Below are 230,686 nucleotides of genomic sequence, written 5' to 3' on the forward strand. Positions count from 1 at the left end.
AGCATCGCTCAGAAGTAAATAAGAGCCCACTAATCAACGAAAAAGACCGTCATGTCCAAACAAGCTCAGGCATCTGCTCCCGCCGTCACCCAGACGGAAACCCGTGACACGAAGTCCATGAAAAAGTACCTCGATCGCGCGATGGTGGTGCTCAAGAAGTTCGGTGTCGACAGCAAGAACACCGCTCCGCAGGAGTTGATCGGATTGTTGGAAAGCGTCAAGCACCTCGACGAAGCCAAGGTGCTTGCAATCGCCGATGTGATTCAACACATGAGTTCGTTCAATGCTCTCGTTCGCGAAAATGTCGAAAGCATCAAGATTGGGGATCGGTACATGGACATTGCACAAATGTTCGATTCGGTCCGCGAAGACAGCAAACGCCTTATCGCTCAGCTCGACGATGGGAAGATTAGCGGGACGGAAAAGGTTTCCAATTGGTGGATGAAGATGCGACGCGGCACACCCAGCGAGCGTTTTGAAAGCATCGTCGAAACCTACAGCGATGTTGCTAAGGACACGAAGCAGGCGTTGCAGAGCGAAGAAATGATCATGGAAGGCTACATTGACTTCCGCTTTGCCCTGAAGGAGGCCGAGGTGCTGGCGCGAGAACTGCTCGACACCCACGCGCCGATTCTGGAAGCCGCTAAGAATGCGCTAGCTAGTTCTCAAACTGCACTCGATGAGTACACCGGGACTGACGAAGGCGGAAAGAGCCAATTGGAATTGCGACGCGACGAAGCACGTCACAACTTTGAGAAGGAAGACGAGACCTACCAATTGCTCAAAGATATCGCCGAGAACTTAGAGATCGGCTATGACGTCGGTGAGACGCTGATTACCAAGCTGAAGCAAACCCACGACGTCAAAGAACGAGTGTATCGACGCGCTGTCACATTCTTCACAACCAATGAGCACGTATTTACGATTTTGGGAACTGTCTACACCAGCCAGCATGGCTTGCATGAGGTCACGCAAGCGACCGAGGCAATGAAAGACGGCGTCAATAAAGGACTTGAGGACGTTGCCGAACTCGGTCGTGAACTTGAACGCGCTGCTCTCAAGGCAGGTTATGGAAGCACGATTAACCCCGAATCGGTTCAGAAATTGGTTGATGCGATCAGCGGTTTTCAAATCGAATCTCTGGAAATGATCGCAGAGCTTCGTAAGGAGTCCGAAGAATCAACCAAGGCAATCCGGAAATCGGTTGAGGACGGCAAACGCAAGTATCAAGAAACATTGGCCAAGCACGCTCGGGGCGATTCCCTAAGCTAACGTCTCAAGCAACGTCCTAGTCGTCATACGACCAAACCCGGACGGGGCATCGTGAACGATCCATGCGTGGTTTGGGATATGCATGGTTTGGGATATGCATGATTTAGCCCAATGAGATTCAGGCCTGCTGTGACCTGCATGCAATCCAGGCCTGGGGCGTATCCGATTCGTTTGCTGCGGGGGTATCGCCACAGCGAGCAGACAAAGAGTCAGCCGGTTGGAGCTTTGCAGCATGAGGCTAGCCCCACCACCGCATGCCACAAAGCTCCATTTGGCTAAATGGACACAGCTTCCCTAGCGTGAACGGACTTCGCCACGCGATTTTGGCGACGAGAAATGTTCGAGTGACGCTTCAAGACAGACCAATGATTCGCTAAGCCACGCGCCAAACGCTTCCATATCGGTCTGGCGAAGAGTGCCAATCACTTCAAGCCATTGGTCGGCATTAGGCTTTAGGCCTTTGCCGAATGGGTTAGGTTCAGATGGGGTGCGGGTTTCGTTAGAAGTGATCATCGGAGTGCGCTCCGTTGGCTGGGCAGTCCATTGCGGTGGTTAAACAAACGAAACCCCGTGCGGGTGGGATTCAGTTTGGTGACAGAAGGTTTTCTCGTAAGACCCTTATGCCGGCTCCTAGGTTCATAGCAACCGATATGCCAATTGCCAGTGATTCCAAGGTCGAGATGTCGCAAGTCCTTGATTCGAAACGATTTAGGGAAAGTGAGGTTTTGCTAGAGAAATCGAGTGTGCTGCACAAATGACACGTTAACGTCGTCCATTGCCAACGCGACAGGCACCTATGGTGCAATATCGTCCAAGTGCGCTGCTGTAAATCAAGCATATCTCAAGATCTTGCAATTAAAGACTGAAATTTACGCGTTAGAGGGTTTTAGCTAGGCGTTGTGTCCCGTTGTGGCGTTTGGGGGCGGGGGGTTGGACACTTGGCCCGTGCTGCATTCTGTGGCGATGGGGAACGGACACTGATTTAGCCTTTACCAGAATTTTTCCTGCGACATCCAAGATTTGCGTTTGGGCTGCGAATGGTTAGTTGTTCAGCGAGCGGTCGATCACCCGGGCCGCCGCCTAGCCCATGTTGAAATTCAAATCAGCAGGCTTCATGCGTTACCGGGGTACTTTGGCCCAAATTTGAAGTGGGAACCTGAAAATGCTTAAGAAAATGATCCTTGCCGGTGGAGCCGTGGCATTACTGTCGAGCATGACGCTCGGAACACCTTTGTTTAGCTATGCCCGTTGTGGTGCGAGTTGGCTGAAGAACTCGGCGAGTGATTCGATGCCGCTCGAGTGGGAGCTCAAGCGGGCTCGTCAAATGATTGCTGACCTCAAGCCAGAGATCGAAACCAACGCGAAGCGTATTGCTCGTGAAAAGGTCGACCTGGTGCACCTAAAAGATCAGCTTAGTGAAACAAGGGAACGATTGGCAAAAACGCAAGACGACATCGAGCGTCTTAGCAGTGACCTTCGCGGCGAGAAGGACTACTACACCTATGCCGGTCGAACTTACACGTCGACCCAGGTGAAGAGTGATTTGGGTAATCGTTTCAAGCGATTCAAGACTCGCCAAGCAACTGCTGAGAAACTTGAGCAGATGTTGACCGCACGTGAGCAATCGCTCAACGCCGCCCATGCACGCATGGACGCGATGTTGGGCGCTAAGCGTCAACTCGAGGTAGAGGTGGAAAACCTACAGGCTCGTCTTGGGGCTCTTCGCGTCGCACAAACGACCAGCGAACTGAATCTTGACGATAGCCAACTCGCACGCACTCGTGACTTGCTCGACGAAATTGCCACTCGGATTGACGTCGAAGAAGAAACCATGAGTGTTGACGTTGAGTACTTTGGTGAGATCGACTTGAATGAACCGAGCGAAGAAGACTTGCTTGACGAAATCACGACGTATTTCAACCGTCCAGTCGGCGAACACTCGGAAGCTTTGGTTTCGATTCAACTCGACTGAGCAAATGAAGTCGCGATTGTTCAAGCGATGCGTATTGCTCTTCCTAATTAGTCAGGCGATATCACACGGTGGTATCGCCTGATTTTCCGCTGTCGAAACCTCCAACAAAAATTGTCGTTGTGTCCCAGCCATCAGATTCCACAAACGAAACAGATCGCCCTAAGCGATGGAAGATGTGGGTGGATGGTTGCGGTGGCTTCTTGGTGATCGAGGGTTCGAAGGTACGTGTCGGCGGCGGTGCGTCCCCAGAACACTGTGATGTTTGCATACGAGCTGACCTACCAAGGACCGCCGGCGTCATTCATCGCGAGGGGGAAGACTATTTTTGGCAGGGTGCTGGGCAACCGTCGAGCACCCGAATTTGGATCAAGTCAGGAACGGTGATGGGAGGTCGCGATGCCACGGGGCTGGGATCGGCCAGCTTAATCATGTCGCTGCCGTCACCATTGAGTCGGACGGCGGTGCTAAACCTAAAGCCGCCGCATCGCTTTGGCGAACACGTCGATGCGGTTCTATTGGTTGAAGGAGCCGTGTTGATCGGTCCCACGTCCGATTGCCATGTACGAGTCCGTCACGAAGATTCCGCCGCGACGCTGGTTCGCCGCGACGATACTTGGGCAATCCGATCGGGAATTGACGGAGCGTGGGAGAAAGTGCAGGCGAATGAGTCGGTCGTGGTCGGCTCGCTATCCCTGTTGTTGGAATCCGCTTAACTTCGTTAGCCACCAGTGCCATTACGGACGCAAATGAAATGTCATCCAAACGACGATTCCCACCGGTGGGCAGAATGTTTTTCGCATTAAAAAACGAACCTTCCTTGAACGTCGCGCCCCGAGATCGGGACGGTTTGGGCCCTTTAGGTGGTGTCAATTCTTTAGGCGAAACCAAAGCCGAAGGAAAAAGGCCTTTTCTGGACGGAGTTCTCGATAAACTAAGACGAAAGCAGCCCGATCAAGTTATGCAAAATGGTTCGCTTGAATTTTCGCTCGACGGTGACCTGGACGTCATTCCCGGCGAGCGGAGTTTGTCGTCGACGCAAGTTCTAGGAACCCAGTACCCTCCTGCTATGCAATTCACTTATTCAGCCGGATCGAAACCTCTGCCGCGGTATACCGTGCGGCGAGGCATCGGTGTGGGTGGTTTTGGCGAGGTGTATTTTGCGGTTTCGGATTCCGGCAAAGAGGTCGCTCTGAAACGTATCCAGCGAAATCTTGAAGTGGAACTTCGGGGTGTCTCGCATTGCTTGAACTTAAAGCATCCCAACTTGGTGTCTTTGTTCGACGTGTGTCAGGACGATGACGAGCAATGGTGGGTCGTGATGGAATACGTTGCTGGCTTGAACCTGCGGCAAGTACTCGACGATCATCCCAATGGTTTGCCACTCGACGAAGTCAATCGCTGGTTTTCCGCAATTGCTGCTGGCGTAGGGCATCTGCATACGTCGGGACTTGTCCACCGCGATATCAAACCGGGTAACGTCTTTGACGACCTCGGCATTGTCAAAGTGGGTGACTACGGACTAAGCAAGTTCATCTCGGCTACCCATCGCGGTGGTCACACCGAAAGCGTGGGCACGTTCCACTACATGGCGCCTGAGATTGGCCGGGGGCAATACGGCCGCGAAATTGATATCTATGCACTCGGCATATTGCTATACGAGTTGCTGACAGGCACCGTTCCCTTTGACGGCGAGAGTTGTCATGAGATCATTGTGAAGCATCTAACTGCGACGCCTGATCTAAGCGATGTGGCCGAACCTTACCGCTCGACGATCGCGAAGTGTCTTGAAAAAGATCCGAGCCGCCGGTTTTCAAATGTTGATGCGATGCTCTCTTCCATTGGACTGACTCAACCGTCCTTTGCTGGTACCAGCGCGGTCGCGATGCCGATCATGGCGAGCCTTGTCGGACAAAAGGATCGACCGCTTCCGCAAATGTCGCCGGCGACGCCCTTTTCATCTGGAACAACCGACTCAATCCAATCTGTTACGCCCGTCCAAAGTAAGCCGATCCCTACGGTCGACGAACCGCTTGCCCGCGCTTTGCGAACGAGCTTTAGCGATCTAGGGCAATGGTGGCGTACGCTTGATCGTTCGCCCGGTGCCAAAGCGTTTACCGTTGCGGCAGGCATCATTGTGGTGCTGATCAATACCCATTGGTTGCTGCCGTTTCTATCAGTGGTGGCGGTGGTTTACGTGCCGTACTACGTCGTGAGACAAATGGTTCTTCACGTGCGCCAACAGCCCTCTTACGCACAAGCGCAGCGTATTGCTACCGCCAATGGCGTTCCCGTACGTGCGCTAAGCAAGAGTCAGTGGCGTCATCATGTTCGTTCGCAGCTTCGGGCTAAGCATTCCGTTCACCGAATCGCCGAGCTCAACACATCTTGGATCGCGACCATCTTTACCGTTTCGATGCTAGGTTTGATTGCTGGTATTGTTGGGCTTCGCACGGGGCCAATAACACCCATGACGATCGCCCCTTACGGTTTCGTTGCCGCAGTGGTGTTACTTGCTTCGGTTAGTCTGTTGGGTCTAGGCAAATTGTGGGAACGAGAGGACGGCGAAGGGTTGACTCGTCGCTTGGTGCTATCCGGTGTAGGAGCCGCGATCGGTTTTGCCGCGTATTCGCTTAATCAATTCTTGATGTTGCCCGTTGATCAGGGTTTGATCCGCGACGTGGATGCTTCAGCACTCCCACAAGCACTTTACTCGCCGGATGGCGTTCCCACGGTTGCCGCGATGATGGCTCACTTTGCATTGCTGTTTGCTGCTTTGCGTTGGTGGAAGCCTATCGATCCGATTCGTCGCACGAGACTAAGCTTGTGGGCTGTTGCAGTCGCCGTCGTGGGCGAATGGGCCGTGCACCAGATGTTACCCATTCCGCAACCTACCGGCATGTTGATCGCAGGTGGGATCGCGATCGCAGTCCAAATGTCAGCACCTTGGATTAACCCTAAAGCGACGGACCAGAAGCTTGGCCCGCGAGTGGCACCGGCGGGCGATTGGGCCGCGGTCAATGAAACGAACCAGCAACGAGACTACGTGGGATCGGGAGGTGCCGTATGAGTGCTTTAAGTAATATGACTTGGTGGTTGGGAACAAGCGGCGCTTGGGTGATGCTCGCGATAGCAGCACCAGCGATAACAGCACCAGCTCGGGCCGATGAAGCTCGTGATGAAGTGGTGCAACAGTCCGACACGGTTTCGGATGGTTCCATTTCGGAATCAAGCGGTTCCACACTGGTCGATTCCGAGCAGAGCGATTCTAACCAAGTTGATTCTGACTTGGCGGAATCGGTGTCAAAATCTGGCGAGCTCTCAGTGCCACCTCTTGATCACGTTGAATATCCTTCATCGCGTCCGGATTGGGTGAGTAACAAGCCTGATTTTTCAAGCAGCAGTGACACCATCGTCGTTGTGGCCGGGCCGTGTGAAACGAAGGAAGAATGTTTAGAAGAACTGCGTTGGATGCAGCGAGCAGCCATCACTACGTATATCGCTCGCCTGGTTGAACAAGCTGGCGGAGCAGACTTCTACACGTTCTCGGATGAAGAGGTCGCCGGTAATTTGGTGGCTCGCCAGTACGTTGGTCAGGTGACCGCGGGTGGCTCACCCAAGTACGAACACGCGGTGGAATTGCGGTTTGATCCGAAGGTTAAACGCGACATTATCGATGCTTGGAAGAATCAGGAAGTGGGCGACCGTTTAAGCGCACTTGGCGCGGTGACATCGCTCGGGGCCGTTTTGCTGCTGTGTTCGGGTGGATTGATCGGCATCGCCAGTCGCCGAGTGTCTAAGCGAGAGAATGCCGCAAGCTAACTCGGGCAGCGGTTTGCTTGCTGAGTTGTCGAGGAAAAAGAGACGTCTACGCGGCCGATTTTACTCAGGCTGCCGTGGTTAGTGTCCGGTTCCCGGAGGCTATTTTTATTTGGCGTTCCCACGCGAATTCGATCGGTATCATTGCGCCCTCAAACTTCAACGCAGAAGAAGTTTAAGCCGGTGTGGCTGGATGACCGCTACAATGAACACTCGTGATTGAGTGATTTTGCGGTGATTCCTAGCGATTCCCAAGAGGATAGGTGCGATGCGACTGACCAAATTGATGCCGGGTAAGACGTTCGCTTGTACGTTGCTGGTGTTGGCCGCTACTTCGATGACCGAAATGCCAAGTCGCGTTCACGCTCAAACCTTCGACTTCGTTGACGCCTCGGGTGTGCCGACGGCGAAGATCGAATTGGGGCGAGGTCGTTTGATCGTCTACGAGCACACGGGAGAACGAATTTATTTCAGTCGTGACTCTCGATACGACTCTGTTGGCGGCGGGTACTTGGGTTACTACAACCCAGATCTCAATCGCGTGATGCGGTTTCCTCGTTCAGGTGTAGGTCCGCTGCAGGTCGCTGATTTTGACGATCCGTTTCCTCGGTACACAACCACGATTCGATCATTGCGTCGAGCCAGACCGGGGAAAGGTGGGATTGCCATCCCGCGCCCCGGTTTTGTGCCGGCGCCGTCCTTGGGCGCAAGCGCGCCAGGATGGGGTGGTCCGTTTTATCCACCCACCTTTGGCGTTTACCCAGGCTTGGATCCCTACGGTGCTGCGTTCCCACCATCTAATGGTTTGGGCTATGGTCCTATCGCCCGACCACCTCAGTCGGTAGTGCTGGATTCGAAGATTGTTTCCGGGCCTCCGTTGTCACCTGCTCGTGTGTCGTTCGTCAATGACGGGCCTCGACCGGTCGAAGTTGCGATCGTAGATCGGAAAGAGCCCAGCAAACAACGGGCGTTTCTTTTGGCTCCAAGGCAATCGCAACAAGTGACATTGGAACGCGATCCCACACAGACTCGCATACAAAACGTTCGTGTGGTCACCCTAGATGGTGATGCGATTACCAAAGAAATAACCAGCGAGTTGTCGCCATCGGACCGGTACGAGGTGGTCGTCCGCGAACAGCAAATTCAGTCGATTGCCATCGATCGCACACCGGGTGGCAACAATGCGATTGAAGACATCAACTTCTCGGGGAAGGGTCTAGGTCGATTTCTATTGCCGCCGGGCGATGAGTTGCAATCAGGAACGATCCAGGTCTACTCGGCTGCTAAGTCGCAAGGCAACGCCAATACCGTGTCGCCGATTTTGGCAGAGGAGGACTATCGTGACCAATCATCGCCATTGGAACGCGTCCTTCGCGATGCACAACGATCCGACTAGTTTCAGTCCGCGTTTTCATTCCGAATCGAACGTAGTGGCTTTGATCGAAATGGGTTTCAGGGCTTCGGCGAACTCATCGACAACATAGTACTGATCCACATCTACGTCGCGAAAAACCTGGGTGTGTTTGGAGGTAGGCCAATAGACTTCGATTTCGTCAACCTTGATGGCGGATCCAACCCCGATCTCTTGGCGGAACGAATGACTGCCGAAGCTGCTGCCACTGCTAATCCAGCGGTACACTGACCGGGTTTTGGCTGGCTCACCATCTCGGAACGTCAAGCGAACCCGGGCACCGATTGCGTTGCGGTTGGACTTCTCACCGATCAACCGAAGCTTAATCGAATGGTTTCCAAAGCCGGGATTTTCAAACAACGCATTTTGGAAACCATCACCCGCATAGGCCCCGCCCAGTTCGGCAAAGACATCTTGATCGCCGTCGTTATCGAAATCAGCAAACGCGATCGCATGACCTTTTTGCAAATGCGAGAACCCACCAGGGATCGATACGTCGGCAAAGTTCTTTCCGGCTTGGTTAAGGTACATCACGTTGGGCATCAGGCCTTCAACGGCAGGATATCCCGTACCAAGGTAGATGTCCAAGAATCCGTCGTTGTTCAGATCGCCAAAGTTACACCCCATGGTTTGAGTCGCGTTAACGAAGCCTCGTTGAAGCCCCACGCTTTGGAAAGTTCCATCGCCCTTGCCTTCGTACAACGCATCGTAAGTTCCTTCGGCATCGGGAACAAAATAGTCGGCCGTTACATTCTCGATGCCTTCTAGGTAGCCCGGGCAATACAGATCTAGCTGTCCATCGTTGTTGTAATCCCAAAACCAAACCGCGAAGGAAGCCTTGGGGTCAGCTACGCCAGCTTGTTGAGTGATTTCGCTAAAAGAATTCCCACCTTCGTTCTTGAACAGGCGGTTGGGGGCCATGTAGTTGCTTTCGTACCATTCTGGAAATCCGTCGCCATCAATATCAGCCCACGCCACCGCTTTGGTGAATGCTTTGCCCGATAGGCCCTTAACCGCAGCGACATCGCGAAACGAGCCCGCGCCGTCGTTTTCAAAGAGTTGGTTGGGGTGAGCTTCGTTGCCAACGAGAAGGTCCAAGTCACCATCGTTGTCATAGTCAGCCCAGGCACCGGTTTGCGTCGGAAAGTCTAGTGAGTTGCCATCTGAATCCTCGCCCGCCAGCCCCACGTCGAAAGTCACGTCCGTGAATACCCCATTCCCATCGTTTTCCAACAACGAGTTGGGATGGAATCCGTATTGACGAAGCCATGCGCCCCGAAGCACCAAGACATCTTCATCACCGTCGTTGTCGTAGTCAGCTTGCACCAAGTTAAGTCCACCGAAGATTCCGTTTAAATTCGATGCTTCGGTTTGATCCTCGAACGTACCATCACCCATATTGCGGAAGAATCGAATTTGTCCCTTGGTACTCCACTCGGAAACCATAATGTCAGTGTCGTGATCGCCATCAAAATCCTCGGCAATTACACCGCCCGACAACGAGAGCGTGTCGAGTCCCATAGGCAGGGCAATGTTGCGAAAGCGAGGGAAGTCAATTGACGCGGTTAGACGCTCTTTGGGGATGCGATAGAGTTCGGGAACGCCATCAGGAAAAGTTCCCAGGGTCATGTGAGCGATATTGAGTAGCCAAATTGCCGTCAAGTTGTCAGGTTCGAAGCTGAGCGTTTGCTTCAGGTACTCGGCGGCTAATGTCGAACCCTCTTTACGAATGTGAATCCCTTTGCCCGAGATCGGAAACAGGCAACCTTCGCCTTCCTGGCAATGAACGCAATTTTCGTTTTCTGCTTTTCGCAATGCGGCGACCCCTTTGGCAAGGAAGTACTTGGCTTCGAACTCGGCCAGTTTGGCCGGGTGGACCTTGCCTCGAAGCGAAGCGAAAATAGGGTCCGCGACCGCTAGCGTTTCTAAAGCTTTGTCAGGTCTGCCGATCAGCGTCAATTCGCGTCCCACGCGGTGGATCGCGTGCAGCATTGCGATGATGTCTTTCTTTGCCCTGGCTTGGTCGAATTCTTGTCTCGCCAACTTAAGAGACGCGGGTCCATAGAGAGGCACGTTCTGGTGCTCTCGATCGATCTCTTGCAATCGCTCCCGCATGCGATCGTGACTTGATAGCGGTTCATCCGCATGGACCGATGCAAAGATCGCGAAGAGCGAAAGCGCAGCTACCAGTGTCTTCGTAGTCGACATCATTACTCTTAGGGAGAATTGGAACCAGCGGTAATTCCCGCATCGCTGGAATGAGATGGATCGTTGGAACGAGATAGATCGCTGGGATGAGATAGATCGCTGGGATGAGATTCAGGCGAAAATGCAAACGGTGCTCCGCCCAAGATCTGCTCGCTCGAAATCGTTGGGCAAACAGTCTGTTCGATATATTCGATCACGCGACGTGTTCCTTCGGCGTGGGAAACGAACGGCCATGATCTCGGATTGTACATCGCATCGGTCAGGTCGCGCATCAGGACCACGTCAACGCCATTCTTTTTCAATTGCCGGAGGCCAAACGGTCGTCCCAGCACACACATATTGGTGTGCACGCCCACCAAGATTACATGGTCGATTTCGTGTTTTTTTAGGATAGCCCAGACGACGTCGCCTTTGTCGGAAATGTAGTCCCGATCGGCATCAATGCTGAGGCCATCGTGTTGCTTGGTCCAAGGCTTTTTAGGATCCAGGCCTTTGGACTTTAGTTTTTGAGCCCACGCTTCGTGCTCTTCAACAGTGTCGTCTTCGCCACCGTCGGTTTGGTCGACGGGATACTTTACTTTCGATTCGGAATCAATCTTATAGCACCACGATTGGATGTCAGCAGGCGAATCAACCGTAGGAATGTTGGATGTGCGAAGGAACGCCGGATGATCGGTGTAATACCCAACACAATCACTGGGAGCGTGAATGATCGTCGCACCTCGGTCTCGAAGATTCGTCAGCAACGATTCCATTCGAGGAAGCATCTGTTCGACTCTCTGAACGGCTCGATAGCAATGATGCAGATCCCACATGTCGCACACGATCACGGCGGTGTGTCTGGCGTCCCATGTTTCGGGAGTTTCCAGAACTTGAGACTCGGTGTCATCGGTCGAAACGGATCGCGATCGTTCAATCACTTCGATCTTGGAACTTGGCGCTTCACCACTTGCGTTTACAGATGTGGCGCAGAACAACCAAGCCATGGTCAAGATGAACGATATCTGCGATTTAAATTGGATTGGGATCATCACTACTATGCCTTTCGGATGAAGTCGGCCGCGTAACTGCGGACTTCGCTTCCATTGAGGACGTGGACTAGTCGGAGTTGTTGAACTTGTTCGTCGCTGAACGAACTCAACGGAACATGAATCAGATGCTTCTTGTGCCGTCGCGCCAGTTTGCGAAATCCGTTGCCCGGCGGAAGCGATGATAGGATGGCGATTTGGCGACTTTTGCTGTGCAGGCATGCTGCAGCGATCAATCGCTCTTCGAGAGTTTCGGTATAGTCGAGTCGAGAATCGGACCAGATGTCACGAATCGCCACCGGCGGAAACAAGAACATCGCGCCTCCGTAGACGCTCATGCCGATTCCCGGGCCGACCATTTGTTCCTGAAAATTCGTCGCAAAGAATGCCAACGTGGATTCGCTTTTGTGTTCAGCAAACCAAGTCGTACGCCACGGATAGTCACGCGGGTCAGCAGGGCTGTCGAAAAGCATAACGCAAGCATCGAGCGTGCCGCGACTTGGCGGAATCACCTTGACGTAAATTTGCTTCTCATGCCAATGCCTGAGCGTGTCGCGAATATCGATCCCGTCTTTCACGCTCGTGGTGAACTTCTCGGTTTGCGCCAAGTCATTGCCCATGACAGCTTTGGCCCGATCAAAAACTCGCGTACGAAAGTCTTCAATGCGATCGTCTTCGGGGGGATAGCTGCATTGGCTGTAAGGATTCCATCGGTGTTTCCAGGCATCCTTTTCAACTTCGTTGGGGCGGCGTTGCAGTTCTAATGTGCACCACGAAATCGGCGGACCTGGTAAGCGACTTACTAAGGATACGGTTTCCCCATCGGGTAATCGGGCTTGGTCAATTCCCAGCGTGGCCTTGGGTAAATTAAGATCGGCCGTAGCGACCTGACCATAGGCGTACTCGTTCGCACGCTCGGCCACATGCAGAGCAAACTGATCGCCAAAGATTTGTTTGGCCGCGGTGACAATCGTGATCAAGTCCGGTGTCATCCGGCGATGAATCAACGATAGGTTGCGGATGTATTGCAAGCACTTGGACAACAAAAGAGGAGTGATTCGTCGAGCGCGATTGCCGAGTTCGGCCTGGTAGGATGTGCGAGCGGCGATCAGCAGTTCTTTGACTCCGTCGATTTGCAAGTCATCGTCTTCTTCCAGTTCCGCGCGAGCACGTTCGTAGAGGCCAGTGATGAAAGGAAGCTCGCCAAACAGAAACAGCAGCGTTCGCGGATCGACACCGTAGCGTTGTGGTTCTTCCACAAGGTCATGTTCAGGACGTTCGACGATAGCGGCAGCATCAGAGTGTTGCTTGGTTGCTTCCAATGCCCTGATCTGGGTGTACGCTTCGCGAATCCACGGCCAATGCAGCACGCTAGTGACCAGCAGAATCCGTTTGTGTTTTTGTTCCAACTCGCGAAGACGCCATGCCATGTGAATCATGCGATCCCGGGTTTGGGGATCATGAGGGCGCGTGATGTGGGGAAGCACCGCAGCAGCAAATTTTTCGGGGGCAACGCGACGAACCGCAAACGGGTCCGGCATCACGGTCGCATAGGGTTTGAATTGATCCGTTTCTAAATCGATATATTCACGGTGGATATGTTCGCCCATCGCCGCGCGGATCGCCATGATCACGCTTTGGCAAGGGTCAACCGGAACATAGCTGACGACGTCCAGTTCATCATCTTCTTCACCATCATCAGCGTCAGGATCCCAGGACGTAGGGCTCCATTGGCCAGCCGATTCGAATTTTGCACTCGGGCTTTGAACCACGATGGAGGGGGATGGTAGTTGCAGGACCGCTTCTTCGACAGGAATACGGAACGAGTCTGGCAAGGGAATCGCCACGCAGTCGTACTCTTCCTCGAGCAGCCAGCGGCGCGTGGTCAACGCGAACTGCCCGCTGCCATGAATCACCGGCAAGATTGCGATCGAGTCACCGATTCTTAGCAATTCGGGTACTGGCGACGTTTTTTCAAAAGTCATGGAGATCGCTCTTTTCTAAGAGGCCAAGCATTTCTATATTCGTTGTCCATCGGAGTCGTGATTCTCATTGTCGTGGTCGTCACCAACTACATTTTTGACTTCCTCGGTTGTCGCTTGGCAGCCGAACGGCCGATTACCGATACTCATCTCTGTTCATTGCAGCGACTTGATTCGCCGCCAAAAAACTTATTCTACGCTAAACGCCGACCTCAATTGAGGCCGGCGTTTTGTATTTCCCAAGAACGTTCAACGTCGCCCAGGCTTTGGCGGGTTTAAGCGAGTCGACTTCTAGAAAAGGCAGTGACTAGTGCGATGCGAGGAACGCTAGGGTGCGTTCGATAACGGCGGTATCGCTCATTAGAAAGCTGTGGAGAACAGGGAACGTCTCGATACCCTCAGCCCCGTCAAGTTGGGCTTCATCCAAGCTGACCACAAAGTCGCCCGACCCATCGACCAGTGGATTCTTAATTTTGCTATCCGAGACATCGCCAGCGATAATCAGAAACGGAAACGGGGGCGTCGCGAGCTTGGCTGAAAAGTCTTCCCAGTCCGGTCCCAGTTCTAAGCCGCCGGTACCTGTGATCCATCCATAAAGCTTGGTGGGAGCGAGTCGGCGTGCAATGGCGGCACCTTGGTTAGGCGGGCCGAGCATCACCATGCTACGACAACGGGGCAAGATACCGGTGGAATCACCATCACGCTCTAGATCGCCCAACAAATGTCGAACCACTATGTTACCCATGCTATGGCCGACGAAACTGAATTGAGTGGTCGCGTCTTGTTCCTCGAGAACCTCGCGAAGTGCTGCGGCATGCTCGCCAATCGAACAGCGTGTGCTCGCATACGAAAACCGAATCGTGCGGACGTCAGGATGGTCGTCGCCCGCCAAAATTTCGTTTTCCAGCGACTTCATGCAATTGCGAGTTCGCATCAAACCATGCAGCATCACGATCGCATGCGAGGAAGCGTGAGTGCTAGAGCCAACAAGTTTGGGTCGAATTTCGTCTAATTTGCGTTGGCATGCTTCACGATCACCCCAAGCTTGCCGCACGTTGTCCGCGTCAAGCAAACGCCAATGTCCTGTGAATGCGTGCTGCTGAATCCGATAGCCATCCCGATCGCAATGGTCGGTCCAAAGCTGAGTTCCGCCTGTCGTTTTGATGGGAATGTTGAAGCGTGAATTCATGAGTTCGGCTGATTCATCGGTGGCGAGAGCCTTCGGAGCCACGTCGGTCGGCAAGAAAAGGGCGAGGGCCACTAGCAGAACGTAGAAACGGTTTGACATCAAGAAACACGCGATTGGCTGAAGGAGTATTAGCGGGGGCGTTGAGGATAGGTGGAAATTTTCCCTGCCCTAACGGAACTAGGGCCCGTCGTTTCCGCGCCGGTGCGCGCCGCGAGTGAAGATTTTTGCGAATTGTTTCCGCTCGTCTCGTTTTCGTGAGTCTCGTTTTCCTTAGTCTCGTTTTCCTTAGTCATGGGGAGCGACGATTAGATTCAAAAATTCATCCTCGCCCACGATCTCGATCGCTTTACCAGATTGCTGAAGGTAGCGAGCTGTTTCCTCCTTCAAGCTGATGCTGTTTTTGTTTCCGGACGGCATGGAAGCGGATCGGCCCACGATCAAGTAGTCGATCTGATCGCCCACTTCGGAATGGCATGTTCCGCCAAGCCGAGCGGCGAGTTCCTCGGCCTGTTGTCGGTCGAAGTGTTTCAGCTTTCCCGTGAATACAATCCGCTTGCCATGAAGGGGGCGGATGAATTCGGCTCGGATCATCAAACGTTGCAGGTCGAATATTGGAATCGACTTAGAAGGTTGCGCCGTCACATCGGGTGGCGATGGGGTCGCGCGGCGTCTTGAACGACGACTCGTAGGACCGCGATAGCCCCAGTCACCCGCGCTGCCTCGCGTTAACTTCAATCGCGATTCCAGGTCCTCGAGCGATGTTGCCTCTTGGTCGATTCCCGCTGCCAAAAGAATCTTGGCGCAAGCGATCGAATCTTCCAACGCATCGTGGTGCCGAAACCGAACCCCCAACCAATCCGAAAGCGGCTTGAGGCCGAACTGCTTTCGGTGAGGCCACGTTCGTCGAGCGATTGCCCGCGTGCATGTGAACTGAAATTCGGGAATGGATTTATGGTGAGTTTGCAAGCATGCTTTCAAAACCCCAATGTCAAAGCTCGCATTGTGAGCCACGATGCAGTCGTCGCCGATCTTCGCAGCAATGTCGTCCCATAGATCGCCGAACTCACTTTCATCGCGGACTTGTGCTGGCGATATTCCGTGGATGCGGATATTCGATGGACTGAACGAAAGCGGGCGAGGACGGATCATCCACATCGCTTGATCGACGATCTGCCCTCCTCGAACGATGACTGCCGCAAGCTGGCACGCGCTGTCAGGTCGCCGATTGGCCGTTTCGAAGTCAATCGCGGTGAAATCGGCGGAAAAAGCCATGTCTTAAGCTTCAGAAGGGGGGCATAAGGGCAAGAGCAGCGCCAGCCTCGCTTTCTTGTTGTCCCGGGTCTGGCCGGTGCTTATTCTAGGGCGATTCATTTGATTGGGCAATTTGCCCGTTGTCTACTTCGGGAACGTCTACTTCGGTAACCCCTGAAGTCAGGCATGTGGCACGCAGGCGGTTTTAATTCTTGTGCGTGCTCTTTGCTTTTCCTGCGACGATCTTTCGTCATTCATCCGCATTCATTGTTGTACCTATGCCACGCTCGCTTCTGTCACATTCGCAACGATCAACGTCACTACTTACTTCGATTCGTCCTGCGGTTTTTGCTTCGGTAACATCATCGACGATTGAATTGTCAAAGAGACGCCGCAAGTCGAACGATCAACGCTCAATGCGTCGTCGGAAGATGTTGCGATGGATGGGCGTCGAGAATTTAGAATCGCGTCAAATGTTGGCGGCTGATTTTGGTGACGCTCCGTTACCCTATCCGGTGACGCTTGCCGATGGCGGTCCCCAGCATCAAGCGGTCGGTCCGATGCTCGGTGCTACGCGCACGATGGAAGCAGATGGCACAACCTTGCTCACAGCGAATGGCGATGACGGTGATGATGGTGTGCAGTTCAACGAACTGCGTGTTGGTCAGCAAGACGCGATGATCGTCGTTGATGTTCAAGACGCTCCTGCGGGAGCGTTTGTGGATGCGTGGATCGACTTCAATGGTGATGGAACTTGGGCGGGACATAACGAGCACGTCTTGAAGAACGTGGCTGTTGTTGACGGTGCCAACCAACTTCTGATCGATGTGCCAGCGGACGCCAATTCGGGCGACACGTTTGCCCGCGTGCGTCTAAGCACGGTTGGCAACCATTCCACGACGAGTACCGCTATAGATGGTGAAGTGGAAGACTACGTGGTTAGCGTATTGCCTCCCACGGCGACGAACGCTGGTTTTATTGACCACTCGATTAGCGCCGTAACAGTCGGCGGAGGTCAGTACTACTTTGGTGCAATCACCAGTGGAGACTTTGATAACGATGGAGACGTGGACGTTGTTGTCTCACTCGACAATGGCAGCGCCCAAGATGTGAATCTGGCGTGGTTCGAGAACCAGAACGGGGGCGAATCCTTCGTTCAACGCGACATCGACGCGAACTTGCCACTGCTGCAAGAGGTCATCGCGGTTGATGTCGATAGCGACGGAGACTTGGACTTGGTGGCGGCTATCGAAGGTGACGATGAAGTTGCGTGGTACGAAAACGACGGGACCGGTGGATTTACTCGTCAAACGGTTGCTGCTGGGATTAGTGCGCCGATCGGCGTGGCGGCTGGCGATATCGACAACGACGGTGACGTGGATCTATTCTCGGTCAATCATTACAGCGGCAATTTGCGAATCCACGAGAACACTGGAAACGGACAGTTCAACACGTCCATCATCAGTACCCCGTTAACTTTAGCCCGGCACGTGGAAGTCGCTGACATGGATCGAGATGGTGATTTGGACATCATCACCTTCGAGCAAAATCCGCGTCGAACCACCATTCATCAGAATTTTGGTCAAGGCCAGTTCGCAACGCAGATTTTTGAAGAGGGCGAAATGGCGGGAGCGGTGCGTGACCTTGATGCGGACGGCGACATCGACATCGTGACGCGGACAAGAAGCATCATCGGTGAGATTATCAACCAGGGTAATGGCACCTACACCAACACACTAAACGACATTGGGTTCTCACTTTACGGTTGGGCGACCGAAGTGCTTGCGGTGGACATTGACGGTGACAATGTTCCGGAAATTTTGACCCCGGTTTCGACGACACCGGGACATCCGCTGGTTGATACCCGCTTCACGATTTACGAACGCACGACGAACGGTCTTGCCGAGTCGTCGCAGATCAACGGCATTGGATTCGTCGCAACTGCGGCCGATATCGATGGCGATGGCGACTTAGATTTGTTCGGTGCTGATCCTAACGGCATGTTGGTTTGGCAAGAGAACGTGACCGTAAACGTCTTGCCGACGATTGCACCGATTGAAGATGTAAATCTTGTGTTCAACTCTGCCGAGGAAACGATCGAGCTCGTGGGCATTTCGCCGGGGATTAACGAGACTCAAGCTTTGCGAGTCTCCGCCGCGTCGAGTGACCCCGCGGTCATTGCTGACCCTGTTGTCGTGTATAGCGACGGAGACTCCGTCGCGCAGCTATCGCTGACGCCTCAGGCTGGTCAACGTGGAATCGCGACGATCACGGTGACCTTAGAAGATCCTGGTTTCGACGGTGATTTCGCGACGATCTCGGACAATGGGATTCGAACCGAGTCATTCAATGTGACTGTTTCATCGTTCGGTCCAAACCTGTCTCAGACCGGCGACTATCCGACGGTGATCAGCGAATTGCTAGTCGATCCACTTTTTGGGGCCAACGTTTTAGATACGCATCAGTTACTTGAGTTTCGCGGAGCTCCGGACACTCAGCTCAGTGACAATACTTACTTCGTCGTTGTCGATGAACAGAACTTTTCGCGAGGCGAGATCCGTGAAGTGTTCGATCTAAGCGGGCTTTCGTTTGGTTCCAATGGCTATTTAGTATTGACTCAGGAAGGTTCGACTCACGTCGTCGCTGCAGAAGCCAATCACATCCAAAGCACTGCTGTTGGTTTTACCGGTCTGCCTGATAGCCGCTATTCGTCGCTTGATACCGACGGTCATATCGGCGATGTGCTTGTGGGTGCCAATGGTTACTTTCTGATTGAATCCGACGTCCCGCCGACCGTCGGGGCTGATATCGATACCGACGATGATGGACTAGCGGAAATTGGGGGAGTCCGAGCCGATTGGCGCATTCTTGATTCGGTGTCACTTCACCCGTTTGTCGCCGCAGGAGACCAAGGCTACGGTCAGATTTTAATCTCGGAACCATCCACTGGTAACGACCCGAACTTAAGAACGGTAGAGCCGGGGGTTTCCATCGTCACGGTTGATGGCGGCGGATACGTCGCAAGGTTGGGCGAGTCAGTTGGGAGTGAACCGGAAGCTTGGATCTCGGGTACTGCAGTTAATATAGATACCGATCGTAGTGGACCGTTGCTTGAGCTTTACGGTTTCGGGCCCGAACTTCCCCTTCCCTACCGTTTGCTTGAGCGTCCGCTCGACAACTTCGGGGAAGCCAACTTCTTTGGTGGTGTTCGAGGAACGATGCAATTGCTTCCGGCTTTGGGGGACATCGATCCTAATCAACCAACGCCTGATCCGGTGCCGCTCGTCGGTGTTCAGGTCTTGGCCGATGAGAACGGCAATGGTGTTCGTGATGTCTTCGTGCGCAACGCCGATCCCAACGTGATCACGGATCCCATCGCAGCCACGTTGCCAACATTTCCTGACATTCCTTTGACGCACGCGTTCCCCGGTTTAACGCTTTCGACTGCCGACGATCTAAACAAACCGTATGACTTTGAAGTTCGTGGTGTTCGAGAAGGGCAAAACGTATTCCAGCAACAGAACTTCATCTATTCACACGCGGGCGTGAACTTCTTCAATGAGAGCCGAAAACTACGAGCCGATTTCGATCATCCGGTCAGCGAAGTTTCAATCGACGTCATTGGATCTGGATCCGGAACGACACCTGCGTATGGGCGTTTGGAAATTTATGATAAGAACGACAACTTGTTAGGAGTGACGATCAGCCCTCCGTTGCTGCGGACCACCCGCACCACGCTTTCTTTGGCCTCGACTCAGGACGACATTGCTTATGCGGTCGCCTACTCTGATGAGTCGCTCAATCCTAGTAGTCCATTCGGCAAGTTCGACTCGCTGACATACCGACAATCGGAAGTTGTGGCGTTTACCGATGAAACGGGACGCTACGAAATCGCGAACCTATCACCGGGGCAATACGAGATCGTTGTCAATGGCGTCACCGATCTATCGCTGTTGGGAATTCAATCGCAGCCAGTCCAGATTGATAAGTACGAACACTTTGTGATCGGTTCGTCACTTCGTCCCAATACGGCACCCGTGATGGATGCCGAGTTTGCATTCTCGGTGAATGAAAACGCTGTTGTGGGAACGGCGATCGGAATGATTGTGGCATCGGATCCGGATAGCCAAAATTTGGTTTTTAGCATCGAAGGGGAAAACGAGTTTGGACTGGTGATCGACTCGCAAACTGGTGAGTTGTCTGTGGGGCCAAGCTCGTCGCTAAATTTCGAAGCCGTCAATGCATTCACGCTCAATGTCGCCGCGACGGATGGCTTTGCCGCTAGGACCGCAGTCGTGACGGTCGATGTCTTAGACCGCAACGAAGCACCCATTGTTTCTTCGTCTGACTTTAGGATCGCCGAGGGAACTGCTGGCGGAACGGTGATTGGTGAAGTTGACGCAATCGATCCCGACTTTAGTTTGGGGCAAACCCTTACCTATTCCATCATCGGAGGTCGTGATGCGGGCGACTTTGTGATCGATCCAACGTCCGGTTTGGTAAGCCTTTCGGATTCGATCACCGCCGATTTCGAAACGCGTCGAGAACTTCGTTTCATCGTGCGAGTAAGCGATAACGCGTCACCGTCACTTTCCACAGATGTGGAGCAGATTGTTACGGTGATTGACCAAAATGACCCTCCGCAGTTCGTGACCACTCAGATCGATGTGGCAGAAAATTCGCAAGGCGTGATCGGAACGGTTGTTGCCACGGATGCTGATGCAGGGCAGACGTTGACGTATCAATTGACCAATGCGGGCAGCTCTCCGTTTTCGATTTCAAGTTCTGGTGTGGTGTCGATTCGAAGCGGCTTCACTCTCGACTTTGAAACTCAATCGACCTATGCGTTGAGTGTCGTCGTCCTCGACAACGGTACGCCAGCGATTGCCGAGAACGCGACCATTACCGTCAATGTTACGGACGTGAACGAGCCTCCTGCGCTAGAGCAAGAGAGCGTAGAGATCGCCGAAGATGCTGCCGTTGGTAGCGTCGTAACGGTGCTTGCGACACAGGATCCGGAAGGTGGGCAGGCCAACTATGTCATTACGCTGCTTGAATCCGACGACAGCGCTGAGTTCGACTTCAATTCGGACACCAACGAGGTCACGGTGGCTGCGGGGGCCAACTTGGATTACGAAACCGATGCTTCGAAGTCGCTGCGATTCCGAATCAGTGATTCTGAGGGAATTGAGCCAAGCAATGAGGTTGTCTTAACCATTGCAATTCGTGACGCGAATGATGCTCCAACGATACGTGCGAATCGGTTGGTTGTTTCCGAGTTGGCGGTCGCTGGCACACCGGTAGGTCGGGTTTCTGTTTCTGACCCAGATTCAGGCGACGTTTTAAGCGTTGAGATTTCAGGTGGGCGTGATGCCGATTTGTTCGTTCTCGATTCGGATACTCAGATGCTCGCCGTCGCTGCTGGGGCTTCGTTTGATGCAGAGTCTTCGTCAGGTCCACTTTTAGTTGAAGTCACCGTTACCGATGAAGACGGGCTTAGCGCGACCGCTACGATCGAGATTCTGGTCAACGATGTGAACGAACCACCGGTCATTACTCAAACGCCGCCGGCTTCAACGAGCATGCAGAGCGGCGAACTGTTCTCATTCACGTTGCCTCCTGATGCAGTCGTCGATCCGGAATCATCGAGTGTGGAGCTCGCCGTGTTTGCTCAATCCGGTGAACTACCTGAATGGTTGGACTTTGATCCAGCCACAGGTGTGCTGATCGGCTTAGCGACGCCTCAGTCGGTTGGCAGCTATCAATTGATACTGCGTGCTTTCGAGAAAGGACCGCTTTCGTTGCGTTCGGATTATTCGTTCGCAATCAACGTAGAGGCTGGCGAACTACCGCTGACGAATAAGCGAGATCCTTTGGATGTCGACGCCAATGGTCGCATTGCGGCTATCGACGCACTTCGAGTCGTTAACTACATCACTCGCTTTGGCCGTTCCTTGCCGATATCGACTCAACAAGCGTTTAACGGGTTTGTTGATACTTCGGGCGACGGTTCGGTAACGGCACTGGATGCTCTGTTGATCATCAATGCGTTGAGTTCCCAATCGAGTGAAGGTGAGCAATGGTTGCCGGGCCAAATTGGGGATGACGACTCGGACCTCGTTGCTGACCAAGCACTAGCGGCTTACCTTAGCGAGTCCAGCCTGTTTTAGACGATGGGCTTATGTGGCAGGCTCAATTCATAAGGCGTGTGGCCTAGCGGATTGAGCGAACATCCGAGTCGTTAGAAATAGACACCCACGGCTCGGACCGTGGTAGGTTTGCCTCGATAGATGACGGCGTCTCCGCGTCGAAGTTCTCTCAGGTCGCGTTCTGTCTCGTCAGCGAAGTGCAACTCGCTTGGCTCATCCGTGCGAACGACGACAAAACGACGACCCTCGAGACAAACCATGATCGCATCCGCATTCAAGAGAGTTGAGTGATCGTTTTCACAATCCGGCTGATGGTTCGGCGACACCGACGCATCAGCAAGAGTTGCTGGCACTTTCGCGAGTGTCGATGAAGACACTTCTTTTTCGATTGCGTTGGAAGTTTGAATCATGGCGTCATGGTAGAACGCGGTGGTGACACGTTAGGTCAAAAGCGTAAACGATTTTTCTGCGTCTGTGTTTTGTTGTCTGTTGATTTTATGCCACTTCTAAAAATAGAGATACCTTCAAGTGTTGATGGTCGCGAAATTCCTTCGCGAGTGAAGTCACGCATCAGCGCCGATTTAGCACGTATCGAAGCGTTCCAAGACTGTTGGGATCGACCACAGATTGAACAGTTTGTGGCCGCTGATTTTTTTCACATGTACCAATCGCTTGACTGGACACTCCAAACGCAACTGACGATCGGGAAACGTTTCATCGAATGGGGATGTGGCTTCGCGGTTGTATCGGCGATGGCATCGACGCTTGGCTTAAGTGTAGTTGGCATTGAAGCGGAGTCAGCGTTGATCGAACATGGACGTGCAACAGTTCGAGATTGGAATGAAGATGTCGAGATTGTCCACGGCAACTTTTTGCCCGATGGTGCAGAGTCGCTTGCCGATGACGACTACTTGCCTAGCCTTGGCCACGCCGTTGCGTCGGCCTATCAGACGCTCGGACTAGACCTCGATGACTTTGCAATCGTCTACTCCTATCCGTGGCCGGGGGAAGACGATTTTCACGAAGCTGTTTTCGAGCGATACGCTTGCGTTGGCGCGCTACTGATTATGTTCTGCGGTCCCAATGACATTCGGCTGTATCGCAAGGGCAGCAGATAAGCAGTGGATGACAAAATGAAAGCGAACGTCTATTGATTTTGCCCAGTTAAGCCAGACCTTGTCAGTGCTATTGGTGCTGAGTTGAATTGCATTGTGCTGAAACTGCACTGTGCTGAAATTGCACCCCGATGAACGAAGTTGCTTCCGCATAGATTGCGGAGGATTAATTCCACCACTCGCCGTTTTCGGTAACGGGTTGGATCGGGCAACGCATGGACTCGAACGCCGACATGACTTCACCGGTAGCCCAATCGAGGTCGTCTAGCTCAAGACGGTACTCGGGCCAATCCCAACTCGCCGGCCACATTTGATGGGGAGCAGGCCATCTTGTTTCCGCCGTCGTTTTCTGAATTCTGGCAATCAAACGCGGGGTGCTCGCCAGTGTTGATTCATGACTGTCAATTTTCGGCAGCTTAGGCACGAAGGCTGACAGCCAAGGTTCGTTGGGTTTGATTAACGAAGCGTCGATGATGTTTTCGGAAGCAGGCGACTTCAGTTCGGTTTGGTTGGGGGCGGGCGCGTTTCCTACGACTCGCATCGCTTCGGGTATCGGTTTGGCGTTGAAGATCGTTAGCTGATATTCCTCACGCAGCCGCTGACACAGTTCACCGCGGTTGGCTTCGCTACCACCGACAATCGCCATGGAAGGAACGCCTTGTTCCATATGCTTGGCAAGCTGGTTTAGCGTCCAGCCGAACCTCGGGTCGCGATAGTGGCCGGCAACATCACAAGCAGGCTGAACGACGAAGCGGCGAGCAGTGTAGCGAGGGTGCGGGACGACGAGTCCAGTTCGGCCACCGATCAGTTCACCGTGAAGCACAACGTCGAGGTCAATCGAGCGGGCGCCCCAGCGTTCTTTTCGCAAACGCCCTAATTTATTTTCGATTTCCTGAAGCAAGTTCAAAATGTCCGCGGCGGACGATTCGGTGTCGAACGCAGCCACTGCGTTCAAGAACGGTTCTTGACCACCGGGGCCACCGATCGGCGGTGTTTCAAAAAGTCGACTGGCGGCAAAGTTTTGAACAAGAGGTTCCGCTTGGATCATGCGTGCAGCCGCGACGATCCGCTGGTCGCGGTCACCGAGATTACTTCCAAAACTGATTAGACACTGAGCCATCGCCTTAACTTAGTTGCCGAGTGTTGGTGGGAGTAGTCCGGCGCATGGAAGAAGTTTTAGCGGTGTTGTGTGAATTTTCCTGCCGCTTGCCCGATCCGGGCCGCCCCACGATGATCAGGGGATGGAAGAATCAGAAACCGAAGTGCAATCGCCGGACGAACTGTTTTTAACGGCGGTGGTATTTGAAATCGCGTTGGGGCTGTTGGCTCTATTTTTGGGCTGGTCATTAGGCCCTGATGCTCGTGCGATGATTCCCAAGGTCGACTCCAGCGAGATTTGGCCGATCGTTAATCAGGTATTGTGGGGGCTGTTGGCAACAGTGCCATTGCTAGTTTTCATCGAAATAGTGCGGCGGATTCCGTGCGAACCGGTGCGCGAGCTCGAGCGGTTGGGCGAAGATGGAATGATGAAGTCGCTCTTGAGCTTGAGCCCTGCGGAAATGGTGGTTATCAGTCTCTGTGCTGGAATAGGTGAAGAATTGCTTTTTCGCGGCTGGCTCTTGTACTGGCTAGAAGGCCTCTACGGACGTCTTTTCAGTGTGGATGCCGGCTCCACTGCTGCTTTGGTTGCCGCCCTCATCGTATCTTCGATCGCATTTGGGCTCGTCCATCCCATCACGAAGCTATACATCGTTTTGGCAGCAATCATGGGGCTGTATTTCGGCGGGCTCGTGATTTGGACGGGCAGCCTATTGGTGCCAATCACTGCACATGCGGCCTACGATGCGGTTCAGATGATACTGACGTCGTGGTTAAACAAGCGAAAAGCGGCTCAGCCTCATTCGGGCTAGCCGGCGTGGGTTTCTGGCTCGATCGCTGTCAAAATTGGTTGCCCAGATGACTGCAGGCACCTTCGCTGATCGAGATATTTTCGCTATTCTGCTTAGCAATTTGCCCTTGGTTCGCCAAAACTTCATCTGGTGTGCCCCCCCATTCACTCATTGTTGGATCGAAAGCCAGTGCCCGCGCGCGACGACATCAAGAAAATCATGATCATTGGCAGCGGACCGATTGTGATCGGCCAAGCTTGCGAATTTGATTACTCGGGAACCCAGGCCTGCAAAGCACTCCGCGAGGAAGGCTATGAAGTAGTGCTGGTCAACAGTAATCCCGCGACCATCATGACCGATCCAGCAACCGCCGATGCAACGTACATTGAGCCGTTGAATTGGCAGATGCTCGAAAAGATCATCGCTAAGGAAAAGCCATGTGCATTGCTTCCTACGCTGGGAGGGCAAACTGCTCTCAACGCGGCGATGGATTTGGAAGCCAATGGCATTTTGAAAAAGTACAACGTCGAATTGATTGGTGCTGACACCCGCGTGATCGCCAAAGCGGAAGAACGCGACCAATTCAAAGAAGCGATGGAAAAAATCGGTCTCGATGTCTGCAAGGGCTACACGGTCCACACTCTCGAAGAAGCTCGTGCAGCACTCAAGGAAGTCGGACTTCCCGCCGTTGTTCGTCCAAGCTTCACGATGGGCGGCAGTGGTAGCGCGATCGCATACAACAAGGACGAGTTTGACACCTTGACTCAGCAAGGGCTTGATCAATCGCCGGTTACCGAAGTCTTGATCGAAGAATCCATCATTGGATGGAAAGAATACGAGATGGAAGTGATGCGAGACAAAGATGACAACGTCGTCATCATTTGCAGTATCGAAAACTTTGACGCAATGGGCGTGCACACCGGTGACTCGATCACGGTGGCACCCGCGCAAACTCTGACCGACAAAGAATACCAGCGCATGCGAGATGCCTCGCAAGCAGTCATTCGAGAAATCGGTGTCGAGACAGGTGGTAGCAATATTCAGTTTGCGATCGAACCCGACACGGGACGGATGATCGTGATCGAGATGAACCCCCGAGTCAGTCGCAGTAGTGCCTTGGCCAGCAAAGCGACGGGTTTCCCGATCGCTAAGATCGCCGCCAAGCTTGCCGTTGGATATCGCTTGTGGGAATTGCCAAACGATATTACTCAAAAGACGAAGGCCTGCTTCGAACCAACGATCGACTACGTGGTTACGAAGATTCCTCGCTTTGCCTTCGAAAAGTTTCCTGAAGCCGATGCAACGTTGACCACGCAAATGAAGAGCGTTGGTGAAACGATGGCCATTGGTCGTTCGTTTCGCGAGTCGTTTCAAAAAGCGATGCGTGGACTCGAAGTCGGCGCTTTCGGGTTTGGCAGTGACAATCGAGACTTGTGGGGCACGCCGGACCAGCCGGACCAAGACGAAATCATCGCAAAGCTCAGCACGCCCACCGCAGAGCGAGTGTTCTACATTCGCTACGCCATGAAAGCGGGAATGTCGATCGAAGAGATCCATTCCTACACTAACATCGACGTTTGGTTCTTAGACCATCTGATTCAGTTGATCGAGCAAGAAAATCGCTTGATCGAACTTGGCTCTCTGGACGCTATCGATGCTGAAACGATGCGAGAAGTGAAGCGTGATGGATTTGCCGATCGCCAACTAGCGACGATCTTCGGAACCACCGAAACAAAGGTTCGCGCCAAGCGTCACGCCCTCGGTGTGAAGCCGGTGTTCAAGAGTGTTGATACTTGTGCTGCGGAATTTGAAGCGTATACGCCGTACTACTACAGCACCTATGAAGAAGAAACGGAATTGCCACCAAAGGCAGGTCAAAAGCGAATCATGATTCTGGGAGGCGGTCCGAACCGGATTGGTCAGGGGATCGAGTTTGACTACTGCTGTTGTCACGCCAGCTTTGCGCTGCGTGAACTCGGCATTGAGTCCATCATGGTTAATAGCAATCCCGAAACGGTTAGCACGGACTATGACACTTCGGACATTTTGTTCTTTGAGCCACTAACGATCGAGGACGTTCTGAATATCTGCGATGCGGTCCAGCCCGACGGGGTGATCGTGCAGTTTGGTGGCCAAACTCCTCTGAATCTCGCTCGCGGACTGCAACAGGCTGGTGTGCCGATCATTGGAACAAGCGTCGAAACAATCGAGGCTGCGGAAGATCGCGAGTTGTTCCAAAAGCTGATCGACGAACTTGGTCTAAGTCAGCCGCCGAGCGGCATCGCTCGAAACATGGACGAAGCTCGCATTGCTGGTAAGGTCATTGGCTTCCCAATGTTGGTTCGCCCCAGCTTTGTTTTGGGAGGGCGAGCGATGGAGATTTGTTACGACCAACCGCAATTTGAACGCTACGTCGCGGAAGCGTTTGTCGTGGCCGATGGGCAACCCGTTCTTATTGACCGCTTCTTGGAAGATGCCACCGAGGTCGATGTTGATGCCGTTTCCGATGGTACGGATTGCGTGATCATGGGCATCATGGAACACATCGAAGAAGCTGGCGTTCACTCGGGCGACTCGGCTTGCGCGATTCCGCCTTACAGTTTGACTCAGCCGATTTTGGAAGAGATTCGTGCGGCGACAAAGAAGCTCGCAAAACGCCTCAATGTTATCGGTTTGATGAACATCCAGTTCGCAATCAAGAAAGATGGCGAAGATCACTCCGTCTATATTCTCGAGGTCAATCCGCGAGCATCACGGACGGCGCCGTTCGTCGCGAAGGCCACAGGCGTGCCGGTGGCATCCATCGCTACTAAGGTAATGACGGGAATGACGTTGGCAGAGTTGGGAGTGACCAAAGAAGTCATTCCATCGCACGTGTCGATCAAAGAAAGCGTATTCCCGTTCCGCAAATTTAGCGGCGTCGACATTGTGCTTGGGCCTGAAATGCGAAGCACCGGCGAAGTGATGGGCATCAGTGATAGTTTCGCGATCGCGTTTGCCAAGAGTCAGCTTGCCGCTGGGACTGTTCTTCCCACGGAAGGAAAAATCTTCATTAGCTTGTCTTCGCGACACAAAGAACCTGCAATCGCGATCGGTCGAGAGCTGCGGGAAATGGGGTTTGAGATCTTGGCAACTTCCGGGACTGCCAGCCGGCTTAGCGAAGGCGGTGTCGAAGTGACCCGCGTGAAGAAGCTTGCCGAAGGGCATCCTAACCTGATTGATTACCTTAAGAACGAAGATGTTCAGTTGATCATCAATACCCCGAGCGGTAAGGGTGCTCGAACCGATGAAGGGCGAATCCGCGCTGCAGCAGTGCAAGCGGGCGTTCCCTGCATTACAACCATTGCGGCCGCAGAGGCTGCCGTGCGAGCGATGCACGCAACGCGTGAATCGCCTATGGAGGTCGTGTCGCTTCAGGATCGCTACGCCGCAGTCAAAAGCTGATTCCGTTTCATGGCTACCGAATCCAATCAACCCGACGAAGGTACGTTTGACCCAGCCAGCTTAAAGTTGTTGGTGGTCGACAATGAAGCGGCGCATGCGCGAGCGATGACGGAATCGCTCGAGAAAGTAGGTTACGTTTGCGAAGTGGCCACGAGTGGTCCCGAAGCTGCGGGCATGATTCAGCGTGAGACCTACGACATCATCATCACGGACATGGTGATGAACGATGTCGATGGAATGAAGATCTTGGATCTTGCCAAAGAAAAGTTGCCCGGCGTTGAGGTCGTGATGGTTACCGGCCATGCCACGGTGCCCGTTGCCGTGGAAGCCATGCAAAAAGGTGCATTCAACTTTCTCGAAAAGCCAATCACGCCCAATCGCTTGCGGGCGATCGCCGAAAAGGCTGCCGAGGCTGTATCACTGAAAAAACGCAACACTGAATTGTTGCAAAGACTCGACGAGCGATTTGGTTTTGAAGGGATTATCTACACCAGCAAGAAGATGCAGGATGTGGTTGATCGGGTGCGCCGAATCGCGGCTACCGACGCGACTGTCTTGATCACCGGTGAAAATGGTACGGGTAAAGAGGTTATCGCCCAAGCGATTCATCAGAACAGCCCTCGACGCAGCAAACGCATGGTGGCGATGAACACCGGCGCCATCGCAGAGAATTTGGTCGAAAGCGAGCTGTTTGGACACGTCAAGGGTTCGTTCACCGACGCGGTGTCTGATCGCGAAGGCGCGTTTCAATACGCCAACGGCGGCACGTTGTTTCTAGATGAAGTCGGTGACATGCCGATGAGTACGCAAATCAAGCTGCTGCGAGTGCTAGAGGAGAACAAAATCACTCGCGTGGGCGAGAACAAAGAAATCAAAGTCAACGTGCGGATGATCTCGGCAACCAATCGCCCACTCGAAGATTTGATTGACGCAGGGACGTTTCGGCGAGACCTCTATCATCGCTTGAAAGTTGTCACAATCGAATTGCCCGCACTTCGTGATCGCCGAGAAGACGTGGTCCCCTTAATGGATCACTTTCGTAAACAATTCTTGCGGCGTTATGACAAGCCGAACGCTCATTTCACACCCGCAACGACCAAGCGTTTTTTCGCTTACGATTGGCCGGGTAACGTTCGTCAATTGCGTAACTTTGTCGAAACGATGGTGGTGCTCGACACGGACGGTTCGCTTGATATCGATGATCTGCCGCCTGAACTTGTCGACCAGAACGATCACGTTGAAACGGACGATTCGAATGCGATGCCGGTTGCGGCAATTGGGGGTGGTTCAGAGTCGGCTTTGATCGGTCGGCCCCTCAGCGAGATCGAACGTTGGGCCATCGAAGAAACTCTTAAGATGACAAACGACAACCGAGAGAAAGCGGCTGAGATTCTCGAGATTGGCGCGAGGACGCTCTATCGCCGTCTCGACCAATACAAAAAAGACGAAGAATGATTTTCGCCCGCCAGTCTTGGCGACAATTTCGAGTCGAACGATCTCACTTCGCATGACCTTTTTGAGTTCACTAATCTCTGTTTTTCTAAATTGGATTTCTAGATGTCAGACCGAATCATTATGCGAACGGGCGAAGCACTCGTCGCTGGCGGACCACCCTTTACGGCGGCCGAACCTGAGGTTGTGATTGGCGAACTTGACGGTCCCGTGGGGATCGCGTTGGCGACACTAACGGGCGACCAAACGAAGGGGCACTCAAAGGTGTTCGCGATTTTGAACACGGACGTCCAGGTTCGCCCCGTCACATTATGCGTCAGCAAGGTGACCGTCAAAGACAACCGTTACACAAACATTTTGATGGGTACGGTTCAAGCCGCGATCGCAAACGGAGTATTGGATGCTGTTCGAGCAGGCGATCTACCGAAGGATCGGGTCAATGAGCTCGGGATTATCTGTAGCGTTTGGCTCAATCCAGGTGTCGCGACCGACAACAATCTAGACCATAAGGCACTGTTTGATATTCACCGCGAAGCGATGGCCAAGGCCATTCATAAAGCGATGAACAACGAACCGTCGATTGATTGGTTGCTAGAGAACCAAGACAAAATTACGCACAAGTACTACCAGATGGGGCTCGACGGGAAGATCTAACGAAAAAGCTGCTGCTTTCCCGACAACCTCAGCACTCTTCCTGGCTGCCGTGAATCTCTCGCGGAACGTAACGGCCCGGACCATCATCACGGTAGTGGGTTGCAATCGCATCTTCGAATTCTTCACGCGTTCGCAAACGAATGAATGACGTTCGAACGTTTTCGTAATCAGGATGCGATTGGGAGTACTTGATGCAGAACTTTCGCATCAACAGTGGTGCTCGCTCGATTGAGTAAGTTTGTTCGCACAGGTCAAAGTGTTGACGCATCACTTCCACTTGTTGATGCAAGGTCGGTGGAGGCGGAAAAGGGGCGCCCGCATCGAGTGCACGTGCTTGGTTGAAGATCCAAGGATTGCCAATTGCGCCCCGCGCAATCGTGACCCCGTCGATACCAGTCTGCTCGATCATCCGAATCGCATCCGCGGCCGCAAACAGATCTCCGCTACCTAAGATTTTTAGCGAATCGCCCACGTGAGCTTTGACATCAGTTAGAAATTCCCAACGGCTTGGTCCAACGTAACGCTGAACAACGGTTCGGCCGTGTACCGTCGCAGCGGCTAATCCCGCTTCAATTGCGCCGTCGAGAATTTCGAAGAAGTGGTCGCGAGATTCTTGGGAATCGTCGATGCCGCGTCGCATCTTGACGGTTACGGGAATGTGATCCGGAACGATGTCACGGGTCCGTTGAAGGATCTCGATCGCTACCTTGGGTTGTGAGAGATGAAATCCGCCACGACATCGACCTAGGACTTTCTTGACGGGGCAACCAAAGTTGACGTCGATAATGTCGAAGCCTGCCTCAACAAGTTTGGCCGCACCCAACGAAAACTGCTCTGGCTCCGCTCCCATTAGTTGGCCACCCACCGGTGGTTCATCCGGATGGATGTCAAGAAAGTGCTTAGTCTTTTGTTTCTTCGTCAGCGATAACAAGAACTGGTCAAGCATCACTTCACAAATTGTGTAGCTTGCCCCGAGCCGGCGAGCCATCAATCGCATCGGCAGATCGCTGTATCCCGATAACGCTGCCTGGACCACGGGGAACCCGATCTCGACGTTGCCGATCGTTAATGGGGAAAGCGCGTGTGGTTTGTCCGTCTGGGTTGTGGAAGTGGGCATGAATTTCAGGGATACTGCGTGTGCGTTTATGTGGGGGCTTGGTAGTCGCGGGCAAAATACTCTGACCCTCGATCCCTACCCGAGTACCAACAAGATTGCCATCATGTCCAACATCAAAGCTCTCTTGGCGGCCTGCATTGTGATCGCCTTTGTTTCATTTGCCAACGCAGCCACAACTATGAAGATAGACAAACAATCCTTTGGTCAAACGCCTGATGGGCAGGCCGTAACACGCTACACCTTGACCAATTCAGCTGGAAACAGCGTCCAAGTGATGACCTGGGGGGCGTCACTATTGGAAGTTCGGGTACCTGATCGCCTCGGTAATCTCGAAAACGTGAATTGTGTTTTTGACTCGCTTGCCCCTTATCTGACAAAGCATCCTTACTTTGGCAGTACGGTTGGACGGTTCTGCAATCGAATCGGTAACGCGCAATTTTCAATTGACGGCACTCAGTACTCATTGACCGTCAACCACGGCAAGCACCAGTTGCACGGCGGCATCAAGAACTTCGCCTTCAAGAATTGGGAAAGTGAAAGTTACCAAGACGAAAGTGGTGGCGGAGTTCGGTTTACTTTGGTCAGTCCCGATGGCGATGAAGGGTTTCCAGGTGAGGTTTCGGTCACAACTGACTATCACTGGAACGACGCTAACGAGCTTGCGATCAAGTTTACGGCCACAACTGATGCGCCCACGCACGTCAACTTTACGAACCATAGTTATTGGAACTTGGCCGGTGTGGGAAGCGGCACGATGCTCGATCACCTCTTAACCATCGAAGCCGATCAAGTGCTCGACGTTGATGGTGATTTGATTCCAACGGGCAAGTTCAACGATGTCGAGGGAACTCCATTCGACTTTCGGGAGCCAACCGCAATTGGTAAACGCAATGACCAATTGCCAGCCACCAAGGGCTATGACCATTGCCTCGTTGTTCGTGGTGAAGCAGGAAATCTTCGTTCGGCCGCTCGCGTTGTTGATCCCCAATCGGGCCGGGTGATGGAGGTAGAAACCACTCAGCCAGGCATGCAACTTTACGCTGCGGGTAATTTGCCTGGCGGGGATAAGTCGGCCGGTTTTGGTCCGCACGATGCATTCTGCTTAGAAACGCAGCACTTCCCCGATGCTCCCAATCAACCATCCTTTGCAAGTACGTTGCTAAAGCCAGGTGAAGAATTAGAAGAGGTTACCGTTCACCGTTTTTTGGTTGACTAGGTATCAACTGACTAGGTATCAACCAACAATCAATCAACCAGCCGACCAATCGGGCTGGCGAAGGGAAGGCAACCCTCTTCTCTCGCCTGACTCGTTATTCTTCCGCAAAACGTCTGAAACCTATCTAAGGTTTCAGGCGTTTTTTTTTGCGAGGGAGGATGTATCCGCTGCATAAGTTGGTTTGTCGCGTTGGCGATGACTTGGTGCAAGCTGATTGAGATTTCTCGTCAACCCTTGGCCCGGGGTTTGCAATGTTATTGACACGAAACTAAGGAAAGGTTCATACTTTCTTAACAATCACCCTCGCCCATTTGGTATTTGCCCATGACATTGGACTTGGCATTTGGAACTGCAGCCATCATCGGGCTATCGGTCTTGGCATTTGTTGTTGGACGCTGGCTATCGGCGAGACAGCAATCCAATCGCGGGTTGTTCTTCACTTCATCGCTTGCCTTGACGCTTGCGTTTTCTTGGTTGTTGGGCGGAAAACTATTTTGGGCAGAGCTTTTGCCTTCTGCATCAGTCATTTACTGGTCCAACTTGATGCCCGTGTTGTTGTCTTTGACGGCAGGCTTCGCCAGCATGACAGGCGTGTTGTCACGTTGGAATCGATCGACGACCGTGGTTCTATTAATTCTGCTGACATCGGCCTACGTGGCAATGCCGTTGGCTCGGCCCGCGATCGCACCTGCGGACACGAATGCCGATTCGGATTGGCATGGACGTGTATGTCTACAATCGCATGGTTCAACCTGTGCTCCCGCGGCGGCGGCAACCTTGCTTCGTTCGGCATCGATCACGGCCAGTGAATCGCAAATGGCGCGATGGTGCTTGACCAGCCAATACGGAACGGAACCGTTGGGTTTGTTCCGCGGGTTGGCGATCGCTTCGCAAAACTATCCGCGTCGAGCGCGTGTGGCGTCAAAGGATGCATCGACGTGGGAAGATCTTGGTCAGCTACCTAACGTTGCCTTGGTGACGTTCGAATCGTTTGGAAACGCCAACGGTGCCACACGGACTCTCGATCGCGTTTTCGGACCAGGGCGAGAAGGGCATGCCGTGGTCGTGTTGGGACGCACCGATGGGGGTCAGTGGTTGATCGCGGATCCCGCGTTTGGAACTACGACGTGGACGGACCAAACCTTTCAGTCGCGTTTTACTGGCGATGCAATCTACTTAAAGCGCGCGAGTCGGTAGTCGCATTCAATCGCAAGAGTTTGTGGGGATCATGGTAGTGTGTTTCCTTGATCTGCGACCGGTTTGTAACTTCGGAAAACGGTCGCCGGTCTCAGTGCAAACTGTACCGATTCATTTTGTAGTGCAGTGTTCGCACGCTAATGCCGAGAGCACTGGCGGTTTGTTCGCGATGAAAATCGTGAGCCGCCAACGCCGATTGAATCGCAATTTTTTCCGCGTCCTCAGTCACCTCACTGAGTGGTCTGATCTGAGATGAATTCGTTGACGCAACGGCGATCAATTCGGAAGGCAGGTCCGCAGCAGTGATCGTGTCGCCACTTACCGTCACTACCAAACGCTCAACCACATTTCGTAGTTGGCGAATGTTGCCTGGCCAACTGGCGTGAATCAACGTTTGCATGGCTTCTTCGTCAAATGTCTTATCGCCGCGTCGGTGTCGATTGATAAAGTGCGATAGGAAGTGGTCGGCCAACAATGGAATGTCCTCTCGACGTTGTCGAAGCGGAGGGACTTCGATGGGGACAATGTTAAGACGGTAGAATAGGTCTTCCCGAAACGTGCCTTCTTGCACGAGGGTGGGCATGTCGCGGTTGGTTGCCGAAATGATCCGAGCATCAGAATGCAGAATCTCCTCGCCGCCCACTCGAGTGAACTGACCGGTTTCTAAAACTCGCAATAAATCAACTTGGCTCTTGGCGGGGATCTCCGTGATTTCATCGAGCAGCAGCGTGCCTCGCATCGCCTGTTCAAAGCAGCCTGGTTTCTGTCGCATAGCACCGGTGAATGCGCCTTCTTCGTGGCCAAACAGTTCGCTTTCCAGCAGTGTCTCTGGCAATGCGCCCAAGTTGACGGCGACGAAGGGGCCGCTCGAACGGTTCCCTAGATCATGAATCGCCCTGGCGATAAGTTCTTTTCCCGTCCCACTTTCACCCTGGATCAAAACGGTCGCGTCGGTATCGGCAACTTGCCGGATTTGGCCAAGCACTTCCTGCAAGGCTCGGCAACTTCCCACAATCCGGGAGACCTCGCCCGCCTTGGCGAGTTGGTCCTTTAGCAACCGATTCTCCGTTTGCAATCGATGGTGCTCAATCGCCTTGCTGACTTGTTGGCGAATCAAGGTCAGGTCGACGGGCTTAGTGATGAAATCAAACGCTCCTCGCCGCATCGCTTCCACCGCTGTCTCAACAGTGCCATGCGCGGTGATCACGATCGCGGTAGTGCCCGGACGACGTTCCTGCACCAACGATACAAATTCCAACCCGTCACGATCACCCGGCAAACGAACATCCACGATGACGAGTTGATAAAGATCTGCGTCAAACTTATCAAGCGCTTCGTTGACGCTTCCCGCCGTTTCGATCCGGTCAGCGATCTTTTGCAGTCCCTTCGCGAGGCCCGAACGAATGTTGGGTTCGTCGTCGACGATCAGAATTTGAAATGGGTCTTCCATGCGAACTAAATTTTCGAGTTGAACGGGGACGCGATCGGTAAAGTTATTTCAAAGGTAGTGCCAGCCGGTGAGGTGTGAAATTCTATGCCACCGTTGTGCTGCCGCATGATCTTGTCGCTTAGGGCTAACCCTAGGCCAGTGCCTTCACTTTTCGTGGTGAAATAGGGATCGAAGATGCAGTCCTTTAGGTCATCAGGAATTCCGGGGCCCTCGTCCGTGATCGTGACCGTGAACGACTCGGCATTGATGATCGTGTCCACAACGACACGGCCGCCGTTGGGCATTGCTTGAATCGCATTGTTGAGCAGGTTAAAGAATACTTGTTCTATTCGCGGACGATCGACACGTACCTTAGCTATTGAGTCGAGAGAAGTCTTATCGATGAGCACGACATTGGATTGTTTGGCTTTGGGAGTCAGTAGCTGAACTTGATGCACGATCAGGTCACCCAGATTGGCCCATTCAGGATTCAGTTCGCCAAGAGAAGCGAAGTCGCGGAACCCTTCTAGCACGGTTCCCACACGTTGCACTTCGGTTGTGATAACCGACAACATTTGATCGACATCTTCACTGACATGGTTTTCGTTGAGGTGTTCTTCCAGCAATTGAACATGTAGCGACAGGGCCGCTAAAGGATTCTTGATTTCATGGTGCAGCCCGACTGCAAGTGAGCCCAAGCCCATGTATCGTTCCATCCTTCGCATGCGCTCTTTGACGAGCACTTGTTGGGTGACGTCGCGAAGTTGCAGTACGTTTCCAATATCCTTGCCCTCGAAATCAGTCAGCGTTTGGCAAGAGCCTTGCAATGTGCGTTCTGTACCGTTGTCGGTGAGGGTGAATTCTTGAAAGTGATCAGAAGATGGCTTTGATCGACCCTTCATTCGAAAGCCGTTGAGTTGCAGTTTATCTGAAAGGCTTTCCAGTGGCACACCAACGCATTGCCTGCTGGCGCCAAGCAATTCGATACCTCGGCGATTGATGCTGGTTACTTTGCCATGGGGATCCGTCGTTAGGACCGCTTGGTCGATGCTGCTAAGGATATCGCCCGAGAGAGCTTTGACGTCTCGCAGTGATTGTTGCGAGGCACGATAGGCGCTTGAAAGTAAAAGGATCGCCAATCCTGCGACGACAAGATTAAGCACGACCAGAATCGTAATACGGAACTGCCAGCGTAATTCACCGGCCAATTCTTCGGCAGATTCGGCTGCATCGCTCGGCAGTCGCTTGATCAATTCCTGAACGATCTTCTGCTCGCGTAGGAAATCAACCTCCACCCAGACCGTAACGGCGATCGCAGCAACGCTAAGTGCCAATAGAGCCGAGATTGCTAGTCGATAGTTCTTGCCTGTTTCTGGTTGAAAACGAAACAAACTCAGCCTCTAAGAAATTGGAGCACGGGGGAATAGTTGTGCAGGTTGCTGCACATGGTCTGCAATTCTTTGCAGAAGTGACGAAGTCCCAGTTTAGCAAGCCGAAACGAGATCACCGTAATTGCCAGTGATTCTGACTGCGGCGAAACAAAACCACAAGGATTAACGGTTTGGGCATGGCGATTGCCAACGTTGTGTAGCCTCGCGATACATCCGATCCATTTTCATTCCACCTAGGTTCACCGTTGCCCGTAATAGAACAGTCGAAAGATTCGCATGTTGGTGGAACCTCACAAACAGACCTGTACGAAGCGATTCGCGGCGCAGTCGATCACGCTGCTCATCTGCTACCCGCGCAGGGGCCCATCACGGTATTCGTTCACCACAATACTCTTCACGCCTTTGAGCACTTAAATTTTGATGCGGGTGTCCAGGCCGGCGGGCGGTTGTTCAATTGCCATGCCTATCTGCCCGAAGATCGCTATCAGGCAGAATTAGCTCGAGGTCGAATACGCGTCGAAGACTTGGATGCCGTGTTGCAAGAAGACCTCGGCGACGAGGCGGATCGGTTGGTAGCGACGTTTGGAACTCGCTATGCATTGCGATTGGCAATGATGCAGTTCCCACTGCATTCGGGTCCACCGCACGAATTGCGATGGGTGGTTGCGGAAACTGATGCGTTGCGGAAATTTCGGCAGGAAGTCGATCCTGTCATGCGGGAGAACTTGATCACGCAAACTCGCAAGTGGTGCTTGGACTTGCTGGATGGAGCGCCAGGCAATTCCAGTGAAATTCAACGCGAACTGGTTTGTGATCTTGAACGTTACGATGCCCATTCGTGGGAACTTTCGAAGTGGGAACCGTTCACGCTCAAATTTCTATGGCGAGTTTGCTGTGCTGGAGTGACAACGATCACCAATGACGATGGTGGGGCCGTCATACCGAGTTCACCACGCCGGCATCGTGACATACTTCTCGATCAAGTCGGTGAAGACTCGGATCAAAATGTTCATGATGTGTTGATCCGATACTGTTCAATGTTTCTTGATCAAGGGTTCGCCGATTGGGATGAACTACCAAGAGACATCGGGTTCTACGACGCCTTTTTGCATTTGTATTGTCAGCGACTGGCCGCACCCACGCGCTGGATGTCCTCTCTACAGACAGAATGTCGGCGACTGAAATCGCAAAACGTCGGGCCGCTTGATTCCATCGCCCAGTCGCTCGTGGCGCTTGGCGTGGACGCTGAAGAATACGAGTCCTATATCACTCACTCGCTACTGGCGCTTCGAGGGTGGGCCGGAATGGTTTGGCAGATGGAAACCAATGCGGACTGGGCACCGCGGCCAGCGGCGAAAGGCAGTTTGGTTGAATTCTTGGCGATTCGTCTATTGCTAGACCGACTTTCGATAACGCAGGTGGTTCGCGATTCGCTTGACGATGCGATACCACTCGACCAAGTGCGTCAGCGGATCGATACCGGATTAGCGTTCAGCCAAAAAGATCGAGTTGAACAACGAGCGTTTAACGTTTTTCAGCTCGCTCAGGTACGTGGATGGTTGCCGAGAAACTTGCAAAGTCTGACTCGTGAGCAGTGGCGGACCCTAGTCAGTGAAATTGAAGCCTTTGGAAGTTTGGACCGAAGACGTATCTACCATCGCGCTTACGAACGCAAGTATCGTAATGAAACGCTCGACGCCATCATTTCGCACGGTGAACATACGATTGACCCGCTACCCGAGCCGAAGTTCGTGCTTGTTACCTGCATCGATGATCGAGAGGAGTCGTTCCGCCGCCACGTTGAAGAAGTGGAACCGAACTGTGAAACGGTGGGCATCGCCGGGTTCTACGGTACAGCGATGTACTATCGCGGCGCAGAGGACGCTCACTTTAAGCCGCTGTGCCCGGTTTCGATCAAGCCGAAACACTATGTGATCGAAGAACCCTTGTATTCGTTGTCGGAAGTAGAGCGACGGCGATCGCAAACACGCAAACGAATCGGCGCGATCACTCATCGAACGCACTTGGGGACGCGTTCACTGCTGGGCGGGCTGGTGACCACGTTGGCTGGCTCTCTTGCTGCGTTTCCCTTGGTAGGTCGGATTCTATTTCCACGCACGGTTGCTCGGTTGCGGTCTCGCTTGCACGGTATCATCGAACCGCCAAGTACCCAATTAAGATACGAACGGCTGGACCCTGATCCTGGCAGCCAGAACGGGAAGTTGGGTTTTTCAGTCGATGAAATGGCATCGATTGTTGAGAACACGCTGCGATCCGCCGGGATGACTCATCGTTGGTCGAAATTGATTGTGTTTCTTGGCCATGGTTCGACCAGTCTGAACAATCCCCATGAGTCGGCTTACAACTGTGGTGCTTGCGCCGGTAGTCGTGGTGGCCCTAATGCGCGAGCGTTTGCCTTGATGGCGAATGATCATCGCGTTCGCAATCGCCTTGTCGATCGAGGGTTGAGCATTCCGGATGACACTTGGTTCGTGGGTGGCTATCACGACACAACGAATGATTCAGTCACCTTCGCAGATCTAGATCGTTTACCGGTTTCGCACCGTGCAAAGTTTGAATCGCTGGTTGAAGTTATCGACGAGGCTCGGCAACGCAATGCTCACGAGCGGTGTCGACGATTCGAATCGGCTCCCTTGGACATTTCCTTCAAAGATGCTTTAGAGCATGTTGAAGATCGACCCGAGGATTTGTCGCAAGCCCGTCCGGAGTACAACCACGCGACGAATTCATTGTGCTTGGTGGGGCGTCGGTCTTGGAGTCGCGGTTTGTTCTTAGATCGTCGCTCGTTCCTGACATCCTATGATCCTTCGCAAGACGACGAGCAAGGCTCGATTTTAGAGGGCATTCTACGAGCGGCCATTCCCGTGTGTGCGGGCATTAGCCTTGAATATTATTTCTCAACGGTTGATGTGGAAGGCTACGGATGTGGATCGAAGTTGCCTCACAACATCACTTCGCTGCTCGGCGTGATGTCGGGATCGGCCAGTGATTTGCGTCCCGGACTATCAGCTCAGATGGTTGAGATTCACGAGCCGATGCGAATCCTTTTTGTCATTGAAACCACTCAAGAGATTATGAATCGGATCGTTGCCAATAACCCCGCCATCAAACAATTGATCCAAGGGGGATGGGTGCAACTAGCGATTCTCAACAGCGAAACATCACACATCCATCGATACGTCCGCGGGGAATTCGTCGTTTACGCCCCACACACCAGGGAAATTCCAGTCGTCGGCACTTCCATAAATTGGTACCGAAATCACCGCGATCATTTGGGGTTCGCAACGGTCGAGGCTTCACTTCATCCAACGATCAAAACTGAGGACGGACGCTCATGAATATTGATGCTTGGTTCTACGCCCTAGGGTTGCTGGTCGTCGTGTGTCCGACAGTTTTGTTGGCTGTGTTCGGAATCGCGCCACTTTTTGATCTGCGACTAAGCGAGCGCGTCGTTGCCCGGTTCACCGAGATTTCGGTGATCACAGGTCTAACCGCATCCCTTGCCATTTTGGTCTTGATGTTGGTTACGGGAAGACGCGATGTGCCCATCGAAATTGGCGATTGGGTTGTGATTCCGCAACAACATTTTCACTTTCATTTGAAGTTCGTATTCGATCGGCTATCGGTTCCGTTTGTAATCCTGTCGTTCGTACTGGTGGGAACAATCGGCGCTTTTGCTAGCCGTTATTTGCACCGCGAGCGAGGATACCACCGTTTCTTTGTGCTTTACGCCGTGTTCTTGTTGGGCATGGTCGTGTCATCATTGGCTGGAACCATTGAGACATTGTTCTTCGGGTGGGAGTTCGTGGGACTGTCCTCGGCTTTGTTGGTTGCGTACTTTCACGAACATCGCAATCCAGTTCGCAACGGGCTTAGTGTTTGGGTGATCTACCGGATCGCGGACGCTGCATTCTTGATCGCGGCGATTACGTTGCACCACTTAACCGGCGGCGGTGATTTTGACGGCTTGATGGGGACGGGAGCTTGGCCTGAAGGTCACGCTTCCATTTCAAGTTCTCATGCGTTGTTTGTGGGGTTGTTGTTATTAGTTGCGGCAGCGGGCAAGTCCGCTTTGGTTCCCTTCTCGGGCTGGCTTCCCAGGGCGATGGAAGGGCCAACGCCATCGAGTGCGATTTTCTACGGAGCATTGTCCGTTCACTTAGGTGCTTTCTTGTTGCTTCGCGTCAGCCCGTTGCTTGAGGCATCGTGGGTGTTGAGTGCTTGTGTCGTCGCGATCGGCGTCGTCTCGGCGATTTTTGGTTCGCTTGCCGCTCGCGTGCAAACCGACATCAAGAGCGCTCTCGCATTTGCTTCGCTAACTCAGGTCGGCATCATCGTCGCCGAGATCGGACTAGGGTTTCGATACCTTGCACTGATTCACATCATCGGTCACGCCTGTGTTCGCACGCTGCAATTGTTGCGTGCTCCCACACTTCTGCATGACTATCATTCACTCGAAAATGCGATTGGCGGCCAGCTATCTCACTCTCCTACGGTTTGGTCCCGCTGGTTGCCGATTGAAGTTCGATTATGGATATATCGAATTTCCATTGAGCGAGGATTCATGGACGCTGTTTTGAACGATTACATCGCTCACCCGTTTGTTCTTGTCTTTCGCAAATGCGACTCTTGGGAGCGAGCGTGGACGGATTGGTTGTCAGGCGGGAAATCTCGCGAATCTGACGACGTTAAACCAACGCCAAGTTCGTTAGAGGAGTTCATCTAATGGCTGAACTGCATCTGCCTTGGCTCGAATTGTCGGTCCTGATTCCGCTTGTCGGAGCGATCGTTGTCGCATGGATGAATGATGCCTCACGCGCCCGCAAGGTGTGCTTGGCCGTTTGCACGTTAACGCTTGCATGTGCGACCGCCGAGTGGTTTGACTTTGTCAGCTTGGGAACCTTCGAGGCCCACGATCACTGGGACTTTATCGAATGGACCTTTCATGAAGACGTGTTTGTGATTGACGAGCTAAATTCGCCCCTGATCCCATTGGCGGCATTGCTTTGTTTGCTGACTGCGTTGTCAACGCTGCGGACGAAGGTCAATCGGTTTTCCTTTTCGTCGATGTTGACCAGTGAAGCGATCTTGATTGCGACACTGAGTTGCCGTAGCGCGTGGGTCATTGTGGCCTTGTTGATAGCCGCGATTTTTCCGGTGCTGTTGGAATTGCGATCGCGTGGTCAATGCACACGGGTATTTGTTGCCCACATGGGACTATTTGCTGTACTGCTGGTACTCGGACAATCGCTCGTTCAACTGGACTTTGTCGTCACGGGTGGCGGTTTGCTCACGGCTGCAGCGCTTCTTCGCAGCGGAATCGTTCCGTTGCATTGCTGGATGACGGACTTGTTTGAAAAGGCCAGTTTCGGGACGTCGCTACTCTTTGTGACGCCGATGGTGGGTGCCTACGCGGTCATGCGATTGGTGTTGCCGATAGCGCCGGACTGGGCACTGCAAAGCATCGCAATCGTGTCGCTCTTTACGGCCGTATACGCCGGCAGCATGGCACTGGTGCAACGTGAGGCACGCCGGTTTTTCTGCTACCTGTTCCTGAGTCATTCGTCGTTAGTTTTGGTCGGCCTTGAGATTGCGACGCCCATCGGATTGACGGGAGCGCTTTGCGTGTGGCTTTCCGTAGCCCTGTCGCTGACCGGCTTTGGGTTAACGCTTCGCTGTGTTGAAGCAAGAACCGGTCGGCTATCGCTAAGTGGTTTTCATGGTTTATATGAACACATGCCGGCGTTGGGCGTTCTGTTCCTGATCATGGGACTTGCGTCGATCGGCTTCCCGGGCACCATTGGTTTCATTGGTTCGGAGCTGCTAATCGAAGGCGCGATAGGAGTCTATCCGTCGGTTGGAATGGCAGTCGTTTTAGCGATGATGCTAAACGGGATCGCTATTTTGAACGCGTACTTTCGAGTGTTCACCGGGCATCGTCATACGGCTTCAATTTCGTTGAGGTCTCGCGCCTCTGAGCGTCTGACGATCTTGATCTTGGTTGTCTTGGTGATCGGCGGCGGTCTGTTTCCTCAGCCCGGTGTGCAGTCTCGCTTTCATGCCGCCAGCGCATTGTTGGACCAACGCAGCATTGCTCGGCAGGGCCATCAAACCAGTGAGCCCGTGCTCGCTCATCACGATCAACCCTGACTTCTACCTTCTACTCGATGGCCGCAGCGTCATCTCGTTCGTACATTTTACCTTTCTCTAGTTAATACGATGAATCAAACAGAAACACCACGCGGAAACCTTGAAGGTTTTAAGCAATACTTGAAGTACGACCTTGTGTCCGGCTTTTTAGTATTCTTGATCGCGCTACCTTTGTGTTTGGGTATTTCGCTGGCAAGCGGTTATCCGCCGATCGCTGGTATCTTTACCGCGATTGTTGGATCGGTACTGGCGACGCTTATCAGCAATAGCGAGCTGACGATTAAGGGACCCGCCGCCGGATTGATTGTGATTGCCATCGGTTGCATTGAAGACTTCGGTGGCAACGGGATGACCGGCGGATGGGATTCCGCCGACTTGTATGCCTACAAAGCCGCGCTGGCGGTCGGCGTGGTAGCCGCAGTAATGCAGATCCTATTTGGATTCTTTCGAGCAGGCATTATTGGTGAGTTTTTTCCGAGCGCGGCCGTGCACGGAATGCTCGCGGCAATCGGGGTCACAATCATCGCTAAGCAGGTTCCGGTTGCGCTTGGAGTAACGGGTGCAGGCGGCGAACCACTGGAAATGCTGAAGTCGATCCCGCAGTTTTTTATGGAGGCAAATCCGGCGATTGCGGCGATCGGTGTGGTTAGTCTGATGATCATGTTCTTTTGGCCGATGATCGGCAAAAGAATTTCTGTGCTGCGAAAGGTACCATCGCCGTTGGTCGTATTGTTAGTGGCGATTCCGATGGGGATGGCATTCGATCTTTTGCACTCGCATTCTTATACGTTGGCAAATCATGACTACCAACTTGGCGAACAGTACTTAGTCAATATGCCGAAACGCGCATTCGGCATGTTCGACGACATCACGATGCCGGATTTTTCGGTGTTGTCCCAGTTCAAAGCGTGGCGGTGGGCCGGAATGTTCTTCGTGATTGGAACGTTAGAGTCGCTGTTAAGTGCTAAAGCAATCGACCTGCTTGATCCTTGGAAACGTAAAGCCAACATGGACCGTGACATCGTCGCGGTTGGGCTCGCAAACTTGTGCTCGGCAAGTGTGGGCGGCCTCCCCATGATCTCTGAAATCGTGCGTTCCAAAGCGAACATCGACAACGGAGCGCGAACACGCTTTGCTGATCTTTGGCACGGAATTTTTCTGCTTGCTTGCGTTGCTTTGATTCCAACCGTACTGCACCGCATTCCGCTAGCCGCGTTGGCAGCAATGCTCGTCTATACTGGTTACCGCTTGGCTCACCCGTCGGAGTTCATTCACGTGTGGCGAATAGGCAAAGAGCAGTTGCTAATTTTCGTTACCACACTCGTGATGGTGTTGGCGACCGACTTGTTGATTGGTGTGGTTGCGGGGATCTTGCTGAAGATGGCCATCCACGTTTCCAACGGTGTCCCGATCACGTCGTTGTTCAAACCTTACATCGAGGTGGAAGAGGTCGATGAGGTCACGAGTCGAATCGTGGCGCACCAGTCCGCGGTGTTCAGCAATTGGATTCCGTTTCGCCGCCAGATCGAAGAAATCGGTTTGGTGCAGCGTCGCAACCTCATCATTGACGTTTCTAATACGAGTATAGTCGATCACAGCGTGATGGAAAAACTCGATGAGATGGAGCGTGACTTTGCCGAAGAGGGGCTTAAGTTTGAGGTCCGCGGATTGGAAACGCTAAAACCGCTTGCCGAGAATCCTCACTCGGCCCGTAAGCGATCGTTGTCGATGATGCGGCGAGTTACGATTGTTACCGCTGCTTCGTTAGAGGTCGAGTTAGTTGCGGAGTGCATGAAGTGCGGCGCATCGGGCTACACGGCAATGGAATGCCATGGCAGCGGTCGCCGTAGCGTTGTGGATGCCACAGCAGAGCGGTTGGAGCTTGTGCGGTTGGAATTCATGGTGCCAACCGATGTGTGCAACCGAATTCTTGACGTCGTGCGACGCAACTATCTTAATATTCATCCTGTCACCGCCTGCATCGAGACGGTCAGCGTGTTGCGAAGTCAAGACTCTATAGAAAAAAGCGGTGATCGAGTTCCGGCGAATATCGCTGGAAGTGTGTTAGAGCACTAGTCTTGGTCGATTGCCGAGATCGTGGGGCAAGCGCTGCTTTAACCTGCATGGGTGCGACCATTTTCACCGCCTCGCGTTGGCGTGTCTTGTCGATAAACAACTGTGAAACGATGTCGCATCCGACGGGAACGGTATACGAATGATCTTGACCACATTGGTGCTTGGCGACTATTTGTTTGTCATCTGAACACCCTAAACCCGGATTCGTCCGACCAGCCAACCAAGGAAGGTTGCTAGTATGGCTCAGCCTACCCCAAACGTCCCTATTTTGGACGTTAACCGCGATAACCAACCTTATCGCGAAGAATTTATCGAAGCACTGACCTCGGTTGTCGACAGCGGCCGGTTCTTATTTGGTCCCGATGTGGGGGACCTAGAACGCGAAGTCGCCGCTTACAGCCAAGTGGAAAACGCAGTCGGTTGTGCCTCGGGCAGCGATGCGTTGCTACTAGCGCTGATGTCGCTTGGCATAGGACCGGGCGACGAAGTCATCGTTCCGAGTTTCACATTCTTTGCGTCGGTAAGTTGCATCACCCGACTTGGTGCAACCCCGGTGTTTGTCGATATTCGACCTGATACGTTCAACATGGACGCAGAGAAGATTGAAGAGCTGATCACGCCTAACACCAAGGCGATCATTCCGGTTCACTTGTTTGGTCAGTGCGCGGAAATAGATCGCATTTGCCAAATCGCTTGTTCGCATGACTTGGTCGTGATCGAAGACGCGGCACAAGCGATTGGAGCGGCCTATCATTCTCGCCCCGCCGGCAGTTGGGGATTGATCGGTTGCTTTAGTTTCTATCCCACCAAGAACCTTGGTGGCATGGGCGATGGTGGTATGTTGACTTCGCTTGACCCTAAGGTCGCCGATCGTCTACGGCTATTCGCCGGTCACGGAATGCGTCCTCGTTATTACCATCAAGTGGTGGGAATCAACAGCCGTTTGGATACTTTTCAAGCAGCAGTGCTTCGCGTCAAGTTGAAGCATTTGCCAGAGGCCGTCGAGTCGCGTCAAGCAATTGCGGGACGGTACAACCGCATGCTTAGTGACGCAGGACTTGTCGGTGACGATGCCATTTCGTTGCCTTATCAGGATCCCAATGCATTCCATGTTTGGAATCAATACTCGCTTCGTATCGGCAGCGGACGCCGTGACAATCTACGAGCCTACCTAGCCGAGCAGAATGTTGGCAGCGAGATCTACTATCCCGTCCCAGTTCACGAACAAGAGTGCTATCGGGATTTGAAAGTCGCGTCTCATGCTCTCACTGAAACATCACGTGCTTGCAAAGAGATCCTGAATCTGCCGATTTTCCCGGGACTGACCGTTTCGGAACAAGAACGCGTCGTGGAAACGGTAGCGGGGTACTTCGGATCCGCAGCTAAATCACGAGTGGCGTAGTTAGCCTTTGGCGACCGCTCGGGTTGCCAACTTAGGAATCGAACGCATGATCGCAGCTCCATTAGGGGCTGCGTTTTTTTTGGGCCGAACGATGTAGTCGTAGCCTTTGGGAATGCGATCGACTTGAGTTCGAAACGACTCACGGATCAAACGCTTCCAGCGATTGCGAACCACTGCATTGCCGGTCTTCTTAGGAATCGTGATGCCGATGCGGGCAGCAGCTTCGGGATGGCTGGGAACGGCGAACAACACCAACGTGCCATCGGCAGCGCACGCGCCGCGACGTATCGCAATCGTAAATTCGGCGCTGCGACGAACGCGAACGGCTTTGCTGAATCGGAAAGACAAGGTGCACTGACGACAAGGCGAGGGTGAACTTATGGCGAGGGTGAACCTAGCTCAAAAGGTAAGGTTGCCACGCAAGGCTTGAGGGTTCTTGTCGGCAAATTGTTCGATCAATTTTTTGGATTCGTCGTCTATTGTTTCCGGCACGTTCACCTGGACGATCACGATCAGGTCACCGGCGGATCCATCGCGTTGCTTGACGCCCTGGCCTTTAAGCCGCAATCGTTTGCCGCTGCTGCTGCCTGGTGGAATCGTCATCGTTACGGTGCCAGCGGGGGTTGGAACGTCGACCTTGGCACCAAGAATCGCTTCGCTGATTGAAACCGGGAGCTCGAGTTCGAGATTACGGCCAGAGCGGCGAAAGTGTGGGTGATCAGAAACCTTGATAATCAAGATCAAGTCGCCCGGTGGTCCGCCATTGGGCGAAGGTTGACCTTTTTCTCTGAGTCGAATTTTCGTTCCCGTTTCGACTCCGGCTGGAATGTTGACGGCAATTTTGTCGCTGGAGCTACTCGATTGCAGATAAAACTCAGTTTGGCCTCCGCGGACAGCGATCTCGAGGGGGATTTCGAGTTCGTGTCGAAGGTTGGCGCCTTGGGCAGGCGGTTGTCGCGTTTGTCGTGGTCGTCCACCTCGGGCGCCACCGCCTGCGCCGCCGCCCATCATTTGTTCAAAGAAATCACTGAAACCGTCGAACTGGGCATTTCCGCCTCGTCCGCCGCCAAATATCTGTTCAAGATCTAGCCCTTCAAACCCGGCGGCCCCACCGGCACCTGGGTTGAATCCGGTGCCTCGGATTTTTTCGAAGTCGGCGCCGTATCGGTCGTAGGCAGCCCGTTTTTCTTCGTCGCTAAGAACGTCGTAGGCTTCCTGGATGCGTTTGAACTTGTCCTGGGCCGCCTTATCGTCGGGGTTTTTGTCCGGATGGTACTTCAGCGCCAGCTTGCGGTGCGCCTTTTTGATGTCGTCCTTGGTTGCCGAACGGCTCACGCCAAGCGTTTGGTACAGGTCTTCAGCCACGGATTATGAATCGTCAAACAGGAGTGATGAATGGTTAGTTTTGGGGGATTGCCCGCGTGCCAACTTGGCAGATGGGCGTTAAAGAGAACAGCGGTAGCAAACGGTAGTCCGAAATTGCGTTAATCCTTGTTGGGGGTCGGTAACCGAGCGATCTGGATCTGTGATCCTCGGGCGACCACGTCGATTTCGCCAGGCAATGAAAACCGTTCATCCTTGGCCGAGATGAAACAATCCGCCAAGCGTGACCAATGTTGGCCGCTCATCCCACCGCGAGGCCAACCACTGGATCGCCATAAGTGCTGCATCGCCAGGATGACGGTGCCCTGGTCGTCCCCAAAATCACGGTGAAAGACGGCAGGATCGTCACTGATTTGACGCTCATGAGACCAATCCTGGGCGAGTTGTTCCATGGTAGATCGCCATTGCCGTTGGCCCGCGATGGCTCGCGAAACAGCATCGACAGCACCGGGGTATCGAGTCTGGATCAACGGCAACAGTTCGCCTCGGATCCAATTGCGAGTGTAGAGTGTCGATTGGTTCGATTCGTCCTCACGCCAGGCTTGTCCAATTTGCGTTAGCGCATCGCGGATAGATTGGCGGTCGACCGATAACAGCGGACGCATCAGCACGAGGTCCGATTCGATACTTCGCACATCACCAATTCCAGCTAGTCCCGCTGGTCCAGTGCCACGAAAGAGATGGTGCAGAACGGTTTCGACGTTGTCGTCGCGTGAGTGGCCCAATGTGATGTAGCGGGCGCCGTACTGTTTAGCCGTTTCGGTCAGGAACGCCATCCGTTGCCGACTCATGGACGCCTCATCGGAAACGGGGGGCACATCACGGCGTTCGGGCTGCTCGCCCGGCGTATCACTGGCAAGCTTGGTGGCAGTAAATCTCGAACTAGATTTTGAACCTGATGCGTCGTTGAAAGTGCTGGAGGCGTCGGGTGCGTTGGCGTTGGCAGAGTTCGCGTCGGGTGCGTTGACGTTGGCAGAGGTGGCGTTGGGTGCCCGGCGGGTGACAAAACGCATTCCCCGTCGCTCGGCAAGTTGCTGGACAAAATCTTGATCGGCGTCCGAGTTTTCGCCTCGCAGACCATGATTGAAGTGTGCGGCAATGACAAAGCCGCGTGCTGGTGGATCGCCTTGACCGGCGCGACCCCTCCGCAATTCTTCGATCGCTCGTAGCAGGCACACACTGTCCGCACCACCACTGACGCCAACCACGATCCCCACTTCGCGAAAACGGTTCGGCGACCAGACGGATCGGACCTGGTCCAAGATGGACTGCCAGGCAGGAGCGAAAAGGGGATCAGCAGACACTATTGTGCCAAACGGGTGGGGATTGGGTCACTAAGTTGTTTCTTCGGCTCTGGTCAACTGCTACTCTGAAGTTCTCTTCCGCACGGTTTCGATCGGCGGAAAGGCGTTACTCCCTAAGATTATCAACTCCTCCGGACAACAAAATCACCCACGGCAGGTGAATCGATATGTGCTTTCTGCTTTTTTGGACGGCGTTTCTGACTCGATGGCTGATTGAGGCCAAGCGTGGCTACGTTCACGTTCGTTTTCAGTTGCCATCTGTGACGCAAACGACGCGTGAAGCGATGCACGGATCAACCTTCCGAAATCGTACTCGCGCGAACGAATCGCGACTATCGAACCGGCCGCTTCTGTGGTTTTTGTGTCCTCGATTGAGAGGACCTAACTATGAACTCTTCCATGCTGCTTTGCGGCGTGATTGCTTGGATCATTGGATCCGCTATTACTTTTCTGTATTTCAAAGCGACCGAGAACAAACGACGCAGTTTACTGCAACAAGAGGCTGACCAATTACTTAACAGTACTCGCCGCGAAGCGGAAACCGAGCGTAGCCAGATCCTGGTTCAAGCCAAAGAAGCGGCACTTGCGTCCAAAGCTGAGATTGAAGGCGAGGCGGCCGAGCTGCGCCGTACTTTGTCCGGTCGCGAACAGAAACTCGATCGTCGCGAAGACTTGCTGCAACAGCAAGAAGAGGCCCTTCGTAAGCAGCAGCGAGGCCTGGAAGCAAGCCAGACTCGGCTGGCCAATCAAATGCGCTGCGTGACCGACCAACGCGCCGAGCTTGATAAGTCCATCAAAGCCCAGCTCGCTGTCCTCGAGCAATCGAGCGGTATGTCACGCGAACAGGCCGAGGAAAAGCTAATGCAGACGCTGGCGGTGGACCTTGAACAGCAGCGGGGTTCGGCATTGATGAAGCACCAAAAATCGCTCGAGCAAGTCGTCAAAGCTCAGGCTCGCGAAATGCTGCTGACGGCGATTCAGCGGTACGCGTCGGTTCACACTGCTGAAAGCACGACCAGTTCCGTTGATGTTCCCACCGATGACATGAAGGGCCGCATCATTGGCCGTGAGGGACGCAATATTCGTGCGTTTGAGAAAGCGACGGGCATTGATCTGATTATCGATGACACACCGGGAGTGGTCATTGTGAGCGGTTTTGATCCGGTTCGCCGTGAGATCGCGAGGCGCTCGCTGGGGGCGTTGATTGCCGACGGGCGGATTCACCCCACGCGAATTGAGGAAGTGGTTGAAGAGACGTCGGGCCAGATTGACGAACTCATCATGCAGAAAGGCCGAGAGGCAGCCGATGAGGTCGGGGTAGCGGGGCTGCATGACAAGATCATCCAAATGCTCGGCCGACTCCACTTTCGCACGTCCTACAGTCAAAACGTGTTGCGGCACAGCGTCGAGGTGGCGTTCCTGGCCGGTTTGGTCGCCGAGATGTTGGGGATGGACGGCAATTTGGCTCGTCGATGTGGCTTATTGCACGATATCGGGAAGGCCGCCGACCATGAACTCGAAGGCGGGCACCCCAAAATTGGTGCTGATTTGCTGCGACGCAACAATGAATGCCCTGAAGTGGTGCACGCGGCTCTGGGGCATCACGACGAAATCGTGACCGAGTACCCCTACACCATGCTGACGGCGATCGGTGACGCTTGCAGCGCCAGCCGTCCCGGAGCTCGGCGAGAATCATTGGAACGATACGTCAGGCGGATGGAAGAGTTGGAATCCATCGCCAAACGTTTCGATGGGGTCCGTCAAGCATTTGCCATTAGCGCAGGTCGTGAACTACGGGTAATCGTCGGCAGCGACAACACGACGGACGAGCAGGCGGCTGCGATCTGTCATGATATTGCAAAGGCTTTCGAGTCCGAGTTGACCTATCCTGGCGAGATCAAGGTCACGGTCGTTCGTGAGGCTCGCTTCATTGAAACGGCCAAGTAGCGGCGAAGTTGCAGCCAAGTAGCAACCGAGCAGAGGCAAAGAACGGCAAGCCGAGGTGCGCATCTGTCACCTAGCCGGACACCCGTCGCGGTAACTCCAACGTCTATTCCTTGACAATAGGACGATGTGGGGCTTATCTTCCTCGATCCTATCCGGCCCGAAAACATGGGCTTTCGCGAGTTTTCGTCGACTTCGCCACCTAGTTACTTAAGAGACCGACTCACTATGAGCGTCGATTTTGAGGCAATTGCCCAGCGCGGGCGTTGCGATGTATCCAGTCTTCGTCTTGCCCTGCCCCTTTTAGAGCAAGGATACACGCCACCGTTCTTGTCGCGTTATCGTCGCGATGAACTTGGTGGTGTCGACGAAGCGAGCTTGTGGGCTCTCTCGGCCGCAGTCAAAAGCGAGCAAGAGATTGAAGCTCGTAAGGCTGAACTGCAGGAAGCTTGGCGGCAAACAGCATTGTCGGATCCGGCAATCGGTCACGCGATCAACAAAGCCGGTTCGATGCGCGTGCTCGCGAGGCTTGCTCGCCGACTCAAGAGCGAGAGTGCGGCGGCTTCGTCTGATTCCACACACTTGGCCGTACGAGTTCTTAATCCTCAAAAAGGCGACGGTGATGCGTTCGCCGAAATCGCTGGGAAAATCGAGGCGATTACGGATGTCGATGCGGCGGTTGCCGGGTTGGATACTTCCCTTGCCGAACGGCTTTCGGGTGACCCTCGAATGATCGCGTCTGCGGTACGGTGGTTGTCCAAGCATGCACGGATCAAGATCACAACCATTCACGATCCGCACATCAATTCGGAATCCGGTGACGACGGTGAAGCAAACGAATCGGACTCCGCTTCCGTTGCGCCCAAGCAGGCCAAAGCGGCCAAGGAAAGTTCGCCATCGGCCACGGTAGCTCCGACGCAAACCGAAGCGAAGCCAGCGGCCGAAGCTCCGGACAATCCGACGCCCTCGACGGAGTCGCCCTCAACCGATGCGCCCTCAACCGAAGCGACTGCGGCTGAAACGTTCGCAACTGAAGCGACTGCGGCTACTAAGGCCGCAGATTCAGCTCAAGGTCAACCAGTTGCCGCACCGGAGGCCAGTGTCGCGAGTGTTGGCGATAGTGCAGCCACCGACGATGCAACGCCCCCCGCCGATGCGGCCTCATCCGCAAGTGACGCTGTTTCAAGTGACGCTGTTTCAAGTGACGCTAAACCTAGCGAAACCGTTGTGAGCGACGCCGTTGTGAGTGACTCTGCGGCAAGTGAGGCAAAGGCAGAAGTTAGCTCGAAACCAGCGACGCCTGCGAAACCAGAGAAAGCGGCGGCGAGCAAGAAGGCGGACAAGAAGTCATCGAAAAAGGTTTCACCGCGGCAACGTCGTCGGCGTTGGCTCGTCAGCGTGCTCAAGCCGCTGCAAGGCAAAAAGTTTGCCGGTGATAAACTTAGTGCTTTCCAAATCGTGATGCTCGGTCGCGCCCTGCGTAGCCAGGTTGCAGTGTGCGAATTCGAGTACGACGCGGCAAAGTTGGTGGTTGAGTTGCAACGCACCGCTTCCGGATTCAATCGTGTTTGCGAAGAAAAGCTGCAACAAATCGTTTTTCAAAACGAAGCCATCATCCGTGAAGCCGCTGAAGCCGCGTGGTGGGACGACTTGCAAGAACGTGCTTCAAGCCGACTCATTGCCGTGACCGGTGACACGCTTCGTCGTCACATTAACCGTGGTGCCATTGACGCAAAGGTCGTTTTTTCGATCGACGCCGTTGGACCACGCACCGCCGCAGCGACGATCGTATCGGCGGATGGAAAACTCCTGCACAGTGAAGATTTGCCTTGTCAGCTTTCGTCGGCCCAGCGTTCCGCTGCAGTCGCTCGAATGGGCGAACTGATTCATACGTATCATGTCGACCTGATCGTCATCAGCAACGGCCCGGCGCGTCGATCGTTAATGGTGGCCATTGGTGACTTGATTAAGCAGTCGCCTGAAAAGTCAGTGCGATGGACATTGGCCGAACGAGGCGGCGCCGATGCCTACTCAAGTAGTAGCGTGGCCGATCAAGAGATGCGTTCGACGCCTCGCCGATTCCGCGCAGCCGCATGGTTAGCGTTTTCGGTGCTGCAGCCAGCTCAAGCGATGGCCAAGGTCGATCCGTTGAAGCTGCGATTAAGTTCGTTCCAACGTGAACTTTCCGATGACGCGTTGTCCACGGTGCTCGAAGACATCATGGTCAGCGGTGCATCTCGAGGCGGCGTTGACGTGAACTCGGCTCCCTCGTCATGGCTGCGCCGATTGCCTGGCGTTACCGAGACAGTGGCTCAGGCGATTGAGAAACGTCGTCGCGAATCCTTGTTCGAATCGCGAGAAGCGATCATGGAACTCGAGCAATGGACCAGCGAAGTGGAAAGCCGACAAGCGTTGCCTTTCCTAAGAGTCTTTGGAAGCAACGAATCGCTCGATGGCACGTTGATCCATCCGGACGACTACCCCATCGCCAAGAAACTAGCCAAGTCGCTGTCGATTGAATTGCCACCGACTTCGCCGCCCGGCTATGAGGCCCCGGACTACTCCAGCGCCACTGCGGCGGTATCGGAAGTCAAGAAGATCGAAGTTGTCGAAAAGCCGGTTGAGCGAGTCGTCGAAGACTTCACCGCCTCGGGAGAAAAATCGCCCGAGTTTTCGATCGCTGATGATCCCGTTGCTGAACCCGCAGCATCGCAAACCGCTTCGGCATCGCCAACCGGTAGCGAAGCACCGGCCGATGCTGCATCAGATACTTCAGAGACAGTGCCCGACCAAGCTGGTGCCGACAAGGCTGCCGCCGAGGAACCTGCTGTCGCGGAACCTGCCGCCGAGGGTTCGGCCAGCGATTCCCCTGTGGCTGAAGAATCGGTAGCCCAAGAACCGGCCGCCGAAATTGAGTCCCCCGAAATTGAGTCCACCGACTCGTCCGCGGAAACTGAAGCGGCGGCCAAGCCGGACGCTGAAGCATCGGCCTCGGCTGAGGTTCATGAACGGGTCAAGCATTCGCTGCCCGAGCGAAGTGCGATCGAGAAGTGCATCAAGGAATGGCAAATCGGCAAGCGACGGACTCATCAAATTGTCCATTGGCTGTGCGATCCCTTCGGCGACAGTGATTCATCCGGAACGCCACCTGCGGTAATGACCAAGGTGCCAGCGATGAAGGAACTTAAGCCCGGCGACGAAGTCATCGGAATTGTGGTGGGCGTTATGCCGTTTGGCGTTTTTGTAGAACTCGCGCCTGATTGCAGCGGGTTGGTTCACGTTAGCCGCGTATCGGACTCTTACGTCGAGGACTTGCACGAAGCCGTTCAAGTGGGCGACGTAGTCACCGCCTGGGTGACCGGAATCGAAGAAAAGAAACGCCGCGTCGCATTGAGCGCCCTTTCGCCTCAACGCGAAGCTGAGCTTGCTGAAGCACGGCGAAGCCAGTCACCGCAAGGTCGTCGCGGACCCAACCGTGGCGATGCAGACCGTGGTCGCCAAGGTGGCGGTGGACAAGCACGAGGCGGACAATCGCAATCACGTGATGGTCAGGGCCAAAATCAACGTGGCGGTCAGGCCCGTGGTGGTCAGGCTCGCGGCGGCGGAAAACCAGGTGGAGATCGAGGTGGCCGAGGTCGCCAGGATTCGCGCGGCGGAGGACGCTCTCGCGATGGACGCGGCGGCAACTCTCGCGAGAAGCGGGTCGAGTCCTACCGCGTCGTGGCCAAGGCCGAAGCCAAGCCGCTTACCGAAGCGATGGTCAAGGGCGACGAGCCCATGCGGTCCTTCGGAGACTTGGCGCAACTGTTTAGCGCCTCGAAGAAGGTCGAACCCAAAACCGTCAAGCCTCAAGCGAAGCCATCGGTTGAAGCTTCCGATCCTGCACCAGAACCGTCCGCATCTGGATCCTCATCATCAGATTCCACTGCAACAGATTCCACTGCAACAGAGGCAACTACGCCAAAGCCAGCCGCTTCTGAGTCGCAGGCGAAAGCCGTGACAGCGAAACCCGATGCGGATGCGGCGGAAGCATCGGCTCCGGAAAGTGATGCATCGGCGTCATGAGTAACGATGACTTTGAATCTCGTTTAGAATCGGCGATCCAGCGAGGCAAGCGCCGCGCCGATGTAGGCGCCCAGGAAGAACGCGCCAAAGAGCTAAGCGAAGACGAGTTGCGTCGAATGCACACCTCTTATCGCCTTTCGCTTTCCGAGCGTATTGAAAAGGCTGTTCATCGAGTGGCAGACCATTTCCCCGGGTTTCGCGAAGAGTCACTTTTTGGCGAAGTGGGCTGGGGTGCCGCGTGCTACCGAGATGATTTGAAAATCGTCGGTGGTCGTCGCGAAAACCAATACAGCCGTCTCGAAATGACGATTCGTCCTTTAGGGGACGTGAAAGTGCTCGACCTGAAGGGCAAGGGCACAATCATGAATCGCGAGTTGTTCAACCGCAGTTTCTTCGTTCCCGTCGCGGAAGCCGATGCGGCAGAGTTTGAGCAACTGATCGATAGCTGGGCGATCGAATACGCCGAGGTCTACGCTGCCAAAGCCGCTAAGTAGAACGGACCGATTTCCGTTCTACGGTGAGCCTTTTGCGTTTCCCAGTTCGCGGTGCGAGCGGAATGGATTCGGTTACGCCAATTCCTTGGCAACCTTTTCGAGCAAAGCTTTGCTCTTGCGGATACCGGTGAACTCATCAGGAGTTGCACCTTCCCACTCGATGCCCACATGACCGTGGTAACCGGCGTCCAGGACAATCTTCATCATGCGTTTGTAGTCGATGGTGGTTTCCTCGCCGTTCTCGTCGAACTCGTGAAACTTCGCACTGACCGCCTTAGCGTACGGCATCAAGGCCTGGGTTCCCTGGTAGCGATCAAACATTTCGGCGTTCTCACCACGAGTGATGTAGAAGTTGCCAAAATCAGGAAGCGTTCCGCAGTTATCCATACCGGCCCGTTCAATCACGACGGCAAGCCAAGCTGCGTTGCTGCTAAGGCCACCGTGGTTTTCGACAATCACGCCGATGTCTTGTTTAGCAGCGTACTCGCTTAGCGATCGCAGCCCTTCCGAGGCCAACTTGATTTGCTCGGTGTAGCTGCCCGAGCTTTGTGCATTGACACGGATGGAATGACATCCCAAGAACTTGGCTGCATCCACCCACTTGTAATGATTTTCGACTGCTCGTTTGCGTGCTGCTGAATCTGGGTCACCAAGGGCTCCCTCGCGATCAATCATGATCAAGACATTCTTGATGCCGTGGTCATCGCAGCGAAGTTGCAGTTCGTCGAGATATTTCTGGTCGGTTGCCTTGTCCATAAAGAACTGATTCACGTATTCGACGGCGTCAATGTCGAACTGCTTTCGAGCCAGCAGTGGGAAATCGAGATTCGTCCATCCCATCGATTCGTCACGAAGCGTGTTATGCAACGACCATTCGGCCAGCGAAATCTTGAACGGGGCATCTGACTCGCCTTCCGCCTGATCGGCAAAGGCGGTGAGAGGGTTCATCATACCGATGGCGGTTGTGGCAGCAGCGGTTTTCAAGAATGAGCGTCGAGCAATCATGGATTTTGGGGTCTAGCAAAGGTGGGAAGGTGGGACTTGTTCAGACTCGCTTAGCTTAATCTGGCAGCGAGCGATTTGCGACATTATCGAGCAGACTCCTTGCCACAACAGCTTAAAATTGATCGATTAACACGATCATGAGAGAACACACGATCACTTTGAGAGTTCGCTACGACGAGTGCGACCCTATGGGGTTCGTCCACCACTCCAATTACCTGCGATTCTTCGAAATCGGGCGGTCCGAACTTCTGCGGGCATCGGGCGGTCGCTACCGCGATATGGAAGACGCGGGGGTGCTGGTCGTGGTGGCCCGAGTTGATTGCCGGTACCGGCGACCTGCTCGTTACGATGACTTACTGACCATTCACACCAAAATCGCCAAAGTAACCGCTGCAAAGATTACTCATGAGTACCAAGTGACTCGCGATAACAACGGCGTCGCGGAGTCGATTGTTGATGCGACGGTCGTGTTAGGAGTCATTGATCGTGAGGGAAAATTGCAGCGAGTTCCCCAATCGTTGCTCGACCAATACGGCGAAGAGTAGGATAGGAAGGTTGGGTTCTTCAAGATTTGTTCTTTCGTGGTCCGTATTCATTGTCATTTGAACTAGCAAATTCTTTCGACGAACCGCACGTTTCCGACGCCGGCAGCTTCGCGTCGGATTGCGAAGAGGATCGCATAGGGTTGATCGAGATTCATGGTCTGCCGGGCAACCGGGGCCACGACGGAATTTCTTACTTCAACTCGCCCGCGACTCCAGGAACCCGAGGCCAACATGGCGGTGATGCTACTCCATCGCAAGCTGGCCAATGTGCCGGCGCTATTGTTGCCCAGCTACTTCATGACCGGGCTTCCGGAAAGCTTTCGATTGATGCGAACGTTCGCCTCGCTTCCGGTGATTCGGGGGCGATCCGCCAATCGCTCGAGATAGGTGAAAGTGGATATGTCTTCATTGACGGGCATGGCGGGCGAGGTGGCAATGGTGGGCGAGGCGGTGATGGTGGTCCCGGGAGCCAAGGGTATCGTGGTCGCAACGCGACTCGATACAGCAGCGGTAGCAACGGCGGGCCGGGCGGTGATGGTGGCGATGCGGGGCAGCCAACGGATGGCCAACGCGGCGGCGATGGCGCAGACGTGGTGATTAACGTGGCCGAGGACCAACTCGGATTGCTCATGCTCGTCAAAGGAAATTTAGTTGGAGGAGATCTAGGTTTCGCTGGCGAGCCTGGGCGCGGCGGTCGAGGAGGGCCGGGCGGGCGCGGCGGCAGCAGCTATCACTGGACTGAAACCCAAACGTTTCGCGACTCCGAAGGCAATACGCGAACTCGAACGATCATGCGGTCCAACCCAGGCGGGATCGATGGACCTCCCGGACGCGATGGCCGCCCGTCGTATTATCGCGCCAAAGACGGCAACCCTGGCCAGACCGGAAGGCTGCGGATCGAAGTGCAAGGACGCGATGGACGTGTTCGAACTTATCCTTCCCCGTTTGATCTTGAACTGATCACTTTTGATATCGCCAGTGAATACGAAGTGCTTGAGCCTGATTCGCTAGTGTCCGTCGATAACGTCGTTGTGCGGAATTGCGGCGGCACGCCGACACCAGATAACTATACGGTTCGCGTCTTCATCCAACCCGATGAGTGGTTGCTTAGTGAAGAAGTCGATTTGGTCTTGCACCGTTCACTCGAACCGAACGAGACGTACACGTTCAGCGGCGTGGGATTGCGAATGCGGTTGGGCGACTACGTTGTTGATGATCCTCGCAAGCGTGCATTTCGATTAAAGCATCCCGTGAGTCCGCAAGCCCGTTTGGAAAGTGGCATCGGTCGGCCCTTTCGCGACTTTGAAAATGGTGACGACATCCGCGTCGCATTCCCGGTCGAACTGACGCCGATCACTTGTCTGAACTCCCTTGCCCCCGGTGAATCTACGCGGCTCATTTGGGCCGTTAAGAATGTCGGTCAAGAAACGTTTGATCAAAAGTATCTGTATCGAGCCGTACGCAGCCAATTGCGAATTCTTGGTGGTGACCTTAATCCGGATTTGGTTGTCTTCTTTAGTGATCAAGACTTGGAAACCAACATTCGCAACACAAACTTTGAAAAGAGAGTAGGTGAATTGCGGCCTGGTGAGCATGCGATTATCGAGACTCGGATTGGCATTCGTGACCAACCCGGGGCAATTCCGTACCAAGGCTTTGCGATTGGTGTTGACCTCCATTTGCAGCGGCCAAGATCTAGCGTTCAGTCGGATCGTTACCGTCGCACTGACTATCGAAAGACATTCATTCGTGTATCCGAACGCTATTTGCGTGAAGACGGTTCGCGATTCTTGTTGATTGCAAACCAGAAAACCACTACCGACGATATCGACAAGTGGACACAACTGGCTGACTACTTCGGCAGCGGCTTGGATGTTTGGGATGTGTCGTACTACGGCTTCCTTGATTTGGTTCGAGCTGTCGACGAGAACCAATCGTTGCTCAAGCAATGGGAAGGGATGACGATCATTATCCCCAACAACTACTACAGCACGCCCGAGGGGCGTACGGTCGCGTTTGATCAACTTGCCAAGGGGCAATTCTTGCGAGCTGCTGCCGACTACGACATCAACTTCTACATCGTGGGTGATTCTCGCACCGGTGGCGAAGAGATGTTGGCAAGTTCATTGATTCCGGTTAGCGATGAAAAGTCGCCGAGCCAATTGAAGACACAGCGAGATTTTTTGAAAGCCGTGAAACGGTGGAACAAGTATGTCGCCCGCACTCATGACGTGGTCGGTGGTGTGACTGGCAATGCTCAAGACGTGGCCGATACATCCCTGGGGGCAGTACATGAGTTGGATATCAATAAACGGACGATTCTATTTCAGCCCAAGCAAGAGTGGCTCGAAGCCGAAGCCAAACGACTGCAACGTAAGTTGTCCAAGGACGATCCCCTGCACCGATGGATCATCGTTCATCGCTACGACACCGGTGATAGTGATACATCATGGGGCTTTTTTCGCAAACGCAAGATTGGCAAGTTGGAAGTACGGCGAACGCTCGATTCGACGAAGGGATCCGCAGTGCTATACGAAGTGGATAGCATCGACGCGATCGACCGTGGGTTCATCACCAGTAAGGCGAACAAGCACGGGATTTTCTTGGCGTTAAAGTTCGAAGACAAGGTCGATCGTTTCATTCGATTGGTAAGCGAACGCACGTTTCCCCGCTATAGCGAGAAGTACATTGAACGACCGATGACTGATGAAGAGGTCCTTGAGATCGGTAACGAACTAGTCGACTCAATCTTGACGGACCTCTACAACGAGCAAAAGGTCGCTCGTGAATGTCGCACTTGGGGCCGTGGCGGTGTTCGTGGAATCATGCCGAAGTTGAACTACCTCGCCGAGCGATCGCTCAATTACGGTGTGACTTATCGGCAAATGCTCGAAAACGAAATCAGTCTCGGATTGCTTTATGAGCTACTTGCTAATCTGCGATACATGGCCGTAAAGTCGCGAACGATTTGGGATCACGCTATTTTCCCCACCGCGTTTTTCAAGCGTTCCAGAGCGGTATCGAATCACATGATTGAGCGATCCGACCGCATCGTCACAAACATCTTTGGTCGAGCGCCGAGTTGGTGGGACCGCATCACTGGTGCGGATGACGATTACGACCCGTTCGGATCGGCAAAGAAGAAAGCCCCGCAAGGCATCGAAAGGCAAACTGCTGACAAACGAATTGCCGATCACGAAGAACGGTTGTACCGCGAGAAGCAACCCATCGAAAGTTACGCTACGGCTCAGGATCATCCCGGTCTGACCTACGATCCCGAGTTGTTGCGTGAGAATGTACGAGTGATGTCGGGTCAGCAATACGACGCACTTGTCGCAGCCGAACGTCAAGCGATCCGACGTCGCTACGAAAGGGAGAAGTCCGTCCAATCCGAGCGAGCCGACTTGCTTGTTCCGCTGAAACAGGTTCAAGCCATCGAAGTCGAATCAAACCAATCGGTCGCCACACCGCTTTAGCCTTCGGTCGCATGTCTGCTCCACGACCGTTTCGAACTTAGTAGGTGAATGCACCACTGATTGTGGAACTCATGCTCTCGGGTCGCCGTCGACTGCGGAAAGAAACTGGTCGATCAATCCTTCGGGAGCACGAACGATATGTTCGGGGCCTGGGAATTTTCCGTTCTTAACGTCATCGATGTAGTCACGGAACCCTTCCACTCGCTCCACCTGCATGGCCTGTTCCATCTTGTACAGGTTTCGGTATTGCTTGGTGTGGCGTGGGTAGGGAGGAGCGTGATTACCTAAAATGTCTTCGGCAAACATGAATTGAATATCGCCGCCACTGCCAGCGCCAATCGACGAGGTCACCAGTCGGGTGCGGCTGGAAATTTGCCGTAGCAATTCAGCCGGTACGACTTCGACTTCGACCGCCCAAGCACCAGCCTCTTCGAACGATTGAATCTGCTGGTAGATCCAGATTGCCTCTTCGATCGTTTTGCCGACCGCCCTCAGGCCTCCGGTCCATGTACTCAAGCGGGGCACCAAGCCAGCGTGAGCTTCCACTGGAATCCCAGCGTCAGAAACAGCCCGAATGAACGCGGGTCCCCATTGGCACATGATTCCATCGGCGCCGGCTTCCATAGCGTCGTAGCCTGCACGGACCGCTTCCGCCGCAGTGGCAATCTTCGTCAAGCCAATGCAGAACGTCATGAACGTATGCGGCGCTGCTTTTCGAATCGCAATCGCACTGCCTGGATTGCCCGGATCGAACTTGACCTTAAGCGTATCAATCCCCGCCTCTTCAGCGGCCACTGCCTCACTGATCGTAAACGGCATCGTCTCGGTCAGGACGGTCTTTCCCTTCAAGTCTTGAAGGTGCTTGACGGTGTAGTTTCGGGTTGCGTATGCCCCGCCCAGTGTCATGGTCCGGTGTAATCCTCGCATGTGTGCATCTCTAGGAGGCAGTTCGCTCGATTGATTTCCGTCAGATTTCATGGGTTCGATTTTCTGTTTTAAGGAACGGGAGTGCCAGGGCCTCGTAGATTACTCGATCACAAAGTCTTGCATCAAAGCAGTCTCGCTTGTTTCTCGCGTTCTGGGATCACTGTGTCACTAAGGCTGTGGCTCGTAGCGGTAGCCTACTCCGTAGACCGTTTCGATGATTGTGGGATGCTTGGGGTCGATTTCAATACGTTTGCGGAGGTTGCTGATCGTTTGGTCGAGCGTTCGTGTGCTCGGGGGTGGCCCTTCTTGCCATCCGGTTCGGAAGATCGTTTCTCGACTGATCACCTCACCAGGACGGCTATGCAGAATCTGTAAAATTCGCAGCTCTTTCGCTGTCAAATTGATGGTTGTTTCCCCGCGGCAAGCCTGCATGCGGCGAGGCATCACTGCCAAGCCTCGCATCTCGAAGTCTTGCTGGGATAGATGGACCTCGTCGGCTTCGCTAGAGAATCCATCGATGCAGCGACGGGCTACGGCTCGAACTCGAGCGATCACTTCTTTGGTGCCAAAGGGCTTAACGATGTAGTCGTCCGCACCGAGTTCCAGTCCAACCACTTTGTCAATTTCTTCGCTCTTCGCGGTGATGAAAAGGATGGGTAGCTTGGGATGGGTTTTGCGAAAATGGCGACACAGATCAAAGCCACTGACGCCAGGCATCATTACATCAAGGCACGCGAGATCAGGAGCCTTCTTGTCGAAACGGAACTGGGCCTCCTTGCCATCCGCGGCTTCAATGACGCTGTGCCCTTCCCCACGCAGCACCTCGCACAGTGCGGCTCGCGTATGGGGATCATCTTCGGCGACCAAGATGTTTAGTTTCATGAGGATGTTCTCGATATCGGAATGCTCAAACGAAACGTCGCACCACGGTCACGGTTGACGTAGTTCAGCGACCCATCATGACGTAGGGCCAACCGGCGCGCGATCGTCAACCCGATGCCCGTGCCGCTCGGCGCTGTGGTTGAGTCGTCAAGCCTTGCAAAGGGTTCGAAAATCATTCGACGATGTCGAGCCGCGATACCCGGTCCGCGGTCCGATACATCAATGACCAAGTTGTCGTTGTCGAAGCGAGAGTGTACGCCCAGGTAGCGTCCAGATGCGGCATACTTTTCAACGTTTGAAAATAGATTGACCAGGATCATTTCAACTAAGTCCGAGTCAATCATGACTTCGCGATCAGTCTCAAGCTGCGAGTCGATATCGATTTCGAGTCCGGCGAAGCTTGGCGAAAACTGAGTCAACGCTTGTTCGATAACATCGTTCGGATTGGCAAGTGCCAATCGTGGTGGTCTGGCCTGTCTTCCATCGCGAATCACTTCTAAGACGCCCGATACTAGCCTGCCGAGTCGATGACTTTCGCAATCGATCACTCCTAATCGTTTTGCCAAACTCTCCCGAACGTCGCCCGATGGCAACTTCTTCAGGTCGGATTCGGCGAGTTCGGCGTAGAGCCGAATGTTTGTCAGTGGCGTGCGGAGTTCATGGGAAACTTGCGAGGCAAAACTGACTCTGTCCTGAGCCTGTTTCATTCGTCGACGAACGCTCGTTAGAACGTAACCGCCCAGAGCCAGCAAAACGACTCCGACCCCAGCGAGCGGTGCGAGCGTCGATATTAAGCCTGCTGTAGGGATAGGATCATCATCATGAAGTTCGAATCGCCATGCGGATAAAGGGGGTGGTAAATTTCGCGACGCAATCGGGCGAGGACGTCGCTGGGAACGATCGCCCCACCGATAGATCATCTGCTGTCGTTCATCCACTAAGCCAACAAAGCCTTTGGCCAACGTGGGGCGTAAGGACTCAAGTTTGACGAAGGAGTCCGACGGGTACGAAGATCGTCGAGACGAGGTAGCGGTTGCTGGAACGTTGACGTGGTCAGGGAGTGCTGCGGCTAGATCGGCGATCCAGCGCGACCTTTCCAGCAGCGTCCCGACGTCGGACTTGCCGTCGGGCGAACGTTGCCAGTAGATCAATTGCATACCCTCGTCCAGAAACCACACTTGCCATGCTGATGAGACCGCCGATGAAGTCGCGTAGTTGGCCTTTGCCTTGCTCTTGGCATTGTCGTCGCCACCCATCGGCGGGCGACTTTCGATGATCGCGGGTAATGCTCGATAGAGCATCGCTTCGTCACCCGATGTCATGATCGGTGGCGGCGGGTAAAGCAAGTTGCCCCGCCGGTCAACGATCATGCTGGTTCGAATCGCGGGAACTGTGCGGTCAAACTGGCTGATGGCGTTGATCGAACTGGGGGTGTCTTGCAATGCATCTTCATAGTCATCAAAGACGCTCGCAACAGGCAGTTCGAAGTCTGCCAATTGCGATTGCATCAATTCGTCAATGCGTTGGCGAGCCAGCGACGTTTGCGAACGATAGTGCGATGCGGATAGCCATCCCAACAACACCAACGGTGCAGCAACAAGCAGTATCAGTGCGAGGAAAAGGCGTTTGGGCATCAGCGATCAATCGAAGCGTTACCTAGAAGAACTAGAGTCAGAGCTTGAGCCCGACCTGCCGCCGCCCAGGAAGTAGTCCAAAATTCCACTGCTTTGTTGCGATTGAATTTCGTTTTGCTTGCCTCGCATGACCTTGCGACTTCGGTTCCAATCTTTTTCTTTGACCATCGAGGCACTATCGCGATTGTACTTGATATTGACTTCAAGTTCGGGCAAGACGTTCAGTGCGTCGTTTTCACGGCACTCTAACAACACCTGTTCGAGAGAGATGGCGTTGCTGGTGAGTAATCGTTCCGCTTCAGCGATTTGTCCGGCATCTCGCAACGCCGTCGCGCGGATATTCTTTTCGTTGGCGATTTGAACGTTGCAGTACGCGAATGTTTCGTAATCTCGTTCGGCTTTGACTTCGGCGATGTCACGGGTAAAGCGAACGATTGCATCTGTGTGGAAGCTCGCCGGTGATCCGCTGATTAAATCCTGGTAGTCAACGTCGACCGAAAGCAGGCCAGCTTGTTCGGCGTCTTCGGCGGAGTCCACTTCGACCTCGAGCACAAAGTAGCGTTCTTGCTTGGAATACAATTGCGCCAGCGGAAGGTAGACCTCGTGCCCAACAATGTCGGCCTTGGTGCCGAGCACGCGAACCGGTCGGACTGCATCGCTTGTGGTGACTTTAATCTTGAAGTCGCTCGCAACAACGCTCATCAAATCGTTGAATTCGTTGTTAAACACAGCCACCAAGTCCTGAGCTTCTTCAACGAAAATGTGATTGCCACTACCTGATGCCGCCAAGCCGCTCATCAAGTCTTCGTTGTAACCGAGTCCCAGCCCAAGCGTGGTGACGCTGATGCCTTCCTTAACGAGGGATGCACCGAGTCGTTCGAGTTCGCGAGGGCTGCTCGGGCCAATATTGGCCTGCCCATCGGATAGCAGAATTACCCGATTAACACTGCTGTTAGAAAGGAATTTCCGGACTTCGGCGGCGCCTTTGGCCACGCCCGCAAACAATGCCGTACTTCCATCGGCCCTGATGGAGCGAATTTTGGATTTCATCAGCTCGCGATCCGACGCCTTTGTGGCAGGAACCAAGACGGTGACAACGGAATCGTAAAGCACTACCGAAACGATGTCGTCGTCTCGCAAACGATCGATCGCAGCGATCGCGGCGTTGCGAGCTTGTTCAATTTTACCGCCCTGCATCGAGCCGCTGGTGTCAATCACGATCGCGACATTTACCGGAGGTGCCTCGGGCGTTTGGGCAGGCTCGGTTCCCTTCAGGGAGATGCGAACGTAGTTGGTTTCGTTCTTGCCCGATAACATTGTGGGGTTGGATAGTCGGACTTGCACATCGACGGATTCGGATTGCCCGGTCTGTTGCATGTTTGCCTGGCCATCTCCTTTGTTATCGCCGCTTCCTTTACCGCCGTCACGCAAGGCGGTGTAGATCTGGGCATTTGTGGTCTGCGTGACCATCATGCAAGTGATCGCAATCATGGCCAAGTGGCAGGTGAGACGAGAGAATTGCATCGCTGGATTCCTTTGAAACGGACGAGAAGAGGTGTGGCTCATCCATTGAACGAAGATACGCGTTTTCAAAGGTTTGAACGACTTCAAAACAATGTAAAAGAAATGTCATGAAGCCCACGAAGGAAATTGTCCGCGAATTGCTATCGCAAGATCCCAGTTCGTTTGAGCCCAATTCGCTAAATGGGTTTTCGGTTGTTTCCGTCGGTGGCGGCTGTATCAGCGACGCTTACCGCGTGAGGGCTGACGACGGTGATTGGTTCGTGAAATCTAACGATGTGTCGTTCGAGGCGAACTTTCAAGCCGAGAGCGAGGGATTGCGTCAATTGGCGGCGGTTGCCGAGCGGATGGACGGGATCGTCGTTCCCCAGCCGCGAGCCGTAGCGGTTGTTGCCGGTGCCTCGTGGTTGGTCATGGACTGGCATTGTCGAAGCGATCAGCAAGCCGAGTCTTACCCAGCGTTCGGCCGTTCATTGGCTCGCTTTCACCGTGAATCGGTTGGCGTGGTAATCGGTGATGCGATGGGTGAAGGACACGACAATTTTCTGGGAGCGGCTCGCCAACTCAATGCACCCCTAAAAGATTGGACCGAATTTGTGGCTCAGCAGCGCATTGGGTTTCAACTTCGATGGGCTGTCGATCAGGGGTTGGCCGATCGTCAACTCGTCGATCGCTGCCATCGGGTGATGACCGAAATGAGTTCGCTGCTTTCAGGACGCGAACAATCGACGTCGTTGTTGCATGGCGATTTGTGGAGCGGCAACTTCTTTTGGGGTGAAAGCGGCAACACGGTGATGATCGACCCTGCGGCCTACCGAGGCTGCCGGGAAGCTGAATTTGGGATGTTGAAGCTGTTTGGGGGCTGTCCCGGCGAGTTCTACGAGGCCTATGACGATGAGTTTCCGCTGGCCGATGGTTGCTGGCGACGAGTAAGCGTTTATGTTCTCTATCATCTGCTAAACCATTTGAACTTGTTTGGCAGCGGATATTTGGACCAGTGCCGACAAGTCGCTGGCGACATTCTTCGATCGCGTTAAGGGCTTTACCTTCCCATGCTTGCTGCTCGTGTCATTCCCTGCCTCGACGTCCACGAAGGTCGCGTCGTGAAGGGCACCAATTTCGTCAACCTGCGAGACGCGGGGGACCCTGTCGAAGTCGCACGTCGCTATGAGCAAGAAGGTGCCGACGAATTGGTATTTCTAGATATCACGGCCAGTCACGAGCAACGTGAGACCATTGTTGATGTGGTTCGCCGCACCGCCGAAGTGGTCTTCATGCCGCTGACGGTGGGCGGCGGCGTCCGCACGATTGAGGATGTACGGACACTATTGTCGGCTGGCTGCGACAAGGTGTCGATCAATTCGGCAGCGTGCAAAGATCCTGATTTCGTCGCACGTGCGGCTGATCGTTTTGGCAGCCAGTGCATTGTCGTCAACATCGACCCTAAGCGAGTGATCCGAGATGGTGAAGAAGTTTGGGAAGTTCACATCAACGGTGGACGAAAGCCTACTGGTCTAATGGCGGTCGAATGGGCAAAGAAAGTGGAATCGCTTGGGGCCGGTGAGATCGTATTGACCAGCATGGATGCCGACGGAACACGCGATGGCTTCGACATACCGATCACGTCAGCGGTTAGTGAGGCGGTTTCAATTCCCGTTGTAGCCAGTGGAGGCGCGGGATGCCCCCAGCATTTGGCGGATGCGATTTTGCTCGGTAAGGCCGACGCAGCATTGGCGGCAAGCATTTTTCATTTCGGACAGTACACCATTGCGGAAACGAAACAGGTGATGCGTGATGCTGGAATCACGGTCCGTCTATAGAACGAACTTTGCGGTGTCGTTTTTTGGCATCTGTGGTACCATTCTCAACCCGGCAAGACCGCGTTGAATTGGCTTGCAAGGCAGGCGCCCCGTTGACCAAAGCCGCCCTTGCACCTACACCAATGGACGCGGCAATGAGCCGTTTTGGAACGAATGGTGGTTGTCATGGAGGCCGCACTTTTCGACTCGCTGAACCTTCAAATCCCCAGAGCCTGTTGTGACTGATGTTGTCCCTATTCGCACCGCCATCATCAGCGTTAGTGATAAGCTTGGCCTAGCAGACTTAGCCGCTGGTTTGCAGGCTGCAGGCGTTGAAATCTATAGCACCGGCGGTACACGTCGTCACTTGGAACAATCCGGCATCGATGTCTTGGACGTTGCCGAATACACGGGGTTTCCCGAAATGCTAGATGGCCGGGTGAAAACTCTGCACCCGAAGATCTTCGGCGGAATTCTAGCGATTCGCGATCGTGATGATCACATGGACGCGATCGAAGAACACGGAATCGTGCCGTTTGATTTGGTCGTTGTAAATCTGTACCCGTTCGCAGCAACCGCATCGCGTCCGGGAGCTACTCGTGAAGAATGTGTAGAGCAGATTGACATCGGCGGGCCATCTTTGGTCCGCGCTGCCGCTAAGAATCATGGGGATGTTGCGGTCGCGACAAGCCCCGAGCAGTACGGCGAAATATTGGCTCAGCTTGATCAAACCAAAGGAACCACGATCGAGCTGCGTGAACAACTAGCCGCTGAGGCTTTTGATCACACAGCCGGATACGATCGCGCGATCGCCGACTTCATGCGAGGTGACACGATCGGCGGCGAGTTCCCGACCAGCTTGAACTTGTCGCTACGTCGGAAGACACAATTGCGATACGGTGAAAACCCGCATCAACGTGCCGCTGTTTACGTTGACCCTACTGATCGTTCGGCGAACCTCGTCTCGGCACGCCAGATCAGTGGCAAGGAACTATCCTACAACAACCTGTTGGACCTTGATTCGGCACTTGAGATTGTTCGTGGTTTTGGAAGCCCCGCCGTTTCGGTGATGAAGCACAACAACCCGTGCGGAGCAGCCACCGACTCGTCATTGGCGGTCGCGTGTCAAAAGGCTCTCGATGGCGATCCGCTTAGTGCCTTTGGCAGCGTGATTGGATTCAATCGAACCGTTGACCGAGCAACCGCAGAATTGCTTTGCGAACCAGGCTTGTTTATCGAAGCGATCGTTGCTCCGGACTTCCAAGCCGAAGCCGTGGGGCTTTTGACGACAAAACCTCGATGGAGTGAGAACGTTCGTTTGATGCAGGTTGGTCGTTTGGATCTGCCGCAATCACCTATCCAGCGCCGATTCATTAGCGGTGGAATGTTGGTGCAAGACGCCGACCGGATGACAAGTTCACCGTTGCAGTGGAAAACCGTCACCAAGACGAAGGTCGATGACGATCTTTGGGACGATATTGCCTTTGCTTGGGAAATGGTTCGGCACGTCAAGAGCAACGCGATTGTCCTTGCCAAGGACACCTCGTTGATCGGCGTGGGTGCAGGACAAATGAGCCGAGTCGATAGCGTTGAAATTTCGATCGATAAGGCCGGTGATCGTGCCGATGGAAGCGTACTCGCTTCCGATGCGTTCTTCCCTTTTCCTGATTCCATTGAAGCCGCTGCTGACGCCGGTGTGATTGCTATTATCCAGCCCGGCGGTTCGCGGCGTGATAACGAAGTGATCGAAGCTTGCGACAAGCATGAGATTCCGTTAGTGCTGACCGGACGCCGGCACTTCAAGCACTAGGCCTATCCGCAGATGACCATTCTCGATGACATCTTGGTTCGCACTCGCGAAACCATTGCTGCGGATCAAGCCTCGGTTTCAGCGAATGAACTCGAAGCGTTAGTCGTTGATCTTCCATCGACTCGCGATTTCGTAGCCGCGCTCGCTGCCGGTGATGAAGTTCAGTTGATTGCCGAAGTAAAAAAAGCGAGTCCGTCGGCTGGTTTGATTCGCGAAGATTTCGATCCAGCAACATTGGCCCAGGCATATCGCGATGGCGGTGCGGCTTGTTTGAGTGTGTTGACCGACGAACCGTTCTTTCAGGGTTCGTTGGAATACTTGAAGCAAGTCAGGGCAGCGGTTGATTTGCCGCTGCTTCGCAAAGACTTTATCGTCGACCGGTATCAGCTCCTGCAGGCACGAGCGGCCGGTGCCGATTGCGTGCTGTTGATAGCCGAATGCTTGACCCCAAGCGAGTTGGTTGAACTGCATGATCAAGCGGCGGAATTGGGCATGGCAACGCTTATTGAACTGTTCGAGCCGAGTAATCTAGATGCCGTTTTGGCGACGGGAACTCGGTTGGTGGGCGTGAACAATCGTGATTTGCGGACTTTCAAAACAACCCTTGAACATACGCTGAACCTGCGTCCCTTGATTCCAGAGGATCGGCTTGTCGTTGGCGAGAGCGGGATTCGTACGCATGAGGATGTTATTCGCCTGGGCCAAGGTGGCGTGAAGGCGATTTTGGTGGGCGAGTCGCTGATGCGTCAGCCTAATGTGACCGTGGCGACCAAGCGGCTGCTTGGAATGGCGGTTGATTGAACTAGGATCGTAGGCTGCAACAACAGGATCTCGCTGGCAAATTGTCGTTCCGGCTTGATTCGGTGTGTTCTTGCCTGCTGCGTCAACCTTTCTACGGGTTCACCGTTTAGCACGTTGTCTCAACATCCTTTTCGGTTCTTTATTGCCAGTGTCTTCATCACACTCAACCGCTCAAGCCCCACCGAATCGAGCGAAACCGGATCAGGAATCGCCAGATCAGATGTCATGCATAGAACGTCAACGCTTCACGCTTGGTCATCGACTTGGCGCGATGATCGCGATCGGCATTTTTGTCTTCGGCGTGGGGCTGACGATTGCTCGAATTGGTATCCAGTACCAAACTCCGGGACCGTTTGACCACGATTCCCAAGGGCTCTGCGACTTTCATAACGGATTGTACTTTCCGACAATCGCTTTGCTGAAGGGATTGAGTCCCTACGGAGCCGAGTATGCCGCGTCGTATCCGGTCGCTAGGCAGATTCCGTTCTTCTCACCATCAATCCTGGTGCTGCATGCTCCTTTCGCGATGATGCCGCTTACCGTGGCCGAGGTCACGTTTGTTAGTTTGTCGGTGATCATGTTGTTGGCGATTGCCGGTCTGGTGGTTCGCTCGATCGATACACCGATCCGAGTGGACTACGTGTTCGCGATCGCTGCGTTGACGGTTTTTTCGCGTGGCGGCCACATCACGTTGTTCGATGGTTACTTCACGTTCGAGTTGATCTTGGCCACGTTCGCGGCGATTCACTATGGCAAGACCAAACCTTGGTTAGCAGCAATCGCGCTGGCTGTGGTATCAGCGAAACCAACTTACATCTTGCCGTTAGGTTTTTTGTTACTGTTCCGAGGAAACGTTAGGGCGATTGTCCTTGGAGCGATCCTAAGCGTTGTTACCACGCTTGGACCAATGTTATGGTTGGCTCATCATGAAGGCGGCGGTGATATGGTTCACGGTATCGAAACTCTGGTGGACCAAATTTCACAGGCTCAAGAAATCCATCGAGCCGACCAGGACGAATCGCCCATCCATTCGTGGACTCGAATCGACCTGCTCGCCGTCATTGCGAAATGGACTGGCGATGATCCCAAGGAAGCACTGCATTTGATCGTGATGGGAATCGTGCTTGCACCGGTGTTGTTCTTGCTCAATCGCCGACGTCGTCAAGGAATCGACGACGGGCTTACCGGTTTGACAGGAGCTTTGATTCTGACGGCGATGTTAGTGAGCCTCTATCATCAATCTTACGACTCGATGTTGATGGTGGCCCCGATCGCTGGCTTGGTGCTGGGAGCTAATGGGTTCTGGCGTCAATTCGACCACAGGACACGATTCTTGGTTGCCGCGCTAATGCTTTTACCGCTCTACAATTACTTCTCCACGCGAAGTTTGATTCGAATTTTGGATGGCGGGGAGGTAATGACCCGGATTTTCACGAGTCTCAATGGAGTGTCGTTGGCCATTTTGCTCGTGATTTTGCTGGTTTTAGGGCTCCGCTACACCGGTTCCCCTAATAGGACCCGGTTCGGCGACCAAGCTCGGGCTGCCTGAGTCGTCTTGGATCTCACGTGTGTGGAAATCGTTATAAAACTCACCAATTGCGCATCTTGTGGAATCCGGAGCGTCGGATAACACTAGTGTACAGTCGGCTGGCGGATCATGATCTTCTTGCAGACTTCATTTGCAAGAGAACCTGCTGCCAAGAAATGCACCGTGATGGAACCCATCAACCAACAATCATCCACTGAATCGTCGATTAGCAATACGAGTACTTCGGTTGTCGAATCCCGCGATTCCATTCGCTTTCGCCCCTCCAAAGTCTTCATGGCGCTTCCAGCGTACAACGAAGAGGAGGCGCTGCCTGAACTGTTAGAGCGGATCGGTGAAGCGTTCGCTGACAGCAACATTCCGTACGAAGTCATCGTGGTTGATGATGGCAGCAAGGACGACACGGCAAAAATCGTTTCGCAGATGTCATTCCAAATGCCGATCCATTTGGTGCAGCATCAAGTGAACCAAGGTCTCGGTGTTACGATCCGTGATGGACTTCGTGAAGCCGTTGATCGCTGTGGTGCACGCGACATCATTGTCACGATGGACGCTGACAATACTCATCCGCCTGGATTGATTGAACGAATGGTTCAACAAATTCATGAAGGTTGCGATGTTGTGATCGCTTCACGTTTTCAACCTGGGGCTCGGGTCGTAGGCGTGCCGGTTGAACGTCACTTTTTAAGCATCGGCGCTCGAGCATTGTTCACGTTATTGTTTCCGACTAAGGGTGTTCGCGACTACACGTCCGGTTACCGTGCTTACAAAGCATCCGTGATCCAGCAGGCATTCGCTGAGCACGGCGACAACTTTGTTGGCGAAACAGGGTTTTCGTGTATGGCAGACATCTTGTTGAAGTTACGAAAGCAAGGCGTCTTGTTTGGTGAGGCTCCGCTTCGACTGCGATACGACCAAAAGGGTGGCGCAAGTAAGATGCAGGTCTTCCGTACGATTTGGTTGACGTTGAAATTGCTTGGTCGTCATCGCACAGGCGTTAAGTAGTCGTGTCGAGCTCAAACCAAACTCAATTTCCGGCGGGTGAATCTGCGCCGCGGAAGTCATGGTTAGTTGTGGGTGGGGGCGTGATGGGACTCAAGATCGCCCGTGATCTGAATGCTCGTGGTCAAGACGTCACCATCGCTGAAGCGGCACCCAAGTTCGGTGGTCTTACCAGCGCGTGGAAGCTTAGCAGCGGTTCCGACAATCAAGAGGTCACTTGGGACCGCTACTATCACGTGACGCTGCTGAGTGATTCCAAATTGCGTGAGCAGCTAGCAGAGATCGGTCTCGAGAAAGAGATCGATTGGGTCGAGACCAAGACTGGTTTCTACAGTGGTGGAAAACTGCTTTCGATGAGCAACACGGCGGAGTTCTTGCGATTCCCGCCGTTGTCGATGATCGAGCGGTTACGGCTCGGCGGAACCATCTTCTACGCTTCGAAGATCAAGAATTGGCGTCGACTTGAAGGCTTATCCGTCGAAAAGTGGCTTCGTCGCTGGTCGGGAAATGGAGCTTTCGAAAAGGTCTGGCTTCCGCTGTTGAAAGCGAAATTGGGGGAAGCCTACAAGCAGACATCGGCTGCCTTCATCTGGGCCCACACTGCTCGAATGTATAAAGCGCGTCGAAGCGGTGCGAAAAAGGAAATGTTTGGCTACGTGCCTGGGGGATACGCTCGAATTTTGGATCGTTGGACAAGCGATCTATCAGAAAAAGGTGTGCGCCTATTGGCAGGCCACCCGGTGCAAAGCATTCGCAAGGTCGACGACGGATCGACGATGCTTGAAGTCGACTTCGGCGATGGCCGTGTTGAGACGTTTGACAATGTCGTATCCACGATTGCTTCGCCGCTAATCGCTCGTAGTTGCGAAGAGCTGACACAAGACGAAAAGCAAAAGTTGGAAGCGATTCGCTACCTCGGTGTCGTTTGTGCATCGATGTTGCTCAAGAAATCGATCAGCCCGTACTACGTCACCAACATTACCGATACTTGGGTGCCGTTAACCGCAGTGATCGAGATGTCTACGATCGTGAACCCGGAAACCCAACTAGATGGAAACCATTTGGTCTATTTGCCGAAGTATCTACCCGATGACCATGAAGGGTTGAACGAAAGCGACGAAGACTATCAAGAGAAGTGCTTGTCGACGCTCGAGAAAATGTACGATCATTTCTCACGAGACAACGTGTTGGACTTCAAGGTGGCGCGAGCCAAGTATGTTGCGGCATTAGCGACGATCGATTACAGCACTCGTTTGCCACCTATCGTGACGAGCGTGCCAGGCTTCTATGCTCTTAATTCGGCACACATTTTAGAAGGCAACCTGAACGTGAATGAGACGATCACGCTCGGTGAAGACAAGTTGAGCCAGGAGGTTTGGCCCAACTTTCTAAGTCGCTGTAACGAAGTAGCGAAATCCAACTCTAGTGATCTCGTCGCATCGGCCTAGTCTTCACGAAGGACTTGCTAACGCCGCCCACCACCGAACACGCGTCTGAGGGCGTCTTCGGCTGCTTGCTGTGAGGTGGCGGTTCCAAATTTGCGAAGGTGTTCAGGTAGTTTGCCGAAGCGCTCCTTCGTCTTGGGTTCGTCATCGGACTCGATGTCGTCAGGTTTGACATCGTTGATTTTGGCATCCTTGACGCGCTCCCCGATGGCCTCATCCACCGTTTCGTCGGTCGGTAGTATTTCGGCAACGGTATCAACCGTCCTGTCGCTTGGTCCGCTTCCGTGGGTTGGCGGGGTTTCCAAGGGGGCTTTGTTCTCGATCTCTCGCGATGGCTCGGTAATGTGCTCTGGCGAATCGTGTTGCCCCAGCGTAGGAGATTCTCGAATCGGTGACTCTTGAGTGAATTTGGAAAGCTGAACTTCGTTGAGTAACGCATCAAGTTCATCATTGACGGCAGCCAGCTTCTTTTGTGTTTCAGTGTTGCCAGGTGATGTGGCTTGGGTGTCGCTGCGAGTCTGAGGCTGATTGTCAGAGCGACGGCGAACCGAGACCATGAATTGTTGTGGCCCAACAACGATAAGGTCGTGATGAAACAGCCGTATGCTCTTGGTCGGCGTCAGTCGATTGCCGTTGACGTAGGTGCCGTTTCGGCTGTTGAGGTCGCAGATGTAAACACCGTCGTCACGCTGATAGATTTCGCAGTGCCGCCGACTCGCGCGAGAATCGTTGATCGTGAATTGGCAAGACTCGTGGCGACCCATCACAAAACGTTCACGATCAACCTTCAAACGGATTTTCTCGCCGTTTTGGTTCTTCAGCGTCAATCGAACTTTCAGCATTAACCGAACCCTAGATGCGTGATCCTCCCCGACGAGCCATACGTTAGCGTGACCGAGTGAAGATACCGCTTCGTGGGAATGAAGGTCCCATTTTCGTTTGATGAAGAAGAGGATCTCGCGAGCAATAGATGCTCTGTGACCGAAAACTCGTCTTGCCGCAACGCAAGTCGGTGTTCAGCGAGTTCGTACGGACAATCACGTTAGGACAACGGTGATTGGCGGGCGCCGTACTAGTTCTCGTCGCTGGGGCTGGATTTTGGCGGTTCGAATGCGAATTCTTGCCAGGTTACCGCCTTATCCATCGGTTCGATTCGCATGACGAGATTACCGTCCTGGTAGAGTCGGACGGTGCCGGTCGATTGGCTGACAACGATCGAAATTGCTTTCGTCTTCTTCGTGATCGCCGCCGCCGCCCAGTGCCGAGCACCAAGCCCCTTGGTCATCGTGAGATCTTCATGAGTGACTTCGAGCATCTGACGACTTCGTTCGATCACTCCTTCGCTATTGACGACAAAAGCACCGTCAAGTTGGGCTACTTCCTTGGCGTCGTCTTGAACCTTGGCGTCGAGCAGGTTCCGGTAGCTTTTGTTGTAACCGCGGAACGGATCGACTCCGCTGTCGTTACTGTGTTCGAGGACTTTGCGAGTGTCACCGACGACGAATAGCGTTCCGACTGGCTTGCCTTCACGGCCTTCGCGGCCAATTTGAGCTGCCAAGTCGACGACCATTTTTAAGGTCTGCAACGGCACTCGGCTCTCGATCATTTGCAGGTCGCGACTGGTCAGCCGCCGCATGCGTTCGTCAAGTTGCAGATGGCTGATCGAATCGAGCCGACCTTGTTGAAACCCGCTGTAGACCGCCACCACTTCGCCGTTGGGTCGGATAAATTCATCAGCAGCAGCTTCTAAGATGGCGTGCTGAAGGCGTTCCAACAGGGGCGCTTTCTCTTTGTTTAAGGCAATTGGCTTGAGACCGGCCTCTGCGGCGCCTTCCAGGTCGTTGGCTAAGTCAACAGCCACAATGACGGGCTTGCCCATCTCTGAGGTCATTTCGGCGATGCGTTTCCAATCAGTCGACCCATCTAGCAGCAGCAACAATGCATCGCCACCGAGTTCTTGGTGCAGCGCGACGGCAGCCATGATGATGGCGGAGTTGTGTTTAGTGAGTCTTTGCGTCGCCATCGAGTAGCTTGGTTCACATAGTGGAAGTCATGCCAAGTTGAGTGCATGTTTTAGCCCATTTTCGCTCAATCGCCCAGGCTTTGCGGCTGGTGATTGCCCACATTAGCCGAGAATAGAAGCGAAACGAGCTCCGGTATCAAGAACCTTCAACCACCTTCGCGATCGCTTCACATAGGTGCCCCATGCGTGACTCGCTCATGCCAGCGACATTGATTCGTCCGCTGCCGACGATGTAGATGCTGTGCTTGTGCAGTAGTTCGTCAACCTGCATGGGGTTGAGGCCGCTGAAAGAGAACATTCCATTCTGGTCAAGCAAGAACGAAAAGTCATGCCCGGCGCCGGTGGTCTTCATGGTTTCGACAAATTGTTCACGCAGCGTTTTGATACGGTTCCGCATCATCGCTAGTTCATCATGCCACTGGGCGGTCAGTTTCTCGTCATCCAGAATCGTGGCCACAACGGCAGCACCGTGGCGAGGCGGATTGCTGTAGTTGGTGCGAACCAGTTTCTTGATCTGGCTTTGAATTGCCGATGCGGTTGCCGAATCAGAGGATACAACGCACAAGGCGCCGACTCGCTCGCTGTAAAGACCAAAGTTCTTTGAGAACGAACTGCAAACCATCAGTTCGTCGCACTTAGCCGAGATCGCCCGAATGCTTTCGGCGTCTTCATCGAGCCCATGGCCGAAGCCCTGGTAAGCAAAGTCGATCAATGGCAGCAGTCCACGTTCGGCTACTACGTCGGCGATCTGCGCCCACTGCGATGGCGTGGGATCGACACCGGTTGGGTTGTGGCAGCAAGCGTGAAGAAGAACGGCGTCGCCGACGTTCGTTTTGGACGAAAGGTCATCCAGCATTCCATCGATATCGAACGACTTTTTATCGCTACCCAAGTAGCGATAGTTTTCGACTAACAATCGTTCGGAAGCAAAAACCGAATTGTGATTAGCCCAAGTTGGTGAAGGTACCCAAACGCGTCGACCGGACAATTGGTCGGCGATGAAAGCGGCCGATTCACGAAGCGCACCCGTTCCGCCCGGGGTTTGCACAACCGTCACTCGCTCGGCAGCAATTGTCTCGGCAAACACCAATTTGCGAACGTGTCCGCGGTAATCGGGACCGCCATCGATGGGTAGGTAACCCTTGGTGGCTTCCGTATCGACTAGGCGTTGCTCAGCCGCTTTGACGCAGTCCAGGATCGGTGTTTGTCCAGAAGCGTCCTTGTAGACTCCGACGCTCAAGTTCATCTTGTCGGGGTTCTTGTCTGCCTGAAACGCCTCGGTCAACCCGAGAATTGAATCGGGCGGAGCGGTTGGGATGCCACCGAAAAGGCTAGTCGAAGATGAGCTTGCAGTCATGGTTGCGATGATGCGTGAGGATACTGGGATGAAGCGAAACGCGGAGCCGAGCGAAAAACAATTTCGCATCCACTCTGGTCCCGTGGAAATGGTACTCAAAGGACGGCAGATCGACTATCGAGGCAGAACCAAGAAATGCCAGGTTCGGGAGTCAAAACTGTGTCGTTGAGCCGTCCGGACTACATTGTCGTGGGAGCCGGTTCGGCCGGCTGCGTCATGGCCTCGCGACTGGCGCATTTAACCGGAGGCCGTATTCTACTCGTTGAGGCACCCACGGTCACCGAAGCGCCGGCGAACGACCGCAATCGACCACGACACTGGTTGCGGTTGCTCGGTTCGCCGAACGATTGGAATCACGCCACCGAACCCACGCCCACCCTAGCAAATCGTCGTTTGGCCTGGCCGCGAGGACGAGGACTCGGTGGCAGTTCACGAATCAACGCGATGATTTGGTTTCCGCCGACTCCTTCAGATTTGGAATCACTTCGCGCCGCCAGCGGAGGTCAGTGGTCACGCCAACTGCTTGATGAGGCATTGGAAAGCATTGAGACGATGGTTGCCCCCGAGTCACCCCGATGGCTGAGCGACGCTGGGCAGTGGTTCATGCGGCATGCCAATCATCTTTGCGATACCGAACATCAGCCGATGGTGTACCATCGCTGCAATCGCAACGGTCGTCGCTGGAACGCAGGGCAACTCTTAGCTGATTTCAGTGACCAACGGATCACAGTGTTAAGGGCAAATGTCGATCGAGTGGAGGTGAGCGATCAACGTGTGGTCGGAATTCGCGTGGTTTCGAATTCAGGTGACTGCGAAACGATCCTGTGTCGTCATGGCGTTGTAATGTGTGCGGGTGCCATCGGCACGCCGACAATTTTGATGCGAAGCGGTATCGGATCTGACGAGTTACTTAGGCGACACCAGATTCCCGTTCGCGCAGAACAAGAAGGTGTAGGTAAAAACTTAAGCGATCACCTCTTGATGCCACTTGTTTATGCAACTCGCGGAAATAGTTTTTCTAGTGAACAGAACTCGGTCCGCGACATCGCAAGGTGGCAGATCGCGGGCACGGGTAAGCTGGTTTCCAATATTGCTGAGTGTGGCGGGCTGTTCCAAAACCAATCGTTGCAACTGCACGTCACGCCGACCCATTACTTGACTTATCCGAAAGCCAGCGCAACCGGGATGATGACATTAGGCATCAATCTGACTCAGCCAAAGTCTCGAGGCGAACTGGAGATTTCATCGGCGCTTCCTGCCGACCCTCCGAAGATCAACACGGGCTACCTGAGCGATCCCGATGACTTAGCGGGCCTCGTCAAAGGCGTGAACTGGGCTCGCCGTTGGCTCCAAAGTATCGAGGCCAATGACTGGATTGTTGAGGAAATTATCCCAGGGGCTAAGCGCGTGAGCGATGATGCGATCGCGAAAACCGTCGCGAGGTTTGCTCAGACGCTCTACCATCCTGTTGGTACGTGTCGATTCGGTCATCATATTGACACACCGGTTGATCCGAAGTTTCAGTTTCGCAATTTGGATTGCTTATGGTGTGCTGACGCATCTGTTCTGCCGGGTCCGACGATTGGCAATCCCAACGCGACGGTGATGACGTTAGCTTGGATGGCAGCCGCTTCGATTAGTGAACAGGCCATTGGCGAACCGAACAGAAGGCCTTCATTTTGATTGACTCACTTTTGCGACGTCGCTAACGTGAAGTCTGCTGACTGCTAATCAGCCTTTTCTCTTGCTCGTCTTTGAAATCACAAGGGGAGTCCATGCGACGTTTCGTGTCACCGATCTTGATGAACGTTGCATTGCTCGTCGTCTTCGGCCACAGCGATGCGCGATCACAGAATATTTCGCTTCCGAGTGAGGAAACGATTGCGGTTGAATGGCATTTTGCTCTGTCGCCCAATTCGTCGGCTCGACATTCGGACCACATGACTGTGATCGCGGTCACCAATGATGATCCGTTTTTGGCTCGGCTACCCAATGCAAATCAAGCAGATTCCGAGGATGCGACTGCGTTTGTGTTCCCCGCGTTCGCCAATGAGATTGCTGCTGCTTACCGTGAAGCAGTAACGACGAGGAAAGATTGGCGAGAGCGATTAGATTTGCAATGGATGCCATGCGGATTGCCACGTGAATTAACCAGCGGTGAAGCCAGTGGCGGTGCGTCGCGAGTATTTGTGATGGTGTGCGACTCAGAAAACCGAACGCTCGCATTGACCGTGGGTGTCCCCACAGCCAAGCAGTTGGTGGCATTAATTGAGGATGCCGAGGAAGTGCAACGGTTATTGCCTAAGACGCCTGACAATCAAATGCACTTGAGTGATGCGGTCGTTGCTCGCAGTCATGATCGTCTGAGTCGTGTTTGGCGAGTCGCCCTTGATGCTGCAGCCACAAACAGGGGCGCAAATGATGGTGACAGCACCGATGACGAAGACGTAAGTGAGCAGTTCGTATTTTATGAAACGTTCAAGGTGTGTCAGAAATTGCTGCCCACCTATATCGCGGACGTTAGGTTGAGGTTTGGTCTCGATGACGAGAGCGATTTGCCAAAGCTGGCCATTTTAGAACACCACTGTCAGACTCGTCGTCCGTGGAGTGAAGCGATCACGCCGTTTGTGGTGGGGCAACACACAAGACAGGTTTCTTCTGCACTTGTCGAGTCCATTTGGGGCCATCCCGCGATTCGATCGTTTCCTGTGCACAACGACGCTGATTTTGAGCGGTTTGCAGATTGGGTGAGTCGGCAGACGTCGGACACGACGGTCGTGTTATCGCTGAAGCCACCTGCTTCTCGACGTTATCAGGTGTGGCCCCCAATTGCCAGCGATCAATCACCAAGGACGTCGAAGTGGCGTGAGACCCATGAGTTGGCCACGGCTCAACCGCACCGCTTAGTCGATCTTCAGATTCTCGCTCATCTCATTCGTGAGAATGAGTTGGCACCAGTCGATGTGCGAGGAGTCAACGTTCGATACGCGATGCTTTTTCCCAATCGAAATTCGATCCACTTGGTGCGTGAAAACGAATCTCCCGCCCGTTTCGCTGGAATGCTGAAGCGAAATCGGTCTCATCTTGTCAATAAGAAGTAAAGGTACTACGTATGTCTCGGTTACTCATGACGTTGGCGCTGGTCGTTGTAGGAAACGGCTTTGCACAGGGGGTATCTCCTGAATCGATCGCCTCCGGTAGGCAACTCTTTGAAAAGGCCTGGACTTCGGGAAATCCTCGTCTGGGCAGCGATGGATTAGGCCCACTATTTAATGGTGCATCATGTGCCGCATGCCATAACCAAGGTGGGGTTGGCGGAGGTGGCGAAGCAAAGTTCAACGCCAACACAATTGGCATTAAGAATCTTCAAATCTATGGTGGGACGGTTAACGACTTCGTTCTGAAGAACCTTGTTTCTTCTTTCCATCCGGGATTTATCCAGCCCAATGGAACGGTCATCAACACGTTTACGATCTCGCATCACGGTGGCAGTCCACCGTTTCAAAGCATGCGAGAACAAATGTTCAATTTGATCGACATCAAGCGCGCAGATACCGGGGGAGCCTTCGACGCCAGCGAAGCGAGGCTAGCACGCGAAACTCCGATTCACTATACAAACACGATCGGTAATCACACGATCAAGCTGCAGGCGAGGTTGTTCCAACGAAACACGACTGCGCTATATGGTGCGGGCTTGTTGGACCAGATCACTGACAAGCAAATCTATGACTTAGTCAACGCTCAAAAATCACACCCCGAAATTAGCGGACGGCCAGCAACACTGACGGACGGAAGGTTAGGCAGGTTCGGATGGCGTGGAAATGTTGCAAGGCTTGTCGAGTTTATTGATCAAGCCTCAGCAAACGAAATCGGTTTGGAAACTGATCGTAAGCCACAACCAAGCGATCCCATGCTTCCCGGCTATCGCAATCCCGCAAGTGATTTAGCCGACGCAAACATCGAAGCGATCAGTGACTTTGTCGCTGCGTTGCCGGTACCGCAGCGGCGTCAGCCCGAGACGTCGAAAGAACGAATGATCGTTGAATCGGGCGAGCAGCTATTTGCGAGCGTGGGATGTGCCGTTTGTCACGTGCCAGATGTCGGTCCTGCCAAAGGGGTTTACAGCGATATCTTGGTACATGACATGGGGCGTCAATCGATCGACCTTAACCACGCGGAACCCTACATACGCCGGATCACTCCCGCTCAAAAAACTTATGTGGCCTCAACGCAAACAAGTACTCAGGGCACTCGGATGGTTGGTGGTTACTACGGACCTGCAAGTCAAATCAGTGTGGACGATTCTGTTACGGAGTTTGCGTTGAATCCTCTTCGCGCGTCGCAGAACAAATCGAGGAACCTAACGGTGAAGGCACCTGGCGCACGATTCAACTTCGTAGCCCCCGACTTGCCTTCTCAGGAACTCGTATTTGTGGAGTTGGCTTCCAAGGACAAAATTCTGACCGAGAAAGAGAAGCATGTTGACGCGAGAAGCAATCTCACAATTACCAAGGACACGACCGTACGAACGGTCCAGTATCTACGAGTTCACTTCGAGCCCACCAACTTCAACCAGGAATGGCGTACGCCACCTCTTTGGGGCGTGGCCGACTCAGCGCCTTACATGCACGATGGACGTGCTGACACGCTGCTAGAGGCGATTGCGATGCATGATGGCGAGGCCGCTGGGACTCGAGATCGTTTCTTGCAACTGCCACTGCAGCAGCAGCGAGCGATCCTTGCGTTCTTGGAAACGTTAGAAGCGCCCGTGGATGCTCCCCAGCCGGCCATGTGAATTCGTGGCTGATTTTGCGATCCTGAGCTGAGATTCGATTCAAGGCACAACTCTGCTAAGCTGTTGCAGGCATTTCTGCCTCGCTACCGTTGCTTTGTGACCTTTATTCGTGAATGAACGATCTATGACTCAGGATGAATCTTCCCGCCGCGCTGAAGAATTTGACACCGAAAAGCTACCTGTGGAGGCGATTGGCGAGCATGAGGACCTGCGTCCGCAGCCGGCTGATGATCCCATCCAGCCGGGCGCGGACTCCCAGGATCTTTACCGAGTCATGCGCCACACGATCGATCGTCTCGAGAGCGACGACACTGCTCGCGGCGATCTGAAAATCCTCTCACGCACGCTGCGTGAATTGCGATATGCCTTCACCGTCTTCCGACCCTATCGTCGCCGTCGCAAGGTCACCATCTTTGGGTCCGCTCGGACTCAACCCGACCACCCCGAGTATCAGGCTGCCGCCGAAGTGGGACGCCGCTTTGCCGAGCATGGCTGGATGGTAATCACCGGTGCCGGCGGAGGCATTATGGAAGCCGGCCACCGCGGTGCGGGACGCGAAGCGTCGATGGGGCTCAACATCATGTTGCCGTTCGAGCAGTCTGCCAACGAGTACATCGAGGGCGATGCAAAGCTTGTCACGATGAAGTACTTCTTCACTCGCAAGTTAATGTTCGTCAAAGAATGCAGCGCCGTGGTTTGTTTACCGGGCGGCTTCGGAACGCTCGATGAAGCGCTCGAAACGCTTACGCTGATGCAAACTGGCAAGCAAACGATGATGCCGTTGGTCTTGCTGGATCATCCCGGCGGCAGCTATTGGAGTGACCTAGGCAAGTTCTTAGACAAGCAATTGCTAGGCAATGCGATGATCAGCCCGGCAGATGTGAATCTTTACAAGATCACGAACTCGATTGATGAAACGATCGAGGAAATCCTGGGATTCTATCGAGTCTATCACAGCATGCGATATGTCCAGGACCGTCTCGTGTTTCGTCTTAAACAAGAACTCACACCCGAGCACCTTGAACGCATCCAAACCGAGTTCGCTGAAATTTTGGTGGATGGAAAGTTCGAAATGTGTGGACCGTTGGCCGAAGAGGGTGGTGAGCCGGAACTTGCCGAAATGCCACGCTTGATTTTTCACTTCAATCGAAGAGCCTTAGGTAAATTGCGAGCGTTAATCAATGTGATTAACGAAGCCTAGTTGGCGTCGGTCAGCCTTCGTTTTCGCCTAAACCGACCATTTCAAGTAACCGCAGTGCGTTGGTTGTGGGCGAGACGCCTTGGCGCATTTTGTAGTCGAACGTCATCTGTTCGTTTCCTTCAGCGTCGGGGCGAATGGTTTCGCGAAAATGCACGGTCGTCGCCATCGACATCAACGCTTCTTCATCAGCAAGTTCTAAATCGTGCGTCGTGATGGCGCCGATGGCATTTGACTGAATCAGATGGTCGAGCACTCGCACGACCGCGATCTGGCGTTCGCGGCTATTCGTGCCTTGCAAAATTTCGTCAAGCAAGAATAGGCAAACCCGATCGTTCAGTTTGGCCATCGCTCTGGCGTGATCGACGACACTCTTAAGACGATGCAGCTCAGCCATGTAAAAAGAGACCCCTTGGCTAACATCGTCGCTGACGCGAATGCTAGTGGTCAATTCCACCGAAGGGAGCGTGAACGATTCTGCACAAACCGGAGCTCCCGTCGCAGCTAACGCGACATTCAAACCGACGCTTCTTAGCATCGTGCTTTTGCCAGACATGTTGCTGCCGGTGACAAGTAGAACGGTCCCAGGCGGCCCTACCGAAACGTCGTTCGTCACTCGATCGGCGTCTCGCAACAGCGGATGGCCGATGGCCACCGAAGTCACCTGCGCCTTGTCGATATCGTCCTGCCAGATGGGCTTCGTCCATTGAGGGTAGTCGTCGCGAAGTGCAGCGAGCGACATCAACGATTCGAGTTCGCCGAGCGAATCAAACCAACCCTTCACGTATGAAGCATGCTCGGCTTGCCAATCTTCCAATCGACGCAGTACACGAACGTCCCACAGTGCGAAGGCTTGCAGCGGCAAGTACAGCAGATAGGTTCCCGCGGACTGACGAAGCGAACCCGCTCGGGCAACTTTCGCGAGTGATTTCATGCCTTCAAAGGCAGATGTCGGCGAGTCGTAAAGTGTTGAACGCAGCGATTGCAGACGCCCTTGATCGCTGGTTTTAGGAAGCCAATTCGCAGCCGAGAATAATTCGATGTAGTTAGTGACGGCTTGGCGATTGGCCATCGCAATCGAAAAGATTTGATGGGCGGGGCCTAGCATTACGGTCGTGATCAAGATGTTAATCAGCATGATCGCGATCAAGCCAAACAAGCCGATTCGCATCAGCAGCCCACCGCCGATTCCTGCAAGGGCCAGTAACATTAGCACGACGCCGATGACGCTGATCGCGGCCGACGCCTTCGCCCAAGCGACAAGCCATCCACGCTTTTCCAGCCATCGTTCGCCGGTAGCCCACTGCACAAAGTGATCGGGGTCTCCGCTGCTATCGCCGATTCGGCGGGCGAGCGTGTAAAACCGGATTCGTTCGTCTCGATGGGGTGCTAGAGCCTCAATCGCGGTTGTTCGTTCGCGCGCGATCGAACCGATAGCCGGCCCCGATAGCCAATCACAGATCGTCCGCGTTCCGGGAGCGGTTGCGGTCATCGAAACTAGGTGGAACAGAGAGGCTCGACCAAACAGGTCCAAGTCGCCAGCCGTTTCGCGTCGCTGTTGTGGCAGTTCCACAAGGTCTAGCAAGCGGGTCATGCGTTTGGTAGCGAGTTTTTCCCAGTCACGATGCAACCTCGCGATCAGTCGTTCGATGACGCTTCGATTGCGTCTTAATTCTTCCATTGAATCTCGGACTGGTTCATTGATCGTGGCGACGACAAAGAACAGTGCAAAGGCGAGCCATCCAAGCCACCCGGCACCCGGTACACCGGTAGAGCCGATGCTAACGACCCAAAGCACGATGGCAACCAGGATCAACCCAACGCGAATTCGACCGAGCATCAAGTCCTTTTGCTCGAGTTCGCGAAGTTGTTGGTCAATGGTTTCTAGCTGGACGCGGTAACGTGATGTCGCATCGATTTCATCGGTATTCAACGGCTGAAAAGCTCCCTGCCTTCTTGGTGCAAATGTCTCAGGTGCCTGAGGCAAAGCTAGTCGTGCCTGTGGAATCACTGGCTCGTGAGCTGCCCTTGCCACGTTTCGTTATGACCATCTTGGTAGCCACTCGGTCCTGCAGGTTTGGTCTGAAGATGGTCAGCAGCAGCATCGGCAAGAACCAAGCGATGTAAAGTCCGCCGCCGTAGCCATGCCAAAATTGAGCCGCGACCATTACCGCAGCACTGCCGCTAAGCAAAGTACCGAGGTTTTTTTGGACCGGCCAAATGGCAAAGAAGACGCAAAGGATTACGAATGCGACGATGACGGGCAGCCGCCAAATTGGTTCAAGTCCTAGGCTCCAGAATCCTCGTAGCTCGCTGGCATCTTTGTTGGGATTGAACAGACCGAACATCCGTTGCAGATGTTCGCTCAGAGAAGCACTTTGATCTAGCGACAGTGCGAACACCAGTATCGCCAAGGTCGCCAAAAAGCCCAGCAAGAACGACTTAGCACCCCTTTGCCAATAGAAACTGAACCACAACGGCAACAGAAACAATGGGTAGTAAACCAGTCCCGCTGCTAGGCCAATAAAACCACCAGCAATCAATGGCCGTCGATAGCATAGCAGTGCCCAAAGCAACAGCGCAGCCGGAATGGCATGATCGACGCGCCCGGTCATTTGTGCGGTATAGGGAAGTAAAAGGTACAGCGTTGCGCAACCGACCCCCGCTTTAAGGTTTCCAAAGTGTCGGTTACCAAACAACACGATGCCCGTAACGATCGCGAGCTGGGCCGCGATGGCCAATGTTTTGGCAACGCGAGCAAGGCTCTGCTGAGCGGGTGAAAGGTTGGTTGGCTGTGCCGGGGACACGCCTCCGGGAGCATCACTGACTGGCCGCGTTGGAATTGCGGGCAACATGTTCATCAACGCGTACCCCGGACCGAGTGCGGGACCCTGAGTCACCTGAATTCGTGAATCGCTCTTGACCACGTTGGCCATCATGAACACGAACATCGAGATGCCGATAAACGTCAATCCACCACTGGTCAGATTGGGGTCAAGCAACGGCCGGCGAACCATGAGAGGATCGAGCATAAGTCGAATCAGCAGCAACGCTTCTACGACGAACAGGTAGATGAAACCGAATCGACGGATGCTTCGATAGCGCGCGGCGCTCTCGGCAAGCGTTTCGTCAACGGTAGCCTCCGCCTGGTCGCCCGGCGTCGACGAAGCTGCCTGGTCACCCGACGTCGACGAAGCCGCCTGGTCACTTCCACTGGTTGCGGTATCTATTTCGAAGTCATCCGGCGGGATGCCGTCAGGTGAATCCGTCGATTGGCTAACTAGAGTCGTTCCACGATTCAAAAGCAGTCTCTCAAAACCATCTGCGGATGGGTCTGTGAAAGCTTCGAAGGGTAGCTTTTCCAACGGGTCCGTATCGCCATTGGAATCCTCCTGCAGATGCTGGTCTGCGGCATGTTGCACTATCGTTTCAGAATCGTCGAACTGGCGACGATAACCCTCGTGCACAATCAGCAGGCCTGGTGCCAGCAAGATCAGCAGCACGAGGTCGAGGTTGCGAATGCTCCAAAACCGGCGAAAAACGAAGTACAGTCCAATCGTCAAGAACGACGAAAGGTAAACCCATGTCGTTGGATCGGGGCGACGGTAATAGAGCAGAATTTCGCTCATAGATGATTAACGCGAACGCGGCGTTCTTTCCCTCGAAACACCTTTGTAGCTAACGCTTTACGAACGCCTAGCTTAGCAGAAACTTGTAGTTGCGGTATGGATGGGCCCAGTGATCGCGATCAATATCTGGCACTTATTCTTAACCTGATCGCAAACGATCCAATGTGCGCAATATGCGGCTAAGCCAAACGTCTATTTTTGTTCAATTGACGTCGCTTGCCCAGTCCGGCTTGTGGGGCATGACAGTCGCTTTCGCTTGGTATCCTAGTTCGAGTGACAGGTATCCTGAATCGAAGGAAGAGGTCTGCGTTGTGGCGACCGAAACTGTGTTCTGACCAACCCATGCGATAGAAACTATGAACGCCAAGTTAGCCGATGCCTTGGGTTGGATCGCGACCAAGCGTGACGATGCCATCGAACAACTGATCCGCTGGTGCAACCAAAATTCTTGGTCGATGGACGAACCGAGGTTACGTGACATGGCTGAATTGGTCATCCGTGACTTCGGTAAAATTGGCGTGGAGTTTCAATCATTGTCACTTCCTCCGCTTAGGCTGCTAGGTGAGGATGGCGAATGGATGGAAGGTGCGACGGGGCCTGCCTTGTTGTGGCATCACAACCCCCAAGCGAAACATCGTGTCTTGCTGATGATCCACTACGACACGGTCTATCCCAGCGATGCAGAACCGAATTTTTGCGTCAGAGTTGATGGGCATGGGGCCGAGCCTGCGACATTAGTGGGACCGGGAGTCGCCGATGCGAAAGGCGGCATTGCGGTAATCGCACTAGCCGTGGAAGCAATGTTGCGTTTCGATTTGCTAAGGGACATCGGCGTTTCGATTCTGCTTAATCCCGACGAAGAAATCGGTTCGACGGCATCGGCAACGCTAATGCAAGAGCTTGCGAGTCAGTTTGCTTATGGACTTGTGTTCGAACCAACGTTGCCCGATGGGACATTGGTAGCCGCGCGAAAGGGGTCTGGCAATTTTGCGATCTATGTTCGCGGTCGCAGTGCTCATGCCGGCCGCAATATCGAAGATGGTCGCAACGCGATTGTTCATCTCGCAAACATCATTGTTGAGCTGAACCGACTGCACGACCCCGATTCGGGAGTGTCGGTAAATGTTGGGCAAGTGTCCGGCGGAGGCCCGCTTAACCAAGTTCCCGATTTAGCGAATGTAAAGTTCAATATCCGAGTCAACGATCGCTCGTCGATGGAACGGATGCAAGAGAAGCTACATACACTGGTAGAGCGATTGAGTACCAATGGGTTTAGCGTAGCGGTACTGGGTGAGTTTCACAGTCCGCCGAAGTTAGTTAGCCCCGCGATAGAGCAGCTTCAAGCGGTCGTGATGAAGGCAGGTAAGTCGCTGGGCCGCCCGATTCAGTGGCGTGATACTGGCGGAGCTTGCGATGGTTCCAAGCTTGCGGGTTGGGGGTTGCCCAACATCGACACCATGAGTGTCACGGGAGGAAACCTTCACAGCCCCCAGGAATACATGCAGATTGACTCACTCACCAAGGCGGCTCAGACGGTCGTCGCGACGATACAGGAGATGGCGTCTCGGTAGCGTTTCGTTTGATTTGATTCTGGTCTGAACCTTTTGCCCGCCAACAGCTACCATAAGAGCAGTAGTTTCTTTTCCAGCCCGTCGAATATTCAACGAGAGCCTCGCAAGTGAGTTCATCTGCCTCTTCTTCCAATCCCCAGAAGTCATCGCCAACTACCGGCGGGTCACCACGGACTCATGCCGAGGCGTTGCGTGCAGATCCACGGATTGCAGAAGCGAAAAGGTTGATCGCCGAGGCGGTTCAGGAACACTCCGCCGCTCTGGAAAAGCCGGTGGCCAAGAATGATGGTTTGGCCGACGGGTATCAGGGCATGCTCGATCGTTTCACCGCCGTTCGAGGTGGTTCTATGTTTTGGCCTTATCTGTCGGCGGGACTAGGGAACCAATCGCTGGTCGAACTGGCCGATGGCAGTGTCAAATTGGATTTCATTGGTGGCATTGGAGTGCATGGATGCGGGCACTCCCATCCGGCAATGATTGACTCGGCAATTGACGGAGCGTTGGAAGACACGGTGATGCAAGGAAACCTGCAGCAGCATCCCCCTAGTCTGAAAATGTGTGAGCGTCTGATTGGGTTGGCCACGACCGGCGGCGCGAAGCTTAATCACTGTTTGCTTTCGACCAGCGGTGCGATGGCAAACGAGAACGCATTGAAGATTGCGATGCATCATCAATCCAACAAAGGTCTGTCGGGAGCCAATCGAGTGATTGCTTTTGACAATGCATTCGCAGGTCGAACTCTCGCTCTGGCTTCCTTGACGGACCGTGCTAAGTATCGAATGGGTTTACCGCTAGCGGTTCAAGTCGATTATCTGCCCTTCTTGGATCCTGATGATCCCGATAAGAGTCAGCGATGGGCGGTTGATGAACTGCATCGTTTGTTGGCACGTCACCCAGGTCGTTATGCTGCCTTTTGGGCCGAGCCGATCGCGGGGGAAGGCGGCTATTATCCAGGCAGCGAGGGGTTCTTCCGGTCGTTGTGCGAGCCGCTTCGTGAAGCTGGGATTCCAATTATCTTCGACGAAGTGCAATCGTTTGCGCGTACGACTCGTCCTTTCGCCTTCCAGCATTACGGGCTCGATCAGTTCGCTGACATTGTGACGATTGGCAAAATCACGCAAGTCTGCGCGACATTGTACGGCACTGATTTTGTGCCCAAGGGGCCTATCCTTAGTCAAACGTTTACGGGGTCATCGGCGTCAATTTCGACGGGGCTGAAGATGCTCGACATGTTGGACGAGTTCGGCTGCTTTGGTGCAGATGGACAAAACCAAAAACGCCACGACTACTTTGCTGCGGGCTTGCAGCAGTTGCACAAAAAGTACCCAAGTCTTATCCGGGGACCGTACGGGGAATGCATGATGATTGCGTTCACGCCCGGCGACGGTAGCTACGATCAGGCTAAACTTTTGATGGACACCATGTACGAAATTGGCTTGCTTGGTTTCGTTTGTGGTGCAGAGCCCACGCGGATTCGTTTCTTGCCCCCTCCTGCGATTGCTACGCAACAGCACATTGACATGGCATTGTCGTTGCTCGATCAATCACTTGAAGCCTTCTCCAAAAAACTGAGCTAGTCATGTGGGTCGTTCGCGCTGTTTGTCTTGACGATCTCGATCAACTTCAGTCGTTGATCAGTCTCGCCACTCAAGGCCTTACATCGCTTCAGTTGACCAGTGATCAATTACTCGATCGCGTCGAACAGTCCGTGTTTGCGTTTAGTCGCACGGGGCTTTCGCCGCGAGGAGAGCCCTTTGTTTTGGTGATGTGCAACGACGCGACAGGGGAAATCGTTGGTACGTCGACGGTCTACGCAAAGACCGGTGGTTACCAGCCTTTCTACTCGTATCGTGTCGTGACGTCGCAACATCACAGCGAACAGTTAGGGGTTAGCCACACTCGAACACGTCTGGAACTCGAGCGAACGCACGACGGTCCGACGGAAATCGGCAGCCTGTTCCTTCGGAAGAAGCATCGCGGCGCTGGTCGCGGACGTTGGCTTTCACTGGCGAGGTTTGCGCTGATCGCCAGTCGTCCGCATCGTTTCGCCGACCGTGTGATAGCCGAGATGCGGGGGAAGGCAGACCTCGACGGTGGCGTGCCGTTCTGGAAGGCGGTGACTGGCCGCTTTATTCCCGTCAATTTCTCCGTTGCCGATTCGATGTCAACGGTGTGCAAGCAGTTCATCGAAGAACTAATGCCACAGTATCCGATCTACGTAGATTTGTTGCCCGAGGAAGTCCGTGCCGGAATCGGGTGCGTTCATGATGAAACAAAACCTGCGTTGGCTTTGCTCGAAGGCGAAGGTTTTATTCAAACCGACCAAGTTGACATCTTCGATGCGGGTCCCGTAGTGAGTTGTCCCAAAATGCAAATCGGTGCGGTCCAACGTTGCCAACAGGCCACAGTCGTGGAGGTCAGAGATCAGGCGCCGAACAACTCGCAAGAACCATTGATCCTAGTGAGTGATCGTGATGGTTTCACCAGCGTCATGACCGAAATCGAACGAGACGGAAACGAGATCAAGATTGGTTCGGAAGTTGCTAGAACGCTTTCCATCGAGTCCGGATCATCGTGCAAATTGCTTACGGTTCGATCCGGTTCTTAATCCATCATTCTCTAACGATGAGTAGGGCAGACCACGTTTCCATCGCGATCGATGGTCATGGCTTGGCCGGTCACCGGACAAGTGGGGAGATCGCCATTCCAGTAGTCGGCGGACTTCAATTCGCGAAGGTCGCGCGACGGCAATGAGCGATTGAGCAGTTCGTATCTCTCAACTTCCAATTGCAGGGTGCGGCGGTTTAGTTCGCAGCCCCGCGCTTGCCCCGATTCGCCTGCCGTACGCACGTGTTGAATGCCCAGCATGGCCACTACACTGACGAGAATTACCGCGGCGATAACTTCGATCAAGGTAAAGGCGGAAGTGGATTTTGATGAGATCATTCGAGCACCTCGAACATGTGGAACATCGGGGTATAGATCGACAGCACCATCACGCCGATCGCAACAGCAAGTGAAATTGTCAGGACGGGTTCGAGCAAGCCAACGGTCGCGTCAATTCTGGATTCCAAACGCTCGCGTAGGTGTTCGCACGTGCCTCGCATCGCCTTGGGGAAATCTCCCGATTGTTCGCCGACGCCAACCAATTGGCACAGTGTTGCCGGGAAAAATCGCTCGTGTTTTTCGAGTTCGCTACTGATCTTTTCGCCCCGCAGAACGCTGCGATTGACGCTCTCGACGGTCGCCCGAACTTCGCGGTTGCCGACACATTCCCAAGCCACGCCAACGGCATCCACCGGCGTGTAACCGCATTCAACCATGGATGAAATAGCTTCCACGAATTGCAAGATTGCAACGTCGCGAAGCCAGGGACCAACCAGCGGAATCTTCAGCAGAAAGCTGTCGAGTTTACGCGAGATTTTCGGGCGGGATCGAGCCGCCAACCAAGCAACAATGAAGACGATCGCGATCGGAAATGCGAGGCAACCATATCCCAGTACCATCCGACTAGCGGCCGTTACAACCTGAGTGACGAAAGGCAAATCGACGCCACTGCTGGAATACACCACTTCGAACTCGGGTACGACCACCACGCACATGAAGATCATCAAACCTGTACCGGCCAACGTGATCAGAATGGGGTAGCTGACCTTCTTGATGATCCGTTTGCGAAGGGCAACTTGGCGTTCCATCTGCTCACAAACTCGTGCCAGCGCCTTTTCCAACGCTCCGCTCCGCTCGCCGATCCGAACTTGTTGAATCTGCATTGCCGTGAATGTTCGCGGATATCGTTCCATACCGGAACTCAGCGAACCACCTGCCTCAATCGTCATACGCAAACGATCAAGGACATGAGCAAACTTGCGAGTCGACCGGTCTGCGGCAAGCGATTGCAGTGCCCTAGGCAACGACAAACCGTTTTCTAGCAACATCAACAACATTCGAAGAAGGTCAGCCAACTGCGCGGACTTGATCCGCGTTGGATCGCCGCCCCGTTTGGCTCCGAACTCAATCGAGTGAAGCTTGCGGATCAAGCCCATGAGTCCGCTCGACGATGCATTGCCGGCACGGCCTTTAGCGATGGATTTGGCGGAGTGAGTACGAACGTTCATGACAAAATAAACAGATGAGAAAGGTTAGCGTTGCTAGTTAGGCAGCGTCGGTATCCGAGTCGCGTCGTTTGGCTGCGTTGCGCGACGATTCGCTGCTGCGGCGATCACCACTAGTCTTGAAATACACTTCCTCAATTGAAGTGCGACCTGCGAGCGCCTGTTCAAGACCGGCTCGGGGAAGTTCAACCATGCCGGCATCAATCGCCAAGTCATGCAACTTTGAGTGCGGCACGCCCGCCTCGATGGCCATCGTGATTTCGGGAGTGATGGGCATGATTTCGAAGATCGGAATTCGCCCCGCGAATCCGCTGCCGAGGCACTTCTTGCAGCCGTCGCCCTTGTAGAACTTTGAATTCCGGTCGACTGTTCCGTCCGGGTCGATGGCGTCAAGCAATTTTTCGTTCGCTGGGACGGCACGCTTACAGTTCTCGCATACACACCGAAGGAGTCGTTGGGCAACACTCCCCAGCAGAGAGCCCGCAATCTTAAAATTGTCGACCCCCAAGTCGCTCAAACGTTGCACGGCACCCACGGCATCGTTGGTATGCAGCGTGCTGATCATCAGGTGTCCCGTCAGCGCGGCCTGGATAGCGGTTGTCGCCGTTTCCGAATCTCGGATTTCCCCGACCATGATGACATCAGGGTCCTGCCGCATGATGAACTTGAGCGCGTTGGCAAATCCCATCCCAAACTCGTTGTCACTTTGCACTTGGTTGATTCCTGCCAATCGGAATTCAACTGGATCTTCGACGGTCACGATGTTGCGGTCGTCACGGTTGAGGTACTGCAATGCCGCGTAGAGTGTTGTACTTTTGCCACTACCGGTGGGCCCCGTGACAACAAACATGCCGTGAGGTTTGTCGATGATCTCGCGCAAAGTCGCATGATCTCGTGGTGTCAGGCCTATATTCTCGAGTTGGAATGTTTTGCCACCTTCATCGAGTAGTCGAAGCACTAACTTTTGACCGTCAACGGTGGGAATGCCGCTGACTCGGAACCCGACCCGCTTGCCACCATCGAACACGTTGAGGTGCCCGTCTTGAGGTCTACGGTTTTCAGTGGTGTCCATATCAGCCATGACTTTGATACGGCTGATCACCGAGTTTTCAATGTGATTAGGGATTGTCATCACTTGCTGTAGTTCGCCGTCAACGCGATATCGAACACGCATTTCGGGTTTCAGCGGTTCCAAGTGAACATCGCTAGCACCTGCATCGACAGCTCCGGATAGGATCGCTTGGACCAACCGTACGACCGGTGCATCTTCTTGTTCGGCGGCCAAAATCGCATTGGTGGGGTCATCGTCTTCGAGAGCCGTTTGTTGCAATTCCACCAATTTCATATCGACAATCGTTTGTCTCGCAACCGCTCGATCGTCGTAGATTCGGCCGACCAACGCACTGACATCTTCAGCCATCGCAACAGCAGGCTGAATTTGATAACCCGTCATGAGTTCAACTTCTGCGATGGTTTCAATATCGTCCGGCGCTACCATCGCCAAAGTCATGGTCTTACCGCAAATATCGATGGCCGCAGCTTGATGAGACCGAGCAAAATCCTCGGGAACCAGTCTTGCGATTTGTGGGTTGACGTTGGCGGGGTCAATGTCGATGTAAGGAACTTCAAACTGCTCGGCCAACGCGTGGCCGAGTTCGGCGACTGAGAGCAACTTTTGCCGAACGAGCCAATCGCCAAGCATCATTTCACGCGGTTTACCACTGAAAGCGGACTCCATTTGGTCCGCAGTCAGCACACCTTGTTCGACAAGAATGTCACCAAGTCGTCGCATTGCCGGCTATCCTTGTTTGAGTGAAAGTGTTGTAAGGGAAATGATTGAATGATTGAGGGTGAGATCAACGAGGCTTAGTGGGCATCGCAACTTTGGATCTGTTCTTGGGAATTCGATTGACCAGGATGTCTTCCACTTTTTCCTCCATGTCAGTCGGATCAAATGGAGTAATCAGGTAGCCCTGGGCACCGGCATGGTGTGCACGTTCGACGGTCTCCAGACTCGGGTCCAACGAGAAAATCAGAATCGGTAACTCTGCGATGGGCACTTCTGTGCGAAGTCGAGCCACCCATTCGAGTCCGTCGCCTTCGGGAAGTTTGGTGTCTGTGATCAAAAGGTCAGGCGATTGTCGCGTAATCGCCGCAAGGCCTTCCGAGCCTGAAGAAACCGATTCCACTTCGTAGCCAAGAAGTTCGAGTCGGAACGAAACGAGTTCGCGCAGAACCGGTTCGGCCAGGACGATTAGCAATCGGAATCGTGAAGAGTCAATCACAGGATGATTTAGCTTTGGGAAAGGCGTGTGATAGGAAAGGATTGCGTCGTCGCTACAACCGGTACAACCACTTTGGTCAACCGAAGTGATGTGTATCTCGCGGTGTATCCCATTCATCGGAAGCCACCGGGGCATAGATAAGACAGACTTCATTAGGACGGCGCTTCTTGTGGTGTCGTCTTGCTGCCCTCGTCTCGATCCGCACGATTCGCACAGTGTGGAAATGAGTCACGCGTGGGTCCCAACGATCGTCGCGGTTTGAACGCTTGCCCCATCTAGACCGTCATGCCCTTCTCGAAACCTTGCAGCGATGCATGCGACGATACCGTTGCAGACATCAATGCAGAACCTAAAAAGTCCCCACCCGAGTTGCGTTTCGCACCCCTAGGTGGTGCTGCGCATTTTGCAGTCACGCTGTTGGTGGTCAACGCGATGGCTTGGACGTTCGTTTTCAATCCAAGCGGTGCAATCGATGGCGGTGCGCTGGCGATGGGAACATCCGTGATCATCTTGGCGTTGCTTGCCCATCAAGCCATTTGCCGCCGCGAGGGGTCAGGGTTTCACAAGAACGCGGCATTGTCAGGCCAACTAGAAGCCATTTTGGATCAAATGCCAGATGGACTGCTCATTACCGACCAGCACGATCGCATCGTGATCGCAAACGATGCCTTCTTACGCAGCATCGGTATGACCAAGGAGGACCTGATCGGTCGACGGGCCAGTTCATTGTCCTGGGTCCATGGTGCCGCCCGAGAAACGCGCGATCTGCCGTGGGTGCAAGCGTCGCGTCAATCGACCTCTCGCGATCAACAACTCATGCGATACCGTCTGCCCGGCGGAGAAGAACGGTACTTCTCGATCAACTCGTCGCCTGTCAAATCAGATGACGACGACCAACAGGGAGCGTTGATGACGTTTCGTGATGTCACGCAAATCGAGAACCATCGCGCGGAACTGGAACAAATGCTGGTGATGTTGCGAAGCAGTCGCGAAGAGATACGGACGAAGAATCACGAGTTGCGAGTCTTGGCCGATATCGACTCGCTAACGGGGTGTCTGAATCGACGTGCGTTCTTTGAAGAGTTTCGTAGAGCCTGGGAAGCGGCCCAAGAACGTCAGCATCCACTTTCGTGCTTGATGCTAGACGTCGATCACTTCAAACAGGTTAACGATGTGTATGGTCACCAATGGGGCGACGAAATTTTGCAACTGGTTTCCACGATTTTGCAGAATCAGTTCCCTGAACCTTCATTGATCGGTCGTTATGGCGGTGAAGAGTTTTGCGTCATGATGCCGGGAATCAGTTTGGCGGACGCAATGCAGATGTGCGAGCAAACAAGAGTGTGCATCGCGAGCCATCGGTTTTGGGACCTTCCGGAATTAAACATCAGCGCATCGTTCGGATTGGCAACGCTGAATCCCGGCGTTAGCCGCGTAGAAGATCTGATTCGGCAAGCCGATGAGTGTCTCTACATGGCCAAGGAAAACGGTCGCAATCGAGTAGTCAGCCGACTTGAATACAGGCGTCTTGCCGAAGATCAAGCCGACAAGTTGGATCCAACATCAGTTCGGTAGGCCGAGATCGCAGGCAAGATTGCGGCAATCAATGCCAACACGGCAACGACTGGTAAGATCCAAATTTCGTTGCTGCTCGTACTAAAGAAACCAACTTGAATCCCCGTCTGGTCCTCGATTTGACCGCTGTAAAGTGCGATTGCAGCGTGAGCTAATAACCATCCGGTAATGCCACCAATCACAGCCACCAACATGCTTTCTAGTACGATGATCGTTGTGACGGTATCGCGACGAGCGCCCAAAGCTCGCATCACTGCAATGTCTCTTCGGCGGTCATTCATCGAGTTGTAGATCGCCACGAGGATCCCCACCGCAGCAACGAAGCATGTGATTAGCGTTATACCAAGCAAGGCCTGCATCAACGGTCCTACGATTAAGCTCATCAACTTATTGATCTCTCCGACCGGGGCCGCGGCTTGAGCCCGCAAGCTCTCGTTAATCATGTTTTGCATGCCCGGCGCGAACATGATATTGCCGTTGCGAACTAGGATGGAGGTGACCTCTCGTTCGGGAATGGAAAGCGGAATCGGGCCTTCTTTGTCGCTAGACGCTTGTTTTCCGGGCACTACGGTCGCGCCTTCTTCGATCGGTTTGGCATGACCTTCCATCAAGTAGAAGCCTTCCAGGTTGACGAACGCGGCACGGTCATTGGGAGTTCCCGTCGCATCGAGAATTCCCACGATCATGAACGCGTCTTCATGGCCTTTGCCTTCGGGATCTCCATGAGTCGGGTACAGCAGTTCGCCGACTTTGACGTTCATTTCTTTGGCGACGCGGCTACCAAGAACGGCTTCGAAGTAACCATTGTCGGCGGAGTCGGTTTCGAATGCTCGTCCACTAGAAAACGAGAATGGTTGATCGAGATCACTTCCATGACGAAGCTCACTGAAAAATTCCGGCGTCGTGCCAACCACGCGGAACTCGCCGTAATAGTCGCCAAGAGCAAGTGGGATAGCGAAGCCACCGCTCACAAAAGCCGCGTACTTGCCGTCACGGGTAGCCAGTTCAGGGTCGCCTCCGAAACGATCAACTATATCCGCTCGTGTCGCTTGGTCGAAAAACTCCATGTATTCGGTATACGGGAGATTTTCGATCGGTTGGCTCAAGTAGAAGACGCTGTTGAGCGTTAGTTGCAGTGCGCTTCCCTTTGGCCCAACGACCAAGTTGTATCCCACCGTAGCGTTTCGGGTGAAGGCTTCGCTGACAATGCCGTAGATCGAAAGCACCAAGACAACTAGGCCGACGCCGAGCGCTAGTGACAGCGTGGTCAATAGACTCGAGAGTGGACGGTGGCAAAAGTTTCGCCATGCAATCTGAAGAAGGTTCATCGTGAAGCGTTGTCAGACGGTGAGAGGCATCGAGAGAGATGATCGAAAAAAGAGACGGGCAATCGTCAAACCTGACTGAGCGCTCGATTGATGGAATCCAGTTCCTCGACACGATCAAACTGGTTTGCCACGTTCATGTCGTGCGTCACGATCAATAAAGAAATGTTTTCGTCGCGGCACGATGTTCGGATGAGGTCCAGCACCGTCTTGGCGCTGGCGGGGTCAACATTGGCGGTTGGTTCATCAGCGAGCAACAGTTTGGGTTTCCCCGCAAGCGAACGAGCGATGGCAACGCGTTGTTGTTGTCCAACGCTCATTTGACTTGGCAAATAACCAGCGCGATCAGCCAAGCCCACGCGATCAAGTAAATCGTAAGCTCGTTTCTGGTCGGGACTGCCCTGCCCGAACGTCATTCCCAACTTGACGTTTTCAATCGCTGTGAACGCTGGCAACAGATTAAAGGTTTGGAACACGTAGCCGATCACGGCAGCGCGAAAACGGTCTCGTCCTTGTTCGCTAAGTTTGGTGAGCTCTGTTCCTGCGACGCGGATTTGACCGCTGTCGGGTTTGAGCAGTCCAGCTAAAAGATGCAGCAGCGTTGTCTTGCCTCCGCCACTCTGGCCAATCAACGCCACCTGTTCAGCTTCACCGATTTCAAAATGAGGAATGTCGAGCACCGTAAGGCGATTGGCATCCTTACTGGAATCGGACATTGAATCAGGCGGAAGCTCGAATGTCTTAACGACGTCGTTTGCGAGTACTAGTGAGCTCATCGCTTTCTGATTCTCATTGCTTGTTGAAGTCCACGATCGGAGTCGCGCTTTTTCATCGCGGCACGTTTGTCGTGCAGTTTCTTACCTTTGACCAATCCCATCACGCACTTAGCGATGCCTCGCTCGTTAAAAAAGACTCGCAGTGGTACCAGCGTCAGCCCTCGTTCTTGGGCCTTTCCCGCAAACGCATCAAACTCACGTGAGTGCACGAGCAGCTTTCTGGGTCGGCGCGGATCGTGGTTCCACATTCCCGCGTTTCGGTAGTGGGAAATATCGCAGCCAATCAACCACAATTCGTTGTTGTTGACACGAATGTACGCTTCGTCGAGAGAAAGTTTGCCTTCACGCATCGCTTTGACCTCGCTACCCATCAGCATCAACCCGCACTCAACCTGGTCAAGGATTTCGTAACGGTGACGAGCTTTGCGATTCTCAGCGACGATGGTGAATTCAGGACCGGACTTTTTATTTCCGCCTGCTTTTCCCCCGCCTGATTTGCTTACGGAGCCCTTTGATTTTTTGTTCTTCGCCATGACTGGGATTGTAGACGTATCGCATCGAAAGTCGATTGACCTACCACAGCGGCGATTTTTGCAGATAATCCCAGCGGACCACCCGGAAGCCAGCCCGTTGGCAATGGTCGGAATCAGTTCGGGCATTACAATGGACGCTCCGATCCAATTTCCCGATATAAACCAGCTGATTTTATGGCTTTTCGTCTCCCCGTTGTTTCTGAACCAGAGATTCCTGAAGGCACCGAGGTCAGTGGTTCCGGCCGCTTGCCCAAATGGCTGAAGCGGCCCATCCCGCGAAGCAACGCCAACCATTTGACGGATGTTTTGCTGGACGAGCTCAAGCTTGAAACCGTTTGCGAGAACGCGAAGTGCCCCAACCGAATGGAGTGCTACAGCCAGCAAACGGCTACTTTCATGATTCTGGGAAACGTTTGCACTCGTCCTTGCGGTTTTTGTGCGGTTCATCGGGGGCGACCGCCTCAATTGCCCGAAGCGGATGAGCCGGACCGAGTGGCCGAGGCGGCGGCTCGCTTGGGGCTGAAGCATGTCGTTATCACAAGTGTGACTCGCGACGATTTGCCCGATGGCGGTGCCAAGCATTTCCACGACTGCGTGGTTGCTGTTCGTGAACGAACCGGGGCGACCACCGAGGTGCTCACGCCTGATTTTGTCCATTGCAAAGATGCATTGGAAATTGTCATCGACGCATTCCCCACCGTGTTCAACCACAACATGGAAACCGTTCCGCGTTTGTATCGTCGAGTCCGCGGTCCCAAAAGCGATTACCGTTGGACGCTTTCGATGATGAAGGAAGTCAAACGTTACAACCCAGCAGTAAAAACCAAAAGCGGTTTGATGCTGGGCTTGGGCGAAGAGCGGGGTGAGTTGTTAGACGCACTTGCCGACCTTCGCGAATACGACGTCGACTTTCTTACTCTGGGTCAGTATTTGCAGCCGGGTGAAAAATACTTGCCCGTCGTTCGCTATGTCCCACCTGAGGAATTTGACGAGCTCGGTGAAATTGCGAAATCAATGGGCTTCACCAAAGTTGCCAGTGGTCCGTTCGTGCGAAGCAGTTATCACGCTCGAGACATGGCAGAGACGCAGACTTAGGCCAGCGTCTCCCGCACGCTTGATACGACATCTGACCAATCACCTAGCTCGCTTTGCCGATGCATAGTGATCGAAGGGTACCACGGTGTAGATGTTCCGGAGGTCAACCATCGCCAATCGGGAACTCGGCCCAGCAGTAGATGGGATCGCGTGTTGGTCGCGCCCGCTAAGTGGGCAATCGCAGTATCCGATGTCACGACGTAATCAAGATTGCTAAGGATCGCCGTTGTGTCGGTGAAAGCGCCGTCGTCTCGATCGACGTCGCTAGGAAGTTCGGCTATCTGCGACGCGAAATCGCATGATTCGATTTGTTCGCTGCCGAAACCAAACTGCAAGCTGACTAACTGGATCGGAAGCGCGGCAAGATCGCGGAAAGCGTCGAGCGGGAGGCTGCGATAGATATCCGCGTGATGTTCTGGATTTCCTTGCCAGTTCAACCCAACGCGAAGTGGTTTGTCTTGCGTTCGAGGTAGATGTTCATCGAACCATCGTTTCCAGTATTGCACCAATGGATCTGAAACTCGCAAGTAGCCTTCACCCTCGTCAAAGAGTCCATTCCCGTAGGGAACTGCTTTCGTCGTTTCAAACAAATTGTCGACCACTTCAATCATCGACGCTTGATAGTCCGTCGGCGGCGCCGCGATGGAATCAATGACCAGTCCATCAACGCCGAGTGATTCGACCGTTGAGGAAAACAGACTGATCAGCTTTTCCGAGCACTGTAACGTCACTCGCGCCCCGAGCCGGTTTAAGTCATGAGCGACTCGAACAAAATGAATGGCATCGCCCAGACCCTGCTCGGGATACAGCAGAAGCGACTTCCCATCGAGAGCTTCGCCTCGCCATGGCTTGGCATTCGTTTGCGGACGTGTCAGGCCCGGCATCTTCCAACGCCAACGATACTCCTTCCATCCTCTTTCGTAGTTTCCTCTTAGAAGTTCAATCACTCCGATATTGCGGTGCAGTTCTGCATGGTCGGGTGACACTTCCAGGCCTCGTTGATACCAATGCATCCCGCGTTCAATCTCGCCGCTCCAAATCCAAAGCGTACCGCGATTCTTGAGTGCCGAAAGATAATGGGGGTCTTGTTGAAGTGACGTTTCGAAGCAGTCATCCGCTTCTTCTGTTCGTCCGAGCATTCGCAACGAGTTTCCCATGTTGTTCCAGGCAATTGGAAACTGGTGGCGAATGTCGATGGCCTTGCGATAAGCAGCAACCGATTCGTCGAAAAGTCGTTGATCGAATAATGCGATGCCAAGGTATACCCAAGCGTCTGCGTTTCTCTTTTCGATTGACACGACATTGCGGTAGATCTGTTCCGCTTCATTGATCTGCCCTGCTTGATGCAGCTTCCATGCGTGGCTTAATGATTGGGCTGAGTTAGACATTCGTCGATGAGGCAAGCACGAGTGAAATTGACGTTTGCTGAGCGGACATTCGTAAACGAAAAAAGCGACGTGACCCAAGAAGAGTCACGTCGCTAATGTGCAGAATTTGCGATTGAAGTCTACTAGTCTAAGAAGCCAACTAGATCTTGGCTTCGACTTGGTTGCTGCAATTTACGGACAGCCTTGGCTTCAATTTGTCGGATGCGTTCTCGTGTCACCTTGAAAATGTGTCCGACTTCTTCAAGCGTGTAGCTGTAGCCATCGCCAAGGCCGTAACGAAGCTTGATGATTTCACGTTCGCGGTACGAGAGCGACTTCAACACGCCGGTGATCCGATTGCGAAGCATCTCTTGAGTAGCACCGATTTGAGGGCTTTCGGCCGTGCTATCGGGGAGCAAGTCACCGAACTGACTGTCTTCGCTGTTGCCAACGGGACGGTCGAGCGAGATCGGGAAACGGCTCATGGTGAGCACTCGGCGAGCTTCTTCGACGGTAACGTCGGCGCGGCGAGCGGTTTCTTCGATCGTCGGTTCGCGACCTAGTTCTTGAAGCAATTGACGAGCGACGTTGCGAACACGGCTCATCGTTTCAACCATGTGCACTGGAATCCGAATCGTACGGCTTTGGTCAGCGACAGCACGGGTGATCGCTTGGCGAATCCACCAAGTCGCGTACGTACAGAACTTAAAGCCACGACGGTATTCAAACTTATCAACCGCACGCATCAAGCCAGCGTTGCCTTCTTGGATCAAATCCAGGAATGACAAACCACGGTTGCGATACTTCTTGGCGATCGAAACGACCAAGCGAAGGTTACCTTCGCTAAGTTCGCGTTTTGCTTGTTGGTATTCGCCATAAACCTTGTTGAGCATGTCGACGCGACGACGCAGTGACGTCGGCGTTTCCTGGCATGCGGTCAAGATTTGACGACGTTCGCGAAGCAGTACGTCACGAACTTCGCGACCATGTTTGGTTCGCCGTTGGTTTTCAATTTCAGCGTCGATTTGTGACAATCGAACCGAGAATCGTTCGAGCAGGTCGATGCGAGTTTCAATGCGTTGGGTACGCAAGCCGAGTTCTTCGATCAAACGTACGGCACGACGGCGGCGACGCGCCAGCGATCGCCATGCTTCAGCACGGCGCCGTTGGGATGCACTCTTGCTTAAGGCAACCTTCCAGTCGTGGCGGTTTCGCTTCAGCAATGTTTGCAGGGTGCGAAGGTTGTGGGGCAAGCGACCGATGATCTGTTCTTTTTCAAGACGGTCGGTGACTGAAACTTGAACCGTGCGATCGAATGGCAGTTGGCCTCGGTAGACCTTTTTAAGAGTCTTGTAGGCTTCAACGAGAACGTGATGGTTTTCGAGCAGTTTTGTACGGAAGCGGCGACGAGTCTCTTCGATTCGCTTTGCCAGTTCAATTTCTTCTTTGCGTGTCAGCAATGGGATTTCGCCCATTTGCGTTAGGTACATGCGTACAGGGTCGTCGGACCAAGATTCGGTTTCTTCGCCCGCGAGCAATTCGTCAGGGCTTTCGAGTTGAACGTCGCCGTCGGCCTGATTGTCAAGGTCAACAGAAACGCCGCCATCCTCGTTTTCGTCGACGGGAAGCTTGCGAAAGCCGCCAGTCATCGCTTCAGTGCTCTGTGCTTCGACGGATTCAAATTCGTCCAAGAGGGTGTCGAACAAGAGAGTGACTCCTAGGAATAGGAAAAATGGATGTGGGAATAAATGATGGTTGAAAAGACGCGAAAGTCAGTCGAATGCTACGCTGGAAGCATGGTTTTGGCCAAAAAAGTTAGCAAATCAAATTGCCAAGTCAGTTGGGGTTCCGCAGAGGGTGTGCGTAGGGGTCGAATCGGAGCAGTAGGGCGTCATCATCCTGCAATGAAAATTGTGTCTGAGTGAGAACCGGGGTTGGAGCACGACGTGCGATCATGATCCAGGGTGAAATTGGCAATGTTGTAAATCAGTCTGTTCGGTCGGTGAGCGACAGCAGAGAGGTGAGCAAGGACGTTTGAGTCAAACGATCTTGTGAGAGAAATAGTCGCTGGAAAGTGAAGAAGACCGACCGGCGGTTCGTCACTTCTCAACTGTACCACTCGAACCCTCTCCATCTATCAAACACCATCCAATTGGAAAAATTTTCCGCCTGGGGGAATTCGGCCAACAAACGCGGTCATCCCGTCCTGTGAACCAAAAAATGCCAGCGACGTAGTGTCATTGGCGTGATCTCAGTGCTGTCTATTTCTGTGTTCTCTTCGATTGCGACAGAACTGAAGTGCTTTTCTTGATGTACTAATCACAGCCAAATTCGCCGTCGAACTTGGAACGAGACCTACGCGTGTCGGTACCATCCGTTGGCAAGCAGAAGACATTGCGTGAACCACACGAGAACGCGAAACCGATTCCTTCGATTCCACAACCGAACGTACTTGTTCGTAGTTAATTTTGCCGCGTTGATTTGGGTTGAGACCAAAATGAAAACATCGAAAAAGGCACTCACTCGCACCTTAAGATGACAAATCTGGAAACCATACCCGAGTTAAGAACCGGCTTTTGGGTGAGTGTTGTCAACTGCTCGTCCAGATTCTAGTCTCGGCAGACCCATGGTCCAGCCATCGGCACACGAAATCCTCCCCAAACTTTCACATTCTATGTATTCACTCACCTGTCCGCATTGCCAGCATGCGATTCCTGTTGCCCCCTCAAAGGCGGGGCAAGAAATGCTATGCCCTGAGTGCCAGCGGGCGGTTCAAGTTCCCAAATTGGGGCAATTGAAGTCTTTGCCTCGCGTTGATTCGGTCGAGGATGGTGGCGGTAGGCGAGAATTGGGCGCCAGGGGGCTTTCCGATAGCAGTTCGATTGTGTTCGTGATCTGCGCGTTGATTGCGACCGCGTGCTTATTGGTCGCCGGGTTATGCGGAATTCGTTGGTATTTGATTGAATCGCAAACCACGACCGAAGAGCACGTGGCTCTGCTTGCGGAGCAATACTCGAAGGCCAACGCGGCACAGTTGATTCGTGAGTACGAGCAGATGGAAGAGCTCGATATAGATATCGGCGGACCCTATGGATACAAGGTCACGCAGCGTGAAAAAGATGATTGGGGCTTCAATGCTTTGATGGCTGCGATTGTTGGTTCGCTGGCCTTCGTTGGCGCGCTAGTTTCAGTCGCAAAATCTCGCGACAAGTCAACTGAAAATTTGACTAGTTGAATTAGGCAAAGGCGGACACTTAGTTGACTCGACGGTCGACTGGTTCTTTGCTACTTACGACGCATCACATAGACGACATCTTCGGTCGTGCTGTCGACTTCGATTGGCTCGTCTAGTTCATAAGAAAAGTCGTACGTTTCGATAACCTCCCAGCCATCGCTCGACTCGATCAGTGAATCCATTTGCTTGGGTGTGTAGCTTCGCAACACTAGTTCATCGATGATGCGAAAGCTTTCAGAGGGACGATGGACATCGAAGTAGATGCCGAACCGTTCAACGCGACTCTTGGGATCTCTTCCAACGGTCCACATGTGTGTGTTGATTGATAAGTGGCCTCGGCGCGCCGACCACGATTCCGTTTCGCTCGGCGCAACATCGGTGGGAGTCAAATGGACGCCTAGTAGGTACAGCCCGCCTTTGCGAACCGCTTGTGCCATGCAGTTCAAGTGATCGCGAGCCGCACGTTCGCTGTTGAGGTGTCGAAAGCTATTGATGGTATTGAATGCAATGTCGCTCTTGCGTTTGACTTTGAAGTCCGCCATGTCTGCGACAAATGCCGACTCGGGAAAGCCGTGCCGGCGAAATCGGGCGTTGCAAAACGCAACTGCATGCGGGTTCAAATCCAGTCCCGAGACTTCAAATCCCTTTTTGGCGAAGGCCTGGATTAGTCTTCCAGTGCCGCAGGCGGGTTCAAACAATCGCTTGATGCTGCCTCCGCGCAGGTGCGCTTCTCCGCATGCGAGGATGAACTTGATTTCCGCAGCACAGTCGGCTCCGAATACTAGGTCATAGTATTTTGGGTGATCGTAAATTGACTCGTCGAGCACGGCGAGGTTCTGCGGATTGGGCGGCGGTGTTTCGTCAAAAACACTGTTTTGCTTAATGGCCGAAACTTTTGCCGGTTTGGATGCCGGTTTCTTAGTGCGGTTCATCGCACGCTCTCCAGTCCCATCGCACGGCGGATCAGTCCAATTTGGCCCGCGTGAATGTGTTCATGCAAAGGGCAGAATAGGACCGCCCCAAGTTTGTTCGGGTAAGCCGCGTACGGCATATCGATCGGTTCCAGAAGCGTTTCCGCGGTGACCTGATCGAGCACGCTCATCGCTCGGGTGTGGATCACGCAGAGTCGTTCGTGTAGTTCGTCGGCGCTCATTTGTTTTGAAGCATCTGCGGACGGCGTCGAACCTCGCGTGTATGCCTTGCGAAAACGGCTCGGAATCAATTCGAGGTCTTCGTCGGCCCGGCCGCGCAATCGGAACATCAGCAATCCGTATTGGCTGACCGTCAGGTGACCAACTTGCCACGCGATGTTGGTGCACAAACCATCGGGGATATCGAACCAACGCTCTCTCGGCGTTTGTTCAAGTAAACCCAGGGTGTAGTCGCGTGCGAATTTGATTTGGCCCACGGCACCGCAAAGCATTTGCATCGTGGCTTGAGGGTCGGGAGCATTGTCGTCGATTGGCATGTTCATCCCGACAATGTAGGCATCAGCGGCGAAGGCCTAAAGTGGCGTAGCGCTTACAAGCCAGCTTTCTACGACGCCAGCTTCTTGCTCGCTTTACGTCGTGGAGGTTTGGCGACCAAATGAATCACCGGCAACCGCGATTTGCCACCATGAAAAGTTCGCCGATTGTCGATTGTGTGATCAAACACAAACACACCACTGGAATTCCCTCGCGGCGACACTCTGAGGATGGCGGGATGGCCGCACTCGCTGCATCGGACACGTAGCCCATGGGAATCAATCAGCTGGGCGATCGTGTCGACGAGTTTTCGATTCTCTTCCAGGGTCGGAAACGCTTGGCCGGCAAATTGATTCAGCTTCTCGGCGATGGTCAGCCGAATCGAACGTTGCAGTCGGGCTAGATCTTGCTCGAGCTCACTTAAAGTACTGGTCGCTTGTGCAGCATCGACCTGAGGCGTCTTGCCGGCAGTAGGGAGAGCGGCCTTGGGCAGATCTGGCGTCATGCGTTCTGTTTGCATCCTTTGGCGGGCTCGCAATTGGCCGCGAGCATCGGGATTCTCAAATTCACTCTCGACAAGTTTATACAAGTTGTATAAGTTGTCGAGTGTCGAATTTAACGCGTGACTCAAAAACTCACCATCCAACGCATTCCTTCGTATCCTTACCCTCCTCATGGAGGCTCCCTATTTCTGAATTCATTCCTCAGGTCAACGTGGCGAAACTCGGTGCGATTCAGTACCGTCGAACGTTGATCCATTAACGCAGGAGTGTCTCGGAGCCCGCCCAGCGGTTTTCCGTCTCTCTTGATCAGGCATTTTTCATTTTCTTGAATCCTTAGGGCAAACGACGCCATGTCGGTCAATCAGCAAACCGTCGAGGAAACCAAGGCTCAAATTCGAGGGCTGGTCAATGAAATTGCCGCGCTCGCGAAAAGCGGAGCCACGGCAGACGAGTTCTATTCCGAGCTTCTTTCTAGGATCATCACGGCCTTAGCGGCCGCCGGTGGCGCCGTTTGGTTGCTTGACGATGACGGCCAATTGCGATTGCAGTACCAAATCAATGCCGAGCCGTCGATTTTGGCTGAGGACACTGACGACGGTGTTCGCCACAAGCGATTGATCCAGCGTGTGTCCAATGCCGGGCAGTCGTTGTTAGTGCCGCCCTACTCGGGCACGACCGACGGCGACGCCGAAGGAAACCCGACTCGCTATCTGTTGGTCCTGGGGGCTCTTAAGCACGAGAACCAGAACGACGGCCTGATCGAGATTTTTCAACGTCCCGATACTGCGCCGGATACTCAAAAAGGCTACCTGCGATTCCTGCAGCAGATGTGCGAATTGGCGGCCGAGTGGTTGCGAGGGCAAAAGCTACGCAAACTTGGCGATCGCCAAACGCTATGGCAACAAGCGGACTCGTTCGCTCGTGCTTCGCATGAATCGCTCGACCTCAAAGAAACCTGCTATATCGTGGCCAACGAAGGCCGACGATTGATCGGTTGCGACCGAGTGAGTGTTGCGATCAAGAAGGGTCGCAAGTGCATCGTTCAAGCGATCAGTGGACAAGACACGATCGAAAATCGTTCCAACATTGTGGCCGCACTGAATAACTTGGCCACTCGAGTCGTAGCCGCTGGCGAACCGTTGTGGCACGACGGGGCTACCGAAGACTTGCCTCCTCAGATTGAAGAGGCACTCGAAGACTATGTGGACGAATCGTACGGCCGAAACATCGCGGTGTTGCCTCTTCGCGAGCCCGAACGCAAATTGGGTAAAGACGAAGAAGCTGGTGCCGCCGGCACAATTGATCGCGACAACTCGCACCGTGGTGAAGTGATCGGTGCATTGATCGTCGAGCAAATCGAAACTGACATTCCACGCGACATCTACCGTTCGCGAGTGGACTTGGTGTACGAACACGGCACTCGGGCGATCGCGAACTCGCGTTCGCATAGCAATCTATTTCTGATGCCTCTTTGGCGAGCCCTTGGCCGCGCAACCTGGATCATTCGTGCACGAACGTTACCAAAAACGCTCGCCGTCCTTGGGTTAATCACAGCGGTCGTTCTTGGATTGATCTTCATTCAAAAGGACTTCAATCTCGAAGCGGAAGGAACGCTCGTTCCTGAGGCTCGGCGTGAAGTGTTTGCACCGATTGACGGTGAAGTAATCGAAGTGGCCGTCGAGCACAATGATGTCGTGAAGGCTGGGGATGTCTTGGTTCGACTTCGCAATCCTGATTTAGAGGTGCAGTTGACTGAAATCCAAGGCCAGATCCAAACCACACTTGCCGAACAGGCTCGCGTTCGCGGGCAGTTAGGTTTAAGTCGCGAGATGGACGCTGCTGAAAAGCTTGCTATCCAGGCCGAGCAAATGGAGTTGGAAGTCAAGAAGAAGGTTCTGCTTGAAAAGCAGAAGCTGCAAGTTGAACGCGAGAAAGATCTCGTGATTCGATCGCCGATCGACGGCATCGTGGTTTCCTGGGACGTCGAAAAGACGCTCCGCAGTCGGCCTATCATGACCGGACAAGTATTGATGGAGATCGCGGATCTCAACCAGCCTCTGACGCTTGAGCTTGAACTGCCCGAGAAACGTGAGGGACACCTTGATGAGTTCGTCGAAACGGAAAATCTAACTCAGCCGGATTCGCACTTGGAAGTCACGTACATCCTGGCCACCGATCCAGACAAACCACTTGAAGCAGTGCTTCCGGTAGCGACGATCGCCACACGTGCAGAAAGTCATGAAGAGCATGGTGCAATTATCAAGATGCGTGCCGTGCCAGAGCAGGACCCCCTGCGTCGGCTCAATCCGCGTCCGGGTGCGAAAGTGATTGCCAAAGTGCATTGCGGTCGCGCATCGAGCGGTTTTGTTTTCCTCCATGAGATTTATGAGTGGTGTTGCAAGTTCTTCTTTTAAACCTAGCTCGAGGGTGAAAGTCACCGTCCCGGTAGGGTCGACGACCGCATCCCAACGTTTTTAAACCCGAGGTGAATACCTCGGATTACCAAGTCAAATCCTTTTCTTTTTGAGTCACTTTCATGCGTAATGCCATCTTTGCCCTGTTGGCTTTGTCGCTTTTTGCCGTTGGTGCCAATGCGCAGAACGGCGAGCGTACCATCCGAGCTGTCAACTGTTCTGTGCGGTACATCAACAAGGTGGATGTTCCTGCCAAGGCGGACGGTCCGGTGATGGAGTTGAATTTCGAAGAAGGCGATGCCGTCACTGTGGGTGACGTGCTTGCAATCATCGAAGACACCGCCGCTAAGCTTGCTGTCGACTTAAAGAAAGCAGAAGAGAAGGAAGCAATTCTGACGGCTTCGAACGACATCAACTTAAAGGACGCGGTTAACAGCGAGCGAGTGGCCAAAGCCGAGTACGAAGCGTTCAAAGAACTGCACCGCGAAGGTGCCCTGCCCTACTGGGAAATGGAAAAGAAGCGTCTTGAAGCCGAGCGACAAAAGCTTCGTATCGGTTTGGCCGAAATGGAACAAAAGATTGCTTTGGTTAAACGGATCGCCAAGCAAACCGAACTCGACATGGCCGAGTTTGAATTGACAAAGCGAAAGGTTACCGCCCCAGCTACTGGTTTCATCGAAAAACGCATCGCTCAAATTGGCCAATGGGTCCAAGCCGGTAGTCCAATCGCAACGTTGATTCAAATGGACAAGCTGCGAGTGGAAGGTGACATTGATGCCCTGAGTTATCCCGGCAACGTCGCTAAGGGAACTCGCGTCGAAGTGACGGTCTATCAAGGTGACCGTGAAGTGAAGGTCGATGGAGTGATTGGTTACATCAGCATGGAAGTGGACTTAAACGACAACAACAAAATCTGGGTCGAAATCGAGAATGAAAAGTTCGGTACCGACTGGAAGTTCAAGCCCGGCATGAAAGCCGACATTGCTGTGAAGTAGCAAGACCGGGAAGGATTCCCAGCATTTAGGCGAGGCGAAGCCTCGGTTCCCGATTTGCTTTCCGACGTTTTTGATACCTGATCCCTGACACCTGTTTTCTACGTTCCCTATGCCCACGCTCGCCGAATCCCTTGTTAGCAGCTCATCGCGGCCGCTGACGGTGCGCAAACGCCCTGACTTGTCGGCTAACCGACAACGTTATCAAGGCACGGGATATTGGGTGGTGAAGGAACCGGTTGGACTGCAGTACTTCCGCTTTCACGACGAAGAGTACTTCATCCTTAACATGCTTGATGGGCATGTGTCGCTGCAGCAGATCAAAGAAGGATTCGAGCGGCGTTTCGCCCCTCAGAAGATCACCTTTGGTGATTTGCAACAGTTCATTGGGATGCTGCACCGCAGCGGTTTGGTAATTAGTAATTCACCAGGCCAAGGCAAAGCGCTTCGTGAACGCGGGCGTAAAAAGAAAAACAAAGAGACGATGGGTAAGTTTGCCAACGTCTTTGCACTGCGCTATCGCGGTTTCGACCCCGAGAAAATTCTTAATGCAATCCTGCCGTGGTTTGGTTGGATCTTCACCGTTCCCGCCCTGCTCTTCTTCATTGGCTTTTTGATATCTGCGGCGCTGTTGCTGGCTAGCCAGTACGAAACGGTATACGCCAAGTTGCCGACGTTCCAGCAATTCTTTGCTGCGGATCGTTGGGTGATCTTGGCTGGCACGATGGCGATCGTGAAAGTGCTGCACGAATTTGGCCACGGTCTAAGCTGCAAGAAGTTTGGGGGTGAATGTCACGAGATCGGCTTCATGTTGCTGGTCTTCACACCATGCTTGTATTGCAATGTGTCCGATTCGTGGATGTTGCCCAATAAGTGGAAACGTGTTTGGATCGGTGCGGCGGGGATCTACGTTGAAATGATCTTGGCGTCCTTTGCAGCCTACGCTTGGTACTTCACCGAGCAAGGCACGACGATCAATGACTTGTGTTTGAACATGATGTTCTTGAATGTCGTTAGCACGGTGCTTGTTAACGGAAATCCGTTGCTGCGTTTTGACGGCTATTACATCCTGATGGATGCGTTAGAAATTCCTAACCTTCGTCAGAAGAGCACCGAAGTGCTGAAGCGTTGGTTTCAAAAGACTTGCCTTGGCTTGGAACTGCAAGACGATCCGTTCTTGCCAACTCGAGGAAAGTTCTTCTTTGCCGTATTTACGCTCGCCAGTGTGATTTATCGCTGGGTCGTTGTTTTTTCGATCTGTTGGTTTGTGATCAAGGTACTTGAGCCCTATGGATTGCAAGCGGTTGGCCGAATTGTGGCCGTGATCGGATTCTTTGGGTTGGTTGCCCAGCCCATCATTCAAACATGGAAATTTTGCCGTACTCCTGGGAGACTATCCAAAGTGAAACGTAAACCTCTGTTCGTAACGCTGGCACTCTTCGCAGCGGTGATCGCGGGGGTCTGCTACATCCCATTGCCCCATCACATCGATTGCGCCTTTGAAGTCCATCCCAGTCAAGCGGGAGCCGTTTACGCGGGGACACCTGGTCGAATCGAGTGGACGGTCACTCCCAAGACTTTGGTCAAAGAAGGTGATCCGATCGCCATCTTAAAAAACCCTGATTTGGAAATTCGCTTGGCTGATCTGAAGGGCGAAGAAACAGTATCGCAAGTCAAGTTGCGAAACTTGAACTACCGAGTCCGTGACGATGAACGGATCAAGGCTCAGTTGGAAACTCAGGAAGAGTTGCTCGAATCCGTGCAACAGCTCAAGCAAAAAACTCAAGAAGAGATCGACCGTTTAACGGTGCGTGCAAAGCGTACGGGATACGTCATTGAGCCACCTTATCGACAACCACAAAAATCAAACGATGGCCGATTGCCGGGATGGACCGGGTCGCCTTTGGAATCCAAGAACCGCGGCGCTTTGCTAACGGCCGATGACGTGATCTGCGAACTTGGTGATCCAGGTGCTTACGAAGCGGTGCTGGTGATAGACCAGGGCGATGTCCAGCTCGTGCGAGAAGGACAGGCAGTGGATATGTTGTTCGACTCGCGGCGTATGGAAGTTTTCAATGGCGTGATCACCGAGAAGTCCAACGAGCCTTTGGAATCCACTTCGGTTTCCATGTCCAGTCAAACCGGTGGCGACTTACAAACAGAGATTGATCCAACAACGGGAATGGTCAAACCGCGGAACGTTTCCTACCAAGCGCGGGTCCCACTAAAGCTTGATGACATGCTCGTGCGACCCGGATATCGAGGGTCAGCGAAAGTACACGTTGATCCGATGTCACTGGGTAGTCGCTTATGGCGGATTCTATCGAAGACCTTTAACTTTGAACTGTAGGACGAAACGAGAGGGTTCCTTTACTCGCATAATGCCTATGGCCCATTCAAATTAACAAATCCTTGTTTGAAAGCTCGGATTTCCTATCAGAACTTGATTGTCGGAAGTTGCGGCAGCGGGAGTGTTCGGTACCATGCCGTGCATGTCTCGCAATCCTCGCGGTGACTTTGGTGCCACAAACGGGCAGCACCATCGGGCAATCTTTTACCCGCCCAGATTTAACCTTTTTGATCCGTAGTAACCCGCATCGGGCCCAGACCACTCGAAAGTGACAGTGGATGAGCATGAAGCGGAGTACTCGAACTCCCGGAGATTTCTCGATGGCAGACGCCAAGACCGATTCCGCTGCAAAGCCAGCCGCCGCCGCAGCACCTGCAGCAGCAGAACAAGCTCAAACTCAAGCCCAAGCACCTGTGCAAGTTCAGGTTAACGACGAAAACGCGTTGGCAACCTATGCTAACTTTTGTCGCGTGACCGGCTCGCCAGAGGAACTGATCGTTGACTTTGGTCTCAACCCACAACCGATCGGTGTCCCTAAGGATCCAATCCAAGTGAAGCAACGCATCATCCTTAACTTCTTCACCGCGAAGCGATTGCTTGCCGCGTTGCAAATGTCGGTCGCTCGTCACGAGTCGGTGTTCGGCGTTTTGGAAACCGACATCAACAAGCGTGTTCGCCCAGGTCTGCAACAACAAGCACCTCAAGAGAAGAAGAGCTAGTTTCGATTAGCGATTTTGAGTTCATTAAAATCCTGCTTTCCAACACTTGGGAAGCAGGATTTTTTCGTTGGTAATCAGCAACTAGCAATCAGCAATTGGCAATCAGAGATCAGCAACTAGCCGAGCGTCTTTTTCCAACGGTCGATTTGGGACCGAACTTGGTTCGGTGCGGTGCTGCCGTAGCTGACAAATGCCTTGACTGCATTTTCACTTCCCAAACACTTATAAACACTTGCGTCAATTTCGGGGTCGTGGGCCTGCAAAGTCTCGAGTGACAATTCGCTCAGTGGGACATCCTGTTTCATTGCGTCGCCCACGATCGCTCCGACCAAGTGGTGAGCCTTGCGCTGCGGCATGCCTTTGCGAATCATCCATTCCATCAAGGTCGTCGCGTCGAGGTAACCTCGTTCGAGTCGATCGGCGATTGCTTCGCGGTTAAGAACGCTGCCTTCCACGATCGGGGCGGCTAATTCAAGCATCGCGTCAATCGTGTCGAACGAATCGAACACGGGTGGCTTGTCTTCTTGCAAGTCGCGGTTGTAAGCCATCGGCAAGTTCTTGATAAGCAGCATCAGTGTTTGCAAGTTGCCCATCACACGGGCCGACTTTCCTCGAGTGAGTTCCAGCGTGTCGGGATTCACTTTTTGCGGCATGATACTACTGCCGGTGCAGAATGCCTGGGGGATCTTGATGAAGTTGTATTCCACGGTGCTCCACAAAATCCATTCTTCCGCCCAACCGCTTAGGTGCGATGCGATTACCGAAAGCACAAACGCGGTTTCAAGCATGAAGTCGCGATCGCTACTCGTGTCCAGACTATTGGCGGTGACGCTGGCAAAGTCGAGTGTTTTTGCAGTCTGTTCTCGATCAATGGGCAATGTCGTACCGGCAACAGCGGCCACGCCCAAACTGCACTGGTTCACCCGCTTGCGGCAATCGGCAATCCTTTCGCGATCGCGGGCAAACTTCTCGATGTACGCGAGCCAATAATGAGAAGCCAGGACGGGTTGGGCTCTCTGCAAGTGAGTGTACGCGGGAAGAATGATGTCGAAGTCAGTATCGCACCGGCTTAGAAAAGCTCGTTGCAGCGATTCGAGCCGCGAGTCGATTCCATCGAGGGCATCGCGAATCCACATGCGGATGTCGGTGCTGACTTGATCATTGCGACTGCGAGCGGTGTGTAGTTTTCGACCCACGTCACCAATTCGGTCAATCAACGCCTGTTCGACATGCATGTGAATGTCTTCGAGCTCAAACTGAATTGGCAGCTTGTCGGCGTCGAGTTCCGCTTCGATTTCTTTCAAAGTGTCACGAATCAGCGAAAATTCTTCCCTGCTGATTAGCCCTACGGTTGCCAGCATGTCGGCGTGTGCGATCGAGCCGCGGATGTCATGCCGGTACAAACGTCGATCAAAACTGATGCTTTCCGCGAACGCTTCGAGCCGTTTGTCGGTGCTGGCTTGAAATACACCGCTACGAGAGGGGCTCGCTTTGGCGGTGTTGCTTGGACTGCTAGACGGAGTGTTGGACGGCGTATCGCTCACAGCTTGGCTATTCCCGGTTAGGTCAAAGGGGTCAATAATGCGTAGTCACTCTAATTGACGAGCCGTCAATTCTAAGGGGGCATCCTCTCAATAGGGACATCCTCTCATCGCAAGCCGTCCAGCCGATCGACTCATGATTTCCAAATATACGACGATCACCCGAGCAAATTCCGCCTTGCTGCTGACACTGTTGTCGGTAGTCATGTTCGCCGGCGGTGTTTTTGCCGCGCCGCCCATCATTTCGGCGTCGATAGGGCAACCCGGCCAGCCTTACGGAGTGGGCTTGATCGAGATTCCGCTCGACGTTCCTATCGTCGGTCAAGTTCCGCCACCGCTGCAAGTGTCGGATCCCTCTCATCGAATTTTCTATCCGTTCAGCGAAGACGTGCGGATAGAGGTTCCCAGGCCGTCGCAGCGACCGGTTCCCCAGCCTGGTCGCGGGCGATTACTAGGCAGGTTGGGCAACCTTATTCGCGAGATCGCCAACGACGACGCAGAGCCTCAGTATCAAACGGTTTCGCGTCGAGTGACGTTCTTGTTCATTGGCGATTCGCCGCTGAACGTTCGGCTGTCCGATGCCCGCGGTGTGTTGGGTACCTTTGATGTTGTTCCAACGAATGATCCGGTGGCCCATGGACGAATCATTCAGGATTGGTGGGCTGGATACACGGACGCAGCTCATCGACAAATCAATGCTGCCGACTATCCGCCTTGGGTGGAAACTTACTTGGTTGCGATGTTGTCCGGACGCTTGGGCTTGCCGCTTCCCGATTGGTACCTGCAAACCGATGCGCAAGAAGATCAATTGCTTAGCACATTGAAATTGGTCGGTGGAGTCGAAGGCGTGGGGGAAGCCATCTTCCGTAAGCACGCGGCAGGTCTGGATCATCTGGGGGCATCCGCTGGCGATACAGCCTCGGCAAGTGTTCCGTTGCCACCACCACCGCGATGGTCGCCGCTTTATGACAATCCAGCTTTACAAAGCGTATCGGTAGAGCCTCTTGCTACGCGGGTCCCGCCAGAGTGTTTCTACATTCGCTATGGATCGTTTGCGAACTATCTGTGGTTTCGTGATCTGTCAGACGAATACGGGGGTGACCTGTCAAAGATGATGACGCTTCGTGGGATCGACAATGATGCAGCCAAACGTGTGGAGGACCAGTTGAACGTCAAGACAACTGAGTTGTCTCGAGTGCTAGGGCCTACGGTCATCGAAGACCAAGCAATTATCGGTCGTGACTTGTTCCTGGCGGACGGTGCGTCGATGGGAGTGCTATTCAAAGCGACGAACGCGTTCTTGCTTCGCACGTCACTCAACGGTGATCGCACCAAGCTTGCTCGTGATCATGACCACGTCACCCTCGACGACATCACGATCTCGGGAACGCCAGCGACGTTTCTTTCGTCGGCTGACAATCGTGTGAGGTCGTACATGGTCGAGGACGGTGGATACATCCTGATCACGAACAGTTTCCACATCGCAGAACGGTTCTTGGAAGTCGGAGATAGCCAACAATCCCTCGCTTCAACTGCCTCGTTCAAACTTGCTCGGCAATTGATGCCGCTGGAACGCAACGACACGATCTTCGCTTACTTTTCGCCGGAAATGTTGCGTGGATTGGTTTCGCCGCAGTACTTGATCGAGCTTCGCCGACGTTTGTCAGCCAAGTCGGAAATTGCAATGGTTCGATTAAGCCATTTGGCCGCCAGCCAAGAGGGCGTGATCGCGCCAGAGAACGATACGCTAGGGATTCCTGGATTAACGTCAGCCGGTTTTTTGCCCACGGGTTTTGGAACGCGGCCGGATGGCAGTGGCACCGTTGAAGTGGGTGATGACGTGATGGACACGCGGCGCGGCGCGCGCGGCACGTTCTTGCCGATTGCGGATGTTGAAATGGACCGCGTCACTGCGGAGGAAGCCGCTTGGTATGCTCGGATCGCCAGCGAGTACACTCACCGTTTCCCCACCTTTGATCCCGTCATGGTGGGATTGCAGCGAGAACCGGTTGATCCCGCCACGGGTGTCGAACGCTTGACCATTCATGCCGAGATCGCACCGCTGGATGCTGGAAAGTATGGCAAATGGTCCCGCCAATTAGGCCCACCAACGCGAGTAGCAATGCAGTTTGCGCCGGATGATATCGTCGCCTTGCAGGCTCATGTTGCTTCGGAACAACTAGGCCCACCCACGCACCTCTTTGGCGCGATCAAGGATTCGGTTCCGCCTGAGCCCGAAGACTTCGATGGCATCCTGAATATCTACCGATCGTTAAAAGAGATCCCTGGGTACTTAGGCGCCTGGCCGCAACCCGGTGCGTTGGATCGTTTGCCGCTAGGGCTTGGTCGAGGAACGCCCGTCGGACCCGGCATGAGTCGATTGATTGGCGGCTTGTATCGCTACACCGATGGTAGTTTCAGCATCCTGAGTTTCTGGCCTGATATTTTGCAAGCGAGTTTGCCGCACTTGGAAGCGGTTGATGTGAGCGACGACGCGCAGATCAGGATTCGCATTGGAAACTTACAAGGCAGCCAGTTGCAAGGTTGGGTCAATGAGCAGCTATACGAGCGATCAAGGCAAAGCAGTGTTGCAGGCGCTGGATTCTTAAGTTTGTTGACACGTCAGCTAGGCGTGGAACCAGAGGACGTCGAACGGGCAACGCGTCAAATTCTCGGAGCCGACTTGCAGTGCACGCTCGGGGGCGACTATCTGTATTCCAACGTTAGCCATCGTTGGATCAGTACCGCTTGGCAGGGTGAACTTGCCGCCCTGTCGGCGCCGCTGGGATATCAAGCTCCCGCAATGAAATGGTTCCGAGGTGCCGCCGGGTCAGTGACTCAATATGAGGACCGTGTCATTGCGGACGTGACCGTCGATATTGCTCGCCAATAAAAAAACGATACGAATACCGATGGCGAGAGCGGATCTTCATCGATCGGTCGACCGATACAAAAGTGCGATTACCGGTCGGGGCGTCATGTAAGACGCTATGCGTTCGCGAGCACTCGGTCTGCGATCGCCTGGGCGATCAAGGGATCGGGACCAAGGTAATCACTCGTGACGAACCGAATGTTCGGAAAGTTTCGAGACGCATCCTCGGTTTGTTTGACGATCGCTTCAAACAATCGGCCATGAAAAAGCAGGTGCGGATGAATGATAATGTGCTTCACGTTTCCTGTCTTCGCAACTCGCTCAAGTACCGTTGGCAGGCTTGGTTCCGCCATCGCGTAGAACGCTGTTTGTACGTTCTGTACCATGATCCGGTGTCGCACAATTTCTGAAAGCACACGCATGTCGGTTTGTGCACACGGATCACGATTACCGCGGCCAACCATGACAACGGCAGTCGATTCCGAATTAATCCCGACGCGATTCATCGTTTCGTTAAGTCGTCGAACGACCAACTCAATGACGGCGGGGTGTCGAGATAGAGGACGAGATTGGTCAAAAGGAATTTGACGCTCGCCGAGCTGACACTGCTCGACAACTTCAGGGATGTCACTCTTGGCATGCCCAGCGGCAAACAACAGTAACGGAGCGACGTGAATCTGGGTCACGGCTTGGTCCAACAAAGCCTTCCACGCTTCGGGAATTGTCGGAGATTGGAATTCAAGTAGCGCTGGTTTGACCGGGATTGATCCAAGCCGCTGATCGAGCAGTCGGCTTAGTGCGAAAAATTCGTCAGTGCCAATAGCGTCCCGAGTGCCGTGGCCAACCAGCAGCACTCCAGACTTCGATTGGGTTTGATCGAACGACAAAGCGTTTATTGGCCCGTTTGGGATTTATTGGACCGCTTGGGAATCGGTAAAGCCTTCTTTGGCCAACATGGTAAGTGCTTGGCTAAGATCAAAGCCCGGTTCGTACTGCACGATCACTTGCCGGTTGTCGATGGTGCCTTCTTCCTTTTGCGGGCCCAGTTCGACTGCCGCCACGGCTGGGTTGCTTTCGAGTGTTTCCTTGACGCGAGGAAAGCAAGAGAACGAACAGTGCATTTCAGGCACAGCAAGGGTCAACGTTCCTGCTTCTTGCATGGTTTCGTTGGACGCGGAAACAGCCGAAGCCGGTGAGGTGGTTTCCGATTCAGGGCCGGAAGAATTAGCGACAACGAAAGCGATTCCGATCGCGGCGAGAGCGGCGATGGCGTAGGCGATTGAACGCATAGGAGGGACTCCTTGAAGAGCTAGGTGGGAGGGATTGAACGTAGTTAAAGCAACAGAACTACATAAACGAGGAAGCCTGGGCAACGAAAGTCACCCGTCCTAAGTCTAAGCATCCATCAAGACCCGCCAAGCGGCAAGCGGCAAAGTTGTCGCTGCCCCCAATCTGGGCTCCAGCGATTCTGGGCTCCAGCGATGCGTCAATGCGAGTTGGGGGAAGTTTCCAGGTCCGATAGCACCCAGGTTCCTCTTGACGGCTCTTGCTTGGAATTGCGAGTACTCCGGTTGAACATGCCTTCATCTTGAGTCGTTTTGGCAAAAGAAATGAGAAAACGAGTGCAGCCTTTGTTATCCCGCCAGTTTCACGTCCTTGCTTTGCTGCTTTTCGCAGCTCTGTTGCCCTCATCCGCAGCGGCTCAAAACGGAGTCGCGTTCGTTCCTATGGCTGTTCATTCAGCCGACCCCTATTCGAGCGTCAGTCAAGCGGCCGGTACCTTTCCCAGTCTTGGCGGCGGGCTGGGGAGCGTCAATTTTGGTCAGGGAATTATCCCCAGTCCCATGGTGTTGTCGGAACGCTTATGGGTGCGAGCAGAATACTTGTATTGGAAAACCGAAGGCATGGACGTGCCACCTCTCGTGACGACCAGTCCCGCTACGACGAGCCAATTCGACGCTGGCGTGTTGGGTGAACCCGGCACTAAAACATTGTTTGGCGGCGGCGAGATTAACGGCGGTGGCGTTAGCGGAGTTCGACTGAAGAGTGGATTTTGGTTGACCCAGCAGGGAACGTTTGCAATCGAAGGTGAGTACTTTCAGTTGCTCGGTGACCAGGACGACGGATTTAGCGGCGGTGGAGGAACCTCGATCATTGCGCGTCCCTTCTACGACAGTTCGCGAGATGTTGACACGGCTCAACTGATCAACTTCCCGAACGTGGTTGATGGGACGCTTCGAATTGCAACGGACAGCGATCTAAAGTCCATGCTTATCAACGGACGGGTGGCGTTGTGCCCGGTGGGTGTTTGCAATGCCAATGGGTTATCCGATCGAGTTGATTGGATTGTCGGTTACCGCTACTTGGATCTCGACGATTCGATTACGTTTTCGGAACCATCGCTCGATTCCCAATTACAGCAAGCTCCGGGGACGATATCACTGAACGACCGATTCACTTCGAGCAATGAATTTCATGGATTGCAGTTGGGGGTCGTTCATCAAACACAATTCAAGCGTGGTTGGCTCGAGTCGATGCTTCGTGTGGCGGCTGGTAACACGAAGCAAGAAGTCAATATTTCCGGTAACACTTCGATCACCGAAAACGGAACGACTGACAATTATTCCAATGGATTGTTTGCCCAGCGAAGCAACATTGGCAAACATGAACGAGACCAATTCACCATGATCCCCGAAGTCGGTCTGACGCTCGGCATCCGTTTAACGGACTGGCTTGATGCCACTGTGGGCTACTCTGTGATGTACTTCCCAAGCGTCGTGAGAGCGGGAACGCAGATCGACACGGACGTCAACTCAAACCTGATCGCTCCCGAAGCGGCGGCACCGGTGGGCACGCTGCGGCCTGGTTTCGAGTTCGTGGAAAGCGATTATTGGGCCCATGGCCTAAACCTGGGCGCCGAATTGAGGTTTTAGGCTCCCGAAGAACGGGGCAGCGGCAAACTCGCTGCAAATTGCCTAGGGTGCTTGTTTTGCCCCCGCGAATGTGACAAACCAATGGTTCACACCTTGATGGATGAACCCTTGGATTTCTGCGATGTCACGATACCGCCCCTTCAGTCAATTTCGTAAGTCGTCGGGCAAAAAGCGGGCCCGACGCCGAATGTTCAGTGAGCAGCTTGAAGATCGACGGTTACTTGTCGCGGCAACCGACTTAGCGTCGATCGTCGGTTTGGTTTCGATATCGGGAAACTCCGGATCGGTACCGGTGGCCAGTGCAGCCTTGGACCTTTATCGGGACGACGGCGACGGTATCTTCGAGCCTGGTGCCGACGATGCCGAAGTCAGCATGACGATGACCGATTCGTCGGGTAATTATCGGTTCGACAATTTAACCGTGGGAAATTACTTCGTATTGCAGTCCGCGCAGACGGTTGCCGGTGGTCAGTCGATTCAAAGGCAAGTTTCACCACGGTTAAGCGTGAGCTCCGACGACGTGCTTGGTCAAGTTCGCCGCACGATCGATAGCTTTGATGTGACGACTCAGAGCGTTAGCGACGACACGGACACTAACCCCGTTGTTGCAATTGCGGTGGCGCCGACCACGGAAGTGATCGGCGGTGAACGCGAATTGATCGTCAACAAGACTTCGGCAGATGGAATCTTGGAAGCCGACGTCAACAATGCGGCGTTACCGGGTCGGTACGCCTTCAGCGCTCAATTCCAAGGTGCGGGTTCGCAAACGATTGTCTGGGACGGCGCCGACAATGATGCGACTCTGGTGGACGATACCGGACTTGGGCCGGTTGATCTAACACTGGATGCCCGAGGAATCCAATTGCAGATTCGGGCTGACAACGGTGGGGTGGCGAGGCTGCGAGTGTATTCCGATGACGGGGTCTCTGGCACAGCGACTCGTTACAGCGAAGTGACGATGCCCATTCCGGCTACTCCCGACAACTCATTGTCGCCCGAGTTCATTTCCTTCACCGATGGGTTTACCAGCTCTTCTGGTGGAGGCGCCGACTTCACGAGCGTCGGTGCGATTGAGCTAGTGATCACCCAGCCGGCCGATGTTGATGGTTTGTCGCGTCTGATCGGTGTGGTTGGCAACACAGAGCAGGTTTTCAACTTTGCCAACACGCAGTCCGCTGACTTATCGCTGACCAAAACCGTCGATGATTCGTCTCCGGATGTGAACCAGAACGTCACCTTCACCATCCGAGTAGATAATTCGGGTCCTGACAACGCGACGGGTGTTCAAGTCACGGACTTGCTTCCGGCGGGCATTGAGTTTGTTTCCATCAGCCCCAGCACGGCGAACTACATGCCGGCTACCGGAATCTGGGACGTCGGCACGATTAGCAGCGGTGGTTTTCAGACATTAAGTATTACCGGTCGAGTGACCTCGACGGGGACTCGCGAGAATTTTGCTCGGGTCACGGCATCGGATCAGCCTGATCCAGATAGCAACTTGGCCACCAACGTGATTACGGATGACGATGAGGCGTCAGTGATGATCGAGACACTGGCAATTGATTTGGAACTCAGCAAAACGCCATCCACATTCACGCCTAACGTGGGTGAATCAATTGCCTTCACGTTGACCCTTTTTAATCGTGGCCCCAGTGTCGCAACGAATGTTCAGGTCCAGGATGTATTGCCCTCTGGGTTGACGCTTAACGATGCCGACCCAGGTGCAGGCACCAGCTTTAACACGACGAGCGGAATATGGACCGTGCCGAGCTTAGCAGCGGGCAGCTCGATTCAGCTTGTCTTGAACACGACCGTGGGTAACCAGGTTTCCATCGTTAACACCGCAGAGGTGATCGCAGCGGACCAAGTCGACAGCGATAGCCAACCCAACACGGGCAACGATGGTCAGGATGATTTTGCATCCGTGACGTTGACACCACCGCGTGCGGATTTAGAAGTTTCGAAGGTGTTGGTCAATTCAAGCGACGCGACTCCCAACGTGGGCGACGAAATAAGCTTTCTGGTAACGATTTTCAACCGCGGTCCGTCGCAGGCAACCAATGTCGTTGTGTCAGATGTCTTGCCAACAGGTCTTAGTTCAAGTGGGGCAACCACTGATGCAGGCGTCTACACGGCCGCTACGGGACGTTGGGAAGTAGGCACGCTGGAGCCCGATACGTCACGCACCTTAACGATCCGCGCAATCGTTGAAACGCCAGCCAGCACGACCAACACCACGCTTTCCAACACGGCGCGAGTCTTGTCCGTCGATCAGTTTGATCCCGATAGCACCGCTGGTAATAACGTCGAAAGCGAAGATGACCAGCAGACAATTACGGTAACACCGCAGGTAATTGACCTGCTACTCGAGAAGTCTGTTTCGCCTGCCCTGGCGGACGTGGGGGACGAAGTGACCTACACGTTGATACTCACCAACGAGTTCGGTGACACGGCTACGAACATACAAGTCCAAGACGATCTTCCATCAGGTGTCACATTCTTGGAAAGCACACCGGCCAGCGCCAACTACAACCCAACCACGGGTGTCTGGACGGTGTCATCGCTCGACGCGGGGCAATCGATGACACTGAACTTGCGAGGTCGTATCGATTCAGCCATCGACACTTCCAACACAGCCGAAGTGATTGCGGTGGACCAGTTCGACCGCGACTCTACGCCCGCCAATAACGTCGATGGCGAAGACGATCGAGCAACAGCGACGTTTGCGATCGCTAGTGCCGACTTGTCGTTGACCAAGACTGTTAACACCGAAAGTCCTAATGTCGGCGAAAACGTCACGTTCACGATCCGCGTGGTCAACGATGGTCCCAATCCGGCAACCGGAGTATCCGTGCGAGATATCTTGCCGGCTGGCACCACTTTCGTGTCGACCAGCGACGCGACGAACTACGACTCAAGTAGCGGAATCTGGGACGTGGGTTCGGTCGCGGTGGGGAACGCCAATGCCGAAATGTTGACGATCGTTGCTACCGCGACGACTGATAACGTGGTAATCAATTCAGCCGAGATCATTGCCGCCGACCAAGCGGACCCCGATTCGAAACCCGGTGATGGGACGGGCGATGATTTTGCACAGGCTCAATTGCAGGGGCAGCAGGTCGACTTGAGGTTGTTCAAAACCATCAGCAATTCCCAGCCCAACGTTGGATCAGAGGTTACTTTTCAAATTCGCGTACTCAATGAAAGCGATTCGCTCGCAACAGGAGTGCAAGTAACCGACATATTGCCCAGCGGACTTGAGCTAGTTAGCAGTGCTCCCTCGCAAGGCAGTTTCAACACTACGACGGGTGTATGGACGGTTGGGACTCTCGCGGGTGGAACCGATGAAACGCTCGATCTGACCGTACGGGTGACGCAAGTGCTCGGCGAGACGGTTAACGTTGCTGAAATCAGCGCCGCCGATCAACCTGATATTGATTCGGTGCCTGGATCGGGCGATGACGGTCAAGACGACTTTGCCAGCGTCACCTTTTCGACGCCGGTGGCCGACTTGGAACTCACCAAAACCGTCAGCCAAAGCGATCCTAACGTGGGTGACGTAGTGACGTTCACCATTGATTTGGAAAACGTAGGCCCCGACGACGCGACCGGTGTTACGGTGCTTGATTTGTTGCCTACGGGTGTGCAGTTTGTCTCAACCAGTTTGAGTGCGGGCACGTACAACGATACCACTGGAATTTGGGATTTGGGAACGCTAGCGGCAAACGCCACCGCTCGACTATCCATTCGCGCAACTGTGGTGACCCAAGGCACAAAGACCAACGTTGCCCGCGTTCAGACATCGGATCAGGCAGACCCGGATTCGCAGCCCGGCGACGATGTGCTTTCGCAAGACGATCAGGGTCAGGTTTCGATCACTCCGCCGGTGATTGATCTTTCGATCGACAAAACTGCGTTGCCCATTCGACCTTCGGTGGGCGGTGAAGTGACATTCACGATTCAGGTCAGCAATTCACAGCCATCTAACGCGACCGGAGTGGTGGTCACGGATCTCTTGCCAGCGAATTTGACATTCGTGTCCAGTAATCCAACCACAGGAAGTTACGACGCGCCGAGCGGTCGATGGACGGTGGGTACCGTTGCCGGCAACGATTCCGAAACGTTGACCATTACCGCTCGAGTGAATCAATTTGGTGCTATTACCAATACCGCCGAAGTGACTTCGGCAAACCAATTTGATATCGACAGTGTTCCCGGCGACAACATCGAGTCGGACGACGATCAAGACACGATCACCTTGACGCCTGCCAGCGCAGACTTGTCGATTGCTAAGTCGGTGAACGACGCCGAACCGGATGTGGGCGATGAAGTGACATTCGTTGTCACGCTTTCCAACGACGGTCCCGATGACGCTAGCGACATTGTAGTTCGCGATAACTTACCCGCCGGTTTAACGATCATTTCCTCGGCACCGCAAAGCGGAACAAGCTTTGACATCACCAACGGTCGATGGAATGTTCCGTTGTTACGCAGCGGGCAATCGGTTGCGTTGACGATCGTGATGCGAGTCGACTCGGTTGGCGATAAAACCAATCGCGTTGAAGTCATTCAGTCGAGCGAGTTCGATCCGGACAGCGAACCGAATGATGGCCAGGGAGATGACTACGCCGAGGCAACCTTGTCGCCTCAATTGGTCGACTTGGCGCTTCAGAAAATCATTGACGATGACCGGCCGAACGTAGGCGACAGCGTGGAATACTTGTTGACGCTTACCAATAGTGGCCCTTCTGCAGCGACCGGCGTTGTCGTAACCGATCAGTTGCCCAACGGGGTGTTGTTTGACAATGCGATTGTCAGTCAAGGTGCGTACGACGCAGCGACCGGTTTGTGGACGGTGGGGCAAGTTGAAGATGGTGGTACCGCCACACTGCGTTTGGTTGCCACCGTGGGTAATGTTCGCAGTGCGATCAATCGCGCCGAAGTGACGGCGGTGGATCAGGTAGATTTAGATAGCACTCCTGGAAATGGCGTTGCCGCCGAAGACGATGACGCGCAAGTCGCGCTTGAAACCCAGGTTGCTGACCTACGGTTAACCAAGACCGTCAACAACGCATCCCCCGGCCAACAAGAAAATGTCACGTTTCGATTGACGTTAACTAATGATGGGCCGGATGCCGCGACCGAGGTGGTCGTGCGAGATGTGTTGCCGGTTGGATTGACGTTCGTTTCGGCTGATCCATCGACGGGGTCCTACGATCCGGTGACTGGTTTTTGGTCGCTCGCCAACGTCCCTAATAATGCGTCCGTCACGCTCGATATTGTCGCCGGTGTGAGCCTGGCAACTTCGTTGACAAACGTTGCCGAAGTGTTTGCTTCACGGCAGTTTGATCCGGACAGCACGCCCGGCGATTCGGTAACAACGCAAGATGATTACGCTGCCGTGGTGGTGACACCTTTGATCGTTGATATCACTGTTTCGGCAACGGCGGACAATCTTACGCCCGTGGAAGATGATGTGATCACGATTGTGTTTACTGCAGAGAACGAAGGCACAACGGGAGCCAGTGGGTTGGTTGCCAGCGTGTTGATTCCCACAGGGTTAACGATCCTCTCTGCCGTGCCATCGCGAGGAGTCTATGATCCGATCACGGGGCGATGGGAGATCGGGACTCTTGCAAATGCCACTTCCTCGACACTGACCGTGACCGCACGTGTAGATCAGCGAGGTTTTCGCGAGCTACCGATCGAGATCATTCAGCTTGATCAGTTCGATGTGGATAGTGTTCCCGGCAACGGTGCGGAAGAAGAAGACGATCAAGAGACGCTCGTGTTGACTGCGCCTAAAGTATTGAGCAAGCGTCTGTTCTTGTCTCGTTAGGTTGTCTGTGACCAACCCTCGTGCTGACGAAACTGTCAGGCAACGAATTGCGAAAAGAACTAGGCTGTAGCCAAGTACGATGTTTCACTCTTCAGTCGCATTCGTCCGCCCTTCGGACCGGCGAGGGCATTGAGGTGGCCGCGACGAATCATTTGCACACCGCAAAATTCGCTGCGGGTCTCCACTGAATCGAATTGGTTCTCAGCGTGAGTTCCCCAGCAACGAAGGCGTCTCAAAAGCGGTGCTGATGGTTCGGTGGAACGGCTTTCAACTCGCGCGGCAACTACGGCTGGGTCTCGAGCGATGCGAATGAGTTGCCGGAGGTCTTCACCGCGTACGGGGCGAGTGTCTTCAAGGACTAACACCAACGTACCGGTGGCTCGTTCGAGTCCGGTTTGCCCCGCCGATTCGAGGCCTCTTGGTCGGTCATGCCGGATGATGCGAATTTGTGAAAAGCTTTCTTGCATCGCCACAAGGTGCTTCGGGGTTGAGTCGCGACTGCCGTCGTCCACGACCATGATCTCGGCCTCAGGCAGGGCAAAGTCGCCAAGGTCATCGTGTTCACCAAGTGTGCGAAGTTGACCGATCAAGCGTGTTAGGCAAGCCGTGACGACGTTTTCTTCGTTGCGTACCGGTAGCACGAGTGAAATCGAATCGTGCGAAAAGGCTGAACTCATAGAAATTCGTGTTGGTGGGTCGAACCAAGACGGGACGCTTCACGTCAAGCATCGGCGGCATCCCGTGGTGGCATGACTCGTCGTCGGTTTGGCGCGAAGTGGGGCGTCGTTCCATGTATGAGGGTTGTCCCTATAATGTGGGCAACTCATGCCTTGCCACGTCTCTTCCTTACTAAGTTTGATCCGATGATCCCCGATTTTTCTAAAGGACTCGATCATGCGTCTGGCAAGCTGTTGCCCGCGATCGCCCAGGATGCTGTGTCCGGTCGAGTCCTCATGTTCGCGTGGATGAACCAAGAGGCTTATGCCGAGACGTTGGCGACTGGGCGAGCGGTTTATTACAGTCGCAGTCGCGGGAAGCTATGGAGGAAAGGCGAGCAGAGCGGGCATCAGCAGAAGGTTTTGGAAATGCGAGTCGACTGTGACGCCGATGCGATTTTGTTGTTGATTGAGCAAACCGGTGCGGCGTGTCACGAAGGATTCGAGAGCTGCTTCTTTCGAAAAGTGTTGGCGGATGGGGAAGCCGCGGTTGTCGATGAGCGATTGGTGGATCCTCAGTCTGTGTACGGCCAATAGGAAGCGAGTGAGGGAGTTGCCCGCTCGATCGCGGTCATCTAGCTTTGCGAGTGTAGTTATTTGGTTCCCCGCCCTTCCTCTTGCTGAGTTGACCCCATGAGTGCTGAATCGCGTCTCGCTGAACTGAACATTGAACTTCCACCTGCGCCGAAACCAGTCGGGCTCTACCGTCCGATCGTGGTGTCCGGCGGGATGGCTTATCTTTCGGGGCATGGGCCACTGAAGACTGACAAGACGCTGATCAAGGGGCGTTTGGGCTTGGATATGGATGTTGAAGCGGGCTTCGAAGCGGCGCGGGTCACCGGGTTGGGGATGCTATCGACGCTTAAGGGTGAATTGGGCAGTCTCGACAAAGTGAAGCGACTGGTGAAGCTGCTGGGTTTGGTCCGATGCACCGATGGGTTCGTCGATCAGCCAGCAGTCATCAATGGATGTAGCGAATTGTTCCGAGACGTATTTGGCGATGAAGCTGGAGTTGCCGCTCGCAGTGCATTGGGGACGAACGGTTTGCCTGGGGGAATCGCCGTCGAGATCGAAGCGATTTTCGAAGTGGAAGCTTAGTAGCGAAGCTCAATCGCGGTGTCTAATCGCGGTGTATGAGAGTTGACGCAAAGCGTTTAGGCGACTCTTTGCGCTCAACTTGTTGAAGCATCAAGCCGATTCAACGGCAAGCGGGGGACCGAAGCTGGCAATTTCTGATGCGACACAATGTCGCTCGAATCCCTGACGGGATTGCCTTACAACCCGCTTGGGCACCATACTGTCGCCCGCAGGCATTATCGCCTTTACTTTCAAGCCTCTTCTGGCGCTTTTCTCGGTCAGCGTGATCTTGGTTTTCACGCTATTTTTCCGGCGAAATAGCGCAATAAGCGACATCATGCAACGGTTTTTATTTCCTCGATGGGTCAATCCATTTCTCGGGCTAGTGGCGGTCGCAATCGCGACAGGCGCTGTTTTCGCCGGTGCGATGGGTGGGCTTTTGACAGATCCGGTCACGCTCAATATCGGCTATCAACCAACTCAGCCGGTGCCATTTAGCCATGCGATTCACGCTGGTCAGTTGAAAATGGACTGTCGATATTGCCACAACACCGTCTTTGATGCGGCACATGCGGCGGTTCCGCCAACGGCAACGTGTATCAATTGCCACAGCCCGGCGAACGACCAGGGTGTTTCGGCGCTGGCGGCGGTTCATGCCGAAAGCCCCAAGCTTGCCCCCGTGCACGAGAGTTGGGAAACCGGTCGCAGTGTGGCGTGGAAACGCGTTCACAATCTGCCTGAGTTTGTTTACTTCAACCATGCTGCTCACGTGAATTCCGGCGTCAGTTGCAAGAGCTGTCATGGTCGGATTGACCAAATGGAAGTGGTTTATCAGCACGAAGAGCTTTCAATGGCTTGGTGCATCGAGTGTCACCGCAATCCTGAGCCTCATCTTCGTCCCACTGAGTTTGTGACCAAGCTCGATTGGGAATTCGAAAGCGAAGAAGCCCAGGCGGCGTTTGCCAAGCAGTGGCGAGAAGAGCACAGCATTCATCCGCAAGTTCACTGTGCTGTTTGTCATCGCTAGTTTGGCTTTCCGGTTGCGGCCGGTTTCGCGTTTGTTACCACCTTTTCATCTCTCACGTTTACCTCTGATATGACCCTTCACGACTCGGCACCGACGACCTATTCCTTGTCGGCCCCTACTAAGTCGAAAGATAAGCTGACTTGCAAGTCGCCTGGTGCGTCGGATCCCGATGTGCCGAAGTCGAAGCCGGAGTACTGGCGAAGTTTGAGTCAGTTGCGAGGCAAGGAGCAATTTGCAAGCGACTATCTCAATCGTGAGTTTCCAGTCGCGGCGTCGGAGTTCCCTGAGGGCGTTTCGCGACGTCGTTGGATGAAGTTGATGGGGGCTTCGCTGGCAATGGTCGGTGCAGCGGGTTGCCGATATCCCGAAGAGGAGATTTTGCCGTTCGTGATTCGTCCCGAAGGCCGGATTCCGGGGGAAAGTTATCTTCGGGCAACGAATTTTGAGCTTGCTGGTCGGGTCTATAACCTGCTGGTGTCTAATTTTGACGGTCGGCCGCTTAAGATTGAACCGAACAACGAGCACCCCAGTGGCGGTGGGACGGATGTTTTCTCGCAGGCTTCTATTTTGGGGCTGTATGATCCTGATCGCGCTCGTGGCGATGGACCCTCGCTGCTTCGTAAGGGGCCCGAGCGTCGTGGCCAAGTGGGCTGGGATGAGTTTGACGCTTTTGGTCGTGGGTTGGTTAAGGCATACAAGGGCGCCGGGCAAGGGGCTAAGTTGGCTGTCTTGATGTCCGGCACTCACTCGCCGTCAACGGCTCGTTTGCTTGGTGAGCTCAAGAAGCAGTTGCCAAAGGCGACGTTCGCTAGCTACGACTCAGTCGATGCTGGTGTGATGCGAGTGGCGACAACAAAGGTGTTCGGCAAGCCTGCGACTCAGGTTTTGGATCTCGAGCAGGCTGACGTGGTTGTCACGTTGCAGGCGGATATCCTGGGCAATGATCGAGGTATGATCGGAACGGCGAAGGGTTACGCGAAGCGTCGCGACCCGATCAACGGTGAAATGAATCGCCTGTATGCCGTTGAAGGGAACTTCACGATCACGGGAGCGTCGAGTGACACGCGATTGGCTCTTCAGCCAAGCCAAATGCCCGCTTTTCTAGCAGAGCTCGGTCGAGTGGTTGAATCGCTTAAGAGTGATTCGCACGATCACAGCGATGAAACGGTCGCCTTTGATGAGCTGGATGCGGGGGCTCGTTTAGAGCGTTTCTTGGATCAGCTTGCTCACGACATCGTTGAAGCTGGTGATAAGGCGGTTGTTGTCGTTGGCGAAGCTTTGGGTGCCGATATGGTCGCCGCGGGCATCGCGATGAACAAGAAGTTGGGTTCGCTCGGCAAGGCGCAGAAGTTCGTTGCTGCCGCTGATGCGGAACTTGGCGAGTTGGTGTCGCTTGCCGACTTGACGGCGAAGATTGGTGCAGGCGATATCGAGTCGTTGCTGATCCTTGGCGACAACCCTGTCTTTACCGCTCCTGGTGATGTGGATGTCGCTGCGGCGATTTCCAAAGTCGAGCACTCGATCTACCTTGGTGAATACGACGATGAGACCGGTGCGATTTGCGAGTGGTCATTGCCGCTGGCTCATCCACTTGAAGCCTGGGGCGATGTGGTCGATTCCGCTGGTAACTACGGTGTTTGTCAGCCGCAGATCTTGCCATTGTTGGGCGGGCGCAGCGTGATCGAAGTGCTGGCGGCGATGATGGACTTGCCTGAAGTTCGCGGTGAGCAAATCGTTCGGCGAACTGCTGATTCGATCGGCAGTGCACTTAGTGATCGCGAGTGGGCTAAGTTGCTTCACGATGGATTCGCTGATGGTTTGGTCGTGAAGTCCGGTGATCTTTCGGCCAGTGATGTTTCCGTTGATTTGCCCGGTGACGCACCCGCGGCGATTGATGATGTGGACAAAGACCAGTTGGAAGTGTTGTTCGTCCCCGCCGATGGGATCTACGACGGACGCTTTGCCAACAATGGTTGGTTGCAAGAAATGCCGCACGCTCTCACGAAGATGTGCTGGGACAACGCCGCGGTGATGAGTCCCAAGACAGCGACGAAGCTTGGTGTGAAGCACGGGCTGTTTGTCGCGTTGGAAGTTGGCGATTCGAAGGTCCAGTTGCCTGTTTACGAGATGCCTGGCTTTGCTCCTGGCGTGGTTTCGGTGCCCATGGGCTACGGCCGCACCCGAGTGGGTGAAGTGGGTGGCGATGCCGAGAAAGGTGTTCCGATCGTTGGGATCGATGTTTCGCCGCTGCGTCGCAGCGATGCGATGTTGTTGGCTACCAGCGTGAAGGGTCGCCCTCGTTACGAGGATTACGACATTGCCACGACTCAGGATCACTGGGCGATTGACGAAGGTGGCCGAAACGAAACGATCGCTCGTAGTTTCTCGCTGGTTCGTGAAGGCACGGTTGAGTTGCTCAAGAAGGTTCCCGAGTTCGCGGAATCGCTTGGACCGCACGTTCCTAAGGTGGGGCGCGAGGGTTCGCTATGGAATGAGCCCATGGCTACGATCCAAGAGGATCCAGCCAAGGAGTTCTTGCCTCAGTGGGGCATGGCGATTGACTTGTCCAAGTGCACCGGCTGCAACGCTTGCGTGATCGCCTGCCAAAGCGAAAACAACGTGCCGATCGTTGGGCGTGAGCAGGTGCTCAATAGCCGCGAAATGCACTGGTTGAGAATCGACCGTTACTTCCGCGGTGACGAAGACTTCGCCGATGTCGTGCAAGAACCCGTCGCTTGCATGCACTGCGAAACCGCTCCTTGCGAACAAGTTTGTCCTGTCGCTGCGACGGTGCACACCGACGAAGGTTTGAATGCGATGGCCTACAATCGTTGCATCGGGACTCGGTACTGTGCCAACAACTGCCCGTTCAAGGTGCGTCGCTTCAACTACTTCAACTACAACACTGAAGTTGGCGTTGGTTATGGAGTCGACGCTTACCCGGGAAACATTGAAAGTGCCAATCGCAAGTTGCAGGCCTTGGTCATGAATCCCGAAGTGACCGTTCGCGGTCGTGGCGTCATGGAAAAGTGCACCTACTGCGTTCAGCGTATCGAAAAGGGCAAGATCACCGCTCGCAAAGAAGATCGCCGCGTCGGCGAAGGCGACGTTGTGACAGCTTGCCAAGCCGCTTGTCCAACCAATGCGATCGAGTTCGGTGACATCTCCGATCCTGAATCCGCAGTTTCGAAGAAGCGTCAGGACGTTCGCAGTTACGGCATGCTCGAACAGCTTAACGTGAAGCCTCGCACCGAATACTTAGCTCGCGTTCGCAATACGCCCGCACGCCTGATGACCACTCGCCAAATCACCGACTTGGCCGAGTTAAAGGCACCGCATCACGGTCACGATGACCACGGTGATGGTGGGCACGGTGATGACAGCCATGGGCATGGCGAGCATGACGACCACGGTCATGGCCACGATGACCATGGGCATGACGAGGCACACGCCGAAAAAGATCACGCATAGTTAGGGGCCATGTCGGTTTCAGCACGTTTCCGGCATCGGCGCAACCACGAATAATTCCAACGTTTCCATCCTCATCGAAGATTTCTCATGTCCCTCGCCATTCCCAACGGATTGGACAATACCGTCGAACGCCCGGGCGAACGCGCTCCGCTAGTTCTCGGTGACACGACCTATCACGACATCACTGAAGCGGTGTGCCAGGTTGCTGAGCGCAAGCCCAGCAAGGGTTGGATCATTGGCTTCCTGATCGCATTCGCCATTTTGCAATACTTCGGTATTTGCATTCTGTATTTGATCTATACAGGTGTGGGTGTGTGGGGAAACCGGGCTCCGATTTTCTGGGGCTGGCCTATCGTTAACTTCGTGTTCTGGGTTGGTATTGGACACGCGGGGACTTTGATCAGTGCGATTTTGTTTCTGTTCCGTCAGGAATGGCGAACGAGTATCAACCGCGCCGCCGAGGCGATGACGATCTTCGCGGTTGCCTGTGCGGGGACGTTTCCCGGAATTCACGTTGGTCGTGCTTGGTTGGCGTTTTGGTTGGCACCTTACCCAAGTTTGAATCTTTGGATGTGGCCTCAGTTCCGCAGTCCGCTGCTATGGGACGTTTTTGCGGTCAGCACGTACGGAACGGTTTCGTTGTTGTTTTGGTACATGGGAATGGTGCCTGACTTGGCAACGTTCCGTGATCGCAGCAAGAACAAATGGCGGCGAATGGCTTACGGTATCTTGTCGCTCGGTTGGTCGGGATCGTCGCGTCACTGGATGCGTTACGAGAAGGCATACGCATTGTTGGCTGCGTTCGCCGCGCCGTTGGTGCTTTCGGTTCACACCATCGTTTCGTTTGACTTCGCGGTATCGCAAGTTCCCGGCTGGCACACCACCATCTTCCCGCCTTACTTCGTTGCGGGGGCTATCTTCAGTGGTTTCGCCATGGTGCTAACGCTGATGGTTCCTGCCCGTTCGATGCTGGGTCTAGAGAAGCTCATTACAATTCGTCACTTGGATAACATGTGCAAGATCATCCTGGCGACTGGGTCGTTGGTGGGTCTCGCTTACGGAACTGAATTTTTCATCGCTTGGTATGGTCAAGTGCCCGAAGAGAAGTTCGCGTTTGTTAACCGCGCCTTTGGTCCCTATTGGTGGGCTTACTGGACGATGGTGACGTGTAACGTGATCAGCCCCCAGTTGTTCTGGGTAAAGAAATTCCGCACCACGCCTTGGATCATCGTTCTGATTTCGATCTTCGTGAACATCGGAATGTGGTTCGAACGTTTCGTGATCACGATCACTAGTCTCTCGCGTGATTATCTACCAAGTGCCTGGGCGTATTTCTCGCCAACGTGGGTCGACTGGTCGATGCTGATCGGCTCCTTCGGGCTGTTCTTCACATTGTTCCTTTTGTTTTGTCGTTTGATGCCGGTCATCAACATGGCGGAAACCAAAGCAACGCTTGCTAAGCAAATTCACATGGCTCACTCGTCTTCGGAGGAGCACTAAATGTCTGACCAAACGACCACTATGAGCACTGAAAAAAAGGTCCATGGAACCGTCGCCGAATTCACTTCGGTCGACACGTTGCTGGCCGCTTGTCGTCGAATCCGTGATGCGGGTTACACCAAGACAGACGCGTTCACGCCATTCCCGGTTCACGGGATCGATTCAGCATTGGGCATCAAGCCCACGGTTCTGCCCTGGATCGTGTTGGTTTGCGGTTTGACCGGAACGATGACCGCGCTGGTCATGCAGATTTGGATGAACGGGATCGATTACAAGTACATCATCTCGGGTAAGCCATTCATCTCGCTTCCTGCGTTCATCCCGGTGGCGTTCGAGTTGACGATCTTGTTTGCGTCGTTTGGGACATTCTTTGGAATGTGGATCCTTAATGGGCTTCCGAAGTTCAGCAATCCGGTGTTCACCGATCCGCGTTTCGATCGCGTTACCGACGACCGGTTCTTCCTATACATCGACGCCAAAGACGCTCAATACGACCAGAGCGGAGTCGAAAAACTGCTCGGTGACACCGGCAGTGAGTACATCCAAACTGTGGTCGAAGACGACAGCGAAGCCAAGGTTCCACGGTTCTTGTTTTCGACTTGGGTCGCTGTGGTGGCTCTATCGATCATCCCTTTGCTGATCGTACTTAAGATGCGGGTGACCAATAGTCCGTCGCCACGTTTCCACGTCTTTTACGACATGGACTTCTCGCCGTCCAAGGACGCTCAGCAGAGTACGACCTTGTTTGCCGACGCTCGAGCGATGCGTCCCGATGTACCGGGAACCGTTGCACGTGGTCAGCTTGATATGAATTTCCGCACCGGTATCGACATGGATGCCTTGGCCGCGCTGGATTCGAATCGTGCTCAGCAACTCGTGCGATTGCTTGACGAACCCACTGATGGTGAAGCCGGTGAAAGTGACGCCGCTGAAGCATCGTCTGAAGAAGCCCAGCCTAGCGTGATGGATACAACGCCTTGGTTGGACGACAACCCGGTCGGAGTCAGCAAAGAGACGCTACTGAGAGGCCAGAAGTACTTCGGGATTTATTGTTCGGTATGTCACGGCATGAACGGTGGCGGAAACGGTTTGGTTAATCGTCGAGCTCAGAAGATCTTGGCCGCCACTTGGGTGCCACCATCATCGTTGCACGATCCAACGCTGTACGACGACAAGTATCCCGACGGAAAGTTGTTCAGCACGATCAGCAACGGCATTCGCAAGATGCCCGGCTACGCCAGTCAAATCAAGGCGGAAGATCGTTGGGCAATCGTTGCTTATGTTCGCGCCTTGCAAAAGAGCCAGAACGCTTCATTCGATCTGGTGCCTGCTGACAAGGTCGAAGAACTGAAGAAGAAACAGGCCGAAGTGAAGGAAGCTCTCAAGAAGCAAGCCGAAGCAGAAGCCGAGGCCGCCCAGAAGAAATGAGCCGTTCGCCTCGGTGACGCTCGCAACCCAATTCACAGTCCAACCTTTTCAACGATTTAACTCTGATGTCTGAACACGCCGCTCCCACCGTCAAACCTGCTGACGATCCGGCCTTCAAGCTACCTGCTTCGCTTGCGTCGCTAAGCGTTCCGCTTTGCGGCGGTGGTTTGGTGCTGTTGGTGGTTGGCTGGATCTTGGGCAACTTCATGGTTTCGCCAAAGGTCGGCATGTCAGCCTACCTGACCGCGTTCATCTATTGCTTGACGCTGACGCTGGGTTGTTTGTTTTTCGTCTTGATTCAACACCTCGTTCGCGCGGGCTGGAGCACCGTCGTTCGACGCATCGCCGAGTTGGTGATGGTCATGCTCGTGCCGCTGGCGATCTTGTTCCTGCCGATCGTTCTGACACTGCTTTTTGGCAGCGGAACGTTGTACGGTTGGGACGTCAAGGATTACGACAGCATCAACCATCTCAATCCTGACATCTGGGGTGAGAAGACTCGTTGGTTGACTCAGTCATGGTTCACCTTTCGCGCTATCATTTACTTTGCTGCTTGGATTGGCATCGCGATCTACTTCTTTCGCGGAAGCACCGAGCAAGATGAAACCGGCGAACGAGCGGTAACCGATCGGCTTCAGTATTGGAGCGGTCCTGCGGTGATGGCCTTCGCTTTGATCACGTCGATGGCAGCCTTCGATTGGGTGATGAGTTTGGCACCGACGTGGTTCTCGACCATGTTCGGCGTTTACATGTTTGCCGGAAGTATTCTGTCCGCCCACTGCCTCATCACCGTGGTCGCATTCGTGCTTCAAAAGAAGGGAGCGATGCGTGACGAGGTCACCGTCGAGCACTATCACGACTTAGGTAAATTGATCTTCGGGTTCATCCTGTTTTGGATCTACATTTCGTTCAGCCAGTACCTGTTGATTTGGTACGGCAACATTCCCGAAGAAACCGAGTGGTTCTACCATCGCCAAGAAGGTGGTTGGTGGATGCTGTCAATCTGCTTGGTCGTATTCCACTGGATCATTCCATTCCTGGGTACGATGAGCCGCCACGTTCGCCGTCGCCCATGGGCAATGTGCTTCTGGGGCGTTTATCTGCTCGTCCTGCACTTCTTCGATGTGTTCTGGATGATCATGCCCGAAGCTAACGCTGTTGGTGCCGCCGGCCCGATCGCCTTGTCGCTCTTCCCCGTGCTTGCCAGCGTGCTTTGCGTGTTGGGCATGGTTGGTTTGCTAGCAGGATTAGTGCTGATGGTCGCTGGGGGAACCAAGATCATTGCAGTGCGAGATCCACGATTGGCCGAATCGATGGCCTTTGAAAACATTTGACCAGGGCTGCGTCGTGATGACGCACTTCCCTTGATTTGGCCCCCGAAACCCACATTTTTTGAACAGAATACGCATCATGGCAGCCTACGACGATCTGAACGTCAATCGAATTTTCACCGTCGGAATTCTCTCGATTGTTGTGACGGCTGTGACCGCTTTAGCGGTTCAAGTGTTGTACTACACAATGCTCGGATGGCAGCAAGAAGAGACCGCCGCCGAGAGCGACTATCGACGTCAAAATCAAATCTTGGCCGAACAGGCTGAGGAAATTTCGACTTACGGCGTCAACGAAGAAACGGGCAATGTGATCATTCCCATCGATCAGGCGATCGAGTATTTGGCAAAAGAGAAATCCAAGTCAGCAGGAAATGCGAAAGATAGCGGCAGTGACGAAACCTAATGCAACCGCAGCCTGGCAGAACGATTGCGAAGCAATCCGAGGTCGCCGGTTAGCGGTACAGGGACCACTGCGTCTAATCGTATTATCAGCGATGATTTTCGCGAGCCTGATCTCGGCCGAAACTACCTTCGGCCAAGCGGCTCTTCAATCGGATGCTGAAGTAACGCTCAACGATGGTGTTCCCCGCGAAGTCGAGAACGTCACGGTCGAGCAGAAGCTGGGCGACGCGGTACCGCTCAACTTGCCGTTGACCGATTCGCTGGGCCGACGCATCAAGACCGGCTACGTGATCGACGGCAACAAGCCAGTCATCATTTCGCTTAACTACAGCGATTGTCCGATGCTTTGTAACGTGCAGCTCAATCAGCTGTGCAAATCACTGAAAGAGCTCGACCTGCAAATCGGCAAGGACTTCCAAATCCTAACCGTGAGTATCGATCCAAACGAAACGACCGAGAAGATCCGCGAGACGAAAGCCAAGTACGCCGACCAGTTGATCAAGACGCACCCCGGTGTAGATGAGGGTTGGACGTTTTGCACCGCTCAACAACCTATCATCACCAAGCTCGCCGACGTTCTGGGTTTTCGATACACCTACAACCAAAAAGCAAAAGAGTATTACCATCCGGCAATGTTAGCGTTCGTGTCCCCCAAGGGCGTGATCACGCGATATTCGCTGGCACTGTCGTTTGAACCAGAAGACCTTCGCAAGGCGCTCGTTGAATCGGGTGATGGCACGGTCGGTTCACCAGTTGACCAGTTGATCATGTGGTGTTTTAGCTACGACCCGGATAGCAACAGTTATGTGGCCGAAGCCTGGAAGATCATGCGTTTGGCCGGAGCAGCGACGATAGGACTGATGCTGGCATGTTTGGCTCCGTATTGGGTCGGCAAAAAGGCGTTTCCTGGCAAAGCTGAAGACGACAACCCTGTTGATCCAGAAACATCGACGCCGGATTCGATTTGAATTTCGGATCACAAAGACTTACAAATTTATCCAATTACCTGATTCAACCCTGAATTAAGAATCAATGTTAGCATCCGCATTTTCCCTTCTGGGCGATATTTCCGAAGACTACGCGTTCTTCCCGCAAGAAGCGTCGTCATTCGCAGCCGAGAACGATTGGTTGTTCACGTTCATTTCGTGGACATGCGTGGTTTTCTTTGTCCCGATTGTCGGATGCTTGATCTGGTTCTCGATCAAATATCGCAAACCCAAGGGTGGCAAGGCGGAAAGCAACGTCTCACACAATACGCCTCTTGAGTTGGCTTGGTCGATTTTCCCATCGTTCTTCTTGGTTGGGATGTTCGTTCTTGGTGCAAGAGCCTACCTCGATCAACGTGCAGTTCCCGATGGGGCCAACGAGATCAACGTGCAGGCGTTCAAGTGGGGCTGGACCGTCGACTACGGTCGTGGAGTCTTCCATCCCGAACTGCACTTGCTTCAAAATGAGCCGGTGAAGTTGTCGATGCGTTCGAGTGATGTCATCCACAGTTTGTACATCCCTGCTTTCCGAGCCAAAAAGGACATCGTCCCGGGTCGCTACAACTATATGTGGTTTAAGCCCACTCTGGCGAGCGAGAAGGTGCCTGACGAAGAGCTTGCCGCTGCACTCAAAGAAACCAAAGACTTGGGCGAAGAGTGGAGCTACGACGATCGGCAGTTCACGCCAGATGGGTACAAGTTCTACGATCTTTACTGTGCTGAGTACTGCGGTACGAACCACTCCGAAATGCAAACGGTGGTCGTCGTTCATGAAACCTTGGAAGATCTGAACGCCTGGATCAAGAAGTACAGTGCTCGTGGAGCGGACGAATCACCAGCCGCTTACGGTGAATTGCTTTACCAGCGCCGTGGTTGCAAGAGTTGCCATAGCGTCGACGGCAGCAAACTTGTCGGTCCTTCGTTCCAAGACCTCTACGGACGTCCCGAAGCGATGACCACGGGTGAGTCGGTGCTTGCTGACGAAAACTACATTCGTGAGTCGGTGCTGTATCCAAAAGCCAAGGTGGTTGCTGGTTACCAACCAGTGATGCCAAGCTACAAGGGCCAATTGAGCGACGATGATATCTATTCTCTCGTCGAGTGGATGAAGTCGATCTCGTCCAATGCAAGCTCTGAGGCCACACCTTCGGAAGCAAACGAAACGGAAGCTACCGAAGCGGAAGCAAACGAAACTGAGTCAGTCGATTCTGCATCCGCTGAGGAAGCGACTGAGTAGCCGGGGCGACAGTCCCCGCCCAAGACATACTTTCCATCACAATTGATTTTCCGACGTTCCCACGCGTCAATTAGACCATTGCGTCACTAGAGGTTTAAACCATGTCAGCCGGATCCATTCCTAAAGGCAGCGTCGTCCGCGACCCGGGCTATCCCACGTCGCAAGAGAATTACCTGACGAACTCCAAAGGCATTTTGAGCTGGATCTTCACGCTTGATCACAAACGAATCGGCGTGATGTACCTCGTCGGCGTTAGCGCCGCATTCTTGTTCGCCGGAATCTTGGCGTTGTTAATTCGCTGGCACTTGATGGAGCCAGACGGGAACTTGTTCAAGGGAGCCAATGCGAACAACAACTACAACCAGTTGTTCACTTTGCACGGTGCCGTGATGGTGTTCTTGTTCATCATCCCTAGCATTCCTGCGGCTCTGGGGAACTTCTTGGTGCCGGTGATGTTGGGTGCCAAAGATGTGGCGTTCCCGCGATTAAACCTTTGCAGTTTTTACTTGTGGTGTGCAGGTGCGATGTTCTTCATCGCCGCACTGTTGGGCACAGGTCTTGATACTGGTTGGACGTTCTACACTCCCTATAGCACGACGACAGACACGTCGGTCATCGCGGCAACGATGGGAGCATTCATCCTTGGGTTTAGTTCGATCTTCACGGGATTGAACTTCATTGTCACGATCAACACCATGCGTCCACCTGGGATGACTTGGTTCCGGATGCCGTTATTCTTGTGGGCAACCTACTCGACCAGCATCATTCAAGTCTTGGCAACACCAGTCTTGGGTATCACGTTGTTGCTGCTGATCGCTGAACGAACCATGCAGATTGGGATTTTTGATCCTGAATTCAACGGGGACCCGGTTACCTATCAACACTTCTTTTGGTTCTACAGCCACCCTGCGGTTTACATCATGATTTTGCCAGCTTTCGGCATCATCAGCGATTTGATCGCAGTCCACAGTCATAAACGAATTTTCGGTTATCGCTTCATCGCTTACTCGTCGATCGCGATTGCCTTGCTAGGCTTCCTGGTTTGGGGCCACCACATGTTCACCGCTGGCATGAGCCCGCTGACGACGATCATTTTCAGTGCTCTGACGTTTACCGTTTCGGTGCCTTCGGCGATTAAAGTGTTCAACTGGTTGGCGACGATGTACAAGGGCTCAATTAGCCTGACAACGCCAATGTGCTACGCGATTGCGTTCATCTTCTTGTTCACGATCGGCGGTCTGACCGGATTGCACTTGGGAACGCTTGCCACCGACATGCACCTTCACGACACCTACTTCGTCGTGGCTCACTTCCACTACGTCATGGTGGGCGGAACTCTGGTTGCCTTCCTTGGTGGTGTGTTCCACTGGTGGCCCAAGATGTTCGGCAAGCTTTACAGTGAGCTTGGCGGACGTATTTCAGCCCTGATCGTTTTCATCGGTTTCAACCTGACGTTCTTGCCTCAGTTTGTTCTGGGAAGTCGCGGGATGCCGCGTCGTTACGCGACGTATGACCCGGAATTTGCTTACTTGCACCAAATGAGTACTTATGGTGCTTTGACGTTGGGCATCGGATTGTTGGTCGCATTGGTCGTGCTGTTGCACTCGCTATTCCGAGGAAAGAATGCTCCCGCCAACCCATGGGGCGGAGCCACACTCGAATGGTGTTGCACGAGTCCACCGCCGTTTTACAACTTCGAGCGAGCTCCCGTGGTTGGCGATCCCTACGATTTCAGCAATGTCGAATGGGATGCCGAGCACGAACGGTACGTTTCAGTTGAACCGGAACGAAAGCTCGCACCCGATGGAACTCCCGCGGTCGAGCCGGCTCACTAATTTCGTAGCCTAACCAGGCTTCTCGGTTTCGGATGAATCCGCGACAATGTCGCCGGACGATCCGAGGTTCGAAGAAGTTCCTCGTTAGTTTTAATATTTCCGGATCGACCTTGTCGTCGGTCCAATTTGGCAAACTGCCTTTTCATCACCTCCCTTATTGCCTGCTGGTCCATGTCCACGGTTGAAACTGTTCCCGGCGCAGACGAAATGTCTCACGACGATCACGGTCACGATCATGACCACCCGTCGTTCCTGGCGCACCATTTCGATACTCCCGAGCAACAATTCGACAGCGGTAAGCTGGGGATTTGGTTGTTTCTGGTCACTGAAGTTTTGTTCTTCAGTGGAATGTTTTGCGCGTACGCTATTTTCCGCAACTTACGGCCTGACGTATTCGAAGGTTGCAGCCAGTTCCTCAACACGAAGCTGGGTGCCATCAACACGGGCGTGTTGTTGTTCAGTTCGCTGACGATGGCTTGGGCGGTGCGATGTTCCCAAACGGAAGAGCATAAGAAGTTGACGGGAATGCTCGCCGCAACTCTCTCATGCGCGATGATTTTCTTGGGTGTGAAGTCAATCGAGTACTCACACAAGTGGGGCATGGGATTGCTGCCAGCAGGAATGTTCAGCTACGACCCCGCTCATCCACATGGAACCGGTGATCATCCCAACTATCTGCTTTACCTTTGCCTACCGTTTGCGATCGCGTTTGTGGGGACGGTGATTTGGTTGATCGTGTCCTTCGTAAAAGGCAATAAGTTTCAACTTGCGTGTGCAAAGCCGTTAACCGTTGTTGCGTTCAGCTTCTTTATCGGTGTTGGACTCGGCTCCATTTTGGAAAGTGGTGAATCGGATGCACATGCGGGCGAACACTCGGAAGCCGCTGCTCATGAACATGTCGATGGCGAAAATCACGGCACGGAAATGCTTGCCGCAAGTGCTGTCGAAGACCAAGAACTTTCCGTCCAAGAACGTTTGGCAAGCGACACTACTAACACTGGCTTGATGAGCGATGTTACCGCTCGTCAGCGACAAGCCGAATTAGCATCGGGCACTGCTCTTTCCGATGTTAGCAAAGTTGAAGGCGGCATTTCTGACGTTGAGGGCAATGTGTTGACCAAACGTCAAGCGGGTGTGTTCTTCAGCATCTATTACTGCATGACGGGCATTCACGCGATTCACATTCTAGGCGGCATTGCAGTCTTAGTTTGGTTGCTCGTGCGTTCGGTTCGCCAAGACTTCAATCGCCAATACTTCGGCCCGGTCGACTATGTCGGTCTGTATTGGCACTTGGTCGACTTGATTTGGATTTATCTGTTCCCCCTTCTTTACTTGATTCGCTAATGTCTGCTCACGGTCACTCAGAAGACGGTCACGATTTCGCGCACCCCATGCCGGTGCCGATGTTGTTGAGTGTGTTCTTCGCACTTACGTTCTTGACGATCGTCACCGTAGCTCAAGCCAGCTTCAACTTTGGCAGCTTCGATGTTTGGATCGTGATGGGCATCGCCACAATTAAAGCTGCTCTGGTCGCATTTTTCTTTATGCACCTAGCACACGACAAGCCGTTCAACATCATCGTTTTCTTCGGATCGTTTGTCTTTGTTGGGCTATTTGTGATATTCACGCTCGGCGACAGCTCCATGACGTCCGGCTCATTTGAGCCAAAGATTGATGACGTCGTCCCTGCGGTCGTCGAAGGCTCCTGAGCTGGTCAGGTGGTGAGTAAGTTTGTCCTGCGACATCGTCTTGGGAGATTTTCACTCCTAGGGCCGCAGATTCGTTGCTGTATGTTCACCTAGTCGTCGGTTTGCGGGACTTCATCCGTCAATTCCACAGGTACGGTGCGTCCTCCCCTACGTTGTCGTCGGGGACTGCTCTAAACTACGACCTTTGGCAGTAGGCCAGGGCCTGCTCTGCGTTGTCAGCATAAAGCGTGATTGCACTACGCAGGCGAGCCTGTCAGTAGTGTTTCAGTCCGCAGTCGATTCAGGGCGAAGTAGATTTTATGGCACTCATCATTCTTCGTTGCCTCTTTTTGGTGTGTGCGGGTGGCGTCTCGGCGATTATCAACGCCAAGTTCAACCAGAACTCAACATCCGACCCATCGGTGCCTTACTTGGTATTCGGTGGCATCATGGCCTTGGCATTCGGCGTGGTGGTGGCCGACATCTACATGCCGCGGAAGCGAATCGACACGATATCGTCCATTTACTTCGGTGTTCTCGTAGGCTTCTTGCTGACCTACGTTGCCTCGACTGCATTGTTTCCCTTGATTTCACAACCTGCGGCAGACGGATCAAGTCGTGCCGGCGAGGTGTGGCCGATCAACTTAGTGATCGCAACGGTGCTCTGTTATTTCTGTACCAGTGTTCTGCTGCAAACTAAGGACGACTTTCGATTCCTGATCCCGTACGTTGAATTCGTCCGTGAGGTCAAAGGGTTCAAGCCGTTGGTGCTTGATACCAGTGTCGTGATCGACGGACGGATTGCAGATCTGGTCGGGACCGGAATTTTTGATAATCAATTGATCATGCCGCGCTTCGCATTAAGCGAATTACAGGCGATCGCGGATAGTGGCGACAAGTTGCGTCGAACGCGTGGACGTCGCGGTTTGGATGTGCTCAACCGCATGCGAGCGGATGATGACGTTGATTTAATAATTTTTGATCGTGAGTTGCCTGAGCTTGCCGGGCAGACTGTCGATTTGAAGCTGGTGCTACTGGCTAAGCACTTGGAAGGCAAAGTTGTCACAGGTGACTACAACCTCAATAAGGTCGCCAAACTACACAACGTTCCGGTAATCAACCTTAACGAAATTAGCAACGCGTTGCGGCCGGTTTACTTGCCCGACGAAACCTTCCGTACCAAGGTTATTAAGGCCGGCGAAGGGCCTGAGCAAGGCGTTGGCTACCTCGATGACGGCACCATGGTTGTGATCGAAGGAGCTCGGGATCGGATCGGGGAAGAACTCGACGTCCGGGTTACCAGCACGCTGCAAACCAATGCCGGCAAAATGATCTTCGCCAAGTTCGAAGGTCGGTAACGCATCGGATTCACGAGGACCCAAACCCTCGCGGCGTGTCGTGTGGTTGCCGTGGTTAGGTCGACAATCGCGTTAGGACTTCGTTGAACACCCTTCGATTGTTCACTCGTACGGCTTCGCATCGTTCGCGAATCGCGTCTCCGGTGGCTTCGCCCATCAAGAACGCTAGGTTTGCCATCGCTTGGTCGTCATCCGGAAGTTCGTGCCGGGCTGGAGTGTTCATCAATCGCAAATTGGCTTCTGTGCGTCGAAGCGTCCGGTAACCCTCTAGCAAAGTTTTGGCTTCGTCCGGCGAAAGAAACTTGCTCTCTCGTAACGACTCTAGGGTCGCCGTTGTGCCCGTTTGGATGATGCCGGGGTTTTCGTTGGCATGGCGTAGCGTTAGGAGTTGTGCCACAAGTTCAATATCGACGGTTCCGCCTTCGCCACGTTTGAGATTCTCTTTCGAAGCGGTTTGTTCCATCTGCAATCTCATGGTGCCGGTGTCGACGGCCATCTGCGAAGTCCACTTGGTTGATGAGATAACTTCAATCAATTCATTGGTGATACGGTGCTTCAAAAGGCGTGAACCGGAAATCACCCGTGCTTTGCACAGCGCCAACCGTTGCCATAGTGGGACGATGTCTTTTCGGAATCGTGATAGAAACTCGTCTACCGAAATCGAAAGTACACCTTCGCTGTCGAACGGAACCATCCGCGAATCCAGTTCGAATAATCGTCCCAACGGCCCCGCATCGTTGACGCGATCGATCACAGCGCGAGCGACCTGATTGAAGAACAAGTGATTGCTAGTCGTTGTTCGGCGTCCTCCGACCCGGCGTTGCGTTTCGCCTTCCGCCGAATACAAGAAAATAGCATCCAGATCACTATGGTAATTCGGCTCTCGACCTCCGAACTTACCTAGCGCGATCGTCACCAACTCGGACGGATTTCCTTCGGTGTCGACGGGGTCCCCTAGACGATTCGCTGCGTGAGTGTGTTCGCGCTCGATCAATCTTCGGACACACGCCTCGGCAGTATCGCCGATGGCTGCCTGCGTTGACTCGATGGTTTCTTTGCCGAGCACGTCACGCACACCAATAGTTAAATGAGCGCTGCTCTTAAATCCATGAAGAATCTGATTGACGTCCGTCGCTCCGCGGCATAATTCAATCGAATGTGCATCAAGCCGCCCAGCCGAAGGAAGGTGGTCGACCAGCAATGAGTCGATCAATTCATCCACCATGCCGGGATTGTCGATCAAGATATTTGTCAGATACGGCGTCGTGGCGCACATGCGAACGACAAGTTCCATCGTTGGTTGATGTGAGCCAAGCAAATCCCACAACGTTGCTTTGGCACCAAGGGAATCAGCAACTTGCACAAGCGCCGCGAGCGTTGCATCGGGGTCAGGTGTACGAGAGATCTCTTTAAGCAGTTGCGGTGCGACGGAGGCGAATGCGTGACGACAGCGGTGTGGTGATAGAAACGGCACCGACTCGGTGCTAAGTGCCGCTAGGTCTTCCATTGCCCGATCGGGTGAACTGAGGCCATGACCACGCATCGTTTTCTCGACGGTCAAATGATCTGGGTTGGGATCCAGCAACAGCTCGGTTTCAACAGCTTGTTCGATTCGAGGGGACCGTTCGAGTCGTGTTTCCGACATTAGGTTGCGTATCAACAACCGATTTTGAGCGAGCGTGTTTTCTAGCAGTTCGATGAATTTTGCAGCGTCCGGCTCGTGGTCATCAGCACTACGAATACCCAAGTGCCACGCCAGTCGCTGTTTGTCAGCTTTCAAGGTGGGTAGGTCGCCATTGTTTTGATCAAACGAGATACTGAGTTGGTGGTGGAGTCGCCAAAGCCGTGCGTAGTGTTCCGCCAAGACGTTGGCTTCCGGCTCGCTGAGGCAATTTTCTAATCTCAGGGAAGAAACCGCTTCGTAGAAACTGTGTTGGCGAAGCATCGGCAGGTAGCCACCATGCAGAATTTGTAAGAACGCAACAGCGTCCTCGAGGTCCCGCAGACCTCCGGGGGCGTGGACCAAATTAATGGGTTGAGAGGCGTCTTCGGCGGTCGGTTCTTCGGTTCGTCGAGTGAGTTTGGCTTGAATCGCTTGCAATTCTGAAAACTCTGCACCACCTGTGTACTGACGATAGATCCACGGTTTGAGTCGATCGAGGAACTGGTGCCCGAGTGCCTGCGATCCTGCAACGACACGAGCTTTGATGAATTTCATCCGTTGCCAAGCGCGGCCACTGGTTTCGTAAATTTGGGCGGCTTCACGGAAGCTACATATCTTCACGCCGACTTCGAACCGCGGGCCCTGGCGTAAATCGGTGACGATAATGTCACGTTGGTGCGGATCGCCACAAAGCAAACTAATCACATCATCAACCATCGTTTCGTAGAAATCACGGTGCCATGAGTTCCGATGGTCAATCGAGTCAAACAAGAAGATCAAATTAAGGGGCACACCGTACCCAATCTCTTCGCCACCGTAATTTCCAAGACCAATGACCGTCACCTCAGGGGATGTGCCATCAGGTCGAAGCGGCTTGCCGCGTCGGGCAATCAGACGCTCAAGAGTGAAGTGCAACGCTGCTTCCAACGCGACATCATAGGTCCGAGCCAGCATACGGCCGACTTCCTGCGGTGTCGTTCCGCGGTCGAATTCGTCGCGCGCGATCCGCGAGATTTCTCGGGCGACGAAACCTCGAATGACTGAATAGGCTCGCTTCAGATTCTCGGTTTGCGATAGTTCGTCGACCAAATCACCAACGACCAACAATCCAGGCCGAAGAGGGCGGTCGCCGGAAAAGTCGAACTGGAATGATTCGGGGTCCGAAATGAATCGGTTTGCCAATGTTTGGCTAATCGAAAACAATCGCAGCAGTGATCCCAGCGAACCGTGACTGCGGTCGAATGTCTTCAAGACTGTATCGGGGTCTCGACATGCTTGCAGAAATCGCGTGAGGTTTTCCGCCGCGGAATCGGGATCATAAAGCGTCGAAAGGTGGTTGACTAAATCCTGCCGCAAGCGACCCGCTTGTTGAGGATCCGAAGCCATCGCAACGACGGTCTCAAGCCGTTGGCAACTCCGTGGAGCTTTAGCAAACGGGATGGAAGCCGCCCATGAGGGAACACCAGCAGAGGCCATCGGGGATCGAGCGACGGGTAGGCCTGACGATTCGGGCTCGGTTGATTCGTCATCCCGGTCGGAAGCATCGCTCAATGAATCACCGTCGGTATTGCAAGGTAGAGATCGAAATCGGTCAGGAACGATTTGTCCCAGATTGTTGTTTCGTAAAACAAGGATAAGCGGGGGAACCAAAGGTCACCGTCGAGATCCAAAAAATAGTTTAAATGCGAAACGGCGAGGCGTGTAGTCGCCCAAGGATGACCTAACCTTGCGTACTAGCTTGGATTGAAGATCGCCTGTGTCGATTCGACGCAGAGCGGGACTCACGCCAAGGTGAAGTCGACGACCCTCATCCGTTGCTTTTTAGCAACCGTTGCATATTTGCATCACCAAAGGTCGGGATTTCGCAACGCATGGGTGGTGTTTCGCAACGCGGTTGCCAAACACCGGGGGCTCCGTTCTTAGTTACCTTTTCTCGCAAACTCTTATCTGACAACACTTTGCCATGATTTATGCGCTCGCTTCTTGGACCGATGGCACCACTCCTGCTTGGAATCTCTCAAACGTGACAGATCGAGAAGCCATTGGTTTTGAGGAGCCGTTTGTGGGAAAAAAATTCAGCCAACGTTCATTGCAGGATGACGCGTTCGATGCCGAAGAGTCCGTCAGCCGACGAAGTCGGGTAATGGGGCGGGAATTTTCCGACTCGATCGACGACGATGTGGTGTCAGACGATGACCAGCCCCGCCGTCGAGACGACTTGGCTTCCGATCCCACCGAAGACCCGGTCCGCATGTACTTGATGCAAATGGGGCAGATTCCGCTACTGACGCGAGACCAAGAAGTCTCCGCAGCCAAGCAGATTGAAAAAACCCGTGACCGCTACCGCCAAACCATGATGGCGACGGACTTCATGCTGCAAGGAGCATTGAAGCTGCTGGAACAGGTTCGAGACAAACAATTGCGATTGGACCGCACGATCGAAGTTAGCGTTACCAATGCGGCCGAGAAGAAGGCCATTATGTTGCGGATTGTCCCGAATGTGCGGACCCTGCAACATCTGTTGTCGCTTAGCCGATCCGACTACATGACGTCTATCAACAAGAAGGTGCCGATGCGGCAACGGCGAGCAGCCTGGAAAAACTTGGTCGTTCGTCGCAACAAAGCCGTACGTTTGGTTGAGGAAATGAACCTGCGGACCAACAAGCTGCAACCACTATTTGAGAAGCTTCGCCGTGCGAGTGAGCGAATGGATGCGATCAAAGCAACGCTTGCCGAAACTGGCGCACCGGTGATTCCGGGAATGCCAACCGAAGCCGAACTGAAAAGCGAACTCCGCTACCTGATGCGATTGACGTTCGAAACACCTGCGACGTTGTCGCGCCGAGTTAAACGTTGTGATGCTTACCGTGATGATTACGATGCGGCCAAGCGAGTTCTCTCGGCCGGAAACTTGCGGCTTGTGGTTTCGATCGCCAAGAAATACCGCAACCGTGGTTTGTCGTTCTTGGATCTTATTCAAGAAGGCAACACTGGATTGATGCGAGCGGTCGACAAGTTTGAACACGCTCGAGGCTACAAGTTCAGTACCTATGCAACATGGTGGATCCGCCAAGCGATCACTCGAGCCATTGCGGATCAAAGCCGAACCATTCGCGTGCCCGTTCACATGATCGACACGATGAACAAGATTCGCCAAATCACGCGGGACCTTGTTCAGGAAAACGGTCGCGAACCGACCGCCGAAGAAGTATGTGCTCGCAGCGGACTGTCGATCGAAGATACTCGCGTTATCCTGAAAATGTCACGTTCACCGTTGTCGCTCGATCAACCGATTGGCGATCACGAAGAGAGTGTGTTCGGCGAGTTTCTTGAAGATCACCGCACTGATGATCCTTTGCTAGAAACGAATCGAGAAGCTTTGAAGGCACAGATCGACACCGCGATGGAAACGCTTAACTATCGCGAACGAGAAATTCTGCGTCTGCGTTATGGTCTTGCCGACGGATACACTTACACGCTCGAAGAAGTTGGCCGGATTTTCCAGGTCACTCGTGAACGTGTGCGTCAAATCGAAAGCAAGGCTGTGCGAAAGCTTCAACAACCTTACCGTGCCGCGTCGCTCGTCAGCTTCCTTGATGGTGCAGAGATTACCTACCTTGAGGGAAGCGAAGCCCTTTAAACGTAGCTGAAAGACGAGTTAGCTCGTACAGAAATATCGCAGTGGCCACCGATACGTTGAGACTATCGGTGGCCAATTTCATTGGTATTCGGACCCGGTCTGTTGCCGCCTTTTGAAGATCCTGGTCAAGTCCTGTCGATTCGTTGCCTAGCATCAAGATCATCGGGCGGTCGTCTATCTGGAAATCACTGATCGGCATCGAGTCGTCGTCCAAAGTGGTCGCAATGGTGCGAAATCCGTCGGTGGTGGCGAGATCTTTCAACTGAGATGGTGGATCGTTCAGGGTGAAGTGCTTCTGGGTAAAGACGTTGCCCATGCTCACTCGGATGACCCGGCGGGCGAGAGGATCTACGCAACGTCGGTCACATAGAAGGTGATCAATGCCCATCGCGGTGGCGGTGCGGATGATGTTGCCCAGGTTGTCTCGATCGCTAATTCCGCAAGCTGCGATCGCAATCGGTGGGTCCTGATCGGTAACTTCAATGCGATTGAGCGGTTGTGTCTTGGGCCGCACTCCGCAAGCCAGCACCCCACGATGGAAGTTAAAGCCGACAACCGATCGGATTTGTTCGACTGATAGAACGCAGACATCAACGCTGCCAGGAAACCAACTCGCGATTTCGTCTTCGCGTCCGCGTTGCACAAGCACCGATTGAACGGGCCATTGGGACTGAGCTAATTTTTCCACACAGTATCTTCCCTCGACGATAAAGTGCTCGGTGATGTCGTTGCTAAGTGATTGCGATTGCAGATTGCGGTATGGCAATAACCTGTTGTCGTCGAGGCGGTCTATGAATATGTGCGTCATGAACTGAATGCTCAGTTAGGAAAAGGTCTTCGCGAGAGCGTCAGAAATAGGGCTCTACAATTGATACAAGTCCTACGGACTGCGTGTTTGTCCAACTTACCGGTTCCAATCTGAACCGGATGCTGCATTCTTACCACTTGGGCAACGGAAATCGGTAAGGGTTGGGTTGAATGAGGCCACCGCCATCATTCGAGGTTTCCCCCACAGAAACCTCGGCAGTTTCTTTTCGCGAATCGCGACGAGACAGGGCAAGCTGTGCTGTTGGCTCACATTCAAACCCCATCCACTGATTTCGCGGGCAACGAAATCACCACCCCACACCCCTCCCCATTGCTCATGACTATTAGTATCCACCATGTGGATAGCCGCGCCTTAATGCGCGCCGGTATCCGAACCTTTTGTGATCAACACCCAGACCTTGAACTGGTTGAACAAGCCAGCAGTCTCAACCAAGGGCTTGAACAATTGAGCACGGTTTTGGCAGACGTTCTTGTGTTGGACGTGTCGTTGGTCGGTGGCGATTGGCAATCATTGGCGACCCGCTTGCAGCAGGTATCCCAGGAATCTACTGGAAGAGCCGTCTCTAACATTTTGGCAATCTCACCGAATCAAAGTGCTGAGGAAGCCGCGTTGGTGACAAGCCTTGGTGCTCGGGGCTACATCGCATGCGACGCAACTCTGGATGAATTGGCGATGGCAATTCGATGCGTCGCTGCCGGCCGAATCTTCATCACACACAGCGGCTCCGCTCGGCCTGCACCCCATTTCGCCATCCAGGGATCTAAGAACCAAGCCGAGCGAGATGAAAGCAACGTAGCGATTGGTGATTCCATAGAAGTTGGTCTTTCCGAACGCGAACGCGAAGTGTTGACGCTATTGCTCGATGGGATGACGAACAAGCAGGCTGCGGCGAAGTTGTTCCTAAGCGTGAAGACGGTTGAAACTTACCGATCGCGAATCATGAAAAAGCACGGCCTAAAAAATCGAATGGAATTGATTCGTTTTGCGAAAGACGTGGTCGATATGAAACAGATGTCGGCGTGAAACTCATTTGAAGCAATCGCCCCGACAGCCACATCGGTCCTGTCAGGCAAACTACTGATCGTTTGACTGGGCGATCGGGCAGGCCCTGACAGGAAAGATGCCGCGTGTGAGGTTAATTATGACTTCTGCCAGCATTACTTGCTTGCCGTTCAAAGCGGCATAGTGTTCAGCGTTCCCAGTCGAACACCTTCACTGTGATAGGTGGAACTCACGTGAAACATCTGTTTCATGCTCTTCACGGAGAATCGTGTTCGGACCGTATTTCGCAAATGCGTTGTAGTTTGCGTTGACCTGGAAACACTAAAACCCCTAAGTTCCCGCAAAGCCCTCTTGGCGATCCGTCGCACAAAGGCGTTGCAATTTCAAGGACCACTTCTATGAAGATTAAGTTTGCCCTCGCTGCTTTGCTCGTTGTTTCTACATCGGGCGTTTACGCTGCTACGACCCAGAACCAAAAGTTCACTGTGAACGTTCCTGCAGCTATCTCTATCACTGCACCTACCAACGTCAGCATCACGCACGACGAAACCGAACTCGATCAAGCGTTCCCAGTCCAAGAATGGGTTGTCAAAGGCAACTCGCTTGATGGTGTTACCGCTTCGTTCTCAACCGCATCTGCATTCGTGCACACGACTGACGCGAGTGCAAAACGTGATGCTGCTCTCGGACTCGCTGTGACTTCGTCGGTTGGCGGAGCGAACTGGAACGTTACGACGGCTGCTGATTCGACGGACTATGTGAACAACGATCCTGTTGCGACAGTTCAAGTTACCAGTGATGGATTCGGTTTTGCCAACATGGGCCTGACCGTTAGCTTCATCACCGACGGCTTTGGGTCGTTCCCAGCGGGTGCTTACGAAACGACGGTAACCGGCACCGTAACCGGAAACTAGTTCGTTTTGCGTTAAAGGATTGACTGATCGAAAACGGAATTTCAAAACGAAAGAAAACAGCCACCGCGGCGACTCGTAAGGGTCGCTGCGGTTGCTGTGTTTATCAAAGACGACCAAAACAAACAATGAAATCTCTGCCCACCGCCTACTTGATCGCGCTGCTGTTGCTGCACTTTGGTGCTGGCGATGCATGTGTGTTTGGTCAAGGGATGCCGGTGGCGAGTCACGGCGTGCGAGTCAAGTTGAAAGCCGACCAGCCCGGCGGTCGTTCCCCGGGTTCAATTGCTTCCGCGACATGCGACATGCGATTGAATCAACGCAAAGTCGCTTTGCATTTCCAGGCTTCTACATTCGAGCACATCGAAGATTCGCGTATTGAATCGGATTCGATCATCGAAGCGATTGTGCTCAGCACGTCTGGGACGATTCAGGTTTATCCCACTCAAGCGACCGACCGTACGAACCTGTCGGACGGTTTGACTTCAGCAAGTCTATCAATGGGGGCCGCTGGTAGTGGTACCGCCGCAATCAAACTAAACATCGGCATGGCAGATCTGTATCCCGTTGCAGGCAAACACTGTGCGACTGTCGTGATGACAGTGACCGCGAACTAAGGCTCTGATTTGCTTCCAGGAAGGTACCAGCATCGAAGGAAAGCGGCCATCATCCCCATGGGATGGTTGGTCTTAGGCTGTGTATGGGTGGGGACGCTTGGCTGCGTTTCGCGTCCGTTGCCAGTTCGCCCCAGCGTCGAGCAATTGATCAACGAATCGTTGAGCCATTCGATGCCGGACTACGAAATCGAGAATGTTCCGTTGCTTGAGGACGAGTATATCGAAGGCGAGATCGAATTCTCGGATGAACTCTCCGATCTTCCTGTGGGCAGCAGTGTGATCTTGGACGGACAGGTAATCGTTCAAAACCATCAGACGGACGAGGTGATGGGGCACCCCATGAACGTGGTCGCCAATAGTGACTACTTCGAACTAGAGAACGCTCCCTCTTACGATGGCCCGCTGTTTACGGAAGATTTCATCGAGACTGACATTCGAGAAGTGCTGACAATCATCGCGGAAGACGCCGGCATAGACTTGGTCGTCGATGAAAAGGTTGCTGGCGTCGTCAATGCAAAACTAGAAGACATGCCTTTGGATCGAGCCATCGAGAAAGTGTTGATGCCGCTTGGGTTTCACTATGCACGGCATGGCAATCAGCACTATGTCGGCCCCGCCGATCCTGAATCGCCGTTGTTTTCGTACATTTCAACGCGGATGGAATATCGCCCTATGCATCTGGATGCTGATGTGTTGCTCGAAACCGTCCCTAAGACGATGCAACCATTTGTGCAAGGAATCAAGGATACGAACCTGATCATCGTCGAAGCTCCCGATCGCATCGGGCGGCAACTCGTCGACCGATTCGTTGCGATGGACCAACCCGTTCCGCAGGTGATACTAGAAGCGATCATCTGCGTGGTCGAGCCAGATAGCTCGCTTCAGTTTGGGCTCGATTGGAATCACGCTGTTGAACTCAATGGATCGAACGCACTTCAACTAGGCGTGAATGGGCTTGCCTTGAGTTCCACCTATAGCGGTGCCGGAGCGAATGCACTGTTCGACGATTTTGCGAAGACTTCCACGTTCGTGAAATTGCTGTCCGAGCACGGGTATCTAACGATCCGTGCGACGCCACACGTCATGGCCCAAGACAATCAGCAAGCGAATATTGTTATCAATCGCGAGACGTTTTTCAGCGTGCAGCCTAACAATGGCAATGCGAGTGGGGACAACAGTGCATTCTTCTTCCAGCAGGACATCCAAACCGTTCAATCGGGCATCACCCTTGATATCACGCCTCGTATTCGCGGTGACATTGTCACCATTGATATCGAAAAGGCTGAGGTGAGTGAGGATGTTCGAAATGCCAATACCGAATTGGCAGTCAATCCGTTTCCGATCATCAATCGTCGTTCGGTTTCAACGACTGTGCATGTCAAAGACGGTAAAACCATCGTAATCGGTGGTTTAGTTCAACGAGAGACTATCGATCGAGTCAATCGAATCCCGGGACTGAGCAAGTTGCCAGGGGTGGGCTATCTTTTCGAGACGACACAACGCCAAACCCGCGATGCGGAAGTTGTGATCTTCATCTCCCCCAAAATTGTGACCCCGCAACACAACTCCCAACGCTAAACGAATTAGCTTGCGGTTGTCTTTCAGGTCACGCCCCACCCCCCACCTTCTAACGCGATTCACTCGCGTTTCATGTGCCATGCTCTCCCTTCGCTCAAAAAGCGCCCTTTGTTCAAAAAGCGCCCTTTGTTCAAAAAGCGATCGGCCGGTCGTCGGTCTGATTGTCTGTCTGTTAGTCGTTGCTCTTGTCAACGTGAATGCCCCCAACGTCTTGGCCGATTCCAAGTCAGAGGTCGAAGAACTCGGTGACAACACGCAACGAGTCACGTTGACCCAGTCAGTGGAACCATCGTTTCATATCGAGCCAATTGTGCATCGCTTTGAAGCGAGACGCGGCACGACGATTCCTTTCAAGTTTGAAATTCGATCGACCGGCAAAGCCATGAATGTCACGGTGTTGCCAGTGCAATTACGTCAGGAGCTTTCTGGCATCATTCTGCACGACGACAATGTAGGGGCTCCCGAAGAACTGAAAATCCTTTCTTCCACCGAGTTCAAGTTAGCACCGGGTGAAACCACTTTCATCGAAGGCGAAGTGACAGTTCCTCTAGCAAAGTCAAATTACTTGTCCTTTGGTGTGCTCGTCCGTGATAACGGGCAATCGTCTGCTGAAGCGAATCCCGATGACCCCCAAGCAATTTCAGCCGCTGTTCGATTTGTGACTCAGTACGTATTGCGAGTTGACATCGAGACGGGAGTTAAAGACCTAAGCGAAATGGACAAGCTCGATTTTGAACAGGGCAACATCCTTAACGAAGAAGGGATGCCAGTCGCCACCACAATCCTGTCCAACCCCACCAACTTTGCTTTCGAATGTAACGTACGTAGCACCGTTCATTCGGCCAACGCCACCAAGCCGCGACCTTTTCGTATGTCAATGTTGTCAAGGAAAACACTGGAAGACGAAGGACGTTATCTTGTTCGAATCATGCCTGGTAGCAAACTGCACCTGACTGCACCGATGGGCGATACGTTGTTCCCCGGTGAGCAAACGTTGAAGTTGGAAGTGACCAACGGCCGTCGATCGCTCAGCGAAAAATCCTTTGACTTCGCGGTTGCCGGTGGTGATTTTCCAGCTTTGGAAGTCAGCCAAGCCTACCTCGATAACGAGCTTTCCGTGAGTCCGGCACAAATTGAAATTGGTAGCTCGGATCACGCTAGTCGTGCTTGTAATCTTCGATTTAGTAACAACTCTAGTAACCAGAAAAACGTACGCGTTGAATTGGTTGATCTTCAGGGCAATGCCATCGACGGCGTCAGGCTTTCCAGTGACGACTTTGCGGTTCGCTCGGGACGCACCAAGACGATTCGCGCGGCTGTCAATAACCGCAACGGTGGTGGTGAGACTGTGTTTGGTGTGGTTCGAATTCATGCTTCCGATGAATCGGGAAATGGATCGCAAGTTAGCGAACTACCAATTGCGATCTTGGCAAAGGAAGAGGCCAGTTCGAGCGTGAAGTTTGGTGAACTCGCCTCGGTACAGCAGGGAGGCATGACCTCGTTCCGTTTCCCCGTGACAAACACCGGTGAAGGATATCTGCCCGTGGATGGTCGATTGGAAATTGCCGATGGGTCTGGGCATGCTTTGAAGCTGGCTGATGGGTACGGCAAGTGGCTTCGTCCCGGTGAGACACGTGAGTTGGCGTTCAGTCCGAATCGTGAGCTACCTGCCGGGAAGTATCAGTTGAAGCTGCATGTTGAGACGAAGGATGGAATAGAGCCTTTCGATCAAACTCTGATTGTCGACTTGGGGGATCAGAGCTAACGCCCCTGCTCTTTCGTTCTATAACGAATACGACCGTCACAGGCAGCCAAGCCCTTTCGGATCACGCGATCCGCGAGGGCTTTTTTTATTGGCAGGCGTTTGCTGCGACCCACATTTCATAGATGGTATTTTATCGCACCCACCACCGATTCGCCGTACTCATGCCATTGATGGTATGTCTGGGTAACTGCGCGTACCTATGGTTGGCACGTTCGGAATTTGCCTCGGCAGCAGAAACGGCTTACCAAACGTTCTCGGTAAATGTGCGGTCGGAAACGTTTGTTGAAGCTCCTGAGAATGTGGTCATGATCCACGATCAGAGCGAGAGCAATCAAGTGTTCCCCACGCAGACTTGGACGGTGCGCGGCAATCTGACCACGGGGATGGTTGTCGATTTTGTGCTTGAGGCACCGTTTATTCACGCCTTAGATTCGAGCTCCAAAACCGATGCGCGGCTCAACGCTTCGGTGCGATCCACTCAAGGTTCGGCCAATTGGACAGTGCCAATATCGCAAGACCAGACGGACATCAACCAAAACGTCAATTCAGCCAATGTGCGTGTCCAGTCGGACGCGGTAGGCATGGCTGAAATTGATCTCAATGTCGAATTAGTTGAAACGAGTCAGTTTGTGGCACTGCCGGGTAACTACGAAACAACAGTGCTAGCTACGATATCCATCCCCTGAGTGCGGACTTGTTGCACTGGTTTGGGCGAAAGTCAGATACCAACCTCGGGCAGATGCCCTGCGGTTAGAAACGCTAGATACAATGGGAGACCAAGGAGAGTCCCCCATGAAGTTACCGTTCTGGTTTGTCTTACTAGTGTGTCTTAGCCCCGCGTTGTCATCAAAGGCGTCGAGCCCCGTCGTTGACTTTTTGTCCGACCATTGTTTGGATTGCCATAGCGATGGTGAATCTTCAGAAGCGGGCTTAGATTTAGAAAGCGTTTCGTGGGACTTAGGCGATCCTAAATCGTTTTCACTATGGGCGAGTGTTCTCGATCGCGTGGCCAGTGGTGAGATGCCACCGGTTTCAGAATCACAGCCCACCGCTGATCAACGATCTGAATTTGTGACTGTTCTGAAATCCCGCCTCATTCAGCACAATCTGGATCGTCAGATCAAGAATGGTCGCACAGTGCTACGACGTCTCAACCGCGACGAGTACGAGCGCACTGTTCAAGACTTGTTGGGCATTACGACACCGCTTGCCGAGCTTCTACCGCGAGAAACACCGTTGGGCGGTTTCGATACCGTGGCGGGAGGTTTGCGTTTTTCGGCCCTGCACATGAATCACTACCTAGCGGCGGCCAACGTTGCCCTAGACCAAGCGATTGATTTGACGGTGGAACCGAAGTGGGTCAACGAGCGATTTGATTACACCAAGCAAGAAGGCATTCTCAAGAACATTGAAGCCGACAAATCGATCGTTCGGTTACTTGATGATGCCGCTGTCATGTTCTCGGATGCCTCGTATATCAATCGGATCCATGGACTCAATATTGACCGTTCGGGAATGTACCGCATTCGTGCTCGAGCCAGGGGATTTCAAACGGACCGTCCGGTGACGCTAAGCCTGCATGCAGGTAATTGGAACAAAGCATCCACACGAGTGCTAACGTTCGCGGATGTCCCGCCTGATGAATCATCGGAAGTCGAGGTTATCGCGAGGCTTGAGCACAACGAATACGTTTATCCGGCACCCAAAGGTCTCAATATCGACGAGCAAGGCCATGGAGTGTGGCATTACGGCGGAGAAGCTTACGAAGCGGAAGGGATTGCGGTCGAGTGGATTGAGGTCGAAGGACCTTTGGTGGAATCATGGCCTCCGCCTAGTGTGAAGAACTTGGTGGGTGATGTTCCCATCGAAAAGTTAGAACATCATCGATGGGTGAATCCCAGGACGATTGCTTACGAACTTCGTCCTGATGACCCCAAATATTCGCTTGAACAAACGATTCGACGATTTGCTAATCGTGCATTTAGGCGACCGGTCAGCGACGATGACATCTCGATTTATCTTGAAATGGCAAACGCAGCGTTGGAAGAAGGCGACAGTTTTGAATCGTCGCTTCGGATGGGACTGCGCGGGATTTTGACATCACCTCGCTTCCTGACCATGCAAGAGAATACTGGGAAGCTTGACGATCATGCGCTTGCTTGCCGATTGTCGTACTTTCTAACCAGCACGATGCCTGATGACGAACTACGCGAACTTGCCGACGAAGGGAGATTGTCCGACCCAGAAGTTTTGCGTGCTCAAACTCAGCGTTTGATGGACGACCCACGAAGTGATGTCTTTGTCCAACGATTCACGGATCAATGGCTCGATTTGCAACGCATCGATGCGACATCACCCGACAAGATGTTGTATCCCGAGTTCACGGATCTGTTGCAGTTGTGCATGGTGGGTGAAACTCGGGCATTCTTTCGAGAACTCTTGCAACATGATTTGTCAGTCCTGAATTTCGTCGATAGCGATTTTGCAATGTTGAATAAGATCATCGCAGGTCACTACGAGATTGACGGTGTTGAGGGGCAAGACTTCGTCCGTACTCGGCTTCCCGATGGTTCACTTCGCGGTGGAGTGTTAACTCAGGCGAGTGTATTAAAAGTGACCGCGAACGGGACTGTTACCTCACCCGTCGCGCGCGGTGCGTTTGTCTTGACTCGCTTGCTCAATTCGCCGCCGTCGCCGCCACCACCCGGGGTTGGATCGATCGAGCCTGACACCCGCGGTGCTACCACGGTGCGCGAACAACTCGCTAAGCATAGCGTCGATATGACTTGTGCTAGGTGTCATGCGGCCATTGATCCGCCAGGATTTGCACTCGAGAACTTTGATGTGATTGGCGGGTATCGTGAACGATATCGTTCAACCGGCGATGGCGAACGAGTGACGGACAAGAAACTCAATGGTCGAATGATCTGGCAATACAAATACGGATTGCCAGTGGATTCAGGCGGGACCACGTCGGATGGAACTGAGTTTCGAGATGTGAAAGAGTTTAAAGAATGGTTGCTCAGCGATCCCGATCGCATCGCTTCGGCAATTGCCGCTCAGCTCCTGACCTACGCCACGGGAACCCCTATTGAACTCGCCGATCGAGAACGAGTTGACGAGATTGTCGCACGTTCTCGTGATTCACAATTCGGCCTCCGCACGATCGTTCACGAGATCGTGCAAAGCAAAATTTTTCAAACGAAATGAACTTGGACTCACCGATGAACCTTTCCCTACAGCACAATCGCTTTGGCGCGACTCCTCGTCACAGCGTTGACCGTCGACGTTTTTTGAAAGCGGCAGGCATTAGTTTGGGATTGCCCATGCTCGATCGTTGGTCAACTCGAGCAGGGGCGGATTCACCTGACGAATCTCCCCATCGACTGATGTTCATGTGCACGACACTTGGATTGCATGGACCTAATTTTTTTCCATCGCAAGTCGGATCGGACTTTGAGCTTCCCACCTATTTGCAACCGCTCACCGATCATCGAAACGACTTCACGGTGTTTTCGGGTTTGTCGCACCCGGATCAAGCCGGTAACGATGGTCATGCTTCAGAGAAGACGTTTCTTACTTCGGCTCGTCATCCGGGTTTGAGTGGCTTTCAGAATACATTGTCCGTTGACCAGTACGCAGCGGAACAACTTGGGTATGTGACGAGGTTCCCAGCGATCAATTTAAGTACTGACCATGGGACTCAGTCGTACACGCGTAGCGGTGTCATGCTTCCGGCGATCCCATCGCCGTCAAAAATGTACGCAGAGCTGTTCTTGGCGGGATCCGACCAAGAGATCAAACGACAGATCCAAAACTTAAAGGAAGGTCGCAGCATTCTTGACGCAGTCGCCCGCGATGCTCGCAAGTTGGCCGGTTCAAGCAGCAAAGCCGACAAGGCTCGGTTGGTTGAATACTTTCAAAGCGTGCGTGATCTAGAAAAGAAGTTGGAAGCAGCCCAGCAATGGGTCAATCGTCCTAAGCCCAGTGTTGACGCGGAGCAACCAACGGATATCGAGAACACCGCTGACTTGATAGGCCGTATGACCTTGATGCTTGATTTGGTGCCATTGATTCTGCAAACCGATTCCACTCGCGTGCTGACAATGAGCGTTCAATGTCGTAACGATGTTCCGCTGGTGGACGGTGTCGACACGGACCACCACAGCCTTTCACATCATGGTCAGGATGAAGCCAAGATCGAACAGTTGAAGCGAGTTGAACTTGCGCAGATGAAAGCGTTTGGCGAACTGATCCAAAAGTTGTCCAAGAAGGACGAGTCGGGCCAACGGTTGCTCGATCACACTTCGATCATGCTTGGCAGTAATTTGGGCAACGCCAATAGCCACGATTGGCGCAACTTGCCAATCTTGCTTGCTGGGGGTGGCTACCGTCACGGACAGCACATCGCTTATGACAAGGACAACAACCGTCCTTTGTGCGACCTGTTCGTGACGATGCTACAGCGACAAGGCCACGAAACGGATTCGTTCGGGTCGGGAAGCTCAACCATTGATGTGGCGTAGGGGAGAGGCGCAGTCTTGCGATTTCCTTGCCTCACGATTTCGCACTTCGTTTCGGGCAATCGTCAGTCTGCGGTCGTCGTTTCCAAGCGTTTCCGACGGCGAAAGATTATCCAAGCCGCTGAGGTGATCGCGATTGCCAGAACTGAAGATGGTTCTGGTACTGCTTGCACGGCTACCAACGCTCGAATGTTAAGCGGGTTGGGAGATCCAGATTCGTCCAGATGGTTGGCGTCTGTGATTAGCCCGATGTGCGAGATTTCTCCCGTTTCGATGTTGATGGATTCTAACGCGGAACCTTCGTTGTAGTTGACGATGGTGTAGCCTCGTCCTGCATCGTCGATCGTCAGTGTACTGATGGAGTACGGCGAAGTATCGAGACGGCTTGCTGAAGTCGGTTCGACACTGCCGTCGAGTGGATTGAGGGTCCGCAACGAACCGATCCATTCGGATTGCGGCTTGCCGCCGCGTTCAACTTCACCCGACTTCAAATAAAGAGTGTCGTCATTTGCAAAGGCAAGTCCGGTTTGGTTGCTCGCGACCTGGTGCGAGCCAACGAACGCGATCTGAGCGGACGCGGTATCAATGGTGACCAAGACGTCGGTGTCATCGGTGAACGCAACTGAACTGCCGAATTCCAGCCAACCATAAAGTGTTCCGTTGGAATGGAAACCGATGTCCGAAATCAAAGTGTTCGTATTTCCAATCGGAGATGCAGTACCTGTTGCGCGATCGATCGTATGCAGTTTTCCCAATCCAGACGTGGGAACATTCTCGATCGCGTAGAGCACGCCGGTAGTTGGATGAATCGCCAGTCCCGAAAGATGGGTCACGCCGGTGCCGCTGCCAACCAGATTGGCTGACCCCGTCGATTCATCGACGCTGTAGAGAAATGATTCAAGCAAGTTTCCGTTGGTGTCGTAGCCACCGGACACGGCTAGCAATTCAGCGTTTGCCGACCAAGGATTGCATAACGCGAACGTCAGCCCTGCGAGAATGGCAATTGTTCGTGATTGAGCAAAGTCGCTGAAGAAATGAGCAGAACGAGAAATGGGCATGCGTCAACTTCCATCCTTGATTACAGCCCCAACGATTGAACGCAAGTCTTGCAAACTTGTGCAAGGGTGGCAAGTGAGATAACGCTGGCGAACGAGGGGACCCACCCTGGTATAGCCGATTGCGACTCAAGGCACAAAAAAAGGCCAACGGGGTTACCCGATGGCCTTCTTGTCAATCTGGAATCAAAACGCAAGCGAGTTACGCTTGGAATGAGCTTCCGCAACCACAACTCTTTACCGCGTTGGGGTTCTCGAAAGTGAAACCTTGTTTTTCGAGGCTTTCGTACCAATCGACGGTGGTTCCATCGAGGTACAGGGCACTCTTTTTATCCACGACGACAGCGACGTCGTGGCATTCGTATTTGGTATCAGCTTTGTCATCGAAGCTATCATCGAAATTCAGCGTGTAGCTGAACCCGCTGCAGCCGCCCGCTGCGATACCAATGCGCAAGACCATTTCATCACCGAAATTGTGCTCGGTACGGAATCGCTTGACTTCTTCGGCGGCTCGTTCGGTCAGTTTGACTGCCATGGTTTCGTTGAACCCTTCGTTTTAAACAGGTGGAAATTGGGCAACCTGCGAGTGAGATCGCCCTCAGGTTGGGTTGATTGGGAGGTAGAAACGTCCAGATGGACTTTGCGTGTCTCCCTATGATATTCAGCAAGTCCAGTTTCGGGCAAGCGAGACCTCGTTTTGTGCGATGTCAAAATGTGCGTGGTCGTGCCAAATTAGGCTCAAAGACGTACAACGAGGCAAAATACTAGTTAATTTTCTTGAGGATTTTCATGCGGCGGATCGGCACACTTGACAATTCCCTGCTCGCCCGGCGGTTCGTTGGCTACCTTCACAGCCTGTCGATCGACGCGTTCACCGACCTAGAGGACGACAATCGGCCAGATGGGGCCTGGAATTTGTGGGTGCGAGACGAGTCCGAAACCGAGCGGTCTCGATTGATTCTCGCTGAGTTTCGCGATGCGCCTGAAGCCACCAAGTTCCAGGTAGAGCCAGCACCGATTCAGGAATCGAAACCACCGGCCAGCCGGTCCACCGACGGCGAAATGGTTTCCGCTCGCCAGGATTCCGGCCGTCGATCAAGGCAAGCCAATGAGCCGGTCGATTTAGGCGAGTCGATTTCGCACGTGGCCAAGCAGAGTCAGATTCCAATCACGATCGGTATCATCGCACTTTCGGTGGTCCTCAGTTTGGCGACTAACTTCAATAAGCCACGAGCTGTTCGCGGCGGTGGTGGGCCATCGCTTGAGGAACAAATTAACGAGAAGTTCGAGTTCATCACCGAGCAAGACTTTCGAGCCAGCGATGGTGACTTTTATGCCTCGGTACGCAGCGGCCAAGTTTGGCGTTTCATTACGCCGATGTTCTTGCACGGTGATGAGTATCACTTAGCCTTCAATATGCTTTGGTTGTTCTTCTTGGGTTCGGCGATCGAACGGCTTCACGGTTCCATCTTCTTTGCGATTCTAGTGCTTGTCACTCAGCTAGGCGGCATGGCGTTGCAAGTTGGCATGCCAGATTATTCTTGGGTTCCTGATGCACTAGTGGCGAACCCAAGAGTGATTGGCGCGTCTGGAGCTGTGTATGGTTTGTTCGCGTTTCTGTGGATTCGGCCATTAGTGCAGCCGAGTTATCCCATTCGCCTTGTACCGATGAATGTCATCATCATGTTGGTTTGGTTGGTTGTTTGCATGACTCCTTTGATTCCCAATGTTGCCAACGGTGCTCACCTGGGTGGATTGTTAGCAGGCATGATCGTCGGCGCGATGAAGTTTGTCGGACGTCTATGAACGGCGATCTTGGCAAGGAAGATGCTTCCGCGGTAACGGTCCGCGCTGCCATGGGTGAGGTTTGGCGAATCGCCTTGCCGCTGATGGTTAGCACGGGAACATTTTCGCTCGTGTTGTTTGCCGACCGCACGTTTTTATTGAAGTACGACGGAGCGTCGATGAGCGCTTCGATGGCAGCCGGCAACCTGTTCTGGGTACTGATTTGTTTGCCCATGGGGATCGCGTCGATGACCGGCGCGATCATCAGTCAGTATGTTGGAGCAGGTCAGAAAGAAAAAATCGGGCGATTCTTATGGCAATCGATTTGGATGTCGCTTGTTTTTGCTCCATGGTTCGCGTTGATCGCTTGGCAAGCGCCGTGGTTGTTCACCATCACTGGCCAACCGGATGCACTTGTTCCGCTGGGAGTCCTCTACCTTCGGATCTTGATGATTGGTGCAGTGGGTGGCGTCATGGAAACTGCACTGAGTGGTTTCTATAGCGGTACAGAACGGACACAGGTCATCATGTGGGTGTCACTGGCTTCGGGGTTGCTAAATGTGGTGCTAGACATCGCGTTGATCTTCGGTGCAGGACCGTTTCCCGAAATGGGCATCGCCGGGGCCGCCATAGCGAGCGTGATCTCGTTTTGGTTCAAAGCCGTTGTCTACGCTTGGTTGTTGATGAGACCGCACTTCGAGCAACAGTACCATTTTCGAAGGGGCTTCAGTTTTGACTTTCCGATGTGGTCCAACTTGCTGTTCTTCGGTTTCCCAACGGGGTTGATGTATGTGACTGAGTCGGGCGGGTTCACCGTCATGTTGCTGCGGATCGGGTCTTACGGAGACATTCCATTGCGGGCCACCACGATGGCGATCAACTTCAATATGATCGCTTTCATACCGTTGATTGGTGTGTCAATCGCAGCCAGTGTTCTGGTGGGAAAACACCTAACCGAAACGGGGCCGGTTCCAGCCGTTAAGAGCGTCTATGCCGCATTGGTAATTGGGCTGGCGTACAGCTTCGCGTGGATGATTGCGTATCTGACAGCGGGTGACTGGATGATGAGTCTCTATAAGTTCGACAACGTTGGTGAAGACTCGCTGGCCGCAATTGTCTTGGCGAAAGGTTTGCTCAGTTTTGTGGCATTTTATGTGGTGCTCGATGCGACTCAATTGATCTTGGCTGGTGCACTGCGGGGCGCCGGTGACACTTGGTATGTCTTGCTTGGTGGACTCGTCGCGTCCGGCACCGCGCTTGCGATTGGGTTTGCATTGGAACCCGAAACCGATGGTCTGCGATGGTGGTGGACGATCCTGGCAGGCTGGGTAACGCTCTTGGCCGTCGTGATGGGAATTCGCTTCGCCAGCGGCAAGTGGAAGTCAATGCGAATGGTCGAAGAAGCTTAGGTGTTGCCGGTACACCGATTGCGATCATCCGCCGTCATCGACGGATTGGTCATCGACGGATTGGTCATCGATGGATTGGTCATCGATGGATTGGTCATCGCGTAACCGTTAGCCAACTTGTTTACCGAACCGCTACTTGAGGTCCGTCAACTTGACCTCGGTGCGATATCGTTTCCCGTCGCGATAGATAATCATCGACGTTGGCAAGTTAATCGGCGTTAAGCCAACGCGTGCAACGAGATGATCATCGCTGTCGACGGGCTTTCCATCGAACTCGACAATGATGTCACCACGCTGCAAATGTGCAGCTTCCGCGGGCGATCCTGGGCGAACATTTTTGACCAATGCACCCGTACGTATGCCGGCTTCAACAAGCCGATAATCGGTCGCCGCTAGTTCAGCCGGCGTGAAGTCAGGATCGAGTGTCACGCCAAGATAACCGCGACGCAAATGGCCCTGCATTGTCAATTGGTCGGCCACCCGCATGGCCATATTAATTGGGATAGCGAAACCAATTCCTTCGCTACCGCCGCTGCTGCTGGCGATCGCGGTGTTGAGTCCGACGACTTCACCACGTAGGTTCAGCAGTGGTCCTCCGCTGTTTCCCGGATTGATGGCAGCATCGGTTTGGAAGAAATCCTGAAGGTCGATCTTTTGCTCGCCGAGCGATAGATCGCGCCGACCTTTCGCACTGAGGATCCCGAACGTGACCGAATGGCTCAGTCCAAATGGGCTTCCAATTGCGATCACGAAGTCGCCGATGCGAACCGATTCGCTATCGGCTAGCCTCGCCGCCGGCAGCAACGAATCATCAATCTTCATTACCGCGACATCGGTGCTGGCGTCAGCCACTACCTTGCTCGGATAGAACTCGCTGCCTTCGCTGGTGCGCAACAGAATTTCTCGGGGACTTGCGCCCGCGATCACGTGGCGATTGGTGAGCACCCACTTGCTACCATCGGTTGCTTCAATAACGACGCCACTGCCGGCTTCGTCATAGGATTGTCGTGAGGCGCCTTTTTGCTCGGTCTTGTGCGCTTCGATGTGAATGACACTTGGTTTGACCAGTTGTGAAACACGGCGAACAAGTGAGCCAAGGCGGTCGAACGTTTCGAACTCTTCGGCGAGCTCGTTGAACAATCGCTCACGTTCAACGTTTATTTCACTTGTTTTAAATTGCCGAGGTTCAAGCGAAGGACGGCGAACGCTCACCGATTGATTGTCGTTCCCATTGATCGCAGTGCCGCCTAGGTTGCTTGGCGAATGGTAGCGGTAGGGGATAGGGTCTTGAGCTGACACCAATCCTAGAGATGTCACCAGCCCAAGCGTTGCGGCAAAGAATGAGCGTTTCAAAGCGGCCAACTTGGATCGGCGACTAGCTGGCGAGCGATTAGATGCAGCGGCGATCTTATAGACGGGCGCGCAAGCCGATCGATGAGGGAAAGACGATTCCATGGGCGGGCAACAGAATGAGAGAGAGACCAATGGGGGAGGTGGTGCAATGATACGCATCGACCATCTCAATAGGCCACCTTCTGTTTTGCTAGCTTTGCCATGCCTGACCCAGCCAGCTCGTAAAGGCCTGCCATTACACAAAACCAGTACGGACCCAAAAACTAGCAATGCCTGCACAGTGTTGATCACCCTCTCGATGGGACCTTGGCGAGTGCAAGTTGCAGTGAAGGATGTAAAGTTGCGGCCGAACAAGCAACGCCGAACAAGCAACAAAAAAAGACCAGTGTTAAATCACATGGGGTGATTCAACACTGGTCATGAAGGCAAGGTGGTAGCAAGGACCGCATTTGCGGTGATCGATCCACGCAGAGCAGAATGTGACTAAACGGGATCGGCTTCCACGTTATCGAACACCCGGTTCCACATGACTGCACCACCTTTGGTGGTCATTCGCTCGGCTTTACGACGGCAGTCAATACAATCCGTGGCGTAAGGGATGGCTCGGAGCCGAGTCAGCGGAATCGGCTTTTCGCATCCCTCACAGTTTCCGTAGCAGCCATTATCGAACCTTGCGATCGCGTCGTTGATGGCGGTGAGTTCGCGGCTTTCGGCCTCGATCAATTGACTATTGAGTTCGTCTTGTACCGTATCGGCGGCAGCATCGAGGATATCGCCGGTCCGTTCCTGATGTAATTCACGAAGCAGGCTGAGATCGCCCTCGAGCGCCCGATGAAGGGCGTCACGACGACGAATGAGTTGATCGCGAAGTTTCTTAATTGATTCTTTTCGGGACATCGCATCACCTTGGTGTTTGAGAAGAAGGCCGCCGCGATAAAGGCTGGGGGGAATTTTGGTTGAAAACAAGTCTGCCTTCAGGCACTAACGGTGAATCCGTTGGAAACGCGTTAATGTCCTTCAGGTTGCCGATGGAGGGCCCTAGTGGATCCAAAATCGGAATTGAGGTCAGTCAAGGAGTGGTTTCGACCAAAATTGGTCACGTCGACTAATGATAGAGAGAATGGCTGGTTTGACAGGTTCAGTCTTAAGAATTTCGTCAACTTTTGGTCTTCCCCCCGTTTAGGAGTCCGATTGTGAAGGCATTTCCTCGTACGTCGCCCCATTTTTTTGCTGGCAGGGTCCCGCACGACATTTGGCCAAATCCTGGTCTGGAGCTGTTTGGGCAGGTGTACGTTTGATCTCATCCGGGCGTTGTTGCTTACCTAATCGGAGAACTTTGACTCACCGGCTAATTTGACTCACCGGACGAAGCTGAATGACCGAATGAACAGAGACATGGGTACGTACGCCACTCACGGATGAGGTGTTTGCGTAGCCACCGAAGTCGCCACGGCGATATTTGGGTTGCTCTGGGGCAGTGGCGATCGTTAGCTACGGTGCAGAGCGAATCCCCCGTCCGAAGATGATTGTTTGACACAAAGGGACCAACGCGGTGAGTACAGATCAAACCAACGGATCTCTCCCGACCACAACGTCACCAGCCCTAGGCTTCGGCTCTCCGGCTGCGCCGCCCGCATCGGCTCTCCCGACTTCCGACAGGACGACATCGGGTTTGTCATCGGAATCGAGACATTCAGCGGTGTCCGGCCCTCGCGTTGATGCGATTGAGTTTCGAGTATCGCGAGCCGGTTCTTCAATCCGGCGCCTGCGTTTGACTGGAAATCGATACACATTTGGTAGTGCCGAAGGCTGTTCGATTCGTCTGAACGATTCCGATCTGCGTCCGATGCACGCGGTTCTGATTCGCGAAGAAGCGAGAGTCGTCGTGCGCGCCTATTCCGTGCCCATTGAAGTCAACGGTGAAAGCACCACTGAATCATCATTGGTCGTTGGTGACCGATTACGTTTGGGCGAGTACGAATTCGAACTTATTAGCGTGCCGGTTCGGGACATGACTGCGGGGGAAGCATCCCGCCAAACATCGCGGCCAACTGACGAGTCACGTTTGGAAAACCGCCATTTCGACCAGCGATTCGCAAACACAAAGCCGCGTTTTTCTTCAGCAAAGTCCTTTGATTATCCCACCGATCCCTCATCGACTTCCGAGTTCGATGAAACAGCTTGGCGACAGCGACTTCGCCGGGAAATTGATCAGTGGCGAGCTAAGCACGTTGAGTGCGACGAACGCGAGCAACGGATCGACGAGCGTGAAGCTCATCTGCGAGGACGTGAGTCCGAGTTATGGTCTCGGGCGGAAAACTTATACCGACGCGAAGCTCAGTTGCAATCGCAGGAATCTGCGGTCTATCAATTGCACGACGAATACGCGCAGCGCCAACAAGAACTGATGCGACTGCGCGACGAGGCTCGTTCGCAGCAAGAGAAATTCCGCAAACGCGAGAGCGAGTTCGCGAAGCAGGAATTTGAGTACCAACGACAACTCGAAAGTGCTGCGACTCAGCTCGCGCAATCGCATACCCAAGCGGAAGCCGCGACTGAGGCCGTTCGAAAGATTCGTCAGCAGTTTGATGCCCTGAACGAGCAGATCGAAGCTTTATCAATTCAGCAGAGTGAACTCAAGGATCACGAGAATCACCAACGAGAACAACATCAACAACTTCGTCTTGAACTAGAGTCGCAACGCGACAACGCGATTGATGCCCAAGCCGAAAGCGAAGCCCGCCGTCGTGAGGCAGACGCGCGGGTAGAAGAAATGTCGGCCGAGCTAGAGATGCTTAAGCTGACGCAAGGCGAGCTCTCGGACGCTGAACGCGAAGAAATTGCCGTTCGCGAACGCACGATCGAAGAGCTGCGAGAGCAGATTCAAACGTTGCAATGCACGGTCGACAGTGCGGAATCAGAATCGTCTCGATTGCGAGCCAACTACCAAGAGGCATTGGAATCGGTTTCGCAATTGGAGTCCCTTGTCGCGCAAAGCAACGAACGTGGTGACCGTGACCGAGATGCCTGGGCGCTCGAAGCAGACAGCCTGCGAAGCGAAATCGAGCGGTTGTCGGATGACTTAAGTCGCACTAGCGAAGAGATTCGCGAATTGCGTGAAGCAAACCAGACGCTGACATCGCGTTTGGAAAAAGTGCAGCAGCAACGAGACGACGCGGTCGAAGATCTGAAAACTCGTCCGTCGAAAGAACAACTAGACCTGTTGCAAGAAGAACTTGATGCCGCCCACGCGGCCGTCGAAGCGCTGCAACAAGAGTGGAAGGCACCCGACGCCGACCCAACCGACCAAGCAAGGTCATCGAGCGAGTGGACCGTAAGCCGATTCGCCGACGTCGATAACGACGACCGGGACGATAGTTCAGAATCTGGTTCCCTCGCGATGTCGTCGTTTGCAGAAAGTCGTCTCGACAAGTATGCAGCCACCAACACCACGGAAATGGGAAACGAGGAAGCATCGGTTGCAGATGAGGCGGCCATGCCGAATTCAAGTTCCATGCTTGAATCGGATAACGAGGTCCTAGACGTTGCGGATTCTGAAAGTGAATCCAACAGTTTGGCAATCGTGGAGCCAGAGCAACCTTCCGAATCAACGTTACCGGATGCCGTTGATGAAGCGGCTGACGAAGACATGAACCCCTGGACGGATACTTCTAGCGAAGTCAATTCAGTATCGGAATCAGTCGAAGACGATGACGCGGTTTGGCCAACTTATGAAATCAGCCAGGTCGATGACGAGGTGGAAACACCGGATTCGAGTGCTTCGCTCGAAAGCCCACCGTCCATTTGGAATCCTGAGCCATTGGAGACCGCTGGTGAACTCGCCAGCGATGAGGTCGTCAGTAACGAGCTAGCCAGCGACGAAGTAATTGGCAACGAGATAACCAGCGATGACGCAAATGGTTTCGAAGCATCAGGTTCTGCATTGGAAGATGCCTCGGAAGATGAAGTTCTGTCTTCTGAAGCAGTTGTATTCGATGGTCAGCCAATTGCCGAATTCCATCCAAGCGATGCCGATGTTAGCGACGCGGACGTTCCTGTTGGCGAGTCAAGCAGTCCTTGGGGCGACGCGGATCCATGGGCCGAGGAACCATCATCAGAAGAAATGTCCGTGCAGGTCGACGATGTCGCCGGCGACAGGGTGCAGTCGAGCGACAGCATGGTCTCAGGCGAGCAATCTTGGACAGGCGAGGCGGTTGGTCCAGAGCTGTCAGATGCTAATAACGCGGAAGCCGATTCCAGCATGCATGATGAATCCGACGATTCATCCGAGCTGGCGGCCGGTTCACTCGCGAGCATGTTGATTGCGGATATCGAATCGGATCCGACTTCGGAAACAAATCACGAAACAAACGAAGGCGAATCGTATTCAGGCATGCTTGGATCCGCGGATAGCGTCTCGGAAAACACACTAAGTGATGACGACGTTTCGAGCGAACAGGACATTGAGTCGTCATACATGGGCACTCAGGTTTGGCAAGAAGCGTCGCAAGAATTTGAAACACCGCTAGCCGATTCGAGTTCTAGCGAGGCATCCGATTCCGATAGTTCATCTTCTTTCAGTGCGGCGTCGATTGTGGAATCCGATGAAGATCGAGATTCATCGCAAACGTACGCTTGGGATCGTGAGCTCGAAGAGGAAAGCTCTAGCGAGGTCGTCGATCCGGGCAATCCGTGGGGGATGGCCTTTGATGAAGACGACGCAGAACAGCCATCGGTAGCGGTCGCTCCATCCACTGATGACGAACCCATCAGTTCAGTGGCGGACGCGATGGATGAAGTGGAAGCCACTTCGTTCATGTCGCAGGAGACAATGCACGATGTCGAAGAACAGTTTGCGCACGAATCCAACAGCGTAGATAGCAGCGTTAGCGAAGGCGAATTGCCAGAGCCAATGCAATCATCAGAGATGAATAACGTCGTCGACGCCAAGCCAAGCGAAGCAAGTTCGTCGTCAGCGGAAACAGTTGCCGCCGGCGATGTCGCTGATGATGACGATGATTCGATCGAAGCCTACATGAACCGTTTGCTTCGGCGGGTGCAGGGGACATCCAGCGACGACAAGTCGAAACCAGCCGAATCGCTATCACTATCGACAAACCCCGTCAGTCTGTCGGCTGAGTCGTCCGTGCCATCGGAGTCGCTTTCGGAATCGATTGCGATTCCCGAGCCGGTCGATCCAAATGCACCACTCGTTCCACGTTCTCATGCTCCAGAACGCAACAGTAATTTGTCGGCGATGCGTGACTTGGCCAACCAGTCCGCGCGAAGTGCTATCAGTCGCAGTGCTCGGATTCAGACTCGCAATATTCAGATTGCGGGAATCGTCAATTTCGCGGTCGCTGGAATCGCAATGATCTTTGGGATCGGTGCGTTGGCAATGCTTTCGGGCAAATTGCCGTTGTTCATTCTGGTCATCGCAATTGTTGTGGCGGCAATTTCGATTCGTGACGGCTTGCGTAATTTATCGGAAGCTCGTCAGCGACTTTCGACCAGTAAGGCAGCGGTCGCAGACGAGGTCGCAGAAGGAGTCCAGGAGCATGAGGAAGCCGAGACGAAGCTGCCAGAGTGATCTTGGGCTTGGCATGATGTAGTCGACAGCAAACTTGGGCTTGTCGTCGGTGCCCCGATGGCCTCGATGGCCGCCCCGATGGCTAAGGGCCATCGCTGGGGGCTTCGGGGGAATCGGACTAACCGAAACGAGACAGTCGTCTCCGATCGTGGCGGCGTCCGGGGCGTCTGGGGCAGCACAATCAAGTCAGCATGATCTAAGCGACAGCCCCGCGGTTGTAAGGTTTAAGACCGCGTTTGTATCGCTCAAAATTTCATGCCGCCGTTTTGCTGGTTTATTCGTCTGTTCGCTGCATCTTTCGCAGCGGGCGTGCATAATCATAGTTGTATGATTATGCCAAGAATAAGCTTTCTTTATAGATGCTTGTTCGACTGGTGATGCAATCGTCGCCAATCGTTTCAGCAGGCCGTTTGATACGGTCGAGACGTCAGATCGGTGTATCGCTTTGGCGATAGCCCTTTCACTGAGTCCGCGACTTGGCGAGGCAATTGCGTCATTGACCCGTTTGCGGAAGTTAAATAGTGACTGCCCCCTCATCCTCTGATTCATCGGACCGCTCCGGAACTTCCCAAGGTCCCTTCCCGCTGGACGCAGTATGGCATCAGTTCGGGGATCAATTCCGTCGGCGTGCGCGAACGCGTTTGCGGCAGTACGGGTTAACGGGACAGGCCGAGTCCATGGATATATGCAACGATGTGATGGCTGATTTGGCTCGCCAACGTCGCGAAACCTCCGTAACCCCTGACGAAGTTCTCGCCTACATCATGCGTGCGATTGACAATCAAGTTCTCGATACGTTTCGAACACTCGCTCGCCATTGTCGCGACTTTCGCCGCACCGAAGGCACCCCTGTTGAAGAAATGACGATGGCAACTGCGGCGACTACGCCTAGCCAAATCGTGCTCCGACGAGAGGTGATTGCGAAGATTCGTTCTCTGCTGAATGAAGATGATGCCAAAGCGGTGGACATGATGCTCGAGAATCGAGACTGGAAAGAGATAGGCGAAATGTTGGGCGTGCGACCCGACACTGCTCGAATGCGGGTGCGTCGCGCGATTGACAAGGTACGCGGCGAAATCGGTGCCTCTCATCACGGCGGAGGTGAAGATGCGTGATTCAGCCGTCGCGGTGACGATCGAGAGTCTCGTTCACGATCCTCTATGGTCCGAAGCTGCCCAAAGGCAGCCAAGCAAACTAGTGGACCTGGCGTGCATCGATTTGATTCAACGCAGACGCGGTGGGCAACGTGTTTCCGCGGTCGACTATGTCAACGTCTTTGCGGTGCTTGCCGAAGCGAATCACTTGTTGGACCTAATTGATTCTGATCTGTGTGTTTGCGAGGAACTCGGGTTGCCATCGCCCGCAGATGACTACGGTTGTCGCTTCCCAGAACTCGGGCCGGCAATCATGGATCTGGTACGGTTGCAAGATTCAAACCAAAGCGACTTGCCATTCCCATTGTTGAAAGATGATCGAACGGTCTCGCATGAATCATCCGATTTTTCGTTTGACGAAAATTTGCCGCTACCTCCATCCGTGAACCTAGTTGAGCCGCCACCGACGAACGAGATCGCGGCAGAATTAAACGGGCATCAAGGAGCTTCTTGTTCGACATCAGATCAAATTTCCGTAGATTTTCGATTGGTCGATGCTCCCTCTTGGTTCGTTGGCCGACAATGCGTAGCGGTGGGGCCGGGGCATTGGTTGATTCGAGGAAAAGACGAAACGCGAGGTGTCCCGCTAGCGTTCAAGGTCGTGCGAATGCCACGTAATCTTCGCGCCAACGCTTCCCATGAGCTGTTGGACATTTGCGAAGCAGCATCGAAGGTTCAACATCCCGGTTGGGTCACACCGATCATTGCAACCGTGCAAAATCAACATCTGGGCGTCATCCGTCCTTGGTGGTTCGCTCGCGGAATGCCACGCGAACTGAATTTCAGCGATCAACCAAACCTAGACAAAGCCAAAGTCGCGTTGCGAAATCTATCCAGTGTTGCGTTCGCCGTTGCGGCTGCGCATCAGACCGGGGCCACCCACGGTGCAATCCATTCTGGCAACATATTGGTCGACCACGATGGCAAATGGAAATTGGTGGATGCAGTCGCCAATCGAAATGGTGTGTCGCGGTACTTTTCCGGCAGGCAAGGTTTCTCAGTAGACGGCGCACCAAGCATCGCCTCGTTGGAAGTTCGCAAGCGAATCGATATCGACGATTTGGTCATGATGATCACCGGACTGTTGTTCTCCTCTTCCGACTCTCAGGTGGAAGAGATGGTGATCGCGCTCCGACGGATAGCGGCGAAGTCAAATGATCCGGCTGCCGACATCGGTGACTTGCTATTAGCATTTGCAGACGCAGATTGCTTAGTTCCCACGGATCAAGTGCGGTTGCGATCGCCAATGCGCAAGCGGTTTTCCGATTGGATGTCGAGTAAGAAACGGAGCTCTCCTGAAAGCCGCAATGACGAGCGGGGCAAGCAATGAAACTGAAGTGCCCGGAATGCAACACCGTCTTGAATATAAAATCACCTAAGGCGGGGAACTATCGTCCGAAGTGTAAGCATTGCGGAAAGTATTTCCGCTTGCAGGTAACCGACGATAATCCACCGAAGTTTGGCGTTGGGAAAATTGTCGCCGACAAGACGGTCGAACAGTCTGCGTTGCCTCCTGCAAAGAAGGTTTCTGCTTCCGACATGACCTCCGATGGGACGGTGGATCCAGTAGCGTCACCGTCTTCACGCTCGAAAACCGTATCGGAGATCGAAGCTACGATCGATGGGACCGCGAGGCGCACCAAGTCAGGAACCAACGTGACGATGGGTTTGGCGACGAACGCTGCTGATCGGACGATTGCCGAATCTCGCATCGCGAGCAAATCGAGTCCTACAGTTTCAGCAGGGTTAGACGCAAGGCAATCCGTATCGTTGCCGCGTGAGGCTGACCGTCGCCACCCGATAATCCAAGACGTTGTTGCCGGAAATATGAATTCGAGCAACGACCAAATCGCCGCTCGCACCGAGAACGATCTACCCGAAAGAGTTGGCGGTTATCGAATCCTTCGATTGTTAGGTCGTGGTGCGATGGGGGCCGTTTACGAAGCAAAACAAATATCACTCGATCGCCTTGTGGCATTAAAGACGGTTCGAGGTCGACTGGCAGATAATCCAGCTGCCCTCGCTCGGTTTACTCGCGAGGCCTACGCGGCCGCCCAACTGAATCATCACAACGTGGTGCAAATCTACGATTTTGGCGAAGATGATGGGCGTCGCTACTTCAGTATGGAATGGGTTCGCGGAGTGCCTCTTGATCAACTGGTCAAGCAAAAAGGATCGCTCGATCCTCGCTTGGCCGCCGGCTACATACTGCAAGCGGCTAGGGGGCTCGCAATCGCGCACAAGAATGGAATGGTGCATCGGGACATCAAGCCCGCCAACTTGCTGTTAAGTGACGAGGGGGTTGTTAAGGTCGCCGACCTGGGCTTGGTGAAGATTCCTGACTTGCCCGATCCGGATACATCGCTCGGTGCGATGGCTTCAGGCTATTCGTCCGCAGACTCGCTTGATCCGAGTTACGCACGTACTGGCCACGGCCAAAGCGGTACCCAGGTCACCATGCACGGAACTGCTGTGGGGACGCCAGCTTACATGGCTCCGGAACAAAGTCTCGATGCCGCGTCGGTCGATCATCGGGCTGATATTTACTCGCTCGGTTGCACGTTGTTCTATCTACTAGCCGGTCAGGTTCCGTTTGGTGGCAGCGTGGTTTCCGAAGTCATGCAGCAGCACGTTTCTAGCAAGCTTCCAAATCTCATGGATCTTAACGCCAGAATCCCACCGGCGTTGAATGCGATCGTGCAACACGCAATGGCAAAGCGGCCTGATCAACGCTATTCGTCTTTAGAGGAAATGTGTGATGAACTTGAAGATTACCTAGGCGTTAGCGACGACGGGAAGTTCTCTCCGACGTCATCACAAGCGGACGAACTCGAATCCATCGCGAAACAGTATATATCCGCTACGAAGCTGCAAGGACTCGATGGTGTTTTCATGATTGGCCTGATCGGTCTGTCGTGCCTCTTGATGTTATTTGCCTTCGCGATCAGTTGGCGTTGGGGCTTGATGGGGCCAGCACTTTTTGCGTCCAGCATTGTCACAGTGCTCGTCTTGGCGGGACGTCATAGTCAAGTCAACCAACACGTCCGTCGCTGGGTCGGAACGCTTCGCGTACTTGACTACGTCACCGCTACACTAGGGATGATCGCGATGCTGGTTGTCGTCATCGCGGTGGGATGTGGTGGCGGTGCGTTAGCGGGCGTGGTTCTGGGGGTAATCCTGGGTGCCGGCTATCACTTCACTATTGCCTTGCCAACTTCTAAAGCGGGTGACGCGTCTGCGGAAGATGCTAGGAAGTTCATTCGGGACCTGCGGATTTCGGGAGCGGATGAAACTGGGATTCGAACGTTCGTCGCTCGGTATTCGGGCAAATCGTGGCAGCGGTTTTTCGAACGATTGTTCGGATATTCATCGCTTGTTGCGATGCGAAAACAGTTGGCCATGGACCCCTCATTCACAGGCGATACTTCGGCGTCGTCGTTGAGAGATCGTGTCTGTAGTTCTTTGGCCAAACGAGTGCAGGAGTTTCAACGAACAAACGATCATGCTCGCTTAGCAAGGGTTGAACAGTTGAATCTTGCGAGCGAAGGATTAAACCAATCCGATGCCAAAGAACGAGCATGGCAAATGGCAGCCGCAGTGATGGAAGCGTCAAAGATATCGGCGGCGGCGTCCGGAAAGGATGCGAAAACGCTTGCCAACGCCAAGCGAGAAAAAATGAAAGCGATGTTGGCCGACGCCCGTAGCGGAAACTACAAAGTTGAACGCGACAAGCTGGCTACGGTTCGTGCATTGCTGAGCGGGCAGACTCGCTTGCTCGTTGGTTCTCTCTTGCTAAGCGTGTTTGCGTTTTGGGGAAATACACACGGTTTGTTCGATTCACTAACAGACATTGAAACACTGAAGCAAATTGGCAGCGGGAACGTTGACATCACTGCGGTTCGCGATGCGGCATGGTCGGCGACTGCGGAATCGGCGGCGACTTCGGGGGCTGAAGGTGCTGGTATCGCGGGAACCAATGCATGGTCGGTCGGGATTGCTGGACTATTGCTGGTGCTGTCTGCGTTTGTTTCGGGATGGCGAATGACTCCCTTCGCGGTCGTTGCCACGTTAATAATCTTGTTCGGTCCTGTGATTGGGATTCCTGGTGTTGGAAGTCACGTGTATCCCTGGATGCTTTCGGCGCTGATCGGTTTAGTCGTCTATCTACCGGGAGTATTATTCGGTGAGTCGAAAGCCTATTGCTAAGGCAACACAAGCTTGAGTTTTCATGTTGTTTGATTTTCACGTTGCTTAAACTTCAAGCCGCCTGATTTTGAAGCCGCCTGATCCTGACGCCTCAGCGCAACAAAAAAGCTGGCGTTCCCGAGATGGAAGACGCCAGCTTCTTAGAGTGATAAGGTCGCGAGTTCAGCTTGCGTTGATCGCGGGTAGGTTGGAGTTAGTTGCAGCCGCAACCCCAACCAGCGTCGCTACCGCAGCCACTGCTGATTCCACTACCAATGCCAGTTCCAACACCGCTAGCGGCCGGGACCTGCACTTCTTGAGGAACCATGATGGTCTTGCATACTTGGACTTCCTTTTGAACTTCAACCGGAACGCAAACGGTGTAGTTTTCGGTCTTGGTTTCAGGAACTTGGTCGACGACGGTGACGGTGTAAGGCACGTCCTCGCTTACTTGGTCATACTCGGTCACGGTGTACTCACGAGTCTTTTCAACAGGCACCATGACTGTCACGTTGCGCTGACGTGTTTCGGTCTTCATCGAAGTCACAGGAACGCTGCGTGTACGAGTTTCGGCAACCATCGTTTGCTTTTGCACCTCGCGAGTGCGAGTCTCGGTCGTGAAGCTCGTTCGGTTCTCCATACGAGTGCGTTGCTCGTTACGAGTCTTCGTCACTTGATACTCTTGAGTGCGAGTTTCTTGACGACACTTCTTAACCGCAATCTGACGAGTGCGAGTTTCTTGGCGAGTACGAGTCACAGGAACGCTGCGAGTGCGAGTTTCGGTCCGGCACTTTGCAACATTGATCATGCGAGTGCGTGTTTCAGTGCGACACTTCTTGACGGCAATTTGACGAGTGCGAGTTTCGCTACGCATCTTGGTGACGTTGTAGGTGTAAGGAACTTCGACTTGCTCGGTTGTGTAAGAAACAACTGGGACTTGTTCGGTTACCACGTTGGGAACCCAAACCTTCTTAGTGACCGTGGTCATGCATCCGCAACCGCTGCTGGCAACGGCGGCGCCGCATCCGCAGCCATCGCCACATCCACCGCAGTTTCCGCATCCGCCGCAACCACAAGCGTCGCTGCTAGCACCACATCCGCCACTGCATGATGAAGCAGCAACTTCTTCGGTAACGCACTGGTAGCTACCAAGGTCCTTGGAAACCGTCTTGTAAGTGGTTACAGGAACTCGCTTACATTCGGTTTTGGTTGCCGAAACGGTTTCGGTGTAAGGAATGCTTACGTTGTACGAGACTTCTTTGGTTTCCGTGTAGGGAACGTTTACGGTGTAGTTTTGAGCGACTTGTTCTGTGTAGGGGACCTTCACGGTGTAGCTTTGCTCGACCATTTCGGTGTAAGGCACGCAAACGTTGTAGGTCTTTTCAACCATCTCGGTGTAAGGAACGTTGACGGTGTATTGGCGAGTCGCCGTTTCGGTGTAAGGCACGCAAACGGTGTAAGCCACTTCGACTTGGGTCGTTACGGGAACTTGAACGGTGTAAGGAACTTGAACTGTTTCCATTTTGGGAACGTTCACGGTGTAGGTTTCTTCAACCTGAGTCGTGACAGGAACATCAACGGTGTAATCTTCCGTACGTTGTTCCGCGACCATTTCGGTGTAAGTCTCGGTCTTGGTGACTTGCCGAGGAACCGACTTGACGACGGTGCGGGTGCGAGTTTCTTCACGTGGTACGCTCTTCATCACCGTAACTTCACGCTGACGAGTTTGCTGTTGCATCACAGTTTCCGTTACCAACTTGGTTTCGGTCACTTGTTGAGGCACCATGACGGTTTGAGTAGTCATTGCTGGGCCACATTCGCCCGCAATCACGCCGGCGCCACTATCTTCGATCGCTCCGCTTTCGAGGACGCTGCCTTCGAGGACGCTGCCTTCAGCGATCCCAACGGAGTCAGTGCAGTCGCCACAGGCGGGCGATTCTTGGCAACATTGAGCATTGACTTGAGCGCCAAAGCATACGGCGGCTAAAGCGAGTGCGGAAAATTGGAAAGTCTTCTTCACAGGAGTACCTCGAGGGGACATTAGAGAAAAGTGTTCAGCGGTGGAACTATGTATGGGTTGGGACCGCTTGGAGCCCGAGGCTAGTTGGCGGAAGCCGTTCATCAATTGGCACTTCTCGCATGATTTCGGATTGTCATTTTTATTGGCCGAAGAACGCAATTTGACGGGTTGTATCGGTCGTCGGCATCATGCCTCGCCACCACCAAAGGCTCTTCATGCAAGAACCGGCCGCCATCTCAATCCAGCGCCCGGGTGTTTCGTTTGCTACAATCGCCCGCTGTGCGAGTCGGCTTTGTGATTAGCCTGACTCGCCTTTCTCACTTTGATGAACTCTTGAGTAATACCTATGGTGACGAAGCGTTGCATGTTGGCCTATTTGTTCTCACTTACGCTATCGATGTGCGTGGGGACGTCCGTGTCAAATGCGTTGGACCCTTCCCAGGCAATCGAAGTGATCGTGAACGTTGGGGCACGTGGCGAAGGCTTTGACGAGGCTCGGATCGCAGCGAACGAGTTGAGGTCTCTGCCGTCGAGTGAAGTGATTGCAGTGCTCGAAGCCATGAGTGAAGCTTCGCCGGTTGGCAGGAATTGGTTGCGAGGAATTGCAAACGATATCGTCAGAAAGTCGGGGCCCGTATCTGTTGAAGTTCTAGCTACCTACGTTCGCGATACATCAAACGATCCCGATGGTAGAGACTTCGCAATTACGTTGATCGAAGACCAGTCTCCCCAACTAGCTTTGCAGTTAATTCGCCAAGGACTCAATGATCCGAGCTTGTTGATTCGAGAGCGCGCCGTAGCTGAAGCAATGAAGCAAACCAAGGGATTGGTCGACCAGGAACCCGAGCAGGCGATTGAACGGTATCGCCAAACGCTGGCAGCCGCTCGCAACCCCAAGCAAGTAAGCGAGCTGTTGAAGGCATTGACGGACCTTGGCCAGGATGTCACGACTGCCGAAGCGTTCTCGATGATTTCATCGTGGCAGGTCATCGGACCATTCGACAACCGTGACGGCGTTGGGTTTGACCGAGCTTATGAGCCGGAAGCTGACTTTACCGACGACGCAAAGATAGATTTCGAGCAAGTTCTCGACGGGAAGAATGGGGATGTGAAGTGGGAAACCCTTTCGGCAACGAACGACGAAGGCGAACTGAATCTGGCCGAACATTACGAAAAGGAAAAAGGTGCCGTTGCCTACGCGTACACCGAGTTCACATCCACTTCAAATCAACCTGCCCAAATTCGTCTGGGATGTGTCAACGCCAACAAGGTCTGGCTTAATGGCGAACAGGTGATGGCGAATAAGGTTTACCACTCGGGATCAATGATTGATCAATACATCGCCAATGTCGAATTGAAGTCGGGAAGCAATCGCATCCTGGTCAAGGTTTGCCAGAACGAGCAAACCCAACCTTGGGCCCAGGATTGGAAGTTCCAGTGCCGAATCACGGACCTCACCGGAAAAGGTTTGACGAGTCATTGACGCGTTTTTCATTGTGTATCGATACATCACTCTTTCTTTAATTGCTGGTTTTATGCGTCACCTTAATACGATTGTTGCCACCGCAATTGCCTCGGCGATCTTGATTCCCTCGGTTCCATCGCAAGCCGAATCGAATGCATGGCTATCGTTTCGAGGAGACGGATCCAGCAGTGCAAGCAGTGGTCCGGAAGTCTTGGACACGACTGATCAAGGAAACTTGGTTTGGAGCACCACTATGCCAGGTCGTAGCGTCGCGGCTCCTATCGTGATCGGCGGCTTGGTGGTCTCGACCAGCGCCGAGGGGCCGGATGAACCCAACCTTTTCGTTACCGGGCTCGATGTGGAAACCGGTAAGGTTCGATGGCAGCAGTCTTTCCGCGCGACCGGTCGCCCCTTTCATCACCCGACCAGTTCCGGAGCCGCTCCGACACCGGCGAGCGATGGAAACCGAATTGTCGCGTTCTACAGTAGCAACGATTTGGTGTGCCTGGACCTTGATGGAAACCTAGTTTGGTATCGCGGACTCGGATCTGATTATCCGAAGGCTGGAAACGACGTGGGAATGGCATCGTCGCCCGTGATTGTCGATGGCGCGGTGATTGTCCAAGTCGAATGTCAGGGCGATTCCTTTGCCGCGGCGATTGAGCTCGAAACGGGGAAGAACCGCTGGCGAATCTCGCGACCAGCGGCGTCAAACTGGGCGTCTCCCGCAGTGATCACTCGTCCCAACGGCAGTCAGGAAGTGATCCTGCAATCGGGCAGTGACCTAGTCGCTGTAGATCCTGCCAACGGCACTGAGTTATGGCGGATGGATGAACCGCGAGCGTCAATACCTTCAGCCACAAAGGGCAGTGGAATGTTGCTGGTGCCGGGATCTGACCTTATGGCACTTCGCATCGGCGAGGGAACAGGCAAGCCTGAGGTTGTTTGGCAAGAGTCGAAGCTGTCACCCAAGAATGCTTGTGTCGCAATCGCAGGCGACCGGGCCTACGTCTTGAAGGGGTCGGTACTGATCGCGGCATCGGTCGAATCTGGCGAAACGATTTGGCAACAACGTTTGTCAGGTCTCGGCGGAACCTGGGCATCACCCGTCGTCGCTGGCGACCGGATCTACATCTTTGATCAATCGGGTGTCGGTCTTGTTGTTCAAGACAAAGGTGACGAAGCAGAGGTAGTCAGCACGGTAGAACTCGGTGACGGTGTCCTTGGTTCGCCCGCGATCGCAGACGGAAAACTTTTCATTCGAAGCCAAACGAAAATGTTCTGCTTTGAATAGACGACGAACTCTGAACGGCCTAGATCTCTAGTCCGTTCAAAGTGCCCGTGCTGGTCGCAAAGCTGTCGAATTCAAGGTTCATGTTTTGCAGCAGCGAAACATACAAGTTGGGTAGTGGTTCGTTCTTCTTTCGATCAAACGCAAGATGACCGGCGTGACGGAAACCACCACCGGCTAGCAGTACCGGCATGTTGCGATTGTCGTGACTCGAAGCATTTCCCAGGTTGCTGGTAACGAGGGTATTGGTCCGATCCAACAAGGTCGAATCGCCCTCTTCAATCGCATCGAGGTCTCGAATGAACGTTCCCCATTGTTGCACCAGAGCAGCCTCAATGAGCGCCAGTTGTGCGAGTTTGGTTTCGTCAAGACCGTGGTGACTGAGGCTATGGTAGCCCTCTTCCACGCCTTCGATTGGCAAGACGCCACCAGCGCCGGGTATGTGCAACGTAACGACTCGTGTGGAATCGGTTTGTAGAGCAAGCTTTGTCAGGTCGCACATCGTTTTGAGCCGCCCAATGGTGTCATTAGGGTTGCTTGCCTTGCCAGGACGCTCGGCGTCGACTTCAGGTTTCGGCAGTTTCGCCCACCTTTCCGCATCCGCCATTCGCTCTTCGAGTGCACGGACGCTGGCGAAGTACTCGCCAAGCCGGTGTCGGTCTTCGCGACCGAGCGTGCGAGCGAGAGACTTCGCATCATCGCCGACTAAATCCATGATGCTACGGCCTTGCCGGACACGCGCCGCTTGCTTTTCTTGTTCGTATTTAGACAAGTCCACAAACAGTTCGTCAAACAATTTCTGGGCTGAGTTGAGTGGCGGAATCATCGCTCCGCTTTCGGTATAGCAGGGACTCGTCGTGCCAGTCGTGCTAAGCACCAACGATGGAATTCGAGTGGCGGCCCCCACGTACTTGGCCATCAATTGGTCAAGCGAAATCGAATTCGTCGAACGACCTGCTGAGCCTACTGCGGATGCGGTCAGGATACTGGCTTCGGCGCGGTGTCCACCCTTCACGCCTGGATGCGATGCACCGGAAACGACCGTCAATTTCTCTCGCATGTCCTCGAGTGGCGATAGGTAAAGCGATGACTTGTAGTTCTTCCCCGCCTCTTTAGGGAACAAGTTATCGGCAACCAAGCCTAAGCCCAGCGTGATCGCAACGAATCGCTTCACGGGCGGTTGAGTGTCCGGGCTCGCGAACGCCGGTGTCATTGCGGTAAGCATGGGCAGTCCCATGGCGACACCACTGCCGCGTAGCAAAGTTCGGCGTTGTAAACGACGCTGGAAGTTCACTTGGATCTTGTTATTGATGCTCATACGTCTCGTGAATGTTTATTTGCTCAAGAAGGTAGGGCTGGTCACAACCGCTTTGATAAGCGATTTCATCCCGTGGCGATCTGACTTGGTTTGCTTAACGATGGTTTCCACGTTCTCGCGGTCAGCGAATTTGATGGTTGCACCCGTGCCGTACGTCAGTAGCTTTTCAACTACATTTCGAGCTAGCGCATCGGTGTCAGCCGAAACTAGATCACGGAACTGATTGAAGTCTTCGAATTTTTCACCCGAAGGCATTTGGAAGCTGGGGTCAATCTTCGGACGGCGATTGCTACCCTTGGCATTACGATTGAAGTATCGTTCGCGCCATTGACCGGCTGGGTCAAAATTTTCCAACGCATAGCCGGGAGGGTCAATTTTGACGTGACAGGCAGCGCACTGTGAATCATCAACATGCTTGAGAAGTTGTTCACGAATGGTCGTGGCTCCGCGAATATCAGGCTCGACCGCAGGGACATTCTCGGGCGGTGGAGGAATTTCTGTGCCTAAGATTCGCTCCGAAACCCAAACACCGCGAAGCACCGGCGAGGTCGTCGTGCCGTTGGCGGTGACCTTCATGATCGCACCATGAGCCAGCAATCCACCTCGCACAGACGACTTGTCGAGGGTGTGCCGTTTCGTTTCATTGCCGTCGAAGTCTTCGATGCCATAATGACGAGCCAAGCGACTGTTGAGATAAGTGAAGTCGCTGCGGACCAAATTTTGAATCGGCAAATCTTTGTCGATCATCTCGTCAAGGAACAAGTGAGTCTCATCAAGCATCGCATTTTGGACGACGGGGTCATAGTTCCGGTACAGCCCTGGATCAGGCTCGGTGAAATCAATGTCCATTAAGTCGAGCCATTCGGCAGCAAAGTCTTTGACAAACTTGGGGCGTCCTGCGTCGTCCAGCAGCCGGTCAACTTGTTGGTGCAAAACATTCGGATCGGACAATTGACCATCGGCTGCTAATTGCAACAGGACTTCGTCCGGCATAGTTCCAGTGAGGAAGTAGGCAAGTCGGTTCGCAATCGCATATTGATCGAGCAAACTGCTTCCGCTCGATGAATCCTCAAACGGTTCGACGCGATAGATGAATCGTGGAGAGCAAAGCACGGCTCGATAGGTGGACTTCAGCGCCATGATTGGTTCTTCGCCCGATTCGATCGCTTGACCAAGCATTTTTGAATACGCGTTGACGACGTTCTGGGGCACAGGACGGCGAAACGCGGAATGCATGAACGATCGAAGTTGGCGTGCCAAAGCCGCGTCCGGGGTTTTCGATTTAAGCTCGATCTTGTGCTTCTTGCGATCTATGCTGACGTTAAGATCACCGAGTAACCGCCTGCGCGTTTCGACAGGGTCGCCCTTGGGATAGATTCGCTCCATTTTCAGCGAGTGCAGGGCAACGCCCGGAACGTTTTGAGGTTCGCCTTCACCTACCCCAACCTGTCCGCCCTGGAACTTTGCTTGTTTGAGCATGGCATCGCCGGGCCGTATCTCGATCATGTGCCCGGCGGGAATCCAAGCATCGTAAACGTGAACGGCAGGATCCTTCGTCGCCGCGAACGAACCAATCCAGTTCATTAGTGGATCGCCTGATACACAAGCACCGCTTCGAATGGTGCACCACACGTCGCGGCCCTCGGGCGGTTTAAGTCCAGACGCCTTAAACGTGATCCGATACCAGCCATCTTCGGGTGAAGTCGTCGACGTCATCCGCCCATAGAAAATCATCTTGCTCGCCCATGTAACGGCAAGCCCTTTTCGCATTTCAGGATCGCGACATCGCCGCTTAGGATTCTTTCGAGCGATCTTTTCAGGCGGGAGTTCACGAACCATCGGAGAGGTTGGTCCAACGATTCGATCAAATGCGGTGTCGAGCGCCGCATCGACCGCTTTGATGTGCGATTCCATCTGGTAGTGCGACATCGACTGACTATCGGCAATTCCAATGAAGCCATCGTTGCGTGGTTCGGCGGTCATTAGACGTGACAGCGGTATGTCGATAGCGAGCAGGTCCTGGAGCGTTCGCTCTAGCTCGGAATTGGTGAGCCTACGACCCTGAACTCGACCGAATTGTTCGAACTGACTTTCTTGAAAATCACTAATCCACTTTGCCGTCTGGCGCGTGAAGTTTCGCCGTAGCGGATCAGCCAGTTCATCATCATCCGGCGGCGGCATCTCGCCGTCCTTGACGCGGTCATGGATTCGAACCCATGCCATGGCAACATTGGGGTCGGACAAATCGGTGCTTAACGCGGTTAGATCAAGACCACCTTCGCCGTCGGGGCCCTCATGACATCCTATGCACGATCGTTCCACTAAACGCATGGTGATCGCGGGTGGTTGCGTGGCGGATGAGTCCTTTGCGAACCCCCGCAGCGGCGAGAGTACGCAGACAGAAACGGCGATCAACAGCGATCGAACAAGCAGCATAGATATCTGTGGCGGGAAAAAGGGCGGGACTGACAGTGACCTTGGCAGTTGCCCCAGTATAACCACCGCAATGGCGTCTGACGAACGCCGATTTCGCAGGTATCAGGCTACGTATTTAGCCATTTCTTGACTTTAGCCGCGTCTGGTAGTTCCGATTGCCGGAATTTTGTAATCGACCCGTCGGCATGGTCATAAACCAGCATCGTCGCGGTCGACAAATCAGACGCGACCGGGGAATCGACCAGGAACGACGAATCGTTCTGGTTCATCTGGCCCAGAATCCGCAGTTCAAAGTCGTGTTGGCTTCCGCGAGGTAACCAACGTGAAAGCGTTTCCGCGCCGCTGCAAACCGCCAGAACAAACACGCCTTGAGACGGTCCTTCGCGAAGCACGGTTTGGAATGCTTTCCCGCCGCTCATCTCGCTCGCGGCATCAAGTGAGAAGCTAAAGGATTCGTCTTGTCGTAGGTCACGAAATCTTTCTAGCGGATCAATGACGACTAAGACGGGAGGATCCGAGGACGTTTCGCCGGCTGCATTCTCTTCTCGTTGCTTAACGATATCCGCGACGCGAGCAATCTCGGCTTCGCTATCACGAGGTTTAACCGACTTAAGGTTGATGCCACACTGATCCAACCAATCGTTCATCAAGGGGCCATCGTCGGGACGTGCCCCGTCAAAGTACACCACCTCGAGTTCAGGTACCGACTTGGCAAAACCAGAGATCGCCGTGGCAAGAATTGCCGCTCTTGATTCACCTCCCGCGACCAGCAGTGCGTTGCGGCCGGGGTCACGAGAAAGGCTGATGCCAAGCGGAGGACCAATCTCAACGGACTCCCCTAGCAATCCGGTCATGGCATTTGCTGAATCGTTCTGCAACGCGGCATCGGCGAGTTCACTCGTCCAGTAGCAAGGTCGATTGCCCTCGAAAATTACTGCTGGTCCCAGCTTTGCACGATGGCTTTGATCGCGCGCGGCAATCGAGACAAGCATTTCGCGGTGCCGATCCGCCGAAAGCCACGCGACTTGAAAAGGTTGGTTCCCTTCCGCAAGCCCACCCGCGTTGTTGTAGATCGCTTCGCCTGGTCGGCTAATTAATCGGGCCGCGGTATTGTCGTCCGAAAGAATCAATGCCGCGTCGGCTTCACTGCACTGCATCGCAATTCGAACAGCCATTTGGCCCAGAGTTGCTCGGGGCAACGAGTAGGCGCCGGCCAGCGATTGACTGCTCAAGATCACGTGCATTCCGAACGAGCGTCCTTGTCGCACCAGGCGATCCAGAAGCATCGCACAATCCGCAGCGATCCGGTCGTCACGCATGAAGAGTTCTTGAAACTCGTCGACCACCAACATGATCCGTGGCATCGCGTCCTCGGACTTCTCGCGATACGCGCCGAGTTCTTGGGCACCGACTGCGCGGAACTTTTCACCTCGCGATTGCAACTCGGCATCAAGACGTTGCAGCACACTGCGACCGAACTCTCGTTCGCTCTCGATTCCGATCACACGAGCATGCGGCAGTCCCGAATCTGCATAGACCTTGAACTCAACGCCCTTCTTGAAATCCAATAAGTAGAACTGCAGTTGATCTGGACGGTACTGATAGGCACCCGCCGTGATGATTGAATGCAGCAGCGTACTTTTTCCGGAACCGGTTTTGCCCGCAATCAACACGTGCTGCCGAACACCTTCGCCTAGGTCTAGCGAAAGGGTTCGGTTTGCGCCTTGGCTTCCGATTGGAATGTTGATGCCGGAATTGGTCTCGCCACTGCCTTCGATCACACTGGTCAGCACTTGATCAAGGGGGATTTCAACTCGCGATGCATTGACGGTCGCTACGCCAATCTTTTCGACCAACGAGTCTCGCAAATTCGGTGGCGGCGATGAAAGGGGTTCGAGAGCAAGATGCTCTAGACCGGGGACTTCCAAGTGAACACCTTGATCCTCTTTTATTCTCACTTGCATGACGTTGCTGCCCGACGGGATCGGCATGTCGGAGGGCCAAGGTTGATCGTCACGGCAAACCAAAATGGTAAAGATTCCGCACCTTAGTCCACTGTTGATAATCGCGTTGAGGTGTTTATAGCCGTCTCTTGATAGTCCCGATGGCAAGCCAATGCCTGCGATGGCGCGATAAGGCACTGCCATCGAACCGGCAACAAGATTGTAGTCTTCGATTCGCTCGAACCGATCTCGCAGCGAGGACTGTAAGACATCCTCGACGTAATGCGCGATCTCGCTAAGCCTTGTTTCAATTTTGTTATCGGTGGTCCAAACGCGGTGCCCAATGATCGATGGATCATGATCCGCAAGTGCCATCAAGCTCGTAAAGTTCTGTCCTCGTCCAATCGGGTCAATCAATGTAAGCTTTGCTCGACCGGCGGGAGCACTGGAAAGCAATCTCCATAGCAATTGTTGGCACATGTCGATCGCATCACTCATGGTTGATTCATCACAGTGTATGACTAGGCAACTGTGAAGGCGCCGATGCAGGACGATGGGCAAACGATCAGGAATGTTGATCTCGGAAACTAGTGATACTGGAGAAGCATTCGCTGGGTTTTCAGTGGCGATAGCGATGGGAATCGTCGCGGATTCGACATGTCCGTTTTGATGTTGTGGAGGTTCAACGTTAAGAGCACCCGCGAGTTCGTCGCCAATCAGTAGCGACCCCAACGGCAAGCAATCCAAATGGTCACGGTGGCATAGATCACTGGCCAATACCTCTTTCCAACTAGGGAATTGTTGTCGAACGGCTTGATTCGTTTTCTCGATTCGAGCAACTGCGAACTTGACGCCTGTAGCTAGGCGCTGGGTCAGGTACTGCAACTCCAAGAAGCGTTTGGCCGAATTCGCTTCACGCTTTTGTTCGATCGCATGATCGGCTTTAGCGAGCGTATTAGTGATGGCGTGAGCGACTTGGTCTGCGTTTTCACGCATCTGTTCGGTCACTTGGGACACCGATTTTTCATATTGGTGGCCGCTTGCTTCCAACAATTCAAGCAACTTGGCCCGCTTCGCCGTGAATTCATCGTTGATGCGTTTTTCCAGTTCGGCGAGCTGTTCCGTTTTCCATCGCTTTGCCGCAGCAATGTGAGCGTCGCGACGTTCGATCAGTTCCTTCGACGAATCTGACGCGATGCGGCGACTGATTTTGCGTGCGTGTTCGGCGCATTCGTCTGCGGCGCGTCCAAGTCGGACGACTCGCGGATAGAGCTTTCGCGTCATGCGTTTAAGCGGCATCAGAAGGATCAGGTAAATCGTGAATCCTAAAATTCCAGCAGGGATCACTCCTGCGGCAGCCCAAAGGTAAGGTTGCTTTTCAACCGTCGCGATGGCGATGATTCCCCAGATTAAAACGAAAACGCCTACGCCCGCTGGCAAGTAAAACGAGTCAACAATTTTCGATGCAGCACCGGTCTGCATTTCATGGATAACTTTGTTGCATTTCCGAGTGATCACATCAATCGTGTCGATAGCTTCCCGTACATCTTTGGGAAGCGGCTGGCTCATGTCCTCTTCGGGGTCCTCAGGCGGGCCAACTTCAAGCAAACCATCCAACCTGCGAACCGTTAAAGCGTTGGCCCATTCGAGGTGATCTTGCAAAGGCAGCAGCGCTTCATCGATCTGCTTGATCTCTTTGCGTTGTTGTTGGCCGGGTTGGTTCTTGCGGTTCTCGAACTGTTGCAAGACCGCTTGGTGTCGAGCCTCTACTTTGCGTTCGATCGTCTGTTCTTCTTCTTGTTTCTTCCGGCGATAGATAACAGCAAGGCGATTAAGTTCGGATCGCAAGGAAAGAGTTTGCTGCTCGTACTTGAACGTCAGGATTTCCTCGGCGTTGTCCCATTTGTTTAGCATGTTGCGACGTGAATCGCGGCAATGGCTGGTAACGCTTCGCTTCTCTTCGTTGAGTTCAATTTCTTCTTTGGCTCGCGCTTGAGCATGCTGAGCCTTCAATCGCTCTCGCTCCAAAACACAGTGCCCCACCCGGTCCGCCAATGCCGAGAGCACTTGCTTAGAACGAGTGACGTTCATCAAACCGGTTGGACTAACTGTCGAATCTTTCATGCCACCGTCGCCACTGAATGGGAATGAGGGTGATCAGCCGAGCTGGTCGAGTCCCATGGAACTAACCTCTATCTTACTCAATCCGAGCGCGCATAATGGTCATCCAGGTCACGGTTGGCATCGTGAATTGTGTCAAGAAAATCGTGGAGTGATGCTGAAAAACGGCTCAAACTCGGGCCGATCGAGGTCAAGTGCTCGCGTTCAAAGCGTTCGCGACGTGAATCAACCCAATCCTCTTTGACCGCCGACCATAGCTGGGCGAATTCAACGAAGTCGCGTTGAATTCTATTTTCGCAGTCTCGAATACGTCCCACGTTGAACGTCATGACGGTGAATCCAGTTCGTTCGTTTCATCGCTTTCGCTGTCGCTATCGATTTCGTTGTTAAACGTTCGAAGCATTTTGCGACCCTTGTAGAGATTGAATAGATCAATGGCCGAAAGTGGACGCAATCTTCCCGAGGTCGGTTGTTCGATCGTCTCGAGTCCGTCACTGACCACAAGGCATGGCTTGCCATCGCGAGTCGCTTCGAACACGCCAGCTTTTTCATCCAGGAAAATTCCCAGCAATGCCGGTTTTAGTGATTCGAACTCGGATCGTTCCAAATGCTCGCTCAACGAACGCATGACGCGAACTTGAGCCTCGTTGAGTTGTTCAGAAGGCACCACGAAGATTTCGGGATGGTCGGCGTGCCAACCTGCATAAATTGCATAGATGTCGTTCATCGGCAAGTCGGCGACATCCGCACCGAGCGCAAACGTCACCGGCCCCGTGACACCCACGTTGCTATAAATCCGCTCGCCAAAGTTGTACTCGAACCGAACTAAAAGGATATCAACCGGGTCATTAAAACTTGGCCACAGCATCCGTTTGCGATGGACGACTTCCACACTGGTTGGCGGAACACCCATTTGCGCCGGTTGGCTCAACCATAGTGTCATTTCGGCTTCGGCAGTTGCTTCGTCGCTGCGATACTTTTCGTCGATCAGTTCACCGAAGTGAAGCTCGTCGGCGTAGTGAATTGCTCGGAGTCGTGCCGAAGGTTCTGCCGCAAGCTCTATCAGCCGCTTCTTGCCCAAGTCATCACCAAGTCTGGCCAACGCCCCGGCGGCTTCGCACTGAACTCGTCGATGTTTCAGTTCGATCGTTTGATTCAGCTTGCTAATGGCAGACTCATCGCCCAACAGGCCAACGCTATCGCAAAGTGACACCGCAAGCGCGACCGCTTCCCCTAGACGAGTCTGGACGGTGTTGACATCGTCACCGAAGACGCGAGGGTTCTCTTCGAATTGGGCAAGACGACCCGTGACTTCACCCAATAACGCGTTCAGCATCGTTTCGCGTCCCGATGCTGGATGTTGATCAATGCGTCCGCTGCGATAGAGGTAATTGGCCAAGTCCAAGAGCGTGGATGCGAGCGACGGGTGTTGGAGAGCACCGAACACGCGAGGGAACACGGCGGCAATGGGCCAGTCGTTGTACTTCATTAGCGGGCTGAGCGATTGAGCCGCATTGATCCAATCCGTCGGTGGCGATTCGATCAAGCAATCGACCAACCAATTCAATGACTCTTGTGTGCGGATGCTGGCCGCCAACTGCAACAACAGGTGACGATTAGGCGTTGATTCGGGGACCTTGGATGTCAATTCACGAAGTTGGTCGAAGTCCAATACTTCCGCGACATCACCACCTGGTTGAAGCGTGGTCGTGTGTAGGACGCGAATTAAGCCCCCTAAGATTGCCGGATCGGCCGTCGGCGCTTGGCTACTAAGCTGAGCGAGTTGTTCCAGTAACAGTGGGGCTTTCTCGATAGACGCGTCGGCGAGTTCTCGCAATTGCCAACCCGCGGCTACGGGGTCTGCGTCGCGGCTGAGAAGAGAAGTGAGTTGATGCTCAAACACGGGATTTGCCCAAAGCGAGATTCGATTAGTGACGGAGCGAGCGGAAAAACTTACGACAGTCTCTCGCTCATGATCCGTGGCCCATTGCCTATCGCAGTGGAGGACATGGGACTAGGTATTTTTGAACAGTGTCCCAACTAGCCCTGATTACATCGAGGGGGTGCGTTGGACGGCAACACCACATCGTTTTTCGACAATGTTTAAGTGGTGAGCAAGGTGACCGGCAGTCACCCATGCCATTGCCCGAACGGAAATGGGAGCTCCATCGACGGGAACTGTTTGGCTCCAGCATCTCGGAGCAATGCGTTGCAGCAACAACAAGTTCGATTGGCGAAGCAAGCCAAGCTCGGTAATCAAGTTGGTAAATGTCCCTAGGCCGAAGCGCGCATCGGCATAATGATTTTCGTCCCAACTACTCAGTCCGGTTGAGTCACCCGCTGCGGCTCGCAGAATTCGGTAACCAAATATTCGTTCCGCGTCGGCGCAATGTTCAAAAACTTGTCGAACCGTCCAACCAAACGGTGGGTGGATTTTGTCAACCTGTTCGGTGCACAAAAAACTTCCCAGTTCGCAGATCCAATACTGCTGGTTGCGGAGTACTGATAGTGCATCTTCGCCATCAACCTGATTAACAAGCTTTTGGTGATAGGCATGAGAGCACTCGGAAGAATCAGGACGACAACTTGCCAGGGCCATAAAATTGACTGTTGCGAAACGAGAAAAGATGCGGAGGGGGTTGTGTTACCACCACGCGGATCACAATATATTCGGCATCGCGGATAGCACTTCATGTAGTCTAATCATCTTTGTGATGTTGGTCTTGTGGCATGCATGCAGTGACTGTGGTTCGCTTGGTCTTTTGTTGTTTTGATAATGCATTTCCATCGTAAGGATTTTACGGACGACATCCGCATTCTCACTCTGTGTTTGATTCAAGAATTGAGGCGTGAGAACGAATGATCGGCATCTATGTGCTAGCCGGAGTCGTAGTTTCTTTGGTCGCCATTGGCGTCAAGCTGCGAGACGCGGAGCGTAATCGAGCTACGCTGGAAAAGAATTGCCGTCAGTCCTGGGCATCGCTTCATGATCAACTTCGCAACCGGCACTTGATTGTCAGCCATCTGATCGACAGCGTGGCGGGACGATCAAATCTTTTGGTAGACGTCAACGAGTTATCGGCCAGCTTGAAAGAAGTTGAATCGCGATTGGATTCACTTCAGGGCAATTTGCCGGGCACCGGGGAAGCAAACGCGATCGGAGAATGCGAAAGTAAGTGCTTGCGTCAGCTTCGGCGGCTTCGAAAGAAGCTCAAGAAAGCGCCCGATATCTTATCGCTTCGTCAGGTGACAGCTTGCTGGGAAGGCCTTGATGGTTGCGACGAGCAGATTGACAACAGCAAAGCGGTCTACAACGCAGCGGTTATTACCTACAACACTCACCTTGGTTCGCGAGAGGCGCGTTGTTTGACGTTTCTCAATCGACCTGTGTCGCCCTGTGGGCCTATCAGCTTTGATTGGTATGCCAGCGACAGCGGTTTGAGTAAGCCATCGCCCTGTCCTAAGTCCGACTAATTTGCGTCGTTAGCATGGACGCTAGTTCGCGGCTAAGGAAGCCAAGATCGTTGCGACTTTCTCGATCGAAATTCCGTCGATCGTATGAGGTCCAACAAACGAGTGAAATTGCACGTCGGCGCCTTCGGACTTCATGAGATCTCGAAGTGCTTCAGCGCTTGAAAAAGGCAGGATAGGGTCTACGGTGCCGTGAGCCTGGAATACTTTCGACTTTGCCAGTCGTGTCGGAATCGTCGCTTTCCACGCGGGTTGGCAAACAAGCGTCCCGGAAAACAGAAGTAGCCATTGCGGTGTTGGGATGTCACCGCGCAAAGCGGTGTCCATGGTCAGCATCGCACCCTGCGAAAAACCGCCCAGCACGAGTTTGGGTGAAGGGCAATCTAATTCACGGACCGCAGCAGCAATCGTTTCCTGCAAAGCCTGGCGAGCTTCATCAATGCCCGGTGGTGTCTGGTCATGAAGCTCATCGAACTGAGATGCCTGGATAAGCTCGGTCAAGCGAGCCATGTTAATCGGCCACCATGCCTTGGCATCAGGCATGCCCAACTCGGCCAATGAATGAGGAGCATCCGGGAAGACGAATCGAAATTTGCTGCCGTTATCCCCCAGCATCGACAACCATTCGCCTGCCAACGGGGCAAGATCGCGAAGCGATGCACCGTAGCCATGGCAAAGCACGACCAGGATCTCGGCGTGGGATTTGTCATCCGAGTCCGCGCCGTCCACCACGATGCAGTTCAGGGGACCGATTTGGCGAGTGTCAACTTGTGGCATGAGCGAAACGAAACGATCCTAAACCGCGACGGGCTTGTTGGGAGGTCGCCAGTCGACCAAATGAATTTCAACTTTTCGAAAGCCGCGAAACTCATTGATGACAGGCCGGTAAGCAATTTCAAAAGGGCCTTCCACGGCATTCAGATCGTCGCACCAATCGCTGGCGTTGAACGCAACGGCCCGAATCACTTTCGACCCTTGTCGAAGCTTCACGCTAAGGTGACGTTGAGTTTTTCCCATGAGGCTCGCTGGTTCGTCGACTTCCACGCCGCTGCAATAAAGCACCGGGCGAGGATTGCCAGCACCAAATGGGGCAAGCATTTCCATTTGCGCCAGGGTTTCAAGACTCAACTGGCCCAAACTCGCTTCAGCGTCGATCACGATCTCGGGAACGACTTCGTTGTCTGCCCATTGCTTCGCAATCGCCTCGCAGAAGTCACCTCGGAAGTTGTTGATTTCTCGCTCGTCGATGGTCAACCCAGCCGCCGCCTTGTGGCCACCAAAGCGTACGAGGCGTTCACTGCATTCGGCCAGCGCTTGGTAGAGATCAACGTTCGTTCCGCCGATCCGACCCGATCCGACCGCTTCGGTTTTGCCAGCGGAGTCAAGTGATAGCACGATCACAGGTTTGGCGTATTTCTCTGCGAGCCGGCCAGCCACTACTCCGATGACGCCCTGGTGCCAGCCTACGCCCGCGCACACGAGTGCGGAATCGCCATCGGCGTCAAACTCGTTCTTGATTTGTTTCTGGGCCGCCAAGTACACGCTTCGTTGCAAGGTGTCACGACTGCTGTTGAGTTCGTGGATGTATTCGGCCAGCGCTTTGGCCCGGTCACCGGCGGGGCACGTTAATAGTTCAACCGCGAGTTGAGCTTGCCCGAGGCGGCCGGCCGCGTTGAGTCGTGGGGCAAGCGTGAACGAAATGCTTTCTGAATCAAGCGTGCCAGCATTGTCGAGACCCGCAACGGTCATTAGTTCTTTCAATCCGGGCAGCGGTTCCGCCCGTAGCATCTTTAGTCCGTGTTCGACCAGGATCCGATTCTCGTCGAGAAGTGGCACCACATCAGCAATGGTTCCGATGCCTGCCAGGGTTAGCGATTGCATCAGGTAACGACGCATTGGCTCGGTGACCTTCTTCGAGCCAGCCACTTCTTGGCAAATTGCCCAGGCAAGTTTGAAAGCCACCCCCGCGCCGCACAGTTCACCAAACGGGTACGTCGTACCGGGTAGACGCGGGTGAACGATGGCTGCTGCGTCTGGTAATCGTTCTCCAATGGTGTGGTGGTCGGTGATGACCAAGGTGACGCCAAGCTCTTTGCATAGCTCTGCGTGATCGACGCTGGTGATGCCGCAGTCGACGGAAACGATAATCTTCTTGCCACGAGCCGCTAGTTTGCGAATCGCTTCGGCGTTGAGGCCGTATCCGTCTTCGAGCCGATTGGGAACGTGATAGCTTACGTTGCCACCGAGCAGTCGTATGCCGTTAACCAAGATCGCGGCGCCGGTCATTCCGTCGCAGTCGTAATCGCCATAGATGACGATTGGGGTTTGATCAGCGATCGCAGGCACAAGAATCGCGGTGGCTTCAGGAACCCCTGGCAGCGATTCAGGCGGGCGCAGTCCCATCAGTTTCGTATCAAGAAACGCGCTTGCTGCATCAGCGGTGTAGACACCGCGGCTAACGAGCAACTGAGCGACAACGGCCGGCACGCGAGCTTCGCGGATCAGTAAATCGACTCGCGAGGAGTCGTGGGGAATGACCCGCCATTTACGCCGCATCCGTGCCTCCGAGGTTTACCGACGATGAATCAAACTGGCGCTTTCGCCAATTCGAATGTCTACTTCTTCTTCTCGTTGTGCCAGGTGCGCTTGCGCAGCCGTGGTGAGTACTTCATCAAACGAAGCTTTTCGCCACCGGGTTTACGTCGGTAGGAGTAGTTGTAGTCGCCGGTTTCTTCACAAACGAGGAAGATCGTTTCGGCTTTCTTTTTGCTCTTGGCCATCGAATCAGATCAAAAATGCTAGAGGTGTTTTCTGGACGGCCCCAGAGTGTACGGCAGCGGGCCACTTTTGGACAAGCGGCTTTTCCTTGGTTTTCGAGACTAGGCCCCTGATTTCGAAATTGCGGTTTTCAAGCGGTTAGTCTTCAAAACGGGGGTGTCATCGGGAAACGTGAGCGTTCCGATCACTGCTGGTGCACCAATAACAGCAGATTTGCGACGATTTTGGCCGAATCTTCGGTGTCGTAGCCGGGGCACTGGATCGAATTGGGGCTCTCCAGAGCGCAACTAAGGTCCAGCGGCGAGAAAAAGACGGCGTCCACCCGGTTCACTTGAGCCACTTCCAAACGTGGGATTCCCGACCGTTTCGCCACGGAATCGCCTCGTGCCGAGGGTGTTCGGATGGTCACTCGGCCCAAGTCAAATCCGCCAGGGACGCGAATGATGGGATGGTCGGATGACACGATTTCCAGGGGACTTTCTGGAAGCAGGGTTTTCAACTCGCGTCGAAACGCCGTCGCAAACTCGTCCGCACCGCAAACTGAAGCAGCCAAGATCACGCCTCCGTTCTCGATGTATTCCTTCAAGACCGCACGTTGATTCGCGTCGAGCGTGAAGTCGGTTCGGCCGTGAAGCCACAGCACGCCAACGTTTTGCAATTGTTCAGAATCAAAGTCCACAGGTTTGGGCGGCGACGAGATCGAAATCGGCACCCGGGCGTCAATCAGTGAAACCGCATTGGGCAATGCTCGCCGAGCCTCTTGCCCACCCGCATCGATCGCAAGCGAAGCCAACTGCGTTGCACCACGGTTGGGCTTGGGGACTTCGCCGCCGCGGATGACAAATCGTTGGTCGAGCTTGTCCTTCAATTCACGTCCGGTCGCGTAAGCGATGACGTTCTCGCCAATCCCCAATGCCGTTTCCACCTGCTGTTGCACCGATGGCGAAGTTTCTTTGCGACGAGTGATCACGTCACCAAGTTCCCATCGGCACGATAAACTTCGCGGGCTAAAGAAGATGCTCGTACGACAACACGCTTGTACGCCGTACATCCAAAAGTCGTCGCTGATCGCCGTGGGATCAACCTTCGTTTGCGCAAACCAAACCGGATGCGCGGGCGGAAGGCGTTCAAGTGAACCTCCTTCAACGAGCCGACCACACAGCTCTTGAACGCTTCTGGCGAAGGGACCAGACGGTCCGCAACCGTCCCCGGCATCGGCTTCAAACAGAATCGTTCCGCCCTGTTCGATATAGCCCGAAAGTTGTTCAACGAGGTAGGCCGAGAACGCCAGCGGACGATTGCCGCTGATAACTAGCACCGGGGTTTGCAGCAAATCCGCGAGCGTCGCGTTCTCGCTCTCGATAGTTTGCCAAGTCAGATCACGGCCCCAATCGCTTTCGACACGATGTACCAGTTGGCGAAGACCATCGGGGTGTCGTTGCCACGTTTTGTCCAGATCGGTCGGTTGGGCATTGGCGTAACGCAGGCGTCCCGCAACAACTTGGCGTTTGCCTTTGCTTAAGAACAGCAACGCAAACGATGTGGCCACGTCGGTCGGTTCCAGTGGCCCGGTGGACAGCCAGTTGCCCTGGAAATTGTCTTGTAAGCTGACAATGAGCTCTGCGCCTTCGCGATACCAATCGTGCCCGCCGATAAAGCGACGTCCCGAAAGTCGGCCAACCCGTTCAAGCGCGTAAAGGTAGTAGTAATGTGTCTGCTTGTTGCTGCCTGGGTTCGTTTGCACCGTGAAGTTCTTAGCTAGCCATCCAAGCCCCATTTCCACGGGATCGGCCTCGCTTAGGATGTTTCCGCAGCAGCGAATGGTGTTGCCGTTGATCTGAGAGCTTGATCCGCCGAGCCGACCGCGAGCAATGATGAGGGACGAAATGCCCGCGCAGGTCATGCTGCCAGAGATTGATTGGTTTCGCCGATAGAACCAACCGCCGCTGGGCGTTTGTCGCTCGGACCAGTATTTCAACGCCGTTTCAAAGGTCTTCGGGTCAACCTGGATTCCTCGGTCTGCTGCCGCACCGAGTGCCAGGATTGCAAACTGCGAGTTCGAAGGGTCGCCGCTGCCCCGGTTCCGGTCGTAGGTCCAAGATCCGGGATCGATGCCCGGTCGCCCCCCTTCTTCAAGTTGGGTTTCAACGAGCCATTGGACGTTTCTTCGGATGCGTGGCAAGTCACCGGCCGCTCCCATTTGGCAGTAAACCAATGTTTGGAGAGCTACCGAATAGGTTTGTTCGGGTTCGAACGTCCGTAGGTAACGCATCGCGCGGGCCAGATCAGGATCCTGACGATCGACGCCACAATTGATCAACGCGAGCGTGCAGAGTGCCGATCGACCACAAGATTGTCCCGTAGCCTCTTCCCAGCCCCCCGATTCGTTTTGAATCTTGCGAAGATAGGCAACCCCGCGATCGATTGATCGTTGCACGGTGGCGGCATCGATGTCAGCGATGGCAGTTTGGGGAAGACACGCGGCGTAGACTGCGAAGATGACCGCAAACAAAGCGCCTAGGCGTTGCACGGCTTGTTGTCGTCCGCAATCGCTCGGATAATCAATTCCACTGAAATATGCGCAATGCGTCATTCTTGATCGCACAACTTGCCGCTTCCTCGCAAAGGACTGTAACAAATTCATCATGAGCGGTACTCCTCCTCCGCCTCCGGTGCCAAACGCTTCGACACCTGGCGCTGCGAATGCTAGCGGTCAAGCTCGCAATCTAGGTGATGTGCTTCGTGAGTTCGCTGACCATCAACGGACCATGCGATCGGAACTCGCAAAAGTCATTGTTGGGCAGAGTGACACGATCGAACAGTTGTTGGCCGCAATTTTCACTCGTGGTCATGTGCTTCTTGAAGGCGTGCCCGGCCTGGCTAAGACGCTAATGGTAAGCACCTTGGCCGATATTTTGGATGTTCAGTTCCGTCGTGTGCAATTTACTCCAGATTTGATGCCATCGGATATCACGGGCACTCAGGTTCTTGAAGAAGACGAAGCGGGCAAACGCAGTTTCCGGTTCGTCGAAGGCCCCATCTTCACCAACATTTTGTTGGCTGACGAAATCAACCGCACGCCGCCGAAGACGCAAGCGGCGTTACTTGAGGCGATGCAGGAACGGCAAGTCACCGTGGGGCGGGAAACGATGGAATTGCCGTCACCATTCTTCACTATTGCGACGCAAAACCCGATCGAACAAGAAGGCACCTATCCATTGCCGGAAGCGCAGCTCGACCGGTTTATGTTCAACGTCAAGGTTGATTACCCATCGGCCGAGGAAGAAGAGCAAATCTTGACCGCGACAACGCGGGGCGAGAAACCGACGGTCAACAAAGTGCTTTCGGCTCGGGCAATTTTGAACGTGCAAAAGTTGGTTGGCAGCGTCGCGGTGAACCCGTTTGTGATTCGATATGTTTCCAAGCTCGTGCGTGCGACAAGGCCTTCCGATGAATCATCGCCGGCTTATATCCGTGAACTTGTCGACTTCGGTGCCGGGCCGCGTGCGGGTCAAAACTTGATTGCGGGAGCGAAAGCGATCGCGGCGATGGATGGTCGGTTCAGTATTGATCCTGATGATGTACGTCGCGTTGCCAAGCCCGTCCTTCGCCACCGCATCGGCACAAACTTCCAAGCTCAAGCCGAAGGCATGAGCACGGACGACATCATCGACAAGTTGCTTGCCGAGATTAAACCGCCGGAACCCGACAAGATGAAGCCAAAGGCGGGGGCGTAGCCATCGCCCATGACCGCCCTGCTCTCTCCCGAATCGCTACAGCAAATCAAACGGCTCGATCTGCGCGCTCGAATGGTCGTACGTGGGTTCTTGCAGGGCTTGCACTCGAGCCCTTTTCAGGGCTTCTCGGTACAGTTCAGTGAACATCGTCGCTACAACCGCGGTGATGATCCTCGCCTAATTGATTGGCTCGTTTACGCGAAGACGGACAAGTACTTCGTCAAACGGTTTGAGGCCGAGACCAATTTGACTGGGTACCTCGTCATGGATCTGTCCAAGTCGATGGGGTTCACGCAAAGCGGTGCGATGACGAAGTTCGAATATTGCACGTGCTTGGCCGCTGCTTTGACGTACTTAATGAACATGCAGCAAGACCCCGTCGGGTTGATTACGTTTGACGAGAAGATGAAGGCACTGTTGCCTGCTCGCAGTCGACGTGGGCACCTGGGGGACGTGCTCGCTCAGTTGGCGCGGCTTCAGCCGACCGGGCGAACAAACTTGCCAGCTTCGTTGATTCAATTGGCTGCGATGTTGAAGCAACACTCATTGGTGATGTTGTTTTCCGATTTATTGCCCAGCGATACGGGCGAAAACGACGTCGACGAAGTGATTTCATCGCTGGCACGCTTACGTCATGGTGGCAATGATGTGATCGTCTTTCACGTGATGGACGAAGCGGAAGTGACGTTTCCCTATGATGGCCCGGTACAATTTGAGGATGCCGAGAGTGGTGAAACGATCTCGGTCGACGCAACCGGTTTTCGCGATGACTATTTGAAGCAAGTCGAAGAGTTTCGCGAGCGGTACCGTCAAGGTTGCTATAGCCTGCAAGTGGACTACGTGCCGCTCGATACGAGCATGCCGTTCGACAAAGCACTGACGGAATATCTGCTGCAACGACAAAGGAGTGGCTGATTCGCGGTTTGGCGAATTTCTGCTGGGTATGTCTTTCTTAAACGCCACTTTAGTCTTGGGAACGCTTGCCGCCGTCATTCCGGTGGTGCTGCATCTGATCGCACGCCGCGAGCCAAAGAAAGTATTGTTTCCGTCGATTGCGTTTCTAACTAAGAAGTTTGAAACGAATCGCAGTCGGATGAAGGTTCGACGGTGGTGGTTGTTGGCAATGAGGATCGCGGCCGTCGCCGCGCTAGCGATTGCCTTGGCGCGACCCGCGATCCATCGTTCATTGTCGATCACTTGGTTGACGATCGCGATGATGGTCGTCGTTGCGATCGCATTGCTGGTCATGGCAACGGTGTCGATGTTAAAAGACAAGTCTCGAAAGGTTGGCTACTCGCTCGCTGCACTCGCGGCGCTATTGGTCGTGATCGCGGTCGGTTGGGGAGGCTCAACGATTGCTTCGGGTCCTTCGGTAGCCATCGATTCGTCGGGCCCCATCGCAATCGCGATCGTGGTCGACAACTCATTAACGTCAGGTTGGAAAACTTCCAACGATGATCGAATCCAGCGCTTGCGAGACACCGCCACATGGGTCATTTCCAGGTTGCCTCGCACCAGCCGAGTTGCCGTTATCGATCGTTCGAGCACACCAGCGGCTTTTTCTTTAGACGTCGCCGGTGCGATGTCCAAGCTCGAGCAGCTATCGCCCACTTCGTTGTCGCAGCCAATTACCGCACGCATCGATGCCGCGGCAAGGCTAGTGCGAACGAGCGATCTTGAGAGTCGCCAAGTGATGGTGATTTCGGACCTTGCATCGAGCACGTGGAACGACGCAGCCATGCAGGCCGACGTGGGCAGCACGATTGAAGGTGATGTTTCGGTGACGGTATTTGATCTCGGATCGCCCGAAGGGACCAACGTTTCGTTAGGAATCCCCAAGATTGCTGATGCCACCCCGCCCCAAGATGCTCCGGTCTCTTTGACGGTATTGGCTCACTTGGATACCTTTTCCGGCCCCGGTGAAGTGGCAAGTGACGGTACATCGGTCACGGCTGAATTGCAGGTGTTCGAGACCTCCGCCAGCTTGCCTGTTGTACGTGATGGCGAAGTGGTTTATCCCCAGGCATCCAACGTCGATCGCACCACCGTAAAGCTGTCGCCCGGCCAGTCAGCGGAGATGTTGCTGACGTTACCCGGGCTTCCATTGGGCACGCATCATGGCCGAGTTCGGCTCTTGGGCGAGGACGGTTTAGCGGTCGACAACGAACGCTACTTTTCTATCGAGGTGTTGCCGCCCACCAGCGTATTGGTCGTTAGCGATTATGTTGAAGAATCGGATGTTTTGATCGGGGCGATCTCTGCGTCGTCGTTGTTGACTGCGAAGGAAGAGTCCGAGTTCGCGGTCGAGCGGATTGGGATGAATGACTTGTCGGTTGCACGGCTCTCTGATTTTAAGACGATCGTTTTGATGGATCCGTCAACGGAAGTGGCGACGAATTCAGGAGTCGCAAACTACTTAGCCGAAGGCGGGAATGTTCTGGTTTGCTTAGGTCCGAACTTGACCGGCTATGAATCATCGCAACGCAACGAAGGCTGGCTTCCGCGGATGGTCTTGCCCTGGCGAGTACCCGAACCCGGTACCTTCTTTGAAGTGGTTCGCGCGAATCATCCGGCACTCAAGTCGTTGGCCGAGGACACACCTTGGAACGACTTTGAAATTTCGCAGTACTGGCAGATCCAAACATCGCCATCGGACCAAGTCCTCATTCGCTATGCCGGTACCGATCACCCCGCAATGATCGAGCGACGTGTTGGCGACGAAGCGAACGATATGTCGGGCAAGTTGATGGTGCTAACGACACCGCTAGTCGCGTTAACAAAAACGAAACGAGCGTGGAACCGATTGTTTGGTCTCGATCCGTGGCCAGCGTGGTTGTTGACTCGACAAACCATTGAGTACCTCGCTGGCCGAAGTGGCGAAGACGCAATGACATTGGTCGGGCAACCCAAAACCATTCGACTGCGAAACGCCGACGAAGCGCAAGTGGAAGATAGTTCAGGCGGGCGATCTCGTTTGCAGTTGTTCCCGCCATTGGGGGCAGCGCCCGTGCCGATCGATATCAATGAAACCACCGCCGAAGTCACGATTGCAGATGTGGCTTCGCCAGGTGTGTACTACCTACGTGGATTGAAAGACGTCACTTCTCCCGGGGCCGGGTTCACGGCAAACTTCGATTCGCAGTCGGTCAACTTAAGGCCTATCGATCCGTCAGGCCTCGATCGCGTTCTTGGTGCGGGGAACTATGCGTACGTTCGCGAGCGGGACGAAATTGAATTGATCGATCAACAAGCGGCCAAGCGGATTTCGCTCGCCTCACCTGCAATGCTGCTCGCGTTAGTGGTGTTCTTGCTTGAACAGGTGCTAGGTAATCGCTTCTACAGATCAGCGTCCTGAGATCATCTCTCAGGATCTACTCAGTGAGATCAATGTGAGTGCAGAACGGCCTCCGGATTGACCGCGTGTCATCAGAGTGATTTGGTCAGCGGATTCGCAAACAGCGTGAAACACGGGGAAAACGGTAAAGCACGCGATTGGCACGAGGTAAGCGTATGGGAAACACGTATCCCAAACGGAACCCAAGCGGTTCCCATCAAAAAATGCCAACTCGAGGTCAATCCGATGAACCGAATTCTTGCTCCTATCGCCTTCCTAACCGTAGCGGCCATTTGCGTTCCAGCGTCAGCCCAGCGTTTTAGCATTAGTATTGGTCGTCATTCGTCGCACCACGATTCGCATTTCGATTCGCACCACACATCACGGCATTTGTCGCATCATTCCGGTGGTATTGGACATATTCGACATACGCCCAACATCGAACGGCTCGACAACTATGCCGATCAGCTTGCCGAGGTTGCCAGGCACTTACACGATGATGCTCACATGCTTTCGCAAGATTACGAGCACTCCACAGCGATCGAAGCCTACGTATCCCAACTCGAACGCGTCCAAGAGCATTTGCACGAGATATTGCATCACAGCGCAAATCGAGGCCGCGTCAGTCTCGGCTTAATCGGTCATGTGCAAAGCGATTTTCGCCAAGTTGAACGCCTTGTATCTAAGTTGGATCGCCAATTGAGTCACCAGACCATCGACGGAGCCCGAACCCGCGATTTCCATACGATCAGGCATATGCGTGGGGTCATTGCGAGCGAAATGCGACCGCTGCTATCGCGAGTAAATCAGGAGCTTTACGGGTTCCGTGGCAATGTTGATGGTGACATCCACCACGGGCATTCGCATCGAAGCACCCCAATCATCTCGCGTCGCATTGGTTTCTAGCTGAATCGGTTTCTAGCTGAATCGGTTTCTGGCCGAATCGGTTTGGTTCGATCAGTCGTCTTCACTCGATGTCACTCGACAATCAAGGCAGCGATGCAAACAAAACAAATCCCCTCCGTCCGACGGGGTGCTTCCTGGGAAGTGCCCCGTTTTCGCGTATAAAGGGCAGTATTGGAATTCACCGGGCCTATGGACTTGCTGACTACAATGATGGCCGTGAGAATTGAGCGAACATGAAGTTGCGTGGCTTCTTCCTTAATCTTGCGCCCTCGTCAAACTCAACCTCAGCGATACGACCCGCGAATCGTCGCAACTAATCAACCCCCGACGATCCTCAACACCCATCTTTGAAGTGGACCAAGGGCGTTCGGATCGGTACTTTAACCGGGCCTGAAGCGGAACCGACTAACGAGTTCCTTTTGTTCTTCATTTCAACTTCGTCGTTCCACGATTCGTCGTCTTTCCTGTATGTCTAAATCCCCACTGCTTGAGCGACGCAGTCCCCTGAAGATCACTTACGGGTTGTTGATTCTGACAGCCTTCTTTTTCCTATTGCCTTCGGCGTTTCGCGCCGCGCGGTTGAGCTTGGGCACTCGTGAAAACGATGTCAAAGATTGGTTGCCGCCTGACTTTGCTGAAACCGCAGAACTCGAATGGTTTGCTCAGCACTTCGCGGGCGAGGCATTCGTTCTTGCGACCTGGGAAGGTTGCAATGGTGACGACCAGAGATTGAAACTGCTGACGCAAAAACTGCTTCACGAATCGGCAAGCTATGACCCTGCCGAAAATCATCCGCCGAAGCTTGCCGCGATGATGCGCAGGGCTAAGCAGGTCGGCAACGAATTGCAGCTCATTCAAGGCGGTGACAAGCTTACCAATTGGGGCGGCGAGAACGAAAAGTGGCTGAAGTCAGCATCGGGCGATTGGTATTACGTCAAACCCGATGGTGGTTTGTATCGTTGGGATCAACCGCTCAACGCACCGATGGCGGCCGTCCGAAAGTTTCAGCGGTCTCGTGGTACCTATCAACTTGATGGCCAGTTCATAACAGGGTTCGGAAAGCTACCGGGCAACGAACGCGGTTCGATGATCGCTAACCCGATTTACAACGACCCTTCTCTATTGTGCGCGTCATTGTTTGAAACCGTTCAAACGGGATACTCCATTGTCGAAGAACTCGCCAGTGAAGGTGGTCCTTTGTGGCCGATCGATTTAACTGATCCTTCTAAACGCGCCACGGTTGCCGAACGAGATGCGATGGAGCGGTTGACCGGCATGCTCTTTGCGCCAGCGGTGCCGAAGGGATTTGACTGGACCGCCGAGGCGTTTCGTGGCGAGCTCGATGATGACGAAGTCGCATCGTTGCCTGAGGACTTTGACACCGTCGTGGCGACGAAGGTCAAGCGAATCGTGGAAGAAAGCTTTGATGGTTCGTTGGAGTCGCTCGCGTCTGCACCCGAGGAAGAGAAAGCGGATGCCTGGTACGCGGTTTGGGATTCGGTCAGCGTACCTGCGCCGCCGCGTTTGACTTGCGTGCTGGTGACGCTGACGGACCTCGCCAAAGACAATCTTGGTTACGCAATCGGGCGAGGAGTCCTTGGACAGCCTCGCGGACGATTGTTGCAATTGGCCGATGAGTCGGGCGTGTATGCTGCAAGGCCACCATCGATGGCGCCGCCTCCATTCAACAAAGACCCGCAAACGCACACGGCGGCTATGCCAGCACTGAGGTTGGGGGGACCGACCGTCGACAACATGGCGATCGACGAAGAAGGCACCGTGACGTTAGCCCGGCTTGTCGGTTACAGCATTTTGATCGGTGTCGTGCTTTCGTATTTATGCTTCCGTAGCGTCAAAATCACGATCATGATTTTTGTGGTCGGTGGATCCTCTGCGATGCTGTCGATGGCGATGGTTTGGTGGACTGGCGGGCATGTCGATGCGATTTTAATGAGCATGCCTTCGTTGGTGTATGTGCTGGGACTTTCCGGTGCCATCCACATGATCAACTACTACCGCGATGAAGTCCGTGTGCGAGGGAAATTTGGTGCCGCCGGGCGTGCGCTTCAGCATGCCGTTTTGCCATGCACGCTTGCCTCCTTCACAACCGCCATCGGTCTGATTTCGCTATTCACTAGCAACCTGGCACCGATCAGCAACTTCGGTCTCTACAGTGCGGTGGGAGTAATGTCGACGCTCGGCATTTTGTTCTCGTACTTACCCGCGGCGTTACAGGTTTTTAGTCCCAAGGTTGGCGATCCCAACGAAGATGCGCCGCCCGACGCTCCGCGAGTTGAAAGTCAGCTAAGCCAGTGGTGGGCAAGCGTTGGCCGAACGATTGCTAACCATCACGTGCTGGTGACCACGGCGTGTTTGCTGTTCATGGTCGCATGTGGAATTGGCATGCGGCAAATAAAGACGTCGGTGCAACTGCTGGAATTGTTTGATTCCCGCGCTCGTATCATTCGCGATTACGCATGGCTCGAAGAGAACTTCGGCAAATTGGTTCCGATGGAAGTCGTCGTTCGCATGCCCAAGTCGATCCAAGCGGATGCGGTGTCCGACGACGAGACGCCTGTATCACCGGTTCAGTTAGGCTTGTTAGAGCGTGTCGAGGCGGTGTCACGCATTCGCAAAGTGGTTCATCGCACGCTCGGTGAGCCTGGTATGGGAGTGGTGGGCCAAGCGACGGGTGCCGACACGTTCTTGCCAACCTTGCCGGAGCCTTCGAATAGTTACAGCCCCGTTCGGGCGAAGTTCAATCGCGAACTGCTTGCCGCGCAAGATCAATTGCGCAACAACGACTACTTGAAAATCGAGAAGTCGGGTGAGTTGGAAGGTAGCGAACTTTGGCGTATCTCGCTTCGCGTTGCCGCACTTTCGGATGTCGACTACGGACAATTCATTACGACCGTTCGGGAGTCAGTGGCACCTGTATTGCGGGCGTACGAAACCCGTGAAGAAATCGTCGAAGTCCTGACGGACCAAAACACGGGCAAACTGAAGCGTGGTTCTAAGGTGTTGATTGTGGGAGCGCCAAAGCCAGCTTCGCTCGATCAAACGGAACTGGTATCCGACGATCACACACAAATCTTGGCTCGCAATACTTACCTAGCAACGCTGGGTGAATTGTTGGCCGGGGAGCGGATCGAGTCACCCCGTTGGTTGTCCTTAACGCCTGAGAAAACACGCGAGTTGCTCGCGAGTGACCGATGGACGAAAGTACTCTCTGAGTTTGACGTCGTTGTGTGGGCAGGAGGTGATGGCTTCGCTCAATCTAATTTTGCGAGTGCTAAAAACCTGCTCGATGTGCGAGGTATCGAAACGAAGCCGTTGGAACCGAAGTTATTGGCTGACCGAGTTCCCGGCGTTGAAGGTGGCGGTTCAGTTCAAGCGATTTACACGGGCGTGATCCCGGTGGTCTACAAGGCTCAGCGGACACTGCTGACAAGCCTTGCCGATTCGATTGCGTTGGCGTTTGCTCTGATTGCCGTCGTCATGATCGTGCTCTTGAATCCAGGGTCGGATTGGCTTCAGAAAACTCATCCTCGGAACTTGATGGATGGGTTGGCTGCCGGATGCGTAGCGATGATCCCCAACATCTTCCCAGTTGTGGTGATCTTTGGCTTGATGTGCCACATGGGCTTGGAAATTGACATCGGCACGATGATGACCGCGTCGGTTGCCATGGGCGTTGCCGTCGACGATACGATTCACTTCTTGTCATGGTTTCGTGAAAATCTAGACCGAGGCAAGTCTCGCGCCGAGGCTGTGATTGAAACTTATCGTCGTGTGGGGCCAGCGATGACTCAGACCACCGTCGTCGGCGGGTTGGGGTTGTTCGTGTTTGCTCTTTCGACGTTCACGCCAACTCAACGTTTCGGGACGTTGATGTTGATGATGTTGTTCGCCGCGCTCGTGGGAGACCTAATCCTGTTGCCCGCATTGCTGGCCGGTCCTTTGGGTCGATTCTTTAAGCCGAGATTGGACAAGAACGGTGTGCCTATTCATGCGGAATCAACACACCTGAATTTCAACCCATCCCAAGACGCGGCGGGTCACCAAGCAGCGACCGTCGGTGTTGCGGGCGATCAGGAAGAAAATTCGGGCAAGACCAGCGATGTCGAAGGCATTCCGCAGTTGAAGGTTCATTTCCCCGCGGAACGAGCTGACCGGCCGCACCCCATTAATCGCAAGTAGGCACGATTTGGGCTGGGTAATTCCGTTCAGCGGAATCAGGTTCAATTCCGCTCAGAAACCACTGGCGTGAATGATTGCAGTGCCGGAGCGTTACGTACGCTCGTTCGCAGGCTGCAGCACCGCCATGTTGCCACCCTCGTTTGTGCTCGGTAGCAATCAAGTTGTTCTGAAGCAGTGACGTGATCGGCAGCAGTGACGTGTTCGGCAGCAATGTAATCGCCGAATGTACCGAAGGTCGTTGTGGGCCATGATGCCTTGGTATCAAGTAACGTACTCTTCTTCCTCTTCGCCGGTGGGACGCGAGATCTCGCCGCAATCCTCGAGGTGGCGAACGATATCGACGACCTTTTGCTGAACGGCTTCGACTTCGGTGACACGAACACTGCCGAGGTAGCCAATTTCCTCTTTCAAGTTTTCCGCAGCACGAGAGCTCATGTTTCGCATGATCTTCTCCTGCAGTTTGGAACTCGCTCCCTTGAGTGCCATCGCCCACTGAGCCGTTTCGACGTTCTTAAGCAACGCTTGAATATCGCGGTCGCCCAGTTTGGAAATGTCTTCAAAGACAAACATCAAGCGACGGATTTCGTCGGAAAGTTCAGGGTCGTCACGACCTAAGGCATCCATGATGTTGCGTTCGATCGATCGCTCGCAAACGTTCAGGATTTCGGCGACGCTTTCGATGCCGCCGGAATTGCTTTGCTGCTGATTGACCATACTCGACAAACGCATTTCCAGCCCGTATTCCAGTTCAGCAACCGCCTCGGGGCTGGTGCGGCCAATAGTGGCGATACGACGGATGACCTCAAGCTGTTTTTCGGGATCCAAACCGCCCATCACATCCGAGGCGTAGTGGCTGGGAACGTGGCTGAGCAGAAGTGCGATCGTCTGCGGGTGCTCCTCGCCGATGAACTGCAGCAGAGTTTGGGCGTCGACTTTCTTGACGAAGCCGAATGGCATCGCCTCGATCGTCTGCTGAAGGTTGCCGATCAGTTCACTGGCGTCGCGTCCTAGTGCTTCCTTGATCAGTTCCTTGGCACGCTCGAGTCCGCCCGGACTGGCGTAGATTGAGCTCGCCTTACTGGTAAGAAACTCCGCGATCACAATCTCTTGTTCATCGCCGCCGACCGATTCGGTTTGAGCGATCATGATGCTGATCGCTTCGATATATCGCGGCGGTAGCTGGCCGAGAATCTTCGCAGCAGTCTTTGTGGGCAGGCTCATCAATAAGATGGCTGCCTTCCTTAGTCCGGCCTCTTCGAGATTCATAACGGGAAGTCGTCGCGTTGCGAGTTGAGATCATGAGAATGAATGGTCACGCTTTTCTATCTATCGTCTTTTCTGCCGACACCGGGGATGGTGATCAACGATGATTCCAGTTGTGAGGATTAGCGAAGGTGTTCGCTTCGACTTCCCGATTGGTTGGAGTCGCAAGAGCCGCCCTGCCGTGAGCGACCCGTGGGATATTCTGGAAAGTCAAACGACTTCCCCAGGGACGTAAATTTCTCAAGGACATTGGCGTAGAGCAGCTTACCAATCCCACCCCAGGCTGCCGTTGCTCACATTCAACCGCAGTTGGCCGTTGGCAGGTTTGTAGGCCCAGATTCCGGGCAGGTTGGGGTTGGGCGTGACGGGAGATCGTTCCGAATCGCTAACGTCGTAGTGAACAATGGTGTCAAATTCAGATTCGGTTCGTAGGCGGGGAGTTGGAAACGGTTGGTTCAGCATGGGACCGACGACGGCAACCAGTTGCCCCGCAGGCGGATACTGGCCATCGCGATCCTTTGCCATATCGATGGCTTCACGCAACACGCTCAGTTGATGTTTGATTCTGGCCTGCTCAGGATGATCCCCGAGATCTAAGTAATGTGGCAGTGCGATCACAGCGACGATCCCCACGATCAACGCGGCGATGATCGAATCGATCAGCGAGAACGCGCGAGAGGGTGGCCCATGCGATTGAAGCAATGCACGGCAGTTTGTCCAATTAGCACCATTGTGTCGGATGGCTAGTGGCATTGGTGTGGAGTCACTCAGTTGCAAGGAAATCAGAAATCTGACGATGGCAACTGAGGAATGTTGTGATCCGAAAACGTTCAGGACGTTGTCAAAACAGAACGTTGATATTTGGGAACGTTGATATGAAGGATCCAACAAGACGTTGGGATCCATTGTTGACTCAAACCGACGTCCCCGGGCTGCCACCGAGAACACTGAAACCTAGCCCGACGATACGCCATTAAAGGTGATCGCCGAACTTTGCGGAAAAAAATGCCCGCACTATCGGGGGTTGTCCCCTCTCATAATCGTCCTAACCGGATTGAGTGTCATGTCGCAGGGCGACAGGCATGGCGGCGCCGCGATCGTTGAGTCATCGCAACTCATGTTGTCTTGTCGAAACATGGGTCGTTGCTTCCGTGCGACATGACTCGGGTGGAGCCGTTGGTCCGTGATTCTGTCGCCTTGTATCGGCGGCAATGTCCGTGGTTTCACAAAGCTCTCGGAAACAGCAGGAAAAACGCACTTCTCGGCTTCGCTGTGACTGCTTTTAACGTGGCGATGCCGGCCTGCGGATCTATCGCGGCAGCGTAGAGCCATGGTTGGCAAGCGATTTGCCTTGATCAGTAAGGAAAAGCCGCCGCAGCTCGTTTCGTGATCCACGCGATCTTGCTCGGAGGGCAACTGATCCGCGATGCCTAGGAGATCTCCTTGACCCAACATTCCTCTGATTCTTCGTCGTCATTGCGTCCGCATCTGACCGTTGTGTTTGCCATCGTGGTGATTTGGCTCGCTGGCCGAGCCTCCGCTCAGGAGCAACTCGAGCAATCCTACTTCGGTGATGCTCAGGCTGTTTCCCCGCTGTGCTATCCACCGATTCAGTTTGATGCGCAAACGATGTTCGAAGACCCGACGTTCTATTCTGATCAGGTGTTGCCCTACGCAGATTCGGCGTTACCTGCTCGAATTGACATTGATCCTGCGACAGCTATTTCGCGATCAAATTTTCAGGCCGGCAGCCATCGTGCGGACAAGCCCGTGACCGTTGAGTTGTCATCCGCGCTTGCCAATTTAGACGCGGACTCGGATCCCGACGGATGGCGTGCTCAAGTCGTTTTGCGTGATCGCGAAGGTAACTTGGTGGTGGCTAGATCGAACGCAACCTTCAAGCTGATTCCGCGAATCCCTTTGGCGGATCATCAACAATTCACCGATGCCGACGTCGCAGCGGCCACTTGGTCAATGCCTTTGAAGTTTGATCAACGTGGTGTCGCTATGGTCACGCTGCCACTTCGCCAATCATTGAAGCCCATCTTCGGATGGTCATCGGCGATCGCTCCAAGTCCGTTCGACCAAGTGGGAGCACGCAGTCGTAATCATGGGCGATACCGCAATCAGCAAGGGGCGTTCGGTCGTGACAACACCGTCGTGAGAAATGATTGGCGAGACCGATTGGGCATGCCTAGTACCGCGGTCATGCAGGTTCGCGTGTCGGTGCCGGGTTCCGGCGTGTTCGAAGCGGTTTCGCCGGTTTGGATTCGCCCCCCATCACTGGTCGATTCACGCTGGCCTTATCGGTGATTTGAAGCTTGCAATCGTCGTGGAAGATGGTTGTGGAAATCACTCACCCAACTTCGCAAGCCGCGTCATCGAGTGACGTTCTTGTGGAATTGTCGACGAAGCAAACGCTTTCAATGTGACGCATTTGAAAGTTGCAGGGTCGCATTGCGCTGGGCTCAGTTCTATTATCTAAGCCTGATTGGCTAGTAGTGCTGTTCTTCGCCGCGTGGAAATGAGTGGGCAAATGGGTTTGTTGACAAGTCCCCGGAAGTTAGTGGAAGCAGTGAAATTTCACATGCAAGTTCACAACCTTCCCGATCGCAAGTACGTCCGTGAAGAGATTCTTCCCGCCGTCAAAGGCGAAGCATTCGCGAATGTTCTTTTGGTCGGGACAAGGCGATATACCGTCAGTTATCCCGCTCAGTTAGCAAGCCCCGGCACTCTTGTGTGGACGGTCGATCTTGACCCATCGGCCGCTAAGTTCGGCAACGGGAAACATCATCAAGTGGGAGACGTTTGCGAGGTCGCTGAGTTGTTTCCCGACCTCCGTTTTGATGCTGTTATGGCAAACGGGTTGCTCGGTTTCGGGATCGATTCCCTCGACGATATTCGTCGGTTTGCTGATGCCATGTACGAGTCGCTGCAGCCAGGTGGCTTCTTGATGCTTGGCTGGGATGCGGATCGAACAGCGGACCCGACATCCAATTCCGATATCGCAGCTAGGTTTGATCACGCACCGATGGCAGCCTTGCCCAAGCGGAAGTCGTTCGTGGGCTGCGCCGGTTTTGATCACGTCTTCGATTGGTTTCGGCGCAAGCCCGAATGGGAAGCCGAGCAGCCCCCAACTTAATGTTTCAGAGTGGATTCTCGGGCAGAGTTCCAGTTGACAGTTGGGCGACTTAGCGATAGCCTAAAGACTCAAACGAGCAAACGATTGCCCGGGCCGCAAGGTCCGGGCAGTTTTTTTATCCCGACGTGATTTGGTACACCCGAATCACCCGAGATGCCAAGTTTGGCCGAATTTATCCCACTTTTCTCGCGCCGGTCGCTGTCATGAATCCCCAAGACATCCTTCGCTACGTCGATTCGCTCCATCGTGAGAAGAATATTGACAAGGAACTCGTGTTCATCGCGATTGAATCGGCGCTGCAGACAGCAGCCAAACGGCAGTATGGCGAAGAAGCCGATATCAAGGTCCAACTTGACCGTAACAACGGAAAGATGAACGCGATCTTGGAAGGCGAAGCACTTGGTGAAGACCAAATCGGTCGGATCGGTGCTCAAACGGCAAAGCAAGTCATCATTCAAAAGGTGAAAGAAGCTGAACGCGATTCCTTGATGATCGAGTATCGCGATCAAATCGGCGAAATTGTCTCGGGCGTGATTGGTCGAGCCGACGGCGGCGTGGCGACGGTCAACCTTGGCAACGTCGAAGCGATCCTTCCCCGCAGTGAACAGATTCCGGGTGAGCAGTTGCATGCCGGCGAACGTGTGCGTGCCGTCGTGTTTGAAGTGCGAGCGACGGGTAACCGCGTTCGCGTTGTGCTCAGTCGAACACGACCGCAGTTCGTGCAGCGTCTTTTCGAGCAAGAAATTCCCGAGTTGGGCGAAGAGATCATTGCGATCAAATCCATCAGTCGCGAACCAGGATACCGCAGCAAGGTTGCCGTTAGCAGCGTTGATTCTCAGGTCGATCCCATTGCGGTTTGCGTGGGCTATCGCGGCAGTCGGATCAAGGCGGTTCGCGAAGAGCTGGCTGGCGAGCATATCGACGTGGTGCGATATAGCGACGATCCCGAGGTTCTGATCCCGAACTCGCTTCAGCCTGCTGAAGTTGAGCAGGTGTTGCTGTGTGACATGATCGGCCGTGCGATTGTTTTGGTTCAAGAAGATCAACTGTCGCTGGCAATCGGTCGTCGTGGTCAGAATGTTCGTTTGGCCAGTAAGCTTTGCGGCTGGGATATCGAAATCATGACCGGCGGCGAACTCGAAGAGCAAATCGAGCGAGCGGTCGGTGGATTCAGTCAGATCCCAGGCATCACCGAAGAGGTCGCTCAGGGGTTGGTCGAACAGGGCTACTTGTCCTATGACGACCTGTCCGTGATCGAACCTGATCTGTTCATGGAAATGAGTGGATTGTCGGCCGATGATGTCGACCGAATTGTCGAAACAGCCGAAGAGATGGCCGAGCAGGCCGAGCAGGCTGCTGCTGAGGAACGACGAGTGCGTCGTGATCGGGAGCAATTGCAGAAGGAAGCGGAAGCTGCTGGGATTGCTGAGCCAAAGGCGGCTGCTGAGGCGGCACCTTCAGCCGAAGCATCGCCCGCCGCCGAAGCTTCAGCCTCAGTCGACAACGCCTCCGCGACTGATGAAACGCCCGCAGCGGAGGTGTCATCCCCAGAAGCAGGGGCTGAACAAGCAATCATCGAAGAATCAAGTTCTGCTCCCGCAGTCGATGCGGCGGACTCAGCAACGGAAACTGCGGCAGAAACCGCTACTTCCGGTGATGCGGAAGCCTCGGAATCAGCTGCGAGTGAAAAGAGTTGACGTGAATCTTTGTGAAAGTGGCAGTCTAGACCTCTGGCAATTCAGGGTTTTTCGCTATTCTAAGTGAGAACTGAAACCGACCGGTCTTGAAAAAGACGTCGCTGGACCCCCGGCGTGGTCGATTTTCTCCATTGTTGGTTTGCTACTGATGCAGCAGTGAGCCGACAAATGATGGCCTTAAGTAGGCTGGGTGAAAATCTGATCATGGCGATGGAGGAAGTTACTTATGTGACCATTTGAACGATTGAATCCTCTCCCAATGCATTCAAAGCGGAGCGGGTTCCTAAACGAAACGACAGGATTTTTACCCCGTGCCCGCACGCATTTACGCGCTCGCCAAAGAACTCAATCTCGATAGCAAAGATCTCGTCGACCTTGTCAAAAAGGTCGGAATCACAGGGAAAGGCTCGGCGCTTGCCAGTCTGTCTGATGAGGAGACACAGAGAGTTCGCGACCATCTGGCCGGATCGGCCCAAGCTGCTGCTCCCGCTGCGGTTGCTACCGAAGCTGCGCCCCTAGCAGCCGTTCGTGACTCGGTTGTTCCTATGGAACGTAAGCCGATCGCGCTCAATGTCGGTCGAAGCTCTCGCCGCCCCGCTACCGCCAAGAACGAACCGGCTCCCGCCGCCGAAGCTTCTGCTCCTGAACCGGAAGTTGAAGCAGAAAAGGTTGAGGAACCGGCCAAGCAGGAAACTGCAGCCCCGGCTGAAGAGCCTGTGGTGGCCAAGAAGGAAACTCAAGCTGACGCCAAGGCCGACGCATCTCCGCAAGCTACCGCGGCGAAAAGCCCTGGTTTGGCGAGTCGGATTGCCAGTCGCATGGGCGCCCGGCCAAGTTCGCCGGCGGCCGACGCGAACGCCCCGATCCGACGAGATTCCTCCATGGGTGGATCTGGTAAGGTTCGGCAACTCGACCGGCCAACCGGTGGCGGTGACAAGAAGGGGTCAGGCGAAGGCAGCAAAGCCAAGCGTCGCGAGCCTCGGATCAACGTCAAAATGGCGTCGCTTCCCGATGTCGTCGATACACCGATTGCTAAGTCGGCCCCAGGTGAACCTAAGGCCCAGAAGCCCGATGTGAAGCTTAGCCCCGATGCTATTGCCGGACACCGCCAAGGCATGCTGGCACCTTTGGATCAACTCGCCAAAGAAGACGAAGACAAGAAACGCGCAAAGCGTGCCGGCCTGACCGGCTTCGCGGGCGACAAGAAAAAAGCGCTCGAAGAAGAGGAAGAAAAGCGTCGCAAGAAAGGGCTGGCCGGAATGGCCAGTTCACGTGCCGAGCGAACTCGCGGGAAAACCCGTGGCAAGCTCGCCGTGGATCAATCCGCCTACGAACGCAATCGCTACAACCGCGGTAACTCCCGCGGCAACAAACGTAAGGGCGTTAACACCGCAGCACCTCGTAAGGATGCTGTCGTGTTGTCCCTGCCTTGCTCGATCCGATCCTTTTCGGAAGCTGCTGGTGTGCCTGTAGGTAAGGTCTTGGGCACCCTGATGCAGATGGGTGTAGCAGACATCAATATCAACTCGCAGCTCGATCTTGAATCGGCTGAGCTCATTGCCACGGCAATGGATCTAACGATCGAGCTCAAGGAAACCGAGACACTCGAGAACTCGTTGATCATGGAACTCGAGAACCGCGAAGATAGTGAAGATTCGCTCATTCCTCGTGCTCCTATCGTTACATTCCTCGGACACGTCGACCACGGCAAAACGAGTTTGCTGGACTACCTGATTGGCATCAATGTCGTCAGTGGTGAAGCTGGCGGAATCACGCAGCACATCCGTGCTTACGAAGTGGAAAAAGACGGCCGTAGTGTGACGTTCGTCGACACGCCGGGTCACGAAGCCTTTACTGAAATGCGTGCACGCGGTGCCAACGTCACTGATATCGCTGTCTTGGTGGTAGCCGCGGACGACGGAATCATGCCGCAAACCGAAGAGGCCATCAGTCACGCGAAAGCTGCGGAAGTGCCAATCGTCGTTGCGTTGAACAAGATTGACCTTGAAGGGGTCGATTCCAATCGCGTTTTGACGCAATTGACAGAGCACCAGTTAACGCCGTCGGAATGGGGCGGTGATGTCGAAGTGGTCCGAACCAGTGCTACCAAGGGCATCGGGATGGATGAGTTGCTTGAAACTCTGCTCACGATTGCTGAACTGAACGAATACAAAGCGAACCCAGATCGCGAGGCGATTGGTGTTTGTTTGGAGTCCGAGCAACAAGGAGATCGCGGCGTCGTCGCCAAGCTCGTTGTTCAGAACGGAACGCTGCGAGTTGGTGATATTGTTGTTTGTGGTTCGACTTACGGACGCATCCGAGCGATGACCAACACGCTGACCGGTTCATCGATGATGGAAGCCGGCCCAAGTACACCTGTTAACGTCATGGGCTTTGACCAAGCACCTGGTGCTGGTGAACGCTTCCACGTTCTCGATGATATTTCGAAGGCTCGAGAAATCGCTGAAACTCGTGAAGACGCGTCCAGCCAAGAAATGCTCTCTGGCGTGACAACGAAGGTCTCGTTCGAGAACTTCCAAGAGATGCTAGAGGACGGTCGACTCGGCCAGAACGAAGACAAGGTCAAGTTGAATCTGATCATTCGTGCCGATGTGAAGGGATCGCTTGAAGCGATTCAGAAAGAGCTCACAAAGCTTGAGCATCCGGAAGTCGAAATCAAGGTATTGCAGCAGAGCGTGGGTGGGGTTTCCCTTGCTGACGTGACGCTGGCTTCCGCATCCAATGCTGTGATCGCGGCCTTCAATGTGATTCCTGACGAAAAGGCTCGTGCCCTCGCGGACGAACGAAACGTCGAGATTCGTCGTTACAACGTGATCTACAAGTTGACCGACGAAATCAAGTTGATGATCGAAGGTCGGCTTAAGCCCGAAGAACGAGTTGTCGAACTCGGTCGCGCCGTCGTCAAGCAAGTCTTTACGATCAGTCGCGTCGGTACGATCGCCGGTTGTTACGTGGCACAGGGGTCGATCCAGCGTAACTGCCGAATTCGGGTCAATCGAGATGGTCGAACCATTGGTGACTACGCTCTCGATACGTTGCGAAGGATCAAGGAAGACGTCAAGGAAGTACCACGCGGAATGGAATGCGGTATTCGATTGCAAGGGTTCAACGACATCAAACAGGATGATGTGTTGGAGGCCTACAAGATTGAAGAGGTCGCTCGAACTCTTGATTGACATCGAGTTGCTTTTTCCAACTTCTCAGTTCTTCCTTCCAACTTTTTTCTCTCCCTTGACCACCCGACGACTTCTTAAAGCCGCCGAAGCGATCCGTGAAGTCGTCGCTTCTGCCATCCTTACCGAAATTCGTGACCCTCGAGTCCGCGACGTTACCGTCGTGGGCGTGAAGGTCAGCCCCGACATGCGCGAAGCGACTGTTAGCGTCAGCATCATGGGGGACGAAACGCAGCAGAACTTGTCGCTGCGTGGTTTGCAGAACGCGGCTGGATTCTTGCAAAGCAAGATTGCCGGACGCATCGACACGCGATACACACCCCGATTGCAATTCAAAATCAACAAGGGTGTGCAGCACTCTTTGGAAGTCGGCGAGATTCTTGCCAAGATCCAGCGTGAGAAAGAAGCATCGCAAGAAGCTCCGGAGGACTCTGACGACGAAGAATCGACTCCGCACGGTTCGGATTCTGTTGAAGAGACGGATTCGGATCTTCATTCGTCGGATTGAACATCGACGACGACCTGCTGCACGAACAAGTACACCCGCCAATTCATTTTCCACCATTCGTCTGTTTAGAAACCTATGTCTGCAAGTCAACGTGCCGCTCGGATCGGCAAACTGCACACGGCACTGAAGAAGCACTACAAGCCGCAGCCTACCGGCGCCACTCGGCCGCTCCTTGAGCACGTTCTTTATGCTTCACTACTTGAAGATGCACCCAGCGAGCTTGCTGATGAAGGCATGGCCAAGTGCGAGCAAGAGTTTTTTGATTGGAACGAAGTCCGAGTGACATCGGTGACCGAACTGACTCAGGTGCTTTCGCGCTTGCCCGACCCCGTTAAGGCTGCGACTCGTTTGAAGTCGAATCTGCAGGCCATCTTCGAAGAGTTCTACACCTTCGATCTCGACCACATGAAGAAAGAGAATCTTGGTCGCGCGGTTTCGAAGTTTGAAAAGATGCCCGGCATGACGCCGTTCGTGCTTAGCTACACGGTGCAACACGGACTCGGTGGGCATTCCGTTCCCATCGACTATTCCGCGATGGTGATCATGCTGGCTACCGAAATTGCATCACAACCCGAAGCTCATACCGGAAAGGTTCCCGGGATCGAACGGGCCATTCCAAAGAACAAAGGCATTGAGTTTGCGGATCTGTTGCACCAGTGTGCCGTAGCTCTCAACAAGAGCACCAAAGACAAGACCGCACGCGCGGTTCTTGATGCGGTTGATAAAGGTTCCAGCAAACGACTCGACGAGTGGTTGGTCAATAAGAAAGCCGCCAAGAAGCGAGTCGTTAAGCGAAAGGAACAAGAACGGGCCGAAGCGATCGAGGCCGCCAAGGTGGCGGAAGTTGAAGCTGAAGAAGTGGCTCGCAAAAAAGCAGAGAAGAAGGCTGCCAAGGAAGGTGTGAAGCCCTCGGAAAAGAAGGCTGGCACAACGAAGAAGACCGACGCAAAATCTGCGTCGGCCAAGCCCGCTTCGAAGACCGTTGCCGCTAAAGAAACGCCATCGAAAACCACCAAGGTGGCGTCGAAGAAGACTGCATCAACTTCGACTCCTGCGACCAAGAAAAAGGCTGCGGCGAGCAAGCCGGCTAGCAAGAAGGTTGCCAAAAAATCGGCCGCCTCAACACCCGCTAAGAAGACGTCCAAGAAGAAGTCCGCTACCAGCGAGACTGCGAAAAAGGCCCCCGCTAAGAAGGCTGACAATCGAAAGCTCACTAAACGTAAACCTCGCTAGGTAAACCTGTAAGTTTGGTTTTCGTTTCCCGTTACTAATCTTCACCGCTCAAACTAAATCAACTTCACCGCTGATTCATCATGGCAGGACACTCAAAATGGGCGAACATTCAGCACCGAAAAGGTCGCGTGGATGCCGCTCGTGGCAAACTGTGGAGCAAGCTCAGTAAAGCAATCATCATCGCTGCCAAAGACGGGGGCGGTGACCTAAGCGCGAACTTTCGGTTGCGGAAAGCAGTTGATGATGCCAAAGCGGTTTCGATGCCCAAGGACAACATCGAGCGGGCCATCAAACGTGGCACCGGAGAAATCGAAGGCGGTCGCCTCGAAACATTGATCTTTGAAGGGTACGGTCCCGGCGGCGTCGCGGTGATGTGCGAGACACTGACCGATAATCGCAATCGCACTGGCCCCGAAATGAAGACGCTGTTTTCAAAGTTCGGCGGCGAAATTGGTAAGACGGGCTGCGTGTCCTACCTATTTGACCGCAAAGGCGTGTTTGTGTTCGCTCCCGGTACTGACGAAGAAACCGTCACAATGGTGGCGCTCGAAAATGGTGGCGAAGACGTCGAAGCGAGTGAGGACGGAAGCTTACAAGTCACCTGTGCTCCCGAAAGTTTCCGAGACCTCGAAGAGGCGTTTGATAAAGCGGAACTCAAGACTGAATCCGGTGAGGTGCTACAGGTGGCTCAAACGACCGTGGATGTTGATGCGGAATCCGCAAAGCGAGTGCTCCGACTCCTCGAAGCGATCGACGAACACGACGACGTCCAAAACGTCAGCACCAACCTCAACATCACCGACGAAATGATGTCGGAAGATTAGTCGCGACGCAAACGTCGATGGACGTTTTGCTCAGTGCCCGCGGATTCCTGATCAACTGACTTGATCGTCGAGGACTTGCCGTGATCGTACCCTAGGGAATCATGCGAACGGCCATTCATTTTAGCGACCAAGAAATGCAAACAGCGAGAAAGCTGCGTGCGGCCGGTTTGCCTTGGGTGCCGATGCCAGGTCAATTTGTGTTAGATGAGCATCGCGTGGTCGAGCGGGAATCGCCCTTTCAAGACGGGGTCTTTTTTGTACTCAATTACGAGTACTTCATGAAGATCGCAGGTGGGGAAGAACGGTTTCGCCAAATCATGTTGTGGCTACCTATGTGGGAAGATTGCCGTGCGTCGCTTCGAGCCTTGGGCGTAGGCGATCACGAAGTCGCCGATCGACTGAAGCAGTGCAACGGGTTTGTCGACGGTCTCGAACGCAGTCATTTGTACGAGTTGCTGCTTGAGAGATTGGAACGTTCGCCGTGACCAAACAACGCAATCGTGACAGCAAGCCATGCATGTGCTGCGGGCGACCATTTGCATGGCGGAGAAAGTGGTCGCGTTGCTGGCACGAAGTCAAGTTTTGCAGCGAACGTTGTCGTCGCGAATTCACGTCAAAGAAATCAAATGAAGTCCAACAAGAAAAGTCGCAGTCATGAATCAAGCCAATTACGTCGTTGTGGGTGGAAGCCGAGGAATCGGGTTGGGAATCGTCAAACGATTGGTCGTTCGCGGTGCGAGTGTTACTGTGCTCTCGCGTACTTCCGATGAATTGAACTTCGACGGTGTAAGGCATGTTCCGTTCGACGTGTTGAATGATGGCGTTCCCCAAGACGCGATGCCAGCAACCATTGATGGATTGGCGTATTGTCCAGGTTCGATCAACCTGGGGCCTCTGCGTGGCGTAAAAGCTGACGTAATGCTGGCCGACTATCAGCTCAACGTGATTGGAGCGGTTAAGTGTGTACAGGCGGCTATGGCTGGCATGAAAGCGGCTCAGCGTTCCTCGGTCGTGATGTTTAGCACGGTTGCCGTTCAACAAGGTTTGCCAATGCATTCGGTCGTGGCAGCGAGCAAAGGAGCCCTTGAGGGGCTCACTCGCACTTGGGCTGCCGAATTGGCTCCGCACTCGCGGGTGAACTGTATCGCGCCTTCATTGACCGACACACCGCTTGCCGAACGGTTGTTGTCGAGTGATGAAAAACGGGAAGCGATGGGCAAACGCCATCCTTTGGGACGAGTGGGTACCATTGACGATATTGCGGCAATGGCCGAGTTTCTGTTGACCGACGCTTCGTCATGGGTAACCGGACAAGTTTTCGGCGTCGACGGAGGAATGTCGTCGCTCAGAGCGTAGTGTGATTTGGTCAGGCTGTTACCTAGGCCAGCTTTGTGTTAACACTTCGCGATTATGGTACATCAAGAGCGACACATCGGATTGGCAAGGGCGACCGGAATCGGCGTCGGTGCTATCGTCGGAGGTGGCATTCTAGCATTAGCGGGTGCCGCGTTCGCTGCGACGGGACCATCAGCGATTCTGGCGTTTGCGATCAACGGCGTTATCGCGTTCTTGACGGCGTTAAGCTTTGCAGAGATGGCGTCGAGGTTTCCCGAATCAGGCGGAACCTACACGTTCGCTCGAAAAGTATTATCCGTCGAATCAGCGTTTACCGTGGGCTGGGTGGTTTGGTTCGCATCGATTGTGGCCGCGGTTCTATACGCACTCGGTTTTGCCAGTTTCGCAATTTTGTTGGCGTCGGAAGTCACGACAACAGCGGGTTGGCAGGCACCTTGGATCACTGAAAACCCCAACCTTCCGTCGTTGATCGCGATTGGTACAACGCTGGTCTTGGCCGTCTTATTGATGGTGAAAACGGGCGGCGGCGGCGACTTCGCAAATATCGCCAAGTTGACGGTCTTCGGGATCTTAATTGTCGGTGGATTTTGGGTGCTGGCTCGGCAAGATCCTGCACAAACAACAAAGTCATTGAAACCTTTCTTTGCCGGTGGGGCGGGCGGTCTGCTGCAGGCGATGGGGTACAGCTTCATTGCGTTGCAAGGATTTGATCTGATTGCAGCGGTCGGCGGCGAGGTCAAGAACCCTCAAAAGAATATTCCTCGAGCGATGATGGTATCTCTGCTGATCGCGCTCTTGATTTACTTGCCCTTGCTGTTTGTGATTGCCACGGTGGGAACTGATGGAATTCAAAGCGTAACGGAACTGGCCAACGACAATCCAGAGACCATCGTTGCCTTTGCGGCCAAAAACTACTTGGGCACCTCGGGCTATTGGTTGGTGCTGATCGCTGCCGTACTTTCGATGTTCACCGCACTGCAAGCGAACCTGTTTGCGGCGTCTCGTATTGGCCTGGCCATGGCGCGCGACCGCACATTGCCTCAGCCAATGGCGAGTGTGAATCCGCAACTAGGAACTCCCATCGTTTCAGTCCTAGTTACTGCGGTGTTGACATGTGGATTGGTAGTGACGTTGCCCGATGTCGCCTCTGCCGGTGCGGCGTCTAGTTTGATCTTCTTGATCACCTTTGCGATAGCACATTGGTTAGCAATTTTGGTTCGTCAGCGAAGTCCCGAGGAAGCTCCGCCGTTTCGTGTGCCGCTATTTCCGATGATGCCAATTCTTGGTGGCGTTGCATGTATCGGACTCGCCATATTTCAAGGCATCGCGGTTCCTGCGGCCGGATCTATTGCAATGCTGTGGCTCGGTTTCGGCGGTTTGCTTTTCTTGACAATGTTCGCCCGCAGTGCTCGCTTGAAAGACGTGTCCAGCATAGCGGCCAACCCAGAGCTAGTGCGTCTGCGAGGCAACACACCATTGGTGCTTGTTCCAATTGCCAACCCAAGCAATGCCGAAGCCATGATCGCACTTGCCGAAATACTTGTGCCACAGGGTTTTGGCCGCGTGCTATTGCAAACGATTGTCGTTGCACCTCAAGACTGGATGCCGCTCGAAGACACCGAACCGATGGATCGATCGGAAAGGGTCATTCGACAGTTAGTCGAGACCTCAACGATGTTGGGAATTCGAGCGGAAACTTTGACGACCGTTTCCCACGAACCGATGGAAGAGATTGCTCGCGTTGCTCGATTGCATCGTTGCGAATCGGTGCTGCTAGGACTCAGCGAGATCACCGAAGATGCGACGGATTCGCCAATAGAAGGACTCTTGGGACGATTGGAAGCTGACGTCGTCGTATTGCGAGCGCCTCCGCATTGGCACTTGGTCCAGGAACAACGGATCTTGATTCCGGTCGCTGGTCGCGGGATCAACAACCACCTGCTGGTTCGATTGTTGGGGAGTCTGCAGCGTCGACAAAAGTGTGAGGTGACTTTTTTCCGTGTGATCCCCGAGGACGCATCGGACGCGGAAGCCAAGCGAGCCAAACGCGAATTGCTGAACCTCGCGAGTCTCAATTTCAGCGGAGCTTGTCAGTGCGAGGTCGTGCGGAACGATGACCCGATCACGGCCGTCGTGGAAGCCTCACGATTTGCTGGATTGATTGTCTTAGGCGTGCAACGTATCGGGCCCAAGAAGAAGCTCTTCGGTCGCTTTACCCGAAGTGTCGCTAGGCAGACCGATTGTCCACTAGTCGTGATCAGCCGACGCGGTTGATAAAAGCTTTCACAATTTTCTTGACACGACTGTAAACAAGCGTACACTTCCCGCCGGTTCTGGTTCAAGCGACCTGAGAAGAGGGATTTGAAAGATGAGCGTTACCGTGACCCAGCCTAAGAAGAGCCACCCCACGATGGGCGATGCCAAGGAAGTACTAAAGCAGAAGTTTGGTTTGCCCGAATTTCGCGATGGGCAACTCGCGGTGATCGAACGATTGCTTTCCGGCAAGAATGTCGCGGCCGTCTTTCCGACCGGCGGTGGCAAGAGTCTGTGCTACCAATTGCCAAGCCAAATGCTACAGGGCACTACGGTAGTGGTATCGCCGCTGATCGCCCTGATGAAAGACCAATGCGACGCACTCGCCACGCGAGGCATTGCGGCGGCAAGACTTGATTCGTCTCTTTCCCCCCAAGAATTTCGCGATGCAATGAAAGGAATTCGCGAGGGCTCGATCAAGTTGGTTTACGTGTCGCCCGAGCGTTTCTTCAATGAACGGTTCTTAACGACCGTTGAATCTCTACACGTATCACTTTTCGCGATCGACGAGGCGCACTGCATCAGCCAATGGGGGCACAACTTTCGTCCCGATTATCTCAAGCTTGCAGAACTTGCGAAAGAACTTTCCGCTGAGCGAGTGCTGGCACTTACCGCGACAGCCACGCCGGAAGTGCTTGCCGACATTCGTGACGCCTTCCAGATCGAAGCCGGGGATGCGATTCGCACAAAGTTCTATCGCGATAATTTGGCGATCCGTAGCACGATTGTCGATGAAGCGACGCACTACCAAACGCTTGTTGAGCGAATTAAAGAACGTCCTCGCGGTTCCACTTTAGTTTACGTCACGCTGCAGAAAACAGCCGAAGAGATCGCTGAACGGTTGACTCTCGACGGTTTTGCCGCCAACGCGTATCACGCGGGACTTGACAATGAGGTACGGACGCAGATTCAGCAAGACTTTATTGGTTCGGATGGCCAAGTGGTGGTCGCCACCATTGCGTTTGGGATGGGAATCGACAAGTCAAACATTCGTTACGTGTATCACTACAACGCTCCCAAGTCCCTTGAATCCTATGCTCAGGAGATTGGACGTGCTGGACGTGATGGCGATGCGGCAATCTGCGAGTTGTTGCTGCATCCAAAAGATCGAATCGTGCTGGAAAACTTCACCTACGGCGACACGCCATCGCGACACAGTGTCCGGCGGTTCATCGAGTTTTTGGCGGGGCAAGCGGATTCATTTCATGTTTCGCATTACAGGCTAGCCAGCGAAACCGATATCCGAATTTTGGTCGCACGCACGCTGATCACGTACCTCGAACTAGATGGATACATCAAGGCGACGTCTCCACGCTACGACAGCTACAAGATAAAGCCTTTGGTCAGTTCCAAAGTAATCCTGAATCATTTCCAAGGGGAACCTCGCGAGTTTGCTGCGGGAGTTCTGTCATGCTTGACCAAGGGCCGAACTTGGTTCTCGCTTAATACAGTCTTAGCCGCCAAAAAGTTAGGCTGTGATCGCGGGCGAGTGGTGAAGGCGGTTGAATACATGAGCGAGAATGGTTGGCTGGAAATCAATGTTTCCGATCTTGTTCACGGCTATCGTTGGATCAGACGCCCCAGCACGAAGTCAAGCACGAAGTCAAGCACGAAGTCGAGTACGAAGCCGAGTGACGATACAAGCGATGCCAAGACATTGGCGGATCAGCTTCACCAGCGGTTGGCCAGCCGTGAAGGCTCGGAAGTGTCACGTCTAGACGGCATTTTCGATCTCGCCAAGGCTGATGCATGCCAAGCAGGCCTGTTGTCATTTCACTTTGGCGAGACGCTTGAAAAGCCGTGCGGGCAATGCTCGTCGTGCCTGGGCGAAGGCCCCTTCGAGATCCCTGCAATCAAGTCTCGTTCAATTGGCACCTCAGCGTTGGGGGTGATCACCGGGCTTGCCAAGGAATTTCCTGACCTGCTCAGCACGTCTCGCGACCGAGCTCGCTTTCTGTGTGGTCTCTCTTCGCCCGCCATGATCAAGGCAAAACTGACGCGTCACGCCAGCTACGGCGTCTGCAACGAAGTCCCGTTTTCAGATGTCATGGCTCAGGTAGGCGGGCTAGACGAGTGATTGACCAGAGTGGTTCCTTAAAACCGCTCAGAATCTGACGGCACAAGCCACTTGACGCATCCGAAATCGACCTGATACGCTTCCCCTTCACACGCGGCATCCCAAATTCCGCCAGTGGCCCATTTCGGGGGATTAGCTCAGTTGGGAGAGCGCTACAATGGCATTGTAGAGGTCATCGGTTCAAGTCCGTTATCCTCCATTTCAGAAAAGCCGTCTGCGATTTCGCAGGCGGCTTTTTTCGTGATTTTCACCGTGCATTGCTGACCTCGAATGGTCTGTTAGGGTTTCTTCGGTAGCTAAGGGCTCGGTCCGCAGCGATAGGAAAGGTTGCGGCAAGGTTGCCAGATCGCGAAGAATTGCAGGCCCTCTATCAGGCTCTTCGATTGGGGCTTTTAACAATCACTCGGTGCTTAAGCATCGATAAGTTGGACGGCAGGCGACTCACCACAATATTCAAGGCACTCAAGATATCATTGAGCGACTGCGTAGTTTCGTTAATTCAAACTTGACGCGCTGAAGAAGTTCAACGTGTACGATTCGATTGGGCAAGGTGCTAGCCTCCGCTTCCTGCTGTCGTCGGTTTAACATCGGTCGAGTTGCCGCGATTAGCTCCGGCGTTCGCTCGGCTGAGCACACAGGTGCATCTCAACCAATGCTACGAGTACTTTCGTCAGTATCCATTGTGTGCCTACTGGCCAGAAATGTGCGTACTTGTGATGCATCGCGTTACCCATACCATTTCATCAGTCGGGAAGATACGTAGTGTTTTGACAGAAGGTGAATTGATGTCCGCTGCGATCGAAAATACGAACGAGGACATCAAATGAACAGGCTCATTTGCATTGTCGCTTTGGCCGTATCGGTGCTGTGTGGTGTCACGGTTTGGGGACAGGAAAAAAGCGTTGAGCTGGAACTGTTTGCTCAACTCGATCAAGCGGTTGGAAACATCGCTTTCACACATGATGGAACATTGGTTCTAAGCCATCATCCTTTCTTTAAACCCAATGTACGCGTGGCGACCTACGATGCGACGGCAAACAAGGTTGTGCCGTTTCCGAACATGCAATGGAACACGCCTCGTGATGACAACGATTGGTATTTGGATGATGTGTTGGGTGTTCGGAACGACTCGAACGGCATGGTTTGGATGCTCGACATGGGCACTCGCAACAACATCATACCCAAGCTGGTCGCATGGGATACGCAAAAGAACAAGCTGCACCGGATCGTCTACGTTCCGCCGCCCGCAAGTCTAAGCATTTCGCAACTCAATGACTTTGTGATTGATCAAAAACGGAATCTGATTGTGATTGCTGATGAAGGAATCGCCCGCGGTGGCGACGGATCCCAAGCAGCGTTGGTGGTAGTTGACCTTTCCACAGGAATGGTCCGGCGCGTCCTTCAAGGTCATCCTTCGACGGCTGCCGACCGTAAAATGCCGACAAGGATCGACGGCAATCCGTTAAGTACTAGCGTCAACGGCAAGATGACGCCAATCTTCGTGGGAGCCGATGGCATCACGCTCGATGCGAACAACGAGTGGCTGTATTTTTGTCCGCTCAACGGAGACAAGATTTACCGCCTTCCGATCGCTGCACTCGCCGATCACGAGATGACGAACGATCAACTCGGCGCAACGGTTGAAACTTACGGTGACAAAGTCAACAACGGTGGCCTTTCCATTGACCGGTGGGACAACCTCTATTTTACCAACGTTGGCAGTCACAGCATCGGCTTTGTTTCTGCTCACGACCGCAAGTATTCAGAGATCGCATCCGATGTGAAGATGCAGTGGCCTGACGGAATCAGTTACCGGCAAGACGGTTACATGTACGTTTCAGCCGCTCAGGTTCACTGGGGGTCGGCGTTCAATGACGGAAAAGACAAGACATCGAGACCGTTTTACATCTTTCGCTTCAAGCCGTTTGGTGAAGGGATTTTGGGACGGTAGAAACTCGATCGACGAAGTGGGCTCTAATCACGAGAGATTCAAATGAAAGCTGTTGGACTGACACGTTACCTTCCAATCGACGACCCAAATTCGTTGATGGACCTTCAACTCGACAAGCCAAAGGCCATGGGGCATGACCTATTAGTCGCGACAAAAGCGATCGCGGTGAACCCGGTGGACTACAAGGTTCGTGCACCTAAAGACACGATCGAGGACTCGCCGAAGGTCCTTGGCTATGACGCTTCGGGCGTCGTCGAAGAGATCGGGCCGGACGTGACGCTCTTTAAGCCGGGCGACGAAGTTTTTTACGCTGGTGATATCACTCGACAAGGAACGAATTCCGAATTTCATCTGGTCGATGAACGTATCGTCGGTGCGAAACCGCAGTCACTTGATTTCGCTCATGCCGCAGCGTTGCCGTTGACATCGATTACTGCTTTTGAAGCCTTCTTTGATCGGCTGGGCATTGATGTTAACGGAGCGAACAAGGGCGAAACGATTCTCATCATTGGTGGAGCCGGAGGTGTCGGTTCGATTGGCATTCAGCTCGCTAAGATTGCTGGCCTGACCGTTATCGCAACCGCTTCCCGATCAGAGACGATTCAGTGGGTCACCGATCTCGGATCTGATCACATCGTCAATCATCACGAACCGCTTCGACCGCAGATCGAAAAGCTCGGTATGAAGTATGTTGACTACATCGCCATGTTCAACGACACCGACGGGCATTGGGTGGCAGCGACGGATTTGATCCGCCCGCAAGGGCACATCGTCGCGATCGTTGAAAACAGTAAGCCATTGGATCAACAGAACATGAAGTTGAAAGCTGCGTCGCTATCGTGGGAGTTCATGTTCGCACGTTCGATGTTCCAGACTCCTGATATGATCGAGCAACATCGTTTGCTAAATCGTGTTGCCGGCTGGATCGACGAGGGACGTATTCGAGCAACGGCAAACAACGTTGTCACGCCTATCAATGCCGCGAACCTACGTGATGCTCATGCCAAGCTTGAGTCCGGAAAGGCGATTGGCAAGATCGTTCTTGAAGGTTGGCGGTAGACTATCCACGCAGAACTGCATCTTTCACATCCACCAAGAGGAAACCCAACGTGGCCAAGCTAACCATCGTCGCCAATATCAAAGTTAAACCCGACCATATCAATGCTGTGAAAGCGGAGCTCGAAAAGTTGATTCCGATCACGCGAGACGAGGAAGGGTGTCTTCAGTACGACCTGCACCAGGACAATGAAAACCCGTCGCATTTCATGTTCTACGAAAACTGGGAGTCGCGTGAACGGTGGCAAACGCACATGAACAATCAACACTTGAAGGACTACATGGCCGCCACGGACGGAATGGTTGAAGAACTAACTCTCAATGAGATGACTCACATCGGGTAGCTCAGGCTTAGTGCCTTTTACTCTCTTGCCAACCCAGGCGGTTCGGCCTCACGATCGCACAACGTGGATCTAAACACCCGTCAAGCGGCGTGGCTTCTTCACCATGTCGGATCATTCGAAGAACTTTGGGGAAAGCTATGAACAAACGCGGCATCATGATTTTTCGAACGAGCATCTTTTTCGCGGTAGTCCTTGTCGCCGCAGTGGTCCTTGTCGTCGCATTGCCAACGAAGACAGGAGCAGTCGAACGGCAGCGTAGCGTAAGTGGAAAGCCGAATGTCATCTTGATCGTTACCGACGACCAGGGTTACGGCGACATGTCATGTCATGGGAATCCTTGGCTGAAAACACCCAACCTGGATCGACTTTGTGCCGAAGGTGTGAGCCTGGAAAACTATCACGTTGATCCCGTTTGCACGCCGACCCGCGCAGCCTTGATGACTGGGCGATATTCGACCCGTGTGGGAGCGTGGGACGTGGTCCAAGGCAGGCAGTTGCTTGCTGCCGATGAACGAACCATGGCAGATTTGTTTTCCGATTCCGGCTACCGTACCGGGATGTTTGGCAAATGGCACCTGGGAGACACGTGGCCTTACGCACCTCGCTATCGCGGATTTCAAAACGTCGTTCGCCACTTGGCTGGCGGCATCGACGAAATCGGAAACCCCATCGGC

Annotated in this window: 159 protein-coding genes and 1 tRNA gene (1 of these 160 only partly in view); 102 read left to right on the forward strand and 58 right to left on the reverse strand. The window is 53.8% G+C overall.

All coding sequences use genetic code 11. The features are described 5' to 3' along the window. Nucleotides 1-51: 51 nt before the first annotated feature. The gene (locus Pla22_RS07170; protein WP_146514003.1) at nucleotides 52-1,272 is read left to right on the forward strand and encodes a cell surface protein; all 1,221 of its coding nucleotides are present in this window, start codon (nucleotides 52-54) and stop codon (nucleotides 1,270-1,272) included. A gap of 294 nt (nucleotides 1,273-1,566) precedes the next feature. Here the strand turns inward: Pla22_RS07170 and Pla22_RS07175 are convergent, their stop codons facing one another. Next, complete coding sequence (locus Pla22_RS07175; protein ID WP_146514004.1) at nucleotides 1,567-1,785, reverse strand: hypothetical protein; 219 nt, start codon at nucleotides 1,783-1,785, stop codon at nucleotides 1,567-1,569. A 649-nt stretch (nucleotides 1,786-2,434) separates the two neighbouring features. On the opposite strand from Pla22_RS07175, the gene Pla22_RS07180 reads away from it, so the two are divergent. From Pla22_RS07180 to Pla22_RS07200, 5 genes are all read left to right on the forward strand, one after another. Beyond that, nucleotides 2,435-3,244, forward strand: coding sequence for a hypothetical protein (locus Pla22_RS07180; protein WP_146514005.1), 810 nt, complete (start codon nucleotides 2,435-2,437; stop codon nucleotides 3,242-3,244). A gap of 119 nt (nucleotides 3,245-3,363) precedes the next feature. Next, nucleotides 3,364-3,957 (forward strand): hypothetical protein, encoded by a 594-nt coding sequence (locus Pla22_RS07185; protein WP_146514006.1) that lies wholly within the window; start codon nucleotides 3,364-3,366, stop codon nucleotides 3,955-3,957. A gap of 104 nt (nucleotides 3,958-4,061) precedes the next feature. After that, on the forward strand, nucleotides 4,062-6,311 hold the full coding sequence (locus Pla22_RS07190; protein WP_242631854.1) for a serine/threonine-protein kinase: 2,250 nt from the start codon (nucleotides 4,062-4,064) through the stop codon (nucleotides 6,309-6,311). Further along, nucleotides 6,308-7,063, forward strand: coding sequence for a hypothetical protein (locus Pla22_RS07195; protein ID WP_146514007.1), 756 nt, complete (start codon nucleotides 6,308-6,310; stop codon nucleotides 7,061-7,063). Before Pla22_RS07190 ends, Pla22_RS07195 begins: the two co-directional genes overlap by 4 nt. 265 nt (nucleotides 7,064-7,328) lie before the next feature. After that, nucleotides 7,329-8,456, forward strand: coding sequence for a hypothetical protein (locus tag Pla22_RS07200; RefSeq protein WP_146514008.1), 1,128 nt, complete (start codon nucleotides 7,329-7,331; stop codon nucleotides 8,454-8,456). A 15-nt stretch (nucleotides 8,457-8,471) separates the two neighbouring features. Here the strand turns inward: Pla22_RS07200 and Pla22_RS07205 are convergent, their stop codons facing one another. From Pla22_RS07205 to Pla22_RS07225, 5 genes are all read right to left on the reverse strand, one after another. After that, nucleotides 8,472-10,682, reverse strand: coding sequence for a CRTAC1 family protein (locus tag Pla22_RS07205; protein ID WP_146514009.1), 2,211 nt, complete (start codon nucleotides 10,680-10,682; stop codon nucleotides 8,472-8,474). A gap of 5 nt (nucleotides 10,683-10,687) precedes the next feature. Continuing rightward, nucleotides 10,688-11,710, reverse strand: a complete 1,023-nt coding sequence (locus Pla22_RS07210) for an isochorismatase family protein (protein ID WP_146514010.1) — start codon at nucleotides 11,708-11,710, stop codon at nucleotides 10,688-10,690. Nucleotides 11,711-11,715: 5 nt separating this feature from the next. Further along, a complete protein-coding gene (locus Pla22_RS07215) occupies nucleotides 11,716-13,692 on the reverse strand; it encodes a hypothetical protein (protein ID WP_146514011.1) in 1,977 nt (658 codons plus the stop codon). A gap of 304 nt (nucleotides 13,693-13,996) precedes the next feature. Next, nucleotides 13,997-14,977: an esterase/lipase family protein gene (locus tag Pla22_RS07220; RefSeq protein WP_146514012.1), complete on the reverse strand. Its 981-nt coding sequence runs from the start codon at nucleotides 14,975-14,977 to the stop codon at nucleotides 13,997-13,999. A 186-nt stretch (nucleotides 14,978-15,163) separates the two neighbouring features. Beyond that, nucleotides 15,164-16,150, reverse strand: a complete 987-nt coding sequence (locus tag Pla22_RS07225; RefSeq protein WP_146514013.1) for an exonuclease domain-containing protein — start codon at nucleotides 16,148-16,150, stop codon at nucleotides 15,164-15,166. Nucleotides 16,151-16,545: 395 nt separating this feature from the next. Here Pla22_RS07225 and Pla22_RS07230 point away from each other — a divergent pair, with 395 nt between their 5' ends. Beyond that, on the forward strand, nucleotides 16,546-22,299 hold the full coding sequence (locus Pla22_RS07230; protein ID WP_165440551.1) for a cadherin domain-containing protein: 5,754 nt from the start codon (nucleotides 16,546-16,548) through the stop codon (nucleotides 22,297-22,299). Nucleotides 22,300-22,370: 71 nt separating this feature from the next. On the opposite strand, the gene Pla22_RS07235 is transcribed toward Pla22_RS07230, so the two are convergent. Beyond that, nucleotides 22,371-22,688 (reverse strand): hypothetical protein, encoded by a 318-nt coding sequence (locus Pla22_RS07235; RefSeq protein ID WP_146514015.1) that lies wholly within the window; start codon nucleotides 22,686-22,688, stop codon nucleotides 22,371-22,373. An 87-nt stretch (nucleotides 22,689-22,775) separates the two neighbouring features. Here Pla22_RS07235 and Pla22_RS07240 point away from each other — a divergent pair, with 87 nt between their 5' ends. Further along, a complete protein-coding gene (locus tag Pla22_RS07240) occupies nucleotides 22,776-23,396 on the forward strand; it encodes a class I SAM-dependent methyltransferase (protein ID WP_146514016.1) in 621 nt (206 codons plus the stop codon). Between the two features lie 163 nt (nucleotides 23,397-23,559). Here Pla22_RS07240 and folK read toward each other — a convergent pair whose 3' ends face one another. Further along, entirely contained in the window at nucleotides 23,560-24,513 is a 954-nt protein-coding gene (folK, locus tag Pla22_RS07245) for a 2-amino-4-hydroxy-6-hydroxymethyldihydropteridine diphosphokinase (protein ID WP_146514017.1), read from the reverse strand. A gap of 121 nt (nucleotides 24,514-24,634) precedes the next feature. Between folK and Pla22_RS07250 the strand changes: the two genes are divergently transcribed. The 4 genes from Pla22_RS07250 (at nucleotide 24,635) to fae (ending at nucleotide 30,832) form a co-directional block, all read left to right on the forward strand. Then, nucleotides 24,635-25,303 carry a CPBP family intramembrane glutamic endopeptidase gene (locus Pla22_RS07250; protein WP_146514018.1) on the forward strand — a complete coding sequence of 223 codons (669 nt, stop codon included), beginning with the start codon at nucleotides 24,635-24,637 and terminating at the stop codon, nucleotides 25,301-25,303. A gap of 168 nt (nucleotides 25,304-25,471) precedes the next feature. Continuing rightward, nucleotides 25,472-28,726: a carbamoyl-phosphate synthase large subunit gene (carB, locus tag Pla22_RS07255; protein WP_146515290.1), complete on the forward strand. Its 3,255-nt coding sequence runs from the start codon at nucleotides 25,472-25,474 to the stop codon at nucleotides 28,724-28,726. 9 nt (nucleotides 28,727-28,735) lie between these two features. After that, complete coding sequence (locus Pla22_RS07260; protein WP_146514019.1) at nucleotides 28,736-30,181, forward strand: sigma-54-dependent transcriptional regulator; 1,446 nt, start codon at nucleotides 28,736-28,738, stop codon at nucleotides 30,179-30,181. 102 nt (nucleotides 30,182-30,283) lie between these two features. Continuing rightward, entirely contained in the window at nucleotides 30,284-30,832 is a 549-nt protein-coding gene (gene fae, locus Pla22_RS07265) for a formaldehyde-activating enzyme (protein WP_146514020.1), read from the forward strand. Between the two features lie 28 nt (nucleotides 30,833-30,860). Here the strand turns inward: fae and Pla22_RS07270 are convergent, their stop codons facing one another. Further along, the gene (locus Pla22_RS07270) at nucleotides 30,861-31,949 is read right to left on the reverse strand and encodes a tRNA dihydrouridine synthase (RefSeq protein WP_146514021.1); all 1,089 of its coding nucleotides are present in this window, start codon (nucleotides 31,947-31,949) and stop codon (nucleotides 30,861-30,863) included. Between the two features lie 178 nt (nucleotides 31,950-32,127). On the opposite strand from Pla22_RS07270, the gene Pla22_RS07275 reads away from it, so the two are divergent. Further along, nucleotides 32,128-33,165, forward strand: a complete 1,038-nt coding sequence (locus Pla22_RS07275; protein WP_146515291.1) for an aldose epimerase family protein — start codon at nucleotides 32,128-32,130, stop codon at nucleotides 33,163-33,165. Between the two features lie 324 nt (nucleotides 33,166-33,489). Further along, complete coding sequence (locus Pla22_RS07280) at nucleotides 33,490-34,362, forward strand: cysteine peptidase family C39 domain-containing protein (protein ID WP_146514022.1); 873 nt, start codon at nucleotides 33,490-33,492, stop codon at nucleotides 34,360-34,362. 91 nt (nucleotides 34,363-34,453) lie between these two features. Here Pla22_RS07280 and Pla22_RS07285 read toward each other — a convergent pair whose 3' ends face one another. Next, the gene (locus Pla22_RS07285; protein WP_146514023.1) at nucleotides 34,454-35,812 is read right to left on the reverse strand and encodes a sigma-54-dependent transcriptional regulator; all 1,359 of its coding nucleotides are present in this window, start codon (nucleotides 35,810-35,812) and stop codon (nucleotides 34,454-34,456) included. 5 nt (nucleotides 35,813-35,817) lie between these two features. Further along, a complete protein-coding gene (locus Pla22_RS07290; RefSeq protein ID WP_146514024.1) occupies nucleotides 35,818-37,182 on the reverse strand; it encodes a two-component system sensor histidine kinase NtrB in 1,365 nt (454 codons plus the stop codon). Nucleotides 37,183-37,427: 245 nt separating this feature from the next. On the opposite strand from Pla22_RS07290, the gene Pla22_RS07295 reads away from it, so the two are divergent. The 5 genes from Pla22_RS07295 (at nucleotide 37,428) to Pla22_RS07315 (ending at nucleotide 46,831) form a co-directional block, all read left to right on the forward strand. Next, nucleotides 37,428-40,541 carry a DUF2309 domain-containing protein gene (locus tag Pla22_RS07295; protein ID WP_207310311.1) on the forward strand — a complete coding sequence of 1,038 codons (3,114 nt, stop codon included), beginning with the start codon at nucleotides 37,428-37,430 and terminating at the stop codon, nucleotides 40,539-40,541. Then, nucleotides 40,538-41,929: a proton-conducting transporter transmembrane domain-containing protein gene (locus Pla22_RS07300; protein ID WP_146514025.1), complete on the forward strand. Its 1,392-nt coding sequence runs from the start codon at nucleotides 40,538-40,540 to the stop codon at nucleotides 41,927-41,929. The genes Pla22_RS07295 and Pla22_RS07300 overlap by 4 nt, the downstream gene beginning before the upstream one ends. After that, nucleotides 41,929-43,353 carry a proton-conducting transporter transmembrane domain-containing protein gene (locus Pla22_RS07305; protein ID WP_146514026.1) on the forward strand — a complete coding sequence of 475 codons (1,425 nt, stop codon included), beginning with the start codon at nucleotides 41,929-41,931 and terminating at the stop codon, nucleotides 43,351-43,353. Before Pla22_RS07300 ends, Pla22_RS07305 begins: the two co-directional genes overlap by 1 nt. Before the next feature lie 69 nt (nucleotides 43,354-43,422). After that, entirely contained in the window at nucleotides 43,423-45,429 is a 2,007-nt protein-coding gene (locus tag Pla22_RS07310; protein WP_146514027.1) for a SulP family inorganic anion transporter, read from the forward strand. 238 nt (nucleotides 45,430-45,667) lie between these two features. Beyond that, the gene (locus tag Pla22_RS07315) at nucleotides 45,668-46,831 is read left to right on the forward strand and encodes a DegT/DnrJ/EryC1/StrS family aminotransferase (protein WP_146514028.1); all 1,164 of its coding nucleotides are present in this window, start codon (nucleotides 45,668-45,670) and stop codon (nucleotides 46,829-46,831) included. Here the strand turns inward: Pla22_RS07315 and rnpA are convergent, their stop codons facing one another. From rnpA to tilS, 3 genes are all read right to left on the reverse strand, one after another. Continuing rightward, nucleotides 46,832-47,179, reverse strand: a complete 348-nt coding sequence (gene rnpA, locus Pla22_RS07320; protein WP_146514029.1) for a ribonuclease P protein component — start codon at nucleotides 47,177-47,179, stop codon at nucleotides 46,832-46,834. 51 nt (nucleotides 47,180-47,230) lie between these two features. Beyond that, a complete protein-coding gene (locus Pla22_RS07325; RefSeq protein WP_146514030.1) occupies nucleotides 47,231-48,196 on the reverse strand; it encodes a DnaJ C-terminal domain-containing protein in 966 nt (321 codons plus the stop codon). A gap of 119 nt (nucleotides 48,197-48,315) precedes the next feature. Next, nucleotides 48,316-49,518, reverse strand: coding sequence for a tRNA lysidine(34) synthetase TilS (gene tilS / locus Pla22_RS07330; protein WP_146514031.1), 1,203 nt, complete (start codon nucleotides 49,516-49,518; stop codon nucleotides 48,316-48,318). Nucleotides 49,519-49,905: 387 nt separating this feature from the next. Here tilS and rny point away from each other — a divergent pair, with 387 nt between their 5' ends. The 3 genes from rny (at nucleotide 49,906) to Pla22_RS07345 (ending at nucleotide 56,021) form a co-directional block, all read left to right on the forward strand. Continuing rightward, nucleotides 49,906-51,465, forward strand: a complete 1,560-nt coding sequence (rny, locus tag Pla22_RS07335) for a ribonuclease Y (protein WP_146514032.1) — start codon at nucleotides 49,906-49,908, stop codon at nucleotides 51,463-51,465. A gap of 225 nt (nucleotides 51,466-51,690) precedes the next feature. Continuing rightward, a complete protein-coding gene (locus Pla22_RS07340) occupies nucleotides 51,691-55,527 on the forward strand; it encodes a S1 RNA-binding domain-containing protein (RefSeq protein WP_165440552.1) in 3,837 nt (1,278 codons plus the stop codon). Then, nucleotides 55,524-56,021 carry a hypothetical protein gene (locus Pla22_RS07345; RefSeq protein ID WP_146514034.1) on the forward strand — a complete coding sequence of 166 codons (498 nt, stop codon included), beginning with the start codon at nucleotides 55,524-55,526 and terminating at the stop codon, nucleotides 56,019-56,021. The genes Pla22_RS07340 and Pla22_RS07345 overlap by 4 nt, the downstream gene beginning before the upstream one ends. 72 nt (nucleotides 56,022-56,093) lie before the next feature. Here the strand turns inward: Pla22_RS07345 and Pla22_RS07350 are convergent, their stop codons facing one another. After that, complete coding sequence (locus Pla22_RS07350) at nucleotides 56,094-57,026, reverse strand: sugar phosphate isomerase/epimerase family protein (RefSeq protein WP_146514035.1); 933 nt, start codon at nucleotides 57,024-57,026, stop codon at nucleotides 56,094-56,096. 137 nt (nucleotides 57,027-57,163) lie between these two features. On the opposite strand from Pla22_RS07350, the gene Pla22_RS07355 reads away from it, so the two are divergent. Both Pla22_RS07355 and Pla22_RS07360 read left to right on the forward strand, forming a co-directional pair. Beyond that, nucleotides 57,164-57,571: an acyl-CoA thioesterase gene (locus tag Pla22_RS07355; RefSeq protein ID WP_146514036.1), complete on the forward strand. Its 408-nt coding sequence runs from the start codon at nucleotides 57,164-57,166 to the stop codon at nucleotides 57,569-57,571. Nucleotides 57,572-57,621: 50 nt separating this feature from the next. Then, nucleotides 57,622-61,047 carry a DUF7932 domain-containing protein gene (locus tag Pla22_RS07360; protein WP_146514037.1) on the forward strand — a complete coding sequence of 1,142 codons (3,426 nt, stop codon included), beginning with the start codon at nucleotides 57,622-57,624 and terminating at the stop codon, nucleotides 61,045-61,047. Between the two features lie 69 nt (nucleotides 61,048-61,116). Here Pla22_RS07360 and Pla22_RS07365 read toward each other — a convergent pair whose 3' ends face one another. From Pla22_RS07365 to Pla22_RS07380, 4 genes are all read right to left on the reverse strand, one after another. Next, a complete protein-coding gene (locus tag Pla22_RS07365; RefSeq protein WP_146514038.1) occupies nucleotides 61,117-62,025 on the reverse strand; it encodes a 3-methyl-2-oxobutanoate hydroxymethyltransferase in 909 nt (302 codons plus the stop codon). Nucleotides 62,026-62,142: 117 nt separating this feature from the next. Then, entirely contained in the window at nucleotides 62,143-62,856 is a 714-nt protein-coding gene (locus Pla22_RS07370) for a response regulator transcription factor (protein WP_146514039.1), read from the reverse strand. Then, a complete protein-coding gene (locus tag Pla22_RS07375) occupies nucleotides 62,853-64,490 on the reverse strand; it encodes a sensor histidine kinase (RefSeq protein ID WP_146514040.1) in 1,638 nt (545 codons plus the stop codon). Before Pla22_RS07375 ends, Pla22_RS07370 begins: the two co-directional genes overlap by 4 nt. 18 nt (nucleotides 64,491-64,508) lie before the next feature. Then, the gene (locus Pla22_RS07380; protein WP_242631855.1) at nucleotides 64,509-66,014 is read right to left on the reverse strand and encodes a vWA domain-containing protein; all 1,506 of its coding nucleotides are present in this window, start codon (nucleotides 66,012-66,014) and stop codon (nucleotides 64,509-64,511) included. Between the two features lie 107 nt (nucleotides 66,015-66,121). Here Pla22_RS07380 and Pla22_RS07385 point away from each other — a divergent pair, with 107 nt between their 5' ends. The 7 genes from Pla22_RS07385 (at nucleotide 66,122) to Pla22_RS07415 (ending at nucleotide 74,417) form a co-directional block, all read left to right on the forward strand. Continuing rightward, nucleotides 66,122-67,048: a fructosamine kinase family protein gene (locus Pla22_RS07385; protein ID WP_146514041.1), complete on the forward strand. Its 927-nt coding sequence runs from the start codon at nucleotides 66,122-66,124 to the stop codon at nucleotides 67,046-67,048. A gap of 15 nt (nucleotides 67,049-67,063) precedes the next feature. Further along, nucleotides 67,064-67,831, forward strand: a complete 768-nt coding sequence (gene hisF, locus Pla22_RS07390; RefSeq protein ID WP_146514042.1) for an imidazole glycerol phosphate synthase subunit HisF — start codon at nucleotides 67,064-67,066, stop codon at nucleotides 67,829-67,831. A 217-nt stretch (nucleotides 67,832-68,048) separates the two neighbouring features. After that, complete coding sequence (gene purH / locus Pla22_RS07395) at nucleotides 68,049-69,620, forward strand: bifunctional phosphoribosylaminoimidazolecarboxamide formyltransferase/IMP cyclohydrolase (protein WP_146514043.1); 1,572 nt, start codon at nucleotides 68,049-68,051, stop codon at nucleotides 69,618-69,620. 12 nt (nucleotides 69,621-69,632) lie between these two features. Continuing rightward, complete coding sequence (gene trpC / locus Pla22_RS07400) at nucleotides 69,633-70,421, forward strand: indole-3-glycerol phosphate synthase TrpC (protein WP_146514044.1); 789 nt, start codon at nucleotides 69,633-69,635, stop codon at nucleotides 70,419-70,421. Between the two features lie 220 nt (nucleotides 70,422-70,641). Further along, nucleotides 70,642-71,970 carry a glycosyltransferase family 87 protein gene (locus Pla22_RS07405; RefSeq protein ID WP_146514045.1) on the forward strand — a complete coding sequence of 443 codons (1,329 nt, stop codon included), beginning with the start codon at nucleotides 70,642-70,644 and terminating at the stop codon, nucleotides 71,968-71,970. 165 nt (nucleotides 71,971-72,135) lie between these two features. Continuing rightward, nucleotides 72,136-72,972, forward strand: a complete 837-nt coding sequence (locus Pla22_RS07410) for a glycosyltransferase (RefSeq protein ID WP_146514046.1) — start codon at nucleotides 72,136-72,138, stop codon at nucleotides 72,970-72,972. 2 nt (nucleotides 72,973-72,974) lie between these two features. Next, nucleotides 72,975-74,417, forward strand: coding sequence for an NAD(P)/FAD-dependent oxidoreductase (locus Pla22_RS07415; RefSeq protein ID WP_242631856.1), 1,443 nt, complete (start codon nucleotides 72,975-72,977; stop codon nucleotides 74,415-74,417). Between the two features lie 17 nt (nucleotides 74,418-74,434). Here Pla22_RS07415 and Pla22_RS07420 read toward each other — a convergent pair whose 3' ends face one another. From Pla22_RS07420 to Pla22_RS07430, 3 genes are all read right to left on the reverse strand, one after another. After that, nucleotides 74,435-75,256 carry an FHA domain-containing protein gene (locus tag Pla22_RS07420; protein WP_146514047.1) on the reverse strand — a complete coding sequence of 274 codons (822 nt, stop codon included), beginning with the start codon at nucleotides 75,254-75,256 and terminating at the stop codon, nucleotides 74,435-74,437. 230 nt (nucleotides 75,257-75,486) lie between these two features. Then, nucleotides 75,487-76,437, reverse strand: a complete 951-nt coding sequence (locus Pla22_RS07425) for a DNA integrity scanning protein DisA nucleotide-binding domain protein (protein WP_146514048.1) — start codon at nucleotides 76,435-76,437, stop codon at nucleotides 75,487-75,489. A 136-nt stretch (nucleotides 76,438-76,573) separates the two neighbouring features. Then, nucleotides 76,574-77,794 (reverse strand): amino acid aminotransferase, encoded by a 1,221-nt coding sequence (locus Pla22_RS07430; protein ID WP_146514049.1) that lies wholly within the window; start codon nucleotides 77,792-77,794, stop codon nucleotides 76,574-76,576. A gap of 159 nt (nucleotides 77,795-77,953) precedes the next feature. On the opposite strand from Pla22_RS07430, the gene Pla22_RS07435 reads away from it, so the two are divergent. From Pla22_RS07435 to Pla22_RS07450, 4 genes are all read left to right on the forward strand, one after another. Then, nucleotides 77,954-79,477, forward strand: coding sequence for a GMC family oxidoreductase (locus tag Pla22_RS07435; RefSeq protein WP_165440553.1), 1,524 nt, complete (start codon nucleotides 77,954-77,956; stop codon nucleotides 79,475-79,477). Nucleotides 79,478-79,569: 92 nt separating this feature from the next. Then, on the forward strand, nucleotides 79,570-80,895 hold the full coding sequence (locus Pla22_RS07440) for a hypothetical protein (RefSeq protein ID WP_146514051.1): 1,326 nt from the start codon (nucleotides 79,570-79,572) through the stop codon (nucleotides 80,893-80,895). 11 nt (nucleotides 80,896-80,906) lie between these two features. Next, a complete protein-coding gene (locus Pla22_RS07445; RefSeq protein WP_146514052.1) occupies nucleotides 80,907-82,589 on the forward strand; it encodes a di-heme oxidoredictase family protein in 1,683 nt (560 codons plus the stop codon). Between the two features lie 124 nt (nucleotides 82,590-82,713). Next, nucleotides 82,714-83,790, forward strand: a complete 1,077-nt coding sequence (locus Pla22_RS07450) for an LOG family protein (RefSeq protein ID WP_146515295.1) — start codon at nucleotides 82,714-82,716, stop codon at nucleotides 83,788-83,790. 10 nt (nucleotides 83,791-83,800) lie between these two features. On the opposite strand, the gene Pla22_RS07455 is transcribed toward Pla22_RS07450, so the two are convergent. Together Pla22_RS07455 and Pla22_RS07460 are read right to left on the reverse strand one after the other, a co-directional pair. Further along, the gene (locus Pla22_RS07455; RefSeq protein ID WP_146514053.1) at nucleotides 83,801-85,720 is read right to left on the reverse strand and encodes a MutS family DNA mismatch repair protein; all 1,920 of its coding nucleotides are present in this window, start codon (nucleotides 85,718-85,720) and stop codon (nucleotides 83,801-83,803) included. Between the two features lie 37 nt (nucleotides 85,721-85,757). Further along, a complete protein-coding gene (locus tag Pla22_RS07460; protein ID WP_242631857.1) occupies nucleotides 85,758-87,416 on the reverse strand; it encodes a glycosyltransferase family 87 protein in 1,659 nt (552 codons plus the stop codon). A 356-nt stretch (nucleotides 87,417-87,772) separates the two neighbouring features. Between Pla22_RS07460 and Pla22_RS07465 the strand changes: the two genes are divergently transcribed. From Pla22_RS07465 to Pla22_RS07475, 3 genes are all read left to right on the forward strand, one after another. After that, nucleotides 87,773-88,987, forward strand: a complete 1,215-nt coding sequence (locus Pla22_RS07465; RefSeq protein ID WP_146514054.1) for a hydrolase — start codon at nucleotides 87,773-87,775, stop codon at nucleotides 88,985-88,987. Nucleotides 88,988-89,094: 107 nt separating this feature from the next. Next, nucleotides 89,095-90,564, forward strand: a complete 1,470-nt coding sequence (locus tag Pla22_RS07470; protein WP_146514055.1) for an aminotransferase class III-fold pyridoxal phosphate-dependent enzyme — start codon at nucleotides 89,095-89,097, stop codon at nucleotides 90,562-90,564. A 2-nt stretch (nucleotides 90,565-90,566) separates the two neighbouring features. Then, nucleotides 90,567-91,595, forward strand: a complete 1,029-nt coding sequence (locus tag Pla22_RS07475; protein ID WP_146514056.1) for an arginine N-succinyltransferase — start codon at nucleotides 90,567-90,569, stop codon at nucleotides 91,593-91,595. A gap of 11 nt (nucleotides 91,596-91,606) precedes the next feature. Here the strand turns inward: Pla22_RS07475 and Pla22_RS07480 are convergent, their stop codons facing one another. The 4 genes from Pla22_RS07480 to Pla22_RS07495 form a co-directional block, all read right to left on the reverse strand. Then, entirely contained in the window at nucleotides 91,607-91,933 is a 327-nt protein-coding gene (locus Pla22_RS07480) for a competence type IV pilus major pilin ComGC (RefSeq protein ID WP_146514057.1), read from the reverse strand. After that, nucleotides 91,930-93,102, reverse strand: a complete 1,173-nt coding sequence (locus Pla22_RS07485; RefSeq protein WP_146514058.1) for a type II secretion system F family protein — start codon at nucleotides 93,100-93,102, stop codon at nucleotides 91,930-91,932. The genes Pla22_RS07480 and Pla22_RS07485 overlap by 4 nt, the downstream gene beginning before the upstream one ends. A gap of 37 nt (nucleotides 93,103-93,139) precedes the next feature. Continuing rightward, the gene (locus Pla22_RS07490) at nucleotides 93,140-94,891 is read right to left on the reverse strand and encodes a GspE/PulE family protein (protein WP_146514059.1); all 1,752 of its coding nucleotides are present in this window, start codon (nucleotides 94,889-94,891) and stop codon (nucleotides 93,140-93,142) included. A 64-nt stretch (nucleotides 94,892-94,955) separates the two neighbouring features. Then, entirely contained in the window at nucleotides 94,956-95,501 is a 546-nt protein-coding gene (locus Pla22_RS07495) for a response regulator (protein ID WP_242631858.1), read from the reverse strand. 168 nt (nucleotides 95,502-95,669) lie between these two features. Here Pla22_RS07495 and Pla22_RS07500 point away from each other — a divergent pair, with 168 nt between their 5' ends. Then, nucleotides 95,670-96,959 (forward strand): GGDEF domain-containing protein, encoded by a 1,290-nt coding sequence (locus Pla22_RS07500; protein WP_146514061.1) that lies wholly within the window; start codon nucleotides 95,670-95,672, stop codon nucleotides 96,957-96,959. Here the strand turns inward: Pla22_RS07500 and Pla22_RS07505 are convergent. The 3 genes from Pla22_RS07505 to smpB form a co-directional block, all read right to left on the reverse strand. Then, entirely contained in the window at nucleotides 96,923-98,287 is a 1,365-nt protein-coding gene (locus Pla22_RS07505; RefSeq protein WP_146514062.1) for an ABC transporter permease, read from the reverse strand. The two genes, Pla22_RS07500 and Pla22_RS07505, sit on opposite strands and share 37 nt — an antisense overlap. 65 nt (nucleotides 98,288-98,352) lie before the next feature. Next, on the reverse strand, nucleotides 98,353-99,000 hold the full coding sequence (locus tag Pla22_RS07510) for an ABC transporter ATP-binding protein (protein ID WP_146515296.1): 648 nt from the start codon (nucleotides 98,998-99,000) through the stop codon (nucleotides 98,353-98,355). A 56-nt stretch (nucleotides 99,001-99,056) separates the two neighbouring features. Beyond that, on the reverse strand, nucleotides 99,057-99,593 hold the full coding sequence (smpB, locus tag Pla22_RS07515) for an SsrA-binding protein SmpB (RefSeq protein ID WP_146514063.1): 537 nt from the start codon (nucleotides 99,591-99,593) through the stop codon (nucleotides 99,057-99,059). Nucleotides 99,594-99,767: 174 nt separating this feature from the next. On the opposite strand from smpB, the gene lipA reads away from it, so the two are divergent. Next, nucleotides 99,768-100,688: a lipoyl synthase gene (gene lipA, locus Pla22_RS07520; RefSeq protein WP_146514064.1), complete on the forward strand. Its 921-nt coding sequence runs from the start codon at nucleotides 99,768-99,770 to the stop codon at nucleotides 100,686-100,688. On the opposite strand, the gene Pla22_RS07525 is transcribed toward lipA, so the two are convergent. Both Pla22_RS07525 and Pla22_RS07530 read right to left on the reverse strand, forming a co-directional pair. Further along, nucleotides 100,685-102,076, reverse strand: a complete 1,392-nt coding sequence (locus Pla22_RS07525; protein WP_146514065.1) for a tetratricopeptide repeat protein — start codon at nucleotides 102,074-102,076, stop codon at nucleotides 100,685-100,687. The two genes, lipA and Pla22_RS07525, sit on opposite strands and share 4 nt — an antisense overlap. A gap of 122 nt (nucleotides 102,077-102,198) precedes the next feature. Beyond that, nucleotides 102,199-103,704 carry a sigma-70 family RNA polymerase sigma factor gene (locus Pla22_RS07530; RefSeq protein WP_390620256.1) on the reverse strand — a complete coding sequence of 502 codons (1,506 nt, stop codon included), beginning with the start codon at nucleotides 103,702-103,704 and terminating at the stop codon, nucleotides 102,199-102,201. Nucleotides 103,705-104,729: 1,025 nt separating this feature from the next. On the opposite strand from Pla22_RS07530, the gene Pla22_RS07535 reads away from it, so the two are divergent. Beyond that, on the forward strand, nucleotides 104,730-105,290 hold the full coding sequence (locus tag Pla22_RS07535; RefSeq protein ID WP_146514067.1) for a hypothetical protein: 561 nt from the start codon (nucleotides 104,730-104,732) through the stop codon (nucleotides 105,288-105,290). 50 nt (nucleotides 105,291-105,340) lie between these two features. Here the strand turns inward: Pla22_RS07535 and Pla22_RS07540 are convergent, their stop codons facing one another. The 3 genes from Pla22_RS07540 to Pla22_RS25650 form a co-directional block, all read right to left on the reverse strand. Continuing rightward, nucleotides 105,341-106,222 (reverse strand): class I SAM-dependent methyltransferase, encoded by an 882-nt coding sequence (locus Pla22_RS07540; protein ID WP_146514068.1) that lies wholly within the window; start codon nucleotides 106,220-106,222, stop codon nucleotides 105,341-105,343. Next, the gene (locus tag Pla22_RS07545; RefSeq protein WP_146514069.1) at nucleotides 106,219-106,764 is read right to left on the reverse strand and encodes a DinB family protein; all 546 of its coding nucleotides are present in this window, start codon (nucleotides 106,762-106,764) and stop codon (nucleotides 106,219-106,221) included. Before Pla22_RS07545 ends, Pla22_RS07540 begins: the two co-directional genes overlap by 4 nt. Nucleotides 106,765-106,826: 62 nt before the next feature. Continuing rightward, nucleotides 106,827-107,387, reverse strand: coding sequence for a hypothetical protein (locus tag Pla22_RS25650; protein ID WP_242631859.1), 561 nt, complete (start codon nucleotides 107,385-107,387; stop codon nucleotides 106,827-106,829). Between the two features lie 222 nt (nucleotides 107,388-107,609). On the opposite strand from Pla22_RS25650, the gene Pla22_RS07555 reads away from it, so the two are divergent. The 4 genes from Pla22_RS07555 to Pla22_RS07570 all read left to right on the forward strand — a co-directional run bounded on the left by Pla22_RS07555 (nucleotide 107,610) and on the right by Pla22_RS07570 (nucleotide 113,734). Beyond that, on the forward strand, nucleotides 107,610-109,673 hold the full coding sequence (locus Pla22_RS07555) for an efflux RND transporter periplasmic adaptor subunit (protein WP_146514070.1): 2,064 nt from the start codon (nucleotides 107,610-107,612) through the stop codon (nucleotides 109,671-109,673). A gap of 122 nt (nucleotides 109,674-109,795) precedes the next feature. Beyond that, nucleotides 109,796-110,668: an efflux RND transporter periplasmic adaptor subunit gene (locus tag Pla22_RS07560; RefSeq protein WP_207310312.1), complete on the forward strand. Its 873-nt coding sequence runs from the start codon at nucleotides 109,796-109,798 to the stop codon at nucleotides 110,666-110,668. 109 nt (nucleotides 110,669-110,777) lie between these two features. Continuing rightward, nucleotides 110,778-113,015, forward strand: coding sequence for a hemolysin D (locus tag Pla22_RS07565; RefSeq protein ID WP_242631860.1), 2,238 nt, complete (start codon nucleotides 110,778-110,780; stop codon nucleotides 113,013-113,015). Nucleotides 113,016-113,335: 320 nt separating this feature from the next. Beyond that, nucleotides 113,336-113,734: a DUF3467 domain-containing protein gene (locus Pla22_RS07570; protein ID WP_146514071.1), complete on the forward strand. Its 399-nt coding sequence runs from the start codon at nucleotides 113,336-113,338 to the stop codon at nucleotides 113,732-113,734. 116 nt (nucleotides 113,735-113,850) lie between these two features. Here the strand turns inward: Pla22_RS07570 and argH are convergent, their stop codons facing one another. Then, nucleotides 113,851-115,278 carry an argininosuccinate lyase gene (argH, locus tag Pla22_RS07575; RefSeq protein ID WP_146514072.1) on the reverse strand — a complete coding sequence of 476 codons (1,428 nt, stop codon included), beginning with the start codon at nucleotides 115,276-115,278 and terminating at the stop codon, nucleotides 113,851-113,853. A 133-nt stretch (nucleotides 115,279-115,411) separates the two neighbouring features. Between argH and Pla22_RS07580 the strand changes: the two genes are divergently transcribed. After that, complete coding sequence (locus tag Pla22_RS07580; protein WP_146514073.1) at nucleotides 115,412-118,168, forward strand: hypothetical protein; 2,757 nt, start codon at nucleotides 115,412-115,414, stop codon at nucleotides 118,166-118,168. 95 nt (nucleotides 118,169-118,263) lie between these two features. Here the strand turns inward: Pla22_RS07580 and Pla22_RS07585 are convergent, their stop codons facing one another. Continuing rightward, nucleotides 118,264-119,034: a sirohydrochlorin chelatase gene (locus tag Pla22_RS07585; protein ID WP_242631861.1), complete on the reverse strand. Its 771-nt coding sequence runs from the start codon at nucleotides 119,032-119,034 to the stop codon at nucleotides 118,264-118,266. 24 nt (nucleotides 119,035-119,058) lie between these two features. Then, a complete protein-coding gene (locus Pla22_RS07590; RefSeq protein WP_146514074.1) occupies nucleotides 119,059-119,436 on the reverse strand; it encodes a heavy-metal-associated domain-containing protein in 378 nt (125 codons plus the stop codon). 321 nt (nucleotides 119,437-119,757) lie between these two features. On the opposite strand from Pla22_RS07590, the gene Pla22_RS07595 reads away from it, so the two are divergent. Both Pla22_RS07595 and Pla22_RS07600 read left to right on the forward strand, forming a co-directional pair. Then, nucleotides 119,758-121,080, forward strand: coding sequence for a BBP7 family outer membrane beta-barrel protein (locus Pla22_RS07595; RefSeq protein WP_146514075.1), 1,323 nt, complete (start codon nucleotides 119,758-119,760; stop codon nucleotides 121,078-121,080). A gap of 121 nt (nucleotides 121,081-121,201) precedes the next feature. Further along, nucleotides 121,202-126,919: a DUF11 domain-containing protein gene (locus tag Pla22_RS07600; RefSeq protein ID WP_165440554.1), complete on the forward strand. Its 5,718-nt coding sequence runs from the start codon at nucleotides 121,202-121,204 to the stop codon at nucleotides 126,917-126,919. Nucleotides 126,920-126,978: 59 nt separating this feature from the next. Here Pla22_RS07600 and Pla22_RS07605 read toward each other — a convergent pair whose 3' ends face one another. Continuing rightward, complete coding sequence (locus Pla22_RS07605) at nucleotides 126,979-127,596, reverse strand: glycosyltransferase family 2 protein (protein WP_146514077.1); 618 nt, start codon at nucleotides 127,594-127,596, stop codon at nucleotides 126,979-126,981. 186 nt (nucleotides 127,597-127,782) lie between these two features. Between Pla22_RS07605 and hisI the strand changes: the two genes are divergently transcribed. The 14 genes from hisI (at nucleotide 127,783) to Pla22_RS07675 (ending at nucleotide 144,975) form a co-directional block, all read left to right on the forward strand. Then, the gene (hisI, locus tag Pla22_RS07610; protein WP_146514078.1) at nucleotides 127,783-128,172 is read left to right on the forward strand and encodes a phosphoribosyl-AMP cyclohydrolase; all 390 of its coding nucleotides are present in this window, start codon (nucleotides 127,783-127,785) and stop codon (nucleotides 128,170-128,172) included. Between the two features lie 96 nt (nucleotides 128,173-128,268). Next, nucleotides 128,269-128,733, forward strand: a complete 465-nt coding sequence (locus tag Pla22_RS07615) for a RidA family protein (protein ID WP_146514079.1) — start codon at nucleotides 128,269-128,271, stop codon at nucleotides 128,731-128,733. Nucleotides 128,734-129,049: 316 nt separating this feature from the next. Next, on the forward strand, nucleotides 129,050-129,739 hold the full coding sequence (locus Pla22_RS07620) for a cytochrome c3 family protein (protein ID WP_146514080.1): 690 nt from the start codon (nucleotides 129,050-129,052) through the stop codon (nucleotides 129,737-129,739). 69 nt (nucleotides 129,740-129,808) lie between these two features. Next, the gene (locus Pla22_RS07625; RefSeq protein ID WP_146514081.1) at nucleotides 129,809-133,210 is read left to right on the forward strand and encodes a TAT-variant-translocated molybdopterin oxidoreductase; all 3,402 of its coding nucleotides are present in this window, start codon (nucleotides 129,809-129,811) and stop codon (nucleotides 133,208-133,210) included. A gap of 87 nt (nucleotides 133,211-133,297) precedes the next feature. After that, nucleotides 133,298-134,710 carry an NrfD/PsrC family molybdoenzyme membrane anchor subunit gene (nrfD, locus tag Pla22_RS07630; RefSeq protein ID WP_146514082.1) on the forward strand — a complete coding sequence of 471 codons (1,413 nt, stop codon included), beginning with the start codon at nucleotides 133,298-133,300 and terminating at the stop codon, nucleotides 134,708-134,710. Nucleotides 134,711-134,731: 21 nt separating this feature from the next. Continuing rightward, the gene (locus tag Pla22_RS07635) at nucleotides 134,732-136,138 is read left to right on the forward strand and encodes a quinol:electron acceptor oxidoreductase subunit ActD (RefSeq protein WP_390620247.1); all 1,407 of its coding nucleotides are present in this window, start codon (nucleotides 134,732-134,734) and stop codon (nucleotides 136,136-136,138) included. Nucleotides 136,139-136,203: 65 nt separating this feature from the next. After that, entirely contained in the window at nucleotides 136,204-137,472 is a 1,269-nt protein-coding gene (locus Pla22_RS07640; RefSeq protein WP_146514084.1) for a hypothetical protein, read from the forward strand. Nucleotides 137,473-137,548: 76 nt separating this feature from the next. After that, complete coding sequence (locus tag Pla22_RS07645; protein ID WP_146514085.1) at nucleotides 137,549-137,872, forward strand: hypothetical protein; 324 nt, start codon at nucleotides 137,549-137,551, stop codon at nucleotides 137,870-137,872. Next, a complete protein-coding gene (locus Pla22_RS07650; RefSeq protein WP_242631862.1) occupies nucleotides 137,859-138,839 on the forward strand; it encodes an SCO family protein in 981 nt (326 codons plus the stop codon). Before Pla22_RS07645 ends, Pla22_RS07650 begins: the two co-directional genes overlap by 14 nt. A 64-nt stretch (nucleotides 138,840-138,903) precedes the next feature. After that, a complete protein-coding gene (locus Pla22_RS07655; protein WP_146514086.1) occupies nucleotides 138,904-140,094 on the forward strand; it encodes a cytochrome c oxidase subunit II in 1,191 nt (396 codons plus the stop codon). Nucleotides 140,095-140,195: 101 nt separating this feature from the next. Further along, nucleotides 140,196-141,929: a cytochrome c oxidase subunit I gene (locus Pla22_RS07660; RefSeq protein ID WP_146514087.1), complete on the forward strand. Its 1,734-nt coding sequence runs from the start codon at nucleotides 140,196-140,198 to the stop codon at nucleotides 141,927-141,929. 171 nt (nucleotides 141,930-142,100) lie between these two features. Then, nucleotides 142,101-143,273, forward strand: a complete 1,173-nt coding sequence (locus Pla22_RS07665) for a cytochrome c oxidase subunit 3 (protein WP_146514088.1) — start codon at nucleotides 142,101-142,103, stop codon at nucleotides 143,271-143,273. Continuing rightward, a complete protein-coding gene (locus tag Pla22_RS07670) occupies nucleotides 143,273-143,638 on the forward strand; it encodes a cytochrome C oxidase subunit IV family protein (RefSeq protein WP_146514089.1) in 366 nt (121 codons plus the stop codon). The genes Pla22_RS07665 and Pla22_RS07670 overlap by 1 nt, the downstream gene beginning before the upstream one ends. A 299-nt stretch (nucleotides 143,639-143,937) precedes the next feature. After that, a complete protein-coding gene (locus Pla22_RS07675) occupies nucleotides 143,938-144,975 on the forward strand; it encodes a PIN/TRAM domain-containing protein (RefSeq protein ID WP_146514090.1) in 1,038 nt (345 codons plus the stop codon). Nucleotides 144,976-145,030: 55 nt separating this feature from the next. Here the strand turns inward: Pla22_RS07675 and Pla22_RS07680 are convergent, their stop codons facing one another. Next, entirely contained in the window at nucleotides 145,031-148,189 is a 3,159-nt protein-coding gene (locus Pla22_RS07680; RefSeq protein ID WP_146514091.1) for a [protein-PII] uridylyltransferase family protein, read from the reverse strand. A gap of 412 nt (nucleotides 148,190-148,601) precedes the next feature. Here Pla22_RS07680 and Pla22_RS07685 point away from each other — a divergent pair, with 412 nt between their 5' ends. Next, a complete protein-coding gene (locus Pla22_RS07685; protein WP_146514092.1) occupies nucleotides 148,602-150,278 on the forward strand; it encodes an RNA polymerase sigma factor RpoD/SigA in 1,677 nt (558 codons plus the stop codon). Here Pla22_RS07685 and Pla22_RS07690 read toward each other — a convergent pair. Further along, complete coding sequence (locus tag Pla22_RS07690) at nucleotides 150,247-151,086, reverse strand: TrmH family RNA methyltransferase (RefSeq protein WP_146514093.1); 840 nt, start codon at nucleotides 151,084-151,086, stop codon at nucleotides 150,247-150,249. The two genes, Pla22_RS07685 and Pla22_RS07690, sit on opposite strands and share 32 nt — an antisense overlap. Before the next feature lie 336 nt (nucleotides 151,087-151,422). Here Pla22_RS07690 and Pla22_RS07695 point away from each other — a divergent pair, with 336 nt between their 5' ends. From Pla22_RS07695 to Pla22_RS07730, 8 genes are all read left to right on the forward strand, one after another. Beyond that, nucleotides 151,423-152,130, forward strand: a complete 708-nt coding sequence (locus Pla22_RS07695) for a response regulator transcription factor (RefSeq protein ID WP_146514094.1) — start codon at nucleotides 151,423-151,425, stop codon at nucleotides 152,128-152,130. A 377-nt stretch (nucleotides 152,131-152,507) separates the two neighbouring features. Continuing rightward, entirely contained in the window at nucleotides 152,508-153,023 is a 516-nt protein-coding gene (locus Pla22_RS07700; protein ID WP_146514095.1) for a hypothetical protein, read from the forward strand. Nucleotides 153,024-153,148: 125 nt separating this feature from the next. After that, nucleotides 153,149-153,637 (forward strand): hypothetical protein, encoded by a 489-nt coding sequence (locus tag Pla22_RS07705; RefSeq protein ID WP_146514096.1) that lies wholly within the window; start codon nucleotides 153,149-153,151, stop codon nucleotides 153,635-153,637. 57 nt (nucleotides 153,638-153,694) lie between these two features. Continuing rightward, nucleotides 153,695-155,215 (forward strand): type II secretion system protein GspD, encoded by a 1,521-nt coding sequence (locus Pla22_RS07710; RefSeq protein ID WP_146514097.1) that lies wholly within the window; start codon nucleotides 153,695-153,697, stop codon nucleotides 155,213-155,215. 193 nt (nucleotides 155,216-155,408) lie between these two features. After that, complete coding sequence (locus tag Pla22_RS07715; protein WP_146514098.1) at nucleotides 155,409-156,980, forward strand: COG1470 family protein; 1,572 nt, start codon at nucleotides 155,409-155,411, stop codon at nucleotides 156,978-156,980. A gap of 161 nt (nucleotides 156,981-157,141) precedes the next feature. Then, nucleotides 157,142-157,666, forward strand: coding sequence for a hypothetical protein (locus Pla22_RS07720; RefSeq protein ID WP_146514099.1), 525 nt, complete (start codon nucleotides 157,142-157,144; stop codon nucleotides 157,664-157,666). Nucleotides 157,667-157,772: 106 nt separating this feature from the next. Beyond that, nucleotides 157,773-160,190, forward strand: coding sequence for a DUF1592 domain-containing protein (locus Pla22_RS07725; protein WP_165440555.1), 2,418 nt, complete (start codon nucleotides 157,773-157,775; stop codon nucleotides 160,188-160,190). Between the two features lie 14 nt (nucleotides 160,191-160,204). After that, nucleotides 160,205-161,506 (forward strand): DUF1552 domain-containing protein, encoded by a 1,302-nt coding sequence (locus Pla22_RS07730; protein WP_146514101.1) that lies wholly within the window; start codon nucleotides 160,205-160,207, stop codon nucleotides 161,504-161,506. A gap of 62 nt (nucleotides 161,507-161,568) precedes the next feature. On the opposite strand, the gene Pla22_RS07735 is transcribed toward Pla22_RS07730, so the two are convergent. Together Pla22_RS07735 and Pla22_RS07740 are read right to left on the reverse strand one after the other, a co-directional pair. Then, complete coding sequence (locus tag Pla22_RS07735) at nucleotides 161,569-162,561, reverse strand: PEP-CTERM sorting domain-containing protein (protein ID WP_146514102.1); 993 nt, start codon at nucleotides 162,559-162,561, stop codon at nucleotides 161,569-161,571. Nucleotides 162,562-162,760: 199 nt separating this feature from the next. Continuing rightward, the gene (locus Pla22_RS07740) at nucleotides 162,761-163,093 is read right to left on the reverse strand and encodes a HesB/IscA family protein (RefSeq protein WP_146514103.1); all 333 of its coding nucleotides are present in this window, start codon (nucleotides 163,091-163,093) and stop codon (nucleotides 162,761-162,763) included. A gap of 254 nt (nucleotides 163,094-163,347) precedes the next feature. On the opposite strand from Pla22_RS07740, the gene Pla22_RS07745 reads away from it, so the two are divergent. Next, nucleotides 163,348-164,364, forward strand: coding sequence for a rhomboid family intramembrane serine protease (locus Pla22_RS07745; RefSeq protein WP_146514104.1), 1,017 nt, complete (start codon nucleotides 163,348-163,350; stop codon nucleotides 164,362-164,364). Then, on the forward strand, nucleotides 164,361-165,752 hold the full coding sequence (locus tag Pla22_RS07750; RefSeq protein ID WP_146514105.1) for an MATE family efflux transporter: 1,392 nt from the start codon (nucleotides 164,361-164,363) through the stop codon (nucleotides 165,750-165,752). The genes Pla22_RS07745 and Pla22_RS07750 overlap by 4 nt, the downstream gene beginning before the upstream one ends. Before the next feature lie 132 nt (nucleotides 165,753-165,884). Here the strand turns inward: Pla22_RS07750 and Pla22_RS07755 are convergent, their stop codons facing one another. Further along, entirely contained in the window at nucleotides 165,885-167,207 is a 1,323-nt protein-coding gene (locus Pla22_RS07755) for a S1C family serine protease (protein WP_146514106.1), read from the reverse strand. A gap of 381 nt (nucleotides 167,208-167,588) precedes the next feature. Next, nucleotides 167,589-168,002, reverse strand: coding sequence for a TraR/DksA family transcriptional regulator (locus tag Pla22_RS07760; RefSeq protein WP_146514107.1), 414 nt, complete (start codon nucleotides 168,000-168,002; stop codon nucleotides 167,589-167,591). 802 nt (nucleotides 168,003-168,804) lie between these two features. Between Pla22_RS07760 and Pla22_RS07765 the strand changes: the two genes are divergently transcribed. The 4 genes from Pla22_RS07765 to Pla22_RS07780 all read left to right on the forward strand — a co-directional run bounded on the left by Pla22_RS07765 (nucleotide 168,805) and on the right by Pla22_RS07780 (nucleotide 178,055). Further along, the gene (locus Pla22_RS07765) at nucleotides 168,805-172,695 is read left to right on the forward strand and encodes an FHA domain-containing protein (RefSeq protein WP_165440556.1); all 3,891 of its coding nucleotides are present in this window, start codon (nucleotides 168,805-168,807) and stop codon (nucleotides 172,693-172,695) included. A 521-nt stretch (nucleotides 172,696-173,216) separates the two neighbouring features. Then, a complete protein-coding gene (locus Pla22_RS07770) occupies nucleotides 173,217-173,810 on the forward strand; it encodes a sigma-70 family RNA polymerase sigma factor (protein WP_165440557.1) in 594 nt (197 codons plus the stop codon). After that, nucleotides 173,803-175,179, forward strand: coding sequence for a protein kinase family protein (locus tag Pla22_RS07775; RefSeq protein ID WP_146514110.1), 1,377 nt, complete (start codon nucleotides 173,803-173,805; stop codon nucleotides 175,177-175,179). Before Pla22_RS07770 ends, Pla22_RS07775 begins: the two co-directional genes overlap by 8 nt. 29 nt (nucleotides 175,180-175,208) lie before the next feature. After that, on the forward strand, nucleotides 175,209-178,055 hold the full coding sequence (locus Pla22_RS07780; protein WP_165440558.1) for a serine/threonine protein kinase: 2,847 nt from the start codon (nucleotides 175,209-175,211) through the stop codon (nucleotides 178,053-178,055). A 193-nt stretch (nucleotides 178,056-178,248) separates the two neighbouring features. Here Pla22_RS07780 and Pla22_RS07785 read toward each other — a convergent pair whose 3' ends face one another. Further along, nucleotides 178,249-180,054, reverse strand: a complete 1,806-nt coding sequence (locus tag Pla22_RS07785) for a hypothetical protein (RefSeq protein WP_146514112.1) — start codon at nucleotides 180,052-180,054, stop codon at nucleotides 178,249-178,251. A gap of 346 nt (nucleotides 180,055-180,400) precedes the next feature. Here Pla22_RS07785 and Pla22_RS07790 point away from each other — a divergent pair, with 346 nt between their 5' ends. Further along, the gene (locus Pla22_RS07790; RefSeq protein ID WP_146514113.1) at nucleotides 180,401-181,537 is read left to right on the forward strand and encodes a hypothetical protein; all 1,137 of its coding nucleotides are present in this window, start codon (nucleotides 180,401-180,403) and stop codon (nucleotides 181,535-181,537) included. Nucleotides 181,538-181,589: 52 nt separating this feature from the next. After that, complete coding sequence (locus Pla22_RS07795; protein ID WP_146514114.1) at nucleotides 181,590-182,813, forward strand: outer membrane protein assembly factor BamB family protein; 1,224 nt, start codon at nucleotides 181,590-181,592, stop codon at nucleotides 182,811-182,813. Between the two features lie 19 nt (nucleotides 182,814-182,832). Here Pla22_RS07795 and Pla22_RS07800 read toward each other — a convergent pair whose 3' ends face one another. The 5 genes from Pla22_RS07800 to Pla22_RS07820 all read right to left on the reverse strand — a co-directional run bounded on the left by Pla22_RS07800 (nucleotide 182,833) and on the right by Pla22_RS07820 (nucleotide 193,227). Further along, complete coding sequence (locus tag Pla22_RS07800) at nucleotides 182,833-184,128, reverse strand: DUF1552 domain-containing protein (RefSeq protein WP_146514115.1); 1,296 nt, start codon at nucleotides 184,126-184,128, stop codon at nucleotides 182,833-182,835. A gap of 15 nt (nucleotides 184,129-184,143) precedes the next feature. Further along, nucleotides 184,144-186,564 (reverse strand): DUF1592 domain-containing protein, encoded by a 2,421-nt coding sequence (locus Pla22_RS07805; protein WP_242631863.1) that lies wholly within the window; start codon nucleotides 186,562-186,564, stop codon nucleotides 184,144-184,146. A 107-nt stretch (nucleotides 186,565-186,671) separates the two neighbouring features. After that, the gene (locus tag Pla22_RS07810) at nucleotides 186,672-190,631 is read right to left on the reverse strand and encodes an FtsK/SpoIIIE domain-containing protein (protein WP_146514116.1); all 3,960 of its coding nucleotides are present in this window, start codon (nucleotides 190,629-190,631) and stop codon (nucleotides 186,672-186,674) included. Nucleotides 190,632-190,953: 322 nt separating this feature from the next. Beyond that, the gene (locus tag Pla22_RS07815; RefSeq protein ID WP_146514117.1) at nucleotides 190,954-192,531 is read right to left on the reverse strand and encodes a HEAT repeat domain-containing protein; all 1,578 of its coding nucleotides are present in this window, start codon (nucleotides 192,529-192,531) and stop codon (nucleotides 190,954-190,956) included. A gap of 147 nt (nucleotides 192,532-192,678) precedes the next feature. Beyond that, complete coding sequence (locus Pla22_RS07820; protein WP_146514118.1) at nucleotides 192,679-193,227, reverse strand: DinB family protein; 549 nt, start codon at nucleotides 193,225-193,227, stop codon at nucleotides 192,679-192,681. Nucleotides 193,228-193,487: 260 nt separating this feature from the next. Between Pla22_RS07820 and Pla22_RS07825 the strand changes: the two genes are divergently transcribed. Beyond that, the gene (locus Pla22_RS07825; RefSeq protein WP_146514119.1) at nucleotides 193,488-194,102 is read left to right on the forward strand and encodes a LemA family protein; all 615 of its coding nucleotides are present in this window, start codon (nucleotides 193,488-193,490) and stop codon (nucleotides 194,100-194,102) included. 21 nt (nucleotides 194,103-194,123) lie between these two features. On the opposite strand, the gene Pla22_RS07830 is transcribed toward Pla22_RS07825, so the two are convergent. The 4 genes from Pla22_RS07830 to Pla22_RS07845 all read right to left on the reverse strand — a co-directional run bounded on the left by Pla22_RS07830 (nucleotide 194,124) and on the right by Pla22_RS07845 (nucleotide 199,524). Continuing rightward, nucleotides 194,124-194,876 carry an alpha/beta hydrolase gene (locus Pla22_RS07830; RefSeq protein ID WP_146514120.1) on the reverse strand — a complete coding sequence of 251 codons (753 nt, stop codon included), beginning with the start codon at nucleotides 194,874-194,876 and terminating at the stop codon, nucleotides 194,124-194,126. A gap of 18 nt (nucleotides 194,877-194,894) precedes the next feature. Then, nucleotides 194,895-196,655 (reverse strand): single-stranded-DNA-specific exonuclease RecJ, encoded by a 1,761-nt coding sequence (recJ, locus tag Pla22_RS07835; RefSeq protein WP_146514121.1) that lies wholly within the window; start codon nucleotides 196,653-196,655, stop codon nucleotides 194,895-194,897. Nucleotides 196,656-196,714: 59 nt separating this feature from the next. Beyond that, nucleotides 196,715-196,879, reverse strand: a complete 165-nt coding sequence (gene rpmG / locus Pla22_RS07840; protein ID WP_146514122.1) for a 50S ribosomal protein L33 — start codon at nucleotides 196,877-196,879, stop codon at nucleotides 196,715-196,717. A 182-nt stretch (nucleotides 196,880-197,061) separates the two neighbouring features. Continuing rightward, nucleotides 197,062-199,524 carry a DUF4159 domain-containing protein gene (locus tag Pla22_RS07845; protein WP_242631864.1) on the reverse strand — a complete coding sequence of 821 codons (2,463 nt, stop codon included), beginning with the start codon at nucleotides 199,522-199,524 and terminating at the stop codon, nucleotides 197,062-197,064. A gap of 88 nt (nucleotides 199,525-199,612) precedes the next feature. On the opposite strand from Pla22_RS07845, the gene Pla22_RS07850 reads away from it, so the two are divergent. The 5 genes from Pla22_RS07850 (at nucleotide 199,613) to Pla22_RS07870 (ending at nucleotide 209,054) form a co-directional block, all read left to right on the forward strand. Next, complete coding sequence (locus Pla22_RS07850; protein WP_242632028.1) at nucleotides 199,613-200,614, forward strand: AAA family ATPase; 1,002 nt, start codon at nucleotides 199,613-199,615, stop codon at nucleotides 200,612-200,614. A gap of 9 nt (nucleotides 200,615-200,623) precedes the next feature. Continuing rightward, nucleotides 200,624-201,529 (forward strand): DUF58 domain-containing protein, encoded by a 906-nt coding sequence (locus tag Pla22_RS07855; protein ID WP_146514123.1) that lies wholly within the window; start codon nucleotides 200,624-200,626, stop codon nucleotides 201,527-201,529. Between the two features lie 28 nt (nucleotides 201,530-201,557). Beyond that, complete coding sequence (locus Pla22_RS07860) at nucleotides 201,558-203,969, forward strand: BatA domain-containing protein (protein WP_146514124.1); 2,412 nt, start codon at nucleotides 201,558-201,560, stop codon at nucleotides 203,967-203,969. A 225-nt stretch (nucleotides 203,970-204,194) separates the two neighbouring features. Next, a complete protein-coding gene (locus Pla22_RS07865) occupies nucleotides 204,195-204,854 on the forward strand; it encodes a hypothetical protein (protein ID WP_146514125.1) in 660 nt (219 codons plus the stop codon). 468 nt (nucleotides 204,855-205,322) lie between these two features. Next, nucleotides 205,323-209,054 (forward strand): efflux RND transporter permease subunit, encoded by a 3,732-nt coding sequence (locus Pla22_RS07870; protein ID WP_146514126.1) that lies wholly within the window; start codon nucleotides 205,323-205,325, stop codon nucleotides 209,052-209,054. A gap of 261 nt (nucleotides 209,055-209,315) precedes the next feature. Here Pla22_RS07870 and fliG read toward each other — a convergent pair whose 3' ends face one another. Together fliG and Pla22_RS07880 are read right to left on the reverse strand one after the other, a co-directional pair. Continuing rightward, nucleotides 209,316-210,320 carry a flagellar motor switch protein FliG gene (fliG, locus tag Pla22_RS07875; RefSeq protein WP_146514127.1) on the reverse strand — a complete coding sequence of 335 codons (1,005 nt, stop codon included), beginning with the start codon at nucleotides 210,318-210,320 and terminating at the stop codon, nucleotides 209,316-209,318. Nucleotides 210,321-210,581: 261 nt separating this feature from the next. After that, complete coding sequence (locus tag Pla22_RS07880) at nucleotides 210,582-211,070, reverse strand: type II secretion system protein (protein WP_146514128.1); 489 nt, start codon at nucleotides 211,068-211,070, stop codon at nucleotides 210,582-210,584. Between the two features lie 690 nt (nucleotides 211,071-211,760). On the opposite strand from Pla22_RS07880, the gene Pla22_RS07885 reads away from it, so the two are divergent. The 17 genes from Pla22_RS07885 to Pla22_RS07965 form a co-directional block, all read left to right on the forward strand. Continuing rightward, nucleotides 211,761-212,630, forward strand: coding sequence for a hypothetical protein (locus Pla22_RS07885; protein WP_146514129.1), 870 nt, complete (start codon nucleotides 211,761-211,763; stop codon nucleotides 212,628-212,630). Nucleotides 212,631-212,904: 274 nt separating this feature from the next. Continuing rightward, nucleotides 212,905-213,459 carry a methyltransferase domain-containing protein gene (locus tag Pla22_RS07890; protein WP_146514130.1) on the forward strand — a complete coding sequence of 185 codons (555 nt, stop codon included), beginning with the start codon at nucleotides 212,905-212,907 and terminating at the stop codon, nucleotides 213,457-213,459. Nucleotides 213,460-213,662: 203 nt separating this feature from the next. Next, entirely contained in the window at nucleotides 213,663-215,156 is a 1,494-nt protein-coding gene (gene nusA, locus Pla22_RS07895; protein ID WP_146515305.1) for a transcription termination factor NusA, read from the forward strand. A gap of 311 nt (nucleotides 215,157-215,467) precedes the next feature. Continuing rightward, nucleotides 215,468-218,353, forward strand: a complete 2,886-nt coding sequence (infB, locus tag Pla22_RS07900) for a translation initiation factor IF-2 (RefSeq protein WP_146514131.1) — start codon at nucleotides 215,468-215,470, stop codon at nucleotides 218,351-218,353. A 55-nt stretch (nucleotides 218,354-218,408) separates the two neighbouring features. Beyond that, entirely contained in the window at nucleotides 218,409-218,858 is a 450-nt protein-coding gene (gene rbfA, locus Pla22_RS07905; protein WP_146514132.1) for a 30S ribosome-binding factor RbfA, read from the forward strand. 75 nt (nucleotides 218,859-218,933) lie between these two features. Continuing rightward, a complete protein-coding gene (locus Pla22_RS07910) occupies nucleotides 218,934-220,091 on the forward strand; it encodes a hypothetical protein (protein ID WP_146514133.1) in 1,158 nt (385 codons plus the stop codon). Between the two features lie 80 nt (nucleotides 220,092-220,171). Next, the gene (locus Pla22_RS07915) at nucleotides 220,172-220,915 is read left to right on the forward strand and encodes a YebC/PmpR family DNA-binding transcriptional regulator (RefSeq protein ID WP_146514134.1); all 744 of its coding nucleotides are present in this window, start codon (nucleotides 220,172-220,174) and stop codon (nucleotides 220,913-220,915) included. Between the two features lie 101 nt (nucleotides 220,916-221,016). Then, nucleotides 221,017-221,400 (forward strand): hypothetical protein, encoded by a 384-nt coding sequence (locus Pla22_RS07920; RefSeq protein ID WP_146514135.1) that lies wholly within the window; start codon nucleotides 221,017-221,019, stop codon nucleotides 221,398-221,400. Beyond that, nucleotides 221,397-221,573, forward strand: a complete 177-nt coding sequence (locus Pla22_RS25935; RefSeq protein WP_146514136.1) for a DUF2256 domain-containing protein — start codon at nucleotides 221,397-221,399, stop codon at nucleotides 221,571-221,573. The genes Pla22_RS07920 and Pla22_RS25935 overlap by 4 nt, the downstream gene beginning before the upstream one ends. Continuing rightward, a complete protein-coding gene (locus Pla22_RS07930) occupies nucleotides 221,570-222,271 on the forward strand; it encodes an SDR family NAD(P)-dependent oxidoreductase (protein WP_146514137.1) in 702 nt (233 codons plus the stop codon). Before Pla22_RS25935 ends, Pla22_RS07930 begins: the two co-directional genes overlap by 4 nt. A gap of 81 nt (nucleotides 222,272-222,352) precedes the next feature. Then, nucleotides 222,353-224,545, forward strand: a complete 2,193-nt coding sequence (locus Pla22_RS07935) for an amino acid permease (protein ID WP_146515306.1) — start codon at nucleotides 222,353-222,355, stop codon at nucleotides 224,543-224,545. 94 nt (nucleotides 224,546-224,639) lie between these two features. Beyond that, a complete protein-coding gene (locus tag Pla22_RS07940; RefSeq protein ID WP_207310314.1) occupies nucleotides 224,640-226,661 on the forward strand; it encodes a RecQ family ATP-dependent DNA helicase in 2,022 nt (673 codons plus the stop codon). Nucleotides 226,662-226,787: 126 nt separating this feature from the next. Beyond that, nucleotides 226,788-226,860 (forward strand) — tRNA-Ala (locus tag Pla22_RS07945). A gap of 624 nt (nucleotides 226,861-227,484) precedes the next feature. Further along, the gene (locus Pla22_RS07950; RefSeq protein ID WP_146514138.1) at nucleotides 227,485-228,612 is read left to right on the forward strand and encodes an L-dopachrome tautomerase-related protein; all 1,128 of its coding nucleotides are present in this window, start codon (nucleotides 227,485-227,487) and stop codon (nucleotides 228,610-228,612) included. 42 nt (nucleotides 228,613-228,654) lie between these two features. Further along, nucleotides 228,655-229,671 (forward strand): zinc-binding alcohol dehydrogenase family protein, encoded by a 1,017-nt coding sequence (locus Pla22_RS07955; RefSeq protein ID WP_146514139.1) that lies wholly within the window; start codon nucleotides 228,655-228,657, stop codon nucleotides 229,669-229,671. 50 nt (nucleotides 229,672-229,721) lie between these two features. Next, nucleotides 229,722-230,012 carry a putative quinol monooxygenase gene (locus tag Pla22_RS07960; RefSeq protein WP_146514140.1) on the forward strand — a complete coding sequence of 97 codons (291 nt, stop codon included), beginning with the start codon at nucleotides 229,722-229,724 and terminating at the stop codon, nucleotides 230,010-230,012. Between the two features lie 155 nt (nucleotides 230,013-230,167). Continuing rightward, nucleotides 230,168-230,686 carry the 5' end (the start) of an arylsulfatase gene (locus Pla22_RS07965; RefSeq protein ID WP_146514141.1) on the forward strand. The gene runs 1,281 nt beyond the window's last position, so 519 of the gene's 1,800 nt are visible here — the first part of the coding sequence; its start codon is at nucleotides 230,168-230,170; the stop codon falls past the right edge of the window.

It is taken from the genome of Rubripirellula amarantea, assembly GCF_007859865.1.
GTDB classification, from domain to species: Bacteria; Planctomycetota; Planctomycetia; order Pirellulales; family Pirellulaceae; genus Rubripirellula; species Rubripirellula amarantea.

What these genes read in the sequence shown, in the direction of transcription:
- Pla22_RS07805 (WP_242631863.1), bottom strand. Translation starts at nt 186,564, where the DNA reads ATGCTGCTTGTTCGATCGCTGTTGATCGCCGTTTCTGTCTGCGTACTC.
- Pla22_RS07235 (WP_146514015.1), bottom strand. Translation starts at nt 22,688, where the DNA reads ATGATTCAAACTTCCAACGCAATCGAAAAAGAAGTGTCTTCATCGACA.
- Pla22_RS07355 (WP_146514036.1), top strand. Translation starts at nt 57,164, where the DNA reads ATGAGAGAACACACGATCACTTTGAGAGTTCGCTACGACGAGTGCGAC.
- Pla22_RS07800 (WP_146514115.1), bottom strand. Translation starts at nt 184,128, where the DNA reads ATGAGCATCAATAACAAGATCCAAGTGAACTTCCAGCGTCGTTTACAA.
- Pla22_RS07920 (WP_146514135.1), top strand. Translation starts at nt 221,017, where the DNA reads ATGCGAACGGCCATTCATTTTAGCGACCAAGAAATGCAAACAGCGAGA.
- Pla22_RS07955 (WP_146514139.1), top strand. Translation starts at nt 228,655, where the DNA reads ATGAAAGCTGTTGGACTGACACGTTACCTTCCAATCGACGACCCAAAT.
- Pla22_RS07915 (WP_146514134.1), top strand. Translation starts at nt 220,172, where the DNA reads ATGGCAGGACACTCAAAATGGGCGAACATTCAGCACCGAAAAGGTCGC.
- fliG (WP_146514127.1), bottom strand. Translation starts at nt 210,320, where the DNA reads ATGAATCTCGAAGAGGCCGGACTAAGGAAGGCAGCCATCTTATTGATG.
- Pla22_RS07280 (WP_146514022.1), top strand. Translation starts at nt 33,490, where the DNA reads ATGACATTGGACTTGGCATTTGGAACTGCAGCCATCATCGGGCTATCG.
- Pla22_RS07600 (WP_165440554.1), top strand. Translation starts at nt 121,202, where the DNA reads ATGTCACGATACCGCCCCTTCAGTCAATTTCGTAAGTCGTCGGGCAAA.
- Pla22_RS07505 (WP_146514062.1), bottom strand. Translation starts at nt 98,287, where the DNA reads ATGAACCTTCTTCAGATTGCATGGCGAAACTTTTGCCACCGTCCACTC.
- Pla22_RS07830 (WP_146514120.1), bottom strand. Translation starts at nt 194,876, where the DNA reads ATGCCACAAGTTGACACTCGCCAAATCGGTCCCCTGAACTGCATCGTG.
- Pla22_RS07860 (WP_146514124.1), top strand. Translation starts at nt 201,558, where the DNA reads ATGTCTTTCTTAAACGCCACTTTAGTCTTGGGAACGCTTGCCGCCGTC.
- Pla22_RS07930 (WP_146514137.1), top strand. Translation starts at nt 221,570, where the DNA reads ATGAATCAAGCCAATTACGTCGTTGTGGGTGGAAGCCGAGGAATCGGG.
- Pla22_RS07950 (WP_146514138.1), top strand. Translation starts at nt 227,485, where the DNA reads ATGAACAGGCTCATTTGCATTGTCGCTTTGGCCGTATCGGTGCTGTGT.
- Pla22_RS07305 (WP_146514026.1), top strand. Translation starts at nt 41,929, where the DNA reads ATGGCTGAACTGCATCTGCCTTGGCTCGAATTGTCGGTCCTGATTCCG.
- Pla22_RS07250 (WP_146514018.1), top strand. Translation starts at nt 24,635, where the DNA reads ATGGAAGAATCAGAAACCGAAGTGCAATCGCCGGACGAACTGTTTTTA.
- Pla22_RS07490 (WP_146514059.1), bottom strand. Translation starts at nt 94,891, where the DNA reads ATGCGACGACTTGGTGACATTCTTGTCGAACAAGGTGTGCTGACTGCG.
- Pla22_RS07745 (WP_146514104.1), top strand. Translation starts at nt 163,348, where the DNA reads ATGCGGCGGATCGGCACACTTGACAATTCCCTGCTCGCCCGGCGGTTC.
- Pla22_RS07500 (WP_146514061.1), top strand. Translation starts at nt 95,670, where the DNA reads ATGCCCTTCTCGAAACCTTGCAGCGATGCATGCGACGATACCGTTGCA.
- Pla22_RS07820 (WP_146514118.1), bottom strand. Translation starts at nt 193,227, where the DNA reads ATGGCCCTGGCAAGTTGTCGTCCTGATTCTTCCGAGTGCTCTCATGCC.
- Pla22_RS07275 (WP_146515291.1), top strand. Translation starts at nt 32,128, where the DNA reads ATGAAGATAGACAAACAATCCTTTGGTCAAACGCCTGATGGGCAGGCC.
- Pla22_RS07725 (WP_165440555.1), top strand. Translation starts at nt 157,773, where the DNA reads ATGAAGTTACCGTTCTGGTTTGTCTTACTAGTGTGTCTTAGCCCCGCG.
- Pla22_RS07240 (WP_146514016.1), top strand. Translation starts at nt 22,776, where the DNA reads ATGCCACTTCTAAAAATAGAGATACCTTCAAGTGTTGATGGTCGCGAA.
- Pla22_RS07420 (WP_146514047.1), bottom strand. Translation starts at nt 75,256, where the DNA reads ATGCTGAAAGTTCGATTGACGCTGAAGAACCAAAACGGCGAGAAAATC.
- Pla22_RS07375 (WP_146514040.1), bottom strand. Translation starts at nt 64,490, where the DNA reads ATGCCCAAACGCCTTTTCCTCGCACTGATACTGCTTGTTGCTGCACCG.
- hisI (WP_146514078.1), top strand. Translation starts at nt 127,783, where the DNA reads ATGATCCCCGATTTTTCTAAAGGACTCGATCATGCGTCTGGCAAGCTG.
- Pla22_RS07565 (WP_242631860.1), top strand. Translation starts at nt 110,778, where the DNA reads ATGCCCACGCTCGCCGAATCCCTTGTTAGCAGCTCATCGCGGCCGCTG.
- Pla22_RS07205 (WP_146514009.1), bottom strand. Translation starts at nt 10,682, where the DNA reads ATGATGTCGACTACGAAGACACTGGTAGCTGCGCTTTCGCTCTTCGCG.
- Pla22_RS07535 (WP_146514067.1), top strand. Translation starts at nt 104,730, where the DNA reads ATGTATTCACTCACCTGTCCGCATTGCCAGCATGCGATTCCTGTTGCC.
- Pla22_RS07545 (WP_146514069.1), bottom strand. Translation starts at nt 106,764, where the DNA reads ATGAACATGCCAATCGACGACAATGCTCCCGACCCTCAAGCCACGATG.
- Pla22_RS07615 (WP_146514079.1), top strand. Translation starts at nt 128,269, where the DNA reads ATGAGTGCTGAATCGCGTCTCGCTGAACTGAACATTGAACTTCCACCT.
- Pla22_RS07855 (WP_146514123.1), top strand. Translation starts at nt 200,624, where the DNA reads ATGACCGCCCTGCTCTCTCCCGAATCGCTACAGCAAATCAAACGGCTC.
- Pla22_RS07430 (WP_146514049.1), bottom strand. Translation starts at nt 77,794, where the DNA reads ATGACTGCAAGCTCATCTTCGACTAGCCTTTTCGGTGGCATCCCAACC.
- trpC (WP_146514044.1), top strand. Translation starts at nt 69,633, where the DNA reads ATGACCATTCTCGATGACATCTTGGTTCGCACTCGCGAAACCATTGCT.
- Pla22_RS07640 (WP_146514084.1), top strand. Translation starts at nt 136,204, where the DNA reads ATGTCTGAACACGCCGCTCCCACCGTCAAACCTGCTGACGATCCGGCC.
- Pla22_RS07175 (WP_146514004.1), bottom strand. Translation starts at nt 1,785, where the DNA reads ATGATCACTTCTAACGAAACCCGCACCCCATCTGAACCTAACCCATTC.
- Pla22_RS07450 (WP_146515295.1), top strand. Translation starts at nt 82,714, where the DNA reads ATGACTCAGGATGAATCTTCCCGCCGCGCTGAAGAATTTGACACCGAA.
- Pla22_RS07760 (WP_146514107.1), bottom strand. Translation starts at nt 168,002, where the DNA reads ATGTCCCGAAAAGAATCAATTAAGAAACTTCGCGATCAACTCATTCGT.
- Pla22_RS07940 (WP_207310314.1), top strand. Translation starts at nt 224,640, where the DNA reads ATGAGCGTTACCGTGACCCAGCCTAAGAAGAGCCACCCCACGATGGGC.
- Pla22_RS07480 (WP_146514057.1), bottom strand. Translation starts at nt 91,933, where the DNA reads ATGATCTCATCAAAATCCACTTCCGCCTTTACCTTGATCGAAGTTATC.
- rny (WP_146514032.1), top strand. Translation starts at nt 49,906, where the DNA reads ATGAACTCTTCCATGCTGCTTTGCGGCGTGATTGCTTGGATCATTGGA.
- Pla22_RS07370 (WP_146514039.1), bottom strand. Translation starts at nt 62,856, where the DNA reads ATGAAACTAAACATCTTGGTCGCCGAAGATGATCCCCATACGCGAGCC.
- Pla22_RS07215 (WP_146514011.1), bottom strand. Translation starts at nt 13,692, where the DNA reads ATGACTTTTGAAAAAACGTCGCCAGTACCCGAATTGCTAAGAATCGGT.
- Pla22_RS07750 (WP_146514105.1), top strand. Translation starts at nt 164,361, where the DNA reads ATGAACGGCGATCTTGGCAAGGAAGATGCTTCCGCGGTAACGGTCCGC.
- Pla22_RS07590 (WP_146514074.1), bottom strand. Translation starts at nt 119,436, where the DNA reads ATGCGTTCAATCGCCTACGCCATCGCCGCTCTCGCCGCGATCGGAATC.
- Pla22_RS07220 (WP_146514012.1), bottom strand. Translation starts at nt 14,977, where the DNA reads ATGTCAAACCGTTTCTACGTTCTGCTAGTGGCCCTCGCCCTTTTCTTG.
- Pla22_RS07825 (WP_146514119.1), top strand. Translation starts at nt 193,488, where the DNA reads ATGATCGGCATCTATGTGCTAGCCGGAGTCGTAGTTTCTTTGGTCGCC.
- Pla22_RS07475 (WP_146514056.1), top strand. Translation starts at nt 90,567, where the DNA reads ATGTGGGTCGTTCGCGCTGTTTGTCTTGACGATCTCGATCAACTTCAG.
- Pla22_RS07775 (WP_146514110.1), top strand. Translation starts at nt 173,803, where the DNA reads ATGCGTGATTCAGCCGTCGCGGTGACGATCGAGAGTCTCGTTCACGAT.
- Pla22_RS07555 (WP_146514070.1), top strand. Translation starts at nt 107,610, where the DNA reads ATGTCGGTCAATCAGCAAACCGTCGAGGAAACCAAGGCTCAAATTCGA.
- Pla22_RS07180 (WP_146514005.1), top strand. Translation starts at nt 2,435, where the DNA reads ATGCTTAAGAAAATGATCCTTGCCGGTGGAGCCGTGGCATTACTGTCG.
- Pla22_RS07210 (WP_146514010.1), bottom strand. Translation starts at nt 11,710, where the DNA reads ATGATCCCAATCCAATTTAAATCGCAGATATCGTTCATCTTGACCATG.
- Pla22_RS07720 (WP_146514099.1), top strand. Translation starts at nt 157,142, where the DNA reads ATGCCATTGATGGTATGTCTGGGTAACTGCGCGTACCTATGGTTGGCA.
- nrfD (WP_146514082.1), top strand. Translation starts at nt 133,298, where the DNA reads ATGTCCCTCGCCATTCCCAACGGATTGGACAATACCGTCGAACGCCCG.
- Pla22_RS07440 (WP_146514051.1), top strand. Translation starts at nt 79,570, where the DNA reads ATGCGACGTTTCGTGTCACCGATCTTGATGAACGTTGCATTGCTCGTC.
- Pla22_RS07445 (WP_146514052.1), top strand. Translation starts at nt 80,907, where the DNA reads ATGTCTCGGTTACTCATGACGTTGGCGCTGGTCGTTGTAGGAAACGGC.
- Pla22_RS07200 (WP_146514008.1), top strand. Translation starts at nt 7,329, where the DNA reads ATGCGACTGACCAAATTGATGCCGGGTAAGACGTTCGCTTGTACGTTG.
- Pla22_RS07870 (WP_146514126.1), top strand. Translation starts at nt 205,323, where the DNA reads ATGTCTAAATCCCCACTGCTTGAGCGACGCAGTCCCCTGAAGATCACT.
- Pla22_RS07560 (WP_207310312.1), top strand. Translation starts at nt 109,796, where the DNA reads ATGCGTAATGCCATCTTTGCCCTGTTGGCTTTGTCGCTTTTTGCCGTT.
- Pla22_RS07385 (WP_146514041.1), top strand. Translation starts at nt 66,122, where the DNA reads ATGAAGCCCACGAAGGAAATTGTCCGCGAATTGCTATCGCAAGATCCC.
- Pla22_RS07810 (WP_146514116.1), bottom strand. Translation starts at nt 190,631, where the DNA reads ATGAAAGATTCGACAGTTAGTCCAACCGGTTTGATGAACGTCACTCGT.
- Pla22_RS07845 (WP_242631864.1), bottom strand. Translation starts at nt 199,524, where the DNA reads ATGATGAATTTGTTACAGTCCTTTGCGAGGAAGCGGCAAGTTGTGCGA.
- Pla22_RS07740 (WP_146514103.1), bottom strand. Translation starts at nt 163,093, where the DNA reads ATGGCAGTCAAACTGACCGAACGAGCCGCCGAAGAAGTCAAGCGATTC.
- Pla22_RS07460 (WP_242631857.1), bottom strand. Translation starts at nt 87,416, where the DNA reads ATGAGCGAAATTCTGCTCTATTACCGTCGCCCCGATCCAACGACATGG.
- Pla22_RS07880 (WP_146514128.1), bottom strand. Translation starts at nt 211,070, where the DNA reads ATGCCACTAGCCATCCGACACAATGGTGCTAATTGGACAAACTGCCGT.
- Pla22_RS07605 (WP_146514077.1), bottom strand. Translation starts at nt 127,596, where the DNA reads ATGAGTTCAGCCTTTTCGCACGATTCGATTTCACTCGTGCTACCGGTA.
- recJ (WP_146514121.1), bottom strand. Translation starts at nt 196,655, where the DNA reads ATGCGGCGTAAATGGCGGGTCATTCCCCACGACTCCTCGCGAGTCGAT.
- Pla22_RS07670 (WP_146514089.1), top strand. Translation starts at nt 143,273, where the DNA reads ATGTCTGCTCACGGTCACTCAGAAGACGGTCACGATTTCGCGCACCCC.
- Pla22_RS07285 (WP_146514023.1), bottom strand. Translation starts at nt 35,812, where the DNA reads ATGGAAGACCCATTTCAAATTCTGATCGTCGACGACGAACCCAACATT.
- smpB (WP_146514063.1), bottom strand. Translation starts at nt 99,593, where the DNA reads ATGGCGAAGAACAAAAAATCAAAGGGCTCCGTAAGCAAATCAGGCGGG.
- folK (WP_146514017.1), bottom strand. Translation starts at nt 24,513, where the DNA reads ATGGCTCAGTGTCTAATCAGTTTTGGAAGTAATCTCGGTGACCGCGAC.
- rpmG (WP_146514122.1), bottom strand. Translation starts at nt 196,879, where the DNA reads ATGGCCAAGAGCAAAAAGAAAGCCGAAACGATCTTCCTCGTTTGTGAA.
- Pla22_RS07795 (WP_146514114.1), top strand. Translation starts at nt 181,590, where the DNA reads ATGCGTCACCTTAATACGATTGTTGCCACCGCAATTGCCTCGGCGATC.
- Pla22_RS07225 (WP_146514013.1), bottom strand. Translation starts at nt 16,150, where the DNA reads ATGGCTTTTTCCGCCGATTTCACCGCGATTGACTTCGAAACGGCCAAT.
- nusA (WP_146515305.1), top strand. Translation starts at nt 213,663, where the DNA reads ATGAATCCCCAAGACATCCTTCGCTACGTCGATTCGCTCCATCGTGAG.
- Pla22_RS07580 (WP_146514073.1), top strand. Translation starts at nt 115,412, where the DNA reads ATGATTTCCAAATATACGACGATCACCCGAGCAAATTCCGCCTTGCTG.
- Pla22_RS07170 (WP_146514003.1), top strand. Translation starts at nt 52, where the DNA reads ATGTCCAAACAAGCTCAGGCATCTGCTCCCGCCGTCACCCAGACGGAA.
- Pla22_RS07690 (WP_146514093.1), bottom strand. Translation starts at nt 151,086, where the DNA reads ATGACGCACATATTCATAGACCGCCTCGACGACAACAGGTTATTGCCA.
- Pla22_RS07595 (WP_146514075.1), top strand. Translation starts at nt 119,758, where the DNA reads ATGAGAAAACGAGTGCAGCCTTTGTTATCCCGCCAGTTTCACGTCCTT.
- Pla22_RS07345 (WP_146514034.1), top strand. Translation starts at nt 55,524, where the DNA reads ATGAGTAACGATGACTTTGAATCTCGTTTAGAATCGGCGATCCAGCGA.
- Pla22_RS07465 (WP_146514054.1), top strand. Translation starts at nt 87,773, where the DNA reads ATGAACGCCAAGTTAGCCGATGCCTTGGGTTGGATCGCGACCAAGCGT.
- Pla22_RS07525 (WP_146514065.1), bottom strand. Translation starts at nt 102,076, where the DNA reads ATGTCTAACTCAGCCCAATCATTAAGCCACGCATGGAAGCTGCATCAA.
- Pla22_RS07195 (WP_146514007.1), top strand. Translation starts at nt 6,308, where the DNA reads ATGAGTGCTTTAAGTAATATGACTTGGTGGTTGGGAACAAGCGGCGCT.
- Pla22_RS07310 (WP_146514027.1), top strand. Translation starts at nt 43,423, where the DNA reads ATGAATCAAACAGAAACACCACGCGGAAACCTTGAAGGTTTTAAGCAA.
- Pla22_RS07695 (WP_146514094.1), top strand. Translation starts at nt 151,423, where the DNA reads ATGACTATTAGTATCCACCATGTGGATAGCCGCGCCTTAATGCGCGCC.
- Pla22_RS07340 (WP_165440552.1), top strand. Translation starts at nt 51,691, where the DNA reads ATGAGCGTCGATTTTGAGGCAATTGCCCAGCGCGGGCGTTGCGATGTA.
- fae (WP_146514020.1), top strand. Translation starts at nt 30,284, where the DNA reads ATGTCAGACCGAATCATTATGCGAACGGGCGAAGCACTCGTCGCTGGC.
- Pla22_RS07865 (WP_146514125.1), top strand. Translation starts at nt 204,195, where the DNA reads ATGAACCGAATTCTTGCTCCTATCGCCTTCCTAACCGTAGCGGCCATT.
- Pla22_RS07540 (WP_146514068.1), bottom strand. Translation starts at nt 106,222, where the DNA reads ATGAACCGCACTAAGAAACCGGCATCCAAACCGGCAAAAGTTTCGGCC.
- Pla22_RS07700 (WP_146514095.1), top strand. Translation starts at nt 152,508, where the DNA reads ATGAAGATTAAGTTTGCCCTCGCTGCTTTGCTCGTTGTTTCTACATCG.
- Pla22_RS07655 (WP_146514086.1), top strand. Translation starts at nt 138,904, where the DNA reads ATGTTAGCATCCGCATTTTCCCTTCTGGGCGATATTTCCGAAGACTAC.
- Pla22_RS07675 (WP_146514090.1), top strand. Translation starts at nt 143,938, where the DNA reads ATGGCACTCATCATTCTTCGTTGCCTCTTTTTGGTGTGTGCGGGTGGC.
- Pla22_RS07620 (WP_146514080.1), top strand. Translation starts at nt 129,050, where the DNA reads ATGCAACGGTTTTTATTTCCTCGATGGGTCAATCCATTTCTCGGGCTA.
- Pla22_RS07530 (WP_390620256.1), bottom strand. Translation starts at nt 103,704, where the DNA reads ATGACTGGCGGCTTTCGCAAGCTTCCCGTCGACGAAAACGAGGATGGC.
- Pla22_RS07665 (WP_146514088.1), top strand. Translation starts at nt 142,101, where the DNA reads ATGTCCACGGTTGAAACTGTTCCCGGCGCAGACGAAATGTCTCACGAC.
- Pla22_RS07710 (WP_146514097.1), top strand. Translation starts at nt 153,695, where the DNA reads ATGGGATGGTTGGTCTTAGGCTGTGTATGGGTGGGGACGCTTGGCTGC.
- Pla22_RS07300 (WP_146514025.1), top strand. Translation starts at nt 40,538, where the DNA reads ATGAATATTGATGCTTGGTTCTACGCCCTAGGGTTGCTGGTCGTCGTG.
- Pla22_RS07705 (WP_146514096.1), top strand. Translation starts at nt 153,149, where the DNA reads ATGAAATCTCTGCCCACCGCCTACTTGATCGCGCTGCTGTTGCTGCAC.
- Pla22_RS07495 (WP_242631858.1), bottom strand. Translation starts at nt 95,501, where the DNA reads ATGAATGGGATACACCGCGAGATACACATCACTTCGGTTGACCAAAGT.
- Pla22_RS07365 (WP_146514038.1), bottom strand. Translation starts at nt 62,025, where the DNA reads ATGAAATCTGACGGAAATCAATCGAGCGAACTGCCTCCTAGAGATGCA.
- hisF (WP_146514042.1), top strand. Translation starts at nt 67,064, where the DNA reads ATGCTTGCTGCTCGTGTCATTCCCTGCCTCGACGTCCACGAAGGTCGC.
- Pla22_RS07910 (WP_146514133.1), top strand. Translation starts at nt 218,934, where the DNA reads ATGTCTGCAAGTCAACGTGCCGCTCGGATCGGCAAACTGCACACGGCA.
- Pla22_RS07260 (WP_146514019.1), top strand. Translation starts at nt 28,736, where the DNA reads ATGGCTACCGAATCCAATCAACCCGACGAAGGTACGTTTGACCCAGCC.
- Pla22_RS07425 (WP_146514048.1), bottom strand. Translation starts at nt 76,437, where the DNA reads ATGGCGACGCAAAGACTCACTAAACACAACTCCGCCATCATCATGGCT.
- Pla22_RS07510 (WP_146515296.1), bottom strand. Translation starts at nt 99,000, where the DNA reads ATGTCCGATTCCAGTAAGGATGCCAATCGCCTTACGGTGCTCGACATT.
- Pla22_RS07315 (WP_146514028.1), top strand. Translation starts at nt 45,668, where the DNA reads ATGGCTCAGCCTACCCCAAACGTCCCTATTTTGGACGTTAACCGCGAT.
- lipA (WP_146514064.1), top strand. Translation starts at nt 99,768, where the DNA reads ATGGCTTTTCGTCTCCCCGTTGTTTCTGAACCAGAGATTCCTGAAGGC.
- Pla22_RS07790 (WP_146514113.1), top strand. Translation starts at nt 180,401, where the DNA reads ATGGTGACGAAGCGTTGCATGTTGGCCTATTTGTTCTCACTTACGCTA.
- Pla22_RS07635 (WP_390620247.1), top strand. Translation starts at nt 134,732, where the DNA reads ATGAGCACTGAAAAAAAGGTCCATGGAACCGTCGCCGAATTCACTTCG.
- Pla22_RS07685 (WP_146514092.1), top strand. Translation starts at nt 148,602, where the DNA reads ATGATTTATGCGCTCGCTTCTTGGACCGATGGCACCACTCCTGCTTGG.
- Pla22_RS07890 (WP_146514130.1), top strand. Translation starts at nt 212,905, where the DNA reads ATGCAAGTTCACAACCTTCCCGATCGCAAGTACGTCCGTGAAGAGATT.
- Pla22_RS07645 (WP_146514085.1), top strand. Translation starts at nt 137,549, where the DNA reads ATGGCAGCCTACGACGATCTGAACGTCAATCGAATTTTCACCGTCGGA.
- Pla22_RS07410 (WP_146514046.1), top strand. Translation starts at nt 72,136, where the DNA reads ATGGAACCCATCAACCAACAATCATCCACTGAATCGTCGATTAGCAAT.
- Pla22_RS07755 (WP_146514106.1), bottom strand. Translation starts at nt 167,207, where the DNA reads ATGGAATCGTCTTTCCCTCATCGATCGGCTTGCGCGCCCGTCTATAAG.
- Pla22_RS07485 (WP_146514058.1), bottom strand. Translation starts at nt 93,102, where the DNA reads ATGAACGTTCGTACTCACTCCGCCAAATCCATCGCTAAAGGCCGTGCC.
- Pla22_RS07350 (WP_146514035.1), bottom strand. Translation starts at nt 57,026, where the DNA reads ATGATTGCTCGACGCTCATTCTTGAAAACCGCTGCTGCCACAACCGCC.
- Pla22_RS07625 (WP_146514081.1), top strand. Translation starts at nt 129,809, where the DNA reads ATGACCCTTCACGACTCGGCACCGACGACCTATTCCTTGTCGGCCCCT.
- Pla22_RS07405 (WP_146514045.1), top strand. Translation starts at nt 70,642, where the DNA reads ATGTCATGCATAGAACGTCAACGCTTCACGCTTGGTCATCGACTTGGC.
- Pla22_RS07660 (WP_146514087.1), top strand. Translation starts at nt 140,196, where the DNA reads ATGTCAGCCGGATCCATTCCTAAAGGCAGCGTCGTCCGCGACCCGGGC.
- Pla22_RS07230 (WP_165440551.1), top strand. Translation starts at nt 16,546, where the DNA reads ATGCGTCGTCGGAAGATGTTGCGATGGATGGGCGTCGAGAATTTAGAA.
- Pla22_RS07380 (WP_242631855.1), bottom strand. Translation starts at nt 66,014, where the DNA reads ATGCAATTCTCTCGTCTCACCTGCCACTTGGCCATGATTGCGATCACT.
- Pla22_RS07735 (WP_146514102.1), bottom strand. Translation starts at nt 162,561, where the DNA reads ATGCCCATTTCTCGTTCTGCTCATTTCTTCAGCGACTTTGCTCAATCA.
- Pla22_RS07270 (WP_146514021.1), bottom strand. Translation starts at nt 31,949, where the DNA reads ATGCCCACTTCCACAACCCAGACGGACAAACCACACGCGCTTTCCCCA.
- Pla22_RS07570 (WP_146514071.1), top strand. Translation starts at nt 113,336, where the DNA reads ATGGCAGACGCCAAGACCGATTCCGCTGCAAAGCCAGCCGCCGCCGCA.
- Pla22_RS07730 (WP_146514101.1), top strand. Translation starts at nt 160,205, where the DNA reads ATGAACCTTTCCCTACAGCACAATCGCTTTGGCGCGACTCCTCGTCAC.